The 230,686-nt window shown below is 38.0% G+C and carries 172 protein-coding genes and 19 pseudogenes; 46 read left to right on the forward strand and 145 right to left on the reverse strand.

Features of this window, described 5'->3' with window-relative positions:
• Positions 1-447: 447 nt before the first annotated feature.
• From LIT25_14815 to LIT25_14825, 3 genes and pseudogenes are all read left to right on the forward strand, one after another.
• Positions 448-867: pseudogene (locus tag LIT25_14815) on the forward strand (protease inhibitor I9 family protein).
• A gap of 18 nt (positions 868-885) precedes the next feature.
• Positions 886-2,217: pseudogene (locus LIT25_14820) on the forward strand (S8 family serine peptidase).
• A 1,887-nt stretch (positions 2,218-4,104) separates the two neighbouring features.
• Complete coding sequence (locus LIT25_14825) at positions 4,105-4,422, forward strand: dockerin type I domain-containing protein (GenBank protein ID USK36291.1); 318 nt, start codon at positions 4,105-4,107, stop codon at positions 4,420-4,422.
• Between the two features lie 449 nt (positions 4,423-4,871).
• On the opposite strand, the gene LIT25_14830 is transcribed toward LIT25_14825, so the two are convergent.
• The 5 genes and pseudogenes from LIT25_14830 to LIT25_14850 all read right to left on the reverse strand — a co-directional run bounded on the left by LIT25_14830 (position 4,872) and on the right by LIT25_14850 (position 9,382).
• Complete coding sequence (locus LIT25_14830) at positions 4,872-5,081, reverse strand: hypothetical protein (GenBank protein USK31918.1); 210 nt, start codon at positions 5,079-5,081, stop codon at positions 4,872-4,874.
• An 81-nt stretch (positions 5,082-5,162) separates the two neighbouring features.
• Positions 5,163-5,549: pseudogene (locus LIT25_14835) on the reverse strand (IS110 family transposase).
• Between the two features lie 418 nt (positions 5,550-5,967).
• Positions 5,968-6,683: pseudogene (locus LIT25_14840) on the reverse strand (alpha/beta hydrolase).
• Positions 6,684-7,261: 578 nt separating this feature from the next.
• Entirely contained in the window at positions 7,262-8,455 is a 1,194-nt protein-coding gene (locus tag LIT25_14845) for a NupC/NupG family nucleoside CNT transporter (protein USK31919.1), read from the reverse strand.
• Positions 8,456-9,154: 699 nt separating this feature from the next.
• Entirely contained in the window at positions 9,155-9,382 is a 228-nt protein-coding gene (locus tag LIT25_14850) for a helix-turn-helix transcriptional regulator (GenBank protein USK31920.1), read from the reverse strand.
• Between the two features lie 238 nt (positions 9,383-9,620).
• Between LIT25_14850 and LIT25_14855 the strand changes: the two genes are divergently transcribed.
• Entirely contained in the window at positions 9,621-9,890 is a 270-nt protein-coding gene (locus LIT25_14855) for a hypothetical protein (GenBank protein ID USK31921.1), read from the forward strand.
• Between the two features lie 50 nt (positions 9,891-9,940).
• Here LIT25_14855 and LIT25_14860 read toward each other — a convergent pair whose 3' ends face one another.
• The 3 genes from LIT25_14860 to LIT25_14870 all read right to left on the reverse strand — a co-directional run bounded on the left by LIT25_14860 (position 9,941) and on the right by LIT25_14870 (position 14,713).
• Positions 9,941-11,017, reverse strand: coding sequence for a DNA alkylation repair protein (locus tag LIT25_14860; protein USK31922.1), 1,077 nt, complete (start codon positions 11,015-11,017; stop codon positions 9,941-9,943).
• A 129-nt stretch (positions 11,018-11,146) separates the two neighbouring features.
• Positions 11,147-12,865 (reverse strand): assimilatory sulfite reductase (NADPH) hemoprotein subunit, encoded by a 1,719-nt coding sequence (cysI, locus tag LIT25_14865; GenBank protein ID USK31923.1) that lies wholly within the window; start codon positions 12,863-12,865, stop codon positions 11,147-11,149.
• A gap of 27 nt (positions 12,866-12,892) precedes the next feature.
• Positions 12,893-14,713, reverse strand: a complete 1,821-nt coding sequence (locus tag LIT25_14870) for an assimilatory sulfite reductase (NADPH) flavoprotein subunit (protein ID USK31924.1) — start codon at positions 14,711-14,713, stop codon at positions 12,893-12,895.
• Positions 14,714-14,957: 244 nt separating this feature from the next.
• On the opposite strand from LIT25_14870, the gene LIT25_14875 reads away from it, so the two are divergent.
• Positions 14,958-15,869 (forward strand): LysR family transcriptional regulator, encoded by a 912-nt coding sequence (locus tag LIT25_14875; protein ID USK31925.1) that lies wholly within the window; start codon positions 14,958-14,960, stop codon positions 15,867-15,869.
• Positions 15,870-15,983: 114 nt separating this feature from the next.
• On the opposite strand, the gene LIT25_14880 is transcribed toward LIT25_14875, so the two are convergent.
• From LIT25_14880 to LIT25_14895, 4 genes are all read right to left on the reverse strand, one after another.
• Positions 15,984-16,331: a hypothetical protein gene (locus LIT25_14880; protein ID USK31926.1), complete on the reverse strand. Its 348-nt coding sequence runs from the start codon at positions 16,329-16,331 to the stop codon at positions 15,984-15,986.
• Between the two features lie 372 nt (positions 16,332-16,703).
• Positions 16,704-17,042, reverse strand: a complete 339-nt coding sequence (locus LIT25_14885) for a hypothetical protein (protein ID USK31927.1) — start codon at positions 17,040-17,042, stop codon at positions 16,704-16,706.
• Positions 17,043-17,202: 160 nt separating this feature from the next.
• A complete protein-coding gene (locus tag LIT25_14890; protein ID USK31928.1) occupies positions 17,203-17,499 on the reverse strand; it encodes a hypothetical protein in 297 nt (98 codons plus the stop codon).
• Between the two features lie 32 nt (positions 17,500-17,531).
• The gene (locus LIT25_14895; protein ID USK31929.1) at positions 17,532-18,401 is read right to left on the reverse strand and encodes a cation diffusion facilitator family transporter; all 870 of its coding nucleotides are present in this window, start codon (positions 18,399-18,401) and stop codon (positions 17,532-17,534) included.
• Positions 18,402-18,722: 321 nt separating this feature from the next.
• On the opposite strand from LIT25_14895, the gene LIT25_14900 reads away from it, so the two are divergent.
• On the forward strand, positions 18,723-19,907 hold the full coding sequence (locus LIT25_14900) for a peptidase M14 (protein USK31930.1): 1,185 nt from the start codon (positions 18,723-18,725) through the stop codon (positions 19,905-19,907).
• A gap of 110 nt (positions 19,908-20,017) precedes the next feature.
• Here LIT25_14900 and bioB read toward each other — a convergent pair whose 3' ends face one another.
• The 3 genes from bioB to LIT25_14915 form a co-directional block, all read right to left on the reverse strand.
• Positions 20,018-21,016: a biotin synthase BioB gene (gene bioB, locus LIT25_14905; GenBank protein USK31931.1), complete on the reverse strand. Its 999-nt coding sequence runs from the start codon at positions 21,014-21,016 to the stop codon at positions 20,018-20,020.
• A gap of 141 nt (positions 21,017-21,157) precedes the next feature.
• Positions 21,158-22,042, reverse strand: a complete 885-nt coding sequence (locus LIT25_14910) for a peptidylprolyl isomerase (GenBank protein ID USK31932.1) — start codon at positions 22,040-22,042, stop codon at positions 21,158-21,160.
• Between the two features lie 278 nt (positions 22,043-22,320).
• Positions 22,321-22,704 (reverse strand): hypothetical protein, encoded by a 384-nt coding sequence (locus tag LIT25_14915; GenBank protein ID USK31933.1) that lies wholly within the window; start codon positions 22,702-22,704, stop codon positions 22,321-22,323.
• Positions 22,705-23,458: 754 nt separating this feature from the next.
• On the opposite strand from LIT25_14915, the gene LIT25_14920 reads away from it, so the two are divergent.
• From LIT25_14920 to LIT25_14940, 5 genes are all read left to right on the forward strand, one after another.
• The gene (locus tag LIT25_14920; GenBank protein ID USK31934.1) at positions 23,459-24,430 is read left to right on the forward strand and encodes a magnesium transporter CorA family protein; all 972 of its coding nucleotides are present in this window, start codon (positions 23,459-23,461) and stop codon (positions 24,428-24,430) included.
• Positions 24,431-24,576: 146 nt separating this feature from the next.
• Positions 24,577-25,953, forward strand: a complete 1,377-nt coding sequence (locus LIT25_14925; protein USK31935.1) for a sigma 54-interacting transcriptional regulator — start codon at positions 24,577-24,579, stop codon at positions 25,951-25,953.
• Positions 25,954-26,044: 91 nt separating this feature from the next.
• Positions 26,045-27,376 (forward strand): aspartate aminotransferase family protein, encoded by a 1,332-nt coding sequence (locus tag LIT25_14930; protein ID USK36292.1) that lies wholly within the window; start codon positions 26,045-26,047, stop codon positions 27,374-27,376.
• Between the two features lie 29 nt (positions 27,377-27,405).
• The gene (locus LIT25_14935; GenBank protein USK31936.1) at positions 27,406-28,821 is read left to right on the forward strand and encodes a sodium:solute symporter; all 1,416 of its coding nucleotides are present in this window, start codon (positions 27,406-27,408) and stop codon (positions 28,819-28,821) included.
• A gap of 506 nt (positions 28,822-29,327) precedes the next feature.
• Entirely contained in the window at positions 29,328-29,492 is a 165-nt protein-coding gene (locus LIT25_14940) for a hypothetical protein (protein ID USK36293.1), read from the forward strand.
• 528 nt (positions 29,493-30,020) lie between these two features.
• Here LIT25_14940 and brnQ read toward each other — a convergent pair.
• The 6 genes from brnQ to LIT25_14970 form a co-directional block, all read right to left on the reverse strand.
• Complete coding sequence (gene brnQ, locus LIT25_14945; protein USK31937.1) at positions 30,021-31,346, reverse strand: branched-chain amino acid transport system II carrier protein; 1,326 nt, start codon at positions 31,344-31,346, stop codon at positions 30,021-30,023.
• A 224-nt stretch (positions 31,347-31,570) separates the two neighbouring features.
• Positions 31,571-32,236: a DUF4352 domain-containing protein gene (locus LIT25_14950; GenBank protein ID USK31938.1), complete on the reverse strand. Its 666-nt coding sequence runs from the start codon at positions 32,234-32,236 to the stop codon at positions 31,571-31,573.
• A gap of 141 nt (positions 32,237-32,377) precedes the next feature.
• Positions 32,378-33,790 (reverse strand): alkaline phosphatase, encoded by a 1,413-nt coding sequence (locus LIT25_14955; GenBank protein ID USK31939.1) that lies wholly within the window; start codon positions 33,788-33,790, stop codon positions 32,378-32,380.
• Between the two features lie 184 nt (positions 33,791-33,974).
• Positions 33,975-35,168 carry an MFS transporter gene (locus LIT25_14960; protein USK31940.1) on the reverse strand — a complete coding sequence of 398 codons (1,194 nt, stop codon included), beginning with the start codon at positions 35,166-35,168 and terminating at the stop codon, positions 33,975-33,977.
• 4 nt (positions 35,169-35,172) lie between these two features.
• Entirely contained in the window at positions 35,173-36,216 is a 1,044-nt protein-coding gene (locus tag LIT25_14965) for an ArsR family transcriptional regulator (protein ID USK31941.1), read from the reverse strand.
• A 291-nt stretch (positions 36,217-36,507) separates the two neighbouring features.
• Positions 36,508-37,104 (reverse strand): class I SAM-dependent methyltransferase, encoded by a 597-nt coding sequence (locus LIT25_14970; protein ID USK31942.1) that lies wholly within the window; start codon positions 37,102-37,104, stop codon positions 36,508-36,510.
• Between the two features lie 229 nt (positions 37,105-37,333).
• Here LIT25_14970 and LIT25_14975 point away from each other — a divergent pair, with 229 nt between their 5' ends.
• On the forward strand, positions 37,334-37,678 hold the full coding sequence (locus LIT25_14975; GenBank protein ID USK31943.1) for a hypothetical protein: 345 nt from the start codon (positions 37,334-37,336) through the stop codon (positions 37,676-37,678).
• A 66-nt stretch (positions 37,679-37,744) separates the two neighbouring features.
• On the opposite strand, the gene LIT25_14980 is transcribed toward LIT25_14975, so the two are convergent.
• The 6 genes and pseudogenes from LIT25_14980 to LIT25_15005 all read right to left on the reverse strand — a co-directional run bounded on the left by LIT25_14980 (position 37,745) and on the right by LIT25_15005 (position 41,438).
• The gene (locus tag LIT25_14980; GenBank protein USK31944.1) at positions 37,745-38,638 is read right to left on the reverse strand and encodes a hypothetical protein; all 894 of its coding nucleotides are present in this window, start codon (positions 38,636-38,638) and stop codon (positions 37,745-37,747) included.
• An 11-nt stretch (positions 38,639-38,649) separates the two neighbouring features.
• Complete coding sequence (locus LIT25_14985; protein ID USK31945.1) at positions 38,650-39,153, reverse strand: DUF4901 domain-containing protein; 504 nt, start codon at positions 39,151-39,153, stop codon at positions 38,650-38,652.
• Positions 39,154-39,869: 716 nt separating this feature from the next.
• Complete coding sequence (locus LIT25_14990; protein ID USK31946.1) at positions 39,870-40,346, reverse strand: hypothetical protein; 477 nt, start codon at positions 40,344-40,346, stop codon at positions 39,870-39,872.
• Positions 40,343-40,522, reverse strand: coding sequence for a hypothetical protein (locus tag LIT25_14995; protein ID USK31947.1), 180 nt, complete (start codon positions 40,520-40,522; stop codon positions 40,343-40,345). The genes LIT25_14990 and LIT25_14995 overlap by 4 nt, the downstream gene beginning before the upstream one ends.
• Positions 40,523-40,595: 73 nt before the next feature.
• A complete protein-coding gene (locus LIT25_15000) occupies positions 40,596-41,102 on the reverse strand; it encodes a GNAT family N-acetyltransferase (GenBank protein ID USK36294.1) in 507 nt (168 codons plus the stop codon).
• A gap of 60 nt (positions 41,103-41,162) precedes the next feature.
• Positions 41,163-41,438, reverse strand: a pseudogene (locus tag LIT25_15005) (efflux RND transporter permease subunit).
• A 163-nt stretch (positions 41,439-41,601) separates the two neighbouring features.
• Between LIT25_15005 and tatA the strand changes: the two are divergent.
• The 3 genes and pseudogenes from tatA (at position 41,602) to LIT25_15020 (ending at position 44,544) form a co-directional block, all read left to right on the forward strand.
• Positions 41,602-41,781 carry a twin-arginine translocase TatA/TatE family subunit gene (gene tatA, locus LIT25_15010; protein USK31948.1) on the forward strand — a complete coding sequence of 60 codons (180 nt, stop codon included), beginning with the start codon at positions 41,602-41,604 and terminating at the stop codon, positions 41,779-41,781.
• An 8-nt stretch (positions 41,782-41,789) separates the two neighbouring features.
• Positions 41,790-42,285, forward strand: a pseudogene (locus LIT25_15015) (twin-arginine translocase subunit TatC).
• Positions 42,286-42,375: 90 nt separating this feature from the next.
• The gene (locus LIT25_15020) at positions 42,376-44,544 is read left to right on the forward strand and encodes a PQQ-binding-like beta-propeller repeat protein (GenBank protein USK36295.1); all 2,169 of its coding nucleotides are present in this window, start codon (positions 42,376-42,378) and stop codon (positions 44,542-44,544) included.
• A gap of 1,035 nt (positions 44,545-45,579) precedes the next feature.
• Here LIT25_15020 and LIT25_15025 read toward each other — a convergent pair.
• From LIT25_15025 to LIT25_15080, 12 genes and pseudogenes are all read right to left on the reverse strand, one after another.
• Positions 45,580-45,735, reverse strand: coding sequence for a DUF1540 domain-containing protein (locus LIT25_15025; GenBank protein USK31949.1), 156 nt, complete (start codon positions 45,733-45,735; stop codon positions 45,580-45,582).
• A gap of 177 nt (positions 45,736-45,912) precedes the next feature.
• Positions 45,913-46,253, reverse strand: a pseudogene (locus tag LIT25_15030) (hypothetical protein).
• A 95-nt stretch (positions 46,254-46,348) separates the two neighbouring features.
• Positions 46,349-47,836 (reverse strand): multidrug efflux MFS transporter, encoded by a 1,488-nt coding sequence (locus LIT25_15035; protein USK31950.1) that lies wholly within the window; start codon positions 47,834-47,836, stop codon positions 46,349-46,351.
• A 322-nt stretch (positions 47,837-48,158) separates the two neighbouring features.
• Positions 48,159-48,398, reverse strand: a complete 240-nt coding sequence (locus LIT25_15040) for a hypothetical protein (GenBank protein ID USK31951.1) — start codon at positions 48,396-48,398, stop codon at positions 48,159-48,161.
• Positions 48,399-48,752: 354 nt separating this feature from the next.
• Positions 48,753-51,095 carry a UvrD-helicase domain-containing protein gene (locus tag LIT25_15045; protein USK31952.1) on the reverse strand — a complete coding sequence of 781 codons (2,343 nt, stop codon included), beginning with the start codon at positions 51,093-51,095 and terminating at the stop codon, positions 48,753-48,755.
• A gap of 398 nt (positions 51,096-51,493) precedes the next feature.
• Positions 51,494-51,775: pseudogene (locus tag LIT25_15050) on the reverse strand (GNAT family N-acetyltransferase).
• On the reverse strand, positions 51,763-52,860 hold the full coding sequence (locus LIT25_15055; GenBank protein USK31953.1) for an endospore germination permease: 1,098 nt from the start codon (positions 52,858-52,860) through the stop codon (positions 51,763-51,765). The pseudogene LIT25_15050 and the gene LIT25_15055 overlap by 13 nt, the downstream one beginning before the upstream one ends.
• 428 nt (positions 52,861-53,288) lie before the next feature.
• Complete coding sequence (locus LIT25_15060) at positions 53,289-53,540, reverse strand: NAD(P)H-binding protein (GenBank protein USK31954.1); 252 nt, start codon at positions 53,538-53,540, stop codon at positions 53,289-53,291.
• Between the two features lie 169 nt (positions 53,541-53,709).
• Positions 53,710-54,387 (reverse strand): ABC transporter permease, encoded by a 678-nt coding sequence (locus tag LIT25_15065; protein USK31955.1) that lies wholly within the window; start codon positions 54,385-54,387, stop codon positions 53,710-53,712.
• Entirely contained in the window at positions 54,380-55,303 is a 924-nt protein-coding gene (locus LIT25_15070) for an ABC transporter ATP-binding protein (protein USK31956.1), read from the reverse strand. The genes LIT25_15065 and LIT25_15070 overlap by 8 nt, the downstream gene beginning before the upstream one ends.
• A 141-nt stretch (positions 55,304-55,444) precedes the next feature.
• Entirely contained in the window at positions 55,445-56,380 is a 936-nt protein-coding gene (locus LIT25_15075; protein USK31957.1) for a sensor histidine kinase, read from the reverse strand.
• Between the two features lie 3 nt (positions 56,381-56,383).
• Entirely contained in the window at positions 56,384-57,079 is a 696-nt protein-coding gene (locus tag LIT25_15080) for a response regulator transcription factor (protein USK31958.1), read from the reverse strand.
• Between the two features lie 227 nt (positions 57,080-57,306).
• On the opposite strand from LIT25_15080, the gene LIT25_15085 reads away from it, so the two are divergent.
• On the forward strand, positions 57,307-57,741 hold the full coding sequence (locus tag LIT25_15085; protein ID USK31959.1) for a hypothetical protein: 435 nt from the start codon (positions 57,307-57,309) through the stop codon (positions 57,739-57,741).
• 215 nt (positions 57,742-57,956) lie between these two features.
• On the opposite strand, the gene LIT25_15090 is transcribed toward LIT25_15085, so the two are convergent.
• Positions 57,957-58,838, reverse strand: coding sequence for an alpha/beta hydrolase (locus LIT25_15090; protein ID USK36296.1), 882 nt, complete (start codon positions 58,836-58,838; stop codon positions 57,957-57,959).
• Positions 58,839-59,605: 767 nt separating this feature from the next.
• Between LIT25_15090 and LIT25_15095 the strand changes: the two genes are divergently transcribed.
• Positions 59,606-60,016 (forward strand): VOC family protein, encoded by a 411-nt coding sequence (locus LIT25_15095; GenBank protein ID USK31960.1) that lies wholly within the window; start codon positions 59,606-59,608, stop codon positions 60,014-60,016.
• 134 nt (positions 60,017-60,150) lie between these two features.
• Here the strand turns inward: LIT25_15095 and LIT25_15100 are convergent, their stop codons facing one another.
• From LIT25_15100 to LIT25_15120, 5 genes are all read right to left on the reverse strand, one after another.
• Positions 60,151-61,533: a HAMP domain-containing histidine kinase gene (locus LIT25_15100; GenBank protein USK31961.1), complete on the reverse strand. Its 1,383-nt coding sequence runs from the start codon at positions 61,531-61,533 to the stop codon at positions 60,151-60,153.
• Positions 61,530-62,204: a response regulator transcription factor gene (locus LIT25_15105; protein ID USK31962.1), complete on the reverse strand. Its 675-nt coding sequence runs from the start codon at positions 62,202-62,204 to the stop codon at positions 61,530-61,532. The genes LIT25_15100 and LIT25_15105 overlap by 4 nt, the downstream gene beginning before the upstream one ends.
• Before the next feature lie 101 nt (positions 62,205-62,305).
• Positions 62,306-62,983: an ABC transporter ATP-binding protein gene (locus LIT25_15110; GenBank protein ID USK31963.1), complete on the reverse strand. Its 678-nt coding sequence runs from the start codon at positions 62,981-62,983 to the stop codon at positions 62,306-62,308.
• Position 62,984: 1 nt separating this feature from the next.
• Positions 62,985-64,019 (reverse strand): ABC transporter permease, encoded by a 1,035-nt coding sequence (locus LIT25_15115; protein USK31964.1) that lies wholly within the window; start codon positions 64,017-64,019, stop codon positions 62,985-62,987.
• 123 nt (positions 64,020-64,142) lie between these two features.
• Positions 64,143-64,538 carry a MerR family transcriptional regulator gene (locus tag LIT25_15120; protein ID USK31965.1) on the reverse strand — a complete coding sequence of 132 codons (396 nt, stop codon included), beginning with the start codon at positions 64,536-64,538 and terminating at the stop codon, positions 64,143-64,145.
• 108 nt (positions 64,539-64,646) lie between these two features.
• On the opposite strand from LIT25_15120, the gene LIT25_15125 reads away from it, so the two are divergent.
• Positions 64,647-65,417, forward strand: a complete 771-nt coding sequence (locus LIT25_15125; GenBank protein USK31966.1) for an SDR family NAD(P)-dependent oxidoreductase — start codon at positions 64,647-64,649, stop codon at positions 65,415-65,417.
• Between the two features lie 49 nt (positions 65,418-65,466).
• Here LIT25_15125 and LIT25_15130 read toward each other — a convergent pair.
• From LIT25_15130 to LIT25_15190, 13 genes and pseudogenes are all read right to left on the reverse strand, one after another.
• Positions 65,467-65,814, reverse strand: a pseudogene (locus LIT25_15130) (DUF3243 domain-containing protein).
• A gap of 511 nt (positions 65,815-66,325) precedes the next feature.
• The gene (locus tag LIT25_15135; GenBank protein USK31967.1) at positions 66,326-67,540 is read right to left on the reverse strand and encodes a M20 family metallopeptidase; all 1,215 of its coding nucleotides are present in this window, start codon (positions 67,538-67,540) and stop codon (positions 66,326-66,328) included.
• Positions 67,541-67,555: 15 nt separating this feature from the next.
• Positions 67,556-68,527 carry a P1 family peptidase gene (locus tag LIT25_15140; protein USK31968.1) on the reverse strand — a complete coding sequence of 324 codons (972 nt, stop codon included), beginning with the start codon at positions 68,525-68,527 and terminating at the stop codon, positions 67,556-67,558.
• A complete protein-coding gene (locus LIT25_15145) occupies positions 68,527-69,084 on the reverse strand; it encodes an ECF transporter S component (protein ID USK31969.1) in 558 nt (185 codons plus the stop codon). Before LIT25_15145 ends, LIT25_15140 begins: the two co-directional genes overlap by 1 nt.
• A gap of 59 nt (positions 69,085-69,143) precedes the next feature.
• Positions 69,144-69,989 carry an energy-coupling factor transporter transmembrane protein EcfT gene (locus tag LIT25_15150; protein ID USK31970.1) on the reverse strand — a complete coding sequence of 282 codons (846 nt, stop codon included), beginning with the start codon at positions 69,987-69,989 and terminating at the stop codon, positions 69,144-69,146.
• Between the two features lie 5 nt (positions 69,990-69,994).
• Positions 69,995-70,867: an energy-coupling factor transporter ATPase gene (locus LIT25_15155; protein ID USK31971.1), complete on the reverse strand. Its 873-nt coding sequence runs from the start codon at positions 70,865-70,867 to the stop codon at positions 69,995-69,997.
• Positions 70,864-71,727, reverse strand: coding sequence for an energy-coupling factor transporter ATPase (locus tag LIT25_15160; GenBank protein USK31972.1), 864 nt, complete (start codon positions 71,725-71,727; stop codon positions 70,864-70,866). The genes LIT25_15155 and LIT25_15160 overlap by 4 nt, the downstream gene beginning before the upstream one ends.
• Positions 71,727-72,500 (reverse strand): SDR family oxidoreductase, encoded by a 774-nt coding sequence (locus LIT25_15165; GenBank protein USK31973.1) that lies wholly within the window; start codon positions 72,498-72,500, stop codon positions 71,727-71,729. Before LIT25_15165 ends, LIT25_15160 begins: the two co-directional genes overlap by 1 nt.
• Positions 72,497-73,921 carry an aldehyde dehydrogenase family protein gene (locus LIT25_15170; protein USK36297.1) on the reverse strand — a complete coding sequence of 475 codons (1,425 nt, stop codon included), beginning with the start codon at positions 73,919-73,921 and terminating at the stop codon, positions 72,497-72,499. Before LIT25_15170 ends, LIT25_15165 begins: the two co-directional genes overlap by 4 nt.
• Positions 73,922-73,958: 37 nt before the next feature.
• Positions 73,959-75,044 (reverse strand): tartrate dehydrogenase, encoded by a 1,086-nt coding sequence (locus tag LIT25_15175; GenBank protein ID USK31974.1) that lies wholly within the window; start codon positions 75,042-75,044, stop codon positions 73,959-73,961.
• Between the two features lie 162 nt (positions 75,045-75,206).
• Positions 75,207-77,048 (reverse strand): sigma 54-interacting transcriptional regulator, encoded by a 1,842-nt coding sequence (locus LIT25_15180; protein USK31975.1) that lies wholly within the window; start codon positions 77,046-77,048, stop codon positions 75,207-75,209.
• A gap of 209 nt (positions 77,049-77,257) precedes the next feature.
• Complete coding sequence (locus LIT25_15185; GenBank protein ID USK31976.1) at positions 77,258-78,316, reverse strand: undecaprenyldiphospho-muramoylpentapeptide beta-N-acetylglucosaminyltransferase; 1,059 nt, start codon at positions 78,314-78,316, stop codon at positions 77,258-77,260.
• A 16-nt stretch (positions 78,317-78,332) separates the two neighbouring features.
• Positions 78,333-79,211: a LysR family transcriptional regulator gene (locus LIT25_15190; protein ID USK31977.1), complete on the reverse strand. Its 879-nt coding sequence runs from the start codon at positions 79,209-79,211 to the stop codon at positions 78,333-78,335.
• Between the two features lie 108 nt (positions 79,212-79,319).
• On the opposite strand from LIT25_15190, the gene LIT25_15195 reads away from it, so the two are divergent.
• On the forward strand, positions 79,320-80,408 hold the full coding sequence (locus LIT25_15195; protein USK31978.1) for a citrate synthase/methylcitrate synthase: 1,089 nt from the start codon (positions 79,320-79,322) through the stop codon (positions 80,406-80,408).
• Between the two features lie 728 nt (positions 80,409-81,136).
• Here LIT25_15195 and LIT25_15200 read toward each other — a convergent pair.
• The 6 genes from LIT25_15200 to LIT25_15225 all read right to left on the reverse strand — a co-directional run bounded on the left by LIT25_15200 (position 81,137) and on the right by LIT25_15225 (position 87,603).
• A complete protein-coding gene (locus LIT25_15200) occupies positions 81,137-81,400 on the reverse strand; it encodes an aspartyl-phosphate phosphatase Spo0E family protein (protein ID USK31979.1) in 264 nt (87 codons plus the stop codon).
• 428 nt (positions 81,401-81,828) lie between these two features.
• Positions 81,829-82,044 (reverse strand): hypothetical protein, encoded by a 216-nt coding sequence (locus LIT25_15205; GenBank protein ID USK31980.1) that lies wholly within the window; start codon positions 82,042-82,044, stop codon positions 81,829-81,831.
• Positions 82,045-82,175: 131 nt separating this feature from the next.
• The gene (gene speB / locus LIT25_15210) at positions 82,176-83,174 is read right to left on the reverse strand and encodes an agmatinase (GenBank protein ID USK31981.1); all 999 of its coding nucleotides are present in this window, start codon (positions 83,172-83,174) and stop codon (positions 82,176-82,178) included.
• A 100-nt stretch (positions 83,175-83,274) separates the two neighbouring features.
• Positions 83,275-84,459, reverse strand: a complete 1,185-nt coding sequence (locus LIT25_15215) for an iron-containing alcohol dehydrogenase (GenBank protein USK31982.1) — start codon at positions 84,457-84,459, stop codon at positions 83,275-83,277.
• A 60-nt stretch (positions 84,460-84,519) separates the two neighbouring features.
• Positions 84,520-85,992, reverse strand: coding sequence for an aldehyde dehydrogenase family protein (locus LIT25_15220; GenBank protein USK31983.1), 1,473 nt, complete (start codon positions 85,990-85,992; stop codon positions 84,520-84,522).
• A 195-nt stretch (positions 85,993-86,187) separates the two neighbouring features.
• On the reverse strand, positions 86,188-87,603 hold the full coding sequence (locus LIT25_15225; GenBank protein ID USK31984.1) for an APC family permease: 1,416 nt from the start codon (positions 87,601-87,603) through the stop codon (positions 86,188-86,190).
• Between the two features lie 135 nt (positions 87,604-87,738).
• Here LIT25_15225 and LIT25_15230 point away from each other — a divergent pair, with 135 nt between their 5' ends.
• The gene (locus tag LIT25_15230; protein USK31985.1) at positions 87,739-88,569 is read left to right on the forward strand and encodes a MerR family transcriptional regulator; all 831 of its coding nucleotides are present in this window, start codon (positions 87,739-87,741) and stop codon (positions 88,567-88,569) included.
• Positions 88,570-88,771: 202 nt separating this feature from the next.
• On the opposite strand, the gene LIT25_15235 is transcribed toward LIT25_15230, so the two are convergent.
• The 6 genes and pseudogenes from LIT25_15235 to LIT25_15260 form a co-directional block, all read right to left on the reverse strand.
• Positions 88,772-92,920 carry a S8 family serine peptidase gene (locus LIT25_15235; protein ID USK31986.1) on the reverse strand — a complete coding sequence of 1,383 codons (4,149 nt, stop codon included), beginning with the start codon at positions 92,918-92,920 and terminating at the stop codon, positions 88,772-88,774.
• Positions 92,921-93,232: 312 nt separating this feature from the next.
• Positions 93,233-94,759, reverse strand: coding sequence for an Fn3-like domain-containing protein (locus tag LIT25_15240; protein ID USK36298.1), 1,527 nt, complete (start codon positions 94,757-94,759; stop codon positions 93,233-93,235).
• 42 nt (positions 94,760-94,801) lie between these two features.
• A pseudogene (locus LIT25_15245) lies at positions 94,802-96,256 on the reverse strand (S8 family serine peptidase).
• A gap of 705 nt (positions 96,257-96,961) precedes the next feature.
• Positions 96,962-97,603 (reverse strand): response regulator transcription factor, encoded by a 642-nt coding sequence (locus LIT25_15250; protein USK31987.1) that lies wholly within the window; start codon positions 97,601-97,603, stop codon positions 96,962-96,964.
• Positions 97,604-97,607: 4 nt separating this feature from the next.
• Positions 97,608-99,434, reverse strand: a complete 1,827-nt coding sequence (locus LIT25_15255) for a sensor histidine kinase (protein USK31988.1) — start codon at positions 99,432-99,434, stop codon at positions 97,608-97,610.
• A 270-nt stretch (positions 99,435-99,704) separates the two neighbouring features.
• Positions 99,705-100,401, reverse strand: a pseudogene (locus tag LIT25_15260) (FAD-binding protein).
• 152 nt (positions 100,402-100,553) lie between these two features.
• On the opposite strand from LIT25_15260, the gene LIT25_15265 reads away from it, so the two are divergent.
• Complete coding sequence (locus tag LIT25_15265; GenBank protein ID USK31989.1) at positions 100,554-101,273, forward strand: FadR family transcriptional regulator; 720 nt, start codon at positions 100,554-100,556, stop codon at positions 101,271-101,273.
• Between the two features lie 173 nt (positions 101,274-101,446).
• Positions 101,447-101,584: a hypothetical protein gene (locus LIT25_15270; GenBank protein ID USK31990.1), complete on the forward strand. Its 138-nt coding sequence runs from the start codon at positions 101,447-101,449 to the stop codon at positions 101,582-101,584.
• 494 nt (positions 101,585-102,078) lie between these two features.
• On the opposite strand, the gene LIT25_15275 is transcribed toward LIT25_15270, so the two are convergent.
• The 3 genes from LIT25_15275 to LIT25_15285 form a co-directional block, all read right to left on the reverse strand.
• Positions 102,079-102,600 (reverse strand): topology modulation protein, encoded by a 522-nt coding sequence (locus LIT25_15275; protein USK31991.1) that lies wholly within the window; start codon positions 102,598-102,600, stop codon positions 102,079-102,081.
• A gap of 642 nt (positions 102,601-103,242) precedes the next feature.
• Complete coding sequence (locus LIT25_15280; protein USK31992.1) at positions 103,243-104,133, reverse strand: streptogramin B lyase Vgb(B); 891 nt, start codon at positions 104,131-104,133, stop codon at positions 103,243-103,245.
• Between the two features lie 187 nt (positions 104,134-104,320).
• A complete protein-coding gene (locus LIT25_15285) occupies positions 104,321-105,112 on the reverse strand; it encodes a PhzF family phenazine biosynthesis protein (protein USK31993.1) in 792 nt (263 codons plus the stop codon).
• A 318-nt stretch (positions 105,113-105,430) separates the two neighbouring features.
• On the opposite strand from LIT25_15285, the pseudogene LIT25_15290 reads away from it, so the two are divergent.
• A pseudogene (locus LIT25_15290) lies at positions 105,431-105,529 on the forward strand (IS3 family transposase).
• A gap of 163 nt (positions 105,530-105,692) precedes the next feature.
• Here LIT25_15290 and LIT25_15295 read toward each other — a convergent pair.
• The 4 genes and pseudogenes from LIT25_15295 to LIT25_15310 form a co-directional block, all read right to left on the reverse strand.
• Positions 105,693-107,165, reverse strand: coding sequence for a YdiU family protein (locus LIT25_15295; GenBank protein USK31994.1), 1,473 nt, complete (start codon positions 107,163-107,165; stop codon positions 105,693-105,695).
• A 34-nt stretch (positions 107,166-107,199) separates the two neighbouring features.
• Positions 107,200-107,292: pseudogene (locus LIT25_15300) on the reverse strand (Lrp/AsnC family transcriptional regulator).
• 347 nt (positions 107,293-107,639) lie between these two features.
• Positions 107,640-108,101 carry a VOC family protein gene (locus LIT25_15305; GenBank protein ID USK31995.1) on the reverse strand — a complete coding sequence of 154 codons (462 nt, stop codon included), beginning with the start codon at positions 108,099-108,101 and terminating at the stop codon, positions 107,640-107,642.
• Positions 108,102-108,558: 457 nt separating this feature from the next.
• Positions 108,559-108,912, reverse strand: coding sequence for a VOC family protein (locus LIT25_15310; GenBank protein USK31996.1), 354 nt, complete (start codon positions 108,910-108,912; stop codon positions 108,559-108,561).
• A 358-nt stretch (positions 108,913-109,270) separates the two neighbouring features.
• Between LIT25_15310 and LIT25_15315 the strand changes: the two genes are divergently transcribed.
• From LIT25_15315 to LIT25_15330, 4 genes are all read left to right on the forward strand, one after another.
• Entirely contained in the window at positions 109,271-110,053 is a 783-nt protein-coding gene (locus LIT25_15315) for a substrate-binding domain-containing protein (protein USK31997.1), read from the forward strand.
• A 25-nt stretch (positions 110,054-110,078) separates the two neighbouring features.
• Positions 110,079-110,567 carry a hypothetical protein gene (locus LIT25_15320; GenBank protein ID USK31998.1) on the forward strand — a complete coding sequence of 163 codons (489 nt, stop codon included), beginning with the start codon at positions 110,079-110,081 and terminating at the stop codon, positions 110,565-110,567.
• A gap of 105 nt (positions 110,568-110,672) precedes the next feature.
• The gene (locus LIT25_15325; protein USK31999.1) at positions 110,673-111,227 is read left to right on the forward strand and encodes a sigma-70 family RNA polymerase sigma factor; all 555 of its coding nucleotides are present in this window, start codon (positions 110,673-110,675) and stop codon (positions 111,225-111,227) included.
• A complete protein-coding gene (locus LIT25_15330) occupies positions 111,228-111,968 on the forward strand; it encodes an anti-sigma factor (protein USK32000.1) in 741 nt (246 codons plus the stop codon).
• Positions 111,969-112,161: 193 nt separating this feature from the next.
• Here LIT25_15330 and LIT25_15335 read toward each other — a convergent pair whose 3' ends face one another.
• From LIT25_15335 to LIT25_15355, 5 genes are all read right to left on the reverse strand, one after another.
• A complete protein-coding gene (locus tag LIT25_15335) occupies positions 112,162-113,094 on the reverse strand; it encodes an ROK family protein (protein ID USK32001.1) in 933 nt (310 codons plus the stop codon).
• A gap of 1 nt (position 113,095) precedes the next feature.
• Positions 113,096-114,031 carry a 1-phosphofructokinase gene (gene pfkB, locus LIT25_15340; protein USK32002.1) on the reverse strand — a complete coding sequence of 312 codons (936 nt, stop codon included), beginning with the start codon at positions 114,029-114,031 and terminating at the stop codon, positions 113,096-113,098.
• A gap of 4 nt (positions 114,032-114,035) precedes the next feature.
• Complete coding sequence (gene gatY, locus LIT25_15345) at positions 114,036-114,881, reverse strand: tagatose-bisphosphate aldolase subunit GatY (protein USK36299.1); 846 nt, start codon at positions 114,879-114,881, stop codon at positions 114,036-114,038.
• A gap of 2 nt (positions 114,882-114,883) precedes the next feature.
• On the reverse strand, positions 114,884-116,095 hold the full coding sequence (locus LIT25_15350; protein USK32003.1) for an SIS domain-containing protein: 1,212 nt from the start codon (positions 116,093-116,095) through the stop codon (positions 114,884-114,886).
• A 74-nt stretch (positions 116,096-116,169) separates the two neighbouring features.
• On the reverse strand, positions 116,170-116,889 hold the full coding sequence (locus tag LIT25_15355) for a GntR family transcriptional regulator (protein ID USK32004.1): 720 nt from the start codon (positions 116,887-116,889) through the stop codon (positions 116,170-116,172).
• 606 nt (positions 116,890-117,495) lie between these two features.
• Here LIT25_15355 and LIT25_15360 point away from each other — a divergent pair.
• Entirely contained in the window at positions 117,496-118,041 is a 546-nt protein-coding gene (locus tag LIT25_15360; protein USK32005.1) for a DinB family protein, read from the forward strand.
• Between the two features lie 633 nt (positions 118,042-118,674).
• Here LIT25_15360 and LIT25_15365 read toward each other — a convergent pair.
• Together LIT25_15365 and LIT25_15370 are read right to left on the reverse strand one after the other, a co-directional pair.
• Positions 118,675-119,181 (reverse strand): DinB family protein, encoded by a 507-nt coding sequence (locus tag LIT25_15365; GenBank protein ID USK32006.1) that lies wholly within the window; start codon positions 119,179-119,181, stop codon positions 118,675-118,677.
• A gap of 65 nt (positions 119,182-119,246) precedes the next feature.
• A complete protein-coding gene (locus LIT25_15370; GenBank protein USK32007.1) occupies positions 119,247-119,765 on the reverse strand; it encodes a DinB family protein in 519 nt (172 codons plus the stop codon).
• A gap of 490 nt (positions 119,766-120,255) precedes the next feature.
• Between LIT25_15370 and LIT25_15375 the strand changes: the two genes are divergently transcribed.
• Positions 120,256-121,998, forward strand: a complete 1,743-nt coding sequence (locus tag LIT25_15375) for an ABC transporter ATP-binding protein/permease (protein ID USK32008.1) — start codon at positions 120,256-120,258, stop codon at positions 121,996-121,998.
• A 232-nt stretch (positions 121,999-122,230) separates the two neighbouring features.
• Here LIT25_15375 and LIT25_15380 read toward each other — a convergent pair whose 3' ends face one another.
• The 4 genes from LIT25_15380 to LIT25_15395 all read right to left on the reverse strand — a co-directional run bounded on the left by LIT25_15380 (position 122,231) and on the right by LIT25_15395 (position 128,392).
• Positions 122,231-122,761, reverse strand: coding sequence for a DUF402 domain-containing protein (locus LIT25_15380; GenBank protein ID USK32009.1), 531 nt, complete (start codon positions 122,759-122,761; stop codon positions 122,231-122,233).
• 413 nt (positions 122,762-123,174) lie between these two features.
• Complete coding sequence (locus LIT25_15385; GenBank protein USK32010.1) at positions 123,175-123,633, reverse strand: DUF3574 domain-containing protein; 459 nt, start codon at positions 123,631-123,633, stop codon at positions 123,175-123,177.
• A gap of 510 nt (positions 123,634-124,143) precedes the next feature.
• Entirely contained in the window at positions 124,144-127,365 is a 3,222-nt protein-coding gene (locus LIT25_15390) for a DEAD/DEAH box helicase (protein USK32011.1), read from the reverse strand.
• Positions 127,366-127,639: 274 nt separating this feature from the next.
• Positions 127,640-128,392, reverse strand: a complete 753-nt coding sequence (locus LIT25_15395; protein USK32012.1) for a class I SAM-dependent methyltransferase — start codon at positions 128,390-128,392, stop codon at positions 127,640-127,642.
• A 600-nt stretch (positions 128,393-128,992) separates the two neighbouring features.
• Between LIT25_15395 and LIT25_15400 the strand changes: the two genes are divergently transcribed.
• Positions 128,993-129,466, forward strand: coding sequence for a YjfA family protein (locus tag LIT25_15400; GenBank protein USK32013.1), 474 nt, complete (start codon positions 128,993-128,995; stop codon positions 129,464-129,466).
• Positions 129,467-129,508: 42 nt separating this feature from the next.
• Positions 129,509-129,985, forward strand: a complete 477-nt coding sequence (locus LIT25_15405; protein USK32014.1) for a YjfA family protein — start codon at positions 129,509-129,511, stop codon at positions 129,983-129,985.
• Positions 129,986-130,276: 291 nt separating this feature from the next.
• On the opposite strand, the gene LIT25_15410 is transcribed toward LIT25_15405, so the two are convergent.
• The 5 genes from LIT25_15410 to LIT25_15430 all read right to left on the reverse strand — a co-directional run bounded on the left by LIT25_15410 (position 130,277) and on the right by LIT25_15430 (position 136,650).
• On the reverse strand, positions 130,277-131,668 hold the full coding sequence (locus LIT25_15410) for an amino acid permease (protein USK32015.1): 1,392 nt from the start codon (positions 131,666-131,668) through the stop codon (positions 130,277-130,279).
• 1,019 nt (positions 131,669-132,687) lie between these two features.
• Positions 132,688-133,788, reverse strand: a complete 1,101-nt coding sequence (locus tag LIT25_15415) for a glycerophosphodiester phosphodiesterase (GenBank protein USK32016.1) — start codon at positions 133,786-133,788, stop codon at positions 132,688-132,690.
• 167 nt (positions 133,789-133,955) lie between these two features.
• Positions 133,956-135,236, reverse strand: a complete 1,281-nt coding sequence (locus tag LIT25_15420; protein ID USK32017.1) for an efflux RND transporter periplasmic adaptor subunit — start codon at positions 135,234-135,236, stop codon at positions 133,956-133,958.
• An 8-nt stretch (positions 135,237-135,244) separates the two neighbouring features.
• Positions 135,245-135,913: a hypothetical protein gene (locus LIT25_15425; protein ID USK32018.1), complete on the reverse strand. Its 669-nt coding sequence runs from the start codon at positions 135,911-135,913 to the stop codon at positions 135,245-135,247.
• 317 nt (positions 135,914-136,230) lie between these two features.
• Positions 136,231-136,650: an NUDIX hydrolase gene (locus LIT25_15430; protein USK32019.1), complete on the reverse strand. Its 420-nt coding sequence runs from the start codon at positions 136,648-136,650 to the stop codon at positions 136,231-136,233.
• Between the two features lie 218 nt (positions 136,651-136,868).
• Between LIT25_15430 and ppc the strand changes: the two genes are divergently transcribed.
• Complete coding sequence (gene ppc / locus LIT25_15435) at positions 136,869-139,634, forward strand: phosphoenolpyruvate carboxylase (GenBank protein ID USK32020.1); 2,766 nt, start codon at positions 136,869-136,871, stop codon at positions 139,632-139,634.
• A 309-nt stretch (positions 139,635-139,943) separates the two neighbouring features.
• Positions 139,944-140,342, forward strand: coding sequence for an SET domain-containing protein (locus LIT25_15440; protein USK32021.1), 399 nt, complete (start codon positions 139,944-139,946; stop codon positions 140,340-140,342).
• Between the two features lie 1,410 nt (positions 140,343-141,752).
• Here LIT25_15440 and LIT25_15445 read toward each other — a convergent pair.
• The 20 genes and pseudogenes from LIT25_15445 to LIT25_15540 all read right to left on the reverse strand — a co-directional run bounded on the left by LIT25_15445 (position 141,753) and on the right by LIT25_15540 (position 186,214).
• Positions 141,753-142,661 carry an NERD domain-containing protein gene (locus tag LIT25_15445; GenBank protein ID USK36300.1) on the reverse strand — a complete coding sequence of 303 codons (909 nt, stop codon included), beginning with the start codon at positions 142,659-142,661 and terminating at the stop codon, positions 141,753-141,755.
• A gap of 1,261 nt (positions 142,662-143,922) precedes the next feature.
• A complete protein-coding gene (gene hxlB / locus LIT25_15450) occupies positions 143,923-144,471 on the reverse strand; it encodes a 6-phospho-3-hexuloisomerase (GenBank protein USK32022.1) in 549 nt (182 codons plus the stop codon).
• Entirely contained in the window at positions 144,458-145,099 is a 642-nt protein-coding gene (locus LIT25_15455) for an orotidine 5'-phosphate decarboxylase (protein ID USK32023.1), read from the reverse strand. Before LIT25_15455 ends, hxlB begins: the two co-directional genes overlap by 14 nt.
• A 51-nt stretch (positions 145,100-145,150) precedes the next feature.
• Entirely contained in the window at positions 145,151-146,143 is a 993-nt protein-coding gene (locus LIT25_15460; GenBank protein ID USK32024.1) for a substrate-binding domain-containing protein, read from the reverse strand.
• A 96-nt stretch (positions 146,144-146,239) separates the two neighbouring features.
• Positions 146,240-146,899, reverse strand: a complete 660-nt coding sequence (gene eda / locus LIT25_15465) for a bifunctional 4-hydroxy-2-oxoglutarate aldolase/2-dehydro-3-deoxy-phosphogluconate aldolase (GenBank protein ID USK32025.1) — start codon at positions 146,897-146,899, stop codon at positions 146,240-146,242.
• Positions 146,900-146,919: 20 nt separating this feature from the next.
• A complete protein-coding gene (locus LIT25_15470; protein ID USK32026.1) occupies positions 146,920-148,206 on the reverse strand; it encodes an MFS transporter in 1,287 nt (428 codons plus the stop codon).
• A gap of 12 nt (positions 148,207-148,218) precedes the next feature.
• Positions 148,219-149,166, reverse strand: a complete 948-nt coding sequence (locus LIT25_15475; GenBank protein USK32027.1) for a sugar kinase — start codon at positions 149,164-149,166, stop codon at positions 148,219-148,221.
• Positions 149,154-149,933, reverse strand: coding sequence for a sugar phosphate isomerase/epimerase (locus tag LIT25_15480; protein ID USK32028.1), 780 nt, complete (start codon positions 149,931-149,933; stop codon positions 149,154-149,156). Before LIT25_15480 ends, LIT25_15475 begins: the two co-directional genes overlap by 13 nt.
• Positions 149,934-150,087: 154 nt before the next feature.
• Positions 150,088-150,384, reverse strand: a complete 297-nt coding sequence (locus LIT25_15485) for an antibiotic biosynthesis monooxygenase (GenBank protein ID USK32029.1) — start codon at positions 150,382-150,384, stop codon at positions 150,088-150,090.
• A gap of 55 nt (positions 150,385-150,439) precedes the next feature.
• A pseudogene (locus LIT25_15490) lies at positions 150,440-151,075 on the reverse strand (nitroreductase family protein).
• A gap of 44 nt (positions 151,076-151,119) precedes the next feature.
• A complete protein-coding gene (locus tag LIT25_15495) occupies positions 151,120-151,551 on the reverse strand; it encodes a MarR family transcriptional regulator (protein USK32030.1) in 432 nt (143 codons plus the stop codon).
• A 627-nt stretch (positions 151,552-152,178) separates the two neighbouring features.
• Positions 152,179-152,742, reverse strand: a complete 564-nt coding sequence (locus LIT25_15500) for a peptidoglycan-binding protein (protein USK32031.1) — start codon at positions 152,740-152,742, stop codon at positions 152,179-152,181.
• A gap of 371 nt (positions 152,743-153,113) precedes the next feature.
• Positions 153,114-165,362 carry an amino acid adenylation domain-containing protein gene (locus LIT25_15505; protein USK32032.1) on the reverse strand — a complete coding sequence of 4,083 codons (12,249 nt, stop codon included), beginning with the start codon at positions 165,360-165,362 and terminating at the stop codon, positions 153,114-153,116.
• Entirely contained in the window at positions 165,346-168,501 is a 3,156-nt protein-coding gene (locus LIT25_15510; GenBank protein USK32033.1) for a cyclic peptide export ABC transporter, read from the reverse strand. The genes LIT25_15505 and LIT25_15510 overlap by 17 nt, the downstream gene beginning before the upstream one ends.
• A 23-nt stretch (positions 168,502-168,524) precedes the next feature.
• Positions 168,525-173,009: an amino acid adenylation domain-containing protein gene (locus LIT25_15515; protein USK32034.1), complete on the reverse strand. Its 4,485-nt coding sequence runs from the start codon at positions 173,007-173,009 to the stop codon at positions 168,525-168,527.
• Positions 173,010-173,013: 4 nt separating this feature from the next.
• The gene (locus tag LIT25_15520; GenBank protein ID USK32035.1) at positions 173,014-177,261 is read right to left on the reverse strand and encodes an acyltransferase domain-containing protein; all 4,248 of its coding nucleotides are present in this window, start codon (positions 177,259-177,261) and stop codon (positions 173,014-173,016) included.
• Positions 177,251-183,016, reverse strand: a complete 5,766-nt coding sequence (locus tag LIT25_15525) for an amino acid adenylation domain-containing protein (GenBank protein ID USK32036.1) — start codon at positions 183,014-183,016, stop codon at positions 177,251-177,253. Before LIT25_15525 ends, LIT25_15520 begins: the two co-directional genes overlap by 11 nt.
• Positions 182,997-183,725 carry a thioesterase gene (locus LIT25_15530; GenBank protein USK32037.1) on the reverse strand — a complete coding sequence of 243 codons (729 nt, stop codon included), beginning with the start codon at positions 183,723-183,725 and terminating at the stop codon, positions 182,997-182,999. Before LIT25_15530 ends, LIT25_15525 begins: the two co-directional genes overlap by 20 nt.
• A 190-nt stretch (positions 183,726-183,915) precedes the next feature.
• Entirely contained in the window at positions 183,916-184,929 is a 1,014-nt protein-coding gene (locus tag LIT25_15535; GenBank protein USK32038.1) for a fatty acid desaturase family protein, read from the reverse strand.
• Positions 184,930-185,185: 256 nt separating this feature from the next.
• Positions 185,186-186,214 (reverse strand): beta-lactamase family protein, encoded by a 1,029-nt coding sequence (locus tag LIT25_15540; protein ID USK32039.1) that lies wholly within the window; start codon positions 186,212-186,214, stop codon positions 185,186-185,188.
• Between the two features lie 386 nt (positions 186,215-186,600).
• On the opposite strand from LIT25_15540, the gene LIT25_15545 reads away from it, so the two are divergent.
• Positions 186,601-187,317 carry a 4'-phosphopantetheinyl transferase superfamily protein gene (locus LIT25_15545; protein USK32040.1) on the forward strand — a complete coding sequence of 239 codons (717 nt, stop codon included), beginning with the start codon at positions 186,601-186,603 and terminating at the stop codon, positions 187,315-187,317.
• A gap of 201 nt (positions 187,318-187,518) precedes the next feature.
• Here LIT25_15545 and LIT25_15550 read toward each other — a convergent pair whose 3' ends face one another.
• From LIT25_15550 to LIT25_15560, 3 genes are all read right to left on the reverse strand, one after another.
• Entirely contained in the window at positions 187,519-188,724 is a 1,206-nt protein-coding gene (locus LIT25_15550; protein ID USK32041.1) for a Ger(x)C family spore germination protein, read from the reverse strand.
• A gap of 131 nt (positions 188,725-188,855) precedes the next feature.
• Entirely contained in the window at positions 188,856-189,089 is a 234-nt protein-coding gene (locus tag LIT25_15555; GenBank protein USK32042.1) for a hypothetical protein, read from the reverse strand.
• An 88-nt stretch (positions 189,090-189,177) separates the two neighbouring features.
• Positions 189,178-190,764 (reverse strand): spore germination protein, encoded by a 1,587-nt coding sequence (locus LIT25_15560; GenBank protein USK32043.1) that lies wholly within the window; start codon positions 190,762-190,764, stop codon positions 189,178-189,180.
• Positions 190,765-191,071: 307 nt separating this feature from the next.
• Here LIT25_15560 and LIT25_15565 point away from each other — a divergent pair, with 307 nt between their 5' ends.
• Positions 191,072-192,181, forward strand: coding sequence for an endospore germination permease (locus LIT25_15565; GenBank protein ID USK32044.1), 1,110 nt, complete (start codon positions 191,072-191,074; stop codon positions 192,179-192,181).
• Between the two features lie 78 nt (positions 192,182-192,259).
• Here LIT25_15565 and LIT25_15570 read toward each other — a convergent pair whose 3' ends face one another.
• The 5 genes and pseudogenes from LIT25_15570 to LIT25_15590 all read right to left on the reverse strand — a co-directional run bounded on the left by LIT25_15570 (position 192,260) and on the right by LIT25_15590 (position 196,482).
• Entirely contained in the window at positions 192,260-192,973 is a 714-nt protein-coding gene (locus tag LIT25_15570) for a serine/threonine protein phosphatase (protein ID USK32045.1), read from the reverse strand.
• 192 nt (positions 192,974-193,165) lie between these two features.
• Positions 193,166-193,480, reverse strand: coding sequence for a hypothetical protein (locus tag LIT25_15575; GenBank protein ID USK32046.1), 315 nt, complete (start codon positions 193,478-193,480; stop codon positions 193,166-193,168).
• Positions 193,481-194,520, reverse strand: a pseudogene (locus LIT25_15580) (NAD-dependent epimerase/dehydratase family protein).
• A gap of 334 nt (positions 194,521-194,854) precedes the next feature.
• Positions 194,855-195,718 carry a pentapeptide repeat-containing protein gene (locus LIT25_15585; GenBank protein ID USK32047.1) on the reverse strand — a complete coding sequence of 288 codons (864 nt, stop codon included), beginning with the start codon at positions 195,716-195,718 and terminating at the stop codon, positions 194,855-194,857.
• Positions 195,719-195,808: 90 nt separating this feature from the next.
• A pseudogene (locus tag LIT25_15590) lies at positions 195,809-196,482 on the reverse strand (HAD hydrolase-like protein).
• A gap of 420 nt (positions 196,483-196,902) precedes the next feature.
• On the opposite strand from LIT25_15590, the gene LIT25_15595 reads away from it, so the two are divergent.
• Positions 196,903-197,235 carry a hypothetical protein gene (locus LIT25_15595; protein USK32048.1) on the forward strand — a complete coding sequence of 111 codons (333 nt, stop codon included), beginning with the start codon at positions 196,903-196,905 and terminating at the stop codon, positions 197,233-197,235.
• Between the two features lie 65 nt (positions 197,236-197,300).
• Positions 197,301-197,693, forward strand: a complete 393-nt coding sequence (locus tag LIT25_15600) for a hypothetical protein (GenBank protein ID USK32049.1) — start codon at positions 197,301-197,303, stop codon at positions 197,691-197,693.
• 273 nt (positions 197,694-197,966) lie between these two features.
• On the opposite strand, the gene LIT25_15605 is transcribed toward LIT25_15600, so the two are convergent.
• A complete protein-coding gene (locus tag LIT25_15605; protein USK32050.1) occupies positions 197,967-199,469 on the reverse strand; it encodes a malate:quinone oxidoreductase in 1,503 nt (500 codons plus the stop codon).
• A gap of 312 nt (positions 199,470-199,781) precedes the next feature.
• On the opposite strand from LIT25_15605, the gene LIT25_15610 reads away from it, so the two are divergent.
• On the forward strand, positions 199,782-200,039 hold the full coding sequence (locus LIT25_15610; GenBank protein ID USK32051.1) for an HPr family phosphocarrier protein: 258 nt from the start codon (positions 199,782-199,784) through the stop codon (positions 200,037-200,039).
• A 206-nt stretch (positions 200,040-200,245) separates the two neighbouring features.
• Here the strand turns inward: LIT25_15610 and LIT25_15615 are convergent, their stop codons facing one another.
• From LIT25_15615 to LIT25_15635, 5 genes and pseudogenes are all read right to left on the reverse strand, one after another.
• Positions 200,246-201,043: an ABC transporter permease gene (locus tag LIT25_15615; GenBank protein ID USK32052.1), complete on the reverse strand. Its 798-nt coding sequence runs from the start codon at positions 201,041-201,043 to the stop codon at positions 200,246-200,248.
• Positions 201,044-201,088: 45 nt separating this feature from the next.
• The gene (locus LIT25_15620; protein USK32053.1) at positions 201,089-201,883 is read right to left on the reverse strand and encodes an ABC transporter permease; all 795 of its coding nucleotides are present in this window, start codon (positions 201,881-201,883) and stop codon (positions 201,089-201,091) included.
• Positions 201,884-201,889: 6 nt separating this feature from the next.
• Positions 201,890-202,774, reverse strand: a complete 885-nt coding sequence (locus LIT25_15625) for an ABC transporter ATP-binding protein (protein ID USK32054.1) — start codon at positions 202,772-202,774, stop codon at positions 201,890-201,892.
• A gap of 74 nt (positions 202,775-202,848) precedes the next feature.
• Positions 202,849-203,472, reverse strand: coding sequence for a TetR/AcrR family transcriptional regulator (locus LIT25_15630; protein USK32055.1), 624 nt, complete (start codon positions 203,470-203,472; stop codon positions 202,849-202,851).
• Between the two features lie 327 nt (positions 203,473-203,799).
• Positions 203,800-204,111 (reverse strand): annotated as a pseudogene (locus tag LIT25_15635) (ABC-F type ribosomal protection protein).
• 154 nt (positions 204,112-204,265) lie between these two features.
• Here LIT25_15635 and LIT25_15640 point away from each other — a divergent pair.
• Entirely contained in the window at positions 204,266-205,186 is a 921-nt protein-coding gene (locus LIT25_15640; GenBank protein USK32056.1) for an LD-carboxypeptidase, read from the forward strand.
• A 322-nt stretch (positions 205,187-205,508) separates the two neighbouring features.
• Here the strand turns inward: LIT25_15640 and LIT25_15645 are convergent, their stop codons facing one another.
• From LIT25_15645 to LIT25_15655, 3 genes are all read right to left on the reverse strand, one after another.
• Entirely contained in the window at positions 205,509-206,411 is a 903-nt protein-coding gene (locus LIT25_15645; GenBank protein ID USK36301.1) for an IS3 family transposase, read from the reverse strand.
• Positions 206,381-206,704 (reverse strand): transposase, encoded by a 324-nt coding sequence (locus tag LIT25_15650; protein USK32057.1) that lies wholly within the window; start codon positions 206,702-206,704, stop codon positions 206,381-206,383. Before LIT25_15650 ends, LIT25_15645 begins: the two co-directional genes overlap by 31 nt.
• Positions 206,705-207,035: 331 nt before the next feature.
• Positions 207,036-207,476 (reverse strand): cell wall hydrolase, encoded by a 441-nt coding sequence (locus tag LIT25_15655; protein ID USK32058.1) that lies wholly within the window; start codon positions 207,474-207,476, stop codon positions 207,036-207,038.
• 247 nt (positions 207,477-207,723) lie between these two features.
• Between LIT25_15655 and LIT25_15660 the strand changes: the two genes are divergently transcribed.
• Positions 207,724-207,876 carry a hypothetical protein gene (locus LIT25_15660; GenBank protein ID USK32059.1) on the forward strand — a complete coding sequence of 51 codons (153 nt, stop codon included), beginning with the start codon at positions 207,724-207,726 and terminating at the stop codon, positions 207,874-207,876.
• 512 nt (positions 207,877-208,388) lie between these two features.
• Here LIT25_15660 and ybaK read toward each other — a convergent pair.
• The 8 genes from ybaK to LIT25_15700 all read right to left on the reverse strand — a co-directional run bounded on the left by ybaK (position 208,389) and on the right by LIT25_15700 (position 215,838).
• On the reverse strand, positions 208,389-208,865 hold the full coding sequence (gene ybaK, locus LIT25_15665) for a Cys-tRNA(Pro) deacylase (GenBank protein ID USK32060.1): 477 nt from the start codon (positions 208,863-208,865) through the stop codon (positions 208,389-208,391).
• Between the two features lie 552 nt (positions 208,866-209,417).
• Positions 209,418-210,407 (reverse strand): ornithine cyclodeaminase family protein, encoded by a 990-nt coding sequence (locus LIT25_15670; GenBank protein USK32061.1) that lies wholly within the window; start codon positions 210,405-210,407, stop codon positions 209,418-209,420.
• Positions 210,408-210,461: 54 nt separating this feature from the next.
• Positions 210,462-211,775 carry an MHS family MFS transporter gene (locus LIT25_15675; protein USK32062.1) on the reverse strand — a complete coding sequence of 438 codons (1,314 nt, stop codon included), beginning with the start codon at positions 211,773-211,775 and terminating at the stop codon, positions 210,462-210,464.
• Between the two features lie 33 nt (positions 211,776-211,808).
• Positions 211,809-212,489 carry a FadR family transcriptional regulator gene (locus tag LIT25_15680; GenBank protein ID USK32063.1) on the reverse strand — a complete coding sequence of 227 codons (681 nt, stop codon included), beginning with the start codon at positions 212,487-212,489 and terminating at the stop codon, positions 211,809-211,811.
• A 367-nt stretch (positions 212,490-212,856) separates the two neighbouring features.
• Entirely contained in the window at positions 212,857-213,543 is a 687-nt protein-coding gene (locus LIT25_15685; protein ID USK36302.1) for a class I SAM-dependent methyltransferase, read from the reverse strand.
• 56 nt (positions 213,544-213,599) lie between these two features.
• Positions 213,600-214,046, reverse strand: a complete 447-nt coding sequence (locus tag LIT25_15690) for an NUDIX domain-containing protein (GenBank protein ID USK32064.1) — start codon at positions 214,044-214,046, stop codon at positions 213,600-213,602.
• Positions 214,043-214,531: a GNAT family N-acetyltransferase gene (locus LIT25_15695; GenBank protein ID USK32065.1), complete on the reverse strand. Its 489-nt coding sequence runs from the start codon at positions 214,529-214,531 to the stop codon at positions 214,043-214,045. Before LIT25_15695 ends, LIT25_15690 begins: the two co-directional genes overlap by 4 nt.
• A gap of 83 nt (positions 214,532-214,614) precedes the next feature.
• Positions 214,615-215,838: an MFS transporter gene (locus LIT25_15700; protein USK32066.1), complete on the reverse strand. Its 1,224-nt coding sequence runs from the start codon at positions 215,836-215,838 to the stop codon at positions 214,615-214,617.
• 381 nt (positions 215,839-216,219) lie between these two features.
• On the opposite strand from LIT25_15700, the gene LIT25_15705 reads away from it, so the two are divergent.
• Together LIT25_15705 and LIT25_15710 are read left to right on the forward strand one after the other, a co-directional pair.
• Positions 216,220-216,990, forward strand: a complete 771-nt coding sequence (locus LIT25_15705) for a hypothetical protein (GenBank protein ID USK32067.1) — start codon at positions 216,220-216,222, stop codon at positions 216,988-216,990.
• 257 nt (positions 216,991-217,247) lie between these two features.
• Positions 217,248-217,430: pseudogene (locus LIT25_15710) on the forward strand (divergent PAP2 family protein).
• Between the two features lie 985 nt (positions 217,431-218,415).
• Here the strand turns inward: LIT25_15710 and LIT25_15715 are convergent.
• Positions 218,416-219,276, reverse strand: coding sequence for a hypothetical protein (locus tag LIT25_15715; protein ID USK32068.1), 861 nt, complete (start codon positions 219,274-219,276; stop codon positions 218,416-218,418).
• Positions 219,277-219,501: 225 nt separating this feature from the next.
• Here LIT25_15715 and istA point away from each other — a divergent pair, with 225 nt between their 5' ends.
• Together istA and istB are read left to right on the forward strand one after the other, a co-directional pair.
• Positions 219,502-220,704 (forward strand): IS21 family transposase, encoded by a 1,203-nt coding sequence (gene istA, locus LIT25_15720; protein USK32069.1) that lies wholly within the window; start codon positions 219,502-219,504, stop codon positions 220,702-220,704.
• Positions 220,701-221,456 carry an IS21-like element helper ATPase IstB gene (istB, locus tag LIT25_15725; protein ID USK32070.1) on the forward strand — a complete coding sequence of 252 codons (756 nt, stop codon included), beginning with the start codon at positions 220,701-220,703 and terminating at the stop codon, positions 221,454-221,456. Before istA ends, istB begins: the two co-directional genes overlap by 4 nt.
• Before the next feature lie 103 nt (positions 221,457-221,559).
• On the opposite strand, the gene LIT25_15730 is transcribed toward istB, so the two are convergent.
• From LIT25_15730 to LIT25_15740, 3 genes and pseudogenes are all read right to left on the reverse strand, one after another.
• On the reverse strand, positions 221,560-221,913 hold the full coding sequence (locus LIT25_15730) for a hypothetical protein (protein ID USK32071.1): 354 nt from the start codon (positions 221,911-221,913) through the stop codon (positions 221,560-221,562).
• 210 nt (positions 221,914-222,123) lie between these two features.
• A pseudogene (locus LIT25_15735) lies at positions 222,124-223,048 on the reverse strand (transposase).
• Positions 223,049-223,237: 189 nt separating this feature from the next.
• The gene (locus LIT25_15740; GenBank protein ID USK32072.1) at positions 223,238-224,053 is read right to left on the reverse strand and encodes a lipid II flippase Amj family protein; all 816 of its coding nucleotides are present in this window, start codon (positions 224,051-224,053) and stop codon (positions 223,238-223,240) included.
• A 949-nt stretch (positions 224,054-225,002) separates the two neighbouring features.
• Here LIT25_15740 and LIT25_15745 point away from each other — a divergent pair.
• Positions 225,003-226,352, forward strand: a complete 1,350-nt coding sequence (locus tag LIT25_15745; GenBank protein USK32073.1) for an FAD-dependent oxidoreductase — start codon at positions 225,003-225,005, stop codon at positions 226,350-226,352.
• Positions 226,349-227,215: an RNA polymerase sigma-70 factor gene (locus LIT25_15750; GenBank protein USK32074.1), complete on the forward strand. Its 867-nt coding sequence runs from the start codon at positions 226,349-226,351 to the stop codon at positions 227,213-227,215. Before LIT25_15745 ends, LIT25_15750 begins: the two co-directional genes overlap by 4 nt.
• 328 nt (positions 227,216-227,543) lie before the next feature.
• On the opposite strand, the gene LIT25_15755 is transcribed toward LIT25_15750, so the two are convergent.
• From LIT25_15755 to LIT25_15765, 3 genes are all read right to left on the reverse strand, one after another.
• Positions 227,544-228,770 carry an FAD-dependent monooxygenase gene (locus tag LIT25_15755; GenBank protein ID USK32075.1) on the reverse strand — a complete coding sequence of 409 codons (1,227 nt, stop codon included), beginning with the start codon at positions 228,768-228,770 and terminating at the stop codon, positions 227,544-227,546.
• Between the two features lie 347 nt (positions 228,771-229,117).
• Positions 229,118-229,678, reverse strand: coding sequence for a hypothetical protein (locus tag LIT25_15760; protein USK36303.1), 561 nt, complete (start codon positions 229,676-229,678; stop codon positions 229,118-229,120).
• Positions 229,679-230,211: 533 nt separating this feature from the next.
• Complete coding sequence (locus LIT25_15765; protein ID USK32076.1) at positions 230,212-230,631, reverse strand: GNAT family N-acetyltransferase; 420 nt, start codon at positions 230,629-230,631, stop codon at positions 230,212-230,214.
• Positions 230,632-230,686 lie beyond the last annotated feature (55 nt).

Raw genomic sequence — 230,686 nt, forward strand, 5'->3', positions numbered from 1 at the left:
TTTTATTGACCTATTCTGCTTCGTTAGTTCAATAAAAAAGAGGTTGCCGCAGCAACCCCTGTTACTTAAACTCTTGCACCCGTTAGTTTAAGTACAGTATTTCACAATCTTTCTTGGGTAAATACTATTACTAAATGTTTGATATATAAAAAAAGGGAACACCTGCTAACCAGGAAGTTCCCTTTTTATTTCGTGAGATAAAAATACACCTGTAATTTCCTACAATTCCCCCAATACCCTTCATGAAAATTTTAAGCTATTATATTAATTGAGTTAATTTTATGAATATTCCACAAAAGGGGGTTGTAAAAGATGAAGAGAATAAAGAGAAAGATTTTTCAAGCTGCAACTGTGCTTATATTAGCCAGCAGTAGTATATTGGGTTCTTCGATGATTACCCAAAAGCCGACGTATGCTATAACGAGTGAAAATATAGCAGAGAAAATTATGCAATCTTTAACCGATGAACAAAGGGCTGCATTGCAAAACTTAAATTCCACAGAAATAAAGACTGGACTGCAATTATCAGATGATGTGGACTTAACGAGTGAGGAAGATGTAACGGTTATTGTTGAATTCAAAGAACTTCCAGCAAAGGTAGTTCAACTAGTAGAAGCTTCTAAAGGGGAAACCATTTCGTTAGAGAAGGCCAAAGAAAAGGTTGAAAAGTCACATTCACTTTTTAAAAAGGATTTACAAGAAAAAGTAGGAAAAAAAGTGAAATCTAATAAAGATAATTTTGAAATTAAATTTACTTATCAGAATGCATTTAACGGTGTAACGTTAACACTTCCGGCTAATCAAATTAAGAAATTGCTGGAAATGGATGAGGTCAAAGCTGTTTTTAGTGAGAGAAAAATACAAATAAAACCACCAGCACCAATTGTGGAAGAGAAAGAGCAGACCAAAGTTGATAGTATTCCATTTTTAAAGATTGATCAATTACACAAGGAAGGCTATACCGGAAAAAATATTAAGATTGGTGTAATCGACACAGGTATTGATTACAATCATCCTGATTTAAAGGATGCTTACAAAGGTGGATATGATTTTGTTGATAATGATAAAGACCCAATGGAAACTACATATGCCCAGTGGAAAGCAACTAGAAATTCTGAATTTTTTAACGGAAATCCGTATTACACTTCTCACGGCACTCATGTGTCAGGTACAATTGCCGGCCGAGCTAAAAACGATTCAAATTATAAAGTAATTGGAGTTGCACCTGAATCTGATTTATACGTTTATCGTGTGTTGGGCCCATATGGTTCAGGTTCAAATACTGCCGTTATTGCCGGAATAGATAAATCGGTGGCAGATGGAATGAATGTGATCAATCTTTCGTTGGGTTCTTCTTTAAACAATCCATTAGAAGCCACTAGCTTAGCAATCGATAATGCTGTATTAAGCGGTGTGACAGCTGTAGTAGCAGCAGGTAACTCTGGAGATAATGGTATGTACACCCTAGGTTCTCCTGGTGCAGCAGCACTTGCATTAACCATAGGGGCAAGTTCTGTTTCTACCAAAGTCACGACATTTGCGAGTGAATTTGTAGCAAATGGCAAAGAAACAGAGAGTACCTTACAATTGATGACCAGAACCTGGACGGATGATTTCTCGAACCTTTCTGGTAAAACATTCGATGTTGTCAATGTAGGCGAAGGTGGAGCAACCGATTATACAGGAAAAAATGTTCAAAATAAAATTGCTTTAGTCGCACGTGGAACTAATGCTCTGATTGATAAAATGAAATATGCAAAGCAAAACGGGGCAGCAGGTGTCATCATATACAACAACATTGCAACAGAAGGACAAATTCCTTTTTATCTGGGAGAAAGCAACGATAATATTCCAGTATTCTCTATGACAAATAAAGACGGTTTGGCCGTCAATGATTTATTCACTAATGGTACGCCTAGTGTTACATTTGGGACCCTTGGACAGAGTGAAATTCCTGGTGATGAATTAGCTAGCTTTAGCTCTAGAGGGCCATCTGGTACATTATATGATATTAAACCGGAAGTGACGGCACCAGGTGTATCGGTCTTATCAACCGTACCTTCTTATATTAACGACAAAATTAATTTTACTTATTCCTCTGCATACACGAGGATGTCAGGTACATCCATGGCCACTCCTCATGTTGCTGGAATTGCGGCGTTGCTGTTACAAGCACATCCTAAATATTCACCTGCAGATGTGAAAACAGTCTTAATGAATACAGCTGATCCTTTAAGAGGTCAATATAGTGTGTTTGAAGTAGGGGCAGGAAGAGTAGACCCTTATGAAGCGATATATTCTACTACAGAACTAGCCGTTCAAGACGAAACGCCATATATTAAAAATAATGTAAAAGAAATGATGAATGAACAAACAGGTGGCCTTAGCTACGGTTTTATCCCAATTGATGCGAATGATATCACAAAAACAACGAATCTATTAATCATGAACCATAGTGATAAAATGGAGAAGTATAACATTTCGGTTGAGTATAATGTTGGAGTTCGTGGATCCTTAGATCCCAAGGAAAACGGTGTGACCTTAGTATTGCCTAAGAATGTTAAAATTAAAAAGAATAGTCAGGAAAGCATACCTGCCTCATTGTTTATTCCAACAACAGCTAAAAAAGGCACGTATGAAGGATATATTCAAGTGGTGGATGAAAAGGATCCAGAACATCAATATCAAATTCCATTTGGTTTCCGTCTAGTGGAAGAAGGTTTGGAATATTTCAGAGTCTTTTCACCAAGTATCGCACCTAATCGTCAGCAAAGTCCTTATAGTGTTAAAAGTACGGATTTAGATTTCAGACTAAATTCACCGATGAAAACATTGGATTTTATTTTAGTAGATTCTAAAACAAATAAAGATTTAGGTTTAATCAGAACCTTTGATGTATCTGGCGCGGGAATTGATATTGATTATTACATTCAAAGTGGTTTTGCCGGAAGATATTTTCCTTTCACAGGAAATGCGAAAAAACCAATTGGATATACTTCTGTATTAGCAGCGGATGGATTATATAAAATGAAAGTAATTGGTACAAATCTGGATGGAAAGCAGTATACAAAGACAGATCAAGTGTATATTGATGATAGTATTCCAACCTTCAAATTAGATGATACAAATGCAGTGCCTAAAGGTGAACTTCCATTTGTGGAATTGGCGGCTGGACAAAAAACAGTTACATTATCAGGAAGCGTAATCGATAAGGAAGCTTATGAAATGGAAGAAAACGGAATTAATGTTAATCAAACAAAAAATAACGTTTGGTACGGACCAAACTCTCCGGCATGGAATATTCCTGTCGATGTTAATGGCAAGTTTACTAAAGAAATTTCAGTCGATCCTGGTTTTAATGCCGTAAATAAGCTACAATTTGTCGGTGCAGATAAAGCTGGTAACACAACAAGTGCTAAAGTCATTTATTATGTGAAACCAGGGACACAATATATTTACGCTAAACCAAATAAAGAGTCCTTTAAAATGGGTGATCAATTAACCTATACCTTCTATGCTCATGGTTTGCAAAATGCAAAAGATTTAACCATAAAGTTTGATTATACATCAAGATATTTTAATAACGTAGTATTAAATAAAAATCAGGCGTTATCTAGCGAAACACAATTTACAGCTACGGCAACGGGGACCACGAGCAAAACGAATACGATTAATATCAAAGCACCTGGTGATGGTTTATCGGGTGAAATGCCATTATTTGATATGGTAGTAGATACAAACGCCAATGAATATGTAAATGTTAGTAGTATTTTCTTTTTTGTCAATTCATCTTCGTATAAAGATCTAAGTGGAAAAACGGTAAACCTGAATACCGAAATCGGTTTATTACCAAGCTATTCAGCCTATTCAACAGCTACAGGGAAAGTCAATGCTCAAGGATTATTAAATGCAAACGGCAGCTTTAATTTTGCCATCGACTACACAACCATTGGTGCACAAGCTAAAGTGCAAGATTCCAAAGGTCAATTATACAATGGGGTAATTGAACAATTTGGAAACATTGTGTTTAATAAACTGCCAATTACTGAACAGGTATATACGGTCATCATTGATATTCCTGGTCATTTTACTACTTACACACCTATGGAAATTGGTCGAAAAGCAGGGGATATTTATATTGGCGAGAGTATTTCCTACCCAACAGTATTAGAAAAAGCAGGGGATATTAATAAAGATAATGTGGTCGACATTCATGACGTGATTCTGCTCGAACAATATTGGGGAACGAATAACCGTAATGCTGATATGAACTTTGATAAAACGGTTGATGCAAAGGACTTCAAGTTACTTGAGGCTAATTATTTAAAAGAAAACGATTATATATTAGATACTCCTACCGCTGTAAAGGAATACAACGGAAAAACAATTGAGTCTATTAAGCAAGTATTAGGGGTAAATTAATTATTACACACGCAAAGTTTTCATAAGTGATAAACTTCCTATTATTACTGAGTGAATTTACTTTTAACTATTTATCAGGATATCTAAGCAGTTATTGTAGTAATTGGCTATCTCTTCAAGTTATTTGGTAATATATATATTATATTAAATCAGCTTTGTTAATCCGTTACAAGAAACATAAAAAGGCAACGCCCAATGTAAATTGTACCCTATAGAGTAGACACTAATAAAAGGTCTGCCCTATAGGGTTCTTTTATGTTTAATGAACAAAAATGGGAGAATCGGAGAAAAATTAAATGTCAAAAAAACCCTTTACTGAGAAAGAAATAAAAAATGGTTTGTCAACACTAAACTAGTTTACACGTTGGTTATTTGGTCAATAATATATTTTTATTACTCAAAATAAGCGGGACTTTTCAAACAACTGGTTACTGGACTTACCCTTCTTGTCACTTCCACATTTCCTTGAATTCATTACTAAAGTTGCTGAACTCAACAATTTGTTCAGACCACCAGGAATCCTCGAAGTGGCGACCGTACCCTGAACGAAATTGTGCCAAACAATTCAATGCTGCTCTTTCCCAATGCTCACCTTTAATTTGGTGAAAATAAGGAGAAGTAAAGGTAATCCATACTAAGTTTCTTTCACGCTCATTCAATACTGATAATTACCATATACGGCACAAAAAGCCTCATTCCAAGCTACAACATTCATTCTTTCATCAATTACATAATCTAGGAACTCCTTGTGGAATATTAGGTTCGGCATATCTTCCATCTTTAACTAGCTGTGCAATGACTTTTGCGTCCTTCACATCATTTTTGGTTGGAGAATTATCATCTAATTCTTTAGTCTTCTTCACATGCATAGGATTTACCACGACAAACTTAATCTCCTCTTCTTTTAGAAAATGAGCGAGGTTGAGCCAATAATGACCTGTCGGCTCCATTCCAATAATCATCTTATCCATGCCTTGTTGTTCCATCAAATGTTTTATCCAGCCTAAAAAAAGATCAAAATGTGATTTGGTATTTTCAAAGTGACAAGGTGCACCAAACTCTAGGCCTCTAAAGTCCTGAGCACGAGCTACATGCTTGTACTTCGCAATATCTACACCTATAATCAGTGTTCAAGAAGTAATTTGAGCAATCTTTTCATTTTGGTTATAATTCATATTGAAGGCCTCCTGGTATATATGATTTGTCCTTTTCGCTGGCCAGCTTCAGGACACTCATATCATACCAAGAGGTTATTTTTTTGTTCAAACCTCATTTTTCTCCATTACAGGAATGCTGCCCTTTACCTTAATAAGAAGAGGCGACACTTTGTTAAGCAATCGCCCCCGTTAGCTTAATCACGAGTATAATCACTGCCTAGTTGTTCCAACTACTTCCGTTCTATATTGAAGTACTTAAAGGGGCACCCTGCAAAGGATGGCCTTTTTTAAACACCTCTTGTTTCCTTTTCGATCAATTCGCGAATCTTGGCGGATTACGGATCGATCTTGCTCTGGCCACACAATAAAATGCTCTTACAGCACGTCTGTCCCGGCCAGCCTCGTAAAACTTCTGTGCCACCATGTCCGGCCTTGTGCGAGTATCCGTAAAGTGGTCCCCGTCACCGACGATAAGGCGGAACTGGCCGAGCCGTGTGGACATATGCGGATTCCAGCCGAAGCCCTCTCCTTGTGGCAATGCATTATCTTGAACAAAATATACATAACTTTTCAGTATTGCCAACTCATAGAACGCTTTAAGATCCAGCTTCTCGAAAAGCGGTCTAGCCGGTTCCGGAGTGACGCCTGCATACATCTGTCTGGCTTCCTCCAATGTGGCCGTATTGACGAACAAATCCCGAAACAGTGGAAACGGAAGCATGATCGTATCATCCTTCGAGCCGGCTCTGAGTTGCTCGAAACCTTGTCTCGTTTGGGGCGATAACTCGTCGGCAACAGATTCGCCATCTTTCAGTACGAACGCGTCCCAGAAGACGAGGCGCTTGATGCGATCCGGTACCTGTTCTGCAACCTTTTGGATGACAGTTCCGCCGAAGCTGTGCCCGACGAGAACGAAGTTGCGTAGGTTCAGTTTCGTTATAAAATCAACGACGGACTTCGTGATCATCGCATGCGTGACATCTTTGTTCGGATCTTTGCCGTGACCTGCGTATTCCGGCTATAGACGACATGCCCTTGACTGCGCAGCACCGCCGCTACGCCGTCCCAGAAGTGAGCGTCAGCCCAAGAGCCATGCACAAGCACGAAGGTAAGCTGTTGCTGTGCGGGTAAACGGTATCTTTCATCCGATTCGAGGGCACCATTGCTCCAGAGTCACCATCGTTCAGAATAAGGGGAGTTATAATAACCGCGGGGCATAAACCTATAATCGGGATAGGGGAATTGATGAATTTCTTGGAGATAAGGAAACATGGTACAAGACATCCTCTCAAATCGACATTTATTATCAGCTTATGCCCACTGCGTTTGAGAGGTTCCCACACTCGATCCCGCACAAAAAAGGACGTTAATCCTTCTTAATTAACGCCCCCTCCTTTAGTTAAAGATGAAAGTAACCTTACTTACCTTTTTGAATTTGAATTAGTAGTAATAATAAAAACATTAGAGTTTTTAACTGAATGGGATATTTAGCATTTACGGGAAGCCTGTACTACTCCTTTGGAGAAGGCGTCCTTTGAATTCATTTTCTCGCCTTTTAGAAATTGTTTCCCCAGAGAAAAATAACATCAATTGGTCAAATCGTTCTCCAATTTTAAAAGAATTGGTGTTTCCCCTCTTGGATCTTAATTTCCTCCTTTCATTCCTGTAAATCAGTAACCTATTTACCAAACGAATAATCCAACAACCATAGCACTTAACAAGGATACAGCCATTCCGCTAAGCAGCATCTTCCAGACATTCCTTCCGATAATATGCGATTTTTCTTCATCAAGGATGGAATTAAACGTTCCATAAATCATCCCTACTGTACTGAAGTTGGCAAATGAGGTGAGGAACGTCACTGCAACGGCAACAGTATGCGGAGCCAGGCCGCCAACCTTATCTTTTAAATCGAGCAAGGCAACAAACTCATTTGTAGCAAGTTTGATTCCCATTAATTGAGCAACATACATCGCATCACTCACAGTTAATCCAAGCAAGAAAGCAAATGGACTAAAAAGAACTGAGAAGATTTTTTGAATCGTCAAACCGTTGATAAAGAAACTTAATATACCATTTAAGCTGGCCGTCAATGCTACATAACCGATTACCATAGCCGTAATGACAATGACCATCCTGATCCCCACAAGCATACTGTTTGAAATAGTGGAAAAGAAATCTTTACGTTCCTCTTTAGTAGGAACATATACTACATCCTCCTCTCTGCTGACAGCGACAGGATTTAGCATGTTAGCAATCAGCAGAGCGTTTAAACAGTTTAATGGAATAGCAACAAACACATATGTTGCAGGAACCATGGATAAATAAGCGCCTATAATGGATCCGCTTATACTGCTCATGCCCATTATTCCAAATGTCAGCAATCTCTGAGTTTTTATAGCACCAAGTTGAAGACGCAGAACAGCAAGAGCTTCGGTATTTCCAAGAAACATCATCTGAATGGAAAAAAAACTCTCAAGTTTTGGCAAACCGGACACTTTTGAGATGAGCCAGCCTACTTTATCGATAATCCAGGTCAGAATACCGAAATACGATAAAATGTCAAAAAACGTAATAATGAAAATAATCGGCATTAATGCACTGAAAAAGAAATCAACCTGCTCATTTGCCATTGCAGATGGGAAAACAAAAGATATCCCTTCATTTGCACATGAAATCAGCCAGGTAAAGAAAGCTGCAATTTGATTAATGACCCATGTCCCGATTTTAGTCGATAACATGAACCAAGTAATTATGAATTCAACAACGATCAAGGTAAGAATAGCTTTCCATTTAACATTCCTTTTATTAGGTGAACAAATATAAACAATTCCAATTACAACTAGTACACCCAGTATATTTAACAAGAAATACATACTATCACCCTCCTTGATTTATCATTGCCAATATCTTTTTTTATATTATGTGAAAGAATACCGCTCTTCCATTCCATCCTGTTAGCATTGGAACAACAGGATGAAGGAACATAGACAGCATTCCATTTATAAATGAATGATTTATTTACAATAAGAAAAAACCTTGATGCATCAAGGTTTTTGTCCGTACAGTTATATTATGTAATGTAAGAATCCCGTGCAGTAAAATTCGCCTATTTTAAAGAAACTAAGAACTATAAGATAATCTTATATACCCAAGTTATTTTCAGTATTATTTATCTGATTATTCCATTCTTATCTAGTCTATTTGGCCGTAATATAAAAAAGCAATTTTATTGCTAAGATAATCAATCACACCTTCTTTTATTCAAATCGAATGTACCCCACTTCCTCCACAATCTCCTGCTCCCTCTTTTCCAGAACTGTATTTAAGAATCGGCTTACTTTTTTAGATTTCATGGTAATCTTATAACCGCAGCACTGATCCTGTTCATTTGCAATCTGATTGAAAATTTCAATAAACGGTTCAGCAAGATACGTATGCTCATAAAAGCTTCATATCTATTCCTGCTTTCCTAATAGCAGTTATTTTTTCAGAATGGCAACTGGTCTGATGTTCTGAATATGTGAAAAAAGGCATTCCCTTTTTTATAGGAAACGCCTTTTAGAACATTACGATTAATTTATTTTGTTTTTCTTTTGAAAATGCCCTTTATCAACTAGTTCTGATGCAGGAACATCAAGGACCGTAGAGAATTTTAAGATGGTTTGGTTATCAGGCACTTTTTCACCGGATTCATACTTTTCGATGGTTTGTCGTCCAAGTCGCGCTTTAAAAGCAAGTTCTTCCTGACTCATGTTTTTCAGCTCTCGGTAATGTTTTAAATGTTCACCAATATGAGACATGCTGATTCCTCCCTAAAATCATCCAATTTTCTACTTTTAGTTTATCACCATTCAGATCTCCTGGATACTTGTAAACGTGAACATTATGTTAACAACTTTTAAACACAGTATTAAATCTTTTTAATAACGTTTCAAACAATTTTTATAAATTATTGTAAATAAAATTCATGTTATTTTTCATTACGGGAAAGATAAAACAGAATTAACTAACATTCTAATTAATGGAAGGAGTAACACAATGAATAAAAGATGGTTATCTGTACTATTTAGTGTATGTTTCTCTGCTTTAATTTTAGCTGGATGCGCTACTAATGATGATCAAGATCCAGCTCCGCCAGAAGATGAGCAAAATGATGAAGTTCCTGAACAAGAACAAAATGAAGATGCTCCAGGTATAGATGAAGATGACACAATGAACAAAGATGACGAAGAGGATGCAGAGAAAGATCCAGAAGATCCAATTGAAGACCCTGAAGATATGAATGATCAAGATAGACAAGATGACTAATGAAAAAAAGTCCTCCACCGAGGACTTTTTTTCATAGTACCAGCAGTCTGTTATTGGATAATAAAATCTGTCTCTGCTTTTACTGCACCGTTAATAACGATGGATAAAGTGTGTATTCCTTTATAATGTTTTCTTGTTGTTAAATCTTTAAAAGCGTGAGTTTTTGTGATGATGTTTTCTTCTCCCTGCTTCATATTGCGTGTTTTCAGCATAAATATCTTTCGGTTTCGCTGTCCCCGTGATTTCACATAATCTATTGCATATTCCACCCTGACTGAAATTGTGCTTTCTGCTGAAATATGAAATGTAAACTGAATACTGTCTCCAATCTGGATAGTATCGGGATGAAGGGTCAGGTGCTCAATTTTTATTGGGCTGTCATTTCCATATCCAAATAACGCAAGTGCTTCTCTGTTTCCTTTTTTAAGTAATGAACGGCAGGCATGTTTGATTATCCAATCCGTATATTTGTTCTTTCCGATCCATTCATTCGCAATGCTTAAAACAAATTCAGAGTGTGTGTAGGAAATATCATTTAGATGATTGGCAACACTCTTGCGAACATATAAAGAATGATCATTTTTCAGGTTTTCTAAAATCGGCAATGTTTGCCGGGGGTCTTCTTTTAATGAAGAAACCGCTGCTCCCCAAGGCAGTCTTGGTCTGCTCCCCTCGCTCGCCAGCCTTCTTACATGCTCATTTGAATGGGTGGACCACTTCAGCATTTGTTCAAGCATACGCTTTCCATCTTTAATTAAAAAAGGACGGACTGCAAATTCTGAAGTTGAGAATTCTGTAAAGTAAGCTAACGCATGCATTGATTCGTCCCATTCATGCAAACCATATTGCTCAACGTAATCGGGGAAAATGATGCCGCCAAGACCATTAAATTGCGGTGCAATTTTATATAAAATCTGAAGAGCATCCTGATAATCCTCAGGAAGTGATTTTTTTAAACACACTGTAATCTTTCTCATCCGCTGCTTTAACGCTAAATTCTCCCAGCCTTCTTCAAAAAAACGAGTGCGGAATTGTTCGGAATCAAATAAAGTGTATTCCTGATCTATTGCATAAATCAACGTCTCAATAAAAGCTTCATTATAAATATTTTTTAGTGCTTCAGCCATCATTTCTACCTTCTTTTATAGGAAGTATTATATAAATCAACTATACACGAACATATATTCGTTTACAATCCTTCTCTATTATTACCTGTTTGCTTCCAAAATAAAAAGACAGGAAGGACCTGTCTTTCATCAATCATGAAAATTTGTACCGTCTGTTACTTCTTTTATGACTCCTGCCCGAACGGCAAAGTCTCCAAAGTGTTCTTTCTCTGTCCGCTCTTTTGCGTAGCGTGAAAGAAGGACGCGAAGTTCGCTTATAATCTCTTCTTCCCCGATGTTTTCACGGTACATCTTGCTCAGGCGGCTCCCGTCAAAAGCTGCACCCAAATACATATTGTACTTGCCGGGCGCTTTGCCTATAAAGGCAATCTCACCCAAAGCATGGCGTGCACAGCCGTTCGGACAGCCGGTCATTCGAATGGTAATCTCTTCGTTTCGCAGCCCGTTTTCATCAACGATGGCTTCAATTTTATCGATCAGCTCCGGTAAGTAGCGCTCTGCTTCAGCCATTGCAAGGCCGCATGTCGGCAGGGCAACACATGCGAGTGAACTGCGGCGCAGTGCAGAGTAATGCTTTCCGTCAGTCAGCCCATATTCGTCAATCAGATCATTGATTTTTTTCTTTTGATGGTTTGGGACATTGGATATGATTAAGTTTTGATTGGCAGTCAGGCGGATTTCACCTTTATGGACTTTTGCAATCTCACGCAGACCGGTCATCAGCTGGTAGCCAGCATAATCTGCTACGCGTCCGCCTTCTACAAAAAGTGTAAAGTGCCATTTGCCCTGAATTCCTTTTACCCAGCCATATCGGTCCCCGTTATTGTCAAAGTGATAGCTCTTTGCTTCATCAAGATTCCATCCAAGCCGGTTTTCCAGTTCAGTTTTTACGGTATTCAGCCCTAATCGGTCAACTGTGTACTTGAAACGGGCATTTTTGCGGACAGAACGATTTCCATAATCCCGCTGAATGGTAATGATCTTTTCCGCCACGTCGACGATTTGATGAGGCGCGCAGAAGCCAATCACTTTTGCCAGCTGCGGATACGTTGCCTTATCACCGTGGGACATTCCCATGCCCCCTCCGATGGCAATGTTGAACCCTGTGAGATTACCTCCTTCAACGATCGCAATGAAGCCAAGATCCTGTGAAAAGACATCAATGTCATTTGAAGGCGGCACCGCAATGCCGATCTTAAACTTCCGCGGCAAGTACAGCGGCCCATACATCGGCTCAACTTCTTCTGTGTCAGGTGTTCCCGCTACTTTTTCTTCATCAAGCCAAATTTCATGGTACGCTCTCGTGCGAGGCAGCAAATCATCACTTAATTTCTTTGACCATTCATACACTTCAGAATGAATGTCAGATTGATAAGGATTCGAATTGCACATCACGTTCCGGTTTACATCTCCGCAGGCAGCAATGGTATCCAGCATCGAAGCATGAATTTCCTGAATGGTCTGCTTCATATTCCATTTTAAAATGCCGTGCATTTGAAAGGTCTGGCGCGTAGTCAGCTTTAACGTGCCATTTCCGTACTTTTGGGCAAGATCGTCCATGACAAGCCATTGTTCTGGCTTTGCCACTCCTCCCGCCATACGGACGCGGAGCATAAACTGATAAGCAGGTTCTAGCTTTTGCTTTTGACGCTCATTTCGAAGATCACGGTCATCCTGCAAATAACTGCCGTGATGCTTCATGAGCCGGTTGTCATCATCAGGAATCCCGGCACTGATCCGTTCCTGCATAACTTCTGCCAGCGTACCGCGCAAATAATTGCTTCTTTCCTTAATATCCTCAACATCACTTGGCGGGCCATCCGGCGCTGTTAATAGTTTGTTTACCATGCTGAAAAACCCCTTTCAATCTAGATCTCAGTAGACATCACGCTGGTAGCGTTTTTGCTGCTGCATCTCTGCAAGATACTCTTCCGCTTTATCACGGCTCATGCCGCCTTCATTTTCAAAAATCTCAATTAGAGTATGATGGACATCAAGGGCCATGTTTTTCTCATCACCGCAAATGTAAACAACTGCTCCCTCTTGAATCCATTCAAATAATTCTTTGCTCTTTTCAAGTATACGGTGCTGCACATAAACTTTTTCATTCGTGTCACGCGAAAACGCAACATCCATTCTTGTCAGCACTCCGTTTTCAAGCCATTTTTGCCATTCTGTCTGGTATAGGAAGTCTGTCACGAAATGCTGATCACCGAAGAATAGCCATGACTTTCCTTCTGCACCTGTTTCTTCTCTTTCCTGAATGAAAGAACGGAAGGGTGCAATCCCAGTTCCGGGTCCCACCATGATGATAGGTGTATCTGGATTTTGAGGGAGCTTAAAATTTTGGTTCCGCTGTAAGTAAACCGGAAGTGTATCTCCTGGCTGAAGCCGGTCTGCACAAAAGATCGAACAGACGCCGTTTCGCTCTCGCCCATGTGTTTCGTAACGAACAGCGCCGATTGTCAAGTGGACCTCATCGGGATTGGCTGATAAGCTGCTTGCAATCGAATAGAGACGGGCCGGCATTTTTCTTAGAATAGAAACGAATTCTTCTGCGGATGCATTCCAAGGCCCGAAATCGCGGAACAAATCAAGCAAATCGCGGCCTTCAAGGTATGCTTTACATTTTTCTTTCTGTTCAGGTTTTGTCAGTTCCTGCAGTTCCATGCTGGACGAAAACCTTGATGCATGCTCTAGAAGAGGTTTTGTTAAAACCGTGATTTCAAAATGGGATGTAAGTGCTGCTTTAAGCGGAAGGTCCCCTTGTTTATTGACTGATATTTTTTCATCAGGATTCCAATTCATCTCCTGAATAAGCAAGTCTACTAGTGCAGGATCATTTTCCGGATATACTCCCAGACTGTCACCTGGCTCAAACGAAAGACCAGATCCTTCAAGAGATAGCTCAAGGTGGCGAGTTTCTTTATTTGAGCCGCGGCCGTTTAACTTAAGATTCTCAAGCACTTCTGCACGAAACGGATTTGTTCTGGAATAGACGGATTCTGTTGCCTGTGCGGATGCTGTCTGTACAGATGCATCCTGACTTTCCCACTGCACCTGTTTAAAGCTGCCAAGGACTCCCTGAAGCCATTCTGCAGCTTGATCATCATAATCAAGGTCACAGTCAGTCCGCGGGTATATCCGTGTGCCTCCAAGTTCTTCAAGCTTTTGATCAAAATCCTTTCCTGTCTGGCAGAAAAACTCATACGAGCTGTCACCAAGAGACAAAACTGAAAAGCTAAGATCATCGAGCTTTGGCGCGCGTCTTCCATGAAGGAATTCATGAAACGAGAGCGCATTATCCGGAGGTGTGCCTTCTCCATGTGTACTTACAACGATAAGAAGGTTTTTGACCTTCTTTAATTGATTCGGCTTGAAATCATTCATCGAAGATATTGTCATCTGCAAACCCTGCTCAGTAAGTATTTTACCTGCATTCTCCGCAAGACCCTGGGCATTTCCTGTTTGTGACCCGTATAAAATGGTCACTTCTTTAGAGACAGCAGCCACACTGCTTTGTACTGACAGCTCTGATGCATGAGTCTCCTCTTCTGTCTGAAGAATCTGAGACTGGGATGCTGTCAAATACCCTGTCAGCCAGATTTTCTGTGTTTCTGACAGCGTTGGCAGAAGCCGATTAAGGAGTTCTGCCTGCTCTTGATTGAACGGACTGTTAGTTACCTGAAGTTGCAACTTTTCCCACCTCACAAAGAAATTGAAAACGTTTAATACATCATTTTTCAGTGAAAATCCTGTTTTTTTATAGAAAGAAAGAATCATTTTTGATTATCCCTATAAACTAAGTTGGTTTTTAGGGTAAAATCATACCTATCGATTTAATAAATACTATTTCTACTTTACCCGAAAACAGAAAATTAGTAAAATACATTTAATTTATTGTTATAATTAAGATTACTAATCATAAGGTGGGCTTCTTTTGTATTATGACGCATTAAAAACATTTGTGACCCTTGCAGAAATTAAGAACTTTACGAAAACAGCCGAAAATCTCCGCATGTCGCAGCCGAGTGTAAGCTTGCATATAAAAAATCTCGAAAAAGAATTTCAGACGACATTATTTTTGCGTTCGCCGAAATTCCTGCAGATTACTCCGACAGGCGAGATTTTATATGATCGCGCAAAGCGGATGATTACCCTCTATGAACAAACAAGACAGGATATCCTGGAGCATCAAAACTCAGTAAAAGGAGAACTGAAGATTGGCGCCAGTTTTACAATCGGCGAGTATATATTGCCTTCTTTACTCCTTGACCTTCAAAATGAATACCCGGAACTTGAGCTGCAGGTTCTCATTGGAAATACAGAAGAAATCGTTCAATCGGTCCGGATGCATCAAGTAGATATAGGATTAATAGAAGGACAGACAAATGACAAGGAACTTTCTGTACACCCATTTATGCAGGACGAACTATTTATTGTATCTTCAAAAAATCATGATCTCGCTTCAAAAGATGAGGTTACATTTGCCGATCTTCACAATCAGCCTTGGGTCACAAGAGAAGTTGGTTCTGGTACACGCGAATTTCTAAATCATGTGATTCGGACTAACGGATTAAAAGTGAAATCTCTTCTAACCATAAGCAGCAATCAGGGGATTAAAGAAACACTCATAAACGGCATGGGTCTCTCCTTTTTATCAAAAAGTGTTATAGAACGAGACGTGCAAAATAAAAATCTCTCAATCATCAAAATGAAAAACCAGACTTTTAATCGAACACTTTCTTATATCTTTTCACCGGTAATAGAAGATAAAAAGATTGTTAAAACGTTTATTAATGCCCTGAACAAAAAGTGGCCAAGTGTTCAAGAGAATGGAAATAAAAAGTAGCAAATTTGTTAAGGAATTGAGAAAAGCGGGTCGAAGACCTCTTAGGTAATCGGCAAAATGCTTCTTTTTTCGTTCAGAAAACGAAAGAGAAGCATTTTTTCGATTATTTATTTATTAATTAAGCAAGACAATCTCCCTGGCCTCTACTTTTCTGCTTTTCTTGCTCTTGCTGATTTTTTTCCGATCGGCTAAAACAACTCGAATATCTAATCCAGTCGTAAAATGTCCAGCCTTCAGCTTTTCACCGTGATTGTCCCGGAAAACCGTTTTATTTGACAGCTTAACTGTACATGGGTAGCCGGAGGATTCCCCGTTTTTCTCATCCTTCAGCACCTCTTTAGAACAATCCACTTCAAAATGACCTTTTTTAATATCACTGATCCTTCCCTCAAAAGATTTTGAATGGCTGCAGCTTAGTAAAAGAATGCTCATGAAAGTTACGGCAAGTATCATTTTTTTCATTTGAACTCCCCCCTTTTTGATTTCTTACTTTGCGCTATCTGTATCCTATAAATTGTTAGATAAATTCTATGTATAAAGTTCTTTATATAGCAACTGATATCCTTTATATTTAAGGCTTCTGTTATTGGGAAAATCACTTCTTGATAAATGAATCTATCATCATGATAATGCAGATTCAAGCTGATCCTCTTAATTGAAGGATAATGGCTCATTAGAACTCATTTAAACAGTCATTTGAGCAGAAAAAAATGAGTGCCAAGTATAAGCACTCAATAAATTAATTGATATATTAAGATCTTCCGTTTAGAAACTTGCTATATGATAGTATGTTATTTACTCACATCACAAATCATTACACATAGGTCAGCTAATTCACTGCTTCTCTTTTTTGAAAAGCTCACCTGTTTCCCATTGTTCTCGTAATCCGGCAGCTTCTTCAGAGGATGGCCAATCTGTCTCTGTTTCTTTTTTTCTATTCGTTTCGTGCAAGATGTCTTCCTTATTAACTAATTTGATTCTGCCTTTTTCATCAAAGCCAATTACTGTTCCATTTTTTTGAACCCTTAATAAGATAAAGCTGAATAAAAATATCGGCAGCCAGAAAATGCGAAATAATAGATGCACAGGCAATGAAAATTCTCCTGCAAGTTTAAAGAAACTGCCCAATTTAAGATACATAATTATACAAACAATCCATATAATGATTTCCACTTCATTGACCTCCACCTTAAATACACATTTCATTTTATAACCACAATTTCCCTATAAAAAGTATAGCAAAGATTCCATTATTAATTGATTTTTTTTGAAATTCAATCTAATTAAAAAAGACACTTCTCTTTTGAAAGAAATGTCTTTTCTATTTCCATATTTATTTATTCTCTTTTTTCTTTATAAACAAAGCAGTGATTAAGCTCAGTACAGAACTCAGCATCAGAGTAAGCGTGAAATATAACGTTAATAATACAGAGTCTAAATCACGTACGCTGATGTCAGCACCTTCAAGAATGTATGGTGCAGCAAACACAGCAGCAGCAAGCAGTGCGAGCGTAACTGGAGGAACAAACCTTTTTGTAAAAGGCATTTTCATTGTCCAGAAAAGGGATGCTGCGATGATGATCAGCGGAAGTCCAATGCGCATCAAATTAGTAATCAGTACAGGATCCAAAGGTTCTCCCTCCTCTAATGCAAAACCAGGGTTCAATTCGGTTCAACATGAACATGTACATTGTACACGTTATGCTCATTCATTAAAATGTTTTCAACTTTTGTTGAAATATCATGTGCATCCCGAATATCCAAATTAGAATTGACGAGAATGACAATGTCGACGACAGTATTGTTTCCATAATTTCTTGCTTTAATTTCCTTAACGCCTTTTACCCCGTACAGAGAAAGAGTCGTTTCTTTAAACGCCTGTATTTCATGTTCATCAAAACCATCCGTTAAATGATGTGAGGCATCTCTGAAAATATCCCACGCCGTTTTACAAATCAGAAATCCTACAACAGCAGCAGCGAGAGGATCCAGCCAAGGAAGAGAGAATTGGGATCCGATAATTCCTACTACTATCCCAATGCTGACCCATGCGTCAGACAGGTTATCTTTTGCGGCTGCAATGACTGCCTGGCTATTAATTTTTTCACCAAGTTTTTTATTATAGCGGTATACGAAATACATAATTACTGCACAGAAAATCCCTGTCCAAGCTGAAACAAGATCAGGTGATTCCTGTTTTCCTTCAAAAACTGACATGACTGCACCGTACAGAACTTGAAGCCCCACTGCCATCATAATGAATGATGCAACTAAAGAAGCCACCGTTTCCGCTTTCCAGTGCCCATACGGATGATCCTGGTCCGCTGGCTTTTGAGATAGTCTTAACCCTAATAACACTGCAATCGACGCAACGATATCGGTCGCATTATTTAATCCATCAGCCTTTAAGGCTTCTGAATTTGCTGTATATCCGATCATGAGTTTTAAAGCAGATAAACACAGGTATGCAATGATGCTTATGATGGCGCCGCGCTCTCCCAGTTTTAAATCCGCATATTTTTGTTGTTCCATCCAAAAGTCCTCCACTTTTTCATTCCTTGACCATCTTACCAAGTAAGGACTGAGTGGGTCTACAGCAACCTTTTTTCATAATTCAACAATAGTAAAGGCAGTCAAAAAAAGTTTGCTTCAGCTAAAACTTATTCCTTTAGAAAACCTTTTATTTCGTGAGGCGAAAGAACTTCCGTCTGCTAGGAAAATAGATTGGAAGAAATAACAAACTGAAAGTTCTTGTAGAACCATTGCGTCATTTTTGTCAATTTACAAAGGATTTACGAATTTTTTGCAGAAAATTCTGATTGCAGTTTAACTATTAAAAATGAGGTGACTGGATTGAAAAAGAATTCATTGACAAAGATTTTAGGTACAGTTGTTTTAGCTTCTGTTCTTGTCTTTCCGCAGGCAGGAAACATGGAAGCCGCTAGACCATCTGCAGGCGAATCACTATCAACACAAGGTTTTATTGATTATGCGGAGCTTAAGCAAAAGCTTACTCAAATTAAGCAGAGCAGCATCGGAAGAGTTTCAGTGGATGTGGCAGGCTATACAAATCAAGGGCGTGAAATTTACACGGCCAGAGTCGGTGAAGGCGACAAAGTTCTGCTCGTTCAAAGTGAAATTCATGGAAATGAAAAAACAGGAACAGCTGCATTATTGAACATTCTCCAAAACATAGGCTCAAGCAATTCAGCTGAAGCCCGGAAAATCCGCGAAGAAATGACGATTGTGGCCATTCCAATGATGAATGTGGATGCTTCTGAATTAGATCGCAGAGGAAATGATTTAAGCTGGTCGGAGGTCGTGGAAAGATACCCTCAATTAAGCTCCGCTGCTCCTTCATGGAACTATTATACGAGGCTTCTTCAAGGTGATGATTATACATCAAACCCAGGATTTGATGTAAACCGTGATTTTCATCCTGACTTAAACTACGTCCCAAATGCAGCTGATTTTCCTGGGGCCTCCAATAAGCCTGGCTGGTATATCACTCCTGAAGCGCAAACAGTAAGAGATGTGTATAAAGATCTGCAGGCCGAGTTCGGTAAAGTTGATGTATTCGTGGATCTGCATCATCAAGGGTTTCCGTATGTAGGTGATACTGAAGAAATTGCGACCATGTCAATATCCGCACAGTTTGTTCCAGATCCAAGCACGGCTGATGGAGCAAAATATGCACAGTATGCAAGTAATTATGAATATGATTTTTCAAGACAGCTGAATGTTGCTGCATATAAAGCCCTTCAGGCAAAAGGAGACTCTGTCTTCACGAATATCTCCCTGTACCAGCAAGGTCTTGATCTGCCGGGAACTGCTCTAGGTTCATTTGCTTTAAATGGAAGCGGAACCGTTCTTTTTGAAATAAAAGGACAAACTCAGAATTTTGGGCAAAAACAAAAAGGAATGCTCGTAAACACAGTGGAAACTGGTTTAATGGGCATTATCACAGGAGTAGCAGATGAATCTGTTCATTCGCTAGATCCTGAAAAGTATGAAGAGATTCCTGAATCAACTTATTAATCTATAAGATGGATCAGAAGACTTTCACAATTAATTCACGGACATTAAAAAAATTCACCATAATTGTGAACAAAAAATGGTCCCTTCTCTAATAAGAAGGGACCACTTTTTTATACAGTCAACGCCTCATTTTCTTCAAAATCAAACTCTACTTCGAATCCTAAATCCTTCAGCATTTCATGGTCACTTGTACTTTCCTGGCCTTTAGTCGTTAAATAATCGCCCACGAAAATAGAGTTCGCCGCATAAAGTCCAAGCGGCTGAAGGGATCGAAGGTTCACTTCACGACCTCCTGAGATGCGGATTTCTTTTGTCGGATTGATAAAACGGAATAGCGCAAGGACCTTCAGGCAATAGCGCGGATCAAGGTCGTCCGTCCCCTCAAGCAGTGTGCCGTCAATCGCATGAAGAAAGTTAACAGGTATCGAGTCTGCATCAAGTGCTTTTAAGCTGTATGCCATATTGACGACATCTTTTTTCGTTTCTCTCATGCCGATGATGACACCTGAACATGGTGAGATCCCTGATGCCTTGACAGCTTCTATCGTATCAACACGGTTATCATATGTATGGGATGTTGTGATCGATTCGTGATGTTCCTTTGATGTATTGATATTGTGATTGTAGCGGTCGACTCCTGCTTCTTTTAAGCGTGAGGCCTGATTTGGCTTTAAAAGACCAAGACACGCACATACTTTAAGTCCATATTGCTCTTTTATGTCTTTCACTGCAGATACAACCGTGTCCAATTCTTTTTCAGATGGTCCCCGTCCGCTTGCCACGATGCAGTACGTGCCAACCTTCAGATTATAAGCCCTTTCTGCGCCTGCAAGAATGCTTTCCCGGTCCATCATGCGGTACTTTTCAATCGGCGCCGTTGAAATACTGGATTGTGAACAGTACCCGCAATTCTCAGGGCAAAGACCTGACTTCGTGTTGATGATCATGTTCAGCTTTACTTTTTTTCCATAGTAGTGCTTGCGAATCGTAAATGCACCCTGCAGCAAACTTAATAGTTCATCATCATCAGAGTTTAAGATACTCAGTGCTTCTTCATCATTTAATTCTTTTCCATTTACTACTTCGTTTGCAAGTGTTAACCAGTCCATGGTAATCCCTCCATCATTTCCTTCTCTTTCATGGTAAAGAATGGAGGTGACTTATGTCAACTTATTTTTATTAAAGTTAACAGTAAAGATCTTTTTGCTCAAAATTAACTCATAAAAAAAGAGGAGAATTCTCCTCTCTTCTTAGCTTTCCAGCGTATTTTCGATTTCGTATTCTTCTTTTTTCTCATCCAGCCAGGTTGTATAGGCAGTTTGCTTCTTTTGATCAAACAATGTTTCTTTGATCTCTTTTTTCTTATCTTCATACACTGCTTCTGAAGCGGCTTTTTTGTCTTCAAATTTGATTATGTGATATCCAAATTCTGTTTTAACGGGATCGCTGATTTCTCCTTCTTTCATTGCGAATGCAACCTCTTCAAATTCGGCAACCATTTCACCTTTTGCAAAGTATCCCAAGTCACCGCCGTTTTCACTATTAGACGTGTCTGTTGAATATTCTTTTGCAAGCTCTGAAAAGTCTGCTCCGCCGTCCAGCTTCTCTTTCACTTCTTTTGCCGCTGCCTCATCTTTTACTAAAATATGACTTGCTTTTACTTGTTCCGGTTCTGCAAAACTCTCTTTATTTTCATCAAAATAGGTCTTCATTTCATCCGCAGAAATCTTAATTTCCGGCTCCAGAAGCTTTTCGATTTTCAAGTTTGTTTCCAGATCTTTTTTCACATCTTCAACAGTGGCGCCACTCGTCTCAAGCTGCTGAATAAAGGCCTCTTCGCCCCCATAAGACGCTATAACCGTCTGGTATTCTTCTTCAACGGCATCATTTGAGATCGTTATGTCTTTTTTATCTGACTCCTGCTCAATAATTTTTTCCGTTATTAAATAATCGACAAGCTGCGTCCCGCCCTGATCCATCAAGAGACTGTACAGGTCGTCCTTGCTTATTTTTTCACCATTCACACTTGCCACTTCTTCTTCAGTAGCGTAGGAAATGCCCCATCCGATTCCCACTCCTAAGAAACCAGTCATCAGAAAAGCATATGTTAGCCTATTCTTTAAAACATTCTTCATATATAAATCTCCTTCTTTATCCTATTTATCTTTTGCTGAACATACATCCAATGATATCGTCCAAATATGAATAAACTATGAACAAACCGAGAAGAAGCTGTTAAATAAGGCAAATGTGCGTTTTTAAGTAAGATTTACAATGTTAGTGCCGAAGAGCTTGTATACTCTTAATCAGCAGCTATAGTTTCTCCAGCTATTGTAGTGTTCGTCAGTACATCCGGGGAACAGTCTGAGCAGCAAAAAAACTTACCCTTTAGAAAAGAATAAGTTTGTAAAAATTAATTTACACGATGTGTAAAAAATCGAACTAACTTTCTTATAATAAAAATGAAAAGCAATATGGCAAATAGGTTGATAAACAGCCCAAGGATCCCTCCAAAAAACCCTAAATTGCCAAGCAAACCTCCAAGAAGCAGTCCGGCGATTCCGCCGTACAGCAATCCTCTCATGATTCCTCCTCTGGCCGGATTTTTCTTTCGGGTGCTAAAATTCGAACGAGGTGCATCCCGCTGATTATAATTGCTGTTTGGATTATAGCGGCGTTTTCCCCCTTTGAATGACTTTGCACTCACATAAGATGTATTTTTTTCTAAAACGCTGTCACCAACTGGCGTAAACACAAGTGAAATCATTAAAACGAAAGCAGTCAAACATTTTACCATATCCAAGTCTCCTTCATTTAAGATCAGATATATTGTTTCCTTTAGCTGTTAATAAATTCTGAATCTGTCTTTAATTAAGATAGCCATAGAGTTTTATCCATTTCCATTTCTGTTACTATTTCTTCTTAAAATGGGTTAACTAAAGAATATTTTCCTTGATAATTCTTTGCCTGAATATAGAGTTATCCTCTAAAGGATATTCAGATATAGGATTGACTAAAAAAAGGTTTGACACTTATTGTAATGTTTCATATAGTGACTATAGCTAAATAAGTCTTCTGTTAGGTGAGGCTCCTGTATAGAGATACGCTGCTGCCCAAAAATGTCGAGAGACGCCAATGGGTCAACAGGAAAAATCGGATTAAGGTTTTTCTTAATGCAGCTGGTATGATCCTATGCTATACAGTGCTAAAACTCAAAACAAGGGGAGACATTTAAAGCTTGCTATTATGCTTTTTATGACCCCTTTCATATGAAAGGGGTCTTTTTAACTGATAAGAAAGTTTAAAATTTTGAGCATTGATGGCAAGCAGATCACCCAGCTCCTCGGGCAGAACGAACTATGGGCGCTTGCGCTTTTCTTAATAATGGGGGTGAGGAAATAATGGGCACAGATGACCCTAATCCGGCAGATGAAAACAGAGACAGCATAAGCATGAGGCAACCAGTGTGCACCAGTTCCTCTTTTCCTGCCAAAGAAGATCTAAGCGAGCACGTTTGCCTCGTAGAATAAACTTTTACGGGGTGTATACAGATGATTAAAACGTATCTCTATAAAAACGATACACAGGAAATGATCGCAGATATCAAAATGAATGAAATCAACAATTATTTAAGCCATTCAGACAGCTTACTATGGATTGATATGTATGATGTACAAAACCGCGAATTATATGAAGTCGCAAAAATATTTGATTTTCACCATCTGGCCATTGAAGATTGTCTCCATGACAGCCCCCGGGCTAAGATGGATAACTACGAGGATTATAAATTCTTTGTCTTTCACGCTCTCCGGTACAATGAGGAAAGCGATAATGAAATCACGACCCTTGAATTAAACGTTTTTGTCGGCCCTAATTATGTGGTGACGATTCATAAACACAAATTAAAATGGCTTGGACAAATGGACGCGATTTGCTCTAAACACATTAAATATATGAATAAAGGCGCTGACTTTCTTTTATACACCCTCATTGACGGTATAACAGATGAATATTTCCCAATCCTTGACCGCATAGGAATCCGGATTGATGAATTAGAAGATGAGATTTATGATGAAGAAATTCGCGGTGTAACCGAGGAATTTCTCGCCTTAAAACGAACCATCATCTTAATCCGAAGAGTCATACTCCCGCAGCGGAGAATCTTTATCAATGTTGATGGTAAATGGAAATTTGATATAAGAGAAGAAAATGTCCCTTTCTATACAGACTTGATAGATCATTTAGAACGGATTGTCGACTCTACTGAAACGTTCAGAGACTTAGTAAATAGTGCTCTTGATACCTACTACTCTATTATTAATGCAAAGTCCTCAGAAAAACTGAATGTCCTGACGCTGATTTCAACCATTATGCTTCCATTAACGTTTGTAACAGGCTTTTTCGGAATGAATGTTCCGCTTCCCTATCAGGACTCGCCTTTTGCGACAATCATTATCTTTTCTTTTCTTATTCTATTAACATTTGGAATGTGGAAATATTTTAAAAATAAACAGCTTTTATAACATTGGCGACAGCTCATTTGCTGTCGTCTTTTTTTATTCAAGTATATGATTTCATTTAGAACCCTGATATAATTATTCGAAAATGAATAATTATTCAAATATGAATAATATTTCTTATATTCATTCAATGGAAGGATGAATTTCAGATGACAATATCAACGAACTGGAATGAAAATGAACAAATTCTCCACTCCCTGAAGGATGATATTCTTGTTACTAATTTAGATGGAATTATTTTAAAAGTCAGTGAGTTTACAGGGAAAATCTACGGGGTAGAATCTGATAGTTTAATTGGAAAATCAGTCTATGATCTTGAGGCGCAGGGGCTTTTCACCCCCATTTTGACTCCAATTGTTGTGAAAGAGAAGAAAAAAATTACGTTTGTTCAAACGACGAATAAAGGAAAAAAGTTATTGGTCACAGGCATACCTGTCTACAATGAAGAAGGCGAACTCTACAGGGTTGTCAGCTATTCACACGATATTACGGAACTCGCAGACTATAAAAATTTCCTCATCACAATGGAAGAAGAAATGGAACGGGTAAAAAGCGAGCTTGATCTTTTACGGAGCAAACAGCTTTATGATGCCGGAATTATTGCAAAAAGTGACGAAATGCAGAAAGTAATCAGCACGTCCCTCCAAGTATCAGAAGTAGACGTAAACGTATTAATACTGGGTGAGTCAGGCGTTGGCAAATCCCTGCTTGCAAAATTTATACATAACAAAAGCGATCGAAAAAGCGGACCATTCATTGAAGTGAACTGCGGTGCGATACCGGATTCCCTAGTAGAAGCAGAGCTGTTTGGATATGAAGCCGGAGCCTTTACCGGAGCCAATCGGAAAGGCAAAATCGGCCTGATTGAACTTTCTGATGGAGGAACCCTTTTTTTAGATGAAATTGGCGAACTGCCTCTTGCCCATCAGGTAAAAGTATTGAAGGTCATTCAGGAAAAACAGTTTTACAGGGTTGGCGGGACAAAGCCGATACATGTTGATTTCAGGCTCATTTCCGCTACAAATAAAGATTTACACCAGGCTATCAAAGAAAAATTATTCAGAGAAGATTTGTACTTCAGATTAAACGTTGTGCCAATAACGATTCCCCCACTCAGACAGCGGACAGAAGACATTGTGCCGCTCATTCATCTTCTTTTAAAACAATTCGAAGAAAAATACAACAAGGAAAAGACGCTGGATGAAGCTGTTACACATCACCTTTTGCATTACGATTGGAAGGGCAATGTCCGTGAATTGATTAATATTCTGGAACGGCTGGTTGTTATTTCTCCTTCCGCTCTAATTACGGTAGATCAGCTGCCTGAATATATAAAAGATGCTGATGCACCTGCTCTCTTTCCGATTGATGAAAATCAGACCTTATCAGAAATGATGGATGCAATGGAAAAGCAAATTCTTTTAAAAGCAAGGAAAAAGTATAAAACGACTGTACGTATGGCAGAGGCACTCGGCATCAGTCAGCCTTCAATTGTTAGAAAAATGAAAAAACATCAGATTCTATAACTTACTTGGCATGGTTCTTGCAAGTGTTTAAGTATAAGCAAATTACTTTTTAAAAACGATGCAGAATTGATCAAGGAGGATGAAGATGAAGATGAAGAATAATTGGAGTCATTTAGTTGCAGAAATGCCGGATTTATTAGCGCCGAGTATGGCGAAGGATCACCCGAATCTGCCCGTCGTAAAAGCTGAAGGCTGTTATTACTACGGGCTTGACGGCCGAAAATATTTGGATTTCACATCTGGCATTGCGACAGCCAACACAGGGCACAGACATCCTAAAGTTGTACAGGCCATCAAGGATGCAGCTGACCAGCTGATGCATGGTCCATCAGGCGTCATTATGTATGAATCGATTTTGAAGCTTGCTAAAGAATTAAAGCTGGTTCTTCCTGAAAATCTCGATTGCTTTTTCTTCGCCAACAGCGGAACGGAAGCGATAGAAGGCGCGATAAAACTAGCAAAACATGTAACGAGAAGACCATATGCTGTCTCGTTTATCGGCTGCTTTCATGGCCGTTCGCTTGGAGCATTAAGTGTGACGACCTCGAAAAGCAAATACCGTAAATTTCTTCAGCCGAATGGACTCGCCTACCAGGTACCCTATGCTGATGTTTCAGGATGCCCAAAAGGGGCTGATCCAGAGGTTTATTGCACGGAGAAATTAGAAAAAGATTTTGAAACACTGTTTAATCATCAAGTAACACCAGAAGAAGTCGCCTGTATAATCGTTGAGCCTGTCCTTGGAGAAGGCGGATATATCGTTCCTCCGAAAAGCTGGCTGAAAAAAATAAGGGAGATCTGCAGCAGGCATGGGATTCTCCTTATCTTCGATGAGGTTCAAACGGGCTTTGGACGGACGGGAGAGTGGTTTGCTGCTCAAGCATTTGATGTTGTGCCCGATATTATGGCCATCGCCAAAGGCATAGCTTCAGGTCTTCCATTGAGTGCTACCGTTGCTTCGAAAGAATTAATGCAGCAATGGCCTCTTGGCAGTCACGGCACAACGTTCGGAGGCAACCCGATCGCATGTGCGGCAGCACTTGCAACCATTGAAGTGCTGAAAGAAGAGAAGCTCATTGAGAACTCTAAAAAAATGGGCAAATATGCAGTGGAGAAGCTTAGATTTTTGCAAAGAACATCCCCTGTGATCGGAAGTGTACGCGCAATCGGTCTGATGATCGGGATTGAAATTGTTGACCCTGTAACAGGAAAACCAGACGGAGAAGCGCTCATGTCCATATTGGACCGCTGTCTGGAAAAAGGTGTGCTCTTCTATTTATGCGGTAATCATGGCGAAGTCATTCGGATGATCCCTCCGCTTACTATCAGCAAGGATGAAATTGATCATGGCCTCAAAGTATTAGAAGAAGCCGTTTATGAGTACCAAAGCTCTCATTTATCTAAGGCATTACTAAATTCGTAACCATTTAAACTAAAAAGGAGGCTTTTCACATGCAGCTGCTCGATACGCTCGTGGTTTTAGTGTATTTTGGGGTTTTAATAGGCGTTGGGGTTATCGGTTCCAAAAAAGCAAAGACATCGGAAGATTTTAACCTGGCCGGACGGAATCTTGGAATGTTCATGTATCTCGGCTGTCTCTCTGCTGTCATTCTCGGAGGCGCCGCAACAATCGGAACGGCAAAACTTGGTTATATATATGGAATTTCAGGGATCTGGTTTGTCACCATGATTGGTCTTGGCATTATTATTCTTGGCACTATTTTTATTAAGAAAATTGATTCATTGAAAATCACAACCATCAGTGAGCTGCTCGGCAAAAGATATACTTCTGAAACCCGCCTGCTAAGTGCAATTGTAGCTGCCATCTATACTTTAATGGTCGCTGTAACACAAGTTATAGGAATGGGAGCAATTATCAACGTCCTTTTAGGCTGGAATATTACGACTTCGATGCTTGTCGGGGGCGGAATCGTTCTTTTTTACACCATCCTAGGCGGCATGTGGAGTGTAACCGTTACAGACATTATTCAATTTGTTGTCATGACCATCGGAATCTTTTTCATTATGCTGCCAATGAGCATTTCAAAAGCGGATGGCTGGGGAAATCTATTGGCTCAGCTCCCTCAGTCTCACTTCAGCTTTACATCTATCGGTTATCAGCAAATCTTTCAATACTTCCTGCTTTATGCCTTGGGCATGGTCGTATCACAGGATATTTGGCAGCGGGTATTTACTGCAAAATCGAATAAAATAGCTAGAAACGGCTCTATTTTTGCAGGTTTCTACAGCATTGCCTATGCCCTTGCAGGAAGCATCATCGGGATGTGTGCATTTATCGTCATCCCATCCATCAGCAATCCTCAAAACACCTTTGCAGAAATGGCCCTTGCCATTCTTCCATCGGGAATTTTAGGGCTTGTTCTTGCAAGTGTCTGCTCTGCTCTCATGTCAACAGCATCAGGAACTCTGCTGGCGTCAGCCACCCTTATTACAAATGATATTTTAAAGCAATATTTCATGAAAAACATGACGGATAGACAGCTTTTAAGAGCTTCAAGAATCACAACGCTTATTGTTGGATTAATCGCGATTACATTCTCGATTTGGATCCAGGATGTTTTAGTTGCTTTAGATGTGGCATACGCCATTTTATCCGGTGCGATCTTTATCCCGCTTGTCATGACATTCTTCTGGAAAAAAGCGACGCCGAATGCTGGCTTTTATTCCATTTTGGTCAGCACGGTCGTTGTGCTTGCCGGGTTGTTTTTTGAAGGACTTACATCAACAAATCCGATCATTTATGGAATGTCATCTGGATTTATCGTTTTAGTGGGGATTTCATACCTTACTAACTACAGAAAGAAAACAAGCAATGTAGAGTATTTAAAAGAGACAAAACCGTTATAGAGAAATGTGCAATCGCCCGCACCGACAGACAGATAAAGAGTCGACAGCAAAGTCCGGCTTTAACTTTTTTGGCGAATCTTCTGGCCGAGGGATTGGGTGATGGAGCTGGACAATAAAAATCCAACATCGCTTTAAACACTTATTTAAAAGAAGATCAGCCCTAAAAGGAGCTGATCTTCTTATCTTCTTATTTCGCTGTTCTCACACTCATCCTCTTTTCCATCCGCCCTAAAACAATCTCTGCAAGGATGGCCAGTATGAAAGCCGGAATGGCGCCGACATAGATCCGAATGTCATTGTTGTGAGCCTAACCCTATTTAATATCGATATACCGGTAGTTTTACTGAAGAAAATGATTTTCATTTTATGCAAAGCCATCCTGCTTGCGATGAGTTTCTTTCTGTTTTGCAACGCGACAATAAAATGGAATTGAAGACAATACAAAGGTGCAAAAAATACTTTTATATTCACTGAAAGATCCTGTCATAACGAGGTTTTTAGAGCTGATGAAAACGGTGCAGCGGTCCTGCTTCGTCGGAAAGGATATTTACGAGTACCATACTATCAATCATAGAAATCATCGAAAGTTTTTCATCATTGATGGAAAGGTTTCATACTTGAGCGGTTTTAATATATGCGAGGAATACCTTGCTCAAGTCGACCGATTTTGAAACTGTTGGGACTATCATTTGCGGATATTACAGGTGAAGGTATACAATAAATCAAGAAACAATTTATAAAAAGGACTGGGTAGCTGACACTGGTTAAAAGCTGTCAGTAAAAAGGCAAAGCTTTAAGAAACGAACGGCACAGACTATCAGCTTGTTTTTTCAACTGGAGAACCTTTAACAAAAGAGGGTATCCTTAATAAAACAGACTTAAATACATTCGACATAAAAACCCCCTGCTTTATTCCTGGCAATCAGCTAATAAAGGCACTGATTGAGGTTAAAAAGCAGGGGGTTGCCATTGACATTATTATCCCTGATAACACGGATGCATGATTTTCGAAGCCGCCGAGCTATCCGAAACAGATGAACATCTGAATAACAGCATGAATATTTACTTATTTACGAAAAACTATTATTTCGGAAAGGTATGATCATTGCTAACGGATAGCCAATATCAGCCCGGCAAACTGGGACGAAATCCCGCGAAGTAAACGGTCCTTAATGAAAATACCTGAATGGATCTATTATTTATTTATAGGCAGGAACACTTGATGTTTTTCTTTTACCAAGAAGATATCCGAGTGCAATCCCGATGACTGCCGGAATGAGCCAGCCGATTCCCTCTTGGTACAGCGGCATTGCATTCAGAACCGGACTCAATGCTTCTGTCAAAAATGTTTTATTTACTGTATCTAGGATGCTGAACAGTCCGACAACCGCGACGGTTGTAACATATATATAAGAACTGTTTTCAATATACTGATGGATTAGTGCAAGGAAGATCAGCACAATCGCAATTGGGTAAATCATGCCTAGAATCGGCACGGACACTGTAAGAATCTGAGTTAAACCTAAGTTCGCAACAGCTGTGCTAGTTAGACAAAGAATCAGAACCCAGGCTTTATATGGAACTTTTGGCACTGCACTAGTGAAAAACTGGCTGCATGAAATCACAAGACCAATGGAGACGCAGAAGCATGCAAGTGTAAAAACAATTCCTAAGATAAGAGTACCGCTTTGACCGAAGAGATACCCCATAATATTTGTCAGAATCTGCGCACCGTTTTCTGATTTGCCAAGAGATGCGCTAGTAGCACCTAGATATCCAAGGATAATGTAGATGACAGTCAGCAGGATTCCAGCTCCGATTCCTGCGGAAATCATATAGTGCGACAGCTTCTTATCATTCCCTACACCCTGTGCCCGAATCGTATTGGCAATCACAATGCCAAATGCAAGGGCAGCAAGGGCGTCCATCGTTAAATAGCCATCCAAAAACCCCTGAAAAACAGGACTATTTCCATAATTGCCTGTTGGAGGTTCAAAGGAACCAATTGGAGTGATCAGGCTTTTTACCAAAATAATCACAATAAGCGCCAGCACAATCGGTGTCAGCAGTTTCCCAAATAAATCTACAAGCTTTGATGGGGACATGCTCAGCCAATAAACAAGACCAAAAAAGATAAGTGTGTAAATAAATAGTGCTGCAGGATTAACTGCTAAACTTTCAGGAAGAAATGGTGCTGCTCCCATTTCATAGGCAAGACTGCCTGCTCGAGGGATGGCAAGCCCAGGTCCGATTGAAATATAAATGATAAATGGAAAGATAAGAGCAAATAGCGGGTGTACACGTGAATTAAGCGTATGAAAGCTCCCTGCTTTCGCAATAGCCACAACGCCGAGGATCGGCAGTCCTACTGCAGAAACAATAAATCCTGCAAGTGATGGCCACATGTTATCCCCGGCAGCCTGTCCAAGAAAGACTGGGAAAATTAAATTTCCTGCCCCAAAAAACATTGAAAATAACATTAAACTAATAAATACAAGTTGTTTCCCAGTAAATTCCTTCGTCATGTAAAAAGCTCCTTAGATGTAGTAGTTCCTATAAGAAAATAGTCATAAAAATAATAGTTCAAAGTATATCAGCTATTAAATTGATTGACTAGTTCATTTCTTCAGTACTTTTTCGCTAAAAAGGAACAAACCTTTATTTATCAGCATTGAATGCGTTTACTTCACTGCAATAAAATTTCTTCCAATAAAAAAGACAATACATGATTCGTATTGTCCTTTTGGGTCTATTTAAACTCAATGTTTATTTCCTGAGCTTTTTCCTCTGCCTTTTGATCTTTATTTAATAGATCACTAGTCAAAATTTTAATACTGTTAACCTCTTTGTCGGAATGATCTAAGATAAATCCGATATTCCCCTTTTTAGAACCTTTTGATGCAAGCTCGCCATTTAACTCCTCTAGATAAATATCAGACTCCCAGTCCTTTTGCTCGCCTGTATTTGTTTCAAGGACAGCTATTGGTGAGAAGAAAACGGGCTTATCTGATGTATTTTTAACTTCAATATTTGCTTTTACAATGTCGAACGTTTCTTCATGTGTGAAACTGTGAAAGAAATCGATCATGCTGTAGGCCGGTGTATGCTCGATAATTTTGACATCATGGATAATTAGTTCGACATCGCCGACTTTGTACGTTTCATTGACTTTCTTAATTGCTTTTAACTCTGCTGCTCCTTTGTCGTCCTTAAAAGTCTGGCCGACTTCAAGCAGCTCGCGGTCATCCGTAATTTGAGGATTTGGAACGTAGACATCGTTTGTAGATTGTTTATTTGGTGAGGATTCAGATACCTTTTCTTTCTCTTCTTCAGCAGCATCTTTTGGTGCTGAAGCTTGAGCTGAACATGCTGTAAGAATTAACGTTAATGATAGGAGGGTCCATAATTTTTTCATTTTTAATCCCCTTTTCTCTAGGAGTGGAAATTGAGTATAAGTTGTTCCGCTTTTGGCAGAAATGGGACCGGCGATGAAGATCTTTTTAGGCTTCATCGCCGGGGCTGTTCGTAAGAGTCACCTACGAACAGCAATTCCTGCTTATTTTTTGTTTTCCTCTAAAATCTTAAAGATTATTTCTGCATGATCCGTGTTGTCTTTTTGGCCTGCAAACATTTCTGATCCAGGTCCATAAGCAAATACAGGAACATCTTCTCCTGTGTGTCCGCCAGTTGTCCAGCCTGTGTTTGTACGCTTGTTAAAAATAGCTTCAATTGCATTATCTACTCGTAAAATGCCTTTATCTTTATCTGCTTTTCCTTCTTCAGCAGCCTTTTTAACAGAATTAATTTCTTCTGCCGTCAAATCTAAATCGATGTTTTGCTTTAATGTTTTTTCAGCATCTGCACCATTTGTGACAATTTCATTAGCCATGAAATCAGGAGTGCGCTTAGCAGCTTTAATCGGTTCACCAAACCAGTTGTAGACACCGTTAGCTCCGATTGAATATCCGCCAGTTGAATGATCAGCTGTAGCAACCACTAGTGTATGCTTATCCTTTTTAGCAAACTCGATCGCTGCCTTGTATGCTTTTTCAAAATCCTTCATTTCACTCATAGCTGCGACGATATCATTGTCATGTCCTGCCCAGTCAACCTGGCTGCCTTCAACCATAAGGAAAAATCCGTCTTTGTCTTTGTTTAATCTTGTCAATGCAGAGTTGGTCATGTCTTGAAGTGAAGGTGTTTCACTGTTGCGGTCGATCATTTTAGGCATACCGCCTTCAGCAAACAATCCAAGTACTTGCTCATTGTTATCCTTCAATAAATCTTCCTTATTTGTCACATAGCTGAATCCGTCTTTTTTGAATTCTTCTGTAAGGTTGCGGTCACCGCGGATGAAATTGCTTTTACCGCCTCCAAGCATCACGTCAACTTTGTGCTTGCCGTTGATCATTTCATCATAGTAATCATCTGCTAATGAGTTCATGTTTTTTCGGTTCATATCATGTGCTCCGAACGATGCCGGAGTGGCATGCGTAATTTCAGAAGTTGCAACAAGTCCAGTTGCCTTTCCTTTTTCTTTTGCAGATTCTAAAACCGTTTTAAGTTCCGTTCCATCGTTGTCTACAGCAATCGCTGCATTGAACGTTTTGTAGCCAGTTGACATTGCCGTTGCAGCAGACGCTGAATCCGTTACATTTTGTGCTGGATCTTCCGGATATGTCATCTGATTTCCGACAAGATGCTTATCAAATTCCGTGCGTTCAGCCACTGGAGTATTTGGATTATCCTGCAGATAGCGGTAAGCCGATGTATAAGATACACCCATCCCGTCACCAATCAGAAAAATAACGTTTTTGATTTCGCCCGGATTATCAGAGGCTGCTTCTACATGATTCGCTTTCGATTCAGGAAAGCTTCCAATTAAACTGCCAGCAACCACTGCTGAAAGTACAGCAACCGGAATGACTTTTTTTCCTAACTTTTTATTAAACAATGAAACGACCTCCAATAGAATAGATTATTAATCTCATATAAATTCTATTTGTTTTTCTTTAAGGAAGTTTGTTTACTTTGTAAATTCTGCTTGTCCGTCCTTTACGTAACATTTACAAAAAAGACAAAGAAAACACTTGTATTTTTATCATCAAATTGAGGAATTGCTGTCTCTTGATTTATCCCTGCTTAACCTCTGTTTAATCAGACAGCATAACTGAAAGTCTTCTTCTGAGAACCTTCAGGAATACAGCGCCTGCGCCTGACACTATACATATCAGGAGCCCAACGGATAAAAACAAAGCAGAAATCCCAATTTGCGAAGCGCAAAAAGTTCCATACAAGATCCCCAAAGGAGCGGCCGCTTTTGTTAACAAGAACCTAACCGACAGAATTTGTCCAAGAATCGAATCAGGTACCAGCCGCTGATAGAGCGTCGTGCTGTAGATGTTCCAAAAAGGCATGACGGCGCCAGCAATGACTTCTATTAAAATAGCAGCCCATAAAACTTTAGTGACTCCTAACGCTAAATACGTGCAGCCTCCAATAAATAGTGCAGATGTCATGACAATATAAAGTGATTGTTTTGGTTCTCTTATTTTTGCGGCGGCATAGCTCCCAAGAATATAGCCTAATGGAAAAGAAGCCGCGAACAAACCATATTCAAATGCAGAGCCGCCGATTATCTCAGCTATATAAGGAATGTACATCGTTTGCGAGGCGTACACTCCAAAACTAGTAACGAAAATAAATCCTCCTAAAACAAGCAAAATCCGATGTTTTCGATAAAGTGTGAAACCCTCTATAAATTGAGCTTTCCAAGTATTTTTTTTCGTTTTTCTGATAAATGGCTCATTGATCTTCAGTATCATTGTAAAAGAAATGAAAAACATAATAGAAATGGATAAAAGAGCCTCCTTATAATCAACAGCGGTTACTATCAAACCTGCAGCTGGAAGAGAAATAAACCTCATTAGCTGGACCCCGCCTGAGATTTTCGCATTCACTTTTACTAATTCCTCATCTTTAACGAGTTTTGGTATAAGCGCTGCAGCAGCAGAGTCATAAACGACAATTGAAGTTATAAAAGCAGCAAAGTAAAGAAATTCAACCTCTGCATTTCCTGAAAAAATGATCATCCACAATAGAAAATAAGCTGAACATCTTATCCATTCTGAAGCTTTCATCATAGTCGTTCTTTTAAAACGATCGATATAGGGACCCGCTAAAAATTGGATCAGCAGCTGGCCGGCAATGCTCACCAGCCAAAGTCCTCCCATCGCAAACTTAGAGCCTGTTTCCCCGTAGACAATCCAGGAAATGCAAAAAGTGCCAAACGTACTTGCGAATGTTGAAAGCAGCTGATTGTAAAAAAGCATGGAAACCCTTTTCATCCATTCAGCTCCGTTCTAAATAAGTCTCAATCTGGGATTCAATACCTTGGAAAGCCTGTTCTGTTACTGAATAATAAGCACCAGTCACTTTTACAATTCCTGCAGAACGCAATAATGATAAATGGTGATGGACCGTTGTTTTGCCCATTCCAAGTAAAGCTGTAAGCTCCTTCAGTGTTTTTTCTTTTTCAGTAAGAAGCTTAACGATCCGCAGACGTTTTTCATCGCCAATTGCTTTAAGGCGCCCGACTAGCTGTGCAGACGGCTCGTAAGGATCTTCTGATTCATTCAGACTGTTATCACTGACAGGATAATAGAAGACCTTTGTTTCTTCTAAATTAGCCTGAATCGTCCATGGCCGGTAAATGTGATGCGGGATCAGCAGTACCTTTGTAATACCTGGTTCCGGTTTGTAATCTACTCCTGTTGCATGAAGAACAATCTCTTTAGGACTCTGATTTTTGAGCCATTGTTCCTTTTCCTTTTGATCACGTTCCAGAATGCTGTTCATTTCCAATTCCTGTATTTGAATAAATTCTTTGTACCAGCCGTTTGTTACTTTTTTCAAATGGTTTCTAAGTTCTTTTAAGTCGCATCTGCAGATAAAATGGATCATTTGCGGAAAAAAAGCGTGCCCTTTACAAGCTAGGATCATCTCATTTTCAGATTCAGCATCTCCATTGGAAGCCTTCAGACGGTTCTCTTCCTGAGTCTGATCCAAGTAAGGAAGTATCAAGTATTTCAGGTGCTGATCAGGAAGATCATCAATAAAACCATGCAGATCTTTGAAAGAAGAAAAATTCTCCTCGTGCAAAAGCTGCAGCAGCATTTTCCACGTATTGTGTTCCTGACAATATTGCAGCTCGGCAGTCAGACTTTCAGAAAGATTATTTCGGATGTGATCCAAGTCCTGCTTTGGCTTCTCCAGCTGGTTATGCAGCTTCGGATATGTAATCATGGCAATTCCAAGCACACATTCAAATAATATCGAATGCTTTTGTTCTACTTCGTATGATTTTCTTTCAAAGGATGTATTTAATAAATTCATTTTTTCATCTCCTTTCTTTTATTCTAAATATATAGAACGATTTATTCAATATATTTAGAATTTTTATAAAGATTTTTATCGAATCATATAAAAGGGCTATTTGATAAATAAAATAGGGAACGCAAAAATGCTCAGAATTTTCCACTCTGAACATTATCTATTTCAGATTCAATTGATGTTCTTATTACTGGTCTCTTTATTAAAGAGATATAAATTTCACTCTGCCCTTTCTTACCTAAAGTTGACGTGCACTAAGTGCTTGCAAGGACCACTATTCTGGAAAAAGCATATTTACAGTTTAGTAACTATTATCTTTCGATACATTCCGTCGAACATGATCCCTGCATCCTCTTTAATACGCAGTTTTACCTTTTGTTTTTCAAATAATTCCTCAAAATTCAACCCAATATCAGTTCCTAAAACCCTGATAAATGGCCTAATGATTTTATTTATTAAGGAGAGCCTCTTTGCTTTGGAGGAAAACTTATCAAACAGTATGATTTCACCCTCTTTTTTCAAAACTCGCGACATTTCTCCAAAACATTTATCTGCGTCTGGTACTACAGAGAGAATTAAACTCCCTACTACTATATCAAATTGTTCATCAGTAAAATTCATTTCTTGAGCATCCATTTCTATGAAATGGATAGAAGAGTTGGCAAATTTCTCTTTTGCTTTATTAAGCATTTCAGGTGAAAAATCTATAGCGGTAATATCTAGTCCATTATGATGAATCTGTTCTAAATCTGCCCCTGTTCCTACACCGACAAAAAGGATTTTTTGTGTACGATTAAATGTTCTTTCTTGAAATATTTTCTTTCGGGCATTGAGAAAGCGGCCTGAATTGAAAAACTTATCGTAAACTGGAGACCAAACCTTATAGATCACTTTGTTCTAAGCATGATTCATTTCTCCACCCTCTTTAAAAATCTTAAAAATTGTATTTCACTATAAAGACCGTAATCCCAAGAAAAATAACAAGATGTCCTGCAAATCCATTCATTAATGGAGGAATTTACACCATTTCCTGCTCCTGAATGAAAACAGCTCCCCATATGCATATGCTGAAAGTATGTTACTCTAAAGATAGGTCAAAAAATGATCGGAGGAAATCATCATGCAAATCAGTGTCTTCTTAGATGATTACCGAACGTGCCCAAGCGGTTATGTCTTGGCAGAAAATATAGATCAGTGCATCAGTCTTTTACGCAATAACTGTGTTGACCATCTTTCACTGGATCATGATCTCGTAAGCAAAACGAGAAACGGACTTATGCTTGTTGAATACATGGTTAAAAACCACCTTTATGCCAATCGCATCACGATTCATTCAGCCAATGCTGTCGGAAGCAAGGCTATGTACAAGTATTTTAAAAAAGCACAGGATGAATTTAAAATGCCGAAATCTATTAAAGTGATCCAAAAACCCATGCCTCTTCATTCTATTGCTGCCAGCCGCTAATTCCCGCCTGCAAAAATTCCATATAGCGTTTTTTATGAGGTATTACTTAAAAACTGATGCCTCTTTTTAATGGATATAAAATCTTTTTTCAACTATCAGTTCTCCTTCTTTTGCATGAATAAAAGAAACTTTCCCTTTAAGCTCAGAATAGATAGGTTTATAAACGAGCTGATAATACCTTTCAGAGTTGTCTTTATACGCTTTAGCCCATTGCTTTTCAATCTGGAAGACTGATCCAAATATTTCTATAGCTTTATCTTTAGAAATTTCTGGATGAGGATCAATGGACAAAAGCAGCTGAGGCAGAACTTCGGGTCCGAGATAGTGAGTGATCTTACCACTTGTTCGGTTAACATTGATTCTGGCTGCTCCATACCTTACAGATATACCATGGTGTATGAGATCAAATTGAAAAAGGACTCTTCCCTCATCACTTTCTATCTGCATCAGATCCATCTGGAAATAAAGATGAGCATCAGGATATATGGCATTTAAAAATTGAACAGCAGCCATTTCACATTCTTTTATGCTCAGCCATTGATTCCCCACAGTTTCAATAAAAGAAATGAATCCTATTAATTTGCCGGTTTCTTTATCACGCTTTACTTTTATTGTATTTTCATTTCTTTTGTTGAAAAAAGTCATGATGCTATGATCTGCTGCAGCTGGCTCGTCTCCATGTTTTCTATATACCTCTCCAATCGAATCCCCGAAATCCTGCTCTCGAATTTTCGCAAAGCCTGCACTCAGTTCTGTTAACGCTTCTGGGGAGACTCCAGATTCTAACTTTGGTAATCTTTTATAAATTTGTTCTTTATCTTCTTCATTTTCCATAAATACTTTTTGTTTCCCGTCTACCGGGATCTCATAAAAAAGCAATTCTGGTTCATACACTAAGTGAGGAAGATTGTCCCCATTTTCATAGAGTTCTCTATTAAGATGGACAATTATCAGTTTCATTTTCATGTCTTTCAGAAATTCACATCTAACTTTTTCTTCAGGCAGCAGGAACTCTGGAAAAAAATCTGTTCAGCTGGACCATCATAATGAAACTGCATAATTTCCCCGTGTTCATTAATATCTATGTAAAAACCGGTAAATAGCAAAGGCAAATCCAATTCCATTTGGATATAAGATACGCGGAGATTCTCATCTATTTTGTGTACATGCTCTTCCATAAACATATTAACAGCACCAGGATAATGAATCTCTACAAATTGCAATGCTTTCTTTTTTAATTCATCTTGATCAAAGATATCGTGATGAACCTCTTCAGTTGATTTGTCTTTTGTTAAATCAATCAGATGACCGTTTCCATCCAGCTCAATCAAGATCCCCATCTCTTCCTCATCTGGATGTTTCCATGCGAAAATCGCCCGGCTTCCATCCTCAGAATAATCTTCAATTTCAAGCTGATATTCACTAGGAATCACACAAATCTGCCTTGCTTTATATAAACAATCCTTATTATGCATAACCTTCTCCTTTACAAGAGCTGCAGTCTATTACTTTATATACGAATTTAAAGGCCTTATGGTTTCATAGAGTGATAGTCTGCTGATCTGCCAGGCGGTATCACGTTTTTGATTTACACTTGTCCTTTAGCAATATTTTGGAATGTTCAAACGCACAAAAAACGTTAACCCTGTTCTCCTCAGGCGCCAATTCACAAAAAAAGTCTTTCAATCTCTATTTGCTGAACCATATAAGCCGCCAAGCTGCGGTATATCCTGCTTCAAGAAATTTCTGTTTTGTAAGCTGTTCAAATAGACACCATCCCAAGGTTATTCTGTATTTTTCTTATTTTTACTTCAATCCTTTTTGTGGTACCGACCATATTATTTAAAGCCCCCTTTAACAAGTAAATAAATATATTCCAAGTTATGAGTACTTTGTTTCCTGTAAAACCAATAAAAGAGACTGCCTTAGCAGCCTCTAGATTACTTTACTTCTTTAGTCCGTCTTCTTCTGCCCGCTTTTAGCACGGTTACGGTCTAACTCAGCAGCATATTCTTCTTGTGTTTTGCCCTGCTTTTGACTCTCGGATTGAATTTTTCTGAATTTGTTATCATTTAAGTTTGGCATGTTTGCACCTCCTCATAACAGAAATATTTTGTGCAATAAACCATGCATTCATTCCTGTCATGAGAAAAACAAACATGATCTCTACAATCAGTAAAAAAATTTGAATCTACTGGTTAATCCGCAAAATAAATAATTCTGCAATTTTAACGATGTAATAAAGACCCGTAAATAGAATAACCGCTTCAAATGCACCTTTAATAAATGGATGAAGTTTTTTAAAAGGAAGTTTTTCACTTAATGTTTCCACAATGAAAAATTGGAATAATACAACAATGGAAAAGAAACTTATTCCATCCATGGGACTCATGAACACGAAGCTGAATAAGATGCCAAACGATAAATACATAAACAATTTATATATAATTTTGGTGTTCTGAGGCACTTTTTTAGCAATCCATTCTATAATGAAAGATACTGGCAAAGCGTAGAGCAACACTCCCCCAAGTAAAAAAAAGTGGATAAAGCTGAAATCCAGATAACGGTGAAATTCAATATTAAAGTCCACTGCATTTAATGCTGCCAGCAGCAAAAACAAAGATAGTATAAACGTAATAATAGATATATTGATTTTTTTGATAATCACACGAATCTTCCCTTATTATTGAACTTATCATGTATTATGAATTCCATTTGTTTACCCGAGCTTTGATTCGTTACTTCTCCGTATGATTCCTCTTTTTTCACATCATCAGGCGGCTGCAAGTACACAGCTGCACCGACAAAGAGGAAAGATGGAATTAAAAAAGAAAGCCAAATCATTAGCATCACTTCTATGGGAAAGATTAATATTTGTTGAATTCAATCAAAACAAGATAGATCCTATTTTCATTCCTCAGCAAGTTTTATAATAAACAATCGTTGTATCCAGTTTTCCCTCCGCTGATTCAGCAAAAAACGGGATGCGGCCGCATTCAGTAAAACCAATTGAATTGTAAAGTTGATTCGAGACATCGCCTTCTCTGGTATCGAGAACTAAAAGGGATCTCTTTTCCTGTATTGCCCGCTCTTCGGCTTTTTGCATTAATAACCGGGCGATGCCTTTTCTGCGATAGTCCGGATGTGTGATCAGTTTTGCAATTTCTGCTCTATGGCCTCCGTTTTGTTTCGTGCATAAATGAAGCTGAACACTCCCTGTAATTTTATGATTCACCTTCGCTATTAGGAGAATCACATTGGGTTCTAAAATGGTTTCCCAATATTCTTTTGCCTGAGAAAGGCTCATTGGGGGCAGAAACCCTATTGAAGCACCTCCCTCTACTGTCTTGATCAAAAGATCAGAAAGCTGCTCAATATACCCTTCTACTGTTTTCAATTCTGAGATTTCAACTTCGTAAGACAGCTTTATTACCTCCCCTCTCCATTATTTTATATGAAAAATTTTCTAAAAATCCATCCGTTTTTAAATAAAAGAATTGGTTCTAATAGAATATGATTTTATGACTTCCCTGCCGTTTTGTTCTCTTTTAGATACCCGGTAAAAGAACAGCTCATAAACAACAGGAACCACGATCAACGTCAGCAAGGCAGATGAAGTAAGACCGCCAATGACGGTAACGGCCAATCCCTTTGAAATTAGTGTCCCTGATGAAGTGGTTAATGCAAGCGGGATGAGAGCTGCGATAGTTGCAAATGCTGTCATGAGGATCTGGCGCAGTCTCGTTTTCCCTGCTTTAACATCTGCAGACACGGTTTGCACATTATCATATATTCCAAAACACAAAATTAGAAATCTTAACAATTTATTAACGGTGGCTTAACACATTTTCTCTATCATTAGACAAGTGCCGCGACCAGCTGTTGTTGCTAATACAGGATTTTAATAAAGGAGAGAAAATGAAATGATACAAAACATCGGAATTCCAGGGCTAATTCTTATTTTAGTCATTGCACTTATTATTTTTGGTCCATCTAAACTCCCTGAAATCGGACGTGCTTTCGGTAACACGTTAAAAGAATTTAAAAATTCGACGAAGGATTTAGTATCTTCGGACTCTAAAAAGGAAGATGAAAAAATTTAAATTTCGGATTGGGAAAAGGGATATATGCTCTTACTATACCGTTAGCTGCATACCATGTTTGGCGATTTGTTTTGCCTGCCCTTCGTGAGCATGAAAGAAAAGCAACCTTTATGCTAATTCCCGCACTATTTTTGCTATTTTATATCGGAATTTCCTTTGGCTATTTTCTTGTTTTGCAGGAGAAGGATTTCAGCAATTTTATACTTCGGAAAGTACTTTAGTTTTCTAATTAGCTTGACCGTTCCTTTTGGAATCTTGTTTGAACTGCCTATTGTCATTCTATTTTTAACAGCTATAGGAATAATATATCCTCAGATGTTAAAGAAATCCAGAAAAATTGCTTATTTTGTGATTCTCATAACGTCTGTGCTAATTACTCCCCCAGATTTAATATCAGACATACTCGTATTAGTTCTGCTGATATTAAGCTATGAAATTAGCATTACTTTATCCGCCTTTATCTATCGTAAGAAATTACAGAAGACGGAAATTTTTTCTTCATGAACAGAGAAAGTCTATTTATAAACCATATGAGATAAGAAGGATGAGATAAAAATGAACGTATCACCAATGAATCGAAAAAATTTTTTAAAAATGTCAGGTGGCGTAGCTGGCTTATTCTTCCTAAGTCAATTTCCGATAAAAGTCGACGCGTCTTCATGGAAAAATGAAGATTTCTCATTTGCAGTGATTGCGGATACTCATATTGATCCATACTCACCACACAGAAGTGAGTATATTAAAAAGATTTTTTCCAGCTTTCAATCCAAAGATATTCCTTCCTTCGTTCTTCATTTAGGCGATTTAATAGAGGCTGGTCTCCCAGAAGAATATCAAGAATTTCATCGTTTAATTCCTGAGAATTATCGAAATCGATTATATGCCATTAGGGGAAATCATGAAGTAAGATGGGACGAATGGGCTGGAGAACTTTTTCATGACGTGGTCGGTAAATCACAATATTCCTTTGATTTCGGTGGAATTCATTTTATTGCTTTAGATCCTACCCAGCTTCTTCAGGAACCAGGATTTTTTACGAAAGACCAGCTAAATTGGCTTGAGAAAGACCTTAAGTCTATCGGACGAGAAACCCCAGTTGTACTGTACTTGCATTATCCAATTGGAGATAACAATTATTATATATCCAATGAAGAAGCTCTTTTTGAAATGATTGAGTCCTATAACGTTCGGTTGATTTTAAGCGGCCATGTTCACAAAGAACAAATGTGGTTGCAAAATGGCTGTCATATTTTCAGTCTTCCTGCTGCAAAGGATGCACCTGTGTTTTTCTGGGTAGAAAAAAAGACCATTGATAAACAGCCTTTATTATCAGTTTACCATGCAGGCATTAATGAAGAGGGTATTCAAAGTCGAACGGTTCTGACCGAGATTCCCCTTACAGGAGCAAGACCTGCAGAACATGAAAAGCCAAAGGCTATATTATTTCAACAAAAGCATAAATCTTCAGAAGGTGAATTAAAGGTTATTTTGGATCCTCGAACAAAAGCAAAAGAGGTTTTATATCAATTCTGGCCTGACCATAAATATGCCGGAAAGGATGATGGTAACTGGGAAAGCCTAAATCAAGTAGGCAATTCTTCACTTCGCTTTGAAAAAATCATAGATTTGCATTCAATGCCGATAGGAAAATACAGATTACAGATCAGAGTTAAAAATGAACGGGCCGAATGGTGGGATACTTCAAAGACTATTCAAATAGAAGATCCTCACGGTACATCGAGATTAGAATGGCAAGAAGATCTACTAGCACCAATTCAAGCTAATTTAACAAGTATATCTTCTTCAAATCTAGTTATTGCAGCAACAACAGCCGGAAGCGTTACAGCTATCTATCAGAATAACGGGAAAGAAAAATGGTCGAGAAAACTAAATGAACCGATTTATTCACAGCCAGCCTTAAATAATGAGGAAACCGATATCTACGTTGGTACATCAGATCACATGGTTTATTGTATTCGTACAAGTAATGGTGAAACAGCATGGAAAAGTAAAACGCCAAGTCCCGTTCTGGGCAACATTTATTATGATAATGGGGAACTAATCATTCCATCGGGACATCATATCGTTTTAATGGATGCACAAACTGGAAAAATAAAATGGTCAACAGAAGTTAGCGGTTTTACTGCTGGGATGCCAACCGCCGATGATAAAGCCATTTATTTTGGAGCAGGAGACGGCAAGGCCTATGCATTGGATAGAATCAATGGACAAGTAATATGGGAATCTACCATTCTGATAAGAGAAACACCATATAAAACGTTAATATATAGTCCATGGGCAACAAAAGCAACAATCGTTCCATCAAAGGAAGGGAAAAAAGATCTTGTTTATGTTTCGAATGTTTCGAATACATACGCTCTTAATCGCCATACTGGAAATATCGAGTGGAAATTTAAGGGTGGTTTTCTCTATTCCGCGCCACTCATCTTAATGGAAAACACTATGGCAGTTTTAGCAGATGAATGGGGAAAAGTTAACGCTATTGATCCTTATTCTGGTAAACTGCTTTGGCAAACAACAACAAAACAACGCGTATTTAATGCTTCACCAGTTAAAGCTCAAGGAGAAAAAGTCTATATTTCTGGTGTAAATGGCTTACTTACGGGGCTGGATTTGAAGAATGGAAGTATCATTGATGAGTATCATTTTTCTACGGACTATGTTTACTCTACACCAATTGTTCAAAACGGACGAATCATCCAAGCTGGACAAGATGGGATTGTGCAAGCAATAAGGATATAAGTTACGTAATTTCCTTAATTGGTAAAGATGGATAAAAGAAGCAATAGGGCTGCTCTGTTGTTTATGTAAATTGATAAAAAATCTCACAATCTTTTGAAATTATTTGAAACAATATGTGGATATCTTATTTCAAGATATCCTTTTTTTATATAACTATAAAAAGAAATAAGGATGTTTTTGAAACAGAACCTTTACTCTTAATTATTGGAGGGTTATATAGTCACAAAACCGTGGGTCAATCCAACAGAAAACAAGTTTTTAGTATGAAATAATGTTTATACAAGTTCACTGTTTTTTCGGTACTTTTCTACAATAGACAATGCATAGTTATTTGCTAGTTCCACTTCTCCTTTTTCCATATAATATTCCAATAATTTAATCTCATAATGCTCAGTTGCAAAAAAGATTATAGATTTGGACTGGGATATAAACCAAAACAATATAAATAAATACATCAATCCTTTCTTAAATGATCTGCTATTTACTTTTTCATATATGGGATATTACAAAAATATTCTTTTATTGAAAATTTGAAACAAGGATTATTTCGTATCTAGTAATTTACGTTATTAGCTTGATGGGCATGTGGTCCAACCCCATTATAGTCAAGGTACTTAGGATTCTATATACATGAAACAAAGTTCAACTGTTTATATGTGGATTGTAAGGTTAAGATGTAATCAAAAAGAAAACTCGATTGCGATTTTTGTTGCTGCCATATAGTTGAGTTCGCATTAAATCTTGTCATAGATAATCTATCTCGGGCAATTGGGACTTAGCAGACCCCTTAGGTGATTATTCACTCGATTATATAGAAGAAAAAGTGAAAACTGCCCATTACCTGTTATTTAAAAACGAAAAAAGATACAGTTTCATCCCTAATTCCTCTTGAAGACCTTAGCATATAAATTTTGAGCTCATTCTTTTTAAAGGAGATAAAAATAAATTTTTTCGATAAATTTGAATGAAAATGATAGTTATTATCAATACTATAAAAAGTAAAGGATAACCAAAATGTTGGTTACCCTAAGAAAATTAAACTTCTGTTTTAAATGTTTTGCAATCTGTTTCTTCACTATTTGATGCTTGTTTACCCTTATGACTTACTACATAAATAGCATCCGCATTACATTTGTTTCCTGAACCCCAATACGAACAGTTATTGACTTCACAAAGAACATCTTTAGCCATAGTATCACACCTCCTCTTTTGTTATCATTTACAAATTTGAAGTGATTGATACTTTTTTATTTAGTTTGGCTTATTCTTAAGAACATGTATAAAATATACATTCCTTATTCAAGCAACGCGCCACAAAAAAGCATCTGCTCACTGGCAGATGCTCCTTTCTTGACGTGTTTCTTCCTATTATATTCTTCTATCTTGCAACGATTTTTCATGCTCCCTAACCAGCTTATAAAATGTCGTCTTTTTTACCCCTACTTCCTGCATAGCCTTCACAGCTGTCATCTCCCCTGATTTCCACCGATCATAGGCCTTTTTAAACTCTTCCGTAACAGTAGCTTTCGGTCGGCCAAAAGCTGCTCCACTTTGCAAAGCCACAGAATATCTCCTTTACGGATAACTCGTTTCAATAATTGGTACTGAACTCGATTGAAATCTTTTCCACTCTGTTTATCTAAAAAGATGTCTCGTTCATCGACTCCTATTTTTTTGATGGCTTCTAATTGTCGACCTTCATTAAACATACCCTAAAAAAAATAGGCCAACCAGATAACTGATTGACCTTATAATACGAAGCGCCCGATTGCGGAAGATCAGCATATTATAAATAAAAGATCCTTCATTTTTCTTTTTTATGCCCTGCCATCATTGCGGCATTCGCTTCTTTTGTTTCTTCATCTGGTGCATGTTCCGGCTGTTGTTTTTGTCTACTAAGGATTGTTCCTAGAAGTGCCCCAGCTAATGCAATCCCTGCAGCTAGAAGGAACGTATCGCCATAGGCAGCAATGGCTGCTTCAATTGGGTTAGCTGTTTCTGTCATATGATCAGTAATTCTTGACGTTAGGAACCCAGTCATACCTGCTACCGCAAATGACACCATTACTTGTTGAGCCGCTGTTGTTAATGGTGTGACACGACTAACAAGATGTCTTGGAGCCGATTGCAGAACATGTGTATTAATTGCCATCATGGAAAGACCAATTCCTGCTCCCATCATCACTAAACATGTAATGATAAATCCAGTAGTGGTATCCATAGAAATTCGTGAAAGCATAAATAGCGCTCCGGTAATAGTGGACAAGCCTGTTATGGCTAACGGACGAGCACCTATCCTATCATATAAACGCCCGCCGATTGGCATCATTACACCTGATGCTAGAGCTTGTGGAAGTAGAATTAGACCAGTATCTAAAGCACCATAACCTCTTACAGTTTGTAAAAATAACGGGACAATAATCATCACCCCAAATAAAGCGATTTGTGAAATCCATGCAATCACAATCCCTTTTCTAAAGTCAGATGATCCAAAAACTCTCAGCTCTAATAAAGGCTGCTTTTGACGAAGTTCAACGAAAATGAAAATAATGAGAGCAACTCCACCTACAATTAATCCGGTAAGAGTTTCCGTTGAAGACCAGCTTTTGCCCCCTTCGTTCACTCCATAGGCAAGCAATGCGAATGCGATAGGTGCTAATATGATTCCTAAAAGATCAAGCGATGGAACTGTCTTACGTTCAATTTTCGGCAAAAATTTCACTCCAACTATAAGTGCAATAATACCGATTGGCAAATTAATTAGGAAAATCCAATGCCAAGTTACATATTCTACAAGATATCCTGCTAAAACAGGCCCTAGTGCAGGTGCTAATAGCATCGGAACTCCAAGCGTTCCCAATACGGCCCCCATTTTATCCGGAGGAGCAAGTCGGAAAATCATGGCCATTCCTATTGGAGCAACCATTCCTCCTCCTAGCCCTTGAATAACCCGATAGAGGATTAGCTGTTCAGGGTTTTGTGCTACAGAACATAGAACGGAACCAAGCGTAAACAAGGCGATCGTAATTAAAAATATCTTTTTTGCCCCAAACCGGTCCGACATCCAACCAGCTAAAGGAATGACAGCTGATAATGCAAGCGTATAACCTGTTATGGACCATTGCATGGTCGAAACATCCGATTTAAAATCTTCCACTATTCCAGGAAGCGCAACATTCATAGCCGTACTATCAAGAATTACCATTATCATACCAACAATAACAGCTAGAAGTGGTCCTATGATGGGTTTAATGGAAAAGGATTTATTGCTATTTTCTGTTTTTGCTGACATACGAAATCCGTCTCCTTTTCTAAAATATTTGTTTTTCAAAACAGGATTCGTTGCGAAAGTTTTTCACTACAACCCAAAAGTTTCTTTCATGCCATTTTCGTGTACAAAAAACCACATGATTCTCATATATAACTTCACTTCAACACGTTACACGTCAAATATGAATGAATGATGAACTCAACTTTCGCATCTAAATTGAAACCTTGTAGGGCTTGAAACAGTAGTACTCTTCAAGTAAAGCGACAACTAAGCAAAAAGCTGGCTTTACCAGAACCCTATATATTAAGGAGTCGGTTTATCACTAATATTAGCACGGGCTATTTTATGTTAAATTGTCTATGCCGTTAAACAAAATATCCAACATGAATTGCATTTCTTTCTCATTATTCCATTCGTGATCAGGCATAAGAATCGTTCTTGTTATGACATATCCTAAAAGCAGACTGAGGGTAATCCGGATCAAAGAGGAAACAGGCATATCTGTCTTCTTTGTTTCGATCGCAGATTGAAACATTGGTGAAATCTGCGAAAACGCATTTTGTTCCACAAACGTTGGCATCACTTCGCGAAATTCCGAGCTTAAGAGTAGTTCCTGTAGGATTAACTTTATGGCATCTTTGTTTTCTTTGGCAAATTCTACCCTGTCCTTAAACCTTCATGCAAGCGAACTGTCGCGTAGGATCGCTCATAGCATCAGTACGAGTGATGATACGAAGTAAGTATGGGTTTCCCTGTACAATAATGCGAAAAACAAGGGCAGTTGTGAGGCCAGTGGTCAATCTCCGGATATCTTCGTATTCACTCACTCCAAAAGTGGCCTGTAAGGCGTGTTTAACGGCATTTAGTTTTGTTTCTGGTATGTTATCTCCTCCATCTTCTATTTTTATTAACATTAAAATAAGTATTCCTAACCAGTTTACGTCATGGTCAGAAGTAAACTCTTTTGCGCAACGTTGCGCAAAAAGGAGCTCGGTTCGCCTATGCTGTAAAGCTGCAAGTAATGCATAGCTCTTGTGCAGGCGGTGTAGAACAATCTGCGCAGGCTCTCATCTCCGTATACTTCCGCCGATGCGTCATAAATAATGACAGCATCGAATTCGATGCCTTTGGCCAAATATGCCGGTATGACGACAACGCCTTGCTCGTATTCAATCGAGCCGCTCTTCACGAGCTTAATTTCTTCGACGCTGCTCAGGCCCTCGTATGCGGCGGTGCTCTCCGCAGCGGATTTGCATATAATCGCGATCGTATTATACCGCCGCTTCCGCAAGTCTGCGACTTTGGAAGCAATGCAGCGGTGCAGTTCGGCGCGATTGGACAATTGTGTCAGCACAGGCCTCTCGCCATCGCGTTCAAAAGCGGTAATCCGTTCGCCGTCGGGTACGAGTCCGCGTGTAAATTCGACAATCGGTTTTGTGGATCTGTAGCTGCGGATCAAGTTGATCGCAACTGTTTCATCCGGTCCGTATAAGCCGGTAAGCGTGTGGAAATCGACCATTTCGCTGGCATGGGCGAATATTGCCTGGTTAAAGTCACCGAGCACGGTCATTCTTGCCGAAGGAAACAAACGTTTCAAAAACTCGAATTGAAACAGAGAATAATCTTGCGCCTCGTCTACAAGTACATGTTTGATCGAGCTGTTCGTCTGAAAGCCTTGAATCAGCTCTTTCATAAGTAAAAACGGAGTAGCATCTTCGTAAAATAGTTTTCCTTCGTCCAGCATTTTCACAGTCGATAGGCAAATATCCGGCCACTCCTCGGGTGCTTCCCGGTCCATCCACTGTTTGATCTGGATGGGATCGGTAAAAAGCTGCTTGTATATTCCCTTAATGTTGACGAAACGAAACGCCTTGATCCGTTTTCGCAACGGCTTTAACTTCTGGCGAACAATCAAGCGGGCTAACGCTTCAGGCTCGATTTCATAATCATGAATCGACTCACCTTTAAAGCCGCGTTTTTCCGCTAAGTAGGTATATGCCTTATGGTAATCCTCATTGCTAAGCAGTTCGATTTCCTCTTGTACCCATGGCTTAGTCCGTTCGAGCTTCTCGGCTTCATCTATTTGCTTAATAAGCCAATCCTTCAATTTTTCAAGTCTGCTATGAAAGCGAAGTGAGGTGTCGCTGCTATAAAACTTTTCCGTGATTTGTTTAGCAGTAACGATTGGCTTTCCTCGGAAGATAATCCCTTTGAATACCATTCCGGATAATTCCAGCGACTCCCTGTATGATTTGATCGCCTTAAAAAAACGGGTGGTAGCCTTGAATCGGATGCTCGCAATCCTTGTTCCGTATAATCGGTTATCCACTGCAGTCAAAACATATTCCAATTGATCGTAAGGATTCTCAACTTGAAACTCACTTTTCAGCCGATGGTCTAAGTATTCCTGGAATGTGACCTGCTGCATATTCTCTTCGCCGAGTTCTGGCAACACATTGGAAACGTAACTATTAAACAACGAATTAGGCGAAAAAAGAATGATTTGATCGGCATTCAGCATATCTCGATATTTATAGAGCAAATAAGCAATCCGCTGCAGGGCAGCCGATGTCTTGCCGCTGCCAGCAGCGCCGTGTACAATGAGCATCCGCTCGCGATCGTGCCGGATGATCCGGTTTTGCTCCTGTTGAATGGTGGCCACTATATTGTGCATATGTTTGTCTGTACTTTTGCCAAGCACCTGCTGTAAAATCTCGTCACCAATGGTGAGACTGGTATCGAACATAGATTGAATAATGCCGCCGCGGATGAGATATTGCCACTTTTTCTCCAGTATGCCATGGATGACGCCTCCAGGTGCAGCATACTTGGCGGGACCAGGCTGGTAGTCGTAGTAGACACTCGAGACCGGCGCCCTCCAGTCGTAAATAAGGAAATTTTCTCCGCTTGTATCCGTGAGCGTAGAGATGCCGATATAGATTCGTTCCACATTTGAAGTTCCTTCTTCAATGAAATCGATTCGACCAAAATAGGGCGCCTTTTGCATACGCCGCAGGGCAGATAATCTCTTGGATGCATGTCTATGGGTGCTTTGGCTTACGGACAGAGCTTGAGCTTCTTGTCTCAAGCCGATGATGGTCTCAAGATAATCGTCGAAGGTATCAATATTAACCTTTACTTCATCCCAAAAGTGTTTGCGAATATTCACAACTTCCATCCGACGCCTGGAAGTTTCGTCCTCCAATCTATTGATTTGCTCTGTAATTGTCTCCATTACGCTGTCCACTCGTTCTTGCTCCTGGCGAAGTTCCAAGTTCATATCAAACACTCCTTTAAAAAAATAAAAATAGGGGTTGACTGAAAAGGATTTTATGATGTATAATTAAAATAGGGATAATTTACACAAAAAATCCATTAATGGTGTATCTATATAAATTTACCACAGTTTCTCAATTTTATCAATGTATTTACACGACCAACGCTATGATCGATCATAATGTTGCAAATTTAAAGGAAGAAAAACCCTAATTTTACAAGACAAATGACTCACAAAAAATGATATCCACATATACGATCATTTAGTAGTAGCGTCAGGAAACCGCGTTTACAACGTTAAGGAAATCCAAATATAAAAAAGCCTAATTTCTCGCTTTTAACACCGAGAAATTAGGCTTTAGTTACTTAATTAAAGCGCCCGATAGCTGAATAAGTGGTGATCTATTTTTCATTCCATTCTTCTGCCAACATTCCATAAACAACATGGTCAACATACTGATCATACAGCCATTCTGCTTGTCTAATACACCCTTCGTTTACAAACCCCAATCTTTCGGGAATACCCCTACTATTCTTATTTTCAACAGCAGCTCTAATTTCAACTTTGTTTATGTTTAACTCATTAATAGCATAATCAGTCAAAGCTTTGGCAACTCTCGTCATAATCCCATTTCCTTGATATTGTTGCCCAAGCCAATAACCAATATATGCTACTTTATTAGTCCTTTACGAAAAATTGCTACCACCAACATTAAAAGAGCTAAAAATAGTTCAGCTGTTATCGATTGTGGTACAGAAGTGTTTACGTCCCATTCTTGTTGATAAGCAATATTCGGATAAATGATTAGAGAAAGATTAACGATCAGCATCCCCAAAGGCAATGTTAAGGGGCGATAATTTTTTAACCCTAAAACTTGTGAAATCCCCAAGCAGGAGCCATAAAAAAAAAGAACCATTTTAAAATACATAGAAATGAACCACATAATAGCAAGGATGGCTTCAATCCGCTGGACAAAATTCCCTACATTAATTTTTTTAGCTAAAGTATAGCCTGGAAATGCTTGTCTTGCTGTTTGATCAGCACCAAGAACTAAAATAGTTAATAATGTGATTATAATGATGACAATTCCACCAATTACAAATCCACTGAAATATGCTTTTCGAGCTTTTTTTAACTCATTGACACTGGCGGAGAAAATCATTAACAACACTAAAGAATCGACAGGAGCATAAACAACAAAAATTATTACTGTTCGTAATAAAGGCTTTAACTCTACCTCGAAAACAGGTTGTATATTTTTAATATCAATTTGTAGGGAAACAAAGATTACTAAAATAATGAAAAGCAAAATGAAAAATACAAGAAAGATTTCTGCTGCCCGTGCAGTAACTTCAAGTCCAAGGCGTACAGCCATGACTAAAATGATCGCCAACATAATATGAATCATTTCAATAGGTGTATCTGGTAATATTTGTATGGTCATAAATTGTCCTACATAATACATTACGGAACAAGTATAAAGAAAAGTTACTGTTAGAAAAAAAAGAGAAGTGCATTTGCCTATCCAATTTCCAAATAGTTTTTCATTCATTTGAACGAAAGTCATATTAGGAAATAATAAACCTAATTTGGTGTATAAAGCAATCACCAATAATCCTATTCCTACACTTATTATACATGCAATCCAAGCATCCTGTTTTGAATAGAAAGCTAATAATGATGGAAGAACAAGTATAGAATCTCCAATCGTAAATAAAATGACTAAATTTCTAAATTGACGTGTTGATATCTTTTCGTTCTTAACCATTAACTTTCACCTTGAAACCTTCCTTTTTAAAAATTTTGCACTGTATCATTCTATCCGAATTCAAAAGGATTTATAGCTTTCACAGGGATTACTAGGACCCCAAACAGTAAAAATCAAGAAACCCAGCTAATCTTCTCTTATGAAAGTAGCTGGGTTTTAAAATTTGCATGTGCAAAATAGCACTTAAAATAAGTGCAAATTATCACCTAAAGTAACACCCATTTTAGGCCTCATTTCACTCTTACCAAAAACCATCGTTTTTGATAATGACAGCAAAAAAGGGGTACCTTTTGGAAAATCCGGTTTTCAAAAAAAAAAGCCTAATTTCTCTGAATTAAAATAGAGAAATTGTGCTTTATTCGTTATTTCATAAACAGCGCCCTTTTCTGGAATAACGGACTCAATCTACTACTTGTGAATTGTGCCCTTTAACGGTTTTGAGCTTCTATTAGCTGGTTTAGTTGAAGAAAGTACGATCTATCAGAGTAAACTTCATGACCAGCCTGTGACTCTACATCCAGTAAATCACCAGTAACCACCTCAACATATAATCCATCGAGCATCTTTTCGGCTTTTTTAGCCGAACGCGCCAATGCCTTGACTTCCCATCCCTTCTCTACTAAAAGACGAACTAGATTGTTACCCAGCAATCCTGTACTACCTGTAACAAAAGCACGCATAAATAATCCATCTCCATATTTATTGATAAATAAAAAGTGCAGCGATAGCACCTCAATTATTTTACTTCCAGACCTGCACAACTATAGATCATTTGGAGTAAAACAGGTACTCACTAAACTGTTTCAACAAAAATCAGATTTAATTTTGGGTACACATGTGCACCCAAAATTAAATCTCCCCGATATTCTCCGCAGTCTTAATGGAAAGGTATATGCTAAGAGCTCCTAATATGCACATTACTGCTATGACAAACTCCGGTTCAAGATTTAAGAATGATGAGAAATTTGGTAATTGCATAGTTACTACAGAGCATATAACGGTTGGTACTGTTCCTCTTTTCAAAATGCCAAAGAAAAAGAGCGGAATGAAACTAATCAGGGTAACAATAAGCGAACGGGTGATCATACTACTAAAATAGGTGATAATATCCGAATGAGTTGGCTGTCCGTTAATAATAGGGAAAAACTGATCAAGTAAAAAGGTTGTCAAACCTGCCAATAAAAAGGAAACAATCGTAACAAGAAAAACAAAAAGTGAGATAAACAGCACTTTTGCTGTAAACAACTTTTTTCGGCTAATTGGGTATCCAAAAGAAAGTGAGATCGTTTTATTTTTATATTCTTCAATGAAAACCTGATTGATAAGGGATCCTCCAAACAAGGTGAATCCCAATTGTATATACAAATTTAGTTCAATGGCTGTAGCATAGCTCTGGCCAAAAACAGGCATTACCATTTTTATAAAAAATGCAGGCATAAACATAAGAATAAGCCAGTAAATGATTACTTCACCAATAACAGATTGATGCTTTAATTTTTTCCATTCCAATAGCATTAATTTAAACAATTTTTTCACCTCCATTAATTTGCTTATAAAAATAGTCTTCCAAAGAGCTAGTATGCTTTTGGATTTCTTCAATGCCTACTCCATGGAGAATCAACAATTTGGAGATATCGATTTGAGAATGAGTCAGATCATATATTCGAATTCTGTTTCCTTGAATAATTTTCATATTCGAAATATGAAGTTCATTTTCAAGTAAATAAATCGTTTTTTGTACATCTGTTGTCGATAGCTCAATGTAATCTGTTCGCTGCTTTCGAATATCCTCTAATGTAACTTCATTTAACAACCTTCCATTATCAATTACACCAACCCTGTCTACAACCTGTTCCATTTCTCCTAAAATATGACTAGAAAGGATAAAGGTTATTCCATATTCCTTGTTAAGCATTAAGATTAAATCCCTCGTATCTTTTATCCCAATAGGATCTAGACCATTTGTTGGCTCATCTAAAATAATCAGTTCAGGCTTTGTAATAATAGCTCTAGCTATCCCAAGCCGCTGCTTCATCCCAAGGGAAAATTCCTTCACACTTTTGTCCTCAACCCCATTCAAATAAACCATATCCAACGCTTGTTTTATTCCTTTATCGTCATAATATCCTAAATATTCACAATGAAGCTTCAAATTTTCCATCGCAGTTAAATGCTCAAAAAAGATTGGATATTCAATAATGCTACCGACTCTCTTTAAAACAAACTTTGAACGTTCCGTAAGCTTCTTGCCAAATAATTCGATCTCCCCACTTGTTGGCTTCGTTATGCCAGTGAGCATTTTCATAATAGTTGTTTTACCTGCACCATTTTGACCGAGAAAACCGTAAATTTCTCCTTTACGAATATTAAGATTTATATTTGTTACCAACTCTCTGTCTTTTCCTTTTTTTGTAAGCCCTGTTGTTTTTACTACATGATTCATCCTGACTTCCTCCTTCCTGCATCTACTTTCATTATAGGAATCAAAAATATCTTTTTTCTTTCTCAATCCTTACAAATTTCTTAAGTTATTTGTTTGCACAAAAAGAGGCTGTTCTAACTGAACACCTCTTGTGAAAAGTACTTAATACGTAATTTGATGGAAAACACAAGTAAAGACCGTTTTTTCATATGGTTTGCTACTTAAGTGGATGGAACCTTTCATTGATTCTATTAAATGTTTCGTTATGCTTAACCCGAGCCCACTTCCATGAAATTCTGGGTTTCTGGCATCATCCAATGTATATAACCGTTCAAATACCTTTTCTTGATGCACCTCAGCGATTCCTTTACCTTTATCCCAAATATCAATTGCGATATAATCCCCGTCTTCTCGAACTGTTAACCCAAACACCCCTCCATCACTACCATAACGGATGGCATTTGAAATAAGATTGTTTAAGACCCGATTTAATGCCTCTTCATTTCCAAGAATGTAATAATATTGTTCTGGAATGTTCACTTCCACCTGAAAATTTTTAGATTGCAGTAAATCATAAAACTCTAGCACATTTTTCCTGCATATTTCATTAATAGAAATCCTGCTTAAAGGTATCGAATAATCCCCAGAATCAAGTTTAACAAGGTCAAAAAATTGATTTAGCAGCGATATTACATGCAGCGTTTTTTGATGAAGACGGGAAGTAACCTCGCTCCGTTCTTCCACACTCATACTGTTGTCTAAATTTAATTTTTCAACATAGCCCCAAATTACGGTGAATGGGGTTTTCAAATCGTGAGACATGTTAGACAGCATTTTTCTTAAGCTTTCTTTAGTTTTCATATAGTCCGCAATTACTTGTTGATTGTAATCTAAAAGACGGTTGATTTGAATGAGGAATAGTTTAATGGTTTTCTGATCTGTTTGTATTAACACTTTTTCAGCAGTCTCCTGCTCAATAATATCGGAAAGTTTGTTCCGTATTTCGTTCAAGTCTCTATTCATTTTTCTTCTAAAATAGGACTGCACTCCGATGATCACAAGCAAAACAACAATGATTATACTCAATAAAAGAGCCATAAGCTACTCACCTAATTTATATCCGATTCCCCATATCGTCCGAATGTATTGCGGGTTTGACGGATCCACTTCTATTTTTTCCCGAAGTCTTCTAATATGAACATTAATCACATTTTCATTCCCATAATAGTCATCTTCCCAAATAAAATGGTAAATTTGCTCCTTTGTAAACACTCTGCTCTGATTTATCATAAATAGCTTTAAAATATGAAATTCCTTGGATGTAAGCTGCACGGTCTTCCCCTTAATTAGTGCCGAAAAGGTTTTTAAGTCAAGAGAAAGCTCTTTAAAATGTACGATAGCTGAAGTAGATCCATTCTCTGTAGGAAGATATTGTGTTGCCCTGCGAATTGCAGCATGTACCCTGGCGGTTAGTTCAAGCATGGAAAAAGGCTTGCTGATATAATCGTCTGCACCAAAACCAAGACCTAACGCTTTATCTATATCACTCCCTTTTGCTGAAATGATCAATACAGGAATTAAACTCGTTGCTCTTATCTGCTTTAGGAAATCCATCCCACTTAGCTTAGGAAGCATTAAATCAAGTAAGATTAAATCAACCTCATTTTTCTTAAGAAGAGCCAATGCCTCCTCTCCATCAAATGCAGTAAGTACCGTAAAATTCTCCTGTTCTAAGTGACAACTAACCAGTTTACTTATTTCTCTGTCATCCTCGACAAGTAGGATATTCTTTTGCACGTTTCCACATCCATTCTTTTGTAAGAATACCACCAAACTGAACAAAAAATGGTAAATCAAATTTTTTTGTCTCTTCATAACAATTTCTGTACCTTATCAAAAACTCCTTCTTATTCCCATGGTGGTACCCCATTGCAATCCAAAAAGACTAAAAAAACTGTTATCAAAATGAATTTACATAATATACTTTATTTGTAAATAGGTTTTAAAAATAAGGAGGGAATTTGTTGAAAAATATATTATCTGTTCTTGGTGTTATGGTTATTAGTTTAATTGGAGTTTTTTCTTTTGGAACTGATAAAGCAAGTGCTGATTATAGTTCTGGTTGGGGAAGTTTTCACACTGAGGATGGAAAACATGAAGGAATAGTAAGTACAAATAATACGGATCGAGAAATAGTTATTTTTACAAGGGGGATGTGGAGGCAGAGTTATACACCAGGAACTGGTTATGCTCCAGCTCACGCACACAATATAAAAGCACGTGTATGCAATGTTAGTACAAATGCTTGTACAGGATACAAAGCGTTTACTCAAAATTATAATAGTCAAGGGGCAGTCGTAACCTTTTCTGGAATGAAAGTAGGAACATTTAAAATTGATATTTCTGATAATCTATATGGTGCATATGTATATGGTCAAAGAGTAAATATAGTCCGATAAATTTAATAAGACTATACACTTATTTATTAAGTGTCTTTTTTATTTGTTCCATTAGAGTGTACCTTATTGATAAAAAATGGACTGATCGGTTTTTACCTGTTAGTCCATAAATATTATGTTACTCCATTAAAACGCCCGATTGTTGAATATATCAAAATAAAACTTGCTGTATAGATATTGCATAAGCAACAATCATCTTTTTATATGAATATCTATTAATCCTTAACAAAAGTATCCGTGAATTCATTAACGTAATCGGATATTTCCTTATACCGCGTCCAATGAAGATAATGGTGCCCTTCTAAAATAACGAGTTTATTAATAGCTACATTACTTAATTGCGTTTGATAAAAAGTTCTATTGGATCGGCCTTCTTTATTTATTTCATTTTTATCTGTAGTAAAGATCATGACAGGCAAATTCGTAGGAAATGACATATCTTTCGTTTTTTCTATGTTATTATTTATTTCATTTCCTTCATCAACTACATTTTGATTATAGCCTTTCCAAGCAGAAATGATTTTGGTCATCTTTAAATTCTCATTAGAATAAGTTCCTTCATTTGCTAATGGTAGGAATTCATTAGGGATGATAGATAATGCAACTCTTACAATTCCAGTTGGTGCAACAAAGCTAATATACTTGGGCAAAGTTGGTGCAGACTCTTCAAAATACTCCAATGCCTTTGGCAATGTGAAATCAATCCCTATAATAGCTTTAATTTCATCAGGATATTTATTGGCGTAATACATGCTATAGATTCCGGAAACAGAGTGAGGCATTAATATGTATGGCCCTTCTATGTTTGATTTTTTTAGAGCTGTTCTTATTTCTTCAACTATATTTTCCACTGTTCGTTCCTTATTTGTTAAATCACTCCAGCCATATCCAAAAGGCTCTACGACTACAATTTTATTGTACTTAGCCATCTCATTAATCAAAGGTCCAAAATCCAGCACTGGTGAAGAGGTACCCAAACCACTTAATAAGAGAATTGTATTTCCACCATCACCCTTTGTATAGACATGCATGTTGTTTCCATCTACTTCAACTAATTGCCCTAATGCTTGGTATTTTTTTTGTTCATATATAGTCATAACATTATGAAAAATAATCCAAATAAGGAGGACTGCTACTATAGTTAATAAAATATTTCTCGTAATAATCTTTATTTTTGTTTTCAAGTTTTCACTACTTCCTATATAAACTCTATGGATATAAACGCTATATTCGATTCTAAATCTCGGTTTTCTTCTTTTGGGATTTTTATGACCAATCCTCCTTTTACCTTTTCATGTCTATCTTAGGCAATGAAGGTTAAAGTCAGGTTAGAGGAAAGTTTAAATTTCATTTAAAAAAGGTGTATGTGAAAGGACACTATTTAAGTCCTTTTCACATACACCTTACTTGTCTTTTATTTTAATCATTGTTCAGTGCTCAATTGTCCTCATACCGTCTAGATTCATCCTCTACACATTGTTGGCGAAAAGAATAATCTGCTCGTTTAAACACATAAGTGATCTTCCATAAATGGCCCGATTGCGGAATAATATTAAAAGCTATCTTTAACAATCTGATGCGTTAGTTACTATGTAATACTTCCTCTTTCACATGCTGAATTACTCTTTGTTCCCAATTTCTATGAAAGATTTTTACTATCCCGCTCTTCCAATTTTAAATGGGTATGGACATTGTATATTTATAAATTTCTGTAAAATAGAAGGAAAACAAAGTAAGCTGAAGAAGTAATAAAAGTGGATCATGCGGGTGATATTCATTTTACATTATTGGTGTAATAGTTGACTTCATGAAAAAGCATCTGATGGTTCCGGACTATAAAAAATATTAATTAAGGGTGATAAAAATGAGTCTGACAGCAGATAAAATCTTTGTGAACTTACCTGTAAAAAATCTTAATCAATCCGTCGAATTTTTTTCAAAAATCGGGTTTGAGTTCAACCCGCAATTCACAGATGATAATGCTACTTGTATGGTGATCAGCGAGCATATTTTTGTCATGCTGCTTGTTGAAGATTATTTTAAAACTTTTACTAAGAAAGATATTTCCGATGCAGGAAAAAGCACTGAAGTTATCTTGGCCCTATCTGCTGATAGCCGTGAAAAAGTAGATGAGATTGTTAATAAAGCCCTAAAGGCTGGAGGTTCAGAATCTAAAGATCCAATTGATCACGGATTTATGTATGGCTGGAGCTTTCAGGACTTGGACGGTCACCTTTGGGAAGTTATGTACATGGATGAGAGTACCGTTAATTAGAACATTATTTATTTGGCAAGTGAAAAACCTCCATCTTTTGAACTGCACCCCAAATGTTAGACACAATCTAACATTTGGAGGTGCAGTTTTTTTTATGGCTAAATTTACAGCGCAGGAAAAGATAAAAGTCGTCATTACCCTTTAGGTAATAAAATAATGATTGAAGTCCCTTTTAGCGGTACACTCTCGATGTCAATACTGCCGTGATGCAAATTCACAATCTCTCTCACTATCGAAAGACCTAGACCTGTTCCTTCTGTTTTGCGGGTTCTTGCTTTATCTGCACGATAGAACCTTTCAAACGCCTGTTTCCTCTCATCCTCAGACATTCCAATCCCCTCATCACGGATCTTGATCATAACCTGATCCTCTTTATTATCTGTTTCAATGTGGATACTTCCGCCTTCCTCACTATATTTAACGGCATTATTTAAAAGGTTTTCCCATACTGTTTGAAGCAAGGATGCATTTCCTATGATGTTTTCTGCTTTCAAAGAGTGAGAAAGGCTCATTTCTTTTTCTTCTAATTTCCACCTAAAGTGGTTAATGGTGTCTGACCATTGTTTATTTATTGAAAGTAGTTTCTTATCTTGAAGTGCAAGAGATTCATCCAAAACGGTTAATGCAAGCAGCTGTTTAGTTAATTCAGACAGTCTTGAGGTTTCTTGATGAATTATTTTCTGATAAGCGATTTGCTCTTCTTTTGTCACATCGGGCTTATTCAATAACGCAAGGTAGCTTTGAATCGTATGCAGCGGTGACTGAATATCATGTGAAACATTATTTACAAACTCTTTTCTTTTTGTCATCAGCTGTTTGATTTGAACACGCATCGCATCAAAACTTTTAGCTAATTGTCCGATTTCATCTCTGCGGGAAATGTTAATCGGTTCATCAAACGATTCAGCGGCCAGTTTTTTTGTCACTTTTGTCAAGTGAGTAATTGGATGAATTAATTTCCTTGCAACAATAATCATGCCAAAAATACTTAAAATCAATAGACCAATACCTAGACCTCCGAATAAAAAACGAAGCTCTCCAAACAGCAAGCCGATGTTCGGCCGAATAAAGAGTGCATAGTTTGTTCCACCTGCTTCCATGGGAACACCTACTGAATTTTTCAGCTCATTTGCAAAAAATCCTGTCACAAACGTTTCTCTTGGGTAGTCTCGCATTCCATGATAAACTTTCCCATCTATGACAGAAGAAATGACCTCTTTGGGCAAGGTTTTATCCCGGTACTCTCCTCCGTAGAAAGAACCGCTTCCGCTTTGATCCTCCACATAAAGCTGATAGCCGGATGCACCTAGCATTTCTAGAGCATCACTTAGCTGATCGGAATTCAAACCCTCTAAATATGCCGACATCTCAGCCGCAATCGCTGCATTCTTTTTATCATTTTCTTTTTTTAAAAACTGGTGATAATACGTATTCATAACAAAGAAGGATGTTAAACTGCTGATGATCATTGTAATGAGAGTAAACCAAACGAACTTCAAGTAGAGTGAATGGGTCATGTCAGCTCCTCCATCTTATACCCGACTCCGCGAACTGTTGTAATTTGAATGTCTGGCGCCTTGCCGGAAAGCCGGCTGCGGATTCGTTTTATATGAACATTGACGGTCTGGTCATCACCTGTGTAGTCTATTCCCCACACACTCTCAATGATTTGTTCGCGGGTAAATACATGATTTGGGCGAGAAGCGAGAAGACGCAGGACTTCGAATTCTTTAAGCGGAAGCATCAGCGTCCCGCTTTCCGTCTGAACTTCATAGCTTCTGCGGTCAATTTTGATTGAACCAATATTCAGCAGCTCATCCTGCGGTTTCTGATATCTTCTTAAAATAGCTTGTATTCTATATAGTAATTCTTTAAATTCAAATGGTTTTACGACATAATCATCTGAGCCTGATTGAAATCCCTTTTCTTTGTCTTCTATGTGATGCCTTGCCGTTAATAAAATGACAGGCACCTCGCAAATGCTTTTCAATTCTCTTGTTACTTCGAAGCCATCTAATCCGGGCATCATGATGTCTATTACAGCTAAGTCTACCGCCGTTTTATTTATAATTGAAAGAGCTTCCTTGCCAGAATAAGCGGTGACTGCATCATAGCCTGCACGGTTTAACTCTATCTGGATAAATTTCACCATTACCTGATCATCGTCCACTACTAAAATTCTTTTCATGTTCTCTTCCCCTCATAAAAAATAAACCGATCGTCAAGTCTATTATGATCAAATGAATATGAACAAAATCAGACTGCCACAGATTCTGGCAGCCTTTTTGTCTATTTGAAAACCAATCCATCCCTCATTGTCACGACTTTGTCTGCATAAAGAAGCATTTCTTCGTCGTGAGTAACCATTAATGTGGTTATCTTCATCGTTTTTGTTAATTGTTTGATTAATTTCATTATATCCTTTGACCTTTTAGAATCTAAACTGGCAGTCGGTTCATCCGCAAATAATATTTTCGGTTTGTGTATCAGGGCTCTGGCTACAGCTGCTCTCTGTTTCTCTCCTCCTGATAAAGATTGGGGATATGCATCCTTCCGATGATACAGATCTGTCAATTTGAGCAACTTTTCCGTTTCGTCGATTTGTTCCTGTTTCTTAAGCTTTGTTTCTGAGAGTTTAAGCATGAGCATAAGCTGTTCTTGAACCGTAAGAAATGGGACCAGATGAGAAGCTTGAAAAATAAAACCAAACTGATTGGCTCTCAAATTTCTGATTTGGTCTTGATCCATTTCACTGATATTTTTATCGTTAAAAAGGATATGGCCATGAGTTGCATGCTGAAGCCCTGCAGCAATCGTCAAAAGGGTACTCTTTCCTGAACCTGATGCTCCTACTAATGCAGTTATTTCACCTTCTTTAAGTGATAAACTAATTCCATTTAGTATCTGTTCTTTTACTTCGCCATTAATGAACGTTTTCTTCACATCTTTCAGCTGAAATATTGTCATTTTACTCTCCTCCTTGTTGTATGGCTTTTAATGGTTCCACTTTTTTAATTTGAATACCTGATAAAGTAGCACCAATGAACCCTACTGCAATAAAAATGAGTGAAAGCTTGAAACTTGTCTCTGCCGGCAAATAAAATGGCAGGGCGTCAGGAGCAAGGCGTTCTAAAGCTTGGCTTACTAGAACCGATATTCCAAGTGAAGAGAGCGTGATGATCATCATTTGGCTCCACATCATGACAAATAATGATCTCGTTTTCATGCCAATGGCTTTTAAAATTCCGTATAATCCAATTTTTTGAACATTCATCATATAGAAAAAGATAGTGAACAGCATGCCGCTAATGACAATTAAAAACCAAGAAATCATGTTAAGGGACAGCTGCTCTGCTTTGTAGCTTGGAATTGTGCTGAGGAACTCGTCATTGGTAAATGACTGAAGTCCGGAAAAGGATTGTTCCTCATTTTTCTTTGGCAGAAAGATGAATTGCATCTCATTCCCCTTGAAAATTTCTTGATAATCTTCTTGATTAATAAAAGCTGCAGGTGCATGACTGAATTTTTTATGATCTGTAAACCCTTTTACAATCAGTTCACCGCTATATTGATTGTTTTTTACCTTATCTCCTATCTTCACTCCTTCTTCTATTAAGGAACGATCTAGAATCACTTCCCCTTTTTCGACCTCATCAAAAAATGGCGATTGAGTTGATGTCACAAAGGCAACACTATGCTGTTTTTCTTGATCATCGTTTAGGAAACCCATTTGGATTGCAAGGGCAGAAGCCTGTTTATTTTCCGCAAGGATATTTTCCTCAATCTTTTTATCAATCTTAGATGCGAGATAATTTTCTTCAGCATCTGCATTCATATAGAAGTGACCCTCAGGCAAACCTTTTATCAGTGATGCATTATCTTGGGACAATCCATTTGAAAGCCCAGAAATCATAAACGTCAGTAAACTCACTAAAAAGATGATCGATCCTAAAATGATAAAACGAGCCTTATTCTTTTTTATTTCCTTCCATGCCAGATTCACTTTGTGTCCTCCAATTCTTCTTGATAAGAAGAGTATAGGTGAGTAAGGTGAACAAAACATGAACAGGAGATTACATTCGTTCAGTATAAAAAATCCTCTAAAAGGTTCGAAATCCTTTACAGGTTATTTAATGGATTTGTCATTTTGCTTATTATTGGTGTTTTTCTTCTTTATTGATTCTTTGTATGCTGCAATCTTATCATCAAGCATTTTTTCTGTAGCCTCCAGCGTCTTTATTTGCTGATGTATTGATTTTCTATGATTTTCAAGCAGCTGCAGGCGAGCATATGCTGTATGTTCACCTTCTAAATATAGCTGAGCATATTTTCTAATTTGTGCAATCGGCATTTGCGTTTGTTTTAGTTTGACCACAAAACGAAGCCAGGCAAGCTGGTCATCATTATAGATTCGAACTCCATTCACAGTGCGGCCCGGCTCAATAATGTTCTCTTTTTCATAATAGCGTAGGGTGTGAGTGCTTAGTCCCAATAAATCTGCTGTCTCGCCAATGGTATACATCCTATCCCTCCAGGTTCTCATTTCTAGTAATTATTATAAATACTATTTGACTTAGAGTATACTCTAACCAATAAAATGAAAAAGAAATCAATCGTTGGAGGAGTTCAAATGAAGTATACTGTTATAACCGGAGCTAGCTCAGGCATTGGGTATGAAGCGGCACTTGCTTTTGCAGGCCGCGGAAAAAATTTAATTATCGCTGCACGCAGAGAAGAAAAGCTGCAGGAATTAAAAACAGAAATCGAAGAAATAAACAAAGAACTGGATGTTGTCATCCGGATTAGTGATTTATCCGTTTCAGAGAATGCTTATAAGCTGTACGACAGCCTTCAAGAATACGAACTTGAAACGTGGATCAACAATGCAGGGTTTGGCAACTTTGCATCAATCGCTGAACAAAATTTAAACAAAATAGCGTCTATGCTCCATTTAAATATTGAAGCGCTGACGATTTTATCTTCTCTTTTTGTAAGAGATTATTCCGATCATGATGGTGCACAGATTATGAATATTTCATCCGGAGGCGGATATACCATAATTGCTGAAGCCGTCACGTACTGCGCAACGAAATTTTATGTAAGTGCATTTACTGAAGGCCTTGCCCGTGAATTAAAAGCAAAAGGGGCTAAAATGCAGGCAAAAGTATTGGCTCCTGCCGCAACTGAAACAGAATTTGCCAAGCGCTCTTTTGATCTAGATGAGTTTATGTATGAAGGCGCCGTGCCAAAGTTTCATACTGCTAAAGAAATGGCAGCTTTTATGCTGGACCTTTACGACAGTGAAAAAACGGTCGGCATTGTGGACGGGAATACATATGAGTTTAAACTCTCTGACCCCATCTTTAATTATGCCGAACGATCCACCCGCACCGATTCATAAAAGAAAAAAGCTAGAGCGGACTTTTCCGCTCTAGCTTTTTCTAACGATTTTATGCGTTCTCTTTTCCAACAAGTCTTACAAGCAAATGTGCCAATTGATGGCGCTGTTCCTGCTCGCCTGCTTTCCATAGTTCCTGCAGCAATTTTTCTTCTCTATTTCTCGGTTCCTCATTTTCAGCAAGGTAAGCTGCTACCTTTTCTGCTGTTTAGGCTAATTGCTCTTCATTTAGTCCAAGTTTTTCGCCAAGTGCCACCCTTTTACCCAAATACTGTTTAAAGCTTTCAAAACTCCCCAGAATATCTTCCATCTTTTCATCAGGAATCGTCGCTATGCGGCATTCAACTTTTTCTGTTTCAAGACTTTCATTTTTATTAATAATATGATTTTGTTCTGACATTTGAATCCATCCCTTCTTTATATAAGCGTCGTTCTATTAGTTTATTTCCCCGCTTTTTTCTTATCGAAACTCATTAACACTTTACTGAATGGATGCGGATTTGTACAATTTGACTGAGTCCACATACCGCTCAACACCTGAACTCACAAAAAATATAAGCTGCGGGAAGATTCTCTGTCTGACATACAAGTAGAAGTTGTAATAGTTAATGCCGGCAGTCAGAAATAAAAAGAGTAATATGCAGTTATATATAAGTCTTTCTTCAGCCTAATAATAATAAGATTGAGCTTCGTTCCATGAAACATGCGGTTTTCAATGCAAGACCTATCTTTCCATCAGATTCCATCTTGCTCTATAAATACCTGTCTGCTTAAAGAAGAGACACTTCTAGCCGTTTTTACAGAAAAAAAAGAGTGTGCCAAAAGTTAGCCTTTGGCATACTCTATTCATTCAAATTTCCCAAATATATTTCATTACAAAGGAAGAACTGATGTTATTTTCATGTGAAGTGCTACTTTAAAAAGTTAAGAGCAGAAAGTGTGTAGATTTGCACAGTTTCAACGAGCTCATCAATATCTACATATTCATCGGCATGATGGGGTATATGGCGATCACCTGCTCCTGTTGTAATGATCGGCACACCTGCAAGATGAAGGAACGTCCCGTCTGTAGCCCCAGGGACCCCATTGTATACGGGTTCTTTACCTGTAACTTCCTTATAAGCCTGCGCAACAGCCTGTACTACCTCATGATCTTTCGGTGTCTCTGTCCAAGGTCTGTCCTCAATCAGTTCAAGTGTCGCTTTGAAATGCGGATCTTCTTTACCAAGCCGTTCAATAATGACTTCTATTTCCTTTCTCAATTGATGATGCTCCTGCCCAGGAACCGTCCGAATATCAAGTGTAGTCATACATTGTGCAGGAACTACATTGATTTGCGGTTCTCCCTTAACTGGTGCTTGTATGATAGTTGGTGTAATGCTCGGCCAGCCAAGATACGGATGTTCCCCCATCCGATCTTTTTCTCTTTGTTCCAATTGATCCAATTCCACTATTAATTTAGCCATGCGTGTATTGGGATTAATTCCAGTAAGCGGCATCGCACCATGGGCCATTTTTCCGTACGTTTTAAGTACGATGCGCATCGCCCCTTTTTGTGTAATACAGAGCTGATTCTCCTCAGGTTCACAGATAATGGCTCCATCAACTCCATCTGCCCAGCCTTTTTTAATAAAATCTTTAATTCCGATCATCATTCCCTCTTCGTCGCAGGGGATACAAAGGATCATTTTCCCTTTAAAGGCAGCGCCTGATTTTTTTATAGAATGAACAGCAGAAATGGCAGCAGCAAGGTTCCCTTTCGTATCACAAGAACCTCTTCCATAAATTCTGCCATTACTGACTTCTCCGCCAAAAGGATCATATGTCCATGAATCAATATCTCCTTCAGTTACAACATCTGTATGCCCTTCAAATAAAAGAGTTTTTCCTGGGAGACCAGAGTCATAAACTGCAATAACATTTGGCCGTCCTGGCACCACTTCTTCATAATAAACATCTAATCCGATGTTCTTAAGGTATTCAACTATGAAACGGGCAACCTTTTCTTCGTTTCCACCCTCGACATTTGGACGATAGACACTTTGTATACGAATAAGACTCCTTGTCAGTTCAATCACTTCTTTTTTATCAATAAAAGGAAGAATAGATTCTATTGCTGCTGTCATTGCAATCGTCCTTTCTTAATGAGATTCATTGATTTCTTTACTTGATGGAAAGCCTTCAATTCCTTCAGCATTCTGAACAGCGAGGATGACTGCTTCTGCCAAAATGTCAGCAGCAATCGTCCCAATCAGGTCAACTGATGCACTCATATCGCCTGTACTCAAAGAAAAGATCGTGTCTCCATCAAACATCGTATGCACAGGATAGATGGTTCTAGCTAATCCATTTTGTGCCATGGACGCTACCTTAGAGGCCTGTGATTTAGTTAACTTCGCATTGCAAGCAACAACCCCTATTGTTGTATTTGTACCAGGCTTTAAGGGGATGGCAGGCTGTTCTAGCATCCATTCTAAACTGCTCTTTATTTTCCCCTGATCATCTCTGGCACCGGCAATGACTTCTCCCGTTTCGGGATTTCGAATTTCCCCCATCGCATTTACTGCAACAATGGCTCCTACAACTAAACCATTTGGAAAAACTTTAGACGCGGAACCTAGCCCGCCTTTCATTGCCCGATGGTGGCCAGCCACTTTTCCAACCGTAGCCCCGCAACCCGCTCCTGAATTACCTAATGGAAAATATCCTCTTTTGGCGTTTAATGCCGCCTTATAACCCATTTTCTGATCCGGACGAACAGAAGGGTCCCCTACAGGCATATCAAACAGGACAGCTGACGGCACAATCGGAACCACTCCTGCACCTACATCCAGTCCAATACCTTTCTTTTCCAAAAACTGCATAACACCACTTGCTGCATCAAGACCATAGGCACTTCCTCCCGCCAGACAGATACTGTGAACCCGGTCTACAAGGTTCACTGGATTAAGTAAATCTGTTTCCCTTGTTCCAGGAGCTGAACCTCTAACATCTACACCGCATACAGCACCTTTCTCCAACAATAAAACGGTACAGCCCGTATAACCTAAATTATCCTCTTCATTCCCGACTTTAACGCCAGGAACGTCTGTTATGTTATGAAACCGTTCCACTACAATTCTCCAGAAATCTTTGATTTCTTGTTTCCGCTATGGTCAAGCTTTTTCCATGCAACAACCACTGCCAGGGTAATGATCACGGAAACAATTGCTTCCGGTATTCCGTTTGTTACAGCAATCGTAACCGCGACACCTGGAGCAATATATCCTCTAATGACCGCCATTGTCAAAACAAGCAGCGTATTTGTAAACGCTCCTACAAATCCCGCCACCCCAATAGCGGCATACTCGTTGACTCTCTTCAAGGAAATGTAAGATAAATAGGCTGTTACTCCAATAAATAATCGCGGCAGTATAGCAACCAGCGGGTCTTTAAATAACGGAATAGTTGCATCAAGGAACGAAGACACACCGAAGATCAGTCCAATGACCAGTCCAACAAACGGGCCTTGCATGACTCCTCCAATGATTGCCGGGACATGCATGATGGTAGCGTTCCCTGCTGCAGTAGGAACAGGAATAAAACCTAATCGGGTGACACCAAGCAAAATAGCTACTGCTCCTAATACTCCAGCAATGACAATCTTTCTAGTGGTTAGACCTTTTTCCATTCGATTACCCTCCTTATTTTTTTCAGACTGATAGAATGGTATTGCATTTTTAATAAAATCTAATAGGGAAATGGAAATGCCAATAATAGAATAGTAAACAGGATACAGAAAAGAAGTGCACTATAATCCCTGGTTTGAGCTTTATACTTTGTGTAAATTGACCGTTCACTCCCTGGGGTATAGCATCTGGATTCCATAGCAAGCACTAAATCTTCAGCCCTCGCCATCGCAACATTGAATAATGGAATGATAATCGGAAATACATCCTTGGTTCGCTGGATAATTCTCCACCATGCACCTGTGCCGAATTCTGCCCCTCTTGAGGCTTGGGCTTTCATCATTTTTTCCATTTCCATTGCAAATGTAGGAACAAATCGAATCGCAATCGTAATGATTAAAGCAAATTCATGAACCGGAAACTTTACATGCTTCAAAGGTCTTAAAAGACTTTCAATCCCATGTGTAATTTGTGTGGTCGAAGTGCTTAACGTTAATACACTGCTTAAAAAAATGATTTCAATAAATCGAAGGGCTGAAACGATTACCAGACGAATGCTGTCACTTGTTATAAGAATAAATCCATAATCCACAAAAACCGTTCCGCCTGAAGCAATCTCGCTATAGAATAACAGCTGCAATACCGCTAATATTAAAATGAAAGGTACAGCGGGCTTGACTCCTGACAAACCATAGCTAATCGGAATACGAGACATATAAAATAAATAACATGCAAAAGCAAGCGCGATTATGTTTCCACCGTAGCTGTCACAAATAGCCATTGCAATGACAAGGATGGTAAATGCTAAGAGCTTGATGCGAGGATCCATACGATGAATGAGTGAACCTGTCGGCAAATACTGCCCGATGGTAATATTTCGGGTTAACTCGAATTCAACACTTGCCATTTTCCTCACCTCCTATTTGACTGAATAACAGAAACCAATTCTTTTGCTGCAGCCTCTATTTCGTATGCATTAAGATTGACAGTATATCCCCGTTCTTTTAGCTGCGACAGAATCTCCACTGTTTGCGGTGCTCCAATATGATGTTTTGCCAGGGTTTCAGAATTACCGAAAATGTTTCCTGGTGTTCCTTCAATCAGATTTCTTCCCTCTGCTAAAACGTAAATTCTATTTGCTAAATACGCCACTTCCTCCATGTTGTGAGAGACGAAAATGACTGTCATGTTTTCCTTTTTGTTCAACTGAACGATTTGCTCCAAAAGTTCCTGTCTTGACCTTGGATCGAGGCCTGCTGTCGGTTCGTCCAACACTAAAATTTCAGGCTTCAAAGACAGCACTCCGGCCAGAGCGACTTTTCTTTTTTGACCCCCGCTTAAGGCATAGGCTGCTCGGTCTTTCAGATCTTCAAAGGAAAGACCAACCAATTCCATTGCCCATTTCACACGGTCTCTTACTTCATTTAAAGGAAGTCCCATTTTTAATGGTCCATAAGCAATATCATCACCGATCAATTTTTCAAAAATCTGATCCTCTGGATTCTGAAACACAAGGCCTACCTTTCTCCGCAATGCTTTCACATCAATTTTTGGATTAGACAAATGCTTTCCGTCCACTATTACATCACCCTGCTGGGGACGCATCAGCCCATTAAAGTGCTGAATTAAAGTCGATTTTCCGGATCCTGTATGCCCTATAATTGCTATGCATTCCCCCTTTTCAACACGTAAACTGACTCCTGAGAGGGCCTTGTGTTCAAGAGGTGTCTTTTCCATATAGATATGATGTAAGTCCTTCACTTCAAGAATGGGAAATTCACTCAACCTGCATACACCCCTCTTTTAGCTGATAAACGGATGACCTCTTGAATGATCTCGTCATTATGAATCAAATCTGCCTTATATTCATTGTCATATTTATGAATCAGCCTTGCTAATTGGCTGGCTACCGGGACATCGAGCTGCAATCGATGCAGCAGTTCATACTGCTGAAAAATTTCTCTTGGTGCACCATCCATTACGATTTGACCTTTTTCAATGACAATAACCCGGCTTGCTTCAGCTACCTCTGACATATGGTGGGTTACAGTAATGATCGTCATTCCGTCGTTATTAAGCTTGCGGACGACATCCAGTATATCTCTTCTTCCATAAGTGTCCAGCATACTGGTTGCTTCATCCAGGACAATGCAATCAGGCTTCATCGCAAGGATACCCGCTATAGCAACCCGCTGCTTTTGGCCTCCTGAGAGATGATGAGGAGGGCGTTTCCGAAATTCACTCATCCCAACCGCTTCTAATGCAAAATCAATTCTTGCCTTTATTTCTGAAGCAGGTACTCCGATATTCTCCAGCCCAAAGGCCACATCATCTTCAACAATAGTCGAGACAATCTGGTTATCGGGATGCTGAAAGACCATCCCTACTTTTTGACGGATCTCACGGAGCAGTCCGCCATCTCTGGTATTTAAACCATCCACATAAATATCGCCCAGATGAGGTTTAAGAATTCCGTTAAGATGCTTGGACAGCGTTGATTTTCCAGAGCCATTATGCCCGATTATCGCCACATATTCACCCGGATGTACATCAAAGGCAACGTTCTGCAGAACGGGAACAGTCTTTTGGTTATTAATTGTATATTCAAATGAAATTTCATCTATTTGGATGAATGGTTTACTCATTACACTCCCCTTCCCCCGTCAACATTCATGATTTCCCCAGTAACAGCCCTGGCGAGATCAGAAGCTAGATATAGTGCCGCTTGGGCAATATCCTCCGGCTGAATTAACGTACCTAAAGGAACACTATCAAGAAAGATTTTCTTTTTATCTTCTTCTACTTTTAGCGAATCGCCAGGTAAAAACCTCTCTAGCATTGGTGTTTCAGCAGGGCCTGGATTAATGGCATTGACCCGTATTTTAAAAGGAGCCAATTCTAATGCCAATGCCTTGGTTAACATAATCGCTGCTCCTTTAGATGCACAATATGCATTTAATCCAGGCCTTGCCCGTATTCCTGCAATCGATGCGATATTTATAATCGATCCTTTTTCCTTTCTTTTCATAATAGGAACAAGATGGCGAGTGGTTAGAAAAATGGAGTTCAAATTAACCGACATAATTTTATCCCATTCACTCAAGCTCATTTCTTCAATCGGGGTAAAGAATTGCGGAACGCCAGCACAATTAATCAGTACATCTATATCTTCAAATTCATTAAATGCCTCTTTGACAAGATTTTGGACACTTTCGTCATCTCCTACATCTGTGTGAACCGTCTTAACGTGTCCTATTCGATCTATTTCTTTCGCCGTCTGGTCTGCTGCATCTTTATTTATGTCAGATAGAACCACGTTTGCCCCTTGTGCTGCAAACAATTTGGCTGCAGCTTTTCCCATACCTGATCCCGCACCTGTAATTATGGCTGTTTTTGCTTCTAACAATCGTGCAGTCACAGGTTCATCACCACCATTCGTTCATCTGTCATTTCTTGAATCGCATAGTACGGCCCTTCCTTCCCAAGGCCGCTGTTTTTCACTCCCCCATAAGGCATAACGTCATTGCGATAAGTGGATACATCATTAATAATGACGCCACCGTATTCCAGAACTTTTGCCGCCCTCATTGCCAGCTGCAAATCACGTGTGAAAATTCCTGCCTGTAAACCATACTCTGATTGATTAGCCGAATGAAATGCCTCTTCAATATCTTGATAAGGGATGATACAAACGATCGGGGCAAAGACTTCTTTACATACCACCTTCATGGCAGGATTCGTGTCAACAAGTACCACTGGATATAAAATCGCCCCTTCCCTCTTTAATGGAAGCAAAGATTGGGCTCCTTGTTCCATGGCTTCTCTCACCCATTCCTCTGATCGAATAGCGTCTTTTTCACTGATCATCGGGCCCACATCTGTTTCTGTTTTTTCAGGATCGCCGACTATCAGCTGCTGAACATGTGATAAGTAGTTTTCCGTAAACTCTTTTAATACCGATTGATGGACATATAAGCGCTGTACAGCTATACAGGCTTGTCCAGCATTATGAAAACTTCGGCTAGCTGTCAGTTTTGCAGCAAGATTGAGATCTGCATCATGATGAACAATATTTGGAGAATTGTTTCCCAGTTCAAGCGCTACAGGCCTCAGTCCGCTTCGTTCTTTAATATGCTTGCCTACTTCACCAGAACCCGTAAACGTATACATGGCAATTCGTTCATCTTCCAATAGCCATTCACCCACTTCACTTCCTGCTCCGGTTATGATGTTCACATATCCCTTAGGAAGACCTGCCTCTTCTAAGAGTTCTACTAGCTGAAAGGTTGCAAGAGGAGTTGAAGTTGCAGGCTTAATAACAATGGTGTTTCCAGCCGCAAGAGCGGGCGCTATTTTATGGACGCCCAATAATAAAGGATAATTGAATGGGGTAATCACTCCTATGACCCCTTTAGGAACACGAATGGTAAATCCCAGACGGTTATCTGAGCCTTCTGTCGCCTGAAGAGGAATCATTTCACCTGCGATTCGTTTAGCTTCTTCAGCAGACAAACGAATCGTGTTAATCGTGCGATCCAGTTCCCCTGTTGCATCTTTGCGTGTTTTTCCAACCTCTCTTACTAATGAAATCTCAAAATCCTCTCGTCTTTGTTCCATTAAATCTGCTGCTTTTGATAGAATATTAGATCGTTGATAGGCAGTTAATTTGTCTGATTTAAAGATTTTTTCAGCTGCACTCACGGCTTGATTCACATGTTGTTTTTCCGCTTTAGAGATTGATGCAATCACTTCACCTGTGTACTTATGGTAGACAGGAATATGATGGACTGTGTAAATTTGTTCTCCATTAATGTATAAATGGAAGTTTTTATGATTCAGCATGGAAGTTTGTGTCTCAGTCATCATTTTCATCTCCTTATATAGAATTCATGCTCATTTTGGTCATTTGCTGGTGAATCGCTTCTCCAAATTCACTTGTCGAATTTTTACCGCCGAGATCAGGGGTAGACACTTTTTGTTCAAGAAGAACCTCTTCAATAGAAGAAACGATCAAGTCGCCTATATCAGAAAAGCCAAGATGCTCCATCATTAAGCTAATACTCCAGATTTGTGCAATAGGATTGGCAATTCCTTTTCCGGCGATGTCAGGTGCAGAACCATGAATCGGTTCGAACATCGACGGATAGTTTTTTTCCGGATTAATGTTTCCAGAAGGCGCAAGACCAAGGCCACCGACAATGGCTGCGCCCAGATCAGTTAATATATCGCCAAACAGGTTGCTGCCAACGACTACATCCAATTCTTCTGGTCTTGTAATAAAGTAAGCAGCCAGTGCATCAATATGATAAATATCAGTCTTGATGTTCGGATGATGCATGCCGATTTCTCTGACGATTTCATCCCAGAAAGGCATCGAGTGATTTATACCATTCGATTTTGTTGCTGCCGTCAGCCTTCTCTTAGGTCTTTTTTCAGCAAGCGAATAGGCATATTTGATGACTCTTTCGCTTCCATATCTCGTAAAAACATTATTTTGTACCGCCAGCTCAAAAGGAGTATTCTCGTGAAGGCGCCCTCCCATGTTGGAGTATTCCCCTTCAGTATTTTCACGGACTACAACAAAATTCAAATCATCATGAGCTTTATACCGGAGGGGACTGTTCAAACCTCTTAATAGTTTAATAGGCCTCAAATTGATATACTGCTGAAAGGCCCTGCGAATGGGCAAGATCAGTTCCCATACTGAAATGTGATCAGGCACAGTTGGAGCACCAATTGCTCCAAGCAGAATGACATCGTAATCCCGCAGAATGTCCAAGCCATTTTCCGGCATCATCTTTCCATGTTTTAAGTAGTAATCACAATTCCAATCAAATGTGTCTATTGAGAAATGAATTCCTCCGTGGATTTCCTCAATTCTCTTTAATGTTTTCAATCCTTCTACCATGACTTCCGGTCCAATTCCATCTCCAGGTATGGCAGCTATTGAGAAATGTTGCAAGCTATCACCTCTTTTTGTTCTGTTAATAGATTATTAATGCAAGTTCCATGCCAATTCTGTTAATTTAAAATATTCTGAATTATAAAGACGTTATAAGGTATAAAAATTCTGAGCAACTATTATTTATGTTTCATTTTGCATCATGTGTTTCAGATTAAAACACTAAAGCTTATATTCTTTGATTTTCCGCCAAAGGGTTGATCGATCAATTCCAAGTGATTTTGCTGCTTCTGACTTACTTTCATATTGCTTAAGCGCAACTTGAATTAAATCTTTTTCTTTTCCTTTAATGGTTGCATTGCCAGCAGGTATGTGGGATTTGTTTATTCTAAGTTTAGGATAAAAAAACGAGGCATCTTTTGCAGATATGACTGAATCTTGTTGAAGCAAGACAATTCGTTCCAAGACATTTCTTAACTCACGGATATTTCCCGGCCAGTGATACTCTTGTAATACTGAAAAAAAGTCTTCATCAATCTTTTCAATTTGTTTGCGATGCTGTTCATTGAATTGCTGGATAAAATGGCGGGTAAGGAGGGGAATATCCGCAAGTCTTGTGCGCAATGGCGGCAAATCAAGTGACAGCACATTTAAACGATAGTATAAATCATTTCTAAATCGCTTATTTCCAATTTCGGATTCAATGTTTGTATTGGTTGCTGCGATAATACGGACATTCACGGGTATAGTACGTTTGCCTCCAATCCTTCGAATTGATCTCTCCTGTAAAACTCTTAATAAGTGCGCCTGAATTTGCAATGGCATTTCACCGATTTCATCCAAAAATAAAGTTCCGCCATGCGCCAATTCAAATAGTCCTTGTTTTCCTCCTTTTCTTGCTCCAGTAAAACTTCCTTCTTCATAGCCAAATAGTTCACTCTCCAGTAAACTTTCAGGAAATGCGGCACAATTAACTGCAACAAAAGGTCCGATTGCTCTGGTGCTTTGTAAATGAATTCCCTGGGCAAATAATTCTTTTCCTGTTCCAGACTCCCCTGTAATTAATACCGTAGCGTCCGTTTTCGCAAAAACCTTTGCCTGTTCCTTTACTTCACAGATTTTTTTCGCTTCCCCTACAATGTCATTAAGCGTATATTTAGCCTCCAGCCCATTCTCATGCAGCTTTTTCCTTAACTTCATTTCCAGCCTTTGCAGGTCTGTAATCTCTTTAAAATTGGATACTGCTCCTACAACAGTGTTATTAAGAATAACAGGATACCGATTAATCATGAATTGCCGGTCCTGAATTTTGGCTACATCCCCTATTTCCTTCTTACCTGTTTGCAGAACTCTCAGCATATCTGAATTTGGGATATAATCTGCAATATTTCGGCCAATAACTTCTGCTTCCAAACCCAGAAATACTTTCGCATTATTATTGGTCAACGTGATTTTCCCTTGCCGATCAACTGCGATTAATCCATCATGTGCAGAATCTACAATAGCCTGCACTTGATATTTTTCTTTAAACATCTCTTTTGTAACATCGATTAATTGGATGGCCTGACGAATAGCGGAAATAACCGTATCCATTGAAGGCTGAACAAAAAAGAGATGTTCTTTTGCTTGTTGTGCAAATGAAAGGTTATTTTCCCAAGAAGGTACAAGAATGGTTGTGTTTTTCTTTGCGTTGCCGAAATGAACCTGTTCCCTGCTGCAAATTTCATAACGATTTTGATACTTAAGATGATTTTCAATGTCTAACCACTTTTTTTCTTCTTCTGAGACCATAATAAGGGGATTTTTATCATTAAGATCATGGTCCTCTATTGTTTTTTCGAAATCATTTAAGTGAATGGAAAGTGAAACAATTGGAATGGAAAGTGAGTGAACCTCGTTTACATAAGTTAAGGGCGTAATTAGAACAAATGGGTTCATCATATGATCTATAACTGTTTTTTTTGAATGGAAGCAGGAAGGCTTATGACCGTGTTCACTTAAAATCTGAGTGACGATTGCTTCTAGTGATTTATTCAATTTATACAATGCGATCAATTTCTCCACTCTCCTTTCTTTTTTATAATTTATCATATTAATACATAAAAAAAGAGCCCAATTCTCATGAACTTATCAACAAAACATATTATTCTATCCTACATGAATGCACTGGTGGAGCATGACAACTTTCACGTTCAGCAAATTCTTTGCTTTTTAAATGAAAAGAGGCAATAAAAGGGAGCATTTATTGCTCTCTTTTATTATTTAGAAGTTTCTTATCTGGCGTTTATCTCCCTTACCAATACTCCAATAGCGTCCTTCTTCTCAAGTGATGTCATTTTCTCCTTTATTGCATCTCTTCTTCTCTTTAAATCAGCAAGATGTATAACCAATGTATCCACTGATAAATTTTCTTCCTCAAGCATCACGGCATATCCTTTTTCCTGAAACGATCTCCCGTTTAATATCTGATCTCCCCTGCTTTGATTTTTCGTAAGAGGAATAATGAGCATAGGGATTTTTAATGCAAGGAATTCGAAGATGGAATTCGAGCCTCCTCTAGTAATGACAAATTCCGTTGCTGCCAAATAATGAGGCAGCTCGTCATGAACATATTCGAATTGTTTGTAGTCCTTCAAATTTGCATAGTTCTCATCAACATTGCCTTTTCCGCATAAATGAATAATCTGATAATCTTTCAGCAGCGGCAATGCAGCTCTAATAGTCTCGTTGATTTTTTTTGCCCCCAGGCTGCCGCCCATCACTGTTAATACCGGACGTTTGCGGTCAAAGCCGAGCAGCTCCGTTCCTTTGTATGGAGATCCTTTTAAGATCCCTCTGCGAATCGGTGATCCGATAGCAGCCGTTTTATCTTTTGGAAAATAGTTTAGCGTTTCTTCAAATGAAGTAAATATTTTTGTAGCGAAGCGCTGTGCAATTTTATTGGCAAGTCCAGGAGTCATATCGCTTTCATGAATCAGAACAGGAATGTTCAGTGATTTTGCTGCAATAATGACCGGTACGGAAACAAAACCGCCTTTTGAGAAAACCAAAGCAGGCTTCAGTTTTCTTAGTACTTTCCTTGCATCCATGCAGCCTTTTAACACACGAAAACTGTCAGCCACGTTTTCAAAATCGAGATACCTTCTCAGCTTTCCGCTAGAAATTCCATGATAGGGAATAGAGATTTTCTCAATCAGTTCCTTTTCAATCCCTTTTTTAGAACCTATATATTGGACGTCCCAGACGTTTTTATCAAGCTCATCTATAATCGCGATATTTGGCGTGACATGCCCTGCTGAACCGCCTCCTGTAAAAACGATCGTTTTTTTCATATGAAATGGCCTCCTTTTAAATTCTGAACTGCGAAAGAAATGCTAAAAATTCTTTTTGCTTTTTATGAGTGTATTTCATGATGGCATATGTATGAGCTTCGGGCAATGGAATAGAGGGACAATCGACCTCCAGCAGTCTTCCTTCAAGCATTTCTCTCCTTACAGTTGAAGCTGGAAGAAACGAAACACCAAGTCCTTCGACAATAAACCGTTTCGTAATGTGAATTTGGGAGACCTCCATCATTCGAATGCCGGGATAGTTTGTTTTTACAGCTCTGCACAGGGAATCCCAGTATACAGGATGATTATGAGTGAGAAGGTAATTTGATGTTAAAACCTCTTCCTCATTAAGAGGGAGTGCACTTTCAGAATCCATACCATCGTGCGGGGCGACAAGTAATACCTTATCTTTGTACAGAAGCTGACAGTTTAAATCTGGATGCGTGCTTTCTGAACAGGACAAACCCAGATCCACCTTTTCATTCAGCACCGCCTTTTCAATCTCGCTTGATTCAATAATTTTAACGGAAATTTCTACCTCAGGAAACTGGTTGCAGTATTTTTTAAGTACATAAGGAAGAATCGTGTCCGCAATCAGCGGGGAAATAGCCAGGGTAAACTGCGATGTAAACCCCTGCTGAAAGGATTGAAGCTTTACTAGCCCATTCTGATAAACTGAAAGAAGCTCCTTTGCATGCTTCAAATAAATCCTTCCCTCTTCTGTCAGCTTAATTCTCCGGCCATCTCGCTCAAATAAGGAAACCCCGAGCTCTTTTTCAAGCAGTTTGATATGAACGGAAACAGTTGGCTGGGAAATGTAGAGAAGCTCAGCTGTTCTTCTGAAATTTTCGCATTCTGCAGCAGTCACAAATGTTTGGAGCCAAGTGAATTCCATATTCATTCTCCTAATTAAGATTCTTAATCAAATGATTTATATATTTTTAATTTTCTTAATACTTATTATTTTATAAAATAAACAGTACAAAGGAAAGGAGAGATTTTCATGGTTATCAAAGGATTAAAAGGCGTTGCAGCTGCTGAAACAGCAATCAGCCATATTGACGGGGTAAATGGCCGATTGATTTACAGAGGACTTGATATAGGGGAATTGACGAAAAATCATTCGTTCGAAGAAGTTTCGTATTTACTTTGGCATGGAGAATGGCCAGACTCTCGCCAGCTCCTTCACCTGAAAAAAGAACTGAAGAAACATCGCGAGCTTCCTGAGTATTTAGAAAATCTGCTAATCAGTCTCCCGGCTGAGATGGATTTTATGAGCGTTTTGAGAACAGCGGTTTCAGCAGCTGGTCCTTCAAATAAAGATAAGCCCTCTTATTCAGACAGCATCCGGTTAACGGCTATGATGCCGACAATCATCGCATGCAGAAAAAGCCATTTAGAAGGCAGGCCCTTTGTCCGCCCTTCAGCAGAGCTTGATCATGTTGAAAATTATCTTTATATGCTTAATGGAGAAAAGCCTGCGGAATCCAAGCGTAAGGCTCTGGAAACCTATATGATTTTAACTCTAGAGCATGGAATGAATGCTTCTACATTCTCGGCCAGAGTTACTGTCTCTACCGAGTCTGACATCTATTCAGCGGTGACCTCCGCTATTGGCACGATGAAAGGTCCGCTTCATGGAGGAGCACCCTCTGAAGTTATTGCCTTTTTAGATGAAGCGGCCAAAAGCGGTAATTTTGAAAAACTGATTCGGGAGAAAATAAATCGCGGGGAACGATTAATGGGGTTTGGCCATCGCGTATATAAAACGCATGACCCAAGAGCTTTGGCACTGAAATCAGTTTTACTTGAGATTGCAGGTAAGGATGAATGGCTTGGTCTTTCCCTAGAGGTGGAAACGGCTGCTGTCAGCCTGCTTCAAGAGCTGAAACCGGGAAGAGCATTATACACAAATGTTGAATTTTATGCTGCAGCCATTATGAAATCTATTCAAATGGAATCAGAGCTTTTCACCCCGACTTTTACAGCAAGCAGAGTTGTCGGCTGGACGGCTCATGTCCTGGAGCAGTCTGAAAATAATACGATTTTCAGACCGGAGTCTCACTATATTGGGAGAATGCCTGTGGTTTAATCTCAGATATTTAAAGAGAAACGCAGGCTGCGTTGATTTTGTATACTACAGATAACCTGAAGCGGTCCAAAGAGTGCATAAAAAATGTGGCTTTGCGCACAGAAAATGCGGATTTGGCACAGCCCGATTAGGTACCAATTCCAAGGTATGCCAATTAAATCCCGTTTACTGTTTTTAAGAATCACCCTTTAATGAAAAAAGACACAATAAGCATCGCTCATTGTGTCTTTTCTTTACATTTTCACTTCAGCTGGCTGCTCAGACCACTTTTTATTTTTTTCGGCGACCGGCTTTTTTGACCAAAAGGTTGCTAGAATTGGACCGGAAATGTTATGCTATACTGCTCCAAGTACACTTGGCCGCGCAGCTAGCGAACCAATTACGTGTAGAGTTTAGGACACCAAATTTATAAACGCCTTCTCACTGTTTCACTTACTAAGTAATTGATGGCCTTTAGCTTACCACTCTCATTAGTATTGTTCTTTGTCTTGGAGCTTTCTCTTTCAGGGGCAGATCCCGGTAATAAATTAAAGTGTCGGTTTTTGCATTTTAAGTTTTTTTCCATATTTTTTACCTCTACTTTCTAACCTTCAAAATAAATCTATTATATTGGAATCTGATTCTATTATTATTTCGGTCACTCCTCTCAAATTTTTTAAAAGATATATAAGAAAAAAAGCCCTTGATTAATAAACCTGCAGAAGGTTTTTAATCAAGGGCTTTTCCCATTAAAATAAGCTGTAATATTTTTTCAACCTAATGATAGAGCCATTACAAGTAACATTTTCCATTCCGTTCACACGGTTATTGGGGTCAGGTTCTTTTGTTATACTTTGATATTTATAAAGTAATCTATCAAGTTTTTCGCTCCATTTAAGAGTCTTTGGACTAGTAAATCCATAATAATTAGCTGCCTCTATCATATTTTCTCTAAGCAAATTGATTTCATTTATGAGTTCCTCATTATCATTTAAAGGTGAAATTTCTATCATCGATACCCTCAATTCAAATTATATTCCTAATGTTAAATCATTACCTAAATTCCCCAAAAAAGGAATAGCTTTTTGAAGTTCCAGAAACCTGTATTCTTTCAATCCGTTTACTGAAACGCCTTAAAGTCGAGGGAAAAGGAAAAAAACTTGCAAACAACCTTAAATCTTTTTACTAAGATATTCTCTTAAATTACCGATATTTCTTCTCCAATCATTGCAAAATCAAATGGGGAGCATTGATGTAAACTTTCTGCCAACCGTACAAAAAATTCTCTGTTCTCTATTAACTAAGGATTTTGTTCTTCTGTAAGGGGATATTTATAAGGATAAATCTTTGCAAACGCAGCTTGTGGTATTGAAACCGACAAGACGCAGGAAGTATTTCAGTCCTTTTTTGCCTCTTTATTTTTGGCTGGAGCTAACTGTGATTACCCGCTTGTTACTGTAATCGATGAAGGCACAGCTACTTTCACACCGTTCTTCACAGCATCTTGGATGCCTTTACGTTCACTGTGATACTCCACTCCTAGTTTAAAAGATTTTTCTTCCTGGCTGTTGTTTTGAACGGTGACCTTTTTACTTGCTTCAAATGGTTGTTCACCTTTTTTATTATATCTGCCGAATACGATGGTCAGGCTTAACAATACAAAAAGTTAAAGCCTGACCGTTTCTATCGATATATTTAAATCTTCCCGCTAAAATAATCCTTTGAATATCTGGAGTCTTAAGACACGATTATTTTTCTGAATTATTCCAATATTGGTTCTGTTGCATGTTAAGAAAGAATTTCTTCTTTTTCATTGCCGTAGTCTTTTTTCTTTTTTTTCTCTTTTTCCTTTAAGACATAGCTGAGCAAGTCCAGTAATATACGGGCTGCTACTTGTCCGGTCATGCCGGTTGGATCATATGGAGTAGCTACTTCGACCAAATCAAAACCGATGACTTCTCCTCTTTTGGCAATTCCTTCGAGCAATTCATTGACCTCATCGTAAAGAAAGCCGCCCGGTGACGGTGTACCTGTTCCAGGAGCGATTGAAGGATCAATTCCGTCGATGTCAATCGTTACATAATATTTTTCTCCTGGTGGAATGTGGTTGAGCACTTCCTTAAGTCCCATCTTTCTCATCTGACGAGGGGACAAAATCACACTGCCATATTCTCTTGCTGCATCGACGTCTTCTTTTTTGCTGCTGCTGATCCCTCGAATCCCAAACTGAAATATTCTCTGAACATGATCCAGCTCAGATAAGCGGCGAATACAATTTCCGTGGCCATATCGCATTCCCGAGCGATGATTCGCCCAATCTAAATGGGCATCAATTTGAATTACATGAAACGGACCCAGGTCTTCCAGTCCTTTTCCAACTGCTGCTGTGATTGAATGATCACCACCCAATACGACCGGCAAAGCGCCTTTGGATATAATTTTCCGAATCGCTTCTTCGGTATTCTCATGACATTGCATAATATCCCCATGTACCATGTCTACATCACCACAGTCGACAACTTTCCAGTCAGGTCCAAGGTACATTATATCGTTTTCAATATCATAGGCACCATCCAGCCCGAAACTATATAAAGTAGAACCTTCACGGATTCCTCTAGGGCCCATTCTTGCTCCCGATTTCCATTGTGTCCCCATGTCATTAGGCACCCCGATGACGGCTGCATCTGCGTCAAGCTGATCTAGGTCAGGGCACATCGGGTATTTTCCAAAAGTACAGATGCCTGTAAAAGGTAAATTTAAAAATTGCTTTTCATCACGATTAGACATACATGCTGCCTCCTTCTATCCCCGCTTTTCAAAGTTCCTGCCGGCGGGCCATATTTTAACCGGGGATTTTTAATTATTCTCCTATACTTTTTTACATAATTTAATTTTCAATTAAAGTTGTGGTTTTCACCTCATAAGTCTTTTGAAATAAGTTCAGATAGTCTTCTTTTGTCAAATCTCTTGAATTCGCCTGTGTACACAAATGTTTATAGGCTCCTTCCGCTAGGAACGGGAAGTCTTCGGGATTTACATTGCCTAAATCCCGGAAGCTAGGAATGCCGATTTTATTTGCCAGCTCTTTTAACAGCACAACACCTTCGTACGCCGTTTCTTCGATTGTTTTGCCTTCAGGATTTGCCCCAAGCTTGATTGCTACCATGGCGTGCTTTTCTGGGTTTGAAGGAATATTAAATTCAAATACATGTGGAAGAAAAATCGAATTCGCCACTCCATGTGGAGTATCATAGAGTCCTCCAAGCGGTTCAGCCATCGCATGTACAGCCCCAAGATCCGTGTTATCAAAGGCGACCCCTGCAACTAAACTGCCCAAAAGCATATTTTTCCTAGCCTCTAAATCATGACCATCTTCTACTGCTAATGGAAGGTACTTAGCTATTAATTCAATGGCATAAAGACCCAAAGCATCTGAAAGTGGTTGAGCAACTTTGCAAGTATATGCTTCGATTGCATGTGTGAGTGCATCCATTCCTGTAGCAGCAGTAATGGATTTCGGCAGCGTTAACGTTAATTCAGGATCGACAAGTGCCAGTTTAGGAGCGATTTTCAAATCTAGTATCGCCTCCTTCTGTTTCGTCACGGTATCGGTAATGACAGAACCTCTTGTAACCTCACTACCGGTACCTGATGTTGTCGGAATACAAATTAGTGGTGGGATTTCCCGTTCTAGTAAATTTACTCCGTAACGTTCTCTTAGCTCTCCTCCATGTGTTAAAAGTGTCCCAATTGCTTTGGCTGTATCCATTGAACTACCGCCGCCGAGACCAATTAAAAGATCGATGTTCTCGTCTTTAAACTGTTGATATGCGCTCTCGCAATCTACATCTTTTGGATTAGGTGATATTTCATCATAAACAATATAATTGACACCTTCTTGATCTAATGACTGTGTGATTTTTTCCAAAATTCCTGTTTGTGCAAGTCCTTTATCGGTAATAATAAGGGCTTTTTTTCCACCTAATTTTTTGGCCCTTTTCCCAATATTCTTTACTTTGCCATTCCCAAACTCTATAGAAGTAGGCAGATTAAAATGAAAATCCCATAACATAATGAATGTCCTCCTTTATTTTCCGGAATATTGTTAAATTAATAACAGTGCTTTTTCTATTTAATTGCTAAACCATTCAGTTGGCTTAACATCTAAATTAATATTGATTTGTTTCACCTCAGTAAACGTATCCAAACCAAAGGTTCCTAACCCGCGGCCAATCCCGCTCTGCTTGTAGCCTCCCCATGGTGCTTCATTATAGGCGAGGTTATAGGCATTAACCCACGTAATTCCGGCTCTTACTTTTTTAATAACCCTTAAAGCTTTGGCGCCATCTTGTGAAAAAACACCCGCCGCCAGACCGTATGGAGTATCATTTGCCAGCTGGATTGCTTCTGCCTCATCTTTAAACTTTTGAACGACAAGGACTGGTCCAAAAATCTCTTCCTGAACAATTCTCATATCAGGTTTAGTGTTAACAAAAATCGTTGGCTCTACATAGTAACCATTTTCAAGCCCGTTGCTTGTGATACGGTTGCCACCGCATGCTAATTTCGCCCCTTCGTTCAAGCCAATTTGAATGTATTCGAGCACCTGATTCATATGCCCCTCACTAACAAGCGGACCCATCTCTGTAGACGTATCATCCCCAGGGCCAACCTGAATCTTGTTCGCTCTTTCTATCAATCTAGCAATAAACTTGTCATGGATACTTTCTTCTAACAGCAAACGGGATCCCGCATTACAAACTTGGCCGGCATTGGTAAAAATCCCATTCAACGCATAATCGACTGATGTCTCAAAGTCTGCATCGGCAAAAACAATGTTAGGTGACTTGCCGCCTAATTCGAGAGAAATGTTTTTGATATTCCCAGATGCTGATTTCATGATGCTTCTGCCCGTTGATGTGCTTCCTGTGAAAGAAACCATATCTACTTTATCGCTTTCGGCGATTTCATTTCCAACCGTTGCACCACCTCCCAAAACTAAGTTTGCAACGCCATCTGGTATCCCCACTTCTTTCATTATCTCGAATAATCTATAAGTTGTAGCCGGAGTAATCTCGGCTGGTTTAAACACAATCGTATTTCCTGCAGCAAGAGCAGGTGCTATTTTCCAAGCTCCGGTCAGTAAAGGGAAATTCCATGGAGCAATTAGTCCACATACACCGACAGGTTCCCGAACAACCATAGCCTGAACAGGATCGGAAACATGATACGTTTGCCCGCTTGGTTTTGTCACTAAGCCAGCATAGTAGCGAAAACACCCTACCGTATCAGCAATGTCAAACTCTGATTCTTTAAGTGGTTTTCCCGTATTTTCTGTTTCAAGCTTGCTTAGCTCAGCTGCATTTTCTTCAATCTTATCCGCTATTTTATATAAATAAGAAGCCCGTTCGGAAGCTGACAAATCCGACCAAATTCCTGAATCAAAGGCTCTGCGTGCTGCATCAATAGCCATCTTGGCATCTTCTTCATTTCCGCTTGGAGCCACTGCAATGATCGTGCCGTTTGCCGGGTTTATAATATGACTCTTTTGTCCATTTAAAGAATCCATCCACTCACCATTTATAAACATTTTCAACTTAAACATTTTGACAAACCTCCAATACGATTTTCTTACTTGATCAATCTGAAAAAAAGTGCTTACTTGTGATCTTAGTGAGTTACCGCTTACATAAGAAGTGGCACCACCTCCTAATTAGAATTCAAAAACTTGTTATAAGTAATCAGCCATTGCCGGTATCAAGTGAAATGGCAATAAATAAATGATTCGAAACGAGACAGATTACAGATCTCCTACCTCTCTATCAATGCCCGGTACATTTTGTGGAATTTTCTGTCGATCAACGCTCTCTTCCTTTTGAGGAATCGCCTCTTCATCAAAATGAAACTCAGGAAGTGGTTTGCGAAACCATTTTGTCAAATAGACAAGATATACGAAGCCACAAACCATCCAAATGCCACCGAGAACCAGTGCCTCCATTTCTAAATGTGACCATAACCACAATGTAAAAGCTGCACCAATCAGTGGCAAAAGCAGATAACGGATGCAATCATAAAAAGAACGTTTGTGATTTCTTATAAAATAATGGGCGATGACTGATAGATTAACAGATGTAAAAGCAATTAGCCCTCCAAAGTTAATAAACTTAATCACTTGTTCCAATGTCAGCAAGATAGCTATTAATGAAACGGCTCCGATCACAAGAATGCCGCGTGAGGGGGTTTTAAAATCGGGATGAATATATCCGAATATTTTTTGTGGCAATGCGGAATCTCGTCCCATCGCATACAAGACACGAGAGGCGCTTGTAGTTGAAGCAACTCCTGAAGAAAAGTTGCCAATAATCACCGCAGTAATAAAAATGGATTTAAATAAATTTCCGCCAATAAGTACAGCTATTTCAAGGGCTGCAGAATCAGCATGTTTGAATGAATATCCCGGATGTACCAATTGTGCCAGATAAGAAGAGCCGATATACAAGACTCCGATAAACAATAGCATTATGATAATAGCTCTTGGGATCGTTTTTTCCGGATTGATTGTTTCCTCTGACAAGGTGGTGAGAGAGTCGAAACCAAGAAAACTAAAACAAAGAATGGAAGCTCCTGCTAAGATTACGGACAAGGAAACATCTGGATTGAACAATGATTTACTTGAGAGAAAACTGCCTGTTCCCACTCCTTCTAATAAACTTCCAACGGTTAATATCCAGAAAAGACATACAAAAATGATTTGAGCAATAACAAAAATTTTACTAGCGAATGCGGATATCTCCACACCAAGTATGCTCGGTGCCACTATACTGGCAGTTAAAAGAATAATCCACACATAATGCGGAATTTCTGGAAATACTGCATTTAAAAAGACCGCAGACATCAAGCAAGTAACCATTGGTGTTAACACATAATCAAGCAAAATCGTCCAACCGACAAGGAACCCAATCTCAGGATTAATAGATTTTTGTGTAAAGGTATAAGCTGACCCTGAGATAGGGTATACTTTTGACATCTTTCCATAGCTAAGTGCTGTAAACAGGATCGCTAGAAATGCAATCGTGTATGCACTCGTAATAAGCCCCTGTGAGGTTTCGGCAGCGATTCCATACGTATTAAAAAACACCATGGGGTTATTCCATGCAATCCCTAAAAAAACAACCTGTGACAATGTAAGTGTTCTTGCGAGCGCTTTCTGTTTCATAAATCAACTCCCTCCCTGTCAATAAAATAATTTATCAGATGATTGTGAAAATTGTGTGTTTTCATTGTAAACCTTGTTGTTACACAAAGGTCAATAGCTGTATACTATTTTTTTTAGGAGGTGGTTCAACTGGGGGTGAAGGAAAAATTAACCATCGGTGAGATGGCAAAATTACGAGGGGTAACGACAGAAACTTTGCGCCATTATGATCGGATTGGCTTATTCAAACCACAATATGTGGATCCTCATTCTGGATATCGCTACTATTCTATTTTTCAGTACGAAATTTTGGGAACCATTAAAGAGTTACGTCAACTCGGGATGAGTACGGACGAAATAAAGGATTATTTCAATGAACGTAATTTTAGTAAGTCCTTGGATATTTTAAAAGCCAAGCACATCGAACTTGTGTCAAAACTAAATGAGTTAAATGACTTAGAGGAAAATATTAGGGAAAAAATTGGATACTTGGAGCACGCAGCAAGAGAAAAAGAACTTCAAACGGTGTTTTTCCGTGAAATAGGAAGAAGGAAGTTAATTACCCTACATGAAAAAATAAATAATAATTTGGAACTCAGTTATGGTGTGATCAGGCTAGAGAATATGCTCACTGAGAAAACACCAATTCTGGCCAGTAACAGACTGGGCATTATTATCTCAGAAGCGGATCTTAGAGCGAAACAGTTTGAGGAACCATCAGTAATTTTTGTAGTCGCAAAAAATAAAGAAAAAATACCCAAACAGTACCAAAAGACGGTTCCGGCTGGGTTATTTGCTTGTATCCGTTATAATGGAGAATTATTGTGGAATCGTAGCGAGAGTTTAAGTAAAGTGTTGGCATATATAACTAAAACGGGATATCGAATTACCGGCGATGCACTGCAAATTATGCATGTTGATATTACAATCACAGACAAACCAAATGAGATTACATTTGAAATTCAAGTACCTGTTCAAAAGGTCTGACTCGTTCTAACAATTTAGTAAGCGGATTCATTTTGAAAACTAGCCGATTAGCAAGTCGATGGAAGGCTTGCTGAATTTAAACTAAAGAGAGGATTTTTCAACCTTTCTTGCCTCTGCTATTCTTAACTTCATTTGAATTTTATAACAAAGAAAAAAGAGGAAGGAATGTTTTGCATTCCTCCCCTTTTATCAACATCCCTTGTTATTGTTTCGGCTCAAGACCGACAAGACGCAGGAAGTATTCCAGCCCTTTCTTGCCAATTTTTTCTTTCGGCTGTTTGTTGGCAGGTGCGTCAGGTCCCTTCGTTAAGAAGTTGGTCTCAATTAAACGAACATCCGCTTCGTCCACCACACCATCTTGATTGAGATCTTGCGGCACGATGGAAGTATCTTTCGTACCGTATGCATCCACGACACTTTGGATATCGAGGATATCAATCATTTTGTCGCCATTCACATCCCCTGCAAGACTTCTCTGACCAATTCTTAAAAATTGCCCTCGTAGCTCTCCATTTGCATCATGATATCCAGGAATGAATTTCTTCATCACTTTAAGATGCCCCGGAACATCGAAAACAGCTGTATATACTTGATCGGAAGCAGGAATATCATTGACTGTGAATTTTCCACTCTTATCAATTGTTCCTGGATATTTTTTACCACTTCTAGAGAGAGCGTATACTTGTGCTCCTATTTTTGAATAATCCCCTTTTTTCAAAAATGCTGATCCTGATTCATATATCAAAAATGCTTCCGGCAATATGGATCCCAGCAACTGTGTATGTGTAGGAATTATTTTAAGATCTTCAGTGCCGTAAAAAGGAATAGCAGTACCTGCTGTTTGTCCGGATTTCTTATAAGACCCCTTCTTTACCTCAAATCCAGGAATTTCATCGTAAACTTCATCATTCGATACTTTAAACGTTACATCGAGGAACGGCATGTCTCCATCCAGTCCTCTGAATACATTTCCAGTAATGGAAGCACCGATTTTCAAACTATTATTGAATGTACCTTCCGTCACAACCGGCTCATGTAGTGATACCTGTAAGCCTTTTTCCGTTGCATATTGTTTTACTGCATTGTTCAGCTTCACATTCGCAAACTTGAAGAAGTCTTTGTAGTACTCTACATTAAATTCTCCCGAGACAAGCTCTTTCACATTATTAAGGCTGAGTGTCATCGTAAAGTTATCGCCGACTCTCAACTCATTCTTACTATAACTAGTCGTCGTATATTCCGTTCCTTCTTTCATGAAGTAATACTTTTGGTAACCAACTGCCGTTGCAGTATCCCACGTTCTCAACCACAATCTCATAGGTTGTTTTGCAATATCACTTTCCTCAATTCCTAATTTCACATCTCCATTCGCTTGAACCGGGAAGAACCCAGCCATATATCCAGAGGCACCTGTATAGTAAGCCATAGTGTTGGACGATTGATCGACGTCCAACCCTTTAGATTGCAATAAATCCACTGTCTCATCCTTAGCTGTTCCATGCAGCCACACTGCTTTTTGGCCATCTTCTACTGTAAACATAGAATCATTGATTTCGATTACTCCCGATTTTATATCCATGTTTACTTCTGGTGCTGTATTGTCCACGATAAGCGGATTGTGGAAAACATATGAGTTCCCATCCTCATCGTGTGCAATCAGTTCCAGTATATAATCGCCCGCTGGAAGCTTTATAGGAATATCACTGATTGGCTGGGACGGATCATTTGTAAATGGTAAGACCGTACCGCTGAATGCACCCGTAAGAAACACTTCTCTATCTATTGGAAAGTTAGTGTTCGCTGTCCCTATGAACCCTACAGATTTTCCTGTTTTACTGTCTTTTACAAGCACATCCATGGTTGTCATTGGGCTGTTCAACTTCATGATGAAATGGATCCTTGTGTCATTAAGTTCCCAGAAAGGTGTTGTATTTGTCACGGATGGTCTAGTCGCTTTGACATAATCAAATCCTTTTTCCGTCACCATGACAGCAAATGGAATTTGATAGGTTTCGTCTGGATTGTTCGCATGGGTCACATGGATATACCCTTCATATCTGCCTGTCTCAGCGCTCGTTGGAATCGTTATTTTTGGCTGGAGCTCTTGTGATTGTCCGCTTGATACTGTAATAGATGAAGGCACAGCCACTTTCACACCGTTCTTCAATGCATCTTGGATGCCTTTACGTTCACTGTGATACTCCACTTCTAGTTTAAAAGATTTTTCTTCCTGGCTGCTGTTTTGAACGGTCACCTTTTTACTTGCTTCAATTGGTTGTTCACCTTTTTTATAATGTCTGCCGAATACGATGGAGCCTGTTTGTTCGTCAATTTCTACGACGTTTCCATTTTCGATATTTTTTGTCTTATCCCATACTTTGATGGATGTATCTGTATGAACCGCTTGATAGGCATCGATTCTTCCTGCTCCTACTTCGTATACAGAATTATCCCCTTTTAAATCATCTGATGTATTCATGAGTGCCGCTTTTACATCGAAAGGAGTATATTCCGGATGCTGCTGCAAAATTAATGCTGCTGCACCTGCTACGTGTGGCGAAGCCATCGATGTGCCCGACATGCGTACATATCCATTGCTATAATTAATACCGTCCTGTGGATCATTGATAAATTCTGGTGTCGTAGAGAATATCGATACACCTGGAGCGACTACATCCGGCTTAATATCATAGTTTCCGTTTACCGGTCCGCGTGAGCTGAAATCTGCCAAATGATCGCCTTCCGTTTTTGTGTTACTTAACGTTTCAAATGTGAAGGATCCATTTCCCAGTCCCTTTAACCGTTCTCCATCCGCTTTTGAAAGGCGGAAAGAAGGAATCAATCCGACAGCCTCACCCAAATAGGCAGGGATTTGCCCGTCAACATTGTTGTACACGATCACCGCTTTGGCTCCAGCATTTTTAGCATTTTTTATTTTTTCATCAAAAGTAATTCCCCCGCGCTGAATCAACGCAAGTTTCCCGTTGACATCTTCCCCTTCAAAATCAGCCGCTTTACCAAGCCCTGCAAACACAATCGGAAGAGATTGTCCTTGCAGCTCTTCTAATCGATCAGAAAAATCCTTGCCTAATAGCTGGGTGTTTTCAAACGTTTCAATGGAAGCGCTTCCATTGAATGTAGGAATCGACATGGAGACATCGCTTGCCCCTACTGAAATGCCGAGAGCCGCTGCTCCTGGGGAACCGAGTGTTTTGTCGCCCGGTCCGGAGTTGCCTGCGGCAACGACGGTCACCACGCCTGAAAGCATAGCGTTATTTGTTGCGACAGAAGTGGCATATAACGGATCGTTCGTCTGGGCGCCGAGTGACATATTGATAACATCCATGCCATCTGCAATCGCTTGATCGATTCCTGCAAGGATTCCCGCAGTATCTCCTCCACCCCAAGGTCCTAATACTCTATAAGCATATAAATCTACTTCAGGCGCTACACCTTTAACGGCATAATCCACATCATTTTTCTTTTGGGCTGCAATCGTTCCTGCGACATGTGTTCCGTGATTTGTGTAGTACACATAGCCGGGATATTCCGGCTTGCCAGCATTGATCCAATCCTCGTATGACGTTTCCATCGGATCTGCATCGTTATCTACAAAATCATATCCGCCTTTATATGCTTCTTTTAAGTCTGGATGGTTGTAATCAATCCCTGTATCAAGAACGCCGACTTTAATCCCTTTACCGGTAATGTTCTCGGCATGAAGCTTGTCCACGCCAATTTGCGGAATACTGTCCGCCATTTTCGGATCGATGGCTTCTTTCGTTTTTACCGGCGGTTCCACTTTTACTTCGTAATCTTTAAAAATACGTTTAACTACTCCAGATTGCAGCAAATCCTCCACTGCCACGCCAGGCAGCGTCATCGCTACACCGTTGATGGCTTTTTTATACTCTCTTGTGATGTTTACATCTTCCACTTTGTATTTGGTCACGTTTTTCTGTGATTTTAATGATTGCACATGCTGTTTAAAATCTTTATGAGCTTTTTCCACTTTCTCATTCGCATCAGCAGAAGATAGTTTCTTTCCTTTCGCTGCTTGTTTCATCACTTCAATTTTCGCCGGCGCCTGTTCAAATTCGACGATGACTTTGACTAATTCCGGACTATTTGCATTAATATCCGGAGAAATCGTAAAGTTTGAATTGGTATCCAATTGCTCTAACGACTTTCTTTGTTCCGCAGACAGGCTCTTTAGAATATCTTCCGCATGATCAACTGGATTCAGCTCATACGGGCTTTTCGCCAATACGTTATATGGAGCGCCTTGAGATAGTAACATGCCAACAGCTAGCGTTCCTGTAATAATTTTACTGATTTTTTTCCTCTTCATACTGCATCCCCCTTGTCCTTATATAATTGTTTTTTTCTCTCTTAAACTTGTATTTTTTACAAACAAGTTATTTAAAGAAAGATCCATGAAACTAGTTAACTCGATTCTGTCCTTATCATCCCACATTTCTACTTTTCTGAAAATTAAACATAGGGAGTAAATTTTGTAGTTATTGGTTCTATACCATTATAGAACAAAAGTACTACACCGCGACTTTTTATTTAATCATTCATCTTTTGCGTATAGAAATGGCACCATGCACCAGGTATGAAAAAACCCAAGTGAATCATCCTCACTTGGGTCGCAATCGGTTTATTGTTGGAGAACCGTTACTTGTTTAGGAGTTGTTGTTACTTTAAAACCGTCTTTTGTCACGACATCAATTGAGATAGAATACGTTCCATTTTGAAGGTCCGTATTAGGTACCCATTGTGTTTTCAGTGTATGTTCATTTTTCACTTCAAACGAATCGACTATCTTTCCACTTGCATCTTTAACATTAATCGTCCAGTCTGCTCTGGCATAAGCCCAGGCATTAATATTTGCAGGTTTGCTTTTGTTAATATTTGCAGTCGGAGTTATACTGATCGTTTGAACGGCCATAGTATATTTAATATAGCTCGGATCTCCCCAAACTTTGTACGATTGATTTCCTGCATAATCAAGGGCTAGAATAATAATACTTTTCGGTTCTGTATTAACTAAGAAAGATTTTTGCTCAAGACTTAGTGAATAATATTGTCCATTCACCCATACAACAGCAGAATTAAAGTCACTTGCATTGTCTTGCGGATTGAAGGAAATTTCATATTTTCCGTTCTTTGGCGTTACTGTAATATCTGAAACGGTCGGAGCGACGGAATCTACCGTAATTGGCATTTTAACAATCTGTGGTTTTGCGTTTGGATAATCTAATGTTGTTTTGATAACATATTGATAAACACCATCAGGTACATATTGTCCGGATGAGTCTTTCATATCCCATTTATATCCGCCATACTTTGTATCCCCATATGACATTATATTTTTTCTGAATTTCCATGGAGTACCAGTATATTCACTAAAATCGCCTAAACTTTTAATGAGATTTCCAGATTGATCTTCAATATACATTTCAACTTTGTCTAAATTACGTAAGGCTTGGAAGGACGGATAGATACCATCGAGTATATAGTTTTTCGAGTATGCAATATGGTTAAGACTGAACCTTCCAGTATATGGGTTATATCCCAATGGATATCTTTCTGAATTCTCATCCCAAAGGGCCGTATATCCTACAAATGCATCCTTCTCCCATGCAGGTGCGTCGATATTTCGCGGTTCATCCCATTTTCCATAGAAGCCCATATAAGGAACAGTTAAAGGTACTGCTTTATCTTGGTCCTTGGCTACTGGAACTAGACGAACAAATCCTTCTACAAAACTATTTTTCTTTAAGGAATCTGGTAAGGTTATATTAACAGTCAGCATTTTTGTTTGACCTGGTTTAATTTTAACTAATGCTCCAGTTTTATCTGTTACTACATTATCATTTACAGTGACTGTCGCACCATTAATTCGTTCACTAGTTAATGTTAAATACTCTTTTGAATCCAATTTCCCATCACTATCTAAATCGAATTCCTTCATTTCAGTCTTATCTTTCAATAGATCTACATAAACATTGTATTCAATATCATCACTATTATTTTTACCCTTAGGAGTGTCGAATGCTTCCATGTTTAATTTAAAGCTTGTATTTTGATCGATATCCTTTAATGCAACTGCTCCAGCTTGTTCTAAAGGCGTGTTTCTACTTGTTACAATGACTGGTGTATTAATGGCATTTTGAATTTTCATTATCCCAGACCCTTGTACACGTGGTGAATATGGAACTTCTCCATTTATCCTTGGATCCATGGCAATATTAGCTGTATTCATTAAAGCAAGTTTTGCTTTTAAAACTGTATCTTCTGAATGGGTTAATCCTTTTTGATAAAGGACCTGCAATAACAATGCTGAACCGCCTGCAACATGAGGAGTTGCCATCGATGTACCGCTAATCACTTCATAATCATTTCCTGGTATAGTTGAATAAATATTTCCACCAGGAGCAGAAATCTCTGGTTTAAAATCTAATGTACTTGGAGAACCGAAAGATGAAAAATAGGACATCGTATCTTTCGCTGGATTCTCTACCCAAGTATCGCCTGCAAATTTCATGCTTAAATATTGACCACTTGGCAGACTATTCATTTTACTCAGTAGTGCTTCACCTGCAGCTTTACTTGTTGACGCCGTTGGTGCTGCAGTTGGCGTTAATGGCAGATTAGGATAATCTGGCAAAGCAGCAGGCGGTATCATAATAATCGCTTTTGCTCCCGCAGTCTTAGCTTCCCACTGAATGGATGAAACAGTACTATATACGTTTAATAGTTTAACTACTGCAATGTAGCCAGTTTTGCCTTTAGGATAATCTGATGCATTCTTCCCTTCCCCAACATATACCAAATCATAAGGTACATCTGGTGAAAGAACCTTAGAGACTTTAAAATTATACGATGCTGGAAATTGCGTTTGATCTTTGAACGGCACCGAAAAACCACTTGGATCTGCTAATGCATTTAAATGAAGTTTCGTATTTTCATAGGAAGCAACCGATAACGCATATGGACTTACACCCGGTGCACCTACTGTTCCAATATCTGGATTTTCTGCATATGGTCTTAATGAAGAGGGAATAATATTATTCTTTGTACTATAGGCTGAATTACCGGCTGCCACTACAACAAGGGTGCCTTGTTCTGTCGCAACTCGGATTGATTTTTGGATCGGATCAAAATCTTCATCTACATAGCCTGCATCAACACCTAAACTCATGTTGATTACATCTGCACCCATTGTGACTGCATGCTCAATTCCTGCGATAATATCATCCTCATAGGCACCACCGCCATTATCAGAAAATACCTTCTCGGCTAATAGTTGAACACCTGGTGCAATTCCAGCGACACCACCCTTCGTTTCGTCGCCATTTGCTCCAATTGTACCAGCCACGTGTGTACCATGCGGACTGCCATTTGTTCCCGGAATGACATTGGTATCATTGTCTGCCCAATCATATCCTGTTGGAACTTTATCGGAATACCAAATTTCGTTTACGTCTGTCTCAGCAAATTTTTGATTAATTTTATCTTGAGTCCATTTTTCTTTCGCTTTGGCTGTGTCAGATAGTTTCATATCTTTGTGCGTATAATCAATCCCTGAATCTACGACCGCTACTACTAATCCTTCACCTTTATAACCATATTGTTCCCATACATTTTGAGCTTGTACTAATTCTTTACTTGCTGCCATATTTTCCTGGAAGGTTCTGGCGATATGGACATTCGTAACCCCTGGAATAGACTGGATATCTTTTATATTTTGGAACTCTGTTTCTACACTGAATCCGTTAAACCCTTTGAAAAAACGATGCTTCACTTTAATAGGAGCATTTGATTGAGAATTTTTTTCTTTTGAGATTTGTTCGATTACTTTATCTTGTTTTTGTTTATATAAAGCTTTTTTGCTTTTGGCTGTTTGCTCAATTTCTGTTGGTTGTTCAACTTCTACAATTAAGCGAACAGGATCATTCGGTTTATATGCTGTAGCCAAACCTTCTTTCTTAACGTCTTTATATAGTGAATCTTCTTGACCTGTTTCGATCTTATCCTTATCAAAAAATAATTGTCCTCTTTGTTCCACAATTTCTTCAACCATTTGTGACTCAGCTGGCGTAACATCACCTTCTGCAAAAACGGTAAGTGATGAAAATAATAAGGAAGTCACCGCTGCTGTGGTCATGACTTTCCATGCCTTCATTTTTCTTTTTTCCATGAACATATCTCCTTTTCCTTATAATAAATAGATAAAACTAGTAAACTTCAAATCTATCTTTATCATCTCTCATTTTCACTTTTCTGAAAATTAATCAAAAGGTATAATTGCTGCAGCTTTTGGTTCTATACCAACATAAAACAAAAGAACTATCCGCACCTTGTGCAGGCGCAGGATAGTTCTTTAAGAAAAAGGAACAAGTTGATTTCGAACGGCATAAATGACTGCTTGGGAACGGCTTTTCACATTCAGCTTTTTGAAAATCTTATTGATGTGGATTTTAACGGTCTTGTCACTGATAAATAGGGCTTCAGCAATTTCTTTATTACTAAGACCTTTGACCAATTCAAACAGGATTTCTTTTTCACGCTTTGTCAGCATATTTTCGTTTGGTTCTGATGTAGTGTGCTGGTGATGATACGTAATCAGTTTTTTCGTCATGCGCGGATGAATAACAGAATCTCCTTGTGACACCATTCGGATGGCTGTCACCACTTGTTCAGATGATGAATCCTTCAATAAATATCCGTCTGCACCCGCACGAAGCGCTTCCATCAAATATTCATCATCCTCAAACATAGTCAATACGAGAACACGGCAGTTTGGATACTGACTTTTCACCTGTGAGGTTACCTCAATTCCATTTTTTCCAGGGAGATTGATGTCCATCAAAATACAATTAGGTCGAAACTCTTCTACTTTCTTCAACACCTCATCCCCGGAAACGGCTTCTCCTACGACTCGGATGTCGGATTCGAGATCCAATATACTCCGAATTCCATCACGCAAGACAGTATGATCATCCACTAATAATATTTGAATCATGATACTATTCCCTCTTTTCCGAATCTGGAATTAACAATGTTATTTCTGTACCTTTTCCTGCTGAACTATCAATCTGAAGGGTTGCACCCAGCTGTTCAGCTTGTTCATTCATTTGCAAGATGCCATAATGGGGCTCATGCTTCGTTTTAATCATAGATTCAAAAAGGGAAAAGCCAATCCCGTTGTCCTTCACCTTTAAAAGTACATGTTCACGTTGATAGCTTAGGAGAATGTCAACTTCGTCAGCTTTTGCATGCTTTATAATATTCTGCAAGCTTTCCTGTAAAGTATCGAAGATGGCTCGTTCTTTTGTAAAACTGAGTGTTCGAGAACGGCCCCTTTCATGATATTTAATCGCTAGATCATATTCTTGTTTTATAGATTGTATTTTATTTGCTACTGCTTGTTTTAGCCCTAGCCTTTGAGTAGGATATGGCTTTAAAGCATAGATAGAATAACGAACTTCCCCTAAACTCTTCCGTAATTTTTTTATGCTTTTGTCTACCACTTGCTCCATGTTTCCTGATTGATCTTTGGACTGTTTCTGAGCTGATTCCAGATGAAATATGACCCCGGCTAATACTTGTGCGATTCCATCGTGGATTTCACGGGCTAATCGATTTCTTTCTTCCAGAATAATTCGTTTTTCCTGTTCGGAGACGAGCGACCGTGTTTTAAGCAAGCTGCCCAAATGATTGGCAAACGTAGCTAAAGACTGTATATCTTCGGTAATAAAACTCGCCCCCCTGCTTTTGCCTGCAACAAACATTCCAACCAACTCATGATTGACTTTTAGAGGTAAGTAGACGAGGGAGCGTATGACATCTTCAAATACTTCATCTCCTGGAGCCATACCCGTTTTCCAATCAGTAACAACAAAGGTTTGAGCTATCTCCTCAAAATTCTGCAGATCAAACGAACTTGAAATATTGGAATGTACTTTTCCATCCTTTAATAGAAGCTGCCAGTTCCCTTCATCTTTTACCCATAAAGCATATGCTTGTATTCCCAAGAATCCTTTAAGTGATTGTTTCATCTGATGTAAGTTTCCGGCAGACAGCCCATGGCTCAACTCCGTCGTAATAGAAAAAAGATTATATAATCGTTCTTTTTCAATCCGTATTTGCCGGGAGAAAGAACTAATGATGCAAATGGCTACAAGCGGGAAAAAGAAGAACAGAACAGTAACTCCATCCATCTCTCCGCGATATCGATGTTCTAAGATATATATAAGATAGGCGTAGAATAAACAAAAACTTGCACTCAAAAATACTAAAATATTTTTCTTGTGCCATTGTTCTCGCGTGTATGGCTGAGGAAGAAGCACCATTAAAAGATCGTAAGAAAGGGTGTTGATAGAGCAAAAGAATACGGTAAATAAAAGCAAGCTTATTAATTCTTCATATAAAACAGACAGGTTCATATCCGTAATAAAAAAAGAAATACATTGGTTGGACAACCACTCTGCTAGAATGATACTTAGAGCTAATTGAGTACTATTAAATAGTGTTCTTTGCATGGGCAAACGGCGAAGGGTATGAGTAAATACCATTGCACACACACAAGCAATGACAGTTATATGTATCCCAAACTCCCAATTCATTGGATAAATGAGCGTAAGGCTGAGCGTGATTCCTCCTCTCCCAATTCGGATAGGAAAATACTCAATAATCCCCATAAACACAGCCAATAGGAAAAGGATTATGGGGTCAGAAGTCTTTTCACTCATAAATATGGAGGTGATAACAGCTATTAAACCGAGAAAAGAAATAGAATAAATATAAAAACTTGCAAAATGTTCTCTCATAGAAATAGAATCTATCTTTTCCAAAGCGCCACCTTCCTTTATCTCATAGAATCTATAATCACACTATTATTATCTAATAAAAAACCGGCACTGGCAAAATGGAAAATGTCCCACTAGCCAATCACCGGCTGTGCACTAACCTTAAATGGTAACACACAATATTAGTATAATACTTAATACTTCATTTGCCTGTTCACCAAATGTTGTAATTATAAATGTTTTTTTGCCTAGACTATATAGAACAAAAGATATATACGGATTCCAGACTGCCTTTCAGACAGCCTTCCTTTAGGCATAAGCCAGATGGTGTCTTGCTTCCCAAAGCCTATTTCGAGCAGCACTATCCGTTTCAAATTTAATGAGTTCACAATGCAGATCTGATACAAGCTCTTTCGTAAACTCAACGTCCTGTCTAAGCCCTGCTTCATTTCCATGGAATTCAAGAAAGAGAGTCGGTTTTTCAAGGTAATCTGTATCACTGTACAAGTTGGCCTGCTTCATGGATGGCTCATCAACAAGCTCTACTCTTGCAATTAGAATTCCCGCTTGCATTTGTAGCCGCTATCCCCCCCAAGAGTTGCATCCTCTCCTGGATCAACTGAAAAGAACAGGCCGTATTTTTTAAGTTTATTTAATTGAGAGCACGTGGCGCCAGGCTGGACTCTTACAAGAAAATCCTGCTCCCTTACTTCAAGGATTTTTTCATTAGGGAAAAATCAATTGTAATCCCCAAATCATATGGAATCACATGTCCTTCTAAGCTCGAGCCAAGTACAAAAGGCACAACAGGCACTTGATATGTATTTGCGAATTTGATAATTCTACTTACTTGTGCAGTCGTCTCAGGAAAAACAACCAAATCCGGGAGACTTGGTGCGTGTTACGATTCATCCCTGCTGTGCTGTTCTCTCACTGTCGCATTAATAGAGACCTGACTTTCAGGAAGGATTTTTTTAAAAGCTTCTGCCAGATTAGCAATTTCCAGATTCATTCCACTCTCTCCCCTAAATTAATATGTAATCGTTTACAATAAATCGTTTATAATGATTAAATCTGTACTACCAATTCCCAATTGGTCTAACCACTTTCCATTATACTTAATTATCTGAAAAACACAACAACTCTTAAAGGTGTGAAGGTTCATTGAAGCATAATAAACGAACGTATGAAATCATTGTGGAACAGCTCAGAGAATTTTTTCTGAACGGTGACTTAAAGCCAGGAGATAAACTCCCTTCTGAGCGTCAACTCGCAAGCAAGTTTAACGTTAGTCGCACATCAATTAGAGAAGCTCTGCGGATGCTTGAGCTGCGCGGAGCGATCGACATTCGCAGAGGCGGCGGAAGCTATATCAAATCAACAGAATTTCCCCCTTCAACAGAGGAATTATCTTCTGTCATCACTAAAGCTGAAAGCCATCTGGTCTATGAAATGCTCGAGCTTCGCCGTGCCCTCGAAGCAGAATCTGCCTATTTGGCAGCTCAAAGAGCGAATTCTGCGGACTTAGAAATAATCCGAAAAGCGCTAGATAAAATGGCAGCTTCAAAAAATGACGTGGAATCGGGACTTGAATCAGATCTCAACTTTCATTTATCGATTGTAAGAGCTACACACAACTCCTTATTTATTGAACTGATTCAAACCATGAGTGAGCACATGGAAGATACTATCCGCACAACCCGCAGACACCGCCTGGCTGACTCAGCACGTGCTCAGGACACACTGGATGAACACAAAAGAATCTATTTGGCCATTGCTTCCGGGAATGCCGTTCAGGCCAGAAATCTTGTTGAAGAGCACATTGCCCGGATTAGAAGTGAATTGAGTGAGACATTATTATCGGAATTAGGTGAATCGATATGACGAAACTGCTTTTAACATCATGCGGAGTTTATAATGGAAGCATTAAAAAAAGAGCACTGCACAGAGATATTAAATCATGATTGACCCTTTACAATTTGAAAAATGTATTTTCTTTAGATACAAAGGAAACTTTAATAGTGTAAGTTCAAGATACATGAAAGGAGTAAATCACCTTGAAAAAAGAAGGAAACCAAGATAAAAGAAATACTGAAGAAACGCAAGAGGAATTGCAAACAATTAATGATATTACTTCCAGCGATAACGGTCAGCCGGTACCGCAGCCTAAAGATTACGATGAAATAGAATATTAAATTAAAAGATAATCAAATGTTCAGCTAAAGATAAGTCTATAATTAAAAAAAGGGCTGCTGAAAGTGATATACTTTACAGCCCAGCCCCCTTTGTTAGGATCATTGCAAAGTCAAACAATACAACAGAGAAATCATACTCATCTTTCCCCTTGCATTATTCTTTTTCCGGCAGCGGAATGTTTTTTTAAAAATTCTCGTTTGTCTAACTAAACTTACTGTTTGGAAAGGTACCAGTCTCATATGTTTGACAGCATCTTGATCAGATAGATAGTGAAACATATCGTCAGCATCCTCTTTGTGTTACTGCTCTTAGGATTAATCTTGCTGTTTCTATTATTGGAAATTCTTTTTCCATTGATTTTCCCCTCCTCAATCCATGTTCTTGATATGCGTCCATTTGTTGATGAAAGTTCTAATCTAATCTCAAAAGGAAAGTCGAGTCAAACATGATATAATCACTCATCTTTATCTCTTTACCTTACCATTTAGATCTTTCAATGCGATAAAGTTTTTAAATAAGAGTGGATCTCTTTCTTATTCTTCAGCATGATAATGTTTTTTTGAGAACCCGTTCCTTTGAAAGCTTGAAGCCTGGTTTCCATCTTTTTCTTTCGGGGATAGTAAGTGGTACAGATGAACTTAAGAAATTGGAAGTCTAATTTTTCCATACACCCCTCTCCCATGTCAGGTCTCGTTTTCCCAATGTTTTGAATCCAGCGCTTGAAAACTCGATACAAACATACAATTAAAGGAAGCTCCAGATAGATAATCGTATCTGCATTCCGCACTCGAATGTCATATGTATTACTATAATTGCCCTCTATAATCCATTGATCTAGAGAGACAATTTTTTGCTGATCAGCTGCAAACTCTTCTAATGAAGCTTCTGCCCATTCTGGTTTCCAGTATAAAGCATCAAGATGATAGACAGAGATCTCCAGTAATTCTCCTAACTTTCGTGCAAATGTAGACTTCCCAACCCCTGCTGATACTCCCATCACCATAATTCGGTTCATTTTACAAATCAGCTCCTTACTTTTCCTTCTTTAAGGAATACACCCGTTAGTTTTATGAGGATCATTGTGTTTTAGTTTGATAGTCTCTTCAAACTGTTCACTTTTTATTCTGCTGCTTTCTATTTACTCTATATGTAATATCCATTTATACTTAAGCAAATTCTTTTATAAAGAGATTATATATCATAATTTATAAATATCAGTTTATATAGAGTGGTAACTCTATAATTTTTTGGCTGATGTCAATCGCACGTAGTATCTATTTTCATCTCAAAACAGAGCTTTGTATTGAGATCCGTCAGCATTAACTGGCTAACCTTACAATGAAATCTGCATGCAAAAAAGAGCACAATCCTTATTATTGGAAAGCGCCGATAGTAGCATATCAATATAAAATTGTATTTCCGAAAGTAACTTTCTTGTTAATAAAAGCTACCGGTACAAGAAAATTAAAATCCCTAATTTATCCCAAAAAGCTTTATTCCATTTACTGTTCTTCAAGAATAATCTCCGCCTATAAGATGAGGCTTTGTAATGGATTGTTTAATAAATTTAATATGTTTTATACCAATTTAGGGTATCCTTCTTCTGAATTAGCTTCTTGCTGGTTTTGAGGTTTCATAAATACTGCTCACGCCGATCTCATTCACTTAAATTCAGTTTACCAATTTTGTTGCATTCTAACGCAACCCATACGGAACCATCTTCCCCAAATGCAATACCATGCGGCTCAGCATTTTCTGTTTGAATTTGATATTCATGAATCGTTTGATCACTTGTAATCCTGCCAATTTTATTTGCACCCCATTCAGTGAACCATATTTCGCAATCTTTTCCCTTAATAATTGCGTGTGGGCGTGCGTTTGGAGTTGGAATATCATATTCGCTAATCACCCCAGAAGTAGTGATGCGACCTATTTTGTTGCCCATAATTTCGACAAACCAGAGTGCACCATCGTTACCACTAGTAATACCCACTGGCCCTGCTTCTTGTGTAGGCAGAGGGTATTCAGTTAACTCTCCAGTATCTGTTATTCTTCCAATAGCATTATTTTGGTTTTCTGTGAACCATAGTGCGTTATCTGAACCTAAAGTAATATAAGAAGGAAAGGAACCCTTATTTGGAAGATCATATTCATGGATATCACCTTCAGTGGTCAATTTGCCAATACGATTCCCACTCATTTGGGTAAACCAAATATCACCATTTGAGCCTTCAGTTATTCCATAAGGAGCTGAATCCGACTGTGGTAGTGGATATTCAATAAACATACCTGATGTTGTAAGCCTTCCTATTTTATTGGCTCCATTCTCTGTAAACCATATGTCGCCCATGGAAGATACAGTTAAACACATAACTTTAGCATCAGGTGTAGGAACTTTATACTCTTTTACCTCACCACTTAGATCTAGACAGCTGATTTTGTTTGCTTTATGTTGTGTAAACCATATCTTTCCGTCTTGTGTTGAATCTATACCGTACGGACCTGAGTCGGGAATTGATAAATTAAATTCTCTAAAATCAAATTTCATTTAAATCCCTCCATCAATAATTTTCGAACAAAAAAAACTCATGCCCATTTTCTGAGATAGGATGTAATGTAATCCATAGTACAAACTTAAAATAGGCTGTTTATCCAATGCCTGATTAGTGGGCAGCTTGCAGCAAATGGAACATGAATTTGCGGAATGCAGGCGAAGTGCTGACGCAAGTACCAATTTAATTATAAAGAATTCCTTTCATTAATGTTACACAGTCTCCAACTAACTCAACTTTAACTCCTTTTATTTTCAGTTTTATTTCACCCCCGCGCTCTGAATCTTGATATGCTGTCATATTTGTTTTATTTAAGAGATTACTCCAATATGAAACTAATGCACAGTGTGCTGAACCTGTTACGTAATCTTCGTTAATTCCTATCTTTGGAGCAAAATACCTTGATACAAAGTCATATTTATCTGATCCGCGGCTAGTAATAATTATACCCGGACCTTCTATTTCTCTAATTGCTTTCAAATTAGGCTTTACGTCATGAACCATCACCTGATTTTCCAACTCTAATATGTACCGATCCTCTGCCCAAGCAGCATCTTTAATAGGAAAATCAATAGCACGTTTTAATTTGTCAGTAACCTCTGTTTGAGTTGATTCTTTTATATTAAATGTCAGAATGATTCGTTGTTCTGATAGCTTAGTTCTAAGGAGTCCTGATTGAGTATAAAAGTTAATTGCGGACTCTGATGAAGAAAAACCCTCGCTCCACAGAATATGAGCAGCTCCCAATGTACCATGACCGCATAAATCAATCTCTTTAGCAGGTGTGAACCATCTTAGGTGATAGTTATTTCCATCTTTTAACGAAATAAAAGCTGTGACTGGCTGATTAAGTTCTTTGGCTAAGGACTTCATCCATTGTTCTGTCCTTTTCTCTCTCAAGAAAACGATTGCTGCAGGATTCCCTTTAAATTTTTCTTTAGTAAAAGCATTAATAATATAAAAATAGCTATTCAAAAACCCACCCTCTTAAATGAAATCAACAGCATTAATCATCTAATGCAAAAAATAAACAAACCTATAGTTATAAAACGCCCTTATCTGAAATGAGCAGCTTGTAATACCAGTCTAATTCCTTTCCTATTTAATTTTGGCCCGGCATCTTCCATACCAAGTTTAACGCAGCTAGTTAATTCACCCCTTTTTTTCATAAACCTGCTCGGCTCCCTACTATCAATTATTTCAAAATTAAGTGATTTCTTCAATATTTTATTACATCAAAAAAGCGCTGAGTGTTTTAACCTGTATACTTTTAAAACTTCACAAGAGGTTAGAAGGGCTATTAAAAACTACATTCTCTTTTATAACCACGAAAGGTTTCAAAACAAGCTAAACAACCTGACTCCTATTGAATATAGAAGTCAGGCTTCTTAACTGCGCTTATTTTTTATGTCTACTTGACAGGGGTCAGATCAACTTTGGATAAACGCCTAATTGTTGAAATAAATCTAAACTTGATTATCAGCTTACATAAAATGTTTCATCTTGAATAAAGCATAAAGAACCAATTACAATTCTTCCATGCCTATTCTTGATGTCACGTACCGCAAAAAGTTTTGTAAGGACTTGATGATTCCGGCGGCAGTGTGCAGTATTCAGCCTGTTTAGGAGAGTGCGCGTACGGGCTGGAAAGTACACCTAGAAGCCTCTCCATAACACTGTAGTCTCCTTGTTTCACAGCAGCATCTAAGGCCTCTTCTACTCGATGGTTGCGGGGGATTACAGCAGGATTGCTGCTGCGCATTAATTGCTGCGAGTTGGTTTTCGGCTCCTCCTGCCTTCCCAGTCTATCCTGCCACAGCTTATGCCACTCAGCAAATTCTTCAGTGCCAAACAGCATCGTACCCTCCGCTTTATCAAAAGTTAATGCAAGGAATGTATTGGTATAGTCAGCGCGATGCTTCTGCATCAGATTCAGCAGGTCGTTAATAAGGGCTTCATCCTGAATCTCTTCATTAAATAATCCCAGTTTACCTCTCATTCCCGCAAGCCAATTTCGTCGGTACATCTCAATAAAATTTGAAATTTCGTCCTGCGCAAACTGGACGGCCTGCTCCTGATCCGTATGCAGCAGCGGCAATAAGGTTTCCGCAAATCTAGCAAGATTCCACCCGGCAATATACGGCTGATTTCCATAGGCATACCTGCCTTGAATGTCAATGGAACTGAATACCGTTTCCGGGTCATAGGCATCCATGAATGCGCAAGGACCATAATCAATGGTTTCCCCGCTTATGGTCATGTTATCTGTGTTCATCACTCCGTGAATAAAGCCAACCAGCTGCCACTTGGAAATCAGCATGGCATGACGCTTAATCACTTCCCGAAGCAGAGAAAGATATCGGCTCTCATCCTCATCAACGTCTGGAAAATGACGCTTAAGTGCATAGTCAGCAAGGGCCCGGAGTTCCTCGACTGATCCCCATTTTGCAATATATTGAAAAGTTCCGAAGCGCAGGTGACTTGAAGCCACACGGGTCAAAATCGCACCCGGCAACTCAGTTTCGCGAATTACCGGCTCACCGGTTGTCACCACAGCCAGGCTGCGAGTGGTTGGAATACCAAGCGCATGCATAGCTTCGCTTATGATGTATTCGCGCAGCATAGGTCCAAGTGAAGCCCGTCCATCGCCCCCGCGGGAATATGGTGTTCTGCCTGAACCCTTTAACTGAATATCAACCCGCTCACTTTGGGGAGTAATTTGCTCACCTAGCAGCAAGGCCCGTCCGTCCCCTAACATGGTAAAGTGGCCGAATTGATGCCCTGCATAAGCTTGAGCTAGAGGCAAAGCACCTTCAGGAATCTGGTTGCCCGAAAGCGCCGCTACTCCATCTTCGCTTTTTATCGCCTGTATGTTTAACCCAAGGGATGCTGCCAAAGGGTCATTAAGAATAATCAACTTCGGTGAACTTACAGAGTTAAGTTTTACGCTGGTAAAAAAAGATTTCGGCAGATTGGCGTAGCTGTTGTCGAAGTTCCATCCTGTTTTTATTTCTTTTTTATTTGTCATCGTATCTCCTTCTCTTCTTTATGTAATATTATTTTTACTCACGAATAACAATCGAAAATTTAAAGTTAACATGCGCGTTCAACTGGTTCAGTTCATTTGAAGGGTAAAGACATTCCAATAAATAACATCTTATCATTATTTCTTACATACTTGTTCCAATTCTTTTATCATTGGTTTATCATATTATCAAGGGAAACATGTCGGGTTTTACAATGCCAATTTAAATGACAGCTGTTTCTGTTTTGATTTATATTTATTAAAATTGGCATGAAGGGTTTGAAAAATACCGGACGGACTAATGAAGTTTTCATTAAACCTAAATGCTCAGAGAGGAAATTCTCTGAGCATTTTTTATTCAATTCCTTGCCTGGAACCTTGATGGACCAGTTATTTTAGTCCAGTTTGCACTTTGAAAAAACATGAGTATTAATTATAAGATTTTGAAGAGAATTGCGTTAATAATGATTTTTAATCCTATTCTTCACTTCTGATGTTTTCCCATTCACTTAAATACATGACATCTCGTTCCACATTCTTCTTTTCGGGAAGTAAACAAAGAAATTCTAAAGAATTCCCGTCTGGATCATAAAAATAGAGATTAGCAGAAGGTGTCCAAGTATGAACCATTGGTTCAGAGGGTTCATGCCCAAAAGCAGGTCTTGGACTTATACCTTTTGCAAGAAGCCATTCTCTTGCATGAAGGATATCCTCATAGCTAATCTTAAATGCAAAGTGGCTTTTATGAAATTTTTCTTCTGAAACCTCCCAAACGCCAAGCATTTGTTCTCTCTTATTATTTTTATCAAACCAAAAGAATGCTGCACGGCGCTCTTCAATATAATGAGCTAGATCTAACCCTAGTTTTTTATAGAATTCTATTGCTGTTTCTAAATTTATTGTTTGAATATGTGTTTCATATAGAGTTCCTGGAAACATTATTAAGTCCCTCCTCATTTTTAAAAAAGGATTGTTTTTCCACATTATAACAAATGAGAAATGAAAGAGACATCGTATATTTAGCTGAGCATGTGTACGTTTTTAGTCGTACGACTATGGACTTAACTCGCAAATTGTTCAAGAGAAACTGATCCATTTCATTTCAAATCCCAACAATTCACTTTAAACTCTCCATTAAATAAGACACTATCCCAAGTTGGATAAGTGCCCAATTATAGAATAAAGGAATTATCACTTTAATATATGCCAATTAAGCTTAATCAAACTTATTTCTAATTAACAGACAATTTATTGAAAATGTTCTTGAATCGTTTTCATTTATAACCTCCTTTCTTAAGAAGAGTGCCCGATTGTTGACTATTAATTATTCACAAATGAGATTAGATTCTAAATACGCAAGAATTTCTTTCTTATTCATCATCTCAATAAATATTAATTAACACTTACAAATCATCAGATGATTTCCATCAGGGTCTTTAAAATTAAAATAATGATTATGTTCAATTTCAGTCATCACATCAATCTTCTTTTTCTTCATAAACATATAAGCTTCTTCAATATTTTCTGTATTGAAATGGAATAAGGGGGTTTTTATTATGTTATGTTTTGAATAAATCTTGCTGTCTAATACAATTCCCGTACCATTCATAGGTAAGACATAAATATGACCAAATTGAATGTCTCCATCTGCTTGTAAACCTAAAATGTCACAATACCAATCTCTTGCTTGTTCTATGTTGCTCACTGGAATAAAGACTGCTCCGATTTGATTTAAAATAGGGTTATTCAAATAAACACCTCCATAATTATTTACATAGTTGCCTTAACTATTACATTCGTTTTTTTGATTAACTAACCTGCTTTTAAAGTTCAACAATTAAATGGAGCTATTAAATGATTTTTTTTTTGTTTTACGAAGCAGTATGCAGTTTGAAAATAGGATAGATGTTTAATAGTTAAGAGTGCAGCCAAAAGATTGAAGTTAATTGCTTCTATTAACACATTTTAAAGGCGTATCCTTGACAAGGCTCTAAAAATACAAAAAACACCGCAGTGAAAAATTCTTTTTAAAAAAATAAATTATTTCAAACCGTTTTGTGTTTTTTCTCGTTACCTATAGTGATACATGTAAAAAAAGGGGGATGGAAATGAACAAAACCGTTTTTATTGCTGGATTATTAATAATGCTAGTGCTGCTCGGGTTTTCGGAAGCTGCTGATTCAAGACAGGCGCAGACCAGCCGAAATAATGATGAAGTTGTAAACGTTTACGGACCAGGAGGACCTCTCGGGCCAATGAAAGAGCTGGCGGAACGGTTTACAGAGGAAACGGGAATAAAAGTGAATGTAACTGCTGGTCCAGAAGCAAAATGGATCGAACAAGCCAAACTGGATGCCGACATTATTTATGGAGGCTCCGAATATATGCTTCGTGACCTTATGCTCAAATATCCCGGAATGATTGATGAAAAAACACGTATAGAGCTGTATCCGAGAGCAGCAGGCATTTTAGTCAGAAAGGGAAACCCAAAGAACATTCGATCGTTGGAGGATTTAACGAAAAATGGCGTTAAAATCATTGATGTCAATGGTGCAGGCCAGCTTGGACTGTGGGAGGATTTGGCGGGAAGAAAAGGGCTTATTCCAGGAATTGACCGCAATATTGCCATTTCAGTAAAATCAAGCGCGGAAGCCATTGAGCACTGGAAAGCTAATTCCAAATATGATGCTTGGATTACATATGAGTCTTGGCATTATCGGTTAAAAGACGAGACAGATTTGGTTCAGCTCCCTGAAGAAGAAAAACTGTATAGGGGAACACCTATTAGTATGACGAATGATTCGAACAATAAGATAAAAGCAAAAATGTTTATCGACTACTTAAAAACAGAAGTTTCACACCAAGTTTTTCAAAAATGGGGATGGAAATGATAACTAGTATAAGGAGTGGTTGGAGATGAAAAAATGGATGTTTGTATTATCAATTTTTGCTGCTATATTTGTTTTAGGCGCCTGTGGAAATGAAGCTAAAGAAACGGCAAACGGAACTCAAAGTGAAACTGATGCAGCATCGGAAACCGTTGCTAAAGAAGAAGACGCGGCAAGTTTGCAATTACTTAAGAATGAAGCGGCAGGTGAGTATCTTACTGATTCAGAGGGGAAGGCGCTATATTATTTTAAGAATGACGTGTCCGGAAAAAGCAACTGCACTGGTGATTGCTTAGCAAAATGGCCGCCATTTACAGAAAAGGAATTTGAAGTGCCGGATGGGTTCAATAAAAAAGACTTCGGTACGATTACAAGAGAGGATACTGGGGCGGAGCAGGTAACGTACAAAGGATACCCTCTGTACTACTTTGTGAATGACAAAAAAGAGGGTGACGTAAACGGCCAGGGTGTGAAAGATGTATGGTTTATTGTAAACAGTGAAACAGTCTTTCAATAAATATAAAAAGGATCAGGAACTTTCACAAGAGTGATGGTTCCTTTTCATCATTCTATTGTATGGTTTTAACCAATAAGATATTAATGGTGAGGAGTGCAGGTACGATTGAAGAACAAACGTGATGACGAATTAATGAGATTAGTGAAAAAAAAGCATCGTCCTGCTCTAGAAGAACTTTATGATCGCTACATTAAATTAGTCTATAGCTTTGGATTTAAATTTACAAACGGCAATGAAGATAAAACGAAAGAAATTGTCCAGTTAGTATTTTTAAAGCTTTGGACGACAAAAAGCAGCTATGACCCATTAAAAGGCAGTTTTACGAATTGGCTTCTTACGGTTACCCGTAATGTTTGCGTTGATTATATCCGGAAAGACAGTATTCATGCCCAAAACACCCGACAAATGGATCCAAGTTGGTCAATTGAAATAGCAGATCCGAACAATGAAATTGAGAAAAGGCTGATTTTCAGTGAAGTGGCCAAGGCAAAAAGCAAATTAAATATGTCGCAAAAAAGATTGATCGATTTACTTTACTGGAAAGGCTATTCTCTAACAGAAATTGCTAAGATCGAAAACGAACCGGTAGGAACCGTTAAGAGCAGGCTTCATCAATCTCTCAAACAATTAAAGAAGCATTTGGAAATGGGGGATTTGTAAATGGGCAGAGAATGTGAAAACCTGCTTTCGTTTATAGCGGATGAGTTGGATGCAAAAGAAAAAAGAAAATTTGCAGAGCATTTACAGCATTGTCTTGAATGCTCAAAGGAGTATGAACAAATGACAGAAACCTGGAATTCATTACATTGGGACTTTGAAGAAAAAGAAGTACCTGCATCCTTAAAGGCGGAAGTAATGGATTTTGTGTTCGAGAGTGAGAAAAAGAATGTTAATAAGTCAATCCGAGCAAAGCTGGAAGAATGGGGCAGCTTTCTTCAAAAGCAGTTTACCCCCATAACTGCTGTTATCGTGCTAGTCTTTCTGTGCCTGTCAATCGGTCTGTCAATTTCAAATGGCAAATTGAGAAATGAACTTGTGAGTGAAGAAAACTTAAAATCCGCTCCAATTGAAGTTTTGTCAACACTTTCATTACAGAGCGCCAATCAAGCGAACAGCGACGTGAGGGGCCATGCATCTATTTTGCAGCAGGGCGAAGACAAGAGGCTGGTTGTACAAGTCAATAATTTGCCTAGGTTAGAAGGATCGGAAGTGTACCAGGTGTGGCTGTTAAAAAATGGAAAGCGGGAGAATGCCGGGATTTTCAAGCCGGATGAAAGCGGGGCAGGAGTGTTAACCTACCAGCTTGCACAATACCCCGATTTTGATCAAATCGGTATTACCGTCGAACCGGACCAATACAGCACCCAGCCAAGAGGAAAAAAGATTGTGGGATCGTCGTGATATTTCATTTTTTGAAGCAACACGGACTTTCCAATTGTGGTGAGTCCGTGTTGTTCTGATTTTTGGGCGATCGCCGAAATATTCAGAAAATCGGAGACAACCAGCATCTTCTCCTGCCAAATCAGCAGGAACCCCCTCTGTATCTCCTCTAATCAAAAATACATCTACTTCCCTTATAAAAAATATCAGAATTTTAATATTTATACACCAAGTTTAGCTTTTTAATCATATTGTAGCATGCACCATATAAACCAGCATCATTTCCCAGCATAGATGGAATAACTAACGAATCATGTTCGTAGAACTCCATTACTTCCTTTTTTAAATCTTTATTAATATCTATTATTAAACGGTCAGCTTTTTCTGTTATTCCGCCGCCAATAATAATGGCTTCTGGATTAAGCAGGTGAGTGATGTTTGCAAGGCCTATGCTAATAAAGTGAACAAATCGGCTGTAAACGGAAAAAGCTGCAGGATCATCATTCATAGCCAGCTGAATAATTTCTTCCCCTGATATGTTCTTTTTTACCTCTTTACTCTTATTTTCTTCTAGATAGTCTTTGACGAAAGCTGAGGTAGATGCATATCTTTCATAACATCCTTTTCTTCCGCAGCTGCAGGACCTTCCATTATGGACAATTACAGTGTGGCCTAACTCTCCGGCTAATTTGGCTGAACCGTTAACCAAATTTCCATTTATTACAATCGCGCTGCCGATTCCTGTTCCTAATGTTAAAAAAACGACATTTTCCCTTCCGCGGATTGCACCCTTCCACATTTCACCAAGACATGCACTTTTTACATCATTTTCGACTTTTACCGGCAAAGTGGTTATATTGGATAAAAGTTCAGCAAGTTTCATCCCTGTATAACTTTTAAGGTTATTAGAAAATAAGATTTCACCCTTCTCGCTGTCAATTAGCCCACAAGAAGAAATACCTATACCGGATATAGGAAAAATTTTTTTTAGTTCATTGATCTTTTCGCATAATATTTCAAGTAAGTGTTTTTGAACATTTCCTTTTGGTGTTTCTACCTTGTTCTTTTGCAGCAAATGGCCAGTACTATCTATTAGTCCGTATTTAATATATGTTCCCCCGATATCAAAACAGGCAATATAGTTCAACTTAATCCCCTACCCTTAATTCAATGACTTTTATATCTTCTGCAAATCGATTAACTTGAGATATATTGATAGATCCGGTTTTCTCTGATGCAGCATTAGATATCCCACATGCACAAGCCCATTTAAGTGCTCTTTCAATTGGAAAGTCATTAGAATGAGCATAAGTAAAGCCAGCGAGCATACTATCACCTGATCCTACCGGATTAATTGCTTTTACTTTAGGAATGGATGCCTGCAGGATTATAGCATTGCTTACTAATATGGCTCCTTCCTGACCAAGTGACAGCAAGACATATTGAACTCCGTTCCGGCAAATTGACTTTGCATGCCTGATCATTCGATCAATGGTCAAGTGTTCCAGTCCAACAAGCTGTTTAAATTCTTCCAGATTTGGTTTTATCAAAAATGGCTTCCCTGCTATACCTTTCTCAAGTACAATTCCACTTGCATCCATAAGTAAATACTTCCTTTTCAGGTTTGCCTTTTCAGCAAGAATCTGATAAAAATCAGCATCTATCCCTCTCGGCAAGCTGCCAGAAACAATAACATATTCTGCTTTATCAAGGATAGATTTATAGATTTCAAGAAAGGCAGCAATTTCATTTTCTAAAAGAAAAGGTCCTTTTTCAAGAATTTCAGTTTGTTCATTTTCGGATAAGATGGCAAGACACGATCTCGTTTCACCCTCTATGGCCACAAAGCGGTCTATTAACTTCCCATGAGACAATTGATCAGCTATCCATTCCCCGCTCTTTCCTCCTAAGAAACCTGTGCAAATGACATCAGCACCTAATTGAGATAAAACCCGGGACACATTTAACCCCTTTCCCCCAATTGTCTTATCAACGGAGGAGACACGATTTACCTGACCTTTCTGAAAGTCAGAGAGATTATATCTTATATCAATGGCAGGGTTTAAAGTAACCGTTGCAATCATATGCTTATCCTCGGTTCATACTGCCGCACATCTTAATTTTAGCCTTAATTACTTTTTTCATTTCATCTACTCCATCTTGGAAATAGTCTCTAGGGTCATTTGCATCCGGGTGAGATAACAGATAGCTTCTTAAGCCTTTAGCAAAAGCAATCTTTAATTCAGTCGCAACATTTACTTTGCAGATTCCGCGTTTGATCGTTTCCTGAACTAATTGGCTCGGCAATCCGGATGCGCCATGAAGAACAAGCGGGATAGCCACTGTATCTTTAATTGCCTCTAAACGCTTTATATCGATTCTTGGTTCACCTTTATACAAGCCATGAGCTGTGCCAATTGCCACGGCTAGAGAATCAATTCCAGTTCGAACGACAAATTCATGTGCTTGCTTTGGATCGGTAAAAATTTGATCTTTCTCGTCTACAGTAAGATCATCTTCTATGCCGCTTAATCGGCCCAGTTCCGCTTCTACTGAAACACCAAATTCAGCTGCATACCCGACAACTTCCTTAACGATTCGTATGTTTTCCTCAAAGTCATGTTTAGATGCATCTATCATAACCGATGGAATGCCCATATCAATCAGTGTTTTTATTTCTTCTATTCTTTCATGGTGATCAAGGTGAAAACAAATAGGAATATCGTATTTTTTCTCTGCTGCCTTCATCATTCCAATTAGAAATTCTTGACCCATATATCTTACAGTACTTGGTGTGGCTGCAATAAGCACCGGTGAACGCAGTTCCTGTGATGTATCCAGCACGGCTTTCATCGTTTCTAAGTTATGAATATTAAAGGCAGGAACTGCATAACCGCTTGCAAGTGCATCAAGTAAAATAGAACTTTTAGAAATGATCACAGCCAATCTCCCCCTGCTTTAGGTTCATTTGTAGGATAAGAATGTATGGTAACACCTTTTACAACCCTATTAACTACTCCTGTAGGTGAAGGGTTATCTGGAGAGATACCAAGCTGAAGCGATTTATGCATAGCTAAGAGCTGACCGAACAAAATATACGGGAACGCAAGCAGGATGTCATCCTTGATATCATCCAGTTTGACATTTATAAAATAATCACAATGCCGCTTTGCTTCTTCATCCGCAAAGGAAGAAAGAACTATGATCTTCCCTCGGTCTGTTTCCCGACTGATTTCACGCAATATATCAAGGTCATATTGTCTTGTGTAAGAGTGACAAGATAAGAAAAGAATAACGATTGTCTCGCTGTCCAAAATAGATTTTGGACCGTGCCTAAACCCCAATGAAGTATCATAGGTTGGCGGAATTTTTCCTCGAGTCAGTTCTAAGAGTTTCAAAGAAGACTCTCTAGCTAAGCCTTCGAATACCCCTGAACCCAAGTAAACAATTTTAGAAAAAGATGTCTCAGCAAGCTGACGAATGGCCGCATCATGGTCACGAATCATTTTCCCGCCAGCTTCAGCCATTTTCTCAATATCTTTTTTCAAGGTATCCAGATCCATATTGTGAAATAATAGGAAAGCTGACAGCAGCATGGTTGTAAAACTGCTTGTCATGGCAAATCCCTTATCATTAGCCTCTTTAGGCATACAGATTACTAAGTGATTCTTGTCGTGCTTCTTTTTCATCGCCAAAAACCCGTCTTCGTTGCATGTTAGAATAATACCGTAAAAATCTTCTATGATTTGTTCTCCAAGGTTCACCGCAGCGAGGCTTTCGGGACTATTTCCTGAGCGGGCAAACGATATCATAATGGTAGGAAAGCTTGAATCCAGATAGTTGTAAGGATTGGATACGATATCAGTAGTTGGAATACATTCCAGGCTTTTCACTTTATTGTTGCTAATTTTTTTTAGATAAGGCAGAATTGTTTCACCAACAAAAGCAGATGTCCCTGCGCCTGTCAAAATGATCCTAAACTGATCGTGTTTTCTTTCCACTTCATCAAAAAAATGCATGATTTTGCTGCTGTATCCTGAAATAAGCTCTAATGTCTCTTTCCAGAGTCTAGGCTGTTGAGCTATTTCTCTCACTGTGTGGATGGCACTGGGAATTGGGGGCAGGTTATTTGACTCTAACAATTCCATTTTTCTCCTCCTCATAAAGATGCTGTTCATGTCATCACTACCAGTTGAACCTGAAATAGAAACAGAAACGTTTCTTATTTCAATTCAACTGTATAAGTAAATTTATCTCCTCTGGCTATAGAGATTGTATATTCAATAATCTCTTCTTGTTCAAAAGTTATCCGTTTTAGCATAAGACAAGGTGAAGCATTTTCAATGTTTAACATTTCACTTTCAGCATTGCGCGCGCTCACTGCTTTAAAACTCTCCAGCGCACTTGTAATGTTTACGTGATATTCTGTTCTAAAGATCTCATACATTGGAGTTTGTTCTAGTTCATCACTAGAAAGTTTCTTAAACCGCTTTACTGGAACATATGAAGTTTCATAAATCATAGGCTCCTGATCAGACAGCCTTAATCTTATTATTTTAAATACTTCATCTTGGATGGTAAGATTCATGGCTTTGGCTATCTTATTATCACAGGTCATTTTCTCGAATAAAATGACTTTTGTTGAAGGCTGTTTCCCTGCCTTTTTCATTTCCTCTGTAAAACTATAAAATTTTACAAGACTTTGATTGTAGGCTTTTGGTGAAACAAAAGTCCCCTTACCGTGAACTTTATAAATGTATCCTTCTTTTTCAAGTTCCTGCATTGTTTGTCTTACTGTTGTACGGCTGACCTTGTAGGTATCGCATAATTCCCGCTCTGATGGCAATTGGTCATTTTCTGCAAGATCACCGTTTTCAATTTTTTCTATGATGATATCCATTAATTGATAATACAAGGATAGTCTTTTATCTTTATCAATCATAACAATACTCCTTTTAGTGGTATCTATGTCGTAACCAGTTAAATCTATTGTACATTAAATGGCATTCAATACCACTAATCTTGTCATCGGAGATTAAAATGTAAATGGTTACAAATGTTTCTAAATGATCATATTTTTTGTCCTCCTAAAAAAGATTCAACTCTTTTTAATTATCATGATGTCATTACCAGTTGTACTGAGTATAGCATGCATTTTTTATTAACGAAATATATTTTTTAAATTTTTTTAAAATTAAAGGTTATCTTAAATCATGAAAGTTTTTGCCAAAGGAATCTTGAATTTACTTAATATAAATGCCCAATAGCATGTTTGGAGACTGATTCATTGATCTTATTATGATATGCTCCCTATCATGCCTAAGAAAGTTAAGATTCTTCATGTAACTGACCTAGTTTTCTCATCGATTTATTTTTAGCCAAAACTAAAATTCCAGCAGAAGATATAGAACAGCTTCTGGAATGTCCAGCAACAAATAAGATACAAGTCCTACAAAGATAAACCATACTTTTTGCCCTTTAAATAAAGGATATTGATTATTTTTGTTGAAGTTTTTACTGTGAAAATTTGAGAAAAAGGAGAGCTATTATGAAAGAAAAAGAACTTTCCGGCAGTGAAATGAATCTAACGACGCTAACAAAAGACCTTGCGAACTACAACCTATGGGCAAATACGAAAATGACCGAGTGGCTCAAAACAAAACCGTCTGAAAAAATGGTACAGGAAGTCCCTTCGAGTTTTCCAACTATCAAGCTGACGCTCAAGCATATTGAGGATGTTCAAAATTTTTGGCTGCAAGTGATTAAGCAGGAATCACCGCCTGATATGGGTCAGTTTGGAGAGAAATCCAATCAGTCAATGGATGAAGTGTTTAGTATGGTGGAGAAAAGTTCCAAAGAGTTATCTCAATATGTTCATTCACTTTCCGAAAATTCCATAACTGGAGCTTGTCAAGTTGAAACTCCATGGTTTAATGAAACTCGACCCAGATTTGAATTTATCCTCCAAGTCATGAATCACAGTACTTATCACCGAGGTCAGATTACAACGATTGGCCGTAATGCAGGATTAACAGATGCACCTATGACAGATTTTAATGTCTATAGTTTTTCAGGAAAGCCATCATGCAACTAATGGATTGCGCTGAAATCTGTTAGATATTGCTAACTTTCATAAAGGAAGGAGTGAAAGGCCCGTTTCTTTTTTGAAATTATTATTTTTCGTGCACTTTCCTCCCTTGTGAAGATGACGACAAACCGAGGTCTGAATGAGTTTTGCTGAAAAACAAAATTATTGATCTCGCTACAATTCAGCACGATGCATGGCTGGAACCGATTGGCCATTTCATCCAGAAGCATTCCACGAGACTATAACCATTGATATCAATCAAACTTTTCTTACTAAACCCTTCCATGCTATTCTAATTGAATAAATGGAAGGGTTATTGCTTACCTTTCTAACGGCATTTTCAGTTGTAAGCATTGAACCTTATCGGATTAACGCTTCTTTTGTTGCAGATAAATCAAGAATGATGACTGTCTTTCTTTTCTGATTGCTGTCATTTCATGTAAGTATTCCAAGCTGTTAAAAGACCTGCACCAAGGAGGATGACATCAGAATCAAACCTGCGGATGAAAGAATAAACAATTTATTAGTTTTTTCATTTAACGAGTTCATCCCCCTAGTGTCAGAAAAACTTCTATAAAACTATTTCACTTTTAAAAGCTATTGGTCATATTTCTATTATTTGAGATTACAAACCTTCTTTTAAAAAGCAACACCTATCTTTTCTTCTAATTCCTGCTTCTGACGTAAATGATGACGAAAATGCATGTCGACAAGATCGAACCATTCTTTTGCATTGAGCCAGCCGAAGCCCCCATGTTTTACTTTGAAGTTTGGCTTAATGACATTTACCTTCTCTTCCCACGCTCTCATTCTCTTCTCTACTTGAATGAGCCCCTGCATAAGTTCCTCTTTCCTTTTGGTATTGCTTGGTGTGTTTTCTGGATCGTCCGGCAGCTTGATTTTAATTAGAGGAAACCCGCCTCGCTTGTACAAATCCTCTCCGGCTTCCGTCTTTCCAAGTTTTTGTTCTTCAGATGCTGCTGAACAAGCTTCAACATTCTCAAGATACTCGAATGCAACCTCAATCAAGTGAAGATACATTTGGCCGAGAGACCAGGTCCCTTCAGCAGAAATATGTCTTAACTGATCCTTCGAAAAGTGCTGCAAGTGGTCTTTGTAGATTTCAATTATGTGATAATCATTCAAATTAAACACCTCCTTTATATTCATTTATTTCAGTTTTACATATAAAAGCTCCTCACCTACCCCTCCTATTCATCGCGTAATTCGCTAAGTAATTGGAAAATCTGCCCACGATGGTGTGATTCATGTTCAATCAGATGATAAACAACCCACTCAGGTGTGACATCATAATGTTCCAGTACTCTCGATTTACGCCAATCCGTTAGATCCATTGTACGAAAGTGGGAAAGAAATACTTCACGCACCTTAATAAGACGATGCAAATGTTTTTCTGCACTTTGTCCCTCAATGTGAGTCAAAGAGCCGTCTTCAGCATGGCTTTCAAACGGAAACAGCGAGCTTATTTCTGGATCCCATTCAACACCCAGGACTTCTGCATATAACCAATCTGCCTCGACCAATGCAATGTGATATAACAGGGAGCCAATGGAATGTCTTTCTTCTATTTTTGTGTCAAGAATACGTTGGCTGATTCCGGTTAATGCTGAGGTGAGTGTTTTGCGAACATCCTCTAAACACCATAGCCATCGGCCAATTTCTTTTTCAAAATCCGGTAACGGAGATACCATTAAAGATTTTCTGTCCAACGAGATCATCCTCCTCTTAAATGCTTACATTCTATTTATAATAGATGTTTCCTCCTGAAAAGTACTTTCTGAACTTATGTTTTCACCTAATTTCGGTCTATTACAATTAAACAGCAGACAATGGGATATCACGGGAAAACAAAAGAACAGCTGCTAACTTTGACTTTATAAAGTTGATCGCCGTCCCTTTTGGTCTATATTTTTGATCAATGTCAGTTCCAAAGATGAGGCAGAGCTGCTAATGATTGTCCCAAGAAGATTGGCATCATTTTGAATCATATCTATATCAAAGTCACCGAATTCCGAATATTTTGTTCAATTATAAAATGAAATCGTATACAATAATAGTAATAACTTACAAGGAGGCCATTTACATGAAAAACATAACGAATCAAACAGCTCCAACATATAAGGGTGAAACACTTTCTTAAAGTAATCGGTGTACTCTCCCCTTATATGTGTACTTAAATAACACAAAAAGGGGTAAATCATGCGTTTTCCAGTAAAAAAATTTTTCTCCTATTATAAACCGTATTTAACGCTGTTTTTTTCAGTATTGGCGTGCGCCTTTATCGTATCAGCTGTGACTTTGACGTTTCCTTTACTAGTCAGGTATATCACGAAGGATGTTCTGGAAGGAGATTTATCCATTGCGCTAAGTAAAGTATATTGGATTGGCGGGCTGATGCTGGTGTTAGTCACAGTTCAGAATATCGGGAACTATTTTGTGGACTACAAAGGTCATGAAATAGGTGCGCGTATGGAAAGAGATTTGCGAAGCGAGCTGTTCACGCACATGCAGAAGCTTTCTTTTAGCTTTTACGATAAGGAAAAGACAGGTCAGCTCATGTCTCGAATAACAAACGACCTGCTGCTCCTTTCCGAGCTGTACCATCATGGCCCAGAGGACTATGTCAAATACCTTGTCCGTTTTATTGGGGCATTTGTTATATTGTTCTTTATAAATGCGCCATTAACGATTGCTGTCTTCTGTTTTCTGCCATTCTTAGGTGTCTTTGCCCTGTATTTTAATAAAATGCTGAACAGGGCATTACGAAGCAATAAAGAAAGAATTGGGGACGTAAACGCACAGGTAGAGGATAGTTTATCTGGAATTCGCACAGTAAAGTCATTTGCCAATGAGCAAATAGAGATCGAGAAGTTCGACCGGGAAAATAATCGTTTCCTTCATAGCCGAAAAAGAACGTACCAGGCTGAAGCACTCTTATACAATAGTTTTGAAACGATTATTCAGCTGATAACGATCACAGTGATTATCTTTGGCAGTGCCAGTATTGTCAACAACACATTAGATTTAGAAGATTTAATCACTTTTTTACTGTATATCAGCTTTATGATCGAGCCAATTCAGCGATTGACTCAAATGAGCACGCAGCTTCAAGAAGGAATAACTGGATTTCAGCGTTTTATGGAAATCATGAATCTGAAGCCGGCAATTGATAATAAACCGAATCCTGTTACCTTGTCAGAAGTATCTGGTGAAATTGAGTTCAATCAAGTTTCCTTCCGATACGAAGAACATTTGAACAATGTCATACAAAACCTGTCGCTTCGAATACTTCCTGGAGAGTATGTTGCGCTAGTAGGTCCGTCTGGCGCTGGAAAAACTACTTTATGCTCACTCATCCCCCGCTTTTATGACGTGACAGATGGAGACGTTTTCCTTGACGGAGTCAATGTCCGCGATATTGATCTGGAATCATTAAGAAATAACATCGGTATTGTTCAACAGGATGTTTACCTATTTGCGGGAACAGTGATGGAAAATATCCGATACGGAGATCCGGCAGCTAGTGATAACGAAATTATTGAGGCGGCTAAGCTTGCCAATGCACATGACTTTATCATGAACTTGCCAAAAGGCTACAGTTCCGAAATCGGACAACGAGGTGTCAAACTGTCTGGGGGCCAAAAGCAGCGGCTTTGTATTGCTCGTGTATTTTTAAAGAATCCGCCAATTCTCATTTTGGATGAGGCAACAAGCGCACTGGATAACGAGAGTGAAAGCATCATCAAGGAATCACTGGATTTATTAGCAAAAGGCCGTACAACCATTGTCATTGCCCATCGCCTTTCCACAATCCGTAATGCGAAGCGGATTATCGTCCTAGCGGAGAACGGCATAGCGGAACAGGGGAACCACAATTCGCTGCTTGCATGTGATGGGTCGTATTCAAGACTTTATTCTAAGCAGTTTGAGATACTACAATAAGCTATCCAACCAAAAAAGCTGCTCTTCTAACCAAAGGAGAGCAGCTTTTTTTGCTTTTCTCTCATTGTTCATTCCCGATATCAGCTTTGCTGGTATTACTAATGGTTAGCCCATTCAGGATTTTTTTCGTCTCACTAAATAAATGCTGCCATGGCAGCTCCATGATATGCTATTCTTCCTGCAAAATGGCACCTGGTTCTTAAAGCAAAATATATATAAACAATCTTAAATGTTATCTGGTGTTCAGCAACGGTATAAGGTCTTCATGTTTATAAGCATTCTCCGTTTCTGAAATAAGTTGAGAAAGGAGAATATCAAGGGAATCTGTTAATGCGTTTAGACTTTGTTGAACAAATCCTTTCTCAAATTGATCTAATGGCTCTGGTAACTCATTCTCGTCTAAAATAAAGCAGTCTCCATTAGGAAGAACGATTATATCAATAATCAAATCCTCAAAGGATACCACCTTATCCGTTATATATGTATTTTTTACGATATTAAAATAGGAACCGAGGTAATCCCCTTTATGATCTCTCCAAATGTATAAATTATATGGACGATCTCTCCAGTAATACGCTATTGTATAACTGCCTCTAGGAATGGTTAATTTAGTATGGTTTGCTGTCATCGTAAAGGATTCAAGTATTTTATGGAAAAGCACGACATTTTGATTTTTTGCTTTAAGCAGCATACAGCTATGTTCTACAATTTCTGAGTCGTACTTTATTTTTCTTTCTATTATTTTTTCCAGGCGTTTGGCCATCGCTCTTTTCTCCTTTCAAATTAGTGTTCTTCTCCTGAACAAATCTTAATTAAAATTATATCATCTAAAAAAGGATGAACCGAGTTTTAGACAACCACTTCTCTATGTAAATGGTCCCATACAAAAAGACGCAATCATATGAAAGAATGCGCCGATTGTGGAGAAGATTGACAATATTATTAAACGATTGAAGCCGGTTTAAACATATTAAAAAATCCTCCGATTGTTTAATAGAAAGGCAGAAACCCCTTGTTGAAGGCATGCTTTCTGACAAAGCACCAAATGGATGAAGCATTGCTATAAATACACTGATTGGGTCCTCTATATAATCTGAATACACCTTACCATTTAGAAATCTTCCAAAGAACCAGTTTCCAAACTTAGACAACGGGAGTCCTGATGATTAGCAGCAGTCATTCAATAAAATACATCTTTCCATTCACTTCAAGAGACACCGATGATTGTTTCATCTCTTCCTTTAAATATTCGGCATAGGCGACGACTTGATTAATCTTTTTCTTGTCCAAATCTTCTGCAAAACTATACACGATCGTAACCTTCTCCTTAATCAGCCGATCATCATCAGATAACCAGGATCCAGTTCCCTCAATGGCTGTTGCTCCTCCAAACATTTTTGAGAATTTCTCTAATGACCTGTTAACAAATGGTGTATTATCAATTGGTTGATCTCCATTATAGGTGGAAGGTACATATATTTTCACCACGTCATCGAGATAGAATTGCCCCTTTAATGCAGAAGATTGTTTTACGTTAGATATTTCCTGGTGCCCTGCAGCGTACACAGCATTGCCTAAAAAGCCGATTAACAGAATCAAAGGGATGATCCAAAAGAAGATTTTTTTCTTTTCCAACATTGCCACTCCTTTTTTGATAGTTTTTAAGCAAAACAATTGTGAATGTCTATCTATGATTATAATTACAGTGAATGATTTTTTCATGGTAAATTTTTACTGAATTTCAATCTAATCTTTTGTTTACTTTTTTCAAAAAGAGATTTGTCCATAAAATAGTAAAAAGTTGTTGATTCAAGGAAAGAAGCTGCCAGAAAATGATCTTCGGATTAAGTTGTTTTAAATGAATTGAGACCCCTTCTTTTTACATAATAGATTTAATGTTGAACTTTATTAAAAAGAGGACCTTCTTAATAAGAAGGTCCGAACTTTGAATGTGAATTATTTTTTATTCTCTTGCTGTATTCATTCCAAAAATCTTCATATATTTCTTCGTCAAAGTCATCAAAAATTCTTTTATCTTTGGCGTTATCAAAGAATTTTTTTTGCTTGCATGGCAAATGAAACTACTTGGTTTATATATTCAGTTCACCATGTTTCTAGATCCGCTTAAAATCCACTTAATTTCTTCTATACCATCAATATTTCCCGTATGTCCTCTTCGGTAAGAGAAGATGACACTTTTTCCTCAGATTCGATGATTTCTTCCATCAGATGTTTCTTTTTCTCTTGAAGTTCATTCATTTTTTCTTCGATTGTGCCTCTGGCAACAAGCTTGATTACCTGTACACTATTTGTTTGACCCATGCGATGGGCTCGGTCAGCTGCTTGCTCCTCGACTGCAGGATTCCACCAGATGTCATATAAAATAACAGTATCAGCACCTGTCAGATTCAGGCCTGTCCCCCCTGCTTTCAAAGAAATAAGAAATAAATCATGTTCTCCTGCATTAAACCGGCGGCAAATTTCCACTCGTTCTTCAGACGGAGTTTGTCCATCGAGATAGAAATAAGAGTGCCCTTGAATCGCTAAATCTCTGCCTATAAGCTCAAGCATTTTCGTAAACTGGGAGAAAATCAACACCCTTCTTCCAGAAAGCTTTGATTCTTCTACAATCTGCATCAGCTGTTCAAATTTCGCAGATTTCCCTGTATAGCCTTCCACAAACAAGGCAGGGTGACAGCAAATCTGCCGTAACCTCGTTAAACCAGCGAGGATTTTGATACGATTCTTACGGAATGTATCCTTATCCAGGTGCTTTAATGTATCGTGTCGCAGTTTGGCCAGATAGGCAGCATACAGCTTCTTCTGATCAGGTAGCAATTCTGCAGATTCCATCGACTCGATTTTTTCAGGCAGCTCTGGAAGGACATCCTCTTTCAGCCTTCGAAGCAAAAATGGCCTGATTCTTCGGGCTATCGTTTTTCTGGAGAGGTTACTGTATTCCTTTAATCCCATAAATAGTTCGGGAAAAACAACGTGAAAAATGGACCATAATTCCTGTAATGAATTCTCCACCGGAGTACCAGTTAGGGCGAACCGATAAGCTGCCTGGATCCTCTTCACCGATCGTGCAGTTTGTGTCATAGGATTTTTAAAGACCTGAGCTTCATCAAAAAACACAGTATGAAAGACATGTTTTTCAAGCCAATTTATGTCCCTGCGCAACAATGGATATGAGATAATGACTATATCCTTACCCATTAAATCCTTCTGTATCTTGAATCTTTCTGTTTTAGTGCCATCTACGACTATGGCCTGTACTTCCGGTGCAAATTTGCTGATTTCACTAAGCCAGTTATACGTTAATGATGAAGGTGAAACAATCAGGACCGGAAGCTTTTTTTTACGGATGGCAGGAAGCTCTGATAGAATAAACGCAATGCTCTGAAGCGTTTTACCCAATCCCATATCATCTGCCAGAATCCCTCCAAATCTATAGCTTGCAAGTGTTTTCATCCATTTAAAACCACGTCTTTGATAGTCTCGCAATATCGGTTCTAAACTCTTTGGCACCTCGAATTCCAGTCTGTCCGGATTGCGGATGTTTTCCAAGAACTGACGGAACGAAACCTCTAACTTTAATAAAGAACGATCATTAATAGAATCAAGAAGCTGAATCCCCCGAACAATTGGTACATTCAAGCCGCTCTCCAGATCTTCATTTTGGACCGGAAGTTCACTTAGAAAACGATTAATTTCTTCAAATTCCCTTGTCTCCAATGAAAGCAGCGAACCGTTCTGCAAACGAAAATACTTCCGTTTTTCCTCTAGAGCCAATAGAACCTCACGTATTTGTTTTTCAGGAATGTTATCCATTTCAAATTTGAATTCCAGCCAATTGGTCCGTTCTTTATTAATCTTTACCCTAACTTGAGGACGAGAATTACCTTTGAAAAGCCGATTTCTCACTGCGGTGGTTGCATACATCTGTGCAAGCTTTTGAAGTTTGGGAACCATATGGTACAAAAACTCATATTCCAGCTCTTCATTATGCAAAAAATAGCCTCCGTCCGTCTTTGCAAACAAGCTATCCTCCATCAGCTTCAGGATGGCATCCTCCTTTTCCACGTCCCTAATAAGCTTGGAGCCTGCGTGGAGATCCTTATTTTCCAATGGATTAATTATTATATTTTCATAATGAAACTCAAGTCCAGCGAGCAAGCGATTTTTCACGCGATCCAAGTAGAGCTTGGTTACTAAAGGTGTCTTCATAAACTGATTTGATATAGCTCCGGATAACTGGACTTCGCCCAGTCTTTTCAAGCCTGGAACCACTTTTTCCATAAAAAAATCGATTTGCTCCTGAGGAATCGGAATTTGATTCGCTGCTGTAGCATCCAGCATCTGTTTTAGTTCTGAAAGACGATTACAATCCTCCATTTTCATCTGTTTTAGTTTTCCTTCAAAGAGGACTGACCTATATGAATTCATTATCACCATTCGATTAAACCCTCTGATTTTAAGTAGATAGCCTTTACCCTCGCCTGCAGCAAATTGGAATTGTAAAGGCAATGGTTCATTTGATAAGCGAAGACCCTCATAATTATTAGAGTCATACATCACCTTTACCATTGCTGTTTTCTCAAGTAAAGGAAAAAGCCTGTCCCAAGAGGATGGAGGAATCAGGAGTATATGTTTACCGCATATATCGTCTGATTTCTCTGACATTTTGTCAATGAACGCTTTTTCATCATGGATTACTTGTATGAGCTGTTGAATCACAGCATCAGCTTCATTTTGAAAGCAATGAAGACTTGGGTTGTAAATGAATGAAATGGAAAGCGAGCTTGACAGACCTTTTTTCACATGCTCTAGAAAATCTCGTATATTTCGTACAATTGTCTGGCCAATCTTAACCTCAATTCCGAACATGTATTGTCCCTTCCCTAGGTTTACAGGTTTACAAATAAACTCTGCATCAAGTACTTGTCTTTTTTCAAAGTGCAGCTGATGGCCCGTTGATCGTTTAGGCTGATCATTGAAAAGGGTCAGCAATCCTTCTGTCAGCGCTTGACTTGCTGAATTGTCAGAGTTCTCAACGCCTGGATCAATAGGAAATGTTCCTTTTCTCTGGTGTTCGTAAATCGACAGTAAAACAGCTGCTATATGCTGGCAATCATTTTTATAGGAAGCTAGCGCAGGGCAGCTGCATTTCGTGCGCAAGCCTCCGCTCTCATCCTTTTCAATCAAGACATGAAAATCTTCCTTACCTGTAACCGTGGCTTTACAGCCATCAGGACAGTAATTTTCAAAAGTCACGTTATTACTTCGATTAAAAGAGTCTCCTTTCTTGAAGGAGACTGTACCGCATATTTCTTTTATGATTTTTTCATTTAATTTTATATTCAATTGCTTAGCTCCTTCTTTAGGATACTTCTCTTATGGCATTAAGATAATGAAAAATATGGATCATGTATGAGATTTTGCCTTCTTTCCCCAGATAAAATTATTATCACAATTGTATCATTAGGGTGAAATAATATCCTGCAGCCGATGGTTTAGGATCGATGAAGCAATAGAAGGCTGCCGCTTATTAAAAGATACACCCATAAAAAACGTTCCTTACTATATTGTAAAGGAACGTCATTATTAATATCAAAATTTGATTTCTTCAACTAAAAAATTATTTATGTAAAGAAGTCCTGTCCTTTTCTGCAGAAATTATTAAAAACATAGGTCTCCGGATTTCATCTTTCATATCAGGTACACTCTTTAACATTTCATCTGAAGGAACTGGTTCTTTCATTACTCTTAAGCTAAAACCTGCGCCAATTAAGTCATTAATATATGTGGATATCGTACGATGATATTTTACAACGTTATCAGTTAAGAATGTTGTTTTTCGCACTCCTTCTGATTGATAGTTGTCAACTGGCCAATGGATACGAACCCCCTGTTCATCTAAAAACCAATCCTGTTCTTTTCGAGCAGTGAAGATTGGGTGTTCAACAGAAAAAACAAACGTACCCCCAGGTGTTAGATACTCATAGACTTTTTTGCAGATTGCATCAAACGACTCAATATAGTGAAAGGCTAAAGAACTGATAACAACATCAAATTGTGATTCTGAAAAATGGATCTCTTCTATTGCCATTTTTATATATGAAATGAAAGGATCATCTGTTTTTTTACGAGCTCTTTGAAGCATTTTTTCAGAAATATCTATCCCTATAACTGACCTAGCTTGCTGCTCACGTGCAAATCGGCAATGCCAGCCAAAACCGCATCCCAGATCAAGAACATTTTTATTATGCAACTCTGGTATTAATGCTTTTAATACATGCCATTCTCCAGCAGCTTCAAGTCCATCTATTGAACGGGGCATTTGTTCATATGCTGAAAAAAAATTTGCATCATCATATTTATTTTGCTTCATCAGTTATCCATCTCCTATAAATTGAAATAGCCTCCACTTCGCCAAAATCCAAATTGAATGGAAGTTATACTCTACAATTAACATCCATGTAATACCATATTTATTCTCTCAAATCAAAGAGTTCTTGCATAAATCAATGAAACAGGGAAACCTGACAACTTCAGCTGCAAGCGGCTTGTTGCAAGTCACTTGAATTGTCACCCGTGTTTTGGTCATCAATGTTTGTTAATGAGTGATTCCTGCTTTTATTCCACTGATGTGATGTAGTTAACAATACTTCTTTCCTAATTAATTAGGACTTTTTTCATCCGTATTAAAAAAAATACATTTGGTTCTCTATTTATAATAATCCTAAATTCAATGAAATGAAGACAGTTTTCTTAACTAAACCCATAATTTACCATAACATAGAAACAATTTCACAAATGGAGTCATACTTCTCAAATTATGTAAATTTATGGATATAATCTAGATTATTTTACATATTAATCCTTTAAAAGAGAATTAAGGATAAAATACCCTTAAATTTACCATTCAAAAGGTGTAATGTGGTGAGGTGTTTTAAAAATATTTTCAATAATTAGAAAGAGGTGACTTATTATGAATGTCTTTCTCAGAGTATTTACCTGTATTTCAATGACCCTTGCAGCTTTTTTTGTTCTCTTTGGCTCTCTGGATTCCTTTTCTGATAAGGTTTATGCAGAAACTCACGTCTATGATGGAAAAAGTCCTTATTACAATAGTTGTGCGGATAGTGCGGTTACAAAGAAAAGTGTAAAAATTTATGCAAATGGTGCTTCTGCAAATTTAGAGCTGAAATTCAGCACAAAATGTAAAACCGCATGGGCGAAAATTACACTTAGCAGACCTGCCAAAGCTGATGGTGAAGCAACAGCATTAGTCGTGAGAAACACTGATAACAAACAGTATAGCTGTTCTTCTTCCGGAGGAAATGGTGAAATAAATAAAGGGCAAACGTCTTGTTATACACCTATGGTTTACGATTTAGATCCCAGAAAAGCAAAGGCAGTTGGATATTGGCCATATACAGCTGGAGAAACAGACTGGTATTAATTGAACAGCAAAACCTTCATCTGACTTTTATTTAATGAAAGGATGAAAAGCTTGAAGAAAAAGATAGGTTTATCAATCATAATGACTTTGTCGATGTTCTTTGTATCATTTGGATTTGGACCCAGCCAAACAAGTGCTGAAAATCATTCTTATGATGGAAAAAGCCCCTATTATAACAGTTGCGCAAGTTCTGCTGTGACAAAAGATAAAGTGTGGATTGATTCCGTTTCTTATGTGGAATTAAAATATAGTACCACTTGTAAAACTGCCTGGGCGAAAGTTACGGTTACTAGGCCGGCGGTATACAATCATGAAGCAGACGCAAGAATTATTCGAAACACAGACGGCAAAGCTTATACGTGTAATAGCTCAGAAGGGAATGGGGTAGTAAATAAAGGTCAAACCTCTTGTTATACGCCAATGGTATATGACTTGGACCCGCGAAAAGCTCAAGCTCAGGGTATTCACGCAATTCCAAATAGTGATGCCTATAAAAAAGCAGTAACGATTTGGTATTAGGAAAATAAGGCTTATTTACCTCTAACACGCAAACCCTCCGTTCACTTACAGAACGGAGGGTTTGCGTGTTTAACAACAAAATGAAAATAACATTACATTAGCAGGCATTTTTCATTAATATTATTGGTTGGTTCTAAACGTAATGGATTTTCGGAAATCATCCATTTGCTTTTGAAGTATGAAAACGCGTGCGAAACACTGCATCTTCGCACGCCTTGGACCAAAAATCAACATTATTTTACAAGTTTGATAGGTAAAATAAATTTCTTTCATTTAATCAAACAAAGTGAATTATCGGTTAGTCACTCCATCATCTGTTTGAGTATCTACTGGGACACGCTTGCTTATTCCCAAAGTGTAATAACTAATCACAACGATGCCTAGGAAAACAATCCCTACTATAAGCGATATACGCGTTTCATCATTAAACCACATACCGATTAATACCATCATTAAGAAGGCAATTGTCAAATAGTTTGTAACAGGAGCAAAAGGCATTTTAAATGGATGTTTGGCCATTTCAGCCCCTTTTTCTCTTCTGAATCGAATTTGACTAATAAGGATGACAAACCACGGGATCATACCCGGCAGCACACTTGCACTGTATACGTACACAAATATCTTTGGCGGTGCAATATAGTTTAAAACAACACCAATGGCTAAACCGATCATTACTGCAATCGTTCCATATAAAGGTACACCATTACGAGAGATTTTCGTAAAGAATTTTGGCGCTTGACCATTCACTCCCAATGTATAAAGCATGCGGCCGGCACTGAATATACCACTATTACAGCCAGACATTGCTGCTGTAATTACGACAAAGTTAATAATACCTGCTGCTGCTGTAATCCCAATTTTCGCAAAAGTTGAGACAAACGGGCTTCCAAGAGTATCAAGCTGATCCCAAGGAAAAACAGTTACAATAACAAAAATAGCTCCGATATAGAAGATTAAAATACGCCAAATAATACTTTGAATCGCGTTTGTGATCGTTTTTTGCGGATTTTTTGCTTCTCCAGCTGTAATCCCGATGAGTTCGACCCCTTGATAAGCTGCAATAACAAGAGATAGTGCAAAGAAAAATCCTGACCAGCCACCTGTAAAGAAGCCGCCATGTGCCCAAAGGTTAGATAATCCGATTGCGTCTCCTCCGTTGCCAAATCCGAAGAAAATAAGACCAATCCCTGCAATAATCATCAAGATTATCGTAACGATTTTAATCATCGCAAACCAGAATTCAAATTCACCGAATGATTTAACGGAAATTAAGTTCGCTGCACCAAGAATGACCATTGCGATGATACCTGGTATCCAAGCGGGCAGATCCGGGAACCAGTACTTCATGTATGCCCCAACCGCTATAATTTCTGACATCCCTACGACAATCCACTGGAACCAGTTACTCCACGCAGTCATATAACCTGCTAATGGATGTATGTACTTATGGCCGAATGTTGCAAATGAACCTGTACTTGGCTCTAAATACAGCATTTCTCCCATTGCACGCATAATAAAAAATATAAATATTCCGCAGATTGCATAAGCAAGCAGTACTGACGGACCCGTCCATTGGATCGTGCTTGCTGACCCCATAAATAAACCAACACCAATCGTACCGCCCAAAGCAATCATCTGAATATGACGTGATTCCAAACCTCTCTTCAGTTCTTTGTTTGCCATTCCATTTCCTCCCCTAACACTATTAATAACGCAAATTTTAAGCAAGATACAATCAGCTCGCACTATTCGGGATCGAAATGAAGAAGCAGGCGTCACTTTTTTTCAATCTATTTTAGAAGCTTGCCTTAAAAATCATTCTTGACTTCCCGTTAAATTCCATTCCTGATAGTTTGAAAGATTCATTATCTTAATGACGGTTTTTAATCGTCTGATTATTTATTTTATAATAATAAATTTACTTAAAAAACACAAATGTTTTTTTCAGGGAAACACTTTTCTATCAATAGTAAATATCCATTATTTACAAAATAGTAAATGGAATAAAAAATATTTTAATACAATTAAAATTTAATGAAATCTCTATAAGAATATACTTTGCATTAGACTTAGTTAAGCATGATCCATTATCTTTTTATGAAATATGACTACGCGTTCATAGAATTTTCAAATAAACAATTCCGCACTTTAAACCGCAATTTAATTTCTAATAATTAGCAAATGAATAGATCTATATACACATATCCACATTAGATGGGTATGCTTTTTTTATCTAGTTTTAATTTAACGCTGATACAGCAAAAAAAGAGCAAAATCACTAAAGATTCTGCTCTTACTATTTTATCCCAAACTGGGAGCTTCAGATGAATTTTCAAGCCACTTAGATCTGATCCAAATGTGTTATCCTGCTTTCAATAGAATAGAGGATCAAAAAAGGGCTTTAAAAACTATCATTTTTCCCTCACCTGCTATCTCTTTAAGAAAGCCCTATCGCCCTCTGCTGGAGCCTTTTATGTATCGTAAAATCTTCTTAATTGCGTTCATATGAATTCTCCTCACATTCGTTTTCTGACATTTTATATAAAAGAAAATCCTTTTATTTCCTCTTAAACCATATCATATGACTCAAGAAAAATGGGTAATATTTTTTATTTTTCTATATCCAAATAAAAAATGCAATCCCAGTCCCTGGATTGCATTTTTATTTTCGCGAAATATTCCTTCTCGAGAACAGAGTCCGATTAGTTATTGATAGTTAGGTAATTACTTTTTGGCGCTTTATATCTTTTAGGCATCTTAAAATCATGGTGAGACATGACTTCACGGAGACGGTCAGGATAATCTGTGATGATACCGTCGACTCCATCCTCTACCAGTTTGTTCATTGTTGGGGAATCATTTACTGTCCAGGGAATCACTTTCATTCCGGCTTCGTGAGCATCTGCCACCATTTGTTTTGTTACGTATGGTTCGTAGTTTTCATCTGTGATTTTGCCGTTCTGTGGAAAACCGTGTACTGGCGAGATTGCATCTGCTCCAAATGATCTGGCGGCTGCCACTAAGTCTCCGTCAAAAGCGTCGATATCGATTCCACCAAGCCATGGTGATGCTCCCGGCTGGCCTGGCTGCAAAAATTGAGGACCGTTAGTCAGCGCTATGATAGGCAGACTTGGCTCAACTTCACGCATTCGCATAAGTGAACCCCAGTCAAAGCTTTGAATGGATACTCTGTCAAGCATTCCTGCCTCTCGGACTTCTCGGGCAACGATTTGAACAAATTCTTCACGCGGGGCGGTTTCATGAGGAGCACCCGCTTCTACCTTTGTTTCAATATTCATTCGGACCTTTTTTGCGTTGTAGCGTTTGACCAGATCGAAAACTTCAGTCAGCAGAGGCATCTTAGCTCCTGAACTTGTCTCCTGACCAGGATACTGCGGCTTTGTCTTTGAACCGCAGTCAAGAGTGCGGATTTGTTCAAGCGTTAGATTTTTTATGTATTTTCCGACATATGGGTACTCGGGATCACCTGAGAATGACGGAGCTGTATCCTGACAGTTTCCGCCTGAAATCTTACGGTCATGTGTCACAACAGCTTGATGATCCTCAGTGATCTGCACATCAAGCTCAAGGGTATTTACTCCGAGTTCAAGAGCTTTAGAGAATGATGCAATAGTAGATTCAACTGTAAGCCCCATTCCGCCGCGGTGTGCCTGGAGATCAAATTCAGTTGATCCATCGCCAGTTCTCTCAGCCGCTGAAACGGTCTGTCCATTTCCAGTTGAAACCATCGTACTCACTATCAGTGCTGCAATTGCTGCATAAAAAAGCTTTTTCCTTTTCATCTGCACATCTCCTTTATACTCTTAAAAGTATGGTACGAATAAAGTATAAAGAGATTTTGTTAATTCAATTTCATACAAATAATAAGACTATATAAAGAAAAATAGGAAGTATGCCATAGTTATAGAGACCCGGCTGCTTCCCTGTTACATTGATCATATTCTTTATGTTAATGAACAAATCCTCTTAAAATCAAACGAATCCTCTGTTCATTCGAAAATGTCTTTAGTGTATTCTTCTCTACATAACGATGATTTATCGGCATGAAAATCTCCATCTTATCTTTTAAATCTTTCGATGGATGACTGACGATTCTCTCTCCTTTTGTTAATCCTTGCAGCACCTCATTGCGGTTGTTTACCTCTAGCCCAAGATTTATTTCTCTTTTTTCCAGTCTTCCATTTTTAATAACATAAACATAGGTTTTTCCTGCTTTTTTTTGAATAACGGAATCAGGTATAACGACAACTCCATTCCGCTCTTCAAGAACGATATCAAGACTGATGTGATATCCGTGATGCCAGGTTTCGTCAGCTTCAATCATTTCAGCTCGAAATGGATAAAAGCTTTCTTTTTCTTCAACGGATGGCACTCCGATTGGATCCATTTTCAATTCTTTTATCGTACCCTCTTTTTTCTGGTCAGGCAAAACGTTTGCCGATGCAATTACTTTTTGTCCCACTTTTACTTTGGCCGCTTGTTTTTCTGAAAGCTTTCCTTCAATGAGAAAAGGCTGATTTGAATTAATTGAGACTACGGCTTCATTCTCACTTTGTGGGTATGGATTGATTTCAGACACCGTGCCATCCATTTTGCTGGTAATCTTATATTTCGCTTTCTCTCCCTGCAATAGGGTGATTTTATGATTGATCCCGTCCATTTGCAAGTTGAGATCCTCAATTTGATCCTGTTTGTCGCTAATTTGATTGCTTATTACTTCTTCATTATTATCATTTTCATTATCACTATTATCATTATTATTTTCATTATCACTATTATCATTATTTTTTTCATTATCAAAGAGATCAGGTGTAGAGTCAAACTGCGCCTCACTCAGCTGCTGCTTTAGAGAAGACAAATCGGATTCAGCTGAACTCAGCCGTTCAGTCAATTTGCTGATCTGCTGTTTCAGTCCTTCAATTTCAGCATCTATGTGGCCAGTTTGATATTCAATGAGAATGTCACCAGCCAAAACCGCATCTCCCTCAGAAACCTTTACTTCATTAATCGTACCCAACGTTTTATCATATTGAATGGAGTAATTTGAAGAAGGAATCACAACTCCTTTAGTAGAAAGCAGTTTCTTTAAGTCCCCATTTTCAGTATTGGAATACGAGTTTAATGCTTTAGACCTCTCTATGTGATCTGTGCTCAATATGATACTTATATTTATTATGATGAATGCTAGACTTATAGTGATGATAATCCCGATCAACGTTTGCTTTTTCATATATCCCCCTACAACGAAATTCCCAGGTTTTGCGTTAATAAAACGAATGCAGCAGTAACCAAAATAAAAATGAAATAAGCAAAGATCACGATGCCTATGATTGATTTCATTGTTTTATCAGACATCTTCTGCAAAGCTATCATTTGGATCCAGGCACTCCATACCAGAAAGATTGTAACATGACTTAGTGCATTCACAAGGAATGACTGGCTTGAAATTAACTGGATAAGGACCCCAAAACCGAATGGAGAGGATTCAGAATTAATTCCTAAATAATAGAAGAGCGGGAAGTTAAGCACTTTTTCTATGAATAACAGAAATGCGGGAAACAATCCGATGGTAAAAAGCTTGGCCCACCCTATTTCATAAAAAAACACTCTAAATACTAATGTAAAAAATAGAAGAGTGAATATAGGAGTAAGTAATCCCGATAAAAGTCCGCCAATCCCAAATAGAAACTTAGCGAATTCCAGCTTCTCCCTTCCAATGATATCCATCAATTTCATAATTTCTTCCGTATGTATGCCTAAATAAGCGCTGCCTGCAGCAAGCAGGAGACTTAATCCAATGAGTAAAGCAATTCTTAACGAGAGACCCTTCACTTTTTCTGATTGATGAAGCTTTTCAAAATATGTAATTGGATCTAGTAAGCCTTCGAGTATTCGAACTTGGTGCATGGTAGTCCTCCTGTCAAAAATAAAAACGGTTACTAGAAATTTATAGCATATTTTCTCACTTAATAACAGTTACTTCCGGAATATAACATGAGAAAAATTGAAATTAATTTTATTTAGATATATATAAAATTGAAACTATATTTAAACATTATTTTTATTGGAGAAGGAATCGGATGGATATATTCAATCTCACTGTATGTGTATCCTTCTAGTTGATGCTGTACGACTTTTACCATTTTTTTAATAGATGTAATAATCGCAAAAAATAAAGGAAGACTCAAGAATATAATGAGCATTCCCTAATCGTTTAGTAATAATCAATTCCTTCTGAGCATATAAGGAATTTCATTACTCCATTCCAGCTGTCCTTCTGAAAGATGAAGATATTGTGCTGCCGACTCAGCATCCATCCAAGTGATTTCTTCAATTTCTTCCGGCAGTAAGATTTGTTGTTTTCCACCGGTTATTCGGCCAATAAAAGTAAAGAAAATGACATGATGCCCTCTTTCTTCAAGAAATGCTTCGCTTACACTATTGATTCCAGTAACGGAAACCTCTAACCCCGTTTCTTCTTTAACCTCTCGAATTGCAGCTTGCTCAAGGGTTTCACCATTCTCAACTGCTCCACCCGGTAATGTATAATAGGAGGAAGAAGATTTCCCTTTATTTTTGACCATCAGTATACGTCTGTTCTTGTCATCGTATAAAAGAACGTACGCCACATCCACTCTTTTCATTTAATCTCATCACCTTTTAATCTAGTTAATATTTATACCGCAAAAAACAAATATAGTAAGGATTACACTATTTTAACATGAAAATTCTTAAAATTAGAACAATAGATTGCAGATACTATGCATTTTTATACGATTCATGGTAAACTTATCATTATTTTAATTTTCAAAAAACAAATGACGAAAAGATGGAATCCATTCCAGTAAAAGAGGTGCATAGAATGACGGTAAAATCAGAAACCATACAAGATCGCAATCATAACGCGGCACTGCGCCGAGATGTAAAGTTCCTTGGAAACATGCTGGGAGATGTGCTCGTCCACCAGGGCGGACAGCAGCTGTTAGATAAGGTCGAAAAAATCCGGGAGATGACAAAATCGCTTCGCAGTCATGCGGATGATTCTATATATGCCGATTTGAAAAGGGAAATATGGACTCTTGAACCTCCGCTTAGAAAACAGGTCATCAGAGCCTTTGCGGTCTATTTTCATTTAGTCAATATCGCAGAGCAGAACCACCGAATCAGACGAAGACGCGATTATCAATTTCAGGAAGAGTCTGTGAAACAGCCAGGTTCATTGGAAAATGCCGTTGCTTCTTTAAAAGAGAATGGCATCTCTGCGGACGTTATTCAGAATCTGCTCAAGACCCTTTCGCTGGAGCTGATTATCACAGCACATCCAACAGAAGCGACAAGACGAAGTGTCCTCGAAATTCATAAACGAATCGCCGCGCTGCTTAATAGTCTGGATCAGCCGATTCATACAAAGCGTGAACGTGCAGAGCTTAGGGACCGACTATTTAATGAAGTCGTGATTTTGTGGCAGACGGATGAGCTGCGAGACCGTAAGCCTACAGTTATGGATGAAGTCGCAAATGGGCTGTACTATTTTGATGAAACATTATTTGAAGTGCTGCCTCAAATTCATCAGGAATTGGAGGATTGTCTGCAGACTCATTATCAGGAAAGTGAGTGGCAGGTCCCTAACTTTCTCCGCTTCGGATCGTGGATCGGCGGAGACCGAGACGGAAATCCAAATGTAACGGCGGATATTACTTGGAAAACGCTGAATAAACACAGAACACTTGCTGTCCGCAAATACAAAGAATCACTGAAGCAATTGAGAAAGCGACTGAGCCAATCGACAAAACGAGTGACTGTCAGTGATGAGCTGCTTGATTCAGTGCACAATGAAGTTTCTATTTTAAACAAAAAAGAAAGATGGCAAATTGAGCATGAAGTGTATCGCTGCAAATTAACGATTATGCTAAAAAAATTAGATCCGCAGAGTGATTTTGGCTATAGAGCTTCTGATCAATTTTTGGATGATCTGAAGCTGATTCAGAAAAGTGTCAAGCTTCATCATCCTAAAGGCTATGAGCTGAAAAGTCTGCAGAAGCTGATCCGTCAGGTCGAACTGTTCGGCTTTCATCTTGCAACCCTTGATATCCGCAATCACAGCGGCGAGCATGAGGCTGCAATTAAAGAACTTTTCCATTCCGTAAAGCTTGCTGAGGATTATTCGAGCCTGTCAGAGGAAGAAAAAATGAAGCTTCTCGGAGATGTTCTGCAGGATCCAAGACCTCTTGTTTCCTTTAAAGAGGATTACTCAAAAGAAACTCAGGATGTTTTAGAAGTATTTCAAATGATCCGCAACGCACACAAGGAATTTGGCGAGAGGTCTATTGAAGTGTACTTAGTGAGCATGACGCAATCAGCGAGTGATTTGCTTGAAGTGATGGTTCTTGCCAAGGAAGCAGGCCTTTATCGTCTGCACCCTGATGGACGGATTGAAAGCAAGCTGAATGTCGCTCCCCTGCTTGAGACGATAGATGATTTGATTGCAGGTCCTAAAATTATGGAGAAGCTTTTCCAATTGGATTTTTACCGCACGCATCTGCAGGAGCAAAACAACCTGCAGGAAATCATGCTGGGCTACTCTGATGGAAGCAAGGATGGCGGGACGCTTACAGCCAACTGGAAGCTCTACAAAGCGCAGCAGGAAATTCATGATATGGCTAAGCAGTACAGCATTCGTCTGAAGTTTTTCCATGGACGCGGCGGTTCGCTTGGACGCGGCGGCGGTCCTCTTAACCGAAGTCTTCTTTCTCAGCCGGCTGAGACCCTTGGAGACGGGGTCAAAATTACCGAGCAGGGCGAGGTTCTCTCATCCCGCTATGGTTTATTTGACATAGCTTACCGCAGCCTTGAGCAGGCAGCTTCAACACTCCTTACAGCTGCAGCACACGTTTCAAGTGAAGCGGAACAGTCAGATATCCGCACGAACGACTGGGAAGAAGCCATGGATCAGATATCTTCTGTGTCACTGAGTAAATATCAGGAGCTTGTATTTAAAGATCCAGACTTCTTAACTTATTTTAAACAAGCGACTCCGCTGCCTGAACTCGGGGCGCTCAATATCGGGTCCCGCCCGATGAGCCGTAAAGGAAGCGAGCGGTTTGAAGATTTGCGAGCCATTCCATGGGTGTTCGCTTGGACACAGAGCCGCCAGCTCCTCCCTGCCTGGTATGCAGCTGGAACTGGATTACAAAGAGGGATAAAGGATGCGGCAAACCTGGACCGCCTTCAGCAAATGTACAAAAGCTGGCCGTTCTTCCGTTCAACCATCGACAATCTGCAAATGGCTTTATTAAAAGCCGATTTGATGGCAGCAAAAGAATATCTCGGCATGGTTGACGATCAGCAGGCAGCAGAACGAATCTTTAACGATATCAAGGCTGAATACAACAGAACAAAAGAAATCCTCCTCCACATTACAGAGCAGACAGAGTTAATGGATCACATTCCAAACATCCAGGAATCTGTAAGGCTCCGAAATCCTTATGTGGATCCATTAAGCTTTTTCCAGGTTGAAGTGATTTCGAAACTGCGTGAAGCCGGAGATGATCGCCCTCATGAAGAACTGTTAAGCGAAGTGCTGCTGACGATAAACGGAATCGCTGCAGGACTCCGGAATACAGGCTGATGTAAGAAATCGGACATGTTATGTGTCCGATTTTTTCTGCTTTTAAAATAAAGAAGATCATGTTAATCAATAATACCGCCCGCGAGTATAGCCATTCTAAAAAGCTCCGAATTCTGTTCATTTTCATCTCCCCAGTTATTTGTTTTTCATTTAAAGTACTATTCAGCTGAACTTTAAATGTTTTTCAACTAAAAGATTTCCAACTAAAAAAATGAGCACAATCCGTGAAAACAGTTGCTTTTCTCCCAATGAACTGTCAAGCTTATATAGGTAAAAAAACTTAACAGGAAAGATCATACAGGTGACGAAATGATTGAAATCAAAACATCTTCCCTTAGCGACGGGGAATTTAATAGAGGCGTTTTCGCTACGCGCGACATCGCAAAAGGGGAAATTATCCACGAGGCTCCGGTTATTCCATATCCAAATGCCGAGCATGTTCATATCGAAAAAACAACCCTTGCTGATTACGCATTTGAATATGGCCAGAACCACACAGCCATCCTTTTAGGCTACGGCATGCTTTTTAACCATTCCTACACACCCAATGCCACATACGAAATCAGCTTTGAAAACCATACTTTTATCTTCAGCGCATACAAAGACATAAAAGCAGGAGAAGAAATTCTCATTAACTACAATGGCGACGAAGAAGACCAAGAGCTGCTTTGGTTTGATCGGGAAGATGAAAAAAAAGACAGCAAATAACAAAAAAACTGACTCGGGTTGAGTCAGTTTTTTTGTTGGCTGCTTAAGTATAATTAAATCCGAAAAGAGATAGCACTTTATTGATGATTGTAGAGTTCATTATCCTATCTTTACGAGACAATTCTCTACATATAGGATGCACTTGAAGCCACGAAGCAGATTTATGGTGCGAATGGATCCCCTTTTTTGGCTCATTTCTGAATTTAGGTACTCATTGCTTGCGTATGATTCCTCTTTTTTGGCTCAATCCTGAATTTGAGTACTTATAGAGTGCGTATGATTCCTCTTTTTTGGCTCAATCCTGGGTTTGGGTACTCATATAGTGCGTATGATTCCTCTTTTTTGGCTCAATCCTGGGTTTGGGTACTCATATAGTGCGTATGATTCCTCTTTTTTGTCTCAATCCTGTTTTTGGGTACTCATTGAGTGCGTATGATTCCTCTTTTTTGGCTCAATCCTGAATTTGAGTACTTATTGCGTGCGTATGATTCCTCTTTTTTGTTTCAATCCTGGGTTTGGGTACTCATATAGTGCGTATGATTCCTCTTTTCTCGCTCAATCCTGGGTTTGGGTACTCATATAGTGCGTATGATTCCTCTTTTCTCACTCAATCCTGGGTTTGGGTACTCATATAGTGCGTATGATTCCTCTTTTCTCACTCAATCCTGGGTTTGGGTACTCATATAGTGCGTATGATTCCTCTTTTTTGGCTCAATCCTGAATTTGAGTACTCATTGCTTGCGTATGATTCCTCTCTTTTGGCTCAATCCTGAATTTGAGTACTTATTGCGTGCGTATGATTCCTCTTTTTTGTTTCAATCCTGGGGTTGGGTACTCATAGAGTGCGTATGATTCCTCTTTTCTCGCTCAATCCTGGGTTTGGGTACTTATAGAGTGCGTATGATTCCTCTTTTTTGGCTCAATCCTGGGTTTGGGTACTAATTGCTTGCGTATGTTTCCTCTCTTTTGGCTCAATCCTGAATTCGAGTACTTATTGCTTGCGTATGATTCCTCTTTTTTGGCTCAATCCTGTTATTGGGTACTCATAGAGTGAGTATGATTCCTCTTTTCTCACTCAATCCTGGGTTTGGGTACTCATAGAGTGCGTATGTTTCCTCTTTTTGGCTCAATCCTGTTTTTGGGTACTCATAGAGTGCGTATGATTCCTCTTTTCTCACTCAATACTGGGTTTGGGTACTCATAGAGTGCGTATGTTTCCTCTTTTCTTACTCAATCCTGTTTTTGGGTACTCATAGAGTGCGTATGATTTCCAATTCAAGCTCATACCTGGATTTTGCGTACTTATAGTGCTTATGAATACCTCAACCCCAATACTGGCTCACTCCCTGAAATCGGAAAAGTAAAGAATCCAAAGAATCGCAATTTAGTGAAAATCTGAAATTACGGTATTCAAAGATTTTCTACATAATTAGCAGATTTCCCATGTCCTTCTTTTTTAAAGTTCTTAGAAAGAATTTTCCAAATGAATTTTTTATTTTTTATGATGCTGCACCAATCATGTATTTGGTTTGTAGTAATTTTGCATGTTGGAAAAAGCATTCTAAATTCTTCCGTGCTCCGTAAGACAGCGCTTTGGTGCCTCTCTATCCCCTTGCAGCAATCGCAGATTAGTGCCGTTTTGTTTAACGACCTATAGAATGTATAGCACACTGGACAGAGAATTCCTTTTTCAAGTTGATCATAGCAATAGTTAGGTAGGCGGCAGTATGGAGACTCGGTTAGATGAAGAGATAACAATTTATGAGCTAATGTAGTATGAACTCCTTTTAGTTTGTTCGATTTCTTCGTTATTTTTTCAGCAAAACGGTTTAGCTGTGAAGCTAATATGATTGGGAGATTTAGAGATGTTTGATAGAGTTGAAATTCGGGGTTGATAAAAATAAGATAAGCTTCAACCTGAAATGTTAATTTATGCTCCTGGAGTAATCGCCGTAATAAAGATTCATTTCTTTTTAATTGATGCATGGGATTTTTAATTTCTAATTTTGAAGATGAATACCATTTATCCTCTTCTATAAAAAAATCACCCTCATAATTTTTAACTTCAAAAAGATAAATCGTGTTTGATGAAACATATAAAGAATCGATTTGAAATAAGGAATGGTTCGTTTCGAATAATAAATCATTTAATATCAACCCCTCACCTGCAAGGTCCTTCATCCATTCGTCAAACTTCTGCTCCCCCTCAAATCCTTTTTTGAGATTGGCATAATGATTTTTATCCTTTGCCGGCAAATCTATACGGGCATTTAAATACCTCAAGATTCTTAATTCTAATGATTCACAGCGAGGTTTCATGATCAAAGAACATATCTCCTTTCACCTTTCCCTAATGATAAAGCGTCTTTAAAATAACAGCAAATCTCAAAAAACTAATTTTATGTTGCTCTATCTTGGTTGATGAGCGCGCACTTTGCCCATAAACAGGAAAATTATTAGACTTGGGTACTAATAGAGGCTGATTGATTCCTCAAAACTGGCCCTATTCCTAGACTTGGATACTCATTGTGCCGGTTTGATTCCTCAAAACAGGATTATTCATAGACTTGGATACTCATTGAGCCGGTTTGATTCCCCAAAACAGGATTATTCCTAGACTTGGATACTCATTGAGCCGGTTTGATTCCCCAAAACAGGATTATTCCTAGACTTGGATACTCATTGTGCCGGTTTGATTCCTCAAAACAGGATTATTCCTAGACTTGGATACTCATTGAGCCGGTTTGATTCCCCAAAACAGGATTATTCATAGACTTGGATACTCATTGAGCCGGTTTGATTCCCCAAAACAGGGTTATTCATCGACTTGGATACTCATTGAGCCGGTTTGATTCCCCAAAACAGGATTATTCATCGACTTGGATACTCATTGAGCCGGTTTGATTCCTCAAAACAGGATTATTCCTAGACTTAGATACTCATTGAGCCGGTTTGATTCCCCAAAACAGGATTATTCCTAGACTTGGATACTCATTGAGCCGGTTTGATTCCTCAAAACAGGACTATTCCTAGACTTGGATACTCATTGAGCCGGATTGATTCCTCAAAAATGGCCCTATTCATAGACTTGGTTACTCATTGAGCCGATTTGATTCCCCAAAACAGGATTATTCCTAGACTTCGATACTCATTGAGCCGGTTTGATTCCTCAAAACAGGATTATTCCTAGACTTCGATACTCATTGAGGCCCGTATGATTCACCAAATCAGACTAAATCGTAGACTTAGCTACTCATTGAGCCGGTTTGATTCCCCATAACAGGATTATTCCTAGACTTAGATACTCATTGAGGGCCATATGATTCACCAAATCAGACTAAATCGTAGACTTAGCTACTAATAGAGCCGGTTTGATTCCCCAAAACAGTTTAACTCCATATCATGTGTACTCATAGCGTGATCTCCGCACATCTAATCAAGACAAATCGATTTAAAGCCCATTTCCTCTGATTTAATAATCTGCAACTATGGAGACCTTAGATGAGCAAGGTGCCATGCTTTCATTATAATGAGAAAAGAGCTTGGGCCAGATTGGACCCAAGCTCTTAATTTTATCTTCTTACTCCATATTACTATGTTTCTGAAACGCCTGTTCATTGCTGATTTTTTTCTTCTCTGCATATTGCAGGCAAATGCCGTCAAATAGAAGATGGACACATTGATCAAATAATGATCCCAATGGCTGAATCGTTGGCTGTTCACCTTCTTTTCGATATTTAGTTGCTGCTGGTACATGAAGAATATAGGTGGCAAGTGCAGCGAGCTGCGCTTCTGGATCAGCAGTTAAAGCAATAATCATACATCCGATTGATTTTGCTTTTTCTGCCGTCCAGACAACATTTTTTGTCGTGCCGGACCCTGATACAGCTACTAAAATATCATTCTTAGATATACTCGGTGTGATTGTTTCACCTACAACATAGACTTCTGCTCCCAAATGCATCAGACGCATTGCGAACGATTTTGCCATCAATCCTGAACGGCCTTCACCGATGACGAAAATACGCTGATCTTTTAAAAGCTCGCTGACAATCGGTTCAATCTGCTGTGAGCTGCTTCTTTTAATGACTGTCTTTATTTCAGCTAGAATGGTTTCAAGCTGGTCCATGTGATTCCGCCTTCTTTCTCTCAATAATTTCACGTAATGCTTCAGCAGCTTTTTCAGGCTGTGGGGCTTTTGTGATTGCTGATCCAATAATGACGATCTCAGGAAGCGGTCCTGCTATATTTTGAATAGATTCTCCTGTTATACCTCCTGCAATAGCCCACTGCAAAGACGAATCAAAAGTAGCTGAAGCTGAGTTATTCAATCCTGACTTCTCCTGGACATCTTTACTGACATGATCACAAAAAATAGCCTCGGTATAAGGAAAAAGAGCTGTTTTTTGTTCTTCTGTTGTGTTTAATAAATCAATCATTGTTTTTTTCTGATGCTTTGCAGCTGCTTCGAGGCACGTTTCAATTGTCTGAAGTGGGCTTACTCCCATGACAGTTGCCATGTCAGCACCAGCTTCAAAGCATAACTGAAATTCATATATAGCATTATCAATGGTTTTCATATCTGCCAATATAAGTTTATCTGGAAAGGCTTCTTTCAATCTGGAGATGCTGACGATTCCGTATTCCTTAATCAGAGAAGTTCCTACTTCAAAGATGTCTATAAATTTTTCAGCCTGACCGGCTATCTTAATGGCTTCATCAATCGATAAACGGTCCAATGCCAGTTGAATTTTCATTCCATCTCCTCCTAAACCGGTTTAGTAACGGCTTGAAAAAAAGAGAATCGCTTACGATGATTCTCTAATTATGAGTTCACAAGGGAAAACATGCTCGTGAACCTCGTTCCATTCCTTGTTAATTTGCTTGAGCAGGATTTCAGCTGCTTTTTGTCCCATTTCATAGCCTGGCTGGGCTATCGTGGTCACTTGTGTTTCTGCTAAATGAGCAAGCGGGATATTATCAAACACAATTAACGCTGCATCTTTCCCGATTTTCATCTGCTTGTCTTTAAAAAATTCAAGGATCTCAATAAAAACTAAATCGTTTCCGGCAAAAAGGGCTGTTGGCGGCTCTTTTAGAGCAAAGAGCTTTTCCAATTCATGTTTCATCTGCTCCCGATCAGCATGTATCATATACTCATTAAAGAGCGGAATACCCTCATCACTCAGCGCCTGCTTGTAACCTTTCAGCCTGTCAATCCTTGGACTGATTATCAGCGGCTGCGTAGCGATTGCTATTTTAGTATGGCCGCGGGAAAGTAAATGCCTAATGGATTCTTCCGTTGCATCACGGTTCGCTGCCACTACATAATTGGCTTTTAATCCTTCAATTTTACGGTCCATAAAAACGACGGGATATTCTTCATCTAACAGCTTCTGATACAGGTCCAGGTTTTGCCCTGTCGGAAAAATAATCAGTCCGTCTACTTGCTTCGCATGAAGAACTTCAATATATTTGCGCTCTTTTTCAGGGTTGTCATCGGCATTGCATAGTATGGCGTGAATATCATGCTTATGACAATAGTCCTCAATCGAGCGGCTGACCTCTGTTGAGAGCCTGTGCATGATGTTTCCGACGATAATGCCGATCATCGATGTTCGTTTCTGCTTTAAGCTTCTTGCCAGGTAGTTGGGCTGATAACCTAGGAATTTGATCGCTTCATCAATTTTCTTCTTGGTATCTTCACCCATATATTCATAGCGTTTATTAATAAATTGAGAGACCGTGCTTTTAGAAACTCCGGCTTCTTTGGCTACATCAGCCATCGTCACTCTTGCCATCTTATCAACTCTTTCCAATCTGTCCGTACCAATCATTTTATCGGATAAACAGACATTTATCCAGCTCTCCTCTTCATTAACTAAAAACGCAGCCGCTCAAAATCGAGCGGCCATTTGGATTTCTTCTCTTGCCTTCTTTACTTCATTGATAAAATCAGCAGCTTTTTCTTTTATATTAAGAAGAGCTTCTTCCGTTAATGGTTTTTTCGTATTCACAAGGGTACTTCCTACCCCAACCGCAACAGCGCCTGCTTTCATATAATCAGCTGTATTATTAAGATCAACCCCGCCTGTCGGCATCAGCGGGATATGCGGCAGCGGGCCTGCAATATTTTTTAAATACGAAGGTCCAAAAGCATCAGCAGGGAAAACTTTAATTAAATCTGCTCCATATTCATAGGCAGTAAGAATTTCCGTCGGTGTAAATGCCCCTGGTACACTAATGACGCCATAGCGTTTAGCCATAGTAATTGTTTCTTTACGCACAGTTGGTGAAAAAATAAATTTTGCTCCTGAAAGTATGGCCATTCGTGCAGTTTCCGGATCGAGGACGGTCCCTGCTCCAACAAGCACTTCGTCTCCAAAATATGCCGCTGCAGCCTCAATAACAGACGCTGCTCTTGGGGTTTCCATTGTAATTTCAAGGGCAGTGACACCCCCGCCTTTTAAAGCATTGCCAATCGAAATAATGGATTCAGGCGTTGCTCCTCTTATGACAGCTATAACCCCGCGGTTTCTGATTTCAGTTACTCCCATTTTCTTCACTCCCCAGTCTATTATGAAATATTCGTATTAATGTTGGACTGTTTTATATGCTTAACTTTTGCCTGTTTCGTTGCAATAATTGTTAAAATGGCGGACAGCAGCAAGGACCCGGCCATAAAGATGTAAGAAGCCGCGAAACCGCCGGTAGAACCGTTCAAATATCCAACGACATAAGATCCGACAAATGATCCGAGCGCACCCATTGAATTGATTAAGGCCATCGCACCGCCAGCCACATTTCGCGGAAGAATCTCTGGAATTATCGCGAAAAACGGTCCATACGGAGCGTACATTGCGCCTCCAGCTATAATAAGCAAGACGAAGCTGATCCAGAAGTGATCCGGTCCAATCAAGTACGATGCATAAAAGGCTATTGCACCGATAAACAGGAACGGCCAGACAAATTCTTTCCGTTTTTGCAGCTTATCTGAAAAATGCGATGCTGTAAGCATAAGGATAACGGCCAGAACATAAGGGACTGCTGATAGCCAACCCGTTTGAACAATGCTCATATTCGGGGCTGCTTTTATTATAGAAGGAAGCCACATGACGAATCCGTAAAGTCCAACACTCCATAGAGCGTATTGAGCAGCCAGTAAAATAACAACTTTCGATTTAAACGCTTCTCGGTAGTTTTTAACGGGTTTGATCCCTTCCTGTTCTTTTTCAAGGGCAGCCTGAAGGTCAGCTTTTTCTTTTGCGTTCAGCCATTTAGCATTTTTAGGATGATCAAACACAAGCTTCCACCATAAAAAGGCCCAAATAACCGCTGGAAGTCCCTCAATAATAAACATCCATCTCCAGCCATACGCTTCCAATAAATAACCTGAAACGATCGACATCCATAAAACAGTTACCGGATTTCCAAGGATAAGGAATGTATTGGCACGTGAACGCTCTGCTTTAGTGAACCAGTGACTTAAAAAGACAAGCATAGCCGGCATTACAGCACTTTCTACAACTCCAAGCATAAATCTGATGATAAATAAGAAATTAACATTTGAAACCATTCCTGTTGCGGTTGCAAGTGCCCCCCAAGCAATTAACGACCAGAAAATCAGGACTTTGGCACTTTTCTTTTCGGCATAATGAGCTCCGGGAACTTGGAAAAAGAAATAGCCTAAAAAGAAAAGAGATCCAAGCAATGAGGAGATGGCAGGAGTAATCTGGAGATCCTGCGCCATTCCGCCTGCAGCGCCGAACGCATAGTTCGCGCGGTCTAAGTAGGCAAGGCTGTATGTGATAAAAACAACTGGTATTAACCGGATCCATCTTTGTCTTGCCAATGTTTGCTTCATCGTCAGCCCTCCTTAATTAGGTAAATTCATATAATCGATTAATGTCTGACGATCAGGGTATCCGTCATTGTCTCCAGGAGATTGAACGGCCAAAGAACCAATGGCATTCCCCCTGAGTACAGCTTCTTTGAGCGTTAGCTTCTCAATCAGACCGCTGATCAGGCCGACTGCAAATCCATCTCCCGCTCCTACTGTATCAACCACTTTTTCAACTTCAAATGGCTTCACTGTGCCTTCTTCTGAATGGTTTTTATAAAATGCACCTTGTTCGCTAAGCTTGATCACAACAAGACTGACTCCTTTTTCTAAATAAAAGGACGCTATATCATGAGGGCTGCTGTATCCTGTAAGCAGTTCCCCTTCTGAAATGCCGGGAAGGACATAGTCAGCTTTATAAGCAAACTCGTTCACTACTTCAATCATTTCCTGCTGCGAGGCCCATAATGTCGGTCTCAGGTTAGGATCAAAACTGACAGTGCGCCCCGCTCCTTTCATATGAGTTAAAGCTTTTTGGGCAAACGAGCGAGTATGTTTTGAAATAGCTAGAGGAATTCCTGTCATATGAAGATGCCTGGCGCTGCTAAAATAGTCATTCTGAAAATCATCAGCACTCATAAAGCTTGCAGCTGAGCCTTTGCGGAAATATTGAACCGCAGGATCTCCCTTCAATGCTTTTTCTTTGAGCTGAAATCCCGTTGGATAGCGGTCATCTTTGAAAACATGATCAACATTCACATTCTCTTCTGCAAGCCTTTTCATAATAAAAGTTCCAAAGGCATCAGCTCCAACCTTGCTTGCCCAGCCTGATTTCAGCCCGAGTCTTGCGAGCCCAATCGCAACATTGGTTTCAGCACCAGCGAGCTCCCTTGTAAAGTGCCGGACTTCATCTAACGGTCCTGGATTTTCTGCCATAAACAGTGCCATCGCTTCACCAAACGTGACTACATCTAACTTTTGCATACAGCCTCACCTTTCCTTTTCGATAGATTGGTATTGACCATTTCTATAAACTCTTTCAGACGGCTGACAGGATGAATCGGGAATTCCAGTGCTCTAGGAAGATTTTCCGGCAGCTGTTCTGCCACCTTTCGCCAATCAGCAGTTTCACTGTTTGATAGTTCAGTAGTAACTAATTCCCTGCCGGTTTGAACCACATCCTTTAAATGCAAATAGGATACATAATCTTTCAGCATGTCGAATGCTTCAATCGGTTTTTCATTCGTATAAAACCAGTTTCCTGTATCGAATGTCATCTTAACTGGAACGCCTGCAATAGAAGCGCTTTCAAAAAAAGACCTCAAGGTTTCCGCATTCCCCCCATGCAGCGTCTGATCATTTTCTATCAGCAGTTCCAACGAATCAAACTGATCTAAAAATTGATTCATTTTTTTTAAGTCAGATACGCCTTTTATGTAGTGGCCGAGTGATACTTTCACCCATCTCGCACCAAGCAGCAGGGCCTCCTCTTTGATTATCTGAATCTTCTCATCATTAAGAGATCCATCCATATTCCAGAGTTCAACAGGAGCGGAATAGACAGTAAACAAGGAACCTGCAATCTTTTCCCTCAGCTGTTTCAAGGGTATATCTTGTTCAGAAAATAATTCTCTTCTGATCTCAACGCCGTAAGCTCCCGATGCTTGAATGATGCTAATATACGAAAGCTGCCCATTCTCTAAAACTTCTTTTCTATCAAAAGCATTAAGCGGAATAATCACATGATTCAAAGAAATGCTCCTTCCTTATTGATAAATCGGTTTAGTAAATCGGTTTACTTGAATTATAATGTGGATGAAAGCGTTTTACAACCCTTTTCAAAAAAAAAAATGAACCTCCGAAGCGGTCCATTCTTTTTTTCTTATTTTGTATCTTATCAGTTATTTATTTTTCTAGCGGTTTTCCATCAAACATTTTCACTTGAAGCGGAGCTGCCATAAATTGAGGAGCTTTGCTTACAAATTCAGTGAAGTGTACGGTTGTATTATGAGCTTCCACTGCTTCACTATTTTCCCATACTTCCACCATTGTGTAGGCACAATCTTGTTCTGTATCTTTTAATAAATCATATGATATATTGCCGCTTTCAGCTCTTGAAGCTTCAATTAAAGTGCGAGCTTCTTGCAGAAAATCATTTTCTTTCTCAGCTTGTACTTGAAGACCTGCATGTATAATAATCATCTTTTTTATTTCCCCATTTCGTTTTTATTTAGTCATTCATACACTTCTAATAAGATTACTTCCATTCAGTAATGACATCAATTGGCAGGCGTACAGATTTGTAGCCTTCTTCAGCAGCTTTTCCGATTGACAGCAGCATTACAGGATAGTAACGGCTCTTATCCAAGTCAAAGGCTTCAGCAATTTTATCTTTTTCAAAACCGCCGATTGGGTTCGTGTCATAACCATGTGCACGAGCGACCAGCATCAGCTACATCGATACTAAACCTGCATCAATCAAATTCATTTCTTTCGTTTGTTCAAATGTCATCGCTTCAATGAAACCTTTTATTGCAGGCACTTGCTGATCTCTTACTTCTGAAGGCATGTGACCTTCTTCCACTGCTTTATTATAAATTTCATCCAGGAATAAATCACTTTGCATATCTGCAAAAACAGCGATTACAGCTGAAGAAGTCTCAACTTGTCTTTGATTAAATTTAGCCAGTGGAGCAAGTGTTTCTTTTCCTTCATCCGTGTCAATGACAACAAAACGCCATGGCTGCAAGTTAACAGATGACGGTGCAAGCGCAGCTTCTGTTAACATTTCTGCCATTTCCTCTTTGCTGATTCTCACGCTTGGATCATAACTGCGAATGGAACGGCGTCCAGTTACAATTTCCTTAAAATCGTTAGCTAATGTTTTATTCATGGTTCATTCTCCTTTTATGTCACGTCTTGATGAGTATAGTTTTTCTACTGAATCTTCTCTACATTTCCTTGAATACGAGTAAGCATTTTTAAAAGAGAAGAACGTTCTTCTTCTGAAAAGTCCTTTAAAACATTTGAAATAAATCGCTGTTTTTCTTTTTTATAAGCAATCATTTTCATTCGGCCATCTTCAGTCAGCTTCACAAAAGTAACTCGGTTATCAGCAGGATTTTTCCGGCGTGTAACCATTCCTTTGTCTTCGAGCTGCTTTAAATGCCTTGTTACAGCCGCATTATCAATGTTTACTTTCTTTTGCAGGTCAGTCTGGCTGATTTCTTCTTCTTCATAAAGCTCATTCAAAAGTTCCAGCCTTGATTGGCTGATCCCTGTACACCGCTCAAACCTAGGCATTGTAAGCTTATTTATTTCAAATAATCGATAGACTATTTTTTCATTCTCATTACATGAGCTGGACAAATGCACCCTCCTCCTTTTTAAAATTAGTTGACGGGTCAATATTTGACCTATCAACTAATTTAATGGACTTTCTTTTTAAAGTCAAATAAATGAATCTAAGAGCTTGCATATTAAATAAAAAGTAGAATAAATCAGCAAGTTAAATCCAATTTTCTTTATAATCTTCTATGTATTTTCGAATTCTAATTGGCTTTTTCCTGTAAATTTTTTAAAATCCTTTGTCATACTTTTGCTAAACTGAGTTTGGCAGGAAAATGTATCCCTATCACTTACTTCAATAAATTTTTTGTCCTCTCCTTTTAGGTCATTTCTTCTTTAAATTCCTTTATTGGTGAATTTATTATTATTTTCATTAAATTTATATTTAAGAGATAAATATTTCGTTTATATGGTTTTTGCATAAAAAAAAGAGGTGAAAATCACCTATTTGTGTGTATCTTTCTTTTTTCTTTATAATCTTTTTCTATTAGCAAATCTATGGCATTTCTCATTCCAGACTCCATAATTCTAGACAGGTAACCATATACTATTTTAGGTGGATTAATGTTGTTATTACCTGTGATAATTTCCAAAATCAAGGGTTAGTTAGGTAAACCAGAGTTTCATAAAAGCATCATTAGAGTATGACTATTCTTCATAATTAAATAGAATGTCCCAGGTTTCCGGTCCAACAATTCCATCTACTTTTAGTCCGTATTTTTTTTGAAACTCCTTCACTTTTTGTTGAGTGTTTGGACCGAAAATACCATCCACTTTAATCGAACCCCCAGCGTCATTAAGACGCGCTTGGATGTACGTTACATTTATGCCACGATCCCCGATTTTAACGATATAACCAGGATATGGAAATTCCGTATGATAAAGCGCTGTCCAAGTTGAGGGACCTACTACCCCATCTGCTTTCAAATGTCTGCGCATTTGAAATTCTTTTACCTTTTTAAGCGTTGTTTGACCAAATATACCATCTACATAAATTGGGACGTTGTTTTTGTTTAGCCGATCTTGCACTTTATGCACATTAGGTCCTCGATCCCCATATTTTATGACATGGCCAGGATATGGGTTGCTTACTGCTTTTATTTCATATGTCGATTGAGTAGACTTAGATGCCTCAGCAATTGTTAAAGGTAGAGTTTGAAATGCAATGATACCAGCTGCTGACAAACATAAAAAGGATTTTTTAAAATTCATAATAATTTCCTCCCTTAAATTTTTTAAAATAAATTTATTACCCCCCTCTATTAATTGGCGGATAATCTTATTATTTATTTTCAATTGTTTAACGAAGTGAAAAAGGAAAAAGTTTCATAATAATACTAACAATCATTATCCTTTTTGAAAAGCTTCCCAATACACCCAAAGCAGCGAACATCAAATTTATCAAAATTTACAAAAATAAGTTTAAAAATAGTGGTAATTCCAATTTTTTGATTGATGTTAATCGCAAAATCGTTACTTTCGGTTAATCAGTCATGGTAATTTAATTTATTGCATAAAAAAAGAGGCCTCCAAAAAGTTATACTTTAGTGACAGCCTCAATGATAACTACTTAGTTATTAGTCTTAGAAATGAAAAGTGACATTTTCAATTTCAGTGTTTTCAACTACTAATCCTTCAATCTTAACCCCTTCTAATTTTATTTCCCTATCGAAACTAACCTTGTCCAGAATAAATAGAAAGTCATTCGCGAATTTTTTAATTGTTTCAATTTTAAACAAATTACTTGCAAATTCAAGTTCGAAAGAAATGTCTTCTTTTCCGTTTTCAACAAATAGTGATAGATCAAATTTAGAAATTTTATTTCTATATTTAATAGGAGTCAATTTTATGTTTCCAATGGTATTCTCGGTGATTTGAACATCTTGAAGAGCAAGCATTGTAGAAAATATAGGGTTTCTTCCTGGCTCTCTCTTTATTTTTAATTTATCTAAGAGCATATCAAACTGATAATCCTGATTATCATACGCTTTAAGCAACTGCTCCTTAACCTCCGTTAAGAACGTCACGAAAGATTTATTCCCATTAGGGAAACTTCTTATTGCAATAGTATTGGCAAACATGCCGATGGTATTTTTTAAATCAGAATGCGTTCGCCCTAAAATAGGCAAACCTACAATAATATCTTGCTGTGAGGAATATTTGGCTAAAAGAATACTAAAAGTTGCCGATAAAACCATAAAAATTGTCGTATCCGTTTCCAAACACAGCTTATCTAAGCGTTGCTTTAATTCCTTTCCTCCTTCAAAAATAAAACGGTCTCCTTCAAAGCTTTGCATGAGTGGTCTAGGGAAATTCGTCGGCATATTCAATACTGGAAGATCTCCTGAAAGTATATCTAACCAATACTCTTCCTGCTTTCTTGCAGCACTAGTTTTCAAAAACTCGTTCTGCCACCCAGCAAAATCTTTATATTGGATACGATTCTTCTGTAACTGCTGTCCTTGATACAACTTTGATAACTCGTTTAACATAATACTGACTGAATATCCATCTGAAATCAAATGGTGCATATCCGTCAGCAGCACATGTTTATCACTACTTAATCGAATGACCATAATTCTGGCCAAAGGTGCTTTGCTTAAGTCAAAAGGCATTATAAATTTATCAACCAAATTAATAAATTCAGCAGTAGGTTCTCCCTTTGAATTTGGAAATAAGTCTCCGTCTAGAACAGAATATTTGATTTCAACTTCCGCATTCTCTTGAATTCGTTGTTTGGGTTCACCTTCGACTACTTCAAAAGAAGTACGTAATGCCTCATGCATCTTTACTATTTCACAAAAAGCTTTTTCTAGTTTATCCAGATCGATTTCGCCCTCTAATAAAGTTGCTCTCGGCATATTGTAACTTGTACCAATCCCCTCCATCTGATGAAGGGTATACAACCTTTTCTGAGCTGATGAAAGTTCATAGTATTCATTGTTTTTTAACGGTTGAAGTGATGAATATATATTTTCTGATGCTTTCTTTACATACTTGCTCATCTCTCTAATTGTTGGTGCTTTGAATGATTCTCGCAGCGGGATATTTACATTAAATTGCTTATGAATCTCAGCCGTTAATAGCATTACTTTCAATGAGTTTCCGCCCATTTCAAAAAATGAGTCATTCACACCAACTTTTTCAACATCAAGGACTTGTTCCCATATTTCTGAAATCTTTTGTTCAACTGAATCGCCAGGAGTTTCGTATTCAACTCTCATTAATGACTCATCGGCAATTTCTGAAAGGGCTTTAACATTTAGTTTTCCGTTCGGGGCCAATGGAATTTTATCCAATTTGATAAAACTGGACGGCATCATGTAGTAAGGGATTTTACTAGAAAGATACTCTCTTATTCCCGATCCATTCTCACCCTCTTTTAACACAATATAGGCACAAAGATCATTGTTACCCTCTTTATCTTCTTTAGCAGCTACAACTGCATCCACTACCGAATCATGCTGCAGGAGTACCGAAGTCACTTCTTCCAGCTCCACTCGATATCCTCGAATTTTCAACTGATTATCCATTCTTCCGAGGAATATAACTTCTCCATCACATGTGAATCTGCCTAAGTCCCCAGTTTTATACAATTTGATTTTTTCATGGTCAAGAAATGAACCTTCAATAAACTTGCCGGTATTCAGTTCAGTTTGATTCAGATATCCTTCTGTCAATCCTACTCCGGCAATACAGATTTCTCCGGTTACTCCGATTGGCACAGGTTTCTGATGCTTATCAAGGATGAATATTTTTACGTTATCGATCGGTTTTCCAATGACCGTTCCCTGAGATAATGGATTAAGTTTTGCAAAATCGATCTTTTGGGCTATAGAGCCGATAGTAGTTTCCGTTGGCCCATAATGATTCATTACTTCAGTATTAGGGTACAAACTGTTAAATTTCTCGATATCAATAGCTTTCATTTCTTCTCCACCCAAGACCACCAGCCTTAACACCATACGGTTTTTGTCTTTCTCAATCAAGCTGTTGTTCAATAGGTGGGTGAATAGTGAAGGAGTCAGTTTTATAAAACTTATCTTCTGATCTTTTAAATACGTTAGAAGAGATTCTGGAACTGTAAAACATTTCTTTGGAGCTAAGTGCAGTTCACACCCATTCAATAATGCCGTATAAAAACTCGTATATCCTAAATCAAATGCAAAGGAAGATAACAGCATTGTTTTATCGCTATAAGTTATATTCACTTCTCGTGTAAACCATGAAATGTAATTGACCAAGCTTTGATTTTTGATTGGTACTCCTTTCGGAGTGCCAGTAGTACCAGAAGTATAAATGATGTATATTGGGTCATCAAATGTACTAATATCTACTGGGTTTGAAGTATCTTCAGAAAGTAAATCTTTATTTTCCAATACCATAACCCTACCAGAATAGACATTGGAGGTTAACAAATGAGACTGAATCAATAGAGCAATGGAACCACTAGATTCAAGCATAAAATTTATACGTTCATCTGGAAACTCGGGATCAATGGGCAGATAAGTTGCTCCACTTTTAATAATCCCCCATAGTCCAACAACCATTTCAATAGAAGGCTCCGCCAAAAGACCAATCACAGTATTCGGTCTTGCGCCCTTCTTAATCAAGTACTTAGCCAGTTGATTCGCTTTCTCGTTTAATTCCTTATAAGTCAGCTTCCTGTGACCAAACACTACAGCAGTACGATAAGGGTGTTTTACAACTTGTTCTTCAAATATACTTTTGATGGTTTTTTCTTTTGGGAACAGGGTACCAGCTTCATTAAAATCCATTATTATATTTTTTTCTTCTGTTGTTACTAGGTCAATCTCCCCGATTGAAATAGTGATGTCATCTGCGATAGTTTCGATAATTTTTACAAAGTGTTTAGCCATTCGTTCAATTGTATCTCTGCGAAACAAACCAGTACTGTATTCAAAAACAAAGTGAAGTTTACCTTTCTGTTCGGTTGCTTTAAGCTCCAAGTCAAATTTAGTCGTTCGATTGGTATATTCATATGGTGTGATCTCAAAATCATCAATTTGGGCCTTTGCCCCATCTACGTTTTCAAATGCAAACATAACATCAAACAAGGGATGACGGTTTAAACTCTTTCGTAATTGTAATTTATCAACTAGCATCTCAAATGAGTATTCTTGATGTTCAAGAGCTTGAACTGTTTGATCGGCTACTTCTTTCACAAAGTTTTCAAGCGTCATTTCGGAATCGGGATAATTTCTAAGAGCAAGTGTATTTACAAACATACCCACCATATTTTCAAGTTCAGAATGCAGTCTTCCAGCTACTGGAGTTCCAACTACAATATCTTCCTGTCCGCTATATTTAGACAGCAAAACATTGAATGCAGAGAGTAATAGCGAGTACAGAGTAACCCCTTTTTCGATTGAGATTTGGTTTAATTTAGATGTTAAACTACCCTCTAAATTAAATTGCACACCATCACCTTCAAACAGCGGTTCATCCAATCTACGATAATCGGTTGGTAGATTTAACTGTGGGATTTCCTGTGAAAATGTTTTAACCCAGTATTCCTCCTGGGATTTTAATAAACCAGATTCTATCGCGCGATTCTGCCAGCCTGAAAAATCTTTATATTGGATTCTTACATTCGGCAAGGTATTTCCTTGATATAGGCAAACAAACTCTCTGATCAAAACCCCTATCGATAAACCATCGGATATAATATGATGCATATCATAAACAAGTAAGTATTTTGATGGTGACATTTCTACAATTGCCACTCTGAACAAGGGACCTCGCTCTAAATCAAATGGTTGAATAAAACCTTCGACAACACTGTCCAGATTGGATTCATTCGCATGCAGATGTTCAATGTTCCACTCCAAGTTCTCATGGACTTTTTGAATTATGTGCCCATTCGCCTGTGCAAATGATGTTCGTAAACTTTCATGCCGAATGATTAAAGCTTGAAATGCCCTTTCCAGCTGCAACACATTGACTTTGCCATCAAGAAATACAGCTCCAGAAATATTATAGTTGGTACTAGCACCGCTCAAGTGGCTGACGATATACATTCTCTTCTGTGCAGCGGAAACCTCATAGAACTCCTGCTGCGCTACTGGAGAAATAGTTTGATAGGTTTCTTTCTTCTCCATCGTTTCTTCAATAAGTAAAGCCAACTCTTTGATGGTAGGAGACCCAAACACTTTCCCAAGTGGAATCTCTACTTCAAATACCCTGTGAATTTCTGACACAAGCGTAATCGCTTTTAATGATTGACCTCCGATTTCAAAGAAATGATGATTGATTCCCACACCATCAGTTCCCAGTACTTTTTCCCATATACGTACGAGTTTTTGCTGTATTTCATTGTATGGTCTTTCATATCCACCATCTATATCCACTTTGATTTTCGTATTAGTAAGCGTCTTTCTATCAATTTTCCCATTTGGACTCATTGGAAGTTTTTCCAGCTGTATGATAAAGGAAGGGATCATATACTCTGGGATATTATTTCGTAAAAACTTCCTAATACTTGATAAATCATTTGTCACATGTGTGGCTGAGACGTAGAATGCAACAAGGTACTTCTCATTCGTCTCACCATTCTTCACAACAACTACAGAATCTTTTATGTTATCGCATTGGTTCAAAACAAGTTCAATTTCACCAATGTCAATTCGATGACCTCGAATTTTTGTTTGGTCGTCCTTTCGTCCTAACACCTCTATGTTTCCATCACGAAGAAATCTACCCAGATCACCGGTCTTATAAAGCCTGTTTCCGTAATCTTGGCAGTAAGGATCTTGAATAAACTTGTCCTTTGTCAGCTCAGGATTTTTCAGATAACCTCTTGCCAAAGGCAGACCTCCAATAAATATTTCTCCTTTTACACCAATGGGCAGTGGCTGCATGCTTTCATCAAGTATATAAACACGTCTATTTGCAAGTGGCCTTCCAACCGGAATATACCTTAAATTGGCACTCTTAGTTCCATTACCAGATACTTTATACAAAGTGCTTGTCATTGCTGTTTCAGCAGGTCCATAAGCATTTAATAGAATTACGTGGTCTAAAGATAAGCTTTCCCATATTCCCACTTTTTCCGCTGACATTTGTTCCCCACCGACTATGACAAGTCTGAGCTTACTATCTGGGATCATTTCAGGACTTTTATGCCATTCTTGTATAACTTCGCCCCAATAAGAAGTAGGAAGATTCACAACCGATAGCCCGAGTTCCACACACTTTCGAGAAAACTCGTTAGGAGTCCATATATTCTTATCACGCAGAACGAGAGAGCTTCCCGCAGCAAGCGTCGTAAAAATCTGCTCAAGCGAAATATCAAAACTTATTGAAGAAAACTGAAGAACCCGATCCTCTGGTGTAAGCTCATAGCGTTTAACAATATCGATGGAGTGGCTTACAACCGCTTCATGCGGCATCATTACACCTTTTGGTCTGCCAGATGAACCTGAAGTGTAGATGATATATGCCAAATTATTAGGTTCAACCCGAGAATTTGGGTGGTCTTCAGGCTCTTTAAGCAATGAATCCCATTCCGTATCAAGGCAAATAGTGTGATATTCATAGCTTCCTATCTTTGGTTTGAGATTGGTTTGAGTAAGCAGCACAGGTACTTGAGCATCATTTAACATCATATTTACCCTATCGCCAGGATAATCAGCGTCAATCGGCAGGAAAGCTCCTCCAGCTTTTAGAATCCCTAGAATCCCTACAGCCATTTTGATTGAACGTTCGACGTACAACCCAACAGGTACCTCAGGCCCAACCCCTAGCTTTATGAGTCTATGAGCTAATTTGTTTGAGAGTATATCCAACTCTTTGTATGATAAACTTTCATCATTCTGAATAATTGCAGGTTGGTTTAATTGTGATTTCACTTGAGCTGCAAATAAATCTTGAAAACACTTGTCTTTAGGATAATCCATCGATGCAGGATGACTGTCAATTAAAATATGTTTAAGCTCTTTTTCCGATAACATCGAAATTTCACCTAGTTGGCTATCTTCACTTCCGATCATATCCCATAAGATGTTAATTAAATGTGCAAGTATTTGATTTGCTTCCGTTTCATTTAAAAAGTGACTATCAAACAGGAGCTTGAAATGAAGTTCGGGTTGTAAGTTACAATAGATAACTAAAGGGTAATCCAATTGTTCCTCTACACGTATTGATTTTACGTGAAGAGAACCAATTCCATCTTTTAGAGCAGCGTCAAAAGGATAGTTTTCAACTATTACAATACTTTCATATAGATCATATAAGGCAGAATTCCTTGGTACATTACTCCAACTTCGTATATCTGCTAAAGAAGTATACTCATATTGACGCATTTCAGCTTGTTTCAATTGCAAATCCTTAAGCCATGGTATCAAATCTATGTTCGATTTTACTTTTACTCTGAAAGGGAGAGTATTCATAAAGCATCCGATCATAGCATCCGAATTTTTCAAATCAGCTGGGCGACCAGAAGACGTAACACCAAAAGTAATATCCTTTTCTTCTGAGTAGCGATTTAAAAGAATAGCCCATGCTCCCTGAACCAAGGTGTTTAGTGTGATCCGATGCTTCCTAGCAAAGTTTTGTATCAGCTGCTTTTTCTCTTGTGACACTTCATATACTACATCTCCAAAAGTGGATAACTCATCTGGATCTGCTTTAACAGGGAAAATGTTATCAAATCGTATGGGCGTTTTGAATCCTTTTAACGCTTTTCTCCAAAATTGTTCCGCTTTCTTCCTATCTTGTCTACGTAACCATTTGATATAATCCTTAAATGGAAGTGCATTACCCATTTCTATTTTTTCGCCAGCACAATAGGCTTTATAAAACTCTCCGATCTCCTTAAGGAGTATACTATTACACCAGCCATCCAGCTGAAGATGATGATGTGTCCATATCACGTCATAGACAGAATCGCCCCTTTTAACTACCATAATTCTCATTAGCGGCGGTTTAGTAAGATCAAATCCCCTCTTACGATCATCCTTTATCAATCGTTCTAATTTCTGAAGTCCCTCAAATTCCGAAAGATTCGTCCAATCCAAGACTTGAAAAGGGACTTTTATATTTTTATGAATAATCTGAACAGGATCTTTCAGTCCCTCCTCCCAGTGGTATGAAGCCCTCAAGCTTTCATGCCGATCTAGGATCGTTTGCCATACCCTTTCAAATACCTCGATATCTAAGTTTGATTCTATCGAGAATACGGTTTGCTCCACCGTTACTGATGAATCAGGTGAGTAGATATGATGGAAAATCATGCTTTGTTGTACAGGTGAAAGTGTATAAATATCTTCTACGGTGTTATATCTCTTACCCCATTCGTCAAGCTTCTTTTGATCGATAGAAGCAAGCGGGAAATCAGATGGAGTAAAAAATATATGATCATTCGTCTGACAATACTGGATTATATGTTTCAGATTATGAACAAAGCCGTTTGCCAATTGTTCAATTGTTTCAGGCAAATGTTTATTAGAACTATATTTCCATTCAATATATAACTTTTTATCAACAATCATACAATCGATTTCAAGTAAATGGCTCCTTATTCCACTCAAGTCGCGACCAGGTCCCGTATTCACCTCAGAGATCTTAAATAACTGATGTTTCTCAAGTACTTGTTCAAACTGGCCTAAGTAGTTAAAACTTACTTGTGCCCTTGGCTTAGATGCAATTTGTTCTCGTATACTCTCTTCTGCCAAGTAATATAAAATCTCATACCCAATTCCACCTTTAGGTATACCACGATACCGTTCTTTCACTTGTTTCAATACATCTTCCACATGTATCTCAGGTTCAATATCTCCCAAGATCATCGGATATACGCAAGTAAACCAACCTACGGTTCGAGAAATATCATGCTCTTTTAATAACGTGTGTCTCCCATGTCCTTCTAGATCGACTAGGGTTGTCCCGCTCCATTTTGCTAATGATCTAGAAAGCGCGGAAAGTAGAATGTCATCGATTCGTGTCTTAAATGAATGGTGAATATCACGCAATAATAAATCTGTCTCATCCTTCGTCAACATAAGAGAGAATGTACGAGCTGACTCTTCAGTATTTAACCCGCCTTCTATATCAACAGGTATAGGTTTGGAGGTAGGTGGCGTATTCATCTGCCAATATGCGAGTTCACTTTTTAGCTGATCAGAATCTGCATACTCGTAAAGATACTCCGACCACTTATTAAATGAAAGGCTTTTCAATGGGAGTTGAACAGTGTTGCTATTTTCAAGCTGTTCATAAATATCTTGCAGATCATCTATCATGACCCGCCATGAATATCCATCTACTGCAAGATGATGTGCTGTTACAAACAACCTTCCTTTTTCCTGATTTCCAAAATCAAAATATGCTGCTCGGATTAACGGTCCATCCGTGATATTCAACCCATACTGCAGTTTTGTGAAGATTTCTTGCATTTGATCATCTTGCTGGTCAAAACTATATACGTCAAATAATACATGTTCATTAGCTTCTGAATATACTTGTACCCACTCTCCGTCTTTTTGGTAATACCGGAGTCTGAAGCTATCGTGATAGCTTGTCAGGATGTGAAAGCTTCGACTTAACAGTGCAGGGTTTATACCGGGCTGCGTTTCCAGCAGGATTGATTGGTTCCACTGATGATAGTTTTCCAAGTCTTGTTCAAAGAACCACTTTTGAATCGGTGTAAGGAGCACTTCTCCTGTCTCTGGCGTTTTAGTCCCTTCTTCACGCTTACTTTCTTTGCCTTCCACAACACCTGCTGCGAGCTCCGCTATGGTCTGATGCTGAAACATCTGACTTACAGTAATTTCTATATCCTTTTGTAGCGCTTTACCTACTATTTGGATACTTAGAATAGAATCCCCGCCGAGCTCGAAGAAGTTATCTTCTATACTGATTGCTTCCTGTTCAATGCCCAATACAGAAGACCAAACATCTAGCAGATCTTCCTCAATCTTATTAGTAGGAGCAACATACTTTTTGTTTGTTTGGATTTTCGGTGCCGGCAACTTCTTTCGATCAAGCTTGCCTATCGATGTTAAAGGCAGTTTCTCTAGTTGGATGTAATAGGAGGGAACCATATAATCTGGTAATTCTTCAGATAGGTATTCTCTTAGACTTTTCGAATTGAACTGGGCATTTGAAACGATATATGCACAAAGCACTTTTTTGCCCTTATCATTTTCCCAATCAATTACTGCCGCATCTTGAATGTGAATATGTTTTAATAACAGATTTTGAATTTCTGCAACTTCAATTCGGTATCCTCTGATTTTGATCTGGTGATCCGATCTCCCAAGAAACTTAATTTCTCCATTTTGATTCCATCTTCCTAAGTCACCTGTTTTATACATCCGATCATTGGGTATAAAAGGATCATTCATGAAGTTGTTTTTTGTAGATTCAGGCATATTTAAATATCCTCTGGCAACTCCGGCTCCAGCGATATACAGCTCGCCAGGCATACCAATTGGGCTAAGGTTTTGATCTTTATCAAAGATGTAGCATCTCACATTTGAAATTGGTTTCCCTAAAGACACATTTTCTTCAGAACACTTTATGCTTAAGGCATCGACTGTTGTTTCTGCCGGTCCATAATTGTTATACAGTTCAAAACCTCTATAAATCAGTTCATCTTTCAATGATTCTTCCAGTCTTTCACCACCGGAGATGACTGTACGTAAACTCTTCAACTTTCGATTCGTACATAATAATTCTTTTAAAACAGTTGGTATAAAATTAATAATATCGATTTGATGTTGGTCAACATAATCACAGAAGCTCCCACTGTTTAATATTAAATTCTTTTCGGCTATATGTAATGTCGCTCCGTAAAGAAGTGTCCCAAAAAAATCTTCAATGCTCGGATCAAATACATAATTTGTTAATAGTAATAGCTTCCTATTTTCCGTCATATTAAATGTATTTCCAAACCACTGAATAAGATTTACCACACTCTGATTCTCTATCATTACACCTTTAGGTTTTCCTGATGTACCTGAAGTGTAAAAAACGGCAAATAAGTCAGCAGGACCGGGATTTAATCTTGGACTAATCGTCTCACCCGAAAATAGACTGTTATCATCCAGCAAAAGAATACAATCCTTATGAAATTCCTCGATTAGGCAGTTGTTGTTGTTTATTAAATATTCATCAGTCAGTATGAACCTGGTTCCACTATCCTTTATCATAAATCTTTTACGCGGTTCAGGATATTCAGGATCAATGGGTAAATATGCGGCTCCCGCTTTTAAAACAGCAATGATTCCCACAATCATTTCAATAGACGGTTCTGTCATTATGCCAACAATTTCACCTTTTTGTACACATTTCCTAAGGAGCACATTCGCCAAGCTGCTGGACATCTCATCTAACTCTTTATAAGTAACAGCTCTCTCTTTATATATCACTGCAATATTATCCTGTGCTTTCACCACTTGATGTTCAAATAACTGGCTAATCGTGTACTCATTTGAATATGTTGTCCGGGTATTATTAAAATCCGAGAGGATTTGCTTTTTCTCTTCGGGAGGTATAATTTCGATTTGTTCTATCTTTTTATCAGGGTTTTTTATTACATCATCTGTGATTAAAGTAAAGTGTTGAGCCAAACGCTTAATTGTAGATGAGTCATATAGTTGTTCATTGTAGCTGAAACATACTTCAACATCTTTGAACACACTAATGCTGATAGATAAACCATAATTCGTCATTTCAGTTGCGGAGTAGGAGTTGAAAGCAATATCACTTTTTTTGTTTAATACGGTTTGATCTAGAGGATAGTTTTCAAAAACGACAATTGTGTCAAAGAGATCCGTTATCTCATCCAGCTCACCATGTCTTTTAATATCCGTTAAAGAAGTAGTTCCATACAATTCCCAGTTCTGTAATGCACTGTTTACCGCTTTGATAAGCTCTATAGATGTTTCCCCAGGAGATCTTTTTATTCTTAATGGAATTGTATTGATAAATAATCCAACCATTTCTTCAATTCCATTAAAGGCTCCTGCTCTACCGGAAACAGTTGAGCCAAAAACAATATCATTGCTATTCGTGTTCTTTTGTAGTACAATCCCCCACAAGCTATAGATAAGTGAGGCAAGGGTAATTTCATTTTTTGTTGTGAATCCTTGCAGTTCATTCTTAGAGAATCGAATCCGATAATGACGATCGTTTCGAATCGATTGATCTTTTCTCTTTTTCGACTCCAGCCTTGATTGTGGGTCAAATCCCTTTAAATAATCTTGCCAGAATATCTTTTGCTTCTCTTTATCCTGATTTTGGATATGTTTTATAAAATCCTTATATTTCTTCTTGATAGGAAGATTGTATTTTTCTGATTTACTGAAGCATTGGTAAGCTTTTAAAAACTCTTTCAAAATGATCCCATTACTCCAGCCATCATATAAAATGTGATGATTACTGATAACCATTTCATATTTTTCTTTCTCTAATTTGCACAAGGTGATCCTGAACGGTACATCTCGAAGATCGATTTTTTTTTCTCGATCCTTGATTATTATTTCCTCAAGAAGGGCACTTTTTTCTGTTTCATCCTTATGCTGTAGATCGATTATTTCTATATAGGGCTTATGCTCTTTCAACACGACCTGAACGGGAGCTTTTAATTTTTCCCACCGAAACAATGTACGCAGCTGCTCATTGGTTTGGATAACGGACTCCCATGCTCTCATAAAGAATGACTCGTTAACGTCTCCTGAAATCTCGAGACATATCTGTTCGAAGTACACATCGCTATGCGGATCTTTTAAATAGTGGAACAAAATCCCCTCCTGTATTGGTGTCAGGCTAAGAATGTCTTCCACATTTTGTTTATCCAATTTTGCCATCAGTAAGCTCCTCCTTTAGATGTTCATGTTGTGCTTCTTCCACAACCTTTCCTCTTTCCATCTTGATTACCTTGTCTGCAAGATGGAAGTACCTGTCGTCATGAGTAATAGCAATAACACATTTTCCTTTGGCCTTTAAATCAGGCAATAGCTCCATATAGAAAAAATATCTAAATTCGGGATCTTGATCCGCTGCCCATTCATCAAATAGATAAATAGGTTTGTCTTCCAAATAAGAGATTAACAAGGCTAACCTTTTCCGTTGACCCGTAGAAAGTTTTGTTGTACTAAATTCCCCATTCTGAATTTGTATTTTTTCATCGATGCGCAGTATTCTTAAATACTTTTTTATTTCTTCTTCTTTCGAGCTACAATCAATTCCATAGACTTTTGTAAACAAGTAGTAATCACTAAATATCGCCGAATATAGTTCCTTTAACTCTTTTTGGCTTATTTTTTGATTGTTGACGAATATGTCCCCGCTCTTGTTGGTATACAGACCAGTAATCAGTTTTGCAAGAGTGGATTTGCCGCTTCCATTCCCACCTGTTATGAAAACAATCTCGCCTGATTTGAATTGGAGGTCAATTGGTCCTACCCGGAAAGATTCTTCATGCTCACTATCGTATTGATATTCTAAATTTTCGAACTCCATTTTCAGTCTTCCAGGAGTTTTAAAAATACTGGCTGCTTCATTTTTATCAGCTTCATCCGCATTTAGATTCTCAGAAAAAGCTTTTATCCTCTTCCAGCTGATTTTCATCTGAATAGCGTTTGGAATAGCATTAAGTATGCTATGAATAGGCCCTGTCATATAAAGAAAAACAAAAACATAACTTCTTAAGAAGTCGCTCTGTACATCTTTAAACAGAATGGGAAATAGGAATGTGACGGCCCCGATCACCATAACAAACAGCAATTCACCAATAATAAAGACATTTGCAAATTTAAGGCCGCCCTTAATCCGTTTGTCCTTATACTCACCACAGCTTTCTTTCATGTCTTCTCTAAACTCTTCTCGTTTTGACTTTCCGATACTCAACTCTTTATAACCGCCAATGAGATCGTTGATATATCTAAAAAAGGTATTTTGAATATTCCGTGTTTGTTCCCAAAGATTATTGGCTGATCTTCCGGCTACATAATACATGCCTGCTGCGACTAGAATGACCGCAATTGAAATAAGAAGTCCGAACACATTAATTACTCCCAGATAAACCAAACAACACAAGAGTGTGATTGAATCGGTCAGACCAGTGATAATTGTAGGTGCATGGTTACTGATAGCTTCTGTGTCATTATTTAATATGGTTTGAATTTTTTCGGATTCCATCTGTTCGATTTTCTCATATGGGTTATTTAAGATTTTGTCTAATAGAATAAGCCTTTGTTCATAAATCAGATTATTTGTAAGGGTGATTAACTGTGTTCGAACCAGCTTTTGTGCAAGTACATAAATGATGATTCCCAGCACAAAATATAAAAACAGACTATTGTTTGAATCGTTGGTACTATTTAAAGCTTCATTGATGATAAATATGATCATCGCATTTCCAAAACCACTAGTTACGCTCAACACAAAGAGCGGGAATAAATTCTTATTTTTATATAACGGAAAGATAGATATAAGCGACAAGTAAATAGAGAACAATACAACACCAGATAGAGTAGCCCAAGCCGCCAAACTCATGCTGATAGGTGCCCATACATTAACAAAATCCCAAGTAAGCCCTGTAAAGAATACAGACGGAACTTTAAAAAGGGAATACCCTGCCAACAAAGAAAACACGAACATTATAAATGGAACTCCAATGCGTTTAACTCTTTTTCCTTCCAGATTCCTCTTTTTCTGATACACCTGAATGATTATTTGAAAAATAAAATATAGGGTAAGGCATGAAAAAGGAATCATAAACAAAAGTAAGGTAAAAGAAAAAGCATCAATGCTCTTATACATATCTTTTGTATTAATTACTAATTCCTTCTCTGAGAGAATATCGATGATTCCTTGGCCAATGTTTTGAGTATAAGAGGAGTTCATGTTGGCCATGACTGCAACACCTATCTTTTCCTGAGGACGAAATACAATAAATGAGGAAAAATTGGGATTGCTTCCAGCATGCGAGATCTCGCCGGAACCGTTTTGGTATACTTCCCAACCTCCTGCATAGGATGAACCATCCGCAGATGGCGGAACCGAGCGGTTAGGTATATGCGTCTTTTGAATCGCCTTTTGCTGGCCATCACTTAACATATACGTCCCAAACTGCATACGAAGCCACTTTTCCATGTCTTCTGCATTTGAAATAAAATAACCTGCTGGGGTATTCCCGCGATAAATAGGTGCATTGTACTCTTTAGGCCTTAAAAAATTGATTTTGTAACCCTTAGACATTTCATATTTGGCAGCCTTTTCTCTGAACAAATAGGTATTATCCATTTCAAATGGGACTAATATGTTATTTTCAATGTATTTCTCAAATGATTGATTCGTTACTTTTTGTATAACCAAGCCTAGAATGTCATAGTTGATGCTTGCGTAAGTAAATTGCTCTCCTGGGTAAGTCTCCAATTTTTTATTTATCAGACCTCTAACGGTGTTTTCAAGCGCATCACCGTCATTTGCTGCTGGGATGTCTCCTATCGTTTGAAACGGAATTCCACTCGTATGATATAAAAGCTGTTCAAGTGTTATATCAACATTCTTATTGAGTTGCTGACCTTTATACTCGCCCACATATTTCATTTGAAACCAGGGCAAATACTTTTTGACTGGTTCTTTCAAATCTATTAACTTTTTTTCTGCAAGTGTATAGATCGCTAGAGCTGTAAATGACTTACTATTCGAGCCAATTTCAAATAAAGTTTGATCCGTTGCTCGTTGTTTTGTTTTGAGGTCGGAATACCCAAAACCTTTTTTATAAACAGCTTGGTCCCCTTTAACTACTACCACTGACATCCCTGGAATTTTGCCTTCCTTCATTTGCTTTTTAATGAATGAGTCCAGCTTTTTTCCATAGTCATCGGATAATCCGGTAGATACTCTTTCATTCTCTGCATTTACTATCTGTATTCCAGCAGTCATCTGCAATTGCAGTAAGACTACAAGGGCAATTAAAACGATTTTTATTCTAATCATGACTGAATCATTCCTCCCCTGCCTCATAGGTTAAATATATTTTCCAGCTCTTCACTTGAGAGGTTTGCAGTTTCGAAATCAGATGGAGTAAATTCAGTATGATTCTTTTGGCAACAATGTTGAATCAAAGCTCTTAATTGACTCGTGTAAGCTCTAACAAAATCCGATATGGTTTCAGTTTTAAATTTGTTTCGGCTATATGTGATTGATAAATTTAACTTTTTATCCACTGTGTATGCAACGATATCCACCAAACAATCCATTGCATTTGAATAACAGTTATCTCGGCCAGAGTATTCCTCCGCAAATTCAAATATTCCATTTGAAAATGAAGCATTAAAATCACCTAGATAGTTAAATCGGACGTATTTTTGATTGTCAAACCTCCATTCATCCGAAATGTATTTCAAAACTCCATGACTCAAACCTTTACTAGGAATACTGCGCAATTGATCCTTTAATTGCTTGATCTGCTGCGATATATCTGTTTTTTCCACCTTCAAAAGAATTGGATATAAGCTCGTAAACCATCCAACAGTTCTTGATACATCTATTTCCTCAGATAAGTCTTCACGCCCATGCCCTTCAACTTCAATGATCACTTCATTCTTTTTGATATAGTCAGACAACACCATTGACAGTGCTATAATCATCAATTCGTCAGCTTTTGTTCGATAGGCTTCATTTGCTTTTTGAAAAAGTTGTGCCGTTTCTTCTTCTGTTAATTTTTGATCCATTTTCTCGCAAAACTCCATGCGATCAGGTCCTAAGTCAAAGTCTAAAAATGTTTCCTCCCGAGATTGATAAACATGATTCCAATATTGTTTGTCCTTGTCGGGGATTTTTTCGCTTAATTTTTCCAATTCAATTCCCCAATCTTGCACCGAATTGTTTTTTGGCGGCAATAAAGCAATCTCCTTATTCTCCATCTGTAAATATAATCGGTTCATATCTTCAAAGATAATACGCCAAGATATCCCGTCTACAGCCAAATGATGTGCCGCCATCAAAAATCTTTTACCCTGATTCCCCAGATCGAATATACACGCTTTAAGCAGAATATCGTTTTCAATATTAAAGCTCGATTTTAACATTTCTCCAATTTCAGCTATATGAACGTTCTGATCTTGCACCGAATAGCATGATAAATCAAAGAATTTCAATTCAAACTTATGATCGAGATGTTTCTCGTTATAATATAACTTCTCCGTTTGGATCATATAATTCAATCGGAAAGAGTCATGATGGCAAACCAATAATTGTAGAGCAGATTCAAGCATTTGCATGTTAATATCATCTTTCACCTTCAATAATACAGACTGCGAATAATGATGGATGTTATCTAAGTTTTGTGAGAAAAACCAAGATGCAGATGGAAGTGACTGAATACTGCCAACGCATGGTTGATTTCTCCCATGCAATTTTTTACCTGTTGTTTCTAAATGTAAAGCCATGTCTTCAATTACAGGATTAGACAAAATATCTTTTGTCTTAATTTTTAGTCCTTTCTCACTTAGCCTGGAAGCTATCTGAATTGCTTTGATTGAATCTCCGCCTAGATGATAAAAGTTGTCCCGCATACGCACTTTATCTACATGTAACACCTGACGGATGACACATACTAGATCTTCTTCTATTGCAGCTTCAGTTGCTCGGCGTTTCGCAATTACAGGTTTAGGTAACGCATCCCTATCAACTTTTGCGTTAATTGTCAGTGGAATTTCTTTCAATGGAATAAAATGCGCAGGAATCATATATGCCGGCATAATTTTTTCAAAAAATCTGAATAATTCGGAAGCAGTGACCTCATTTTTCTCTATGTAATAAGCACAAAGATAACGATTTCCATCATGGTCCTCCCGATCGACCACTACTGCATCCCTGATACTCGGATGGTTTAATAAATTTCTTTCAATTTCGCCTAGTTCTATGCGAAAACCGCGGACTTTAATTTGATTATCGGCTCTTCCCAGAAATTCAATCTTGCTCTCATCGATAAACCTGGCTAAGTCACCTGATCTATACATCCGCTCTCCTGCAGAAAACGGATTCATAATAAATCTATCACGTGTCAAATCTAGTCTGTTTAGATAACCCCTCGCAACGCCGTCTCCTGAAATATAGATTTCCCCTACAGCACCCATTGGCACATGACGGAGATCAGAGTCTAACAAGTATATCTTCATATTTTGTGCAGGCATGCCAATTGGTACCGATGTTCCTATATCCTTTTCAACATCGAATTGATGAATCATACACCCGACAACTGTTTCTGTAGGTCCGTATTCATTGAATATTTTGATATCTCCGCCGAAGCGATTCTGAATGCTTTTAGCAAGGCTTACCGTTAAATCTTCTCCTCCAACAATAAACTTTTTGATTGAACTTACCCCTGACTCCACATCTTGTAAGAGGGATAAATGGGATGGAGTTAATTTGATAATACTTACTTTGCCTTCCCTAAGCATTTTATATAGGACATGTTCGTTTTCGTCAGCAGGATAAATGACAATCCGATTGCCGCTAATTAGTGGGGTAAATATAGATGTAACCGTGAGATCAAAAGCAAGAGAAGAATATAAAGGAAAAATTTCGTCTTGACTTGATCCCACATATACGTTCTTTGCCCAACAAGTATAGTTAACCAATCCTTGATGCTCGATCAACGTCCCTTTAGGAGTTCCAGAAGAACCCGATGTGTATATGATGTACGCGAGGTCAGATGGGTCACTCAGAGTCTTAATATTAGAAGACTTACCCATATATAGATTTGCCGACTGAAGCTGAACAACTTCCACTTTGTTTGGGGAAATGTTCCATCGATTTGAGGTATCAAAGTTAGTCAGCAGCATAGAAATACCCGAATCTTCCAGCATATAATTGATTCGTTCAGATGGATAGTCAGGATCGAGAGGTAAGTATGCTGCTCCAGCTTTCACAATCCCTATAATTCCAATGATTGTTTCCAGAGAGTGCTTGGTTGATATACCGACAATTGTGCCTTTTTTCACATTTTTCTTTAATAGATACCTCGCCAATTGATTCGATTTTTCATTTAATTCACGATAGGTAAGTTCCTCGTTTTCCAAGCTAAGGGCAACTCTGTCAGGGGTCCTTGCTGCCTGCTCTTCAAAAAGCTGGTAAATAGTCTTATCCTTAGGGTAATCCGTATCCGTTGCATTGAATTCGTATATTAATTTATTCCTTACGTCTTCTGATAAAAGTTCCAGTTCCCCAAGCTTTCTATCAGGAAATTGAAGCATTTGATCTGCTAAATGGGTGAAGTAAAGATACATTTGTTCTATTTGTTTTTCTTCATATTTTTGGATCTTATAGTCGATATCTAAATTGAATCCTCCTGATTTAGACCACTCTCGAATAATCAGCTGGAGCGAATAAATCTGATTGCCGTTGTAGAATTCTTCATTTTCTACTGGAATTCCATCAAGTTCATTCGGAAGGTTTGTGTTGTAATAATTAATACATGTATCAAACAAATCACCATAGCCTTTTTTCTTCAATTCCAAATCTTGTACAAGTAAATTGTAAGGATATTTTTGATGGTAATAACAGCGAATTAATTCACGGTTAATATCCTTGATAAATTCTCGAACCGTCATTTCCACATCGACAGTGTGTCGGAAGGGCATAGTACTCGTTAACATCCCTACGATATTTTTTTCTTTTTTCCCGGATCGATTAAGTACTGGCATTCCAACAATCAAATCCTCCTGCTTCGTTAATTTTTGAAGGTAGATATAATACAAACCAACAAAAAAAGCATACACAGAAACATTGTGGTCAGCAGCAAATTGTTTGATTCCATTAGATTGACTATTCGGAAAACAGTATGTCTTTCTATTCCCCTCTGAACATTCTAACTCCCTCTTCTGAATCGGAATTGGAAGTGTGTTGAATTTCTCATTCCAAAATTGTTTATTCTTCACAAATCGCTGAGATGCTAAGTATGTTTGTTCTTTTTTGAGACAGAGAGTATAAGAGTCTCTGTGTTGATCGGTTAATTTTTCACCTTTCAAAAGCCTCATATACGTATCGAAAATCTGTTCGGTTAAAAGATTCATAGACCATCCATCAGAAATTATATGATGGACCTTAACAAAGTAGCCGCCATCGTTGGTATCTCGCACTTTAAACATTGCAAAATCGAATAGGTCGCATTCATGAATAGTAAAAGGTTTCCCCGCCTCTTGTTGAACCCAGGTGTCCAAATCCTCCCGACAATTAAAAACAACATTAAGCAAGTCTTTCTTATGGTATTTCTTCACGTATTGCCGTACTTCCCCGTCTGTTTCTATAAAACGATGTCTGATTCCGTCGTTATTTTTCACAAAACAATTAATTGCTTTCTCCAGGAAGATAAAATCCAGCTCCCCTTTTATCGTTACTACTCCACCAATATTATGCAATGGTTGATGAGCGTTGATTTTCTCCATATACCAAATTCTTTTTTGGGGATGAGTTAGCGAAAAATACTCTGTACGATTCATATAATCACCACTTTATATTTTTTGATTTAGAGAAAAAGTTCACCTGCTGACCATACTCTATCATTTTCCTTACCAATTGATTATTTATATCATTCCATATAAAACCAGTTCTGCTTAGCAACATATTTGTTTTATCAGCAGTGATATGGAAAACTGTTTGCTCAGCATCATCAAATACTTCCAATTCTTCTCCTATGCTATGCAGCTGTAAGTTATAAATAGCTGATGCATGTCGATCGGCTTGCTTTTCATCAAAGATAAAATCTAAAAATTTGTCAATTGACGTTTCTTTCACATCAATATTCAATTTTGGAGTAGTTAGAAGATCCGATAGACTCATATGATTTGGATTAAAGATATGGTGAGTTTCATTCATTAATTCTTCTTTATCAAACAGACTGATAATTGCTCGACTAACATCATCAACGCATGAAAAATCTGTATCTCTTTCCATTTCTGGAACCAGACCAATTTCTATATATGATTTCATCATAGAATATAAAGCGTTCTGCTCTATGTTCTCTTGAAACCTACCAGATTTAGAATCAAAACCGATATTTCCTACTCGAAAAATGTTTACGTTTACTCCTTTTCCCCTTGCCTCAATAACAATCTTTTCAGCTTCTAGCTTTGTTTTTGGGTAAGGATTTTCAATAATTTGTCCCAAATCATTATCGTATTCCGTATACAATATATCTTTTTTGTTTTTCACTGTACCGGAAGCTACAGCCAATGTAGAAATATGGTTAACATCTTTCTTTACTCCCGTGAGTGAAAAATCCATTAAATTTCTCGTAGCCAATACGTTCGCTTCGAAGGATATATCGTAGTTTCCATAATGACTAACATTACCAGCTGAATGGATAACACATTGGATCGTTTCACTAAGATATTGATAATTACTCATATCCAAGCCCAAATCATTTCTTGCCAGGTCACCACTGTAAACAAAAATTCTTTGTTTAAACTTGTCATAAAAGAATGGATCAAAATAAGAACAAATTTTTTCTTTCATGCGATTTTCTGCTTCTATCTGATTCTTGCTTCTTACAATGAGGTGAACATTGCTATCTGATTTCGTTAATAAATCACGCAGCAAGTAAACTCCCAAATATCCTGTAGTTCCTGTTATTAGAATCTCTTTATAGTTCAGTTGATAAAAAAGATTTGCTTCCTCATATCTTCTGTTTTTGTCATCGTATAAACGGCGTGTTTCTTCAATTCCCCTAATTTTATCCTCTACTAAGCGGTGCCTTTCCCTCCTTGCAACAAGGTAACTTGTTAACACATGTTTATCGACCTTATTCTTCTCTCCCTTAAATGTGATATGCTGTGCTAGTTCAGACGCACTGGGATATTCAAATAAATGATTAATAGAGATATCAAAATCCTTCTGTAATCTGGCGACAACATTGACTGCGGTCAGTGAGCTGCCTCCAATTTCAAAAAAATCAGCATGAGGACTTATATTTTCCAATCCAGTAACTTCCATATATGACTCTATAATTTTTTGCTCCTTATCATCTTTAGGGGCAATATGCTGCTTCGATTCTGCTACGAGTTCACTTTGAGGTAAGGACGCACTCTCTCGGCTTTTTAAATCCTTAGATATACTAAAGAACTGCCGATCAAAAGGATATGTAGGTAACGGAACCCGATGTCTTCTTTCTTGTGAAAAGTATTTCGGCCAATCTATCTTTACACCATAAATGTACAGCTTACCAATATTTTGAAGCAAAAACTTATCATCAGAGACTCTCTCCTTGGAATGCCGTACAGTGTTTACAATCTCAAGTTCAGATTCTTCCTGCTCTTGTTGTCTAACCAATGCACTTAAAGCTCTTCCAGGTCCGACCTCGACAAAAATGTTTTCCGAACCTGTTATTAGATGCTTGATACCGTCAGAAAACCTAACTGTTTGCCGCAGATGATTTACCCAATAATCGGAGCTGGTTGCTTGGCTTGCGGTAATCCACTCTCCTGTGACGTTAGAAATATATGGGATATTCGGATGATGAAGGTCAATTTCTTTAATCTTCTCTTTATACGCACCTAAGATCGGATCCATCATGGATGAGTGAAAGGCATGAGAAGTTGACAGTTTAATAAATTTAAAGCCTTCATGATTCAATCTGGTCTCCAAAATATTAATTTCTTCATCAGAACCCGAAACAACACATGATAATGGACCATTCTCGGCGGCAATGGATAAATCACGACTCATTAATGGTAAAATGTCATTTTGCGAAGCCTTTACGCTTACCATACTTCCCTTAGGTAATTGCTGCATTAAGATCCCACGTCCATAAACCAGCTTAAGTGCGTGCTTTAGGGATAATACCCCTGACAAGCAAGCAGCTACATATTCTCCTATGCTGTGCCCGATCATGCCATCAGGACGAATACCCCATCCCATTAACATTTTTGCCAATGAGTATTCAAAAATAAATATTGCAGGTTGAGTATTAGATGTCTGATTGATCGCGTCACTTGCTCTAGCTTCTGAATCCGAGGGATATAATAATTCCAACCAATTGACGCCACTAATTTCCTCTAAAATTTGGCAGCAACGATTAAGTTCTTCCCGAAATATCTTTTCTTCTCTGTACAAATCCAACCCCATATTTACATACTGTGCCCCTTGTCCAGGAAACATGAATATTATTTGCTTACTTTCGCCATCATAAATTTTGGTCTGAACTTTAACAGGGTTCATACTGAAAAGTTCACGCTTAGCTTCCTCTATATCAGAAACTACCAGCATTCTTCGATGTTTTAAACTTTTTCTACCATTTAAAAGAGTAAAGGCCACATCGGCCAAATTCACATTAGGGTCTTGGTTCAAGTAATCTGCCATCTTTTTTGTCTGTTCCTCAAGAGACTTTTCCGTTTGTGCAGAAAAGGAAAGTAATTGATATCTTCTTCCTCTATCCGAAGCCTCTATATCCGGAGCTTCCTCAAGCACTACATGGGCATTTGTGCCTCCCATACCAAACGAACTTATTCCAGCTCTTAAAGGAAACTCGGAGTTCTTCCATTCCGTCAATTTATTGTTTACGTAAAACGGGCTATTATCAAAGTCAATTTTCTCATTTGGTTTCTCGTAGTTAATATTTGGTGGAATCATTCGGTGTTTTAAAGAAACTGCCGTTTTAATCAAACCTGCCACACCTGCGGCGTTATCGAGATGACCTATATTCGCTTTGACAGATCCGATGCCACAAAACCCTTGTTTTCTTGTGTTAAACGCCAGTTTTAAAGCTTCAATCTCAATTGGATCGCCTAACATGGTTCCAGTACCATGGGCCTCTACATAAGATATGCTTTCGGGTTCCACTTCTGCCATGAGATGGGCTGCCTTGATAACGTCAGCTTGTCCTTCAACACTGGGTGCGGTAAAGCTGACCTTATTTGAACCGTCATTATTTACTGCAGATCCTTTCACGATAGCATGGATAAAATCTCCGTCAGCAACAGCATCTTCCAGCCGTTTCAATACAACGATTCCAGCGCCATTACCATTAACCGTTCCCCTAGCATTTGCATCAAAAGGTCTACAATGCCCATCTGGTGAAAGAATCATACCATCCTGATAGAAATGGCCCCTTTTCTCAGGTAATGTGAGGGAGACGCCCCCAGCCAAAGCCATGTCACAATCACCGCTTAAAAGAGCTTGACTTGCCAAGTGAACGGCAACCAAGGATGATGAACACGCAGTTTGAACAGTGTAGCTTGGGCCTTTCAAGTTCAATTGATGTGACAATCTTGTACTGAAGAATTGTGAACCATTCAACAATTCTGCTTCTTTTATAAAGTCATGTGCTTGATGGTAAACCGTGTCAATCCAATACAAGTTTGTTGAGCTTCCAATATAAGTACCCACCAGACCTTTAAAGGTATCGGAACAGTAGCCGCTGTTCTCCAATGCTTCCCAAGCACATTCGTGTAAAATTTTTAACTGTGGATCCATTACTTCTGCTTCCCTGGGTGAGTACTTAAACAAATGAGTATCAAACCATTCTGTGCCAGTGATGGATCCTCCAGCCTTTACGTAATTGGGACTCTGGATTGTTTCTTGGTCAATTCCTGCTTCCCGCAACTCCTCATCTGAGAAAAAGGATACCGATTCTTTGCCGGTCTTCAAATTTTCCCAGAACGTATTTATATTATTTCCTCCAGGAAATCTGCATGACATCCCGACAATAGCAATTTCCATACCGTTTCTAACCGATAGTTGCGGACTATGATTCATTCCAATCCCTCTTTCTTAGCCTTCTGTTCTTTAGCCTGTTTTTCGATTCCTCCATCACTTGTACTCGATTTAGATTCGTTTTTTCTGGTGCCTCATTAATCAGTTTTAATTGTTGGGCCAAAGAATAAATGGTGGTGTGTCTGAATAACGCCACTACAGGTAAGTCGATGTTTAATTCTTCTTTCAACCGCTCATTTACTTGAACAATATTAAGGGAATTTCCACCAAGCTCGAAAAAATGATCATGGATACCTACTTTGTTTACACCAAGTACCTGTTTCCATATATCCGCTATAGTTATTTCTATATGTGTTCCAGGTGCCTTATAAGAGGTTCCTGACAACATATAGTCCTCGTCTTTTCTTTTTTGCAGCGCTCTTACGTCAATTTTGTCACTGTTGGTTAAGGGCATACTTTCCAACTTTACAAAATGTGATGGGATCATGTAATCTGGCAACTTATTTTTCAAGAATTCTCTTAATTCTGCGGTTTTAACATCTTGATTTGTAATCAAATACGCACACAAGTAACTTTCATCACTCTGATTCTGTTTTGCAATGACAACCGCATCCTTAACGGAGCTATGGTTTAAAATATGCTCTTTTATTTCATCCGGCTCAACTCGGACTCCTTTAATCTTTACCTGGTGGTCAATTCTTCCGATATACTCAATGTTCCCATTTGGAAGCCACCTGGCAAGATCCCCAGTTTTATACATTCTTTTACCCGGAACAAATGGATCGGAGACAAAACGTTCATTTGTCAAATCTGGTTTATTGATATATCCTCTCCCTACGCCTGCACCAGCGATACATAACTCCCCAGTTGCACCTAGGGGTACGGGACGATGATCTTGGTCTAAAATATATGCTCGATAGTTGTTTAAAGGTTTACCTATAGGCAAGCTCGAACCTTCTTCTTTTTCGTTGCAAATATAAAGTGTTGAAAAGATCGTTGTCTCGGTTGGACCATAAAGATTAATAATTTGATCGGCATTAACAGCACTTCGTAATTCATCGTAAAGATTCTTTGTGAAGACCTCACCTGCTACAAAGACGTAGCGAAGACGCTGATTTGTAGAAGTACTATTTATCAAAACCTTCAAATGGGCGGGTACAGCACCCAGCATATTGATTTTGTTTTGCTCAATAAAGCTCCAAAGTTTCCTCGGTTCAGCAACCAACTCTTCCTCAGGAATATACAATTTTCCTCCTGACAGGATCGGGAGAAAAATCTGCTGTACGGAAACATCGAAAGAAACTTTCGCAAGCAGCAAATGATGAAACTCTTGGTCAAACTGCATGTTTTCGATCAATCCAACCAGCTGATTGGCAAGATTTCTGTGCTCGATCATAACACCTTTTGGATTCCCAGTTGTTCCGGACGTATAAATCACATATGCCAAGTCGTCGGTTTGATTTATGTTTTCAAGGGTTGAATCATCTTCTTTACAGATCGTTTCATCATCCAGTCCCACAACTTCCTGTTCAAAAGTAAACTTTCCCTTCAAATGATGCTGCGTCAGGATTAGCTGACAATTGCTGTCTTTCAATAGATATTCTATCCTGCTTATCGGAAAGCCCGGATCGATTGGCAAAAATGCGCCTCCTGCCTTTAACACCCCGAGAACTCCTATGACCATTTCCAAGGAAGGCTCAGCAATAATTCCGACGATGTTATTTCTTTGCACTCCTTTTGTTCTTAAAATGCGGGCCAGTTGATTGGCTTTCGAATCAAGCTCAGAGTAAGAGAGTGTAATCTCCTTACATACGACAGCAGTTTCCGATTTTGTCTCTTTCACCTGATTCTCAAATATCTCTTGCACCGTCATTTGATATGAGAATTCTGCATCCGTATTGTTGAATCCTGAGAGAATGGTTTGCTTTTCTAGTTCGGACATTATCTGAATATCTTGCAACAGCATATTCACACTTTGGGTAATTTCATCAAGCAAACGCATAAAATGGTCGGCCATTCTTTGTACTGTTTCTTTCATAAAAACATTCGTACGAAACTTGAATTTCAAATCAATGCTATTGTTCGTTTCCATTGCATGAATGAACATATCAAATTGAGTCATGTTGCTATCTACCGGGAATTTACGGAAGGACAATTCTCCAGTATCCTTGAAGAAATTCTCATTGCTGTCTAGAGAAAACATAATGTCAAACATCGGATTTCTACCAAGATTTCGATGAACGCCTAATTGATCTATCAACACTTCAAACGGATATTCTTCATGATCCAGCGCTTTCAGCGTAGTATTCTTCACTTCATTCAAAAACTTCCGAAATGTTTTTTCACGACATGGAAAGTTTCTCATTACCACAGTATTAACAAACATGCCGATAACACCTTCCAAACCTGGACGGGATCTACATGCAGTCGGTGAACCAACTGTAATATCTTCTTGACCTGTATATTTGAAAAACAACACATTCAAAGCAGAAAGTAACACCATATATAGGGTTGTCCCATTCTCCGCTGCTACTCTTCTTAAGCGTGATGTCAAATCATGACTTGCAGTAACTAATACATGATCCCCTTCATAATTTTGCAAGGGACGACGTGGGTAATCAGTATTTAACTCTAGTATGGGAATTCCTTCTTTAAACAGGTCTAACCAATACTCCTCTTTTCTCTTAAAATCATCAGTCTGAAAAAATTCCTCCTGCCATACTGCGTAGTCTCTATACTGTATCTTAGCCTGAGGCAAGTTTTTATCTAAATAGGAATCAGAAAATTCCTCCATAATAATATCCATGGATATACCATCAAAAACAATATGATGAGCATCAGTCAACAGCAAATGCTTATTTTCTCCAATCTTAATAACCGTTACTCTAAAAAGAGGAGGTCTTTCCAGGTTAAAAGGCTTGACTAAACTCTTAACAAATTCCATTAGTCTATCTTTCGGAGCTTCCACAAAATCGACAATAACATCTAATCTAGGATGAACAGACTGTACCAGTTGTCCATCGACAAAAGAAAATGATGTGCGCAAAGATTCATGACGATCAACGAGCTTCTGGAAAACGATCACCAACTTATCAGGATTAAGATTACCTTCTATAATTATTGAAGATGGCAAATTATAAGCCACTGAGTCTCGATTAAGCTGCCACATGATAAATAATCTTTTCTGCTGTGATGAGACGGGATAGTATTCTCTTTCTTTGACAGCTAAAACGGCTGAGCTCTTATGTTGTTTTAGCTTAGTAATTAGAGTAACAACTTCTTTTATGGTTGGTTGCTTAAACATTTCGCTTAATTGCAGATTTGTTTCAAATACTTGGTTTATCTTCAGTACAATTGAAGCAGCCTTTAACGAATGGCCGCCTAATTCAAAGAAGTTATCATAAACTCCTATTCTTTCAATATTAAGAACTTCTTCCCAGATACCCGCGATAATTCTTTCCAGTTCACCTTCAGGTGCGACATAACTTGAGCTTGACGCATTATCCAAATCAGGCACTGGCAGTGCTTTTCGATCAATTTTTCCATTTTGATTGAGAGGCATTTTATTCAGTTGAGTGAAATAAGCTGGTACCATGAAATCTGGCAACCTTTTAATTAGGTAATTTCTTAATTCCGAATTCGCTATTTCCCCATTGGCAACAAAATAAGCACTTAACTCTTTTGTACCAAGAGTATCTTCCATCGCAACAACAACTGCTTCCTCCACATCTTGGTGTTTCAAAAGGCAATTCTCAATTTCCCCTACTTCTACCCGAAAGCCTCTTATCTTTGTAAGATTGTCTATTCTTCCAATAAATTCAATATTCCCGTCAGGCATCCACCTCGCCATATCCCCAGTTTTATAAACTTTTTTCCCGGGAATATGCGGAAACTCCACAAACTTTTCTTTAGTTAAAACTGGTGCATTGTAATAACCCTGTGACAATCCGACCCCAGCAATACATAATTCTCCTGTTATACCAATAGGCAAGAGGTCCATTTCTTGATTAACAATGTATAGTTCCACATTATTGAGTGGCTTTCCGATAGGAATTGTTTTCTGTTGTTTTAATTCTTGATTGCTGATTCGGTAGAAGGAGGCAATATCCGTACACTCAGTAGGTCCATAAGTATTTACTATTTCACTTTTAAAGTTGGATGACTCCGCCAATGGTTTCAACTTTTTACAATTAATAGATTCACCGCCTAAGAAGACATGTTTCAGTGATGTTAACCTGCAGTAATCCGATTCTTCATTATAATCAACCAATGGATAAAAACCGCTTGGTGTACAATTTATTGTTGTAATTTTATGAAAATCAATATAGTCTGACATTTTATTATAATCGTACATACCTGGCTCAAAGAGGTGTAATCGTCCTCCTCTTATTAATGGAGCAAATAAATTCTTATGCGCCGTGTCGAAACTTATTGGGGCAATTAATAATAGATTGCTGGCTTCATTTATAGCAAATTCATGAGTATACCAGTAGAGCAGGTTTACAAATGAATTTCTTTTTACCATAACCCCTTTAGGCTCACCAGTACTTCCCGAGGTGTAAAGAACATACATTAAACTTTCAGATGAGATTTCCAACTCTAGATTTTTTTCCATAGCTACTGGTGTACCCTTGCCCAACGTTGTATCGATATCAATAAATAGAGTATTCTGATTAATATACTCATGTTGATGATGACTGCATTTCAAAATTATATCTACGTTGGAATTCCCTACAATCTTTTTTATACGTTCATTTGGATAGTTTGGATCAATGGGAAGATAAGCTGCTCCTGCCTTTAAAATTCCTAATATACCGATTGGAAGCTCGAGCGATCTATCCACCATACTTCCTACTAAACAATTTTCTTTGATCCCTAGCTTAACCAATTCATTTGCTATATGGTTCGCTTTTTTATTTAATTCCTGATAAGTTAACTTTTGACCAAGATATACGACTGCTGTCTCGTGAGGAGTTTTTGACACTTGTAATTCAAACAAATCAACAACCGACTTGTCTCTAGGAAAATCTGTAGTAGTTTTGTTAAACTCATAAAGAATTTGATTCCTATCTCTGGATAAAATATCGATTTCAAAAAGGCGAATATTAGGGTTGTCCACCACTGCTCTAAAGAAATGAGTCAGTTGATCTGTAATTTTTCCGATCATTTCTCCTACGGTTCCGTTACAAGTAATACAGCATTCAATAGTGCTTCCATGCCAGGTGAAATTGAAGATCGAGTCGGCATATGAATAATAATTAGAACTGCTGCGCTGAATATTTTCAAGCTGGACAACTGTACGGGGGTTCAGTCTATTGGAGGTTGTAGAATCAAAACCTAGTAATTTTGCTAATTTATCATGTGATACTTTCTGGTTTTTATTGGCATCTGAAATATTTTGCTGCACTTTAAATAGAAGCTCTTTAAATGACATTCCGCTATGGATATCACTTCGTATGATCAGTTGATGATCTTGAAAAGCTGCCCCAGATTTTGATTGAATTACTGGGGTTCCGATTGAGACATCTCCATTACCCGTATATATTGAAAGTAAGTATTTTACCCCGCTCATCAGGATGATGAATAACCCATATTCTGATTGATTACTCATTTTGAGGATTTCACGGGATATTTCACCTGGGAATTTATATGTAAATAACTCACATTTACGATCTTCTAAATCAACTTTATTATTATACTGAGTAAAGCTGCTCATGCTTAAATTCGCAGATAGTTGACTTAACCAAAATTTTTCTTCATCAGTTAACAAATCTTTATTATAAGTATGATGGATCATATAAACCGCCTCTCCCAACCAATGTCAAATTGATCAGATCTATGATATCAATATAATTTTCATTAATAAAAAAGTGTCCTCCTGGATAACCACGGACTTGGCTATCTTTTGAAGTAAAGTCAGTCCATTTTTTCATATCTTCCTCAGTAATATCATCCTGCTTACCGTACATGGCAGTAATACTAGTGTTTAATTTGTATCCTTCTTTACTAAATTCATATTCTTCTATCAATTTAAAGTCAGACCTTAAAATCGGTAAAAATATATCCATTAACTCCTGATTATTAAGAATCTCTTTTGGAGTACCATTTAGTTCAAGTATTTTTTCTTTGAATTCTTTTTCAGGTAAATTATGAACTTTCTTGTCTCTAACATGGTTGGGAGGTTTTATTCCAGACAGAAAAATATGAGCAGGGGAATGAAAGCCTTCGCTTACCATTTTTTTACAAAGTTCATAGGCGATAAGTCCTCCCATGCTATGTCCAAAAAAGGAATATTTTCTTTGGTTTATATAACGATTTATGTTTTCGAATATATCATTTGTGCTATCATTCATATCATGATAGCAACATTCTTGAAATCTCCTTCCTCTCCCTGCATAGTGAATAGGATGCAGCTCAATGCTAGGATGTAAATAATTGCGCCAATTATTATATATTGCCCCAGATCCTCCGGCGTAGGGAAAACAAAAAAGAACCAAATTACTCATTTATTATCCCCTTCCCGAATAAATTGATTTGAATACTAAACTAAAAGGCCCTATAGAGATTAATAAGTTACCCGACACCTCCCAAGGTTTTGTTAAACTAGCCCCCTACTTATATTTATAGAGTGCAATCAGGAAAAACATCTTTGGCAAACCATTAAATTTCTATAAAGCCTATATAAAAGCGTATGAACTATTTGTTCTTTAATTTATTCCAGAATGGTATACGACCTTGAATATCATCAATAACCGATGAGAAACCTGGTGCAGAAGACAAAAAGAAGCCCGTACAATGGTGTGCTTTTTGGTATTCTGAATCTTCTAATAATATAAGGTGAGCCTTCTTTATGTTGTAGTGCGGTACAGCAGGGAAAAGGTGATGAACTAAATGGTATGAATTTCGGTGAGGGTGGATTAGACTGCGCTCAAACCAATTCCCAAAAGAATTTCTTGATGCAAATATCTCCTGTTCAGACTCTAGCCCAGCATGTTCTGCCATTTCAGCCCAATATTTTAACACTTGGAATGTTGTTATAAATGGTACAAACCAAAAAAGGATTAACTCTTGCCAAAAACCAAAAATAATTGAATTAATAATGATAACTCCCCAATATAAAGTTCGGATTACCTGATCCAAACGAGGTTCATCTTTTGCATATGCTGTTACTTTGATCATTCCGATAAGATAGTTGGGCACATGCACCAAGAACAATGGTTTTAAGCAATGATGAATAAAAAACTTCATCCTATTTTCAGGAGGTTTATCCAATCCAACTATTTGATACCTTTGTTTATCGGGGTCTACGTCGCTCCACAAGTATTTGTGGTGACTCATATGACTCTTACAGTATGCTTTATGAGAAATCATAATCGGATAGGCTGCAAAGAAACATGCAACCCACTTATTTAATTTACGGTTTTTAAACAGCATACGATGACTTGACTCATGCATCATGATATCCAAACCACGCATACGGCTGCCGATGATAACGAGACTAATTAAATACATCCAAACAGATGGTATAAAATAATTGAGAACAATTGCCAAGGAGATGATAAACCAATCCAGTCCTATAGCAAAAAAATTATACCAATTATTACGTTGTTGTAAGTCGCGGATTTTTAACATAATTTCTTTCGAAAAACGGTGCTTTTCTAACTCTTGTGGGGGGTTCGTCGCTTCTAATTGGTTAATTTCACTATTCATGTTATTAACTCCTTTTAATAGAAATCAATGATCTTGATTTACGACCTGAATCATTTATTTATAGTTATTTTATAAATACCAATAAACTTCCGAATTTCATCAAAACCCGGAACTGTCTATTACAGATTCAATTTTCTAACCATACCCCCATTATTGATATATACATAAAAATTACCAATAGATAAATAGTCATATATTTCCTTATTCTTTAGGCATCAGAAGAAAGAACATATTTTTTCCAAAATGAATCCTAAATCTATTTTTCAAAAATCAGTTTATCAATCCCAGTTACAATAGGAACTACACTTTGATCAATATTCGACATAATATGAGATTGTATCTTCGATTTTGCATTTACAGAGGAATGAATTCTAACACCTGGATCAAATCCAAATATAAAATATTTGAGCACGTCATCATTTTTCATTGAAATCCAAACCCCATATCCATAATATATATCATTGTTGCTCTTAACATAGGGAGTTAATAACCTATCGGTATACTCTTTACCTAATAGTTTCGCATTTAATAATCCATTCCAAAACTTTGCTAAGTCTAACACGGTTGTAAATGCTCCCCCATCTGGACCTCCTACTATAGGAACGGAATAAATATTTGTTCTCCAATTGTTACCTTCTTCGCTATCAATATATCCTAGTGCCGTCCGTTCAGGCAGTTTATCCATCCGGAAATACCCAGAGTCTGACATATCACAAACTCGAAATATATTTTCCGAAACATACTCTGGAAACGTCATCCCTGTCATTCGTTCTACAATCAACCCAAGTAAAATATATCCTGCATTACTATAAGAAAACTTACTCCCACTATCAAACTTCATAGGATGATCCTGGAACATAGGTAAGAAATCTTTTGGTGATTTAATAGAATACATAGGGACAGCTTTCCATAACTCTTCAAAATCACTCATCACTTCTTCATCGAAATAATCTGGTACTCCTGAGGTATGTGTTAATAGATGGTGAATTGTAACATTTGGATGGAAATGTGGAAATGAGATATCCAGACAATCTTTGAGGCAGGTATCGAAAGTCAAAATCTCTTTCTCAACTAGTTGACATATCGCTACTGAGGTGAAAACTTTACAGCCAGATGCCATTCCAAATCTGGTCCTTGACGTAATGGGGATATGTTCACTTCGATTGGCGTAGCCAAATCCACCCTCAAATATCTTTTTTTCATTTTGAATTAAGATTGCGCCGGAGAATCGTAATCTATCATCATAGTTCATTACAAATTCTTCAATTCTTTCAGAAAGCTCCATTAAATCCGACCTTTCTCATTTTAATATTTACAAATATTTCTATGGTAATTTTAACCTTATCTCCTCTTGCTAGCAAGAGATCTAAAGACCCTAATTTGTCCAGCTTCAACGTTACGATTTGAAAAGTCCTGGGACTTTGTTCTGCTGTCTCCAGATTAAATCAGTGGATATATAGTCACCTCATCAATGGTTTTAGACTTGACCTTGAGATTGGAGAACCTGCATGTTGGATTTAATCTAATTTTTCATAATGATCACCCCTCGATCTCCTAATCAGGAAGTCATATGTTACTTTAGATAGATCTCATAATAATTGAAATATTGGACAACTAATTATAAATTAAGAACATATTAAACCATTTATACTGATATTAGGTGAGGTAGTCATGAAGAAAATTGATAATAATTTAGAAGTTATTGCATTTAAGCTAGGCGATCCACTCCCACACAAATGTATTGAACGGAAACTTAAAGAATTGCCAAACGATGAGAGACAAAGAATTTTAAGATTTCACAAATTGGCAGATCAGCAAAGAACTTTATTGGCTAGTTTATTTATCAGAAAACGTTTGCAAAAATTGTTAGCTTTACCATTGCCTAATCTTCTTATTAGGAGAGATCAAAAAGGGCGTCCATTTCTGGCAGATTTTCACGAATGGAAAGGAGATTTTAATTTATCCCATTCCGGCGAATGGATTATATCTGGAGTTACAACAACTGGGAGAATTGGCGTAGATGTTGAAGAAATTCAACCCATAGATCTGTCCATAATCAAATTATGCTTAACTCAAGAAGAAATCCATTATTTACAAAACATCCCTCCCGAAAAACGGTTATTATTTTTCTTTGAAATTTGGACATTAAAAGAGGCATTTGTTAAGGCAACTGGACAAGGGCTCCAATGTTCTATGGATAGTTTTGGGTTTAATATGGACGCTTGGTCTCAAAATAAAATAACACTAAGAAAAAATGATCTTTCTAGTCAATATCATTTCCGAATATATCAATTAGAGCCAAATTATAATGTTGCTGTTTGTTGTACGGAATTAGAACAAATTAATAATTTAAGAATAAAAATAATGGATCGTTCTGACTTTCTGTAATGTTAAAAAAATGAATTAAGTAAACCAACTACACAAACGATTAAGCAATCATTTTGATTAACAAAAAAGTTCCAATAATAATCAATTATTGGAACTTTTTTAAACCTGATGCAGTCTATAACGGTTAAGCCGTTGGCAGGTATTATCGATTGGACCTGAGTAATCTTCCATTCCATATTTCGCTTCGGTTTAACCTAGTCATTATTTTATGTCTTTCAGAAATGAATTACCAACCGTTCCTATACGCCGTATTTTCACGTCAACTTTAATATTCACAGGTAATTCTTCAAATTCCTTTTCCCAACTTTTTTTTAGTTTTTTCCAAGCTTTCGGTTCTGCCCGATGAACGGCTTCACCAAAACCAAAAATATCTACTTCAAACTCTTCCTGCACTTGTTTGATAGACTGTTCGAACATTTTTTTGGCTCTTTGTTCCTCTATCTTCTCTAATTTTTTAATAATTTCCGGTTTCGTTAGATCAATATTACACTCTACTTCCCCGACATTATATTCTCTGTGAAATTCTATATCTATTTCAGGTTTGCCATTCTTTACTTTGCCTTTTACTTTCGCTTTTGACTTAAGGAGCTGTAAAACGGCTTTCCCCTCTTTAGGACATGATATATTCACAACCGTACTTTTAACTTTATTTGTAACGGCGTTATAAGTTCTGCTCTGTTTGTCATCAAGCCAGCCTATTAATTTATCCTTATCAAATACCGATAAACCGTCAAAAAACAATCGTCCCGGGGAATCGATCATTTCTTCATTCGTTTTGCTTAAAGCGGCCTCTTCATTACCTTTAATACGTGCCTCTATACCTGTTAACACAGGTTGTTTACCTTCGCTTACCAAATCCGCAATCAGGTCGTCTAATGTAACAGAACTTGTCTCTGACCATGCCTTTTCTGATACTTTAAGAGTATCAAACAAATTATTGGCAGGTATCTTTTCTAAAACAGTTGGCACCTTTAGGATACCTTCTGCATTCATTCCCTTTGATACGGCAATATAAAAATCTGAACGCAGTTCCCAGTCCCTGAAAAGCAAATCTAACGGCTTACCAATTCCTTCTTTTGCCAATGACTCTCCAATCACTAGAATTCGAAGGTGTGAAGGATAAATTCTTCTTGGTGATTCCCTTGTCATTTTTCGGATAGCCTCAAATATGGTTTCACCTGTCGCCTGATAGATGACTACTGTTGAACTTCCCCTGCTGCCTCCTTTTGCGGCTACCTCTCCTGGGTTGACTACTTGAGCGGTTACAAGATATTGACCATCCATAGTCTTATCTAATCCAATAGCCAGAGTAATGGCAAGTTCGTTTATCTCACGACGGTTCCAGCAGCCTGTTGTGAATAAAAGAACGATTATCAGTATGATAAGTATTTTAAAACTCCATTTCATAGATTAATCTCCTATCGAACTTTTTCATCAAAAGTGTGCCTAAAAGGCAACCGCCATTTATTCTTACTTATCTCCTTACATTTTTTCTTATCTCCTCTTCACTGCCTTTAAATCTCTTTTGCATACTCTCATCACTTTAATAAAGTATCAATCAAATCGGAAAGCGGCTGATAAATAACTGTAATCCCATCTACCGGATTTGGAATCTTAATTTGTAAAGCCTGAGCTATGCTTAATGATGTTCCGATTAGCAGAAGGATGAAAAATACCCACAGCTCCTTCTTTTCTTTTTTTCTTAACAGGGAAGGAACATCGATCGCGATGATCACACCGACAATGACAAGGATTCCTGCAACAGCCACCACTTTTCGTTGCTCCTTTCTTTATTTGCTCTATTTAAGGATGGTACGGTGAGATAGTGTTTTTTAATATGCCGCTTAAAAAACTTAACAATTAATCATCGTTCCCCTGCCGATTTTGTTTCAAAGTTTGTTCACGTCTAATGTTTTTCTGACTGATTAAACGGGGACGAAATAACATCCGTCCTCTTGGAGCGCGAACAATTGTATCGGTAATGTCTTCCTTAATAAATGGACCAAATGGACTCATATAAGGAATCCCGAAGGAACGCAAACTGCACAAATGAAGAATTAGAGCAATAAACCCGATCAGTATCCCGAACAAGCCAAAAGAAGCGGCAAGTGCCATCATCGGGAATCTAAGCATTCTAATTGACATGGACATGGCAAATGAAGGAAGGACAAAGCTTGAAATTGCCGTGATCGCGACAACGATTACCATGGCGGGCGAAACGATTCCAGCCTCTACTGCAGCTGAACCAATCACAAGTGTTCCTACAATAGAAATAGCTTGTGCTATAGCCTTAGGCATTCGTAAACTGGCTTCCCGCAAAATTTCAAATGCGGCCTCCATCATAAGTGCTTCAATGAACGCCGGAAAGGGAACCCCTTCACGCTGGGCAGCTAAATTTATTAGAAGACCTGTTGGCAGCATTTCCTGATGAAAGGTGGTGATGGCGATATATAGAGATGGCCCCAGTAAAGCTATAAAAAGACTAAAAAAACGAAGCAAACGAATCAGGGTGCTGATATCAGCACGCTGATAATAATCTTCGGCAGCCTGTATAAAGGATACGAAAAGAGCAGGAACAACCAGAACAATTGGTGTTCCATCCACTAAAATGGCAACTTTTCCTTCCAAAAGCTCGGCAGCAATCTTATCAGGCCGTTCCGAATAATAGACAGTCGGAAAAGGACTCAAAGCTTCATCCTGAATCAATTCCTCAATATAGCCGCTTTCCAGGATTCCATCGATTTCGATCCGATCCAGACGCCTATGAACTTCTTTAATGACCTTATCATTCGCAATTCCATCGATATACATGATCCCTACATCTGTGACTGTCTCTCTCCCGATTTTTTTTGTTTCCAGCCAAAGGTGAGGAGTTTTTATTTTCCGGCGTATTAAAGCCGAATTAGTACGCAAATTCTCCGTAAAACCCTCCTTCGGTCCCCGAACTACGGTTTCCGTAGTGGATTCCATTACACCGCGGTCCTTCCCGCCCCGCATAGAGATTTTGAAACCTTGTGAATACCCATCCAATAAAAGGATAACATCCCCTGATAACAGGGAAGTCATTAAAGAGCTGAATTCAGTTACATCTTGTATATCTCCAACTGCCAGAATTCTATCTTTCAAAACTTGTACAATATTCTGTTCTGATGATAGCAATAGATCTTGATCGTCTAACATAAGCGATTTCATGATATAGTTCTGAATGGAATTGGTATCCACCAATCCATCTGTATAGAAAATACATGCTTTAATAAGTCTCCCCTTGCCAATTTGTATTTCACGAATCACAAGGTCGCTGCTGTTCCCAAGCAGTTGCTTGACATGCTGAATGTTTACATTCAGGTTTGTTCCTAACAGGTCTTCGTTTATCTCATTACGTTCGTCTTTATGATCTAATGAAGATTGGTTTATACTTTTTTTTGTTTTTTTCTTAAAAAAACTCACACATTTAATCCCCTCTCATTAATGGTTTGCTTGATTTTTGGGGAATCGGTCCTTAACATCATTCATTTGAGCAAATAATAAACGTATCTGACTCTTCTGTATCGCTCCATTTAATGATCATTTTTTACCAATTTACCATGTTTTAAACATAAATAGGTTCTGGCGAAACGGGAATTTTATGTAAAGAACATAGAATGATTGGATAATAAGCATCTGATATACTCAACGCTTTTAATATTGTCCGGAGTTTATTCTAACAATACAAGGTCAAGAATAAAGATAATAACTATCGATAGGAAGTTGGACTATGGAGAAAAATCATAAAATTAGTGAGCAGCAATTTGCAATACTAGTTATTTTATTTACTATTGGCACTACCATCTTGGTGATTCCTGGCAGCCTTGCTCAAGTGGTTGAACAAGATGCATGGCTGGCAGCTGTATTCGGTACAGCTTTAAGTTTCATCCTGGTGGTATTATTCATAGCAGTTGGCAGGATGTTCCCCAATATGACAATTGTTGAAATCAATGAAAAACTGCTTGGTAAATGGTTAGGAAAGGCAGTCTCTCTTTCATTTGTTTTTTTTTCACTTTATTCCACTACTTCATTAATTCAAATAGTAGGCAGTTTCTTAACGACACATATTATGCCTGATACACCAATTGTAACAATTCATATTCTTTTCGCATGCATCTTATTTATGGGAATCCGCCTCGGTCTTGAAACATTAGCCCGTGCTGGAGAAATTTTATTTCCATTTTTCATTTTTCTTTTCATTATTTTAGCAGCTTCTATTTCTCCCCAGATTGATTTTCAGAACATGCAGCCCGTTCTTGAAACAGGGATTAAACCGATGATTAGAGCTGTTTTTCTATTTATTAGTATTTTTTCATTACCTTTGGTTGTCGTATTAATGATTTTCCCTGTTTCAGTGAATCGGCCAAAAGAAGCTGAAAAAACTTTTTTTATCGGCATACTCATAGGCGGACTCTGTTTAATCATCATTATCCTTTTAGCTATTTTAGTTTTAGGCCCTGAAATTAGCGCAGGACTTATGTATTCAAGTTATGCATTAGCTCAAAAAATAAACATAGGAAATTTTCTGCAGCGGATAGAAGCCATTTTGGCGGTTATGTGGATGATTACAATCTATTTTAAGGTTTCCCTTTATTTTTACGCATCTGTGGTAGGACTTGCAAAAACATTGAATATGAAAGATTACAGGCCCCTTACGCTCCCATTTGGAATGATTGCAGTTTCCCTTTCTTTAATCATCCATCCCGATGTGACCCACTCTTCCACATTTGATAGAGAAATTTGGCCATTATTTGTTTCAACTTTCGGACTTCTTCTTCCGATACTCTTATTAGTAATAAATGCAGTCCGGACAAAAATACTCAGAAAAAAAGGAACGTAACGTTCCTTTTTTTCTGGGTTCCTGTTCCCGCAAGTCAGGAAGCTATTTTCTTCTCAATCAAACAGCTTTAATAGAAAATTACATCTTATTTTTGCTCATAACATGATGCTTTTTTATAGAGTCGTTTATTATTTCCAGACAATTAAGCTGACCTCCATATGCACATGATCCATCAATCCCTATTTTATTATTGCCAATATAGATATCATTGCTTTTATGTATAAGAGTATTGGGTGTATGTCCATGTACAATTGTATGATTATGGGTATGATCATTAAATAAAAATTGATCTCTTATCCACATAAAATCTTTTTCATCCGTCTGTTTCCAATTTTCCAGATTGGGATTAATTCCTGCATGCACAAAGATATAATCTTCGTTTTCATAAAAGTAAGGAAGCTTTTCGAGGAATTCCAAATGAGCTTGATAGTAATCTTGAATGTACCGCTTTGCATTTTTTACTAATTCATTATCATAGCCAATTTCTTTAAACCACCCGTTGCCAACATAACTTGTAATCGTTGCATAACCACCGTTTCTGAAAAAATGAAGATCATTTCGTTCATTGTCCATTTGAATCCAATCATAAAACATTTGATCGTGATTTCCCCTGAGAGCAATTGCTCCTTCATCAACCAGGCTCATGACTTTGCATAGCGTTTCCTTGCTCCTTGGTCCCCTATCTAAGTAATCACCCAGCAAGATTAATTGGTCGCTTGCAGGATTGTATTTTATCAATTCCAGCAGCTTAAGGAATTCATCGTAACACCCGTGTACATCACTTATTGCCAATATTCTTTTGATGTGAATCGACTCCTTGTATAACTTTATTTATAAACTTTTTCCACTTTTGGCCAATCAATCCCTTCTTTTTCTTTTCTTATCCCAACTTATCGTTTTATGTAAAAAAGCGCTTCTTCTATTATGAAGAAACGCCTCTTATAAACCAGGAAAAGATAACTTTTAGGAATCTTGCTCCTTATTTCAGTTTGTAAGGTATGACATCACTAAATAAACAATGAAACACAAAATGGATCCGTTTAGAAATGGACTGATTTTTAATGTCAATTTTTCATGTTTAGGTTCATATTGGCCACCCATGGATGTATAAGCAGCAAACTCTGCATTTTTAGACAGTAAATCCCCAGAAGAGCCTGTTAAAAAAGCAAAAAAGATAAAGAAAGCAGCTCCAAAAAACATCGTAGTTAATAAATCTGTATCAAAGTATTTAGTTAGTCCAACAATTATTCCTAGTTCAACGACTTCAGTATCTGAAGGCAGGCATGCAGTTATATCCAATCACACTGTCTTCTTTTTCTCTTTTTGAAACCAAGACTGCATCAGCTCCAGTTCTCTTTCTTGTGAGATCCCCGCTTTCAGTTCTTTAACCTCTCTTTCTCCCATTGATATATATCAATGATAGTATCTGCAAGAGGTCGTAAGGAAAGGCCAGAGTTAACAGCTTTTTCTACACTTATGGAAAAAGTGCCTTTCCAAGCTTCTGTTTCTCCCTCTATCGGGAAATGTTCCGGAATCCACAATGGCATTTCCGTCCATGGCTGTACTTTATGCTCCAATAGAAATTGTTCATCTGCCCAAATGAATTCGGCATCGCTGTTTGTAACAGCTTTACATGTGTTTAATAGCTCTTCAATAGTCCATTCTTCTTCCGGGCTTGTTACATTGAACGTGCCTGCCATTCTTTTTTCCGCCATATTGAACACCCACACTGCTATATCTTTTACGTTAATCAACTGCACTGGTCGATCTATACGTCCTGGTACCAATACATTTCCGCCTTTGGCTACACGCTTAACCCAGTACGGAAGCCTTTCTGTATAGTCAAACGGGCCAACAAGCAGTCCTGCTCTTATATGCAAAACACGCCCTGGCCAATGGTTTTCTGCTTCTGCTTCACATAGTACTTTCAACGCCCCGTAATACTCGTAAGGGGAAAGTGTTCCCTCCTCAACGTCTTTCAATTTATCCGCCGGCATGGATTGTAAATGATAATGTTCCTTAATATTGTTGGGAATCCAATCTTTATATACAGAGATACTTGAGATATATGTGTAATGCTCGATGTTATCCCCGAGTACGGCTGCTATTTTTTTAATTTGATGAGGAGCAAATCCGCATGTATCCATTACAACGTCCCATTTCCGGTTTTTCAGTTGTGATACATCACTGTCTCTATTTCCGATTAGCTGCTCCACTCCAGGAAAAGCCCCAATGTTTGTGCCGCGATTAAATAAGGTAATTTCGTGCCCTCTTTTTAATGCTTCTTCTGTCAAAGCTTTACCTAAAAACCGTGTACCACCCAATAAAAGGACTTTCATAGTTTTCCCCCATTCAATTAAATAGTCTGAAAAAAACCTTTCAATTTATAAACGGATTTCCTTAGTAAAAAGATACGGATAGGTTGAAAAAATCATGACATTAATTAAGAAGGTGCGATTGTTGAATGACACTTATGTTAACTGGTCTTTTAATTTAGAGCATTACAAAAGCAGATATGAACAACTTCAGGAAATTGAAAATATAAAATATAAGCTTTTTTTTAAAAAAGAGCCTAATGGCTCAATTCAATAGTAAAGTTATTTAGTTAATGCTGCTCTCAAATTTACACTCTTTGATCAGGTCAGCTAAGCCCTCTTAATACATGAAATTAAATTATCTTCCATTTTCAAACCAATGATCTGGAACCCTTAAAGTTCCTGGTAATTTAGTATTCCTATCGCCTTTTGCCGAGTTCATTTGTGCTTGAGTGAGAAAAATACTTTCTGTAAGATCTGCACCTCTAATATCAGCGTCTCTAAAATCTGCACCAATTAGATCAGTCAATCTCATGTCAGAGTCTCTGAGATCCGCGGCAATAAGCAGAGCACCTCTTAAATTAGCTCCTCTAAGATTTTCACCTCTTAAATTTGCACCGATGAGATCACTGCCCCTACCTATTTTATGATATTTATTTTGAATCTTTTTTTTCTTATGGCGAGCTTTTGCCCTTACAAATTCACTTGTACGCAAAAGCAACTCGTTAACGGCCATTCTATGGGCTTGAATATTTAGATTAAGGATAGACTTAGGACTTAAATAAGTCAGTGATTTCGTCTCATCAAGCGCAGCCTGCAAATCTTTATGTATAGATTTAGCCTCTTCTAAACTAAGAGCTTCATTTAAGAAGTAAAGCATTTCATGAAGCTGCTGCATAATAGGAAATACTTCGAACATTTCTTTTGCAGCTGCTGGATGATCTCTCCAATCATTCCCATCATAAGTTACTTGAGATACGTGCTGACCAGCGCCAAAGCATTCATAAACAGCACATCCCCTAAATCCTTTTTGTCTAAGATTCCGATGAATTCCACATTTAAAATCTGCTTGCAGGTTTGGACAAGGATCTCCGCCATCTTTATTGAGAGCAAAATCAGCAGATTGTGCAAATGGTAAAGCTGTACAGCACAATCCGAAGCAATTTTCACAGTCTGAGCTTAAATGAAGATGATTGATATTGTTTTTTAAATAATTAGACATTTCGAATCCTTCCTTTTAAAGATATCTTATAAAAATTAATAGCTCCATTCATAAATGGAGAAAATCCAATAATGGTCAAAAGCCTAAGACTCAAATTGATATCGTATCTGAATGACAGCTGCTGATAATTCCCTCAACATTCAGCAGATCATCAATGATATAATCAGCTTGAGAAAGTTCTTCCTCCTGTGCAAAGTCGAATCTGCAGCCAATTGAAATTAGATTATTATCTTTGGCGGCCAATATATCTGAAAGCCTGTCCCCCACCACAAAACCCTTTTTCAGTTTATATTTTTTAACGATTTTCCCGACTAACTCCGATTTGTTTTGTGATTCTATTTCCTGAATACTAAACATTTCTGTAATCAATTCTTGAAGACTATAATAATGAACAATTGCATCCAAATATTCTGTCTGCCCATTGCTGGCAATAAAAATAGGAAAATGATTGTTTTTTAGTTTTTGAAATATTTCAAGCACATTCGGATATAATTCTCCCCTGCCAGAATGTATATTACCTATTAATTGCTTATGAAAAAAATCATTGGCCAGATTTCTTGTATCTATAGAGTGGTTTGGGAGCAGCGTTTCCCACACTGCAGGCAGCGGGACACCCATTATCCTCCTATATTTGTCTATAGGTGTTTCTTTATCCCACAGATTTTTTTCCCTTAATAACTCAAACGTTACATCGAGTGACAATTCAGAATCCTGTTGGTTTGAAAAAGTGTGCCATCCATATCAAAAATAATTGCTGTAGACATAATTTCCTGCTCCTTTTTTACAATTTTTCAAGCAGCATCAAAATCTCTTTTTTCTCTCCTCATATTCTCTTAATAAAAAATAAAAAAACCCTATGGCATTATATACATAACCAAACAGGAAATTCGATTCAATCTAGTAAAAATGAGAGCTCTACACTATTTTCTTCCATCTATATGATTTCGTTCTCACTTTAATAATTAAAATTTGTGAGGTATAGAGTAATTCTTTCCAGCACATCCTCATCCATTTATTGATAATTATAACATTTTGCCCTCTTAAATGTTTCAAATTATTCATGTAAGTGATTGCTGCACTTAGAACGGTCCAACCATAAACTAAATTAATAACTTATGAAAAAACTCTTCATATAATTGTCTTTTTGAAGTTAACAAGTTTCTAAGCTTCCTGCTAAACGACGTTTGGCTGAACAATTAAACATAAGTATCATGACTTTTCAAATTGCTTCCGAACAACTGCAGAGTGAAGGATACAGTTATTCAGTAGAACGGCAAGGATATTTTGTTTCGGAAATTGAAGATGAATGGCACTACGCTGAGAATCCAGCGACTTCTCTGAGGAAACCGACGCAGCCTGAGCATTTTATTAATGTTAAAAATGGCCAGGTCTTTCCCTACAAACTATGGAGCCGGCTATATCGAAAAGAGCTTAATGAATTCAACGGATACAATGCACCGTGGCAAGGTGAATATTCGCTTCGCTTGCAAATTGCACGGAATTTACAAAAAGCTTGAGGGTTAGCTTGTCAGCCGGAGCAAGTTTATAATTTTAGTGGATTTCAGCAACAGTTAATGAATGTATGTCTGTTTTTTATCGGAGAGCTATCGGAACAGAAGAACCAGGTTTTATTCGAGCAAAATCTGTTTTTGAGCAATTACAGCTGCACTATCATCCGATTAAAAGAAGCTGTTTAATTGAAAGCATAACTAAACATTTAGGAGAAGAATTTGAGATCAGGGGGGATGCAGCAGGCTTACATATCATTGTTCAATTACCAGAAAGATTAAATGATTCTATAGCAATAGAGCTAGCGAAGTCAAGGGGAGTTGAAATCGATGCCGTTTCAACAATGTATCAGCTTCACAAGCCAAGTCATCAAGTTATGCTGGGATATGGTGAACCATCTCTGGACGAAATTCAGAAAGGTGTGGGTTTATTAGCTGCTGCATGGAAGAATAGCTTAAGTAATTAGCATTTTTATAAGGTTAGCCATTTTTCTGGCTGGCCTTTTTTATAAGGTTTTATTATACCCTAAAAGCGTATGCACTTAAGTCTACATGACTAATTGGACATTTTCGGTCACCGTAGCCTCCCTAACTGCGAATTTTGAAAAAAAGAACCTTCAATCTAAAGATAGATCAAGGGTTCTATGTTTTATTTTCAATGATATTCTATTATTTACTCAATTGTTCAAGTGAATTTTTTTATCTCTTTTTTCAATCATTGCCTTTTTACATCCAAAGAATTAACTATAGGCTAGCTCTTTTTCGCTTAGACCAAGCGTCTCTGCTGTTAAAGTATGAATTTCGTGCAGCAGCTCTGGATTTTCCATTAGTGACACGCCATAAGAAGGAATCATTTCTTTGATTTTTGGTTCCCACTCTTTCATATATTCCGGGAAGCATTTTTTAATTATCTCAAGCATAACGTGAACAGCAGTAGAAGCACCTGGAGAAGCACCTAGTAATGCCGCAATCGAGCCATCAGCTGCAGTAATAACTTCGGTACCAAATTGAAGCGTTCCTTTGCCGCCTTCAGCAGTATCTTTGATAACTTGTACACGCTGGCCAGCTACTACTAAATCCCAATCCTCGCTCTTAGCGTTCGGGATAAACTCTCGTAACTCTTCCATGCGCTGTTCTTTCGTTAACATAACTTGCTGGATCAGGTATTTAGTCAATGACATCTCTTTTGCGCCTGCCGCCAACATAGTTAAGACATTATTCGGTTTTACGGAAGTTACTAAATCGAACATTGAACCTGTTTTTAAGAACTTTGGTGTGAAGCCGGCAAACGGTCCAAATAGTAACGATTTTTTATTGTCGATATATCTTGTGTCAAGATGCGGAACAGACATTGGAGGAGCTCCAACCTTAGCTTTGCCGTATACTTTTCCATGATGCAGCGCTGCAACTTCCGGATTATTACATACCATAAATATTCCGCTTACTGGGAATCCGCCAATATGCTTCCCTTCAGGAATACCAGATTTTTGCAGTAAATGCAGGCTTCCGCCACCGCCTCCGATAAAGACGAATTTAGCAGTATGGTGTTCTACGCTGCCGTTATCGACATTACGCACTTTTAATTCCCATGAGCCATCGCTAGTACGGTTAACATTATCAACACTATGTTTGTATTTGATATCGACGTTTTTATTCTTTAAGTGGTCAAACAGCATGCGTGTTAAAGCACCAAAGTTAACGTCTGTACCAGAGTCGATTTTTGTTGCCGCAATAGGTTCATTCGATGGACGGTCTTGCATGATAAGCGGAATCCATTCCATCAGTTTTTCTGGGTTATCGGAAAATTCCATACCTTTAAACAGAGGATTGTTTGAAAGCGCTTTAAAACGTTTCTTCAAAAATGCTACATTTTTTTCCCCTAGTACCATACTCATATGAGGTAATGGCATGATAAAGTCTTGCGGATTATTAATCAGCTTACTGTTTACGAGATAAGACCAAAACTGCATTGAAACTTGGAACTGTTCATTAATTTTAATAGCTTTGCTAATATCTATAGATCCGTCAGATTTTTCGGATGTATAGTTAAGCTCGCACAGAGCAGAATGTCCCGTACCCGCATTATTCCATTCGTTAGAGCTTTCTTCTCCTGCGTTTGCGAGCTTCTCAAACACTTTGATTTCCCATTCCGGTGCTAACTCTTTCAGTAAGGATCCCAAAGTCGCGCTCATTACTCCGCCGCCAATTAAGATAACGTCTGTTTTTTTCTGTATGCTGCTCATAATAACCTTCCTTATCCCCTTTATTTGCAAAAAAGATGTAAGGGCACCTGCTTAGGTGTCACAAAAAGCCAGGCGCGACCTAAGAACACACCTTTTCTGTCTCAATTATATCATAATCTATTATAATTTTTTGTTTAATTATAGTTTGTGTGAAGAAATGAACTTAACTTAATTGCCTGTTAGCTGATGAGATGAAACAGGCTGCTTCATACAAAAAATGAACATTATTCAGCAAAAAGATTCATACATTAGACAGAGGGAATCTTTGTATTCATTCCTAAAAAGGATAAAAGTTATTAAGGAGGCCTTTATATGATTCAACAAACAGTTGAACTGAACAGTATAGGGGGGTTGTATGGACGTTCTGTTACAGAATTGATTTGGACCGCCTCTCGTTATAGTTCTGATATTTTTCTAACTTATAAAGGACGCAGGGTTAATGTGAAGTCTATATTGGGTGTTTTATCACTTGGAATACAAAACAAGGCAGAATTAAAATTAGAAGCTTCCGGACGTGATGAAGAAGAAGCTCTCCAACAAGTAATTAAAACTTTAGCATCATTAGATTGAGTTAAAAAAGACATCCCTTATATGTTAATAAGCCTTTGCTCCTGAGCAAAAGCTTTTTTTTAATGAGTTTCTTCTTTTTAATATTGCTATTTTACTAGCTTCTACTGAAGATCTTCACATATTAAATCAATTTCATAAATCTGAGCCTAGGCGGCCCAACGGTTTAAAAGCATAAAAAAAAGACCGAAAATTTCGGTCTATTTGTACTATACATTCAGATCTCTTTTTTTATAAAAAACATAGGTAATAATCGAAAGTCCCACAATTAACGCTATAGACAGTATGACAAAGCTTGCTTCGAAACCCCCGCCATACATTACATTTTTCGCTTCAAAATATTTGAATGGTGTAAAGTATCTTAAGCCATCAATGTTCTCATTCAAATCAATAACGATGGATAACATATACGTAAGTAAAAGGATTCCAGCAGCTACTGATGCAGCCGATTTTGGATTCTTTTTGACCGCAGCCAGCGCGCTGCCGATTACCATAAACAAGACCTGCAAAATGAACATTGCCGCCATTAAGATGGCGATCTCACCATTAACCGCCTCACCCTCGCTGTATTTCCCTAAAAGAATAATAGACGAAGCGAATGTTGCGAGATTAAAGATCACGATATTGGTGAATGCTGCCAATAATTTTGCAGTAATAATGGTACTTCTTGATACTGGCTTTACGAACAAAAACTCTGACGTTTTGTCCCGCTCTTCTTTGGCAATAATCGTTGCTCCCAGCATCGCAGCATGGATAGTTGCCATTAATAGCAAATAGAGAAAGAGCATACCATAGTAGCCGCTAGCCTTTGATAAATCCAAAGTACTGAAACCCAATACAGCCCTCAGCGATTTTGGAATATCAGCCATCAGATCATTTATCGATTGGCCTGATGACGAATAGGCAGAATATTTAGCCATTCCGGATGCCACCGCAAGAAAGACACCGATGCTCCAAAAGATAAGCGCTTTTCGATGAGACTTCAATTCTTTTAAATATATATTCATGACCAAACCCCTCCGTTTAGCTCTCCATATGAATAGCCAAAATTCTTATACAGCATGGATATCCTTCTTGGTATAGACGACATAACTAGCTGCAATTGCAAGAATAATAATGACTCCGCCCACAATCAAAAATGATGCTTCATAGCTGGAATGTTTAATGATATAGGCAGTGTCAAAATATTTAAACGGCGAAAAATAACGTTTCACTTCATCGGCTGTCGTATCACTGAACATTCCCAGAAAGTAGAAAGCAAAGACGGTAGCAAGCGAGACGGTCAGCACGGATTTGATCTTATGGACCATAACGGAAATGAAAATTCCCATAGCCAGGAAAATCAGTTGAATGAAAAAAATCGTAAGCGAAAGCAAGAAGAAAGTTTTCAAGCTAAAATCATCGGTCTTGACTTGTAATGCCAAGCTCGCTGCAGCGAAATAAAAAATATTCGTCATGACAATCGAAACCAATGCTGCCAATAACTTGGCTGTCAAAATTTTAGTCCGGGTAACAGGCTTTGTAAGCAAAAAGTCCGCCGTTTTTTCACGGACTTCCTTGCTGACAATGGATGTACCGAGATTCATCGCCTGGATTGCTCCGCAAAGAGTAATAAACGATAATGGGAAGCTATAGAAGCCTAGAATAGTAAAGAAATTTCCTTGATTAAACCCGAGCGCATTTCTTATCGCCTCCGGATAACTTTCCAAAATTTTCATAAAACTTTCTGCATCCTCTGCAAATGAAGAATACATCGACATAAAAATAACGATGATCACAATTAACGATAGCGACCATATGATCGTAGACTTCCGAAGCGCCTTCAATTCATGCAAAAATATATTCATAGCGTCCTAGGCCTCCTTTTCATAGTAGTGCATAAAGATCTCCTCAAGGTCCGGCTCTTCTATCCAGAGATTCGTGATTTCAATGTCGGCTATTTTTTTCATTACCGTATTGATATTTCCCTTAAAAATAAAGCTAGCAACATTATTATTCACCTCTAAATTGTTGACTCCAGATAAATTAAAATAATTTTGTTCAAGCTTTGACTTTGCTTCAATTTTGAATTTTTTATAGGTGTTTTCTTGTAATGTACTAATTTTCTCAACTGTAACGATTTTTCCCTCTTTAATAATGGCAACACGATTACATAATCGCTGTACCTCACTTAAAATGTGAGATGAAAATAGTATAGTGGCGCCTTTTTTATTCTCTTCCTCAAGCAAGTCAAAGAATTTTTGCTGCATGAGAGGATCAAGTCCACTCGTAGGTTCATCGAGAATGATCAGCTTCGGCTCATGTAGCAGACCTTGAACAATTCCGACCTTCTTTTTGTTTCCTAATGAGAGGTCATCAATTTTTTTATTGAGGTCCAAGTCCATGATTTCAGCCAATTCTTTTATTCTCTTACTGCAATCTTTTTTATAAAAGCTAGCTGAATATTTTAATAAATCCTTTACTTTCATATTGTCATAATAAAATACTTCTGAAGGTAAATAGCCGATTTCTTTTTTAATTTCAGGAGCTGATTGAATACAATCCTTTCCAAAAATTGTTGCACTGCCGCTTGTTGGATAGATGAGCGATAACAGCGTACGGATCGTTGTCGACTTCCCAGCGCCGTTTGGCCCGATAAACCCGAAAATCTCTCCCTGTTCAACATTAAAACTTATATCGGAAATTCCTCTTGCCTTGCCGTAAGTTTTGGTTAGCTTTTTAATTTCTATTACGTTCATTAATAATACCTCCCTTTTTTCTCCTCAATCAGTTATGCGGAATGACCAATTTTGTAATATGATTGATCACCTCCTTATTCGTATAAAGAATTTCTTAGTATTTTCAGGTATTCTTCCATTTCTGCCATTGTCTCTTCGCTATCGATTTGCTCAAGGGATAGGGACAATGCTTTTTCTTGATATTGATAGGCGAACCCTTCCAATGTCCAATTAATAATGTTAATCGCCTTTTTGATATCAATCCCTTTTTTAAATTTGGAAAGATCAATATCGGAAAATAATTTATTGAAGGAACTTTCGAACAATTCTTTCGCCCTGCGGTTTATATCAATTTTTACTGCAGGGGAGGAGTCTTTATAAATTGACTTAGCGAAACTTAGCATTTCTGGATAAATTTTGTATATCTCAATTTTCAGTAATGCGATTTGCCGATAGCGGACAAAAATGTCTTTTTCATCCCAATTTATTTTTTCCATAATTTTTCCCATTAGAATATCGATCATATGATCATATAAGAATAAATATAATTGCTTTTTATTTTGGAAATAATGGAATAACAATCCCTTTGATATTCCCGCTTCCTTGACGATTTCATTTGTCGATGCCTTATCATATCCGTTCTGGGCAAATTCCTTCATTGCCGCATTTATGATGCGATCCTGTTTTTCCTTATCCAGATTCAAAAATTTTGAAAACATTTTGGCAGCCCTCTTTCTACATTGGTTCTCACGAGGTTATTGACCATATTGGTCAAATTCATTGTAATCCTGTTGACCTCTCTGGTCAATAGTGTTCAAGCTATATTTTTTACAAAAAAATGAAATTGTTGCTTTGAAAAATAGTTGGTATTCTTTTATAAAAAAGTTTGATCATTTCAGTGAACCCTCTTCAATTAATGCGACCGATTGTGGAAGAAGGTTATCACTGAATTTTCAACAGTCATTTTCCATAATAAAGCAAAGCACCCTTCAAATAGAGATTCTTATAAAAAGAAGCAGAGATACGTTCTCTGCTTCTTTCTCTGATTAGTTTCTTAATTTTAGTTGCTGGTGTTCAATAACATATATACGATCTGCTGCACGTTTAATAAACATGTGATCATGCGTTACGAGAAGGACCGTACCTTCATAGCCCTTTAAAAAGCGTTCTAACGCTTCAATACAAAAAACATCCAAAAAATTGGATGGCTCATTTAAAACCAGTACATTGTATCTTCCCAAAAAAAGTTGACACAATATTAGACGGATTGCTTCTCCACTGCTTAAATCGCACACATTCTTTCTCAAATCATTTCCTGTAAAGTTCATTGCATGAAGGACTGCACGGATCCCCGTTTGTTGAAGAACATTTAATGTACAGTATAGGCGTACTGTACATTAAAAGTGAAAGTACTTAATCAGTAGTTTTCATTAATATGACATATATCAGATAACCTTCTAATACCTTTTATTATCATAATAATAATTGAATCGAATACAGGGAGAGGAAGATATGGCAATAAGACCTCCGATGCTGCAAAGAGGGGATACGATTGGGTTGGTTACACCTGGCAGTCCTCTTGATGCAAATATTATTAATGCGAGAGTACAATATTTGAGAGATATTGGCTTTAATATAGTTTTTGGCAGGCACGTTTATTCTTACGAGGGCATCACAGCTGCACCTGCTGGGCAAAGAGCAGAAGATGTAATGAATATGTTCAAAGATCCGAGCGTCAAAATGATACTATCCACACGAGGAGGGACTGGGGTACAGACCATTCTTCCTTACCTAGATTTTGAAGTCATAAGAAAGAACCCTAAAATTATAGCTGGTTATAGTGACATAACAGTATTACTAAATAGTTTGTATCTATCTAGTAATTTAATTACGTTCCATAGCCTAATGCTTATTGATTTTAGATTAGAGACACCTGCTTATAATTTCAATCAATTCTTTGAAGCAACTTCTACATTGACTTCGCCTAGGATTATCCAAAATCCATCGACTATGCCCCTGAAGAGTTTAGTACCAGGAAATGTAACGGGTCCAATAGTAGGTGGTAATATGACTTCTCTAGTCAATACCCTTGGTACGCCATATGAAATTAATACACAAGGAAAAATACTTTTCTTAGAAGAGATCCATTCACCAACTACAATGATTTTTCGGTATCTAACTCAATTATTGATGTCAGGTAAATTTCAAGATTGTCTTGGTATTATCATGGGAGAATGTACGAATTGCCTTGTATCTTATGACACAACATATGATGATTTAATTAATGATTTGTTAGTCCCCATAGGAAAACCACTGATGGTCAACCTTGCTACAGGGCATGGTTTTTATAAAGCTGCTATTCCAATAGGTGCTAATGTTAATCTCAATTCGACAGATAATACATTAACTGTGCTTGAACCAACTGTCTCTTAGTGATATTAAACGAGGTATTAGCAATCTCATCTATACCCAAATACAAAAAATCTCTGTTATTCCTAATTTAAAAATTGTGTCAAATAAGCAATACTAGACAAACAGATTTCTTATTCGGTTCAGGATGATAATTAAAAAAGACACAATTCCTTATACAAGAATTGCTCCCTTTAGTAATGCCCTTCTCAAGAGGGGCTCATAATGATTCGATGTCAATTTTTATTTCTTTGTCGCCAAATTTTTTGTAAAAAGAAATTAATTTTTTTAATTAGGGTTAGGGTGAACCTGAACTTACCCCTGTCAAGTAGACAACTAAAAAAGGCTATGCTGCCATCTGGCATCTATATTCAATCGGTGCGAGGTGGCAGAGTCGTTTCTGGAAACGTTGATAGTTATAAAAATAAATATAATTTTCAATGGCTGCTTGTAGTTCTTCTTCAGATTCAAAGTGAGTTAAATAAATACATTCTGATTTTACATGCGAAAAGAATGACTCGATACAAGCATTATCATGGCAATTTCCCTTACGGGAGTGGCTGCCAATAACACCTAGGTGTGCTAAATGTTTATGATAGGCGTGAGATGTGTACTGAAACCCCTGATCCGAATGGAGAATGGTTCTGTACACATTTCTTTTTTCTGCTACTAAATCTAATGTATCCATTAAAAGCTGTAAATCATTCCGAAAAGACAGCTTCCAAGCAATAACCTCATTGTTATAAAGGTCTTGTACGGCCGATAAATAACGAAATACATCCTTCAATCGAATATAGGTGATATCCGTTACGAGTACTTCGTTTGGCTGTCTATTCTGAAATTTTCGTTCTAATACATTTGGATAGGTTCTTGAGTATTGCCCTTTAAAGAAACGTCGTTTCTTCCGAATAATGGACTGTATCTGTAGTTCACACATTAAGCGATATACTTTTTTGTGATTGACGAAAAAGCCTCTTTCACGCAACGCAATTTTCATCTGAGGGTACCCAAATTGCTTATGTTTTTGGTGAATTTCAAGAATCACTGTTTTCAGCTGTGCTTCTGCTTCAGTACGTGCTGTACACGACGATGTGCGCCTCCATTTGTAGTAACCTGAACGATGGACCTTCGCCATTTCAGTAAGCCAAATAACCGGATATTTCTCTTTCATTTCCTCAATAATTTCATAACGTTCTTTGTGTGTCGGAACGCCTCCATTTACAGATTTGGATAACGCTTTTTTAGGTATTCAACCTGTGCCTTGTAGTAGTCACGTTCTTCTTCAACACTTTTGAAATGATTTTTCTTTCCTTTGAGTGGATTAGGGATTCCCTTACCGCCAGACCCTGGTGAAGCCGTGTTTTTAAAAGCATCAACACTCCCTGTTTCACGATATTTCTCTACCCAATTTTCTAATTGGGTTTTGCTTTTTAATCCATACATTTGGGCAACTTTGACATAATTTCCTTCACCATTTTTTAAATAACTTTGAACTGCTTGTATTTTTAACTCGTAAGAGTAGCTGTTATTTTTTCTAGACATAGTAAAATCCCCTCCAAGTATGAGTGTATCATCTACATAAACTGTAGCCTTTTTACATTGTCTACTTAGAGGGGATAATATCAATCTGCTAACCAGGAGGTTCCCTTTTTATTTCGTGAGATAAAAATACACCAAAACTACGATTGGAAAAATAGGCTGCGGTTAGGATTTCAAGCTTTTTTTCAACTGACAACTGTTACATTACCTACAGGAGCTGCATTGAATGAATATGGTTGGCTACCAGCACCTGCGACTAAAAATTTTGTATTCGCAGCACCAAAAAGGCAAAATTACAATAAAACTCCAGAATTAATAATAGCTCCTAGACAGCTTAACCACTATAAACACTATCACATGTTTCAGCTTTTGGTTCATAAAAACAATGTTTTTTAAATTGACCAGAAAAAGGTTGATCGTACCATGTTGGAGGGCATGGAGCATATGGATTAAAATACCAAAGAGCATATTTCCCTGGGTGTTGTCTCCAATAATCCAAATTCTGTTTTGCTAATCTTTTTTCAACAGTTCTCGCTCTATTATAAAATACATTACCTTTTTGAACAGCTTCAAAAGAATAATTTCCTCCTTGTACCTGATAAATGACTTGTGGAATTGATCTTAAATTTTTAAAGTCTAAACAATTTGCTTTAAGACGATTAACAATTACATTACCAACATATAACATTCCTTGTTTTCCTTCACCTTCGGCTTCTGCTCTCATCATCCTTGCCATTAAGTCAACGTCTGAACTTCGGTAATTTACTCTTGGCATTTTTTCACCCCAAAAATATAGTATGAAAAAAAGCCTCCATTGATGTCATTGTTTATAAAATAAGAATGCTTAGTTTTTAAAGCTTACAGTTTTTAAGTAAGATGAAAACTAAGGCATTCTTTTTTATACTTTTATTCAACTCCCTCTATAAAGAAAGGTGCCCTCTATGAACATAACGCAGAAAAAAACTCTATAAAGTATAGTTTTATATTTTTTTGAAACTATATTAAATGGAGGTGAATTAATAATGTCAAATAAAAACAAAGATGTTCCAAATACACTCAAATATAGTATATGGAATACACGAACGGATGAAAATCAACCTTGTAACAAAGAAAAATATACTGAGTCAATTGACAGTTCTAAACTAGAATCAAAAACAGCAGACAATCAAGAATAACAATTAAAAAGCAACCGCAACAGGTTGCCTTCTTTCTTTAATTATATTTCTTTCCACAACTTGGATTCGAGAACGGATATCAGACTCAGACTCTTCATCTGAGCCTCGGTCAACCCAGTATTAAACCTAATGTCTTATTATCATTCAAGCAGCAGCTTACATCAGCCCAGACTTTTCAACAATCCAAAAGAGCAGTTTAAGATTTATTTACTGTTTATAATCTGTATATGTTAACTAGGAAATTGCTTTACTAATAGGCCTGAGATTATTTTTAATACTTCTACAAAGAACCTACAGAACCTTAATAAAGAAGCTGCATTTATTCGTAGTTAAAGCAACTTGGTGTATAGAAAACTAAAAAAGAGTCTATATTCCATCTTTTTCGGTTATTACAATATTTACAGATAAGCGCCCGATCGTATTATGAGGCCAGCCAGTTTTCTGAATTTATCTTTCTAAGCTCTATCTTAGAAATCATGTTCACCTCACTTTTTCATGAACAGTGTAAAAAGCTATTTAGATAAATCAGCGAATTGTGCTTTTATTGCCTTTGCTAAACCCTCTGCCTTAATTTCAATCTGTACACCGATATTTCCCCCACTGACAATGATTGTACCAACTGATAGAGCTTTTTCATCGATAAAAGTAGGAAACAAACTTTTCATTCCTATTGGTGAACAGCCACCCCGCACATATCCAGACACTTTCGTTATATCCTTAACTGGAATCATTTCGACTTTCTTCTCTCCAACAACCTTAGCAGCCTTTTTCAAATCGAGCTCGGCTTCAACCGGAATAACAAAAACATAATATCCCTTGCTAGAACCTTGGGAAATAAGGGTTTTATACACTAATCCTTCTTCTTTTCCAATTTTTTTGGCCACAGATAATCCATCAATTTTTCCGTCATCTGCCCTATACGTCATTATTTTATACTCGATTTTTTCTTTGTCTAATATCCGCATTGCATTGGTTTTAACTTTTTTCATCGTTTACACCTTCTTTGAACACTTAATATTTGCCCTTAGTGAATGCAGCCAAAGTCTAATACCAATCCGTCTTATTCCTCTACAATTTTGTTTCGAGGTCTTACTAACCATATATTAACAGACAATAATAATCCTTGTTAAACATTCCTGCTTCCTTAGCTCAAATCATTATTCAATTATATGCCCCGATTATTGAATAACTAAATTCAAGATGTTGAAGCTACGTACTGTTCACTTAGTTAGCTTGAATAATTTATGGTACAGTTCCCGCACCTAAGCTGCAGTTTTTAAACCAATGGAAAATATGGTGGTATAATCATTCATTACCTTTTTATTGCACGTTATCGGTAAACAATTTTCATTATATTTTACGGATTGCATTATATTATTTGAATTTATATAAAATTAACTTATTAGCGGATTTTTAACTATCAATCTTTACCACTTTATTTCATCATTTTGTTAATAGCCTACAAAAACTATTCAAGTGTTGTTTTTTATGAGTATAGGAAAAGCTCCAGTTATAACTGGAGCTCCTGTTTCTGCTTATTATTAAAGGGAAAAGCTTTCACCAACACCAGCTTCAATCGCTTTTTTAAAAACTTGAACAGCAACCATCGTATCTAGATAGCCGATGCCAACGGACTTGTAAAATGTAATCTCGTCATCGTTCGTTCGAGCTTCTTTTTCTCCACAAATGATTTCCCCAATTTCACCGTAAATAGATTGTGGATTCCAAGATCCGTCTTTCATTGGAACTAGAAAATCTCCCGTTTCATGAAGTGCTCCTTCAATGGTATCAACAACGATTTTGCCGCTTTTTTTCAGCGTGTGAACATCGACTTCCTGCATATGCGGCTGATACGAACCAATCGCATTAATATGAGTTCCTGGCTTTAGCAGGTTTCCGTTAAACAGCGGGGTAGTAGATTTGGTGCTGCAAATGATAATATCAGCTTTCTCAACAGCCTTGTTTGCATCACTTTTGAGAACAATGTTTCCATTCCAATTAGGATATAGTGCACGAAGTTTTTCACCTAATTGTTCTGCTTTTTCTTTCGTCCGGTTATAAAGGATAATCTCTTCCAAATTTCTAACTGCCATAATAGCTTGAATTTGTCCCAGCGATTGAGCACCGCAGCCTAAAACAGCACAAATCCTGGATCTTTTGCGTGCTAAATATTTCGTGGCAACTCCGCTTGATGCTCCGGTCCTGAGTATGGTCAAGTAACTGGCATCCATCATCGCTACATGTTCTCCTGTAATCGCATCTGTTAATAAAATGATGCTTTGCAGCACTTTTCTCCCTTTTTTAGCATTATTCGGAAAAATGCTTACAATCTTAACGGCTGTGTAGTCCTCTGATTCAATATACGAAGGCATATATAGCGTTTCTGCTGACATCTTCTTGTGAGGGATAGACATCCTGATTGGAGCAATTGTTTTGCCTTCCTGTCCATAACGGAATGCTTTTTCTACATCATCTATACAATCTCTCATAGAGTACAACTCATTGATCTTTTGTTCATTTAATAACAGCAATTTTTTCACTCCCTGGTCTGTTAGCGGATATCTTCCCCATTCAATCGTATTTTTTTACATGGCCTTGCTTTGCGGCTGACCATCTGTATCAATGGGTCTTGTTTCACGGGTAAACGAAACCGCAATTAATGAGATGATTGACGCAGCGATTATATAAAGGGCAACGGGAACAAATGAATTATCATATGCATTCAGCAATGCAGTTGCAATAAGTGGAGCTGTACCGCCGGCAATAGCAGCCCCCAGCTGATAACCAACTGTTACACCTGTATAGCGGACACTTGTTGAAAAAATTTCCGAAAACATCGTTCCCAATACAGCAGTAATAGGTGCCCAAATGATTCCAAGCCCAATAATTGTTGCGACTGTTAACCAAAGGACAGAATCTAATGATAGTAAGTAAAAGTACGGGAAGGCGAATAGGATCATGGCTACGGTTCCACCTATATACAGCGGCTTACGGCCAACCTTATCTGATAATTTACCCATAAACGGAATCATGATCGTTGTGATCAGAGTTGCGATTGTAACTGCATTCAATGTAGAGCTTCTTTCAAACCCAAGGGTACCGGTAGCATATGAAATAATAAATGTTCCAAAAATATAGAATGGTGCTGTTTCAACTACTTTGGCCCCTACCGCAACAAGGACTTCTTTCCAATGATATTTGAACGTGTCAATAAGCGGCACTTTAGAAATATTGCCTGATTCTTTTGCTTCCTGGAATGCTGGAGTTTCGTCTATGCCGTTACGAATCCATAATCCTATAAATACTAACAGCGCGCTTAAAATAAACGGCACCCGCCATCCCCAGGCTTCAAATTGTGCATTAGGCAATAGAGTCATGAGCGATATCGATAATGTTCCAAGCAGCAAGCCGATCGTTACTCCCATTTGTGGAATGCTGCCGAAAAATCCCCGCTTTTTAGGAGGTGCATACTCTGTAGCTAATAATAGTGCTCCCCCCCACTCACCGCCAATACCCAGACCTTGAATTAAGCGCAAGGTGATTAGTAGAATCGGAGCCCATATACCGATCGCTTCATATGTAGGCAGGAAGCCTATTAATACAGTAGCTCCTCCCATTAACGATAGTGTCATGACAAGCGTCTTTTTCCGCCCAATTTTATCCCCAATGTGACTGAAAATTACTCCGCCTAACGGACGAATGAAGAAGGGAAGTGCAAAGGATGTGTACGCAAGCATTAATCCGACAACCGGATCACCTGATGGGAAATACAACTTGCTGAAAATAAGCGCAGCGATTGTTCCGTATAAAAAATAATCGTACCACTCAATAGAACTTCCTATTAAACTAGCTATCAAGGCTTTTGTTGCTATTTTTTTATCCCCTTTGTTTTGAGCCATTTCGGCACCTCTCCGTTTTATATTATTTCCCCTTTAAAATAATTCTTTTACTCTTGATTCTACGACATCTATCATTTGGTTTAATGCTAATCTGGCAAGTTCTGGCTGTTTCTTTTTTACGTAAAAATAGATATCTTCATGAAAGTGATAGGTATCTGCAAAAATGGAATTAGAATTTTCATTTCTTCTCCAAAATTCATTAAACGATTCGTATACAGTGGCAATCATTTTGTATAAGACAGGATTGTGTGATGCTTCATAAAGAGTTTGGTGAAAATCTAAATCAGCTTGAACAGAATCTTCACTTAAAGTTTTGACATTTTCAAAAATTTTCAGATTTGTTTCCATTTTGACCAACTGTTCCTCTGTTGCTCTGTTGGCAGCAAGTTCTATTGCTTGCCCTTCAAGCCCCCTTCTTACTTCACATAACTGAAGCAAAAAGGTCAGCTCACTTTCAATAAATATACGGGTTTGAAGCTGATGAGCATTTGCATCCTTTACAAGGATTCCTTTTCCATTCACAATTTCAACGAAATGTTGAGCCTCAAGTTGTCGAAGTGCCTCTCTTATGCTAGTCCGGCTAACGCCAAACTTCACTGCAAGATCAGCCATAGATGGCAGTTTATCACCCTTTTGAAACTTGTTGCTTCGAATCAGTCTTTTAATTTCTCCTGCTGCTAATTCATGTACCAATTGTTTTTTAACTAGAGGCATCTTCCCCCTCCCCTTCATGCTATCTACCTGTCATATAGGTCATTATATAATGAATTATATAAATTTTTCAAATTTTATTTTTATTAACATTTAAGATTAAACATACAAAAATAGAGTAATCCAATAAAATCAATCAGGATCAAAGAAAAAGCCCAAGATTCAAGCTATCTTGGACGTTTTCCTGTTTTTTAAATTGTTGTTATCAATCTTATCTTGCGGCGAACTTCAATGGATGAAAAAATGGCAGGAATATCACATACTATATCACATGATGAAAAACGCAATCGCAGTTATACTAGCCATTTTCCCCAGTTCTAGCAATCTAATAATTCATACATTCAAAACGATCAAAAGCGAGACTGAATATTTATCTAAGCGGCTTTTCACATAAAAACTGCAAAAACAAAGGAATTCTCATTCTTCTTTTATATTCCTCAGGGTCATCAAAGTTTTCAGCTTGCGGTGTAGCCTCTTTTAGCCCAGCAATCACGAATCCTGCATCCTGTAAACCTGTAAAATATTCTTCTGTGGTCCGGTGGTACTTTACTACTTTTTCACCAATCCATGGTTCTGTCCGTTTTCCGGAGTGAAAGTAATCATCGACAATCCAATCAGATCTTTTGCCAGATTGAGTCATGCTTTTAAATGAAGAAGTGAGCAAAGGGTGCTGCACGCTGAATACAAATTTGCCGGCAGTCTTTAATGTTTGATAAACCTTATTAGCGATTACACCGAAGTCTTCAATATAGTGGAGGGCTAATTGGGAGACTACAGTGTCGAACTCAGACGGCGGAAATTCGTAGCCTTCCATCTTGGATTGAATAATCCGTCCGTTAGTTCCATTTAAGGTTTCAGCCGCTTTTTGGCACATGTTTGCAGATCCATCTATCCCAATATAAGAGCTGCACTTCAGCTTCAATAAATCGATTCCAAGAGTGGAATCTCCGCAGCCTAAATCTAAAATGTGCTTTCCGCTTACCTCTCCCATTAATCCAAGCAGTGAGGGTTTTTCTAAAATGGAGTTTGGACTTTGCGGTCTGTGCCTTCTTTGCATAAAACGATCAAAAAATTCCCAATCATCGTAAGCAGCTGACCCTTTGTATTCCACATTTAGTTTCCTCCTTTCTGTGTCAGCAGTTCCAGCAGGTTTTCAGGAACTAATCTCAGGTTACCATCCTGAAACTCACTTAAAGATTTCCAATAAAGCTTAAAAATTGTGCCATTATCTTCTTTTCCTTCAAATGATTCCAGCTCATAATAGGTTGGATCAGTAAATTCGGCATGACAGACCTGAACGATTTCATGCCCCTGACTGCCGTTATAACTAAAGATATTCTCAATTGTTCCTATATAAGAAATATTGGAAATGACTGCACCAATCTCCTCATCAACTTCTCTTTCGAGCGCAATAGAACTGCTTTCTCCAAACTCTATACCTCCGCCGATCGGGCGGTAAAAAAAATCCCCCTTGCTTTCGTCAAAACCTTCAGCAACTAAAATCCGGTTGTTTTTTTGAAACGGACAAATAACTAATGGGCGAATGATTCCCTTCCTCATGCTTTCTCCTCCAAACTTAATCTTTTCACAAACAGAACACGATCCTTGTTTTCCCCGTCGTAATTGGCCGTTGCATGTACACCATTTACAATCTTGTCTCCATTTTCAATTTCAAACCCCATCTTCTTGTGAAACTGGATAGAACCTGTATTTACGGGAGATGTGATACAGCGGACAGTCTGGCATCCATGCTGCTTTACTAATTTGAAAAACTCATTGTAAAGCCTCTGTCCTACCTTGTTTTTTCTAAAAAGCGGATGGACGCCGACAAAGTGGATATATGCTTCTCTTTGCTTTGATTGAGACAGAAACCCAATTAAAAAGCCGATGATTTGTCCGTTTTTCTCCATGATTAAACTAGTATCTTGAAAATGATCAAAAAACAGCTTGGGAAGCATATATGTCATCTTTCTTCCGCCCCACCACTCATCTAGCAAAGGAGAAATGAGATAGAAATCTTTTGAAGACACATACCGGAGTTTCATATTTATTACCTTTCTTTCCTCGCGAAAAAGGCGCCTTTATAAAAGAATCGCCATCGCTTGATAAAAAAATCGAACTCATGATTTCAGCCTGAAATTATATCAGTTGTATCTTTGAAGAAATGTGTTTTAGAAGGGATTATCACAGTAATAAAAAGAATGGCGGCAAACAAAACACTAATGGCTGAAAAAATCTGGCACACAGTCTGCAGCGTGAACCATTCTGCTGTTAATCCAAGAATCAGCGTTAAAACAATTTGAATGATCCCCTGGATCATCTCCGCAACACTTCCGAAGCGTCCCATAATCTCAACTGGCACATTGTTTTGAAAAAAAGTCGCATACCCTGTGCTCGCAAATGCCATGAAAAAACCTAAAAAGATAAAAGAGAGTGTTGCCGTTAAAAAGCTGTATGAACTGTAAAAAAACAAATAACCGACTGAAGTCAGCAGCATCCCTGCCCCAATATAAAAGTTGAGCTTCAGTTTATTTGCCGCGAGTGCAGCAGCTCCTGCCCCTGCAAGTGAACCAAGACCCGTTAAACTCACGATGAGTCCATAATCTTTGTCTGTGAGATTCAGATGCTGTTTTATGAATGTAGCCTCTTGAGAATCAAGGGCAAATCCGATGAGCATGGCTGTTTGAAATAATAGATAGACTGTTATAAAAAACACAGCACCCTTTCCAAATTGAATTACCGCGTTCCAATCAGCAATTAGAGTTTTAATTCTGATTGGATCTCTTGCCTGTTCAAGCCTTTCATCCACATTTGGAAGCAGATAAATGAAGAATGCGCATGCAATAAATGTGAACGCATTAATGAATATGCACACATCTGTTCCAGCATACATGATCAGAAAACCCGCTATGGCGGGACCTGTTAAAAATGCGCCTGAACTTGTCATACTCATGATAGAGTTAAAACGTTTTCTCTTATCAGAAGGAATCAGTTTCGTTATGTATACAGAAGAGCTTGGTCCAAAAAAGGAACCAGCGATATTAATTAAAAAGACAGAGAGATATATTGTCCATAATGAGGATAAAAAAGGAATACTAAACACTAAAACCCCTCTAATCACATCCACTGCAATCATTAATTCCCGCTTGTTCACTCGGTCTATCACACTGCCTGACCAAGTATTTGTTACAAGAACAGCAATAGGCCGGATCATATATAGACCAGCGACCGCAGCCGCAGATCCTGTCAGATTTAAAATAGAGAGATTAATCGCAATTAAATAAATCCAGCTGCCCAAATAGGATATGCCGATCCCCGAAGTAAGCAGAACAGGATTTTTCCAATTTCCCATAGCATCACCTTGCTTAAAGTTTTATTAACTATGTCAATGATACCATTTTGATCAACTAAAAAGTCTATTAATTGTGAATATTAACCAAAATCTATTTGCTGAGAATATGTTCTATTCCTTCTGAGCGGTTATTCCATTTTTATTAGATAACCCTTTAAACTCCTCATAAAATACACGTTATAGACCATTGTGGTCTTAAATTCGGTACCATCAAATTCAACCGCTCTCCTGGCAAGACCCACAGCGCCCTATTGCCACTCCAGATGTTCCGATCCTGGTTCTCATCCCCCTCCTATTTCTTTTTTTATTTCAACACATGATGCCATTCGCTTTTTTTCCTTTAAGCCAGCCTGTACAATAGAGGGGAAAGGACGTGAGAGCATGGCAGTCATTTTGCCTCATATTGAAGACGCCAACTTAACAAATTATATTCCTCCGGCTGGAGAGTATGAATTATTTGATGATGAAGCCCATTTCGAAAATAAAGTGAAAGAATGGGGCCTTAGAGTAAAAAAAGAGTACTGGTATAAAGACAGAACCCATCAGAGGATTGTGACTTTAAAAGGGTATCAAACATTTGGAGACACCTCCTCTAATCATACAATCATCATTGAATTTCAGGACGGCAATCTTTCTTGTATCCACCCTGCTTATTTAAAAGAAATGCAGTCTTCAAATTTCGGAAAAGAATTGAAATCGGAGCCTGAAGCTGAAAAAGCGGAACCTAAAACTGAAGCTCCTGCCAAACAAGCTGAACCTGCATTAGAGACAAAAGCTCCTGCAAAAGCTGCCAAAGAGAAAAAAGAAAAACCGGCCAAGCTTGTTCTGCCTGATGACAAAGTTCATTTTACAGGCAAAGTGAAGCAATTTGCCCTTAGCTGGAACCATTTTAATGAAGAAAATGATGAAGTGGTTGTACTTGAAGATGTGCATATTGATGGAGATGAACCGATCGAAGTCGGACTTGCCTGGTGTTCACACAGCAAAACACTGAAAAAGTTTGAATTGTCTCCTGGAGACGATCTCGATTTTAACGGTAAAATCGTAAAGAAGAGCCTTCCTAAAGGAAAAGAAGTGGAAGATGAAGCTTTGCTTTTAGATGTATCAGTACCATATAAAATTAACAATCCGTCTAAAATTTTTAAAAAATAGAAGCACACCTTTTTGGGTGTGCTTTTTGATTGCTGCACACGTTTTGGTGTTGGCACTTATTAAAATACCTTTCATGTGAAAAAATTGTAAAGTGGTCACATAAAAACAAATCATGAAAATTTCTAAAAAATCGATAATAAATCCCTCTCTTTAGAAAATAATAACGTTTAGATTCATCTGCCAAGGGTAATTATGCTACATCAGAGTTTAGCCTGCATACAGCGCACTTACTACTTATACGAGGTGAATAACTAACGATGAAGAAAATGAATAGAGGACTAATTACATCGATCTGTGCAATTGGAATAGCGCAGGGCCTAAAAATTTTTACTTACAATAGATTATCAGGGAAATGGGATCTTAAACAAGCAGTCACAACAGGCGGTATGCCCAGCTCACATTCCGCCGGTGTTGCGGCACTCTCCTCTTATGTTGCTGCAAAAAACGGAACGACATCCATTGTTATAAAGAACGATTTGAACTAAACTCTTACCTTACGTATTTGTTCCATCAATTTCATGATAATGTTCCGGGTCAGTCGGAAGATAAAATGGTCAATTAATAGAATAACCAAAAAGGGTAAAAAAGTAAATAGTTTAGCGACCTTGTTATTCTGATTAGAGAAGAAACAAGGTCGCTTTCTGAAGGGGAAATTTTTAAAAAGAGACCTTAAGACAGATTTTTTTCGATTGATTGACGTTTTTTCATGCGTTTTTTCTCATGTTTAGAAACAATAATCTCCTCATTCGCAACTTTGTTAAAGAAAGCTTTTGCAGCATCAAGAGGTAAAGTTACTAAGACAGAAAGGGGGACGTTATAGATTGTTTCAGAATTTGTAAATCCTTCTGTCTGTATCCATTTAAAAAAATCCTCAAAATCTAAAAGGTAGTTAAGTTGGGTAGAGTTTGTTTACTTAGTGAAGAATTATCCAATGGAAATACCTCCATATATTGGCTAAAAATATTATAGCAAACGTTTGTTTTGATTTCTATAATCAATTATTCGTAAAATTGATATTATACACGAAATTTTTTCCTGCTAATCTGCCTTCTCTATGCTGCTTTTAAACCATTAGCTTTTTGGAACCTAACTACAGCCTTTTTGTTATAGGACCAAAATATGTTGTTGTTGCATTATTTAAAATAACCTTTTTTTTCAGTGGTTCTTGTAATTGATGTCTTATCTCCCAATTCAGCACTACCAACAATTGGACTATTTAATAAGGCACCTGTTAAGACACAAAAGATGGGATTAATTTTTTCTTCCCCTACTTAATATACGTTATACGTTACGAGCATAACTTACACTGTCTGCTCCATATTAAATTATTTACTATAGATAATATAATAAGATCTCTTTGATTTTTTTAAGTCATATAGCTTTCTTCATAATCAAAAAAGACCAAAAATTTTGGTCGTAAATAAATTAGTTTTGTTCTTTTAATTTTCTCAAATCACCAGGCGTAAGTCTATAAACCTTAATAATTTCTTCATCAGACACTAACCCCTGATCCATGAGCACCTTAATTGCCTTTAAATAGCCTTCTTTTTCAGCTTTTTCAACCACTTCTTTTTTGAAATCTTCAAATACAGCACCCATACTTAACACCTCCCAAAGGTTGTTTAACGTATTTTCATTCATTTCTTTTACATGAAATGCTAATATGCTTCCTAATATTCTGAAACGGGCTTGCTCATCATTGAGCTCTTTCAACAACTTACTAATTTGATTGACACGATCATTGATACTATCTTTATTATCCATCAAAGGATTATATATTAATTCTAATTCTTCCTGAGAAGTTAATTTAATATCTGGGTCTAACTCAATTTTCCCCTTTAGTACCTCATAATATAAATCACCCTGATGTTTTCTTAGAAATACGGGTTCAATTATATATGTTATGCTGCCGGCATTGAATGAGTATTCTACGTTGTCAGGATTAACTTTATTTGTATATATCACAATGGTCCTAATTATTTCTACATCTTTATGTTTATTATACAAATATGCATCGTATTCGCAAAACCTTCTTATATCGTCTTTTGAAAATGTGCTCTGGAACTCAATATGCAAAAGAGAATTGTCTGTAAGTCTAAATAAACAATCTGCTGCATCATCTTTCGTTCTGACAGTTGCTATATCTGTGTTCTCCACATATTTTACTTCGGCCGTATCGATATTAAATATTTCTAAAGGTTTTGTCCCCTTTGGAAATCCATTAAATAACATTTTTTGGACGATATCTTTGTTATTCCAATGTATATCATATCTTTCATCATGCAACATCATTCACCCTATTTCATTTCCATAATTTTATTGTTATAAATGTGTCTTTTGAAAAAGTGTTTGATAATAAAGAATTAAGTTTTTTGATTAAAATTTCATCTAACGCGTTAATTAATATTTAAAAGTGAAAAGTTGTTAAAGCCGATGTTAAAATCCACAATATAGCCGGAATAAAAATCCCCATTTAAAATAGAACCATAGGTTTGAGAGGAGCTATGGTTCATGATTACAAGAGGGGATTTTTTTATGATTAAAGATATGTACAAGCGAGGAATGTCTATTTCTGATATTGCAAGAGAACTAGAGCTAGATCGTGGAACGGTTAGGAAATACATAAACTCTTCTGTAGCTCCTTCAAAGCAAAAGCGAACAAAGACAAAAAGCAAGTTGGATTCATACAAGGAATACCTTCATCAACGGATGCTGGAAGATGGCGTTTTTAACGGTGAACGCTTATTAGATGAAATCAAACAATTGGGATATACCGGAGGGAAAACGATTTTAAAAGATTACATTAAGCCCTTTAGAGATAAGGAGAAGAAGAAGTATTCTGTACGATATGAAACTTTACCAGGTGAACAGATGCAGGTGGATTGGAAAGAGATTGGAGAAATCATTCTAAACGGAGAGCGAATAAAGCTTTCTATGTTTGTTGCAACATTAGGTTACTCCAGAATGAAATATGCGGAGTTTACAACGTCTCAAGATCAAGAACATGTCCTTCAATGTTTGATTAGCAGCTTTAAGTACTTCGGCGGAGTTCCGCAGAAAATACTGTTTGATAATATGCGAACAGTGACAGATGGACGTGAACAAGGAATCGTGAAGTGGAACGCTCGATTTGCGGAATTTGCAGCCTATTACGATTTTATTCCTAAAGCCTGCAAGCCCTATAGGGCTAAAACGAAAGGCAAAGTTGAACGAGCGATTCAATATATCACAAATAGCTTTTATGTTGGAACTACATTCGATTCCATTGAAGATATTAATCTTCAAGTAGAACGTTGGCTTGACGGAATTGGCAATCGCAAAAAGAATGATACCACAGATGTCCCTCCACAAGAACGCTGGTCGGAAGAAAAGCTTAGTTCATTACCAAAAATCAATTATGACACGAGCTATCGCGTCTATCGTAAGACACATTTTGATAGCACCCTATCTTATAAAGGACACAAGTGGCTACTCCCAAAGGAATTTGCATTAAAGGATATCCTGGTTAAAGAATCATTAACTGGAGTACTTCGTTTCTTTTATCAAGGTGAAGAGATTACAGCATTTCAAACACCAGCATCAGTCATTTCATTAGCTGATCAAATAAAAAAGAAACAGAGTGCCGTGGTTGCCGCCCCGCATTCTGTTCCCGAAGTATCCGTCAATACTCGTCCTCTCTCCGTTTATGACGATCTCTTGAGAGGTGAATCATGAACGAGAAAATGAAAGAGTATTGCCAGAAGCTGAACTTGTCCGTAATCGCTGAACAATGGTCAACGCTTTCCGATCAAGCAGCTAAAAATAATGTACCATATTCTTCGTTTCTCTTCAGCCTTTTAGAGGCAGAATTTATTGAAAGACAGCAAAGAACGACTAAAACACTGATAAAACTTTCAAAACTTCCGTTCCGAAAGACGATGGATGAGTTTGACTTTACTGTTCAACCTTCAATTGACGAACGGAGAGTAAAAGAACTGATGACATTATCATTCTTGAAAAATCATGAGAATCCTATTTTTCTAGGTCCACCAGGCATTGGGAAAACTCACTTGGCAGTTTCTATTGGGCTGCAAGCTATATCACAAGGCTACAAAACATACTTTATATCTGCACATGACTTAGTATCACAATTAAGGAAAGCTGATCTTGATCAGCAGTTAGAAAAGAAACTGCGTTCTTTAGTAAAACCTAGTCTTCTAATCATTGATGAAATGGGTTTTATGAAACTCGAACATTATAGTGCTCATTATTTATTTCAAGTCATTGCCCGACGGTATGAGAAAGGTTCAATTATCTTAACATCAAACAAGTCATTTGGAGACTGGGGAGATATTATTGGTGATCCAATCATCGCGACCGCTATGTTAGATAGACTCTTACACCACTCAAGAATATTTAACCTAAACGGAGAAAGTTATCGTATGAAAGAAAAGAAGCTGCAGAAGGAAAAACAGAAGGGTTCGTAAGAACTCCTTCTGGGGATTTTTAAACCGGACATTTTGGTGAAGTTATAACCGGCCTTGACAAAAGGTTCTTTTCAGGGTATACAAGTCTTGATTAAGCACAAATTCAAGAGACAAATAGGAACAATTTCATGTTCTGTTTTAAACCATCCTGTACTTTTTCTGTATAGTCAATCCACCTGTATTTCTCAATCTTCATGTCGAGTCTAGTGTTTATCTCATTTTCAATATCTTTCATAAGTTTGTACATCTCATCCACTGACATATGAAAATGAGTGGCTGCTTGCTGATAGGGTGACTTCTCTACAAGGAGGGTTAAAAACTGCTCTTTTGTTTCACATTGTGATGCCAACTTATCCTCCATGCTTTCAATGTATTGATAAACACTCTTTTTCTTATGTGGAAGATTTGCAATAATATCACGCGTAAAGATATTCATTAATTTTTCGTTCAACAACATTAGCACCTCCTGAATCACGATCCTTAATTCAAAACGTAATCGTTTCGATTTAAATTATACTATACATGTATTATAAAGAGCAAAGCAACAAAGATTTAGGTAACTTTTTATAAATGTTGTATGTATATTGGTCTTGTTATTAATCCTCTGAAGGGAGAATCTTGGGGTACAGACACATCGCTATCAAGCTAACAAAACAAAATACCCCTTCCCTACTTCTGAAAAGAAGCCAGCTACAGTGTCCTTGCCGATTCCTGTGATGGCCAACATTTGTTGAACACCTGGTATCCGTTCAAGGAGTCCATCAATATCAGATTCTAGTTCTTCGAACTTTTCATTTATTAATTCATACTTGTCTAGTAAAGTGCGAAGCTCTAATTTAGCCATCCTTGAACCTTCACGAATACCAATAGAGTCTTTGGCTACTCGTTTAAGTTCTTGAATTTTACTGAGTCCAACCGCACGTTTTACAGCTTTTCTGAGATGAATGAGGATCTCTTGTTCCGAGACTATCTCTAACTCATGTGGTAATACATTTAACTTTAATAATTGTAGTGATGCTTTTCCTTCCCAATCTTTAAACACTGTTAAGAATTCAGGGAAATATCGATCTAACCAGTTATGAATTTGCCCCTGCACAGCTTGTAAGTCAACAAATAAGAGATCGCGAATTTTTCCTTGCCACACGAAGTTCTGCATAAACTCCTTGTGGAATATTAGGTTCGGCATATCTTCCATCTTTGACTAGCTGTGCTATGACTTTAGCGTCCTTCACATCATTTTTGGTTGGAGAGTTATCATCTAATTCTTTAGATTTCTTCACATGCATAGGATTTACAACGACAAACTTAATCTCCTCTTCTTTCAGAAAATGAGCGAGGTTGAGCCAATAATGACCTGTCGGCTCCATTCCAATAATCACCTTATTCATGCCTTGTTGTTTCATCAAATGTTTTATCCAGCCTAAAAAAAGATCAAAATGTGATTTGGTATTTTCAAAGTGACAAGGTGCACCAAACTCTAGGCCTCTAAAGTCTTGAGCACGAGCTACATGCTTGTACTTCGCAATATCTACACCTATAATCAGTGTTTCAGAAGTAATTTGAGCAATCTTTTCATTTTGGTTATAATTCATTTTGAAGGCTTCCTGGTATATATGATTTGTCCTTTTCGCTGCCCAGCTTCAGGACACTCATATCATACCAAGAGGTTATTTTTTTGTTCAAACCTCATTTTTCTTCATTACAGGAATGCTGCCCATTCCTCAATAAGAAAAAGCGATCACGTTGTGCTGCAATCGCCCCCGATTGTTGAATAAGTCTTGTTATATCCATTTAGCAAACCAAGCAACATAATATGCAGCAGGGATAAAGATAAGTTGTGCCAGTAATGTACCCACGAATTTTGAGCTTATCATAGTTAATGAATAACTTTTTAGAAAAATGTATTTACTCTCATTTTTAACCACTCTATCAGCTAGAACCGATGCTTTTGGATCTATGAATAAAGTCAATAAAATGGTGGCAATACCGTTAATAATGCCTGAAGACATTAAAGCAGCTTGGGCATAATCTTTCGGGACTAACATTGAAGCATATATAGAGGATAGTACACCTATTGTAAAAACCGCAGATATTATAACATTGATAATAAAAAGACGCTTTGGAATGGTGCTTAAAGTAATTCCATTAAGATAGGAGATTTTAGGTAGTCTAATACATTTATAAACCTTTTTAAATCCAGTTAAATTAAAATGCTTAATTAGCAGAGACACAATTGAGCCTCTTTCTTTTGAAAGTTGAATGATTGCTCTTGAGAAGATTGAGATAAATGTGGGGAATAGCAGAATTCCTACTAATACACCTAAAGATGTTACACCAATAAGTACACGGTACTGTTCTTCAATAAAAATTAATTTGTTTGTATCTGGTGCCTCTGCAATGAGCTTGGCCGTTAAAGGCTGCTGGATCATTGTAGAAAATCTCGATAATATAACCATTGTGCTGAACAAAGATAATGCTGTCGCTATAAGCTTTACTCTAGCTCCGGATATTCTGGTTGAGTAAGCTAATGTTTCAATGATTGTTATTATCAAAAGAAAAATAGAAATCAAAATTACTTTGCCTGTAATTAATTCCATTTTGATTAATCCTCCACGTTAGAATACTACCAATTATTTCAATTCATATATATTAACTCAAGCTTTAAGAGTAAAAAAAGCTTATCTTTTTACAGTTTAAGCTCCCTTTACTTCAATAAAAAGAGGCGACACTTTGTTAAACAATCGCCCCCGATTGTTGAAGAAGAACAATTTGTTTATATGAAGTTTTCCCAAAATAAATGCCTTATATCATCTACCTTTTGAACCTCTCTCCTGAACCATTCCATATTCCCAGCAAATCTCTCAGAACAAAGGAACTCGATCCTTCCCTTTCGATTCCCTTGTATGCATCTAAGTACTCCTTTATAAATAGGCTTGCTATTGGTTTTTTCTTGATAGGTAATTGCATAGGGAACAATTTCGTAATGGTAGTTAACTTCAAGTGAATCAAAATAATTCCCTAAAATTTGCTCTTTAATTCCCTTATAGGTTAAATCATCTATACCCATCGAATGACGGATGTTCCGTCTGAAAGTTGAACTTCCATTTTAATGAAGTTACCGACTTTATCTTTTGATACTTCAATAATTTTAAAATTATTTATAATAATGACACATCCCCTTTACTGTGCACTTAACCTGACCTCTGCTTTCTCTTGATACCAATCATTTCAAAATGACAATAACTAATTGTAAGCAAAAGAGGCTTGCCTTTTTCAAGATAAGCCCCCGATTGCTGAAGATCAATAATGTTGTATTATTAAAGAAAAGCGCCCTTTTCTTGAAGACCCGATATCAAGATAATATTAATGCATAACATCACGATCTTCTGTTTTTGCTCCGGTTTGAGGAATAGGATTATCGTATTCCTAATTATGTTTATTTAACATATTCAGATATTAAAGACATATTAAAAAGGATTTTCCACAGGAAGATCCTTTTAGCTGTTTGTTTAATTAATGCGCCCGATTTGAACTTTCTCCTCCATTTTGTCACATAATCATTCACTCATCCGTTATATTAGTAAACAATCGAAAAGGATGATGACGATGACAAAATATGAAGTGGCTATTGTAGGTGGAGGGATTGCGGGTTTAACGGCTGCGATCTATGCAGCAAAAGCAGGGAAACGAACCATTGTACTGGAACAACAAAAGCAGTTGGGAGGCAGAGCCATCACCAACAAAAAGCAGGGTGTGTATTTTAATTTGGGCGGGCATGCACTTTATAAAGGAGAGGCGCATGAAACATTTCGTGAACTCGGATTACGTATAGAGGGAAGCACTCCTTCTGTTGATGCTTACGGGATGTGGAAAAATCAATTATTAACCTTGCCAATGAACGTATCTTCCTTCATTCAAACTCCGATCCTAAGTCGGAGAGGAAAGCTTGAATTTGCAAAATGGTTCATCAAATTCGGAAAAATGGACACAAGTATCTGGAATCAGATCAGTATACGCGATTGGATTGAATCTCAATTACATGATCCAATGCTGCGCAACGTGTTCTATGCACTTCTCCGAACATCTACTTATGTGCTTGCACCTGAATTACACGCTGCTGGTCCTGCCTTAAAGCAGCTGCAGCGTTCACTAAAAGGAGTCTTGTATCTCGATAAAGGCTGGGGGACACTCGTAGAAGAACTACGTGAACTTGCTGTCCAACAAGGAGTGGAGCTGGTTACCGGTTGTAAAGTGGTTGCAGTTGAACATCAAGATCAAAAAGTACACTCGATTTTATGTGTGGATGGCACTAAAATAGAAGCATCGAATGTTATACTGACTACACCTCCTTCCATTTCTCATAAACTAGTCCCCCATGCGGATCAAACAGCACTCGACACATGGAAAAAGCAAGCGATCGCTGTTACCATTGCCTGTCTAGATGTTGGATTACACCGGCTTCCTAAGCCAAAGCACCAATTTATCTATGGGTTAGATCAACCAATTTTATTTACGAACCAATCACGGGATGGAAAACCACGTGCAGCAATCCTGAGTGACGATGGGACACAAGTGATATCGCTTTTTAAATATCAGGGTCCACAAACAGATGCAGAGCAGGATGAGGAACAGTTGGAGCAAGTGTTAGATGTTGTTCAGCCCGGTTGGCGGAATGAATTGGTTACCAGACAGTATCTGCCGAAAATGACGGTTGTCCACGATTTTCCTCATATGAAACGAATTGAGGATCCAGGCCCTGCTATTCCTGAAATTGAGGGACTATATGTAGCCGGTGATTGGGTCTCGTACGGGGAGTTACTCGTGGATGCATCCGTAGCCAGCGCTAAACGTGCAGTTTCACATCTATTAAACTCTAGAGAGGATATCAAATTATGAATATTGAATCGCTCTATCAAACCTATCAACCTTTGCTTTTTTCCTTAGCCTATCGCATGTTAGGCAGCGTGATGGATTCAGAGGATATTGTCCAAGAAGCGTTTATTACCTTTGATCAGCTCCCTAACCGTGAAAATATTGAAAACAAAAAAGCGTATCTAAGTAAAATTGTAACCAACCGTTGTCTTGATTTGATACGGTCATCCGCAAAAAAACGTGAGGTATATGTTGGACCGTGGCTTCCAGAACCATTGCTTGAAATAGAGAATCCACCAAACGATCCTTCAAAAGATTTTTTGCAACAAGAATCAATCTCTACTGCATATTTGCTATTATTACAACAACTAAATGCGATTGAACGAGCCGTCTTTTTGCTTCGTGAAGTTTTCCAATATTCCTATGATGAAATAGCTGAAATTCTTGGCAAAAGCAATGCTAACTGTCGGCAAATTTTTCACCGTACGAAAAAAAGTATGGATTTTGACCCTGATAAGCAGCCTTCGATCTCAATCGTGGAATCAAAAGTAAAAGAGTTTGTACAGTCCATCTTAAATGGAAACGTAAATCAATTATTAGAACTTGTCAGCGAAGATGTCACGATGTACTCAGATGGGGGCGGAAAAGTAAAAGCTGCCCAATTACCTATTTTCGGTGCTACCAGAGTAATCCAATTGCTTCAAAACTTATTGAAAATGTATGCAGGAAAGTTCACCATCACATTTACTACAGTCAACGGGCTTCCAGGACTGATATTAACAACCGATGATCACCTACAATATGTATACTCCTTTGCCTTTAACGGCAATCGAATTCAGACGATCTACTCGGTTGCTAATCCCGATAAACTACGACATTTACAATAGAAGACTCCATGCAAATCACAGTTCTCGCTCTATCAATCAGACACAAAAAACAACTGGCCAATTTTATCTAAGCCAGCTGTTTTTTACTATTTATCGATCACTGCTTCGTTCCTGAACTAAGTTGGCTTTTCTTTAATAAGATCTTTGAAACGATCTTCCGCAATCTGGCCCGTTTATTTAAGAACAACTGCCTGTTCCAGTAAAGAACTTTTTTTCTATGGAACATCATCGACACCCACAGATGGAACCCGCCACCTGACGTGAACCCCGAACAGCCATAAAGAACAAAGAGCCGTTTTTACAATAAACAAAGATGATCGTCATCTTGTTATTTATCGAATACAAATTCAGGATTAATGGCTATAGGATTTTTCATGACAAATAGCTTCTTCTGGATCATCGAAAAAAGGGGAGTCTTGAAAGCAGCAGATACGATGTATGGTCGGATCCCTTTCACAAATTTTGACGAAGTAAAAAACAAATTTCCCATTCGCTCTTGAATTTGGTGAATTTCCTCAATCTCCTCACTTCGAATTTCTTGGACTCTACAGAGAACTTTAGCTGAGACATCACATTTTTGAAGCGCATCCCAAATAACATCAGCCGCCACAACTGCTGTCGTTACTGCTAAAGAAACTCCTATTGCTCCTACAGGAGATGAACAATGAGCAGCATCACCGATCAGCAAGCAGCCATTCTTTGCCCACGTTTTAACCATATGATTCTTAGCTTGAAGTGGTACGAATGGTTTAAAGTCAACCAAAGATTCAGCAAATTCATCAAATCCTTTGTTAGCATGCATAATTTCCTGACGAAAATAATCTATCCCTTGACGCTGTGTTTCTTTCCATTCACCCCGTGGTAAAGCAATGCCTACTTGAAGTAAATTAGGGTATTTCGGCAGTGTTATATAGCTGTGTCCCTCTGTGATTTTAAATCGTAATTCTTCTCCCCAATGAGAAGGCCGTTTTACACTGAACCAGATTAGATCACCAGGATAATGTTGATATTCTAATTCAAAACCACCTAAACGACGAATCGTGGAAAACCGTCCATCAGCTCCGACTACTATTTTCGCCTGAATTTCAAGCAGCTCTTTATTTTCCCCATCAACAACCACTCCTGTTACTGTTCCATCCTTCTCGAGCAGTTTTTTTACCGGGGCATGAAACATCATATCAAACGTTGGATATTCCTTTGCTTTTTTGTACAGTGCTTGAAGTAAAATAGGCTGAGGAATCCAGAGAGCATAAGGTGCTTCTGCAATCATGGAAGTAAAATCAAAGTCACCTTTCTTTTTATCATAATGATAAAAAGCACCTTTCTTTAGCTTAGAATGAGGCAATTGTTCGATATACTCGCGTAATTTCAATTGATTAAGCAATTGAATAAAACGAGGCTGAAGCACTTCTCCACGGTATTCACGATCAAAATTATCGTGGCTCTCTAAGACGATTACTTGAACACCAACCTTAGCCAGCAATAAGCCCAGCATCATACCCGCTGGTCCTCCACCAACAACAATGACATCCTTTTGTAATTTTTCATTAATCATTACACATATTTCCTCCCTATTTTTAAATGTTAACATGGAATTATATGTAAAAAAATCGATGTAATGCTTGCTTTTGTTATTCAAGAATCTGGCCCTTATGTAGAAGAACTTCAGAATCCGCTTACTCCGTTAAACTGCCCTTTAATGGAGTAACTTACAAATTCAAGATGCACTATCTAATTTCCTTTCTTACTTCAGAATCTGGCCCGATTGCGGAACAAAAAATTCCTGCATATCAATACAGGAATTTTAATCAAACTTTATTATAAATTATCGAACTTTTTACAAATTATCAGACTTTATTTTAAATCGACAACTTCTTCCGGAGCAGAAAACGAAATCTCCCGTTACTTGATTTCGATCGCCGAAGCCTTGTTGTCCCAATCCGAAGCCATATTAGCAGTTTTACCATACCAATCGGAATGTCTAAAGAGGACTCCTCTGCCATACCCTTGATATGAAGTATGCTCCCACAGCGTCGTCGAATAGCTATAAGAAGGTGACGCAGTACTTAAAGAGGAAATTCTGTCATTCCAGCTGGAAGACAAGTTTGTAAACCCGTCTCTCCAATAAATATACTGCCCACCTTTATATTTATACTCATAGAAATCGGTACAACAAGGACCACTACCCATGATCTCGACTTTGTTTTGAAGTCTTTGTTTATCTTTTTCGATAAATGCCTGCAAAGTTTCCCTACTCGTAAATCCATACGCCAACCAATCGCCCTTTTTATTCTGTTTAGGCAGAACCATGGTTACTTTTATGTCTTTGTTGGATTTGTTATTCACTTCGACCTGGGAATCCACATCTTTTCCATCCACAGTTAAATAGTGGAACGATTTAATCGTATAATCCTGTTTGTTTTCGGCCGCAATAGATACATTAGAAAAAGAGAAAATCGCCAATAAGCTAAAAGAAACAGCAATCACGAGACTGTAAAGCGTTTTCGATTTAATCACTCCCTATTCATAAATTAAATACCTTATAAATATAATTGAATTTATTTTTTTCTTTAAGATTCGAAATACACATTTTAAACCCAGACTATATTACCAGTTTTTACCACTAATTTTGGCGCCAACGACAAATAAAAACTTTCTTCTACAATAAACTCATATTAAACGAGTTTTTTTACTTGCAGCAACAAGACAGGAAATCCAAGATAACCGGGATTACTGTAGACTTGAAATAAAGTTTGATTAAATTAACTCTATAAACCTTAATAAAAGAGCAAATAGAAAAAGCGTGTTTTGAAAAAAGATTGATCAAAACATGCTCTTAATATATTCAATTAAATTATTCTTTTATAAAAATGTTTGATCATTTTTGTGATCCTTATTCCATTAAAGCGCCCTTATGTGGAAGACTCGAATTCAAGATAATCATAAAAGACATTAATAATGATCTTCCTCTTTTGCCCCCTAATCTTGAATAACTACTACTTTGATTTAAAGTATATGATTTCAGTATCTCCTTCATCTAAATTTTCAACTATACCACTCTGAATAAATCCATTTGTATTAAATACTTTCTGCATATTTATGTTAGAACGATTAGTAGAAGAAAATACCTTCGTAGTAGGAGATGTACTAATCATATAATCCATCAGTAAGCTTGCATATCCTTTTCGTCTTTTGGACGGTGACACAATAATTAGTGATATAAAAGAACATTCAAAGAAGTTAGTATCGTAAATTAAAAATCCCACAATGTTCTCTTCTTCTTTCGCAATTATACAGTGTCCTAGCTCAATGGCATTCTCAATATAGTCTCGTCTGCTTGTGTTGCCAATAACCTCACTGTCTATATTCACTATTTTGTCCAAATCTTCAATATTAGCCTTAACAACGGTCTTCATCTTACTTCCCCTTTTTAAGTTTTTCTCTAAATCCAATAGCTCCCTTATTCAATAA

The sequence above is a fragment of the Bacillus sp. F19 genome, from assembly GCA_023823795.1.
Taxonomy (GTDB): domain Bacteria; phylum Bacillota; class Bacilli; order Bacillales; family Bacillaceae; genus Bacillus_P.

What these genes read in the sequence shown, in the direction of transcription:
- LIT25_14995 (USK31947.1), bottom strand. Translation starts at nt 40,522, where the DNA reads ATGATTTGGCTTTCTTTTTTAATTCCATCTTTCCTCTTTGTCGGTGCA.
- LIT25_14975 (USK31943.1), top strand. Translation starts at nt 37,334, where the DNA reads ATGCAAATCAGTGTCTTCTTAGATGATTACCGAACGTGCCCAAGCGGT.
- LIT25_14940 (USK36293.1), top strand. Translation starts at nt 29,328, where the DNA reads ATGAAAACGGTGCAGCGGTCCTGCTTCGTCGGAAAGGATATTTACGAG.
- LIT25_15320 (USK31998.1), top strand. Translation starts at nt 110,079, where the DNA reads ATGAAAAAATGGATGTTTGTATTATCAATTTTTGCTGCTATATTTGTT.
- istB (USK32070.1), top strand. Translation starts at nt 220,701, where the DNA reads ATGAACGAGAAAATGAAAGAGTATTGCCAGAAGCTGAACTTGTCCGTA.
- LIT25_14880 (USK31926.1), bottom strand. Translation starts at nt 16,331, where the DNA reads ATGAAAAAAATGATACTTGCCGTAACTTTCATGAGCATTCTTTTACTA.
- LIT25_15095 (USK31960.1), top strand. Translation starts at nt 59,606, where the DNA reads ATGAGTCTGACAGCAGATAAAATCTTTGTGAACTTACCTGTAAAAAAT.
- LIT25_14950 (USK31938.1), bottom strand. Translation starts at nt 32,236, where the DNA reads ATGAAAAAATTATGGACCCTCCTATCATTAACGTTAATTCTTACAGCA.
- LIT25_15625 (USK32054.1), bottom strand. Translation starts at nt 202,774, where the DNA reads ATGAACGTAATAGAAATTAAAAAGCTAACCAAAACTTACGGCAAGGCA.
- LIT25_15605 (USK32050.1), bottom strand. Translation starts at nt 199,469, where the DNA reads ATGAGCAGCATACAGAAAAAAACAGACGTTATCTTAATTGGCGGCGGA.
- LIT25_15600 (USK32049.1), top strand. Translation starts at nt 197,301, where the DNA reads ATGTCTGTTTTTTATCGGAGAGCTATCGGAACAGAAGAACCAGGTTTT.
- LIT25_15135 (USK31967.1), bottom strand. Translation starts at nt 67,540, where the DNA reads ATGACAGCAGCAATAGAATCTATTCTTCCTTTTATTGATAAAAAAGAA.
- LIT25_15405 (USK32014.1), top strand. Translation starts at nt 129,509, where the DNA reads ATGAAAAGCTTGAAGAAAAAGATAGGTTTATCAATCATAATGACTTTG.
- LIT25_15400 (USK32013.1), top strand. Translation starts at nt 128,993, where the DNA reads ATGAATGTCTTTCTCAGAGTATTTACCTGTATTTCAATGACCCTTGCA.
- LIT25_15240 (USK36298.1), bottom strand. Translation starts at nt 94,759, where the DNA reads ATGAAAATTCAAAATGCCATTAATACACCAGTCATTGTAACAAGTAGA.
- LIT25_15565 (USK32044.1), top strand. Translation starts at nt 191,072, where the DNA reads ATGGAGAAAAATCATAAAATTAGTGAGCAGCAATTTGCAATACTAGTT.
- LIT25_15395 (USK32012.1), bottom strand. Translation starts at nt 128,392, where the DNA reads ATGAAGCAAAATAAATATGATGATGCAAATTTTTTTTCAGCATATGAA.
- LIT25_15330 (USK32000.1), top strand. Translation starts at nt 111,228, where the DNA reads ATGGGCAGAGAATGTGAAAACCTGCTTTCGTTTATAGCGGATGAGTTG.
- LIT25_15355 (USK32004.1), bottom strand. Translation starts at nt 116,889, where the DNA reads ATGATTGATAAAGATAAAAGACTATCCTTGTATTATCAATTAATGGAT.
- LIT25_15695 (USK32065.1), bottom strand. Translation starts at nt 214,531, where the DNA reads ATGAAACTCCGGTATGTGTCTTCAAAAGATTTCTATCTCATTTCTCCT.
- speB (USK31981.1), bottom strand. Translation starts at nt 83,174, where the DNA reads ATGTCTAATCGTGATGAAAAGCAATTTTTAAATTTACCTTTTACAGGC.
- LIT25_15460 (USK32024.1), bottom strand. Translation starts at nt 146,143, where the DNA reads ATGGCAAGAGTGACGATGGCTGATGTAGCCAAAGAAGCCGGAGTTTCT.
- LIT25_15730 (USK32071.1), bottom strand. Translation starts at nt 221,913, where the DNA reads ATGTTGTTGAACGAAAAATTAATGAATATCTTTACGCGTGATATTATT.
- LIT25_15765 (USK32076.1), bottom strand. Translation starts at nt 230,631, where the DNA reads ATGAAGACCGTTGTTAAGGCTAATATTGAAGATTTGGACAAAATAGTG.
- LIT25_15690 (USK32064.1), bottom strand. Translation starts at nt 214,046, where the DNA reads ATGAGGAAGGGAATCATTCGCCCATTAGTTATTTGTCCGTTTCAAAAA.
- LIT25_15755 (USK32075.1), bottom strand. Translation starts at nt 228,770, where the DNA reads ATGATTAATGAAAAATTACAAAAGGATGTCATTGTTGTTGGTGGAGGA.
- LIT25_15545 (USK32040.1), top strand. Translation starts at nt 186,601, where the DNA reads ATGAAGAAAATTGATAATAATTTAGAAGTTATTGCATTTAAGCTAGGC.
- ybaK (USK32060.1), bottom strand. Translation starts at nt 208,865, where the DNA reads ATGAAAAAAGTTAAAACCAATGCAATGCGGATATTAGACAAAGAAAAA.
- LIT25_15090 (USK36296.1), bottom strand. Translation starts at nt 58,838, where the DNA reads ATGACTATATATGAACAAAAAAAATACCAAGCATTAGGGCAATTAGTT.
- LIT25_14935 (USK31936.1), top strand. Translation starts at nt 27,406, where the DNA reads ATGCAGCTGCTCGATACGCTCGTGGTTTTAGTGTATTTTGGGGTTTTA.
- LIT25_15025 (USK31949.1), bottom strand. Translation starts at nt 45,735, where the DNA reads ATGGCTAAAGATGTTCTTTGTGAAGTCAATAACTGTTCGTATTGGGGT.
- LIT25_15675 (USK32062.1), bottom strand. Translation starts at nt 211,775, where the DNA reads ATGGCTCAAAACAAAGGGGATAAAAAAATAGCAACAAAAGCCTTGATA.
- LIT25_15705 (USK32067.1), top strand. Translation starts at nt 216,220, where the DNA reads ATGGCAGTCATTTTGCCTCATATTGAAGACGCCAACTTAACAAATTAT.
- LIT25_15280 (USK31992.1), bottom strand. Translation starts at nt 104,133, where the DNA reads ATGAAATTTGATTTTAGAGAATTTAATTTATCAATTCCCGACTCAGGT.
- LIT25_14930 (USK36292.1), top strand. Translation starts at nt 26,045, where the DNA reads ATGAAGAATAATTGGAGTCATTTAGTTGCAGAAATGCCGGATTTATTA.
- LIT25_15485 (USK32029.1), bottom strand. Translation starts at nt 150,384, where the DNA reads ATGATTATTATACATGCAGGTCTTCAAGTACAAGCTGAGAAAGAAAAT.
- LIT25_15200 (USK31979.1), bottom strand. Translation starts at nt 81,400, where the DNA reads ATGATAGAAATTTCACCTTTAAATGATAATGAGGAACTCATAAATGAA.
- LIT25_15275 (USK31991.1), bottom strand. Translation starts at nt 102,600, where the DNA reads ATGAACCGAATTATGGTGATGGGAGTATCAGCAGGGGTTGGGAAGTCT.
- LIT25_15220 (USK31983.1), bottom strand. Translation starts at nt 85,992, where the DNA reads ATGTTTAAGTTGAAAATGTTTATAAATGGTGAGTGGATGGATTCTTTA.
- LIT25_15415 (USK32016.1), bottom strand. Translation starts at nt 133,788, where the DNA reads ATGAAAAGGAAAAAGCTTTTTTATGCAGCAATTGCAGCACTGATAGTG.
- LIT25_15060 (USK31954.1), bottom strand. Translation starts at nt 53,540, where the DNA reads ATGCGTGCTTTTGTTACAGGTAGTACAGGATTGCTGGGTAACAATCTA.
- LIT25_15100 (USK31961.1), bottom strand. Translation starts at nt 61,533, where the DNA reads ATGACCCATTCACTCTACTTGAAGTTCGTTTGGTTTACTCTCATTACA.
- LIT25_15660 (USK32059.1), top strand. Translation starts at nt 207,724, where the DNA reads ATGTCAAATAAAAACAAAGATGTTCCAAATACACTCAAATATAGTATA.
- LIT25_15045 (USK31952.1), bottom strand. Translation starts at nt 51,095, where the DNA reads ATGAACTTGGAACTTCGCCAGGAGCAAGAACGAGTGGACAGCGTAATG.
- LIT25_14920 (USK31934.1), top strand. Translation starts at nt 23,459, where the DNA reads ATGATTAAAACGTATCTCTATAAAAACGATACACAGGAAATGATCGCA.
- LIT25_15315 (USK31997.1), top strand. Translation starts at nt 109,271, where the DNA reads ATGAACAAAACCGTTTTTATTGCTGGATTATTAATAATGCTAGTGCTG.
- LIT25_14860 (USK31922.1), bottom strand. Translation starts at nt 11,017, where the DNA reads ATGGCTGAAGCACTAAAAAATATTTATAATGAAGCTTTTATTGAGACG.
- LIT25_15510 (USK32033.1), bottom strand. Translation starts at nt 168,501, where the DNA reads ATGATTAGAATAAAAATCGTTTTAATTGCCCTTGTAGTCTTACTGCAA.
- LIT25_15640 (USK32056.1), top strand. Translation starts at nt 204,266, where the DNA reads ATGGCAATAAGACCTCCGATGCTGCAAAGAGGGGATACGATTGGGTTG.
- LIT25_15070 (USK31956.1), bottom strand. Translation starts at nt 55,303, where the DNA reads ATGAATCATGTAGTAAAAACAACAGGGCTTACAAAAAAAGGAAAAGAC.
- LIT25_15055 (USK31953.1), bottom strand. Translation starts at nt 52,860, where the DNA reads ATGGTTAAGAACGAAAAGATATCAACACGTCAATTTAGAAATTTAGTC.
- LIT25_15530 (USK32037.1), bottom strand. Translation starts at nt 183,725, where the DNA reads ATGAGTAATTTGGTTCTTTTTTGTTTTCCCTACGCCGGAGGATCTGGG.
- LIT25_15520 (USK32035.1), bottom strand. Translation starts at nt 177,261, where the DNA reads ATGAATCATAGTCCGCAACTATCGGTTAGAAACGGTATGGAAATTGCT.
- LIT25_15655 (USK32058.1), bottom strand. Translation starts at nt 207,476, where the DNA reads ATGCCAAGAGTAAATTACCGAAGTTCAGACGTTGACTTAATGGCAAGG.
- LIT25_15190 (USK31977.1), bottom strand. Translation starts at nt 79,211, where the DNA reads ATGGAATTCACTTGGCTCCAAACATTTGTGACTGCTGCAGAATGCGAA.
- LIT25_15305 (USK31995.1), bottom strand. Translation starts at nt 108,101, where the DNA reads ATGTTTCCAGGAACTCTATATGAAACACATATTCAAACAATAAATTTA.
- LIT25_15235 (USK31986.1), bottom strand. Translation starts at nt 92,920, where the DNA reads ATGAAGAGGAAAAAAATCAGTAAAATTATTACAGGAACGCTAGCTGTT.
- LIT25_15525 (USK32036.1), bottom strand. Translation starts at nt 183,016, where the DNA reads ATGATCCATCATACTTATAATAAAGATTTGTTAACTGATGAAGAAAAA.
- brnQ (USK31937.1), bottom strand. Translation starts at nt 31,346, where the DNA reads ATGACGAAGGAATTTACTGGGAAACAACTTGTATTTATTAGTTTAATG.
- LIT25_15110 (USK31963.1), bottom strand. Translation starts at nt 62,983, where the DNA reads ATGACAATATTTCAGCTGAAAGATGTGAAGAAAACGTTCATTAATGGC.
- LIT25_15420 (USK32017.1), bottom strand. Translation starts at nt 135,236, where the DNA reads ATGAAAAAGCAAACGTTGATCGGGATTATCATCACTATAAGTCTAGCA.
- hxlB (USK32022.1), bottom strand. Translation starts at nt 144,471, where the DNA reads ATGGACCAGCTTGAAACCATTCTAGCTGAAATAAAGACAGTCATTAAA.
- tatA (USK31948.1), top strand. Translation starts at nt 41,602, where the DNA reads ATGATACAAAACATCGGAATTCCAGGGCTAATTCTTATTTTAGTCATT.
- LIT25_15350 (USK32003.1), bottom strand. Translation starts at nt 116,095, where the DNA reads ATGGAATTGTTAGAGTCAAATAACCTGCCCCCAATTCCCAGTGCCATC.
- LIT25_14925 (USK31935.1), top strand. Translation starts at nt 24,577, where the DNA reads ATGACAATATCAACGAACTGGAATGAAAATGAACAAATTCTCCACTCC.
- LIT25_15475 (USK32027.1), bottom strand. Translation starts at nt 149,166, where the DNA reads ATGCAAAAGTTAGATGTAGTCACGTTTGGTGAAGCGATGGCACTGTTT.
- LIT25_15610 (USK32051.1), top strand. Translation starts at nt 199,782, where the DNA reads ATGATTCAACAAACAGTTGAACTGAACAGTATAGGGGGGTTGTATGGA.
- eda (USK32025.1), bottom strand. Translation starts at nt 146,899, where the DNA reads ATGGGAGTAACTGAAATCAGAAACCGCGGGGTTATAGCTGTCATAAGA.
- LIT25_15150 (USK31970.1), bottom strand. Translation starts at nt 69,989, where the DNA reads ATGGCAAGTGTTGAATTCGAGTTAACCCGAAATATTACCATCGGGCAG.
- LIT25_14845 (USK31919.1), bottom strand. Translation starts at nt 8,455, where the DNA reads ATGTATTTCTTGTTAAATATACTGGGTGTACTAGTTGTAATTGGAATT.
- LIT25_15630 (USK32055.1), bottom strand. Translation starts at nt 203,472, where the DNA reads ATGTTTTCAAAATTTTTGAATCTGGATAAGGAAAAACAGGATCGCATC.
- LIT25_15125 (USK31966.1), top strand. Translation starts at nt 64,647, where the DNA reads ATGAAGTATACTGTTATAACCGGAGCTAGCTCAGGCATTGGGTATGAA.
- LIT25_15500 (USK32031.1), bottom strand. Translation starts at nt 152,742, where the DNA reads ATGAATTTTAAAAAATCCTTTTTATGTTTGTCAGCAGCTGGTATCATT.
- ppc (USK32020.1), top strand. Translation starts at nt 136,869, where the DNA reads ATGACGGTAAAATCAGAAACCATACAAGATCGCAATCATAACGCGGCA.
- LIT25_15160 (USK31972.1), bottom strand. Translation starts at nt 71,727, where the DNA reads ATGAGTAAACCATTCATCCAAATAGATGAAATTTCATTTGAATATACA.
- LIT25_15615 (USK32052.1), bottom strand. Translation starts at nt 201,043, where the DNA reads ATGAATATATATTTAAAAGAATTGAAGTCTCATCGAAAAGCGCTTATC.
- LIT25_14985 (USK31945.1), bottom strand. Translation starts at nt 39,153, where the DNA reads ATGCATAATAAGGATTGTTTATATAAAGCAAGGCAGATTTGTGTGATT.
- LIT25_15650 (USK32057.1), bottom strand. Translation starts at nt 206,704, where the DNA reads ATGTCTAGAAAAAATAACAGCTACTCTTACGAGTTAAAAATACAAGCA.
- LIT25_15225 (USK31984.1), bottom strand. Translation starts at nt 87,603, where the DNA reads ATGAAACAGAAAGCGCTCGCAAGAACACTTACATTGTCACAGGTTGTT.
- LIT25_14980 (USK31944.1), bottom strand. Translation starts at nt 38,638, where the DNA reads ATGAAACTGATAATTGTCCATCTTAATAGAGAACTCTATGAAAATGGG.
- LIT25_15375 (USK32008.1), top strand. Translation starts at nt 120,256, where the DNA reads ATGCGTTTTCCAGTAAAAAAATTTTTCTCCTATTATAAACCGTATTTA.
- LIT25_15620 (USK32053.1), bottom strand. Translation starts at nt 201,883, where the DNA reads ATGAATATATTTTTGCATGAATTGAAGGCGCTTCGGAAGTCTACGATC.
- LIT25_15195 (USK31978.1), top strand. Translation starts at nt 79,320, where the DNA reads ATGGTTATCAAAGGATTAAAAGGCGTTGCAGCTGCTGAAACAGCAATC.
- LIT25_15505 (USK32032.1), bottom strand. Translation starts at nt 165,362, where the DNA reads ATGGCAAAATTGGATAAACAAAATGTGGAAGACATTCTTAGCCTGACA.
- LIT25_15425 (USK32018.1), bottom strand. Translation starts at nt 135,913, where the DNA reads ATGCACCAAGTTCGAATACTCGAAGGCTTACTAGATCCAATTACATAT.
- LIT25_15075 (USK31957.1), bottom strand. Translation starts at nt 56,380, where the DNA reads ATGGCTCTTTTATTGAGTATAATCATTGTTGTTTTGCTTGTGATCATC.
- LIT25_14915 (USK31933.1), bottom strand. Translation starts at nt 22,704, where the DNA reads ATGGTAAAATGTTTGACTGCTTTCGTTTTAATGATTTCACTTGTGTTT.
- LIT25_15685 (USK36302.1), bottom strand. Translation starts at nt 213,543, where the DNA reads ATGCAAAGAAGGCACAGACCGCAAAGTCCAAACTCCATTTTAGAAAAA.
- LIT25_14965 (USK31941.1), bottom strand. Translation starts at nt 36,216, where the DNA reads ATGAATTTATTAAATACATCCTTTGAAAGAAAATCATACGAAGTAGAA.
- LIT25_15020 (USK36295.1), top strand. Translation starts at nt 42,376, where the DNA reads ATGTCAGGTGGCGTAGCTGGCTTATTCTTCCTAAGTCAATTTCCGATA.
- LIT25_15250 (USK31987.1), bottom strand. Translation starts at nt 97,603, where the DNA reads ATGATTCAAATATTATTAGTGGATGATCATACTGTCTTGCGTGATGGA.
- LIT25_14895 (USK31929.1), bottom strand. Translation starts at nt 18,401, where the DNA reads ATGGAACAACAAAAATATGCGGATTTAAAACTGGGAGAGCGCGGCGCC.
- LIT25_15105 (USK31962.1), bottom strand. Translation starts at nt 62,204, where the DNA reads ATGAAAAGAATTTTAGTAGTGGACGATGATCAGGTAATGGTGAAATTT.
- LIT25_15455 (USK32023.1), bottom strand. Translation starts at nt 145,099, where the DNA reads ATGAAAATTCAACTGGCATTGGACCGTTTATCGATTGATGAAGCCATT.
- LIT25_15035 (USK31950.1), bottom strand. Translation starts at nt 47,836, where the DNA reads ATGTCAGCAAAAACAGAAAATAGCAATAAATCCTTTTCCATTAAACCC.
- LIT25_14960 (USK31940.1), bottom strand. Translation starts at nt 35,168, where the DNA reads ATGAAAAGGGTTTCCATGCTTTTTTACAATCAGCTGCTTTCAACATTC.
- LIT25_15440 (USK32021.1), top strand. Translation starts at nt 139,944, where the DNA reads ATGATTGAAATCAAAACATCTTCCCTTAGCGACGGGGAATTTAATAGA.
- LIT25_14855 (USK31921.1), top strand. Translation starts at nt 9,621, where the DNA reads ATGAATAAAAGATGGTTATCTGTACTATTTAGTGTATGTTTCTCTGCT.
- LIT25_15740 (USK32072.1), bottom strand. Translation starts at nt 224,053, where the DNA reads ATGGAATTAATTACAGGCAAAGTAATTTTGATTTCTATTTTTCTTTTG.
- LIT25_15515 (USK32034.1), bottom strand. Translation starts at nt 173,009, where the DNA reads ATGAATCGTACAGAGTATTTTTCGCTAACTCATCCCCAAAAAAGAATT.
- LIT25_15750 (USK32074.1), top strand. Translation starts at nt 226,349, where the DNA reads ATGAATATTGAATCGCTCTATCAAACCTATCAACCTTTGCTTTTTTCC.
- cysI (USK31923.1), bottom strand. Translation starts at nt 12,865, where the DNA reads ATGGTAAACAAACTATTAACAGCGCCGGATGGCCCGCCAAGTGATGTT.
- LIT25_14825 (USK36291.1), top strand. Translation starts at nt 4,105, where the DNA reads ATGGAAATTGGTCGAAAAGCAGGGGATATTTATATTGGCGAGAGTATT.
- LIT25_15470 (USK32026.1), bottom strand. Translation starts at nt 148,206, where the DNA reads ATGAAGCAAACATTGGCAAGACAAAGATGGATCCGGTTAATACCAGTT.
- LIT25_15380 (USK32009.1), bottom strand. Translation starts at nt 122,761, where the DNA reads ATGGCCAAACGCCTGGAAAAAATAATAGAAAGAAAAATAAAGTACGAC.
- LIT25_15535 (USK32038.1), bottom strand. Translation starts at nt 184,929, where the DNA reads ATGAATAGTGAAATTAACCAATTAGAAGCGACGAACCCCCCACAAGAG.
- LIT25_15360 (USK32005.1), top strand. Translation starts at nt 117,496, where the DNA reads ATGAAAGAAAAAGAACTTTCCGGCAGTGAAATGAATCTAACGACGCTA.
- LIT25_15215 (USK31982.1), bottom strand. Translation starts at nt 84,459, where the DNA reads ATGTTATGGGATTTTCATTTTAATCTGCCTACTTCTATAGAGTTTGGG.
- LIT25_15145 (USK31969.1), bottom strand. Translation starts at nt 69,084, where the DNA reads ATGGAAAAAGGTCTAACCACTAGAAAGATTGTCATTGCTGGAGTATTA.
- LIT25_15680 (USK32063.1), bottom strand. Translation starts at nt 212,489, where the DNA reads ATGCCTCTAGTTAAAAAACAATTGGTACATGAATTAGCAGCAGGAGAA.
- LIT25_15410 (USK32015.1), bottom strand. Translation starts at nt 131,668, where the DNA reads ATGGCAAACAAAGAACTGAAGAGAGGTTTGGAATCACGTCATATTCAG.
- LIT25_15120 (USK31965.1), bottom strand. Translation starts at nt 64,538, where the DNA reads ATGTATACCATTGGCGAGACAGCAGATTTATTGGGACTAAGCACTCAC.
- LIT25_15700 (USK32066.1), bottom strand. Translation starts at nt 215,838, where the DNA reads ATGGGAAATTGGAAAAATCCTGTTCTGCTTACTTCGGGGATCGGCATA.
- LIT25_15550 (USK32041.1), bottom strand. Translation starts at nt 188,724, where the DNA reads ATGAAATGGAGTTTTAAAATACTTATCATACTGATAATCGTTCTTTTA.
- pfkB (USK32002.1), bottom strand. Translation starts at nt 114,031, where the DNA reads ATGATTGCAACGGTTACTTTAAACCCTGCCATTGATATAAGATATAAT.
- LIT25_14910 (USK31932.1), bottom strand. Translation starts at nt 22,042, where the DNA reads ATGAAGAATGTTTTAAAGAATAGGCTAACATATGCTTTTCTGATGACT.
- LIT25_15185 (USK31976.1), bottom strand. Translation starts at nt 78,316, where the DNA reads ATGAAAAAAACGATCGTTTTTACAGGAGGCGGTTCAGCAGGGCATGTC.
- istA (USK32069.1), top strand. Translation starts at nt 219,502, where the DNA reads ATGATTACAAGAGGGGATTTTTTTATGATTAAAGATATGTACAAGCGA.
- LIT25_15430 (USK32019.1), bottom strand. Translation starts at nt 136,650, where the DNA reads ATGAAAAGAGTGGATGTGGCGTACGTTCTTTTATACGATGACAAGAAC.
- LIT25_14850 (USK31920.1), bottom strand. Translation starts at nt 9,382, where the DNA reads ATGTCTCATATTGGTGAACATTTAAAACATTACCGAGAGCTGAAAAAC.
- bioB (USK31931.1), bottom strand. Translation starts at nt 21,016, where the DNA reads ATGGACTGGTTAACACTTGCAAACGAAGTAGTAAATGGAAAAGAATTA.
- LIT25_15445 (USK36300.1), bottom strand. Translation starts at nt 142,661, where the DNA reads ATGAAACCTCGCTGTGAATCATTAGAATTAAGAATCTTGAGGTATTTA.
- LIT25_15585 (USK32047.1), bottom strand. Translation starts at nt 195,718, where the DNA reads ATGTCTAATTATTTAAAAAACAATATCAATCATCTTCATTTAAGCTCA.
- LIT25_15295 (USK31994.1), bottom strand. Translation starts at nt 107,165, where the DNA reads ATGACAAATAAAAAAGAAATAAAAACAGGATGGAACTTCGACAACAGC.
- LIT25_15540 (USK32039.1), bottom strand. Translation starts at nt 186,214, where the DNA reads ATGGAGCTTTCTGAAAGAATTGAAGAATTTGTAATGAACTATGATGAT.